Genomic DNA, 182898 nt, shown 5'->3' with positions numbered 1-182898 from the left:
AATTCTGTCCCACTCCCTACCTATTTGTGTGCATTACTATCTGTTATTAAGAATAAATAAAATTTAAAAAGGGCTGGGACAAAAAAATGTCTCAGCCTTCTTTATCATTTTGTCAGTAGCTGACTGATTTGAAAATGCGCTTGAATCAAGCTTTTTTCAAACCTAGTCATCCTTGACGGGGTAGGCGGGGCCCCAACAAAGAGAATTTCCTAAAGAAATTCTACAAGCAAAGCAAGTTGGGGTTCGGGGCCCCAACAAAGAGAATTTCTTAAAGAAATTCTACAAGCAAAGCAAGTTGGGGTTACAACGAAATAAATTTTGAGAAAATATTATTTCTGTCCTACTCCCTTTTTTTAGGGTGTCATAAATATTTGTATTAATTTAAGTATCTATCATGCATTAATAATTTTAAGATACGGATTTGTTCTTGAAGTACTTTACCGTCATTGGTATCTCTGATTTTTTTGCGTTGTAGTTCTTCGTCTACAACACGACGTACTGATAATTCATCTGCACCGTCTGATAGTACTTTATCTCTTGAGTCAAAATGTTGATGTGCGACTAATTGCATGCCAAATGAATTGTAAAGTAATGTATAACCCGCAATACCTGTCGTTTTTTGATATGCTTTTGAGAATCCGCCATCGATAACTAACATTTTACCATCTGCTTTAATAGGGTCTTCACCATCTATTTCTTTAACAGGTGTATGACCATTGATAATTCGACCTTCATCTGGATTGAGACCGAAGTCTTTTAACATTTTGCGAATCATATCAACATCTTCTCGTAGATAATAATATGGATTCTTAGGTTCTTTATGAGAAGCCTTATCTTCAATAAAGTAACGTTCAAATGTTGTCATCGCTCTTTTTCCGAAAAGTGAACTGTATTTACCAGTCCATAAATACCACACTAAATCTGTTGATAGATCATCAGTGATTTCTTTGTAGTCGTATGCATAGCGTACATGTCTTTCAAATACGTCTAAAAGGTCACGACCTTTATGTTGTTCTCCTTCAATTTCGAATGATTCCATTTCTCCATTCTCATCAACAGGGATACAACCATGAATAAGAAGATTGCCATTATATGGAAGGTAAAGTTTCCCTTTCTTCATCAAGAACGACATGTGACGTTTCAATTTCTCAGATTGCTGGAAAGAAAGTAGCAGTTTGTTCATAACTTCTTCTTCCTCAGGTAGTAATTTACCAGGATCTTGTGGGTCCACAGTACTGAAACATGTATCTTTTAAAGGATATGTTTTACCGTATATCGTGATTTCATTCGTATCATAGTTGACCTTTTCCAATACTAAACGGTCTTCCATTTCAAAGGTAGGACGACGTTTGATAATTGGCATTTCTAGTTTGAATTGAATCATCGCAATGGCTTGATGAATCTTAGTGATTTGGCTTTCTTCAAGTTTAGATAGACCAACTGGTTTATCAGGGCGTTTCTTAGGTTTAAATGCAGGATTATCGCCACTATAATGTTCTTCGGCAAGCGTTAACAATGGACGCAAATTAATTCCGTAAGCATCTTCAATAATATCTAAATTATCGTATCGTGCACATATACGAAGTAGGTTGGCTAAGCATGCTTTAGAACCAGCATATGCACCTATCCATAAAACATCGTGGTTTCCCCATTGAATATCAACAGAGTGATAATTGATTAACGTGTCCATAATCTTATCTGGTTGAGGACCACGGTCGTAAATATCACCAACTACATGAAGATGATCAACAACTAGACGTTGGATACTATAAGATAAACCAATAATTAAGTCGTCAGATTGTTCTAACTCGATAATTTGATTTACTAGTGTTTCATAATATGATTTTTTATTGTTGAATTCGTTATTTTTATAAAGTAGCTCTTCAACGATATATGTATATTCTTTAGGTAACGCTTTACGTAATTTTGAGCGTGTATATTTTGATGAACAATAAGTAATTAAATCAATTAATTGTTCAATTGTAGTAATATACCAAACATTTAATTTTCCCTTCGAATCGAAGTTATTTTTCACAAGTTTTAATTTCTCTTCAGGGTAATAGACGAGGGCAGCTAAGTCATCGATTTCTTTTTGGGATAATGTCTTTGCATAAAGGTCATTTATTTTTGAACGAACATTACCTGATCCATTACGCAATACATGTTGGAACGATTCATATTCACCATGAAGATCACTGACGAAGTGTTCAGTACCTTTTGGTAATTCTAGAATAGACTCTAAATTGACAATTTCTGTTGCTAACTTCTCAGGACTATCAAATTGTTGTGATAATAAATCTAAATATTTCTCTCGTAATTCACTTTCAGTCGTTTGTGTCATCTAATTTCACTCCTGTTTGGAATTGATATTCATATGGGTAGATATGTCATAAAACCGCTTACATTAATTATCTTTAAAAAGCACCACTTTTTCAACGGTGATGCTTAAAATGTCAGAATTAATTCTTAAAGTTTAAATATATGTAAGATAAAAGCCTCAGTCATCGAATGATTCTGAGGCTTTAAATGTTATTTAACTCGGTTTCTGTTTTTGAAGAATATTCTATACAGTAAGTAAAGCACTGCAAGAATAATAATGACATACATAATATATGAATAAGTGTGTAAACCAGCCATTAGGGCATCGAAACTACCACTTAGCATACGGCCTAATAAGATTAGGGCGAAGTTCCAAATTGTAGTACCTAATAATGATAATACTGCGAACGTAACGACATTCATTTTATTGATACCAGCAGGAATTGTGATTAATACACGTAATACTGGAATGAAGCGACATAATAATACAGCCCATGCACCATAACGTTTAAACCAGTCATTTGCGCGCCTTACATCTTTACCTTTAAGTTTAAACCATTTACCATGTTTATCTACAAAACGATAAATACTTTCTTCGTTAATTAAACGGCATAAATAATATAGGATTAATAATCCAATAAATGATGCGATTGTTGATATAAGGAATAAAATTGGTATTGATAAACCCGACTTAACTGACATTAAACCAGCAAAGGTAAGAATGATTTCAGATGGGACAACAGGTAAAACATTCTCTAATAAGATGAGAATAAAGATTGCTGTATAACCCCACTTACTTATAAAATCAGTGATTAATTGTTCCATTTATATTCAAGAACTCCTTTTATTAAAAGCATTATTTGTGAAATTAAAAATTCATAGTAAATTTATTATAATAAAATTTACTATGAATTGCTTGTATAAACCTATGTGTATTTTTATTTTAGAGCTTTTAAATAAGAATGATACAACTTAAATGCTTCTTCATCATCTTCGATGCCATAAACATTCATACGTCCATCTTTAAATAAGGTAATTTCATAATCGTCATCTTTAATTAATTTTGCGAAAGAAGTGGATTTCACAATTTCACCGGGAAGGTGATGTGCATGTTCAAATATACTTGATTGATATCTAAAGAGATACGTACGTCCACATAAGCTTTCAATATGCTGCTGGTGTTTCGTTTCTAAGAGTGGGTAGTGTTGATTCGCACATACCTCACACGCGTGATCTTTCAATATATCGACGTTCATCGCTTTATAATCGATATGCCACGTATCAATAGTGATTAATTTTTTTGAAAAGCCTTCACCAGATAGGTAACGAAGTACTTCTGCAACTTCATAACTTGCAACTTGATTAATAATAGTTGGTAGTACGCCATTAATCGCACAACTTTCGCCACTTGATGGCATTTGTTTTAAGAGGCATTTTAGACATGGTCCTTTGAAATCAATGCCATAAACCGTTCCTTTATTGCCGACAGCAGCACCATATACCCAAGGGATTTGATGTTTGTGACACACTTCATTGATGAGATAACGAATTTTAAAATGATCCATCCCATCGATAACGATATCTGGTTTAACTTCATCTAATATATCTTCAATATTGTTTGAAGTTATTTCTTGATAATACGTTTGTACGTCTACATGATGATTGATACGTGCAATATGTTCTTTTATTGCGTGTACTTTTGGTACCATATTTAGAGCGTCATCTTCAGTATAAAGCGCTTGTCGATGTAGATTAGACGTTTCAACTATATCCATATCAACAATTGTGATGTGATGTGCCCCCATACGAGCAAGTAGCTCGGCAACATGACTACCTAATGCGCCGGCACCTAGAATAAGTATCTGTGCATTAGAAAGGGCATGCTGTCCTTGTTCACCAAAAGGAGAGAATCTCATTTGACGATTGTAACGTTGCATTATAAGAATCCTAAACCTTCAGTTGGGCTTGATGCTTGGGCAGTATATTTTACTGGGATTCGTCCAGCTTCATAAGACAAGCGACCAGCATGAATACCTAATTTCATTGCTTCTGCCATCTTCACAGGATCTTTCGCACCTGATACAGCTGTATTGAGTAGAATACCGTCAGCTCCTAATTCCATCGCATGACATGCATCTTTCGGAGAACCAATACCAGCATCAACAATAACTGGCACATTTGAGTTTTTAATAATGTAACTTAAATTAAGTTGGTTGTTTATGCCGCGACCAGTTCCGATTGGAGATGCTAATGGCATAACGGCATGCACACCTAATTCTTCTAAACGTTTAGATAAAACAACGTCATTAGAAATATATGGACATACAATATAGCCACGCTCTAGCAATACTTTACAAGCTTCATATGTTTCAAATGGATCAGGTAATAATGTTTCATCATCACCGATAACCTCAACTTTAATCATGTCACATACACCTGCATGTTTAGCGATTTCTGCAATACGAATGGCTTCTTCAGCAGTTTTTGCGCCAGCAGTATTTGGAAAAGTTATAAAGTCTTTTAAATTAATGTTTGCGAGTGGATTAGGTAAATTCTTGTCATACAAATTCATACGTCTTACTGCGAAAGTAAGTACATTTGTTTCTGAAGCTTTAATCGCTTCTGTTTGTATGTCTTCATTTTCAAACTTTCCTGTACCTAGTAATAAACGAGATTGTAATTCTAAATTTCCAATTTTAAACATTTTATCCGCCTCCAACAAATTCTAATAATTCTAATTGATCATCTTCACGTACCGTGTGTTGATGATAATCTTCTTGTTTAATTAATGTTTTATTATGTTCAACAATGACACGTTCTGGGTCTAATTCTAAAGAGATGAGCACTTGATGAATGGATTGCTCAGTGTCGAACGTGAATGCATCGCCATTAATAATGCATTTCATGATTTAACCTCCTTGAGACATTGAAAGATTCATATCGAGATGGTTTGACTCCAGTTAATAGCCAGTTTGCAATGTCACGACCAATAACAGGGGACAATAAAATACCGTTACGATAATGGCCGGTAATGACATATAATCCGTCGTCAACTCGGTCCATAATTGGTAATTCACCGTCCGTATATGGACGTACGCCAGACCACTGCTTCATGATACGTGCGTTTGCAAGTTCAGGTATACGTTCTGTCGCATAGTGTTTTAACCATGAGACGCCTTGTTCCGTATTACCCACAGAATAATTATCAAATTCGCTAGTAGCACCAATTAAGTAGCGATTAGGCGCTTTCGGAACTATATAGCATCCATTTGTCATAAATACCGTTTGCTGTAAGTTTAAATCGTCATGTTCCATAAGAAGCACTTCACCTTTAACGCCGACAACCTCACGAGGCAATTGATATTGTTTTAACAATTGAGATGACCATGCACCGCTTGCGACAATGACTTTCTTCGCATATAAATCACCTTGAGATGAAACGATTTGATAGTAACCATTCTGGCGAATAATATCTGTTACATTTGTATTGAAGTAGCGTGAAATACGACGCTGTTGTAAGGATTTAAACAGTGCTTTAGTATAATGATTTGCATTGATTTGTCCATCATTTGGAATGTAGATTGCCATTTCAGATGCAACCACACTACCACTAGTTAAATCTGCTAATTCATCGTCTGATAGTTCAATTACATTGTTATCTAAGGCATGTAAGAATCGAAATTGTGAGCGCAAATGCTCCACATCTTCAATTTGATTTGCGATTTTAATCAATCCTGATGCTTGATATTGTATATCTATTCCAGTTTCATCTTGGAGTGTTTCGCATAATTCAGGAAAACATTCACGTGACTCTAGAGCGAGACGAAATAAGTCGCTGTCTTCTGTAAATTCATTTTGTGCACCTAACATGCCTCCAGCTTTATATGAAGCATGTTTACCAGGTATATCACGGTCGACAATTGCAATGTCGAGTTGCGTATGACTGAGGTGTCTCGCAATGGACATTCCGATAACACCAGAACCAACAATAAGTACGTCATGCATCTTTCAACCACTCCTTTCGTAGATGTTGAATTTGTTGTAAAGATGCGTTCATAAAATAAGAAATTGCACAAATTCCTGCAAAGCCATTTGGAAGCCGTTGTATCGTATCTTCAGTAATACCTCCTATGGCATAGACTGGAATCGGAACTTGTAACACGGCTTTGATTTCAGTCATTGATCTAGGCTGCTGATTTGGCTTAGAAGCCGTGGTAAATATATGACCATAAAAGACATAATCTAATTGATGTTGATAAGCTTGTTTCACCGAGTTAATAGTGTGCGTCGACATGCTTACTTCAACATCAGGATGTTGTGCTTTATAATCGAACGCTAATATGTCCATTTCGCGACAGTGCAAGCGTTTAAGTTTTAAGGATTCTAATAAATTAACATCGCTATGGATAATAATTTTGTTTCTTGGAAAGCCAGCAGCGATTAATTTTTTTAAAAAGGAAAATAAATCATCATTAGTCATAGGCGTACGAAAGAGTAAACCATCGATGCCTTTACTAATTTCAATGAAGTGTTGTAAGTCTGCTTCTGTTAAATGTTTATAAGTTGTTATCGCAATAAAGATGTCTATCACCCCTAATAAATGAAAAAACGCTATCTCCTTCGTAGGAAATAGCGTTAGTCTCTATGTAACGATATGTGTAAGCCACTTTCCTACGCCAGTACAAACTGGGTCAGGTTCCAGGAATTATAAAGTTCTTTCTTTACTCTCAGCCTTAAACAAAGGCACTTCCAGTGGATAAATTATCTATTTAATTTTAAATAATAATCAGTCGCGTTTCATTTCAAGTTCATTCTACAATTTTTTTAAATGGAGTTCAAATTTTAATGAATATTGAGATTGCGAAGCGTAAATACGAATTTAGTGAATAAAGTAACCAACGATGTACAATTTGATAAAAGAACTTTTAAATAAGTTATTGAAAACGATTTCAAAAACTGGTAATATTATTAAAAATAAATGCTGAAACCTTATGATGGTAAGGGTTTTAAGGGAGTTATTTTTACAAATAAGGAGTCTCGTGATTATATTAGACAACATATTTAGAATCAACAAATTAAAGGAAGTAGGAAAAAGAGGATATGGTACAAAGACAAAAGAAAAGTAGTGTTCGTTGGTTTTTCGCATTAGCATTTTTTATCATAGGTGTTATTGCCTACATGGATAGATCTAACATCTCATATATTGCCCCACAAATGATGGAAGATTTACATATGACAAAGCAACAATTTGGTCTGTTAGCTTCATTCTTCTCATTAGGTTACGCGTTAATGCAAGTACCTTCTGGTATGCTAGCTGAGAAATTTGGACCTCGTAAGATGATTACAATCGCTTTAGTATGGTGGAGTGCTTTCACTATCTTTACAGGTATGATTAAACATCACGGTTTATTATATTTAGTGCGTTTCTTATTCGGTATTGGTGAAGCGCCAATGTATCCATCAAACGCTGTGTTTAATGCAAACTGGTTCTCTAAAGATGAGAAAGGTAGAGCATCTAGTATGTTACTCGCTGGTTCTTATTTTGGACCTGTATTAGCGCCTGTGATTACTATTGCTATTGTAAATGCATTTAATTGGCAAGCTGTATTTTACATCTTCGGTGCAGTAGGTATCTTAATTGCAATATTATGGGGAATCATTGCGAAAGACTTACCAGAACAACATCGTATGGTAAATGACGCTGAGAAACATTTCATTATGGAGAATCGTGACCTTGTTCAAACAAGTAAATCATTACCACCTTGGAATCAATTCTTCCGTCGTATTAGTTTCTATGCGATTGCGGGTCAATATTTTGTAGTTCAATTCGTTATTTCATTATTCTTAATTTGGTTACCAACTTATTTAACTGAGCAATATCATGTTGAATTTAAAGACATGACAATTAGTTCATTACCTTGGTTTATCATGTTTATTTTAATTTTATCTGCTGGTGCGATTTCAGATAAAATTTTACGTAGCGGACAATCAAGATTCGTTTCAAGAGGTTTAATTGCCATTGTTGGTTTCATCGTGTTCGCAGTTTCAATTTTCTTTGCAGTACATACTGAGAATTTATACGTAACGATTTTCTGGTTATCACTTGGTTTAGGTGGTATGGGTGTATCAATGGGTATGAGCTGGGCAGCAGCGAATGACATTGGTAGAAACTTTGCCGGTACAGTATCTGGTTGGATGAACTTATGGGGTAACATTGGTGCATTATTAAGTCCGTTCTTAGCTGGTGCGTTGGTTGCATCACTTGGTTGGACAATGACTTTCCAATTATTAATTATTCCAGCAGTCATCGCAGCAATTTTATGGTTGTTTGTATCACCAGACAAACCATTGATTAAAGATGAAAGTCGTGAATTAAAATAATTTTATATAAGCTAGGACATCATTCCTAGAATCTAGCCAGTAAGTGGGTTTTAATTAATTCATTTACTGGCTTATTTAATTACATTACTTGCTAAGTGCTTTGGAACTTAGATTCACTAAATGTCTATTTTGACGAATTATAATAAAATGTGATTAAAGCTTAAAGTCACATTAGTGTTTTAAGTATGAGTGAAAATGGTAAGATAATATTAAATTAATCACAAAATTGAGGGTGAAATGTATGATTATTATAAATGCCAAACTTAAAGTAAGTGAAGAACATCGTGAAGCATATTTAGATTTAATGACGAACTTAGTTAAACATGCACGTGAAGAGGAAGGAAATACATTTTATAGCCACTATGAAGATGTGACTGAACGTAATACGTTCGTAGTTGTAGAGAATTATAAAGATCAAGATGCGGTTGAAGCACACAACCATTCAGATCATTTTAAAGTGTTTAGCGAAAATATCGGCAAATATATTACAGAAAAACCAGTCATCGATGTAGCGAAAGCCAAATAATTAAACAACGTTCAAAATAATATACATTACTAAGGTAGGATTTGAAATCTATGTCACAGATATGATTTCAATCCTACCTTTTTGTAAATTAGACAATGGTCATCATATAACTTAATAAAAAGTGTTATCATTAAATATGTATGTTTTATAGAAAGGAAAGATAACATTGGGAAATGTTTTAAAATCACTAATCACATTTGACACAAGTAAAGTTGACCCGATGAAGGGTGTCAGACAAGGCTTGTTATTAATTTTCCCAGCACTATTAGGTTATTTCCTAGGCAATTTCGCATTAGGATTGCTTGTATCGACTGGGACGTTGGCGCATATCTATGTGTTCAAAAGTTCACCTCGCTCAATGATTAGAACTGTTATCTTATGCTCATTGTCATTTGCAGTATGTATGATACTGGGCACACTTACGGTTACTGAGCCGATATTATATGGCGTAACATTATTATTAGTTACAGTCATCCCATATTACATCTTCAGTGCATTGAAGATTGCAGGACCATCTTCAACATTCTTTCTTGTAACGTTTTGTTTACCAAGTAACTTGCCAATAGCACCAAATGAAGCGTTATACCGTGGTTTAGCAATTCTTGTTGGTGGTGCGATTGCTACATTAGTAGTCATCTTGACAATACTTTTCCAAAAACAAAAAATCGAAAACAGAGCGATTAATTCGGACTTTAACATGATTAAAGAATTAATGCACAATTATAATGATGTCGATAAATTTAAAGAAAGTGCAAAAACAGCGGTAACACAGTTCAAAAATTCAGATGAATTGTTAATCACTGCAACGGCTGGAGTGAACCAGAAATTGAGTCCGCGTTTCCAAAGACTGTTATTACTCCACACATCAGCACAGGGGTTATATTCAGAGTTATTGGAACTACATGAAAAAGGTATTCGCCCTATACCAGACGAATTAGTTGAAATGATGGATGTTGCGATACGTAATGCATATCGAACAACAGCCTCTCGTGAAAAGTGGACAAAAGAAGTTCATGTAGATGAAGCGTTTGATGATTTATTACAATATATCTTGAAAATCGATGAAATTACAAACTTAGATTCTAGTCAAATTGAACACGAAGCAAGTGTTCGTAAACCGTTATATAGTCAACGTATCATTCATAATTTAACATTAGATTCAATTGTATTTCGAAATACATTAATTTATGCCGTCATTATGGCAGTAGCAATATTTATTTCGTTAGCCTTTAATATCCAAAAATCTTACTGGATACCATTAACAGCACATACAGTCTTATTAGGTATGACAACTCGACGTATGTTAGACCGTTCTGTTGCTCGTGGACTAGGTACTATCTTAGGAACACTTGTCTTATCAGCTATATTGTATTTCAATCCACACTTAATCATTGCCGTTATCATAATGGGTATTGCAGCAATGGTCACTGAAACATTTGTAGGTTCAAACTATGCGTTCGCAGTTATATTTATCACGATCCAAGTTATATTATTAAATGGTTTAGCATCAGATAACCTTTCAATTTCAATTGCCTATACACGTATCTTTGATGTATTGATCGGTATAGCAATCGCAGTTGTCGGAATTCTTCTTATTAACCGTCAAACAGCGTCTGCCATGTTGCCACGAACGATTGCAGAAGTGGTTCGTAAGGAAGCGGTCATCTTCCAATATTTATTCTCAGAGAATCACTACCAAGATGATTTACGTGAAAGAGATGAAAGTTTAGCACTTTCAGTGAAAATGAGTAACATGACTCAAATCAACAATTCAGCAAGTGGTGAATTGTTCTCTAATCAAGAAGTGATTCGTTATTATTATCCAAGTATATTTGCCTTAGAAGAAATTAACTTTATGTTAATGCGTGCGATGCAAGATCATCAACGTCAACGTATTTCAGATCAGCAAATGGGGGAATACCTAGTTACTTTTGAAAATTTAGCGAAACATTTCGAACTTCAAAGCCGACTTGAAATTAATGAACTTTCCGATTTACCTCAATATAATTACATTAAATCGGCATTAATGAGACTTCAAAACAATTGCGTGCATACGCGTAAAGATATAGACGATGTTGAAAATGGTGTGGCGATTAAAGCATAGTCCGATAAACAAGTTTCACTCGGAATGATAGTGGTAAAGCAAACTATCAAGTTAAAAAGGAGTTTGATAGGATGCCTTGGACGATGGATGATTATCCGAATACGTGGAAGAACTTCGATGAATTAGAACGTAAGAAAGCAATTGATATTGGTAATGCTATGTTAAAAGATGGTTATAAAGAAGGCGATGTTATACCGATTGCTACACAGCAAGCTAAAGATTGGTATAAAGATGCGACGAAAGATGAGCTAGATGAATTAAAACATAAACACATTACCCAACACCAAAAAGATCAATCCGCAAACCCAAAACTAAATGACGAAAATGTACATGTCTATTTCGAAGATGATGAATGGAAAGTGAAAACAGAAGGTGCGAAACAAGCGTCTGATACGTTTGAGAAGAAAGCAGACGCCACTAAACGCGCACAAGACATCGCTGATAATCGTGGTACTAAAGTCATCGAACATAATAAAAATGAAACATCATAATTAGTAGTTGCAAACCTTTATGTCTGGACGCATTGTTCAATATAAAGGTTTGCATTTTTAATTATAAATTTAATTGTTAAAAATAATGTGAAATCAAAGAGTATTATTTTTAGTTCATTTTGCAATTCGCTATAATATACAGTGATGATTAAGGAGGAAATACTATGTATGTAGAAAGAAAACCATCATTGTATATAGAAGAATTACGAAGTGAATTTAAAGATAACTTACATCATTTTAAAGATGGAGACGAAGCCTTCGATAGACTTATTGGCTTTGTAGAACTGGACCACTTATACTCCTCAGCCTTAAAAGAAATCAGTACAAAATTAGATATTCTAGATGACAACTTTAATCACGTTTATAAACACAACCCTATTCACCATATGGAACGCCGTGTGAAAGAGATGAACAGCTTAATTAAAAAGTTGCACCGCAAACAACTAGATATTAGTGCAGAAAGTGCTCGTGAACATATATTAGATATTGCAGGTATTCGCGTGGTTTGTAACTATTTAGAAGATATTTATGTCATTGAAAAGATGCTATTAAAACAAGAGGATGTCAAACTCCTTAAACGTAAAGACTATATTAAAAATCCCAAAGACAACGGCTATCGTAGCTTACATATTGTTGTGTCTATCCCAGTATTCTTATCAAATAAAGTGGAAAAGCTTCCCGTGGAGATTCAAATTAGAACCATTGGCATGGATATGTGGGCAAGTTTAGAACATAAAATTCGCTATAAAAATAATGCGAGTACGGATGATTATAGCGATATGTTAAAAGACTGTGCACTTGAAATTGTAGATGTAGAATCTAAAATGCAATCGATACATTCTGCGATTTCAGATAATAACTAAACGATTAGTTTAAAGTATAACTTGATGAATTGTACGTAACTTGCAACAATTCTATAAGTTATACTTTTTTAATTTGCCTCAGTTTTGATAATTTTGTGATAAAATAATAATTTAGTAATATAGCAATTTTTGAGGTTGATTATGAACAGAAAACATTTCAAAACACAAATTTATCAATTGAAAAATTATCATAACGAACAAGTCGAAGTAGCATTTGCCGGGAATCAAACTTCAAACAGGGCAATTGTCTTTTTACATGGGGCAATCATGACCTATCGCATTATGACGATGTTTGAACCGTACTTTAGAGAATATAAGATGATCTTTATAAATTGTCCCAGTCGTGGCAAAAGCTCAAGTATCGATCGCAATAATCACACATTAGATGATTATTCTGAACGAATTGAAGACGTTTTGGAACAAATTGTTTCGTCACAACATCTTGAAAAGGTCATGGTCATTGGTTACTCGATGGGTGGTATGATTGGTACACGTTTGTTGAAATTTAATACATTGCCTATATCGCACCTTGTTTATTTAAGCAGCGCAGCTAAAATTACGCCAAACACAAGTATGCTAGCACGTTTGTTTTCGACCGATAGTAAACGTGATCACTTTAAAGATGAAATTACCGCAATTAAAAATTTGCCACAATATATTTTAAAAAAGACGGTCTACGCACGAAAAGAAAACGGACTAGATATCTTATCATTTGTCGCCCCAATTAAAACAATCATTACTGACTTAATATATACGATAAAAGCTGATTATCTTCCAGATATAGAAGAAATTGAACAATTTCCTAAGTTACTATTTATCTCTGGCAAAGATGATGAAATCATTCCGTATACTGATTCACAAGCGACAATGGAGCAGTATAAACGCTATGGAGGAGAAACGAAAGAAATCGTTTATCCAGGTATCGGCCATATGGACTTTCCTTCTGTCCTTGAACAATTACCAAATGGTACGGTAGGTATCGTAGATCATATTAAAGATTGGATAGAAGACAAATAAGACATCCTTCAGACTTACTTTAAACTATATGTAAAAATGTCTTGCTCGTGACGTAGCGTCATGAGGTAGATTCAATGTAGGAGGTGGACACTATGTCACTTTATACAGTTGGAGAGCTTGCCAATCATTTAGGAGTTACAGTTCGAACACTACAATATTATGATCGTAAAGGCTTATTGACAGCTGAACGTGCATCAGAATCAAATCGTAGATATTACAATGATGATCATATACAGCAACTACAGTTGATAGTTTTGTTGAAGCAATTTGGTTGTACATTGGATGAAATTAAAACGCTACTTTACGAAGATAGCGATATGCAGACGCTTAAAGCAATGTTGCAACTGCATAAGAAAGAATTAGAGACAAGCATACATGATCAAACAAAAGCACTAAAACATTTGAACAACGTTGACCAATATATTTCAAATCACTCAAGCGCTCCAATAAATCATTTATCTGACATAGATAAAGCAATGAAACAATCGACTACATTGAAATCGTTTAAAAGTAAAGTATGGATTAGCGCAGGTATCATTGGCATTATTCAATACACAGGGTTAATCACAAGTTTAATAAGAAGTTCGAGTAAACCATTTATTGCGATAGTGCCTATCTTAGTAACCTATGCCGTTGGATTAACAACATATTATTATAAAAATATTTCATATCTGTGTCCCAATTGCCAACATACGTTTAAACCATTATTGAAACAGTTCATCTTGGCACGACATACTATGCAAACACGTAAATTAGAATGCCCTAAGTGTCACGAAACACATTACTGCATCGAAGTTTCAGATGAGAAAAAATAGAATTTTAATCATGGTTTTCCCGGTCCATCTGTGGCCGGGTTTTTTAAATTTATAAAAAGAAAGCGTTTGCAAAAACGTAACTTATATATTAATATACTTGTATACAAGTTGTAATTAACTCAATAGGAGTGAAAGATGTGAAAGAAGGTTATCCAGAACAATGGCTTGGTGGCATGTCTAAAGGAGAAGGTGTCGCAGCAGAAATACGATTGCAAATTGTGAGTGGGGAAATCGAAGTAGATACGCTACTTACTGAGAATCAAGTCGCAAAACAATTTGATGTTAGTCGTTCCCCTGTTAGAGATGCATTCAAATTATTACAAACGGATCAACTTATTCAATTAGAACGCATGGGAGCTAAGGTATTACAGTTTGGTGATCAAGAGAAGAAAGAACTCTATGATTTACGTTTAATGTTAGAGTCATTTGCCTTCTCTAAGATCAAACACATTGATAGAGCACCTATAATTAAAGAGATGCGTAAACACCTTGAAATGATGAAAGTAGCAGTTAAATTCGAAGATGCTGAAGCCTTTACACAACATGACATTCAATTTCATGAAGCCATGATTATCGCATCCAATCATCAATATTTACAAACATTCTGGAATCATTTGAAACCCGTAATCGAAATACTCGTATTACTATCTATGAGACATCGCATGGAGCAGGATAAAGCGGATTTTGAACGCATTCATAGTAACCATGAGGTGTTTATTGAAGCAGTAGAACAATATGACTCTACAAGATTAAGAGAAGCCTTCCACTTAAATTTCGATGATGTTGGCGAAGACATTGAAAGTTTCTGGCTAAGATAAATAGAAGAAAGAAGGAATAATATGAAATACATGATTGGTGTTGACATAGGAACAACAAGTACGAAATCAGTATTATACGATGAAAATGGACAATTCATCATGAAACACAACATTGGTTACCCCTTACATACCCCCAATGTAGATGTTTCTGAAGAGAACCCTGACGAATTGTTTGATGCAGTACTAATGACTGTGAAATATGTTGTTAGAGAAGCAAATATAAAAAAAGAAGACATCAAACTAATTTCATTTAGTGCACAAATGCATAGTCTGATTGCACTCGATGCACAACATCATCGTTTGACTGAAAGTATTACATGGGCAGACAATCGCGCGAGTAAATACGCTGAACTAATTAATAAAGAACATCATGGTTCAGACATATATCAACGCACAGGAACACCAATTCATCCGATGTCACCACTATCTAAGATATTCTGGATGAAGCATGAACAATCAGATATTTATAAACAAACTGCCATGTTTGCAGATATAAAAACTTACATATTCTATCAACTATTTGAAAAATATGTCATCGATTACTCAATGGCATCAGCTACGGGCATGTTCAATCTTGAAGAACTTGACTGGGATAAAGAGGCACTTGAATTGTTAGGTATCACTGAAGCACAACTACCACAACTGGTACCTACGACACATATTCTTAAAGGTATGAAGAAACGCTATGCAACTTTAATGGGCATTGATGAGAATACACCTATTATTGTAGGTGCAAGTGATGGTGTTCTCTCTAACTTAGGAGTGAATAGTTATAAAAAAGGCGAAGTCGCTGTCACAATCGGTACATCTGGCGCGATTCGAACAGTCATTAATAAACCTCGCACCGATTATAAAGGACGTATCTTCTGTTACGTACTAGACGAAGAACATTATGTCATTGGAGGACCAGTAAACAACGGTGGTGTTGTTCTGAGATGGCTAAGAGATGAACTCCTTGCAAGTGAAGTTGAAACTGCCAAACGTTTAGGCGTTGATCCATATGATGTACTGACTAAAATCGCAAGTCGGGTTAAGCCAGGTGCAGAGGGTCTCATCTTCCATCCGTACCTTGCAGGTGAACGTGCACCATTATGGAACGCCGATGCACGTGGTTCATTCTTCGGTCTTACACTCTCGCATCAAAAGGAACATATGATTCGTGCTGCTTTAGAAGGTGTACTCTATAATCTTTATACAGTTTATCTTGCACTCATAGAAGTAATGAACGAAACACCAAGCACAATCAAAGCGACAGGAGGATTTGCTAAGAGTGAAGTGTGGCGTCAAATGATGGCAGATATCTTCGACACAGACCTTATCGTGCCTGAAAGCTATGAAAGTTCTTGTTTAGGCGCTTGTGTATTAGGTTTGAAAGCATTAGGGGAAATTGATGACTTCTCAATTATTGAAGAAATGGTCGGGACAACGAATACACATCAACCTGATTCAGAAACCGTTCAAGTGTATCAACAGTTAGTTTCAATCTTCATTAATTTAAGTCGCTCATTAGAAGAACGTTATGCAGAAATTGCAGATTTTCAACGTAAGCACATGGAGTAAATCAATTAATTAAAAAAGAAAACATTGGGAGGATTTACTATGTTTGGAGATATTTGGCCACTTATCAGTGTTGTGATCGGGATTTTATTACTACTATCATTAATTATATTCTTGAAATTGAACACATTTATTTCATTAATCGTTACTTCTGTTGTGACTGCTATACTATTAGGTATGCCATTAAATAAAATAATGGAAACTATAGAAGCGGGAATGGGAAGTACGCTTGGCCACATTGCATTAATCTTTGGGTTAGGGGCAATGCTTGGTAAATTACTTGCAGATGGTGGCGGTGCAAATCGAATTGCCGACACATTGATTGCTAAATTTGGACCTAAACACGTGCAATGGGCAATGTTGATTGCAGCATTTATCGTGGGTATCGCATTATTCTTCGAAGTTGGTTTAGTCTTATTAATTCCGTTAGTGTTTACGATTGCTAAACGTGCAAAAGTATCACCACTTAAATTAGGTTTACCAATGGTGACAGCTTTATCAGTAACACATGGTTTCTTACCACCACACCCTGGACCAGTCGTTATCGCTAAAGAACTAAAAGCGAATGTAGGACAAGTATTACTATTTGGAATCATCATTGCAATTCCAGTAACGATTATTGCTGGACCTGTATTTAATAAAATTGCACAAAAAATTATCCCTTCAGCATACACTCGTGAAGGTGATATCTCAGCATTGGGTTCTCAAAAAGAATTTAAAGAATCTGAAATGCCAGGTTTTGGATTAAGTTTATTTACAGCAATATTGCCAGTGATCTTAATGTTAATTTCAACTATCGTTCAATTAATCACTGGCCATGAAGAAGCTAAAAATTTATTTGAACAAATTGTTTACTTCATAGGTACGGCTGGTACAGCAATGTTAATTTCAGTTATCTTCGCTATCTTCTCAATGGGCTTGAACCGTGGCAGAAAGATGGACGACATTATGAAGTCAGTTACAAATGCTATCTATCCAATTGGTATGATGATCTTAATCATTGGCGGTGGTGGCACATTCAAGCAAGTATTAATTGATGGTGGCGTGGGTGATACAATCGCAAAAATGTTCGAAGGTTCTACAATGTCACCTATATTACTTGCTTGGATAGTAGCAGCAGTACTACGTATTGCATTAGGTTCAGCTACAGTAGCTGCAATCTCTACAACAGGTATCGTTTTACCATTATTACAACATTCTGACGTTAATGTCGCACTCGTTGTACTTGCAATTGGAGCCGGAAGCGTGATCCTATCTCACGTAAATGATGCAGGATTCTGGATGTTTAAAGAATACTTCGGCTTAACCGTCAAAGAAACATTCCTAACTTGGTCACTACTTGAGACAATAATCTCTGTATCAGGTATCATCTTTATATTATTTATTAGCTTGTTTGTATAGGGTTAATGTTGAATGCAAAATGTAAAGCCACTCCAACGAGTGGCTTTTTTTATTAGCACTGATATGACAAGTCTAGATTGCAATAAGAAAGTAATTTGTGATTAAAATATTATCTGTTAAATGATATATTATTCTGTGAAATAAAAATTTACTGAGGGTATTTGAATGTCAAAAGTTAAAAAGATAAATGTGAGAGATATTGATTTAGATTTGTTACAAAACTCTAGAATTGATGATGTAGAAAAAGAAATAGATAAATTTAAAATGATAGATAAATTAGATCTTTTAATCATCGCACTCATTTGGGGTATGATTTTCATCATTGATTTTCAATATAGTGAATACGTTATATTAATCGTATCATTCATCGGTTTAATCTATGCTTTTTATGTAACTAGTATATTAAAAAAAGCAAAATATAACATTGCACAATTATTAATGCATTATAGCAATCCACCATTATTTGATAAGCATACACAAATCAAAGTCGTTCAAAGTAAATTTACTGAGTTCAATATATATATGATGTTTGGGGTATTCGGGTCACACTTTATCGTAAGTATTTTAAAAATAATTGATCATGTGTTTTTAAGTTGAAATTGAATACAACTTAAACGCAAACTTCAAGCAATTGGTTATCACAAGCTATCACTAGGAAAGAAATAAAAAGAGTGATAAACTAACAAATGATATAAAAGACAGAATGTGCAAAGGAGTTACTTGAGTTTGAAACAGATAAAAAAAGCAATCATACCTGCTGCTGGTTTAGGGACGCGATTCTTACCAGCTACTAAAGCGATGCCTAAAGAAATGCTTCCTATTCTAGACAAACCTACAATTCAATACATAGTGGAAGAGGCTTCTCGTGCAGGAATTGAAGATATTATCATCGTAACTGGTAAACATAAACGCGCAATTGAAGATCATTTTGATAATCAAAAAGAATTAGAAATGGTTCTTGAAGAAAAAGGAAAAGATGACCTACTTGAGAAAGTACAATATTCTACGGACTTAGCAAACATCTTCTACGTTCGACAAAAAGAACAGAAGGGATTAGGACATGCGATTCATACAGCACGTCAATTTATTGGAAATGAACCATTTGCAGTCTTATTAGGTGATGACATTGTTGAATCAGAGACACCAGCCATCAAACAATTGATGAACGTTTACGAAGAAACAGGTCATTCAGTCATTGGTGTTCAAGAAGTACCAGAGAGCGTTACTCATAGATATGGTATTATTGATCCATTAGAAAAAGAAGGCCGTCGTTACGAGGTAAAACAATTTGTTGAGAAACCGAAACAAGGTACAGCACCTTCAAATCTAGCTATCATGGGACGATACATCTTAACACCTGAGATATTTGACTACCTTGAAACACAAAAAGAAGGCGCTGGAAATGAAATTCAACTCACTGATGCGATTGAACGTATGAATAGTGATATTCCAGTTTATGCATACGACTTTGATGGCGATCGTTACGATGTTGGAGAAAAATTAGGCTTCGTTAAAACAACGATTGAATATGCACTTAAAGATCCAAAGATGAAAGATGAACTCATTAAGTTTATAAAAGAATTAGGATTTTAATATAATGATACAAAAGAAGACCCCATAAGCACTTAAGTGATCAGCTTAAATGTTTATGGGGTTCATCTTTGATGTAAAAAACATCGCACCTATACTTCTTTAGAGACATTTCGACTTAATTAATACTTAGTTAATGCATCAGAGAGTAAGTATTAATTAAAAATTTTGTAATAGCTTTTTTCCTAAAAATATAGTTCACAATACACCTGACATATGGTAAAGAATTATGGGTTCTTCTTTAGATTACGTAATCTTGGCTGTTTGATTCATGTTGAGTTGACTGACATGTCACGAGCATTATGAACATATATATCAAGAAGTATAAATTCCACTCATCTCAGTTTCCGCTAAGATGAGCTTTTTGGGAAATATAATATGTAATGGTTATACTTCCCAACCTCCTCAAAAACTCTATGTATTAGATGTATATCTAATACACTTAAATTGTACAATATATTATTCAGATAGAATACCTGTCGCAATATCAAATCTTTAGCTAAAAATATCAATCTTTTTACTTCATTTAAAATTTATTGAAAAAGAAAGAGACCCACCTTACTCTCCAGTTAAGATGCGCCTCTAACGAATTTTATCAGTTGAGAGCTTATTATCCCCCTCATACATCAGATCGATCTAATGTGAGTTAATTATACTGCAAACATAAAGGCACCCGTTATCAAAAAATGGACAGAAAGTATCAATAATTGGTGGATTTCTTAAAATGCAAATTTGCTTTAAAATTCTAACTAAATATGTTCAATTTAAGTTTTAAAAAACTTATACATACTTTTGGATTAGAGGATTGATGAAAATGTAAGTTTTGATAAAATTATAATTAATAAAATAAAAAGGTGTGGGTCTTTTCTATGAAAAAGGTTATAAATGTTGTTGGCGCTATAATTTATTCAGAAGGGAAAATCTTATGTGCACAACGTAGTGAAAACATGTCATTACCATTAATGTGGGAATTTCCAGGTGGCAAAATTGAGCCTGAAGAATCTGAAAAAGAAGCTCTAATCAGAGAAATACAGGAAGAGATGAAGTGTGATTTAGTTGTCGGTGACAAAGTGACTACAACTGAACACGAATACGAATTTGGCATTGTAAGATTAACTACTTTTAAGTGTACGTTAAATAATCAAATGCCTACGCTAACGGAACACAAAGAAATCAAGTGGTTACATGCGGGTGAATTAAAAACACTTCAATGGGCACCAGCAGATATTCCAGCAGTAGAAATGATTTCAACTGGTGAAGAATAATGGCTAATAATATAGTAGATAGTTTAAAGCAGTCATTGAATAAAGGTTTTATAGATAAAAACGTTGTTCACGAAGGTAATTTGAATCCCAAAATATTAATAAATAATAAAAATCAAAACGTATTAACAACTATTTTAAATGAGTTAAACAAATGTAATACATTTTATATATCAGTAGCGTTTATTACTGAAAGTGGGTTAGCAAGTATTAAATCAGCACTCTATGATTTAAATAAAAAAGGAATTTCAGGAAAGTTAATTACTTCGAATTATTTAGGATTTAATACCCCTAAAATGTATAAAGAATTATTGAAACTAAACAATGTTGAAGTACGCTTAACAGACATTGAGGGCTTTCATGCTAAAGGATATATATTTGACCATGATAATTATTCTTCTATGATCATTGGGAGCTCTAACCTGACATCAACTGCAATGAAAGTGAATTATGAACATAATGTTTTGTTGTCAACTCATAAAAATGGCGATTTAATACATAACGTAAGGTATCAATTTGAAGAATTATGGGATAACAGTATACCTTTAGATGAGAAATGGATTGAAGACTATGAATTATCATTTAGTCCGAAACTCTATAAAAATTTATTTGAAATCAATAGTGAGCAAAACACATTATTAAACAAATTTAATAAAACCAATGAAATAAAACCAAACATCATGCAAGAAGAAGCGTTGATGTCTCTAAGACAATTAAGAGAATCAGGTGAACATAAAGGGTTAGTTATATCGGCTACTGGAACTGGTAAAACTATTTTATGTGCATTGGATGTAAGGAATTATAAGCCTACTAAATTTTTATTTATTGTTCATAATGAGAGTATTTTAAAGAAAGCTCGCCAAGAATTTATAAAAGTATTTCCCCATGAAAATCCGCAAGAGTTTGGTTTATATACAGGTACTCAAAAAGAACAAGAAGCAAAATATGTTTTTGCAACTATTCAATCTTTAAGTAGAAATGATAATTACAAAAACTTTAAAAAAGACGCATTCGATTATATAGTTTTTGATGAAGCGCATCGTACTGATGCTAAAACATATCAAATTATTTTTAATTATTTTAATCCTGATTTTATGTTAGGTATGACAGCAACTCCAGAGAGAACAGATGATGGAAATATATTCAAATTATTTGATAATAATATTGCATATGAAATTCGATTACCTAAAGCCTTGGAAAGCAAAATACTTTGTCCATTTCATTATTATGGAGTTACCGATTATGTACATAATGGCATAGAAAGTGATGATTTTACTGATTTAAAAGATTTAACTTCTGAAGAAAGAGTTAGTCACATAGTTGAAAAAGCAAACTATTACGGTTTTTCAGGTGATACATTAAGAGGGTTAATATTCGTTAGTAGAAAAGAAGAGGCTATTGAAATAGCAGAGATGTTGACAGCTAGAAATATTCCAAGCAAGTCATTAATTGGTAGTGACACCCCGAATAAAAGGATGAAAGTAACAAATGAATTAATTAATGGGGAAATTAAATATATCGTCACAGTCAACTTATTCAATGAAGGTATAGACATTCCAGAAGTGAATCAAATTTTAATGTTAAGAGGTACACAATCTAGTATTATATTTATTCAACAGTTAGGTAGAGGATTGAGAAAAAGTTCTGAAAAAGAATATGTTACAATCATAGATTTTATAGGTAACTATAAAAATAACTATCTTATTCCAATAGCTTTGTCAGACAATCAATCTCAAAATAAAAATGCATATCGTGAGTTTTTAAGTAACCCTAATAAAATAGAAGGTATATCTACGATTAATTTTGAAGAAATCGCTAAGAAAAAAATCTATGATTCTATAGATAATGCTAAATTAAATAGTGTAAAAATTATTATTGATGCATATAAAACTGTTGAAGAACGAATAGGTCATACACCAATGCTTATGGACTATATTGAACAAAATTCGATTGACCCTCAGGTTATTTTATCTAAATTTAGCAGTTATCATGAATTTTTAAAGAAATATAAATATACGCAAATGGAACTCTCAGATGATGCAACAAAAAATTTATGTTTCTTATCAAGAGAAATATCACCTGGATTAAAAAATTCGGATTATTTAGTACTTGAATATATAATCAATAAAGGTCAAATAGGTGGAGAAATATATGATGAATTGAATCATCTTAATAATGAGGATATTAACACTTCTTTAAAAATATTAACATTAGAATATTTTGGTCAAGCAGAACATGCGAGATATGGTAGTCCAATTATAACTAAGAATGGAAATAAATATAGTTTGAGCGCTTCATTTAAAAAACATTTGGCAGATATGCAATATCAATTATATGTAGACGATTTAATTAGTTTAGCTAAATATTATAATGAGAAGTTTCAAAATTCAGGGAATGACTTAATCCTTTATAATCAATATTCGAGATTAGATTTTCTAAAATTAGTAAACTGGAGAAATGATGAAAAAAATATGAGTAATAACATTTATGGTTATAGAGTGTTAGATGATCATATTCCAGTATTTATTACATATAAAAAATCTGAAGATATAGAGGATAATATTAAATATGAAGATCATTTTATAAGTCAAGATGAATTAGCTTGGGTTTCAAGAGCAAATGCATCATTAAAAAGTAATGAAATACAAGATATTATTAACCATAAAGAGAAAAATAAAAAAGTTTATATTTTTGTAAAGAAAAGTGATGCTGAAGGAAGACTTCATTATTATTTAGGAGAAGCAGAATACATCCAAGGAACAGCTAAAGAAGAAATTCGAGATATTGGTGATAGAGTAGTAACAATGAATTTTACTATGAAGACATCAATTAGAGATGATATATATAGATATATTGTAGAAGAATAAAATTAACGATCACCATAGTGTAATTAGTCAGATTTTAAATTGCACTATGGTGTCTTTTATTATTTTGAATATATAATAATATATGTAATATACATAATGATTAGAGGGATTCAAGATGATAAAAGATATAAAAAATGTTTTGAATTTGATAAAAATGAAAAATAATGAGGATGTCAGAACGAATAAAGATTGGGACCTAAGTGAAAAGTATTCATCAATTATTGAAGAATTATTGCCCAAACAGCTAGAAAATTTATCTAATAATAAAGACCTTTTAACTACTGGAAGTGTTGGGAAGGGAAATTATAGTATGGTTCCATGGGTTACTACCTTTAACACTAATATAACTAAAAGCACTCAAAAAGGTTACTACATTGTTTATTTATTTCACCCCGAAGGCAAAGGGGTATATCTCTCTTTAAATCAAGGTTGGAGCGAAATTAAAGAAAAAACTTTGGGTGTGAAAAAAGCTAAAGAAAAAGCACTTGCCCTTTCCAAGTATTTAGCGTCATATCTGGATGATAATAACTTTGAAGTAGGTAGATTTTATTATTCAAATAATAAGGATAGTAAATATGATAAATCGGATTTGCCAAGTGGATATGCTCACGGTTCAATTATTTATAAGTATTATGATTTTGAGACTGAAGTGTATACCGAGGATATGATGATTTCAGACTACAAAGAAATGATTAAATTACTTAACGGATTAGTAAATAAAATTAATATAAATGAATATAACGCTTTATTATTAAATATTAATGAAATAGTAACAATAATAGAGACTAAAGAACTTAATGAAAGTATTAAAGAAAATAAAAATATTCAAATGTCTCAAATAGATAAGCCCAAAGTTTCCACATATGCAAAAAAATATAAGACCTCTACTAAAAAACAAACTGATGACGACATTGAAAAAGCCCATAAAGAAAACAAAATAACGGGACAAATTGGAGAAAAATTAGCTTATCAATATTTTATGAATTTAATTGAAAAAAATATATCTGATAAAAATTTACAAGAACAATTTATTAATACAATTGATACATCTATGGGTGAACTGCACGGATATGGATATGACATGACTGCTTTTGATCCTCAAAATTTAGATAGTCCAGTTAAAAATATATTGAAATTAAAGCCACTAAATCTAAAAAAGAGGATGAACCTTTTTACTTATCATTAAATGAAATATATGCCATGTATGAGAACCCTCAAAAATATTTGATATTCAGAATTATAGGATTAAATAGTAAAACACCTAAGTTTTATATTATTGATCCATATGAAAACCATGATGAATTTGAAAGTGTAGAGGATTTAATAGAGAAAGTCTTTAATGCCGAGTGTATTCAATTTAAAATATTTAATGTTAAACCATGATTTTATATTTTAAATCGCAAAAATTTTAAGTGTTACCATATTAATTAAACCATAGAATATATATCATAGTTAAGAGGGATAACATAAAAGTATAATTACCTGAACCTAAGTGCTTTAGCGCATTGTGAGTAGTTCTAAGATAGATAACGTAGCGAAGTTATAAGACTCCTAGCGGAAAAGAAAGTGTCTCAAGACTACAGGCTTGAGCCTTTCCCGCAGGAAAGCGAAATAACTTAAGCAAGTGAATATCTATCTAAGAACTACTTTATAGCCCCCTAGGCAAGTATATCGACTTAAGTGAAATAGAAATCCTTTTATATTCTACATACATAAATTCCTTCAATAGCTTTCATTTTCAAAAAAGTGAACTATTTGTGAAAAGTATCACAAAAGACTTTAAAAATTTTTAAAAGGGTGTATGATAAGAATTGTAAGGAATAAGTAATGGGAAGTGATACTGATGAGAAAAGTAATTGAAGAAGTTGTTTTTTCTGATGAAGGCAGTTACGACATTTATTTGAAAACTGGTGTTAATCAAGGAATGATCGGTGATATTAAAGATGGCTACTTGACTATCGATTCAATTCCATATATTGATGCAGAACGACTATATTACTATGGACTCGAACGTAAAACACTCGTTACAAATTAATACAAATTGAATGGCCTCCTATTAACATTCAAGAACCTTATATGCCTTCGTTGGTGAGCAGTCGAAGGCATACCATAAATATACCCCTAATCATTCTGGAATAATGTGTTGAAAGCCCGTATCTTATCATAGAGATACGGGCTTCAGTGTATTATAAATCTTTGAAATTCTTCTTAACTTCATTATATTGATATTCTTGATTATATAACTTAAACTTGTAGCCTTCTTGACTAGAGAATGGCATTCTTACACGTGGAATTTGGTCCAATTGTGCGATAAATTCTCTCTCTTGGCGTGTACGTTGCTTCACACTCATATTCATCCATTCTTCTTCACTATATAAATCGATGAAATGAAACGAGAAACTTGTTCTACTCTTTTCAGCACGTAACGCTTGAATACGTTCTTCAAATGTCATTGTGTATCCTCCTATCTTTCTATATGCCCAATGATTTAATTACATATATTAACTTTAATACGTTTTCTTAAAGATTACAATTCATCTTAGTATTTTCATAATAATATTTCCTAGGAATTGTCTTAAAGGTTTAATGCATTTTAAATAAGGTAATGTATTTTAAGAATCTAAAGTAAAGGATGAAGTGAAATGACAGAATTAAACGGACGCGTAGCAATTATTACCGGTGCAAGTAGTGGTATCGGAGCAGCAACAGCAAAAGCACTTGAGAAGCAAGGTGTTAAAGTCGTATTAGCAGGACGTAGTCATGATAAATTGAATACGGTAGCGAAAGATATGAATGAAGACAATATACATATTGTACCTACAGATGTGACAAACCAAGTAGAAGTAGATGCATTAGTAGCAAAAGCCATCGATACATTTGGACACGTGGATATCTTCGTAAATTGTGCAGGTGTCATGCGTTCATCAAAAATCACAGACTATCAAGTTGAGTCATGGGATTCAATGGTTGATACGAATATTAAAGGACTTCTATACAGTCTCAATGCGATATTACCTAAGTTTGAAGCACAAGGGTCAGGACATGTAGTCAATTTAGCATCTATATCTGCGAATGAAGTATCTAAAGAAAGTGCATTATATAGTGCTACAAAATCTGCTGTATTGATGATTTTTAATGGCTTAGAAAAAGAATTAGCAAAAACAGGGATTAAAACAACAAGCATATTACCAGGAATGGTAGATACACCAATGACAGAACGAAGTGACTTTGGTGGTCGTAAGAAACTAGATCCTGAAAATATTGCGGATGCGATTGTTTACGCATTAACACAACCTGCACATGTTAATGTAAACGAAGTGACTGTGCGACCAGTATAATAATAGTCATAGGTGTTTCTTGTCATTTGGCAAGAAACACCTTTTTTGTAATCTTTATCGTGATACACTGGTAATGAAGGACGTAGTGGGGGATTATGATTTAAAGGAGTGACAAAGATGGAGAAACGTCTTTATAACTTGTTGGAATTGCTAGTTAATTACAATACGGAGAGTCCACCTGGACGTAATACAGACCCTTTGCAAGATGAGATTGAAGAATTATTAAAAGCACTTGGATTTAGTATTCAACGGGAACAACTTTATAAGAATGATAGTGTCATTGTCGCGACTTTGAAAGGGAGTGACCCTTCCGCACCTAAACTTATATTAAATGGCCATGTAGATGTGGCATCAGTAGATGATGATTCAAACTGGACGTATCCGCCATTTGAATTAACCCAAGTGGATGACTGGCTTTATGGTCGTGGAGTAAGTGATATGAAAGGTGGTATGGCGTCATTATTTTATGTTCTTGAAAAGTTAAATCAAGAAGGACGCCAACCTAAAGGCGATATCATTGTACAGTCTGTCGTAGGAGAAGAAGTAGGTGAAGCAGGTACGAAACTTGCTTGTGAAATTGGACCTAAAGCTGATCTAGCACTTGTGTTAGATACAAGTGAGAATATGGCGCTTGGTCAAGGTGGTGTGATTACCGGCTGGATTACCGTGAAAAGTAAGAATACCATTCATGATGGTGCGCGTAGTCAAACCATCCATGCTGGTGGTGGGCTATTTGGTGCGAGTGCCATTGAAAAAATGACAAAAATTATTCACGCACTAAACGAATTAGAACAGCACTGGGCTGTAATGAAACATAGTCCTGGTATGCCTCCAGGTGCAAATACCATTAATCCGGCAGTGATAGAAGGTGGACGCCATCCAGCATTCATTGCAGATGAATGTCGTTTATGGATAACGGTTCATTATTTGCCAAACGAGCGATATGAAGATGTAGTTGCAGAAATAGAAGATTACTTGAATCGTGTGTCTGAGGCTGATATTTGGCTTCGGGAGAATCCATTGAAGTTTGAATGGGGCGGTGAATCAATGATTGAAGACAAAGGTGAAATCTTCCCTAGCTTCACCATACCTATTGAACATCCTGGATTTAAACAATTACAGTCAGCGCATCAAACTGTTCATGGAACGGAATTAAAGCATGGTATGAGTACGACTGTAACTGATGGTGGTTGGACAGCACACTTTGGTATACCAACTATTTTATATGGACCTGGTAGTTTAGAAGAAGCACATAGCGTCGATGAGAAGATAGAAGCATCAGAACTACAAACCTATAGCAACGTCTTATATCAATTCCTAAATCATTGGTACGATCACCCTGAGAAATAAAATAGTTTACAAAAATAAAGGCAATGGTCATGAGCGACCATTGCCTATTTTATATGTTATTTCTTTAGAGAACGACGGATACGATTCATCCAATTCGCACGACGTTTAGATACAACTGGCATACCTGATGGTTGAGCTGAACGTTTTTTAAGTTCTTGTCCATATTTAATTGCTTCTTGCATTAAATAGACTTGTGAATTTAACGGTGATAAGTTATTTTCCACATAGTGATAATGACCATGTTCATCTTGGTAGCGTCCTTTTTGATTATCAGATAATTGTAAGTCCATGAAGTCGACTAGGCGTTTTCCAATTTCTTTATCTTCAACTGGGAATAAGATTTCTACACGTTTAATCATGTTACGTGTCATTACATCAGCTGATGATAAATAGATGCGTTCATCTCCATTGTTATGGAAGTAATAAATACGAGAGTGCTCTAGTAAACGACCTACGATACTTACCACTTCAATATTCTCACTTATACCAGGAATACCTGGTTTTAAGCAACAGATACCACGAATAATGAGTTGAATCTTAACACCGGCTTGTGATGCTTCGAATAACTTTTCAATGATGGCTTTATCCGTAAGTGAGTTCATCTTCATCATAATCTTACCGTTGCCATGTTGAAGGTGACTGCTAATCTCTTTATCTATGCGATCGATAAAGACATCACGAATATCAAATGGTGCTACGATTAATTTATTATATTCTGGTTTTACTGAGTACCCACTTAAATAATTGAAGAAGTTAATGGCATCTTCTGCAATTTGTTCATTTGTAGTGATAATACCCATATCTGTATAGAGTTTCGCAGTCTTGTCGTTATAGTTACCTGTTCCTAAGTGAACGAATGATGTTAATTCGCCACCAATACGTTTAACGACTAAAGCGATTTTACTGTGTGTCTTAAGATGTGTCATACCATATATAACGTGACAACCTGCATCTTCTAACATGCGTGCCCAGTGTACGTTGTTTTCTTCATCGAAACGTGCTTTCAATTCTACAAGTACGGTTATTTGTTTACCTTTTTCAGCAGCTTCTTTTAAACTCTTAATAATAGGTGAGTCTTTACTAACACGATACAATGTCTGTTTAATCGCTATTGTATTTGGATCGTCCGCAGCTTCGCGAATAAAGTCAACAATCGGTTCGAAAGATTCGTATGGGTGATGGAAGAAGATATCACGTTTTAATGCAAGTTCATATAAATTATTATTGCCTAAAGAACGTGGAATCTGTGGTGAATATTTTTCATAAGTTAAATAATTTAATTTATGAGATAGGTGATCGACTAAGCCGAAAATAAATGTTAAGTCTAATGGTCCATTTAAGAAATAAACATCTTGCTTATCAACTTCCAATGTCTCGATAAGCCAGTCTAAATCATCTGGATTTGCAGTACGACCATCAACTTCTAGACGTACAGCTGAACCACTCTTACGTTCTTTAAGGAAACGTTCGATTTCGATAAGTAAGTCTTCAGCGCCATCCTCATGTATCGTTAAATCGGCATTTCTTGTGATTCTGAATGTGAAGGTATTTAATACTTCATAACCAGTAAATAAATAATTGATAAAGTATGTGATGACGTCTTCAACCATGACGACATATTGTTTAGCACCTTCATTATAAGTTAAGAATCTTGGAATGAGTGACGGGATTTGCACAATTGCTGAATTAATCGCATCTTCAGTATCAATGTCTACGAAGATGTTTAAACTTTTATTATTAAGTTTAGGGAAAGGATGATACGCATCAATGCCAAGTGGTGTTAAAGTTGGCAGAATCGTTAGTTTAAAATCTCTTTCTAATTTGTTTAATAAAGGTTCAGATAATTCATGTGGTTCGCACATCACTATTTCATAATCTTGAAGTTCAGTCATTAATTCGTTATAACGTTCATATTGTGTATCAACATATTTTTTAGCTTTTTCTTGTATGGCATCAACTTGTTCCTGTGGTGTCATTTGTGCTTTGTTTTCTGGTTTGTCGTAGCCCATCTTAACTTGGTCTTTTAAACCTGCAACGCGAACCATGAAGAATTCATCTAAGTTAGAACTAAAAATAGATATAAAGTTTAATTTTTCTAGTAGCGGATTGTTTTTGTCATATGCTTCTTGAAGTACGCGATAGTTGAAATCAAGCCAACTTAATTCGCGGTTGTTGTAGTATTGCGGTAAGCTAATATCATTTTCTCCCAATTGAGTTTGCATTCCAAATACACCTCGTCATTTCCTCAAATATGCGTTATTCTTTTCAATTAGTAAGTAAAAGGCATAATATCCTAACTTTAAGATAGCATACTTGTTTTAAGATTTTGTAAAGATAATGGAAACATTTCCTTTAAGTATCTTTTCAATATGTTTTTTCTGTCTGTTTGCTTGATATTCTTCTGCAATAGGCTCGCCTTCAGTATAGTAAACAGCCAATTGATAGTCCTCGTCGCCTTTTTTCTTTTTCTTCAATTCAACATCGACTACGAAGCTTGTTTGTGAAATGTTTAATGCGTTGATAAATTTAATGATGCCGCCGAGTGCTTGAATCGTATCTACTTCTTTATTGCTAAACCAATCTGTTTCTTTGCAATAGAATTTCAATAGTGATTTATTTTTGAAACTAGCGAGTAACGCTAATTTAACACGGTCTTTATGTGTATAACCGTTAATCATAGAGTTAGCAATGATGTAGTACGTGTGTGGAGAACTTGAATCTGAATCGATAAAGCTACCTAGGTAGTAAATATAAGCGCCTTCTTCAAATAGACGTTGATCGTTGTTACTAATGTCTAAATCAGCGATATCAATTAATTGTGATAATAAGGATTTAGCTAATTTAAGACGTGCTTGTGAACTAACATCTTCAATCTTATATTCACGTGCTAAGAAATGAATGGATTCTTTACGTACATTATTTTTATCGAAGACATCAGGATAGCGTTCACGTACTTGCTTCATGACATATCCCTCACGTAAACCGTTTCTAGAGAATGTGAACTGTTTAGCGTCTACAATTTTATACAACGTTTTAAACACTGATACAGCTGGTAAGATGATGTCTACACGATCACGACTTAGGCCGTCAAGGTTAGTTAAATCATCGCGATCACTTTTACGAATGATATCAAAGACTTCATCAATATCTTTATTCGTCATTGTATAATTGTGTACACCGCCAATAGGGTATGAATGTTCGGCTTGATGGATTCGAGCTACATTTCGTGCGGAACCACCGACACCTACAAGTGCAACCTCTTGATCTTTCAACCACTCTAAAGATTCAAATTGTTGAGATAGGAATTTCTCCATATCTTTAATGGCACCTTTGTCATTATGATCTTTGTCGTTGAAGAACTTTCTTTTAAGTGTTACGACACCGAAAGGGAAACTATGTGATTCAAATAGTTCTTTATCTTTAAATAACGTTACTTCAGTTGAACCGCCACCGATGTCGACGGATACTCCGTTTTCAATTTCAGTAGTGTGAGTAATTGCGTAGTAACCATAGTAAGCTTCGTCTTCTTCGGGTACGATTTTAATATCAATACCAACTTCATTTTTAACTTCATTGACAATTTCATCATTGTTTTTAGATTGACGGATTGCGGCAGTAGCAATCGGATGTAATTCAGTTACATTGAATTTATCAGACACAGATTTAAAGCTGTGTAATGCATCAATGAGTACTTTTATGCCTTCTTTACTCATTTTATTATCTTTAGTGAGATATTGGCTTAGTCGTGCAGGCGTCTTAATATTGAGCAATTCATTAATTCCTGATTCTTTATTAAAGTTAAAAATAACTAATCTGATAGTATTTGATCCAATATCTACTAAACCTATTCGTTCTTCCATCGTGTCCTCCTAAATGACTAGAATAATGTTGATTAAAATACACTTCTATACCTTTATTTTACCGTAATATAACACTTTGAAAAAGGGAGACTGCTATAAATATTTAGTAATAAGTAAAAATTTTGTAAGGGATTACATAAAAATAAACCTCCTCGAAGATAGAGGAGGTTTGTGCACATTTAAAAGGCTAAAATATTATAACCCTTGTTAAATTATTTCGGAATTTTAACAGGTCCACCTGGTCCTAATGGAATACCTAGTAAGTACCAAGCGATAACGAATAATGTCCATACGACACCTAACGCAAAGGTGTATGGCATTAAACTAGAAAGTAGGGAACCTAGTTTCATATTTTTATCATACTTTTGCGCGTAAGATAGAACGAGTGGCATATAAGGCATCATCGGAGTGATCGGGTTTGTAATTGAATCACCAACACGATAAATCATTTGTGTAAATGCAGGATGATAACCTAGTAAAATCATCATCGGTACGAAGATTGGAGCAAGAATACCCCACTTAGCCGATGCACTACCAATAATTAAGTTAATCAAACTACTAAGAATAATGATGCCTATAATAAGCACGATACCATTTTGATGTTGAAGTAATTTGGCGCCATAGACTGACACAATAATACCAAGATTACTCCATTGTAAGAATGCTAATAATTGAGCTGCAAAGAATACGATTAATATGAAAGACCCCATAGAACCAAGAGAGTCACTAATCATACCACCTAAATCTTTTGAGTTCTTGATTTGTTTACTCAAAATGCCATAGACCATCCCAGGAATTAAGAAAATAACAAGAATCACTAAACCAACACCATTAATTAAAGGTGAGTCGTCAATGAGACTGCCTGTTTTAGCATTTCTTAACCAACTTCCTTCTGGAATACAACATATGATTAGGGCAACAATCAGTAAAAGAAATGACATGTTCGCCCAGAATAATGCTTTCTTTTCAGTTGGCGTAATATGAGATGATGTTTCCTCGTCTTCATCATAATTAGCTTGACTCGCATCATATTCACCTAAACGTGGTATAACAACCTTTGTTGTAGTGAAATAGATAACAGGAAGTACTAAGATGACACTTGCGGCAATAAAGTACCAGTTCATAGCCACATTAATCTTGACGCTATCTGAAACAATCTTCGTCGCTGGTTCAGTAAATGCATAGACTAATGCATCTTGCATACCAATTAAAAAGTTAGCACCAAAACCACCTAATGAAGAAGCATAGGCCATTGCAAGACCGGCGATTGGGTGATAGCCAATTTTAATAAAGATCATTGCAGCAAGTGGGGGTAAGATGACTGTTGCTGCATCCCCAGCTAAACTTCCTAATATCCCAATTAAAATGATAGTCGGTACAATGATTCGCTTTGAAGCTCGGTTAACAACTGAAATCATTAACTTATCAAAATATCCTGATTTCTCAGCAGCACCGACACCAATCATCACTGCTAATACAAGTCCTAGTGCAGGAAATTCAGAAAAGTTCTTAACGGCATCATTCATAATCATAGCGATACCTTCAGTACTAAGAATACTCTTTATATGTATGGCTTCTCCATTTCCTGGATGTTTCACTGATACGTCAAAAAGAGACACAATCCAAGTGATAACGGCTAAGCCAACACACATTAAGAAGAAAAGCATTGCAGGGTCTGGTAATTTATTACCAGCTTTTTCAACACCATTTAGAAATTTATTAACTAAAGATGTTCTTTCTTTTGTATTAGTGGTCATAAAATGGCCCCCTTTGTTAGTTAACTCAAAGTATAACAAACTGATTTTTAAAATATAGCAATTTTCAGAAATTTAAGTATAAGAATTGGTTATTAATGTGATAAGTACAATAATAATTACTTATTAAATAAGATTGGAATTAAATTGTGTGATGAAGCGCTATCATTATGAGAATAAGGTTTGAGGGTGTTTGAAGTGTGGAAGATAAACATTGTATAGATGAGTTAAATTTCATTAAAGAAATTTGAAAATAGGAGTGAAAGCCGTTATGAAACGTTTAGAAAATAAAATTGCAGTCATCACTGGTGCAAGTACAGGTATCGGCCAAGCATCAGCAAAAGTCTTGGCTAATGAAGGTGCACATGTACTCGCACTTGATATTTCGGATGAATTAGAAAAAACGGTTGAAGAAATAAATCATAATGGAGGTAAAGCTACTGCGTATAAAGTAGACATCTCAGATGATAAACAAGTCCAAGACTTTGCGGATAAAGCTAGAGATGAGTATGGGCGTGTAGATGTTATCTTTAATAATGCGGGTGTAGATAATGGCGCAGGCCGAATCCACGAGTATCCTGTTGAAGTATTCGATAAAATCATGGCAGTGGATATGAGAGGTACATTCTTAGTAACCAAATTCTTATTACCGTTAATGATGGAACAAGGCGGTTCTATTATTAATACGGCATCATTCTCAGGACAAGCTGCCGACTTATATCGTTCTGGATATAACGCTGCCAAAGGTGCAGTCATTAACTTTACGAAATCTATCGCTATTGAATATGGTCGTGAGAATATTCGTGCGAATGCTATTGCACCAGGAACAATTGAAACACCATTAGTAGACAATTTAGCGGGTACTTCAGAAGATGAAGCGGGTAAAACGTTCCGCGATAATCAAAAATGGGTCACTCCATTAGGTCGATTAGGTAAACCTGAAGAAGTAGGTAAACTTGTTGCATTTCTAGCATCTGACGATAGTTCATTTATTACTGGTGAAACGGTTCGAATTGATGGTGGTGTTATGGCTTACACTTGGCCAGGAGAAATGTTAAGTGATGATAGTTGGGAGAATTCAGTAGAATAGCAATAAATTCTAATAGTTAAATTAAAATGAAGGTTAATATTATAACCCCAGTCTATGGCAGTAGACTGGGGTTAGTGACGTCAAATGACGTTAATCTTTATTATATTAAGCACACCACAAACTAGTGTGAAAATGCGATATTTTGATGATATGACTTAAATTATCAAATTCATAATATTTTAACTAGTAACTTACCATTTTATTCTCTCATAAGCATCATCGTTTAGTGAACGAACGATTTCAGTTACAAGGCGCACTGAATTTTCATAATCATCTGTGTGGAGTACTGACACATTTGAATGCATATAACGTAAGGCAACGCCAATAGAAATTGTAGGTATACCTTCATTTGCAACATGGATACTTCCTGCATCTGTACCACCGCCAGCTGTTGTATCCCATTGCACAGTAATGTAATGTCTTCTTGCAACTTCTTTAATATGTTGACGTAAGCCTTGATGTGCAACATTAGATGCATCCATTAAGATTACTACAGGCCCATTTCCTAAAGTCGTCTCACTTCCAAGGTTGTTCATTCCTGGTGTATCGTATGCGACTGCAACATCCACTGCAATAGCGAGGTCAGGTTTGATTTTATTAGCAGCAACTTTAGCACCACGCAAGCCAACTTCTTCTTGCACAGTTGCCCCTGCATATAAATCTACACCGATTTGTTCATCTTTAAGTCTTTTTAATACATCGATTGCAAGTGCACAACCGTAGCGATTATCGAATGCTTTAGCAGTTAAATATTTGCCATTCGCTAATTCTTCAAATTCACTATAAGGTGTAATCATATTGCCAACTTCGATACCGTGATTTTCAGCATCTTCTTTACTTCGAACACCGATATCAATGTACATATCTTTAATTTGGACAGGCTTCTTACGTTCTTCTGGGTCAAGTACGTGTGGTGGTTTTGAACCGATAAGACCACGGATTTCAGTACCATCATCTGTTGTAATGGTTACTTTTTGAGATAACATGACTTGATTCCACCAACCACCAATAGGTTGGAATTTAATAAATCCATTATTATCGATTTTAGTCACGATAAAGCCAATTTCATCTAGGTGGCCAGCTACCATAAGTGATTTTGTTCCATTGTCACTTGCTTTTTTACCAAATATGCCACCCAAACCATCTTCTATAATTTCATCACTTACAGGCTCTAAATATTCTTTCATCTTTGCCTTTACATTGCGTTCATATCCAGCAATGCCATTCACATCAGTCAATGATTTTAATAATTCAATTGATTCTTTCATATGCACACACTTCCTAACGTCATTATTTACTAACATTGTAGCATGTAGATTTTTGTTTTTCTGAAAAAATTGTTTCTAATCAAAATTATCTGGTAATGATATACATAATAAGATAAAGTAAATGCTATAATTTAATTGAAAAATGACACAGTGGGAAGTAGATGAGTATGATGAAAAAGTTCTTTGTATTGACGATATTAATGGTGTTAAGTGTAAGTATATTAGGCGCGTGTAGTAAGGAACGCTCTAAGACATATGAAGGTGACATGGAAGGGAAGCATGTATTAACGACATTGTCTTATAAAAAGAATAAAGTAGTAAAACAATCAACGGTAACAACATTGAAGTATAATGATTTCGGTATGTCTAAGAAAGAAGCTAAGAAGACGTTCCATGATCATCATCAATTGAAAGACCTTAAAGGTGTATCTTATAGCTTAGAAAATAATCATGAAAAATGGGTTGAAACAATCGATATAAACTATAAAAAAGCAGATATTAAAGAAGTCGAGAAGTACTTCTCTTTAATGTCAACATCTAAAAATGATAAGAAGGTCAATATGGAAGGGACCGTTAGAGAATTAAAAAAATTAGGCTTTAAACAAAAAAGTAATATGACAGATGAATAATGAACCATAAAAGCTGTAACGGAGCCGGGGACATAAATTAATGTCTCATGATCCATTACAGCTTATTTTTATATCATTTAAATAATGCTAAGTGCATCATTTAAGTCGTTAATAATATCTTCAGCATTTTCAGTACCTATAGATAGACGAACCATTTCTGGAAGTACACCTGATTGACGTTGTTCCGCTTCAGTCAATTGTTGATGCGTCGTACTTGCAGGATGGATGACGAGTGATTTGGAGTCTCCTACATTTGCGAGTAATGAGAATAGTTGCAATTTATCGACGAAGCGAGCGATGTCATCAACTGATCCGTCTACGCCAAATGTCAGAATTGCACCTTGACCTTTTGGTAGATATTTTTTAGCTAAGTTATGATATTTGTTGTTTTCAAGACCAGGATAATTTACCCAAGTGACTTTAGGGTGTTGAGCTAAAAATTGAGCAACTTTTAAGGCATTTTCAGAGTGACGTTCCATACGTAGATGTAATGTTTCTAAACCAATTAAAAATTCATGAACATTATAAGGCGACACAGCTGAACCTAAATCACGTAATAATTGAACACGTGCTTTAGTGATGTATGCAGCTTCACCGACATCATTCGTATATGAAATGCCATGATAACTTGGATCAGGTTCGACTAATCCAGGGAACTTACCGTTATCCCAATTAAACTTACCGCTATCTACTATAATGCCACCTATTGATGTACCATGGCCCCCTATAAATTTAGTAGCTGAATGGATAACAATATCAGCACCATGTTCAAATGGACGACATAAATAAGGAGAAGCAAATGTATTATCAATGACAAGTGGTAAACCATTATCGTGAGCAATTTGTGCTACCGCTTCAATATCTAATACATCTATAGCTGGATTACCGATTGTTTCAGCATAAATCGCTCTTGTTTTATCATTAATCGCTGCTTTAAAGTTGTTAGGGTCACTAGGATCAACAAAGTGAACTTTAATACCTAGTTTTGCAAAGGTGATGTTTAATAAGTTATAAGAACCGCCATATAGGTTAGACGATGCTACAATCTCTGAACCAGTTTCCACAATATTAAGTAATGCCAATGTGATAGCAGCTTGACCTGAAGAGGTAGCTAATGCACCAACACCACCTTCTAATTGTGTGATACGTGCTTCAAAGACATTCTGAGTTGGGTTCATGATTCGTGTGTAAATATTACCTGGTTTAGCCAAAGAGAATAGGTCTTGTGCATGTTGCGTATCATCAAAGACATAACTTGATGTTTGGTAAATAGGCACAGCACGTGATTTTGAGAATTCATCGATAACTTGTCCGGCATGAATCGTTTGTGTTTCAAATTTCCAATTTGGATGATTGTCTGTCATAAATATTACCTCCAATTAATAGAATATTCTGATAATTTATTTTTAATTATTATACAGCACATTGAAATGAAATCAAACTGAATTAGTAAGAATTAAAAAGGTAGGGGATAGAATTTCCGAGAGTCTATTTAATTGGTACTCGCTTAATTCAAGAAATTACAAAAAAGAGAAGGTACTTGATATGAGTACCTTCTCTTACTAGTCAGCTATTACGAGTTTGCGATATAGCTTCAAAGTATTATTTTTATCCAACCTTACTCTCTTTGTCATCGAGTTAACTTATTAATTTCAATTTATAATCAATGATATTTTCTATTGAACCATCAACACGTTTAATTACAATATGGTCATTTGTAATTTCATTCGGACTTTTGACACCAACTGCGGCCGCAATGTTAAATAGTCCTTCATGTAAACTTGTAATATAGTTCGTTACTCGATATTGCTTTTCATCGACAATTAATGCTTTTTCCTTCTTAGGATCTGTCGTCGCAACACCTACGGGACACGTGTTCAAGTGACATTGTTGACTCATAATACAACCTACACTAATCATCATGCCACGAGCAATATTAACTAAATCGGCACCTAATCCTAAAGCGATCGCTACTTTATCTGGCGTAATTAATTTACCTGAGGCAAAGATTTTCATTTTATCTCTAATTTGATGTTGCTCTAACATACCAGTTACGATAGGTAGTGCTGTAAATAATGGTAGACCGACACCATCTTGCAACTCTTGGAATGTCGCACCTGTACCACCTTCACCGCCATCAATTGTGATGAAATCAGGATATATATTCATATCAATCATTGCTTGAACTAATGCTTCAATTTCTTCAACTTTACTCACTACTATTTTAAAGCCGACTGGTTTTTGACCTAGTTGACGTATTTTATCTACAAATTGTAATAAGTCTTCAGGTGAGTCTATAAAATCAAAGCGGTTAGGTGAATTCACGGTTTTATAAGGTTCAATGTTTCTGATTTTGGCAATTTCTTCTGTAACTTTATTGCCCTCCATATGACCACCGCGTGTTTTGGCACCTTGTGCGAGCTTAATTTCAAATGCTTTGACCTCTTTATGATTTGCCGTCTTCAGAAATTGATCGTCGCTAAAGTTACCATCTTTATCACGAACACCGAAGAGACCAGGTCCGATTTGGAAGATAATATCGCCTCCACCTTTAAGGTGATATTCTGACAATCCACCTTCACCTGTATTCATCCATGTGCCTGCACGGGCTAACCCTTGTGATAATGCAGTGATTGCACGACCACCAAGTGCACCGTAGCTCATTCCTGATTGACCAACGAGTCGTTTGATTTTAAAAGGATGTTCTAAATTGTTTCCGAGAATAATAGCATTATCGTCTGTTAAGTAGTACGGATCAATAGCTGTTTGATCTCGATGTTCATCACGTTGAAACAAGCGTTCATTGTCCACTTTATAGACGAATGTTGAAATCATAGTTTGATTATCAATTTGTAATTCATTACGTTGTAAAGGAAACATTGTATTTCGTATGTAAAAACCATCCTTATACTCTCGCTGTGTTCCAAAACTAGACATTCGAGAGTTGTATTTACCTGCTAGCACAATATTTGTGTACTGATTTCTTGAAAATGGTTTCCCCTCTGTATCATTAGCAAATAAGTATTGACGTAATTCTGGTCCAATCTTTTCTGCAAAGTAACGTACACGTCCTAGAACAGGATAATTACGTAAGACACTGTGTTGATTCTGCCCTTTATCTTTAAATAGCAACACAAGTATTAAGCCGATTATTGAAAGAATCACAATAAATATCATGATGTTAACAATAAACTGCATAACTGTAAGTATAGAAATCAATTTTATTTCTCCCCCTTTGAACTTTCTACAATTTAAATCATACACCAATGTAAATCTTTTACAATTTAAATTAGGAAGAAATTTTCAATTTCTTAATATTAATAATCTGATAGAATAACAAATGATATATGACATACATGTATTTCGATGATAAAGTATGATGTACAAGATGTAAGAGGTGACCTATGGGAAAAGAGGGAAAGTCATTGAAACAAGAGGGTTTAAGAAATCAATGGGTAAGTCCTGAAGTAGTAAAAAAAGATTTCTTATTAATACCCATTTACATCGTTTTTCAAATTTTAATGCCAATTATTATTGTTTTCGGTGTTCTAGGTGTTCATGCGATGATAACGCAAGACCCACCACCACTCTATTTATATAATTTGATGTTGAGCGTCAGTTTCGTTATAGCGCAATTTATTGTTATCGTGTCATTTTTTGCATTACATAAACTCTATATTGCTGATGTGGCATTTAGACAATTTCGCATTGCTAAACGTAATTACCTACCATTAATAGTTAGTGTGAGTATCAGTGCATTATTGCTATATTATGCTTTTAATTTTGTAGCGCAGAAACTACCTAAACCTTTAAGTTATGATGTAACTCAAGCGCAACTTCGTCTTGAAGGTCTATTCAATCATTCAATTGCAATTGTGTTTACTTTTATTACAATGGTTGTATTACAACCTTTAATTCAAGAATTAATTTATCGACATTTAATCATTCATGAACTCGGAAAAAAGCTGAATTTGATGGTAGTTATTGTATTGAGTATAGTGATAGAAGTAAGTGTACAGGTATATGACTTGATATCCATCATGGAAGTGATACCGTATTTAATATTATCAATTGGCTCTATCATTATTTACATAAGAAGTGGAAAGAATTTAGCAGCATCATATCTTTATCATAGCTCTGTACATTTGGTGATATTTATTACTACAATGGTAGAGAAGTTCTTTTAATTTTTGATAATAGTTGAAATTTACATATTCAAAAAGAATAGATAGGGAGAGACTTATGACAAATGAATATGAACATTCGCAAGAAACATCTAAGCATTCACAACTAAACAATGAATTTGCATTAAAACGAATTGTTAAACGTGATTTCTGGCTTATACCAGGCTACTTAATTATTAATATTGTTTTGCCATTGATATTAACAATAGTTGTAATGATTACGATTGTAGCTATTACGGGTCAAACCTCACAAGATCCTTTCATAAAACAATTAATGGGGATTAATCAAATTTTTGTCTTATTAGGACAGTGTCTGTTATTACTATTATTTTATTTAATGCATCGCAAATCGCTTATTCCATTAGCAATTCAACGCTTTAAAGATTTGAAAAAACATATCATACTGATTATTGTTGTTCTCATTGCGATGTATTTGGCACAATTTTTATACGGAAACTTAATAGAATTGCTACCTGAAAAATATCAGTTTAATAATACTGAAAATAATAAACAAATTGAGGAACTCTTTAAGACGAGATGGATTTGGCCAATATTATTTTTAGATATAGTAATCGTTACGCCAATCGTTGAGGAATTACTCTTTAGACATCTCATTATTCATGAACTCGGTAAGAAATTAACATATGGTGCAATGTACGTTGTATCAGTATTAATCTTTGCTGGATTACACGTACTAAGCGCATCATCTCCATTTGAAGTTGGACCATATTTAATTATGGCTATTGGATTTGTAGTTGCGTATCACTATAGTGGTCGTAACTTAGCAATCACCATTACGTTGCATATGATAAATAACTTAATTTCATATTTCTCTATTATTATTTCGATTATTTGGTAATCGATTTACTCGGATTGAAGTGAGATACAGTGAATCAAGAAATGTTAACATGAATTCGCTTATCTTACTTCTTTTTTTGTTATTATAGATATAAATGATGCTAGAACAGATTAAATAAATAAGTATTTTAATTTATTTTCCAATAAAAGTAATAGTTAAGAGGAGGTTAGTAACAGATGTTATTAAACATCAAAAATTTATCATATAAAGCGGATAGACGTATGATACTCAAAAATATCAACTTTCAATTAAATGAAGGTGAGGCAGTAGCAATCATAGGTCCATCCGGTAGTGGGAAGAGTACATTTTTAAAGCAGATTAATAATCTAATTAGCCCGACAGATGGGGAACTTTATTTCAAAGATAAGCCATTCAATGACTATCCTCCTGAAGAATTGCGTATGAAGATAAGTTATCTCATGCAACAGAGTCAACTTTTTGGTGAGACGATTGAGGATAACATGTCATTTCCAGCGTTAGCTCGTGATGCGCACTTTGATAAGGAAAAGGCACTCGATTTATTGAAGAAAGTGAACTTAGGTCAGTATGATTTAAACTCTAAGATTGAACATCTATCCGGAGGTGAACGCCAAAGGATTACGATTGCACGTCAACTTATGTATCGTCCGGATATATTATTGCTAGATGAATCTACAAGTGCACTCGACACGCAAAATAAGCACATCATTGAACAAATGATTTTTGACATGGTTAAAGAAGGTGTCGCAGTCTTATGGATTACGCACAGTGATGACCAGAGTATGAGACATTTTCATAGAAGAATAACAATTAGTGATGGTGAGATAACGAAAGAGGAGGCGTTAAATCAGAATGAGTAATACAGCCCTTTGTTTAACTGCATTATTATTATTAATTCCAATCTTTATTTCGTATAAAGAAGGGTTACATATTATTAAAGATTTAGTAGTAGCTTCCGTACGTGCAGTTGTACAGTTAATCATCTTAGGTTTTATATTGCACTATATTTTCAAAATAGATCAAGCATGGATATTAATGTTAGCAGTGCTAATCATTATTATAAACGCATCGTGGAACACAATTAACCGTGCTTCTCCTGTTATGCATCATGTCTTTTGGATTTCATTTATCGCTATATTTATTGGAACTGCCTTACCGCTAACTGCTACTGTATTAGCTGGAGCGATTGATTTCAAAGCAAATGAAGTTATTCCGATAGGTGGTATGTTAGCGAATAATGGCCTTATCGCGATTAATTTGGCTTACCAGAATTTAGATCGAGCATTTGTTAAAGATATTACTGATATTGAATCTAAGCTTACATTAGCGGCCACACCCAAATTGGCTTCTAAAGCATCAATTAGAGAGAGTATACGACTAGCTATCGTACCTACGATAGACTCGGTTAAAACATATGGTCTAGTTTCTATTCCTGGTATGATGACAGGCTTGATTATTGGTGGCGTACCACCACTACAAGCGATTAAATTCCAATTACTTGTCGTATTTATCCATACCACAGCTACGATAATGTCAGCGTTAATTGCGACATATTTAAGCTATAACCAATTCTTTAACGTGCGTCATCAATTAGTGGCGCGTAATAGTGCACTCAATGCACCCGATGAAGAAGCGAAAGATAATTAAATTAAAAAGTCAGCTTTCACTTGATTCTCCAAATGAAAGCTGACTTTTTATTTACTATGCTGTATCCACCAATATGATATGGAAATGTACACCTTGCTTAGATGGTAATAGTGTAATTGAACCATGATGATAATTAACAGCGTCTTTTATGATAGATAAACCGATACCATGTTGAGCTTTATTCGCTTTCGACGTATACGACTGTTTAAATAATGCATCAATATTAGCGTGAGGCAAACCTTGACCGTCATCCTTATAATCAATCATCAAGTTATTTTCAATTTTAGAAAAAGTTATTTTTATGCTAGGGTTGATCTCATTATGATCAATACTATTATTGATTAAATTTATCAGAAGTCTCTCGAAATACAATTTATTCCCATAAAACGTTGATTCATCTTCAAAATGAAAGTCGCATGTTAGGGATTGGTAACCAATAATCTGAGCAATACGATTAACTGTTGATTGAATAGGAAAGTTCTCTTTATCATGCTTCATCTGATTGGTTTCCATATCAAACGTTTGATTCAAACTATCAATCAAATCACTCATAAACGTTGCTTTCTCCGAAATAAGTTGAACATAAGATTGTGACGCTTCATCAGCTTGTATTAGTTTAGAGTAACCATAAATCGTTGTAAGTGGTGATTTTAAATCATGAGAGATTTGACTAATCCACTTCGATTTATAATATGACATTTGATTATGATAAAATTTATCAGACAACATTTGTTCATTCAATTTCGACAAAGATGTGTCCAGTTCCGGATATGTTCGACGATTCTTAAATCGCTTACGTTTCGACGTAGGCTGATGTAGTTTGCCCAAAGACAAATTGCCAATCCAATCAATGTAAAAGGACAACGGTCTTGTCAGACGTTTTGAAATTAGAATGGCAGTTAAAGCAATTAAGATGATGTTAGCAACGATGAACGAAATGAAAAGTACAATATACGTATTCTTGCTATCATTAAAGGCTTCGCCAAAGTTATCATTCCACAGTATAGTTCTTTGACCTGGATTCTTCACAAATTGAAGTTCATTGTTTGAAATCAAATAGTTGTAATGATTGAAATCTAAAGATGATAAACTATCAAGTAGTTGTGATGTTTTGATTTCATCGCTATTTGTTATTTTAGGTTGCTTCATTTTATTTCTATAAATATAAACAAGATACGTGCCTTTTTTTGATACAACAGAATTCGCATTATTTATGTTTTTTAATAGCGTTGGTTTTATATTTGAATTACGTTTCGATTTTGGGTAGAGAATGTCACCATTTTTACGGACGAAATATAAATCAACGTTACTCTTCTTGGCTAACGATTTAAGATTGTCATTTGGTTCTTTGGTAACTCCGTATGTTTCTAAATAGGTTGGTTCAATTTCGTTAATATCCCAATAAATATTAGGTAAAACTTTGAAAAACAATATAATTATTAATACACACGTGATAGTGAAATTTAGAAGTACAAATATAGTCATATATTTAAGAAACTTTAATGTGAATTTATTGATCATTGCCATCTTCCTTGAACATGTACCCTTTGCTGCGTACAGTTTTAATCATCTTAGGTGAATTAGGAACCGCTTCAATCTTCTTGCGCAAAGTTCTAATATGTACCATCAAAGTGTTATCATCGACACCTGTATCGTATCCCCATACTTTAGCGTAAAGCTGATCTTTCGTAAGTACTTGGTTCTTATTTTTAACAAGATACGTTAATAAATTATATTCACGATTCGTAAGGTTGATTGGTTTATCATTAATACACACTTCCATACTATTGAAGTTAATAGTTAAATCATTATAACGATACATCGACTGATCTTTATCATTTAAATGTAAAGACACTCTATAATATAACTCCATAGGATCAAAGGGTTTCTTAATATAATCAACTGCACCTTGTTCGAAGCCTTTATAAACATCTAAATGTGTTGTTTTAGCAGTAACTACGATAACGGCTGTATCATTTAAATCAATATATTTCAATAACTGATAACCATCTTCAGACTTTAAATTTAAATCTAATAATATAACTTGAAAATTGAAGTTCAATAATTCAAATTTTGCATCTTCAATATTATCAACGGATTTAATGTGTTGTATTCCTTTTGTACTTAAAGATAATTTCATTAACTCATTAATATCTTTATCATCTTCAATAATAAGTACTTCGCCGTTCATTTAAACCACCTCAATACCTATCTTATAAAACTTTTTAACATTTAACTATTCCGATAATTATTATTTAAGAAAAAATTAAGATTAAACTAAGTAGTATTTAATTTGAAAATTTTACTATATAACTAAATCATTGAACGAAGGAGCAAATTATATGAAAGTTATATCCCATCTGCTTGGAATTATGATTACACTACTTGCACTATTTAATATATTTAGATTTTTAATAAGCCTAGTTGAAAGTTATTTTAATATGAATTTTGGTTTTGATTTTGTATTACATAATAATTATGTGACTTACGGCGCAATTGCATTACTTGTTCTTTCAGCATTTCTACAAGAACTTATTGAACATCAATACAACAATAATGAAAGTCTCTTTTAAAACATTGGGGAAGAAAAATATATGTGAATATTATATAATGGAACAGTTACGAAACTTGAAGAACAGTGCGTAGCTGTTTTTTTATGTAAAAGTGATTAAAATGAAAGGAGTATGAATGATGTCTGTTATGCGGATAGCCACATTTATCATCAGCGTATTTATTGTAGGTATGGTTGAAATGATGGTCGCTGGTATCATGAATTTAATGAGTGATGACTTAGGTGTTTCAGAAGCGATTATAGGACAACTTGTCACGCTTTATGCATTAACCTTTGCAATATGTGGACCTATACTTGTTAAATTAACAAATCGATACCCTGCACGTCCCGTATTATTATGGACTTTAATCGCCTTTGTAGTAGGGAATGGCATTATCGCCGTAGCGCCTAACTTTACGATTCTAGTCATCGGACGTATATTATCATCAGCCGCTGCATCATTAATTATCGTCAAAGTCTTAGCACTAGCAGCAATGCTAACGATACCTAAGAACAGAGGTAAGATGATTGGTGTTGTCTATACTGGATTTAGTGGGGCAAATGTTTTTGGTGTGCCAATCGGTACGATGATTGGTGATTGGATTGGTTGGCGTTTCACATTCGTATTTATTATTGTTATTAGTCTTATTGCCGGCTTATTAATGTTGAAATATCTTCCAACTACTACGGAACTCAATCAAGCCAATAGAATGTATAATAACGTTTCCGATGATAATCAAGTTACATCTCATATTGTTCGACCAGTTGAGATCGTTAAGTTTTTAGCAATTACATTGCTTATTCTAATCGCTAATTCAGTGACGTTTGTATTTATCAATCCACTTATTTTAGAGAATGGTCACTCCATGGGCTATGTATCATTAGCGCTACTCGTTAATGGTGTTGCCGGTGTTGTTGGTACATCAATGGGTGGTGTACTAGCTGACAAATTGACTAGTAAGCGATGGTTAATTATTGCTTTCACAGTATTTATTGTAGTTATGTTAGCCATTAATTTAATTTTATCTACAACAATACTATTATTAGTTGGACTCTTTATTTGGAATATCGTGCAATGGAGTACGAACCCTGCGATTCAAAGTGGTATTATCGAACATGTTGAAGGTGACACAAGTCAAGTTATGAGTTGGAATATGTCTTGTCTTAATGCAGGTATTGGTTTAGGTGGTATTATCGGTGGCCTTGTTGTTTCAAATATGAATGTTGAAGCGGTCACGTTTGTAAGTGCCTTTATAGGTTTATTAGGACTGATTATTGTACTTACATTAAAGAACGTACATTATGCTAAAAATTAATATCATATAACCATTTTAAACCCGTGATGGATGAATGCATCTATCACGGGTTTTCTTTATTTATATACATGTGGTTCTAAGTGATTTATCGAGTAAGGTTCGTATGGCATGGTGCCTGTTCTAGCGTAATAAACTAAGTCACTTATCATACGTTTGCTTAATTCGAACTCATTGTTTGAAAGTTTAATAGAGTGACCCTGTATTATATCCATCTTACCGAACCAGAAGACTAAATCTAAAATATGATAAGCACTTGCAAAATGAACATGTTCAGGTCGAGCCCAATCAAAGCGTAACAACCAACGATAAGAATTATTACTCATTTGTTGAAGTAACATGAATGTTGGCTGTTTAAAATATAACTCCGTCACGACATGTGCTTGTTGTTTTCCAGTTTGAACACGACTGAAATCGACGTGGATATGATTTAATTTCATGACATCAACGAAACGTTGAGGGCTCAGTTTTCGTGATTCATTTCGGATATAACAATCGCCTTCATCTTTCGTATAGCTTAATACAAGGGGTTTGTTGAATTCAGATAGAGGCCTACACATCTTGCTATCTTTAATCGGTTGATATATTAATTCTAAGCCTTTAGATTTGCCACGTGCTTCCGCGTCATATGCCATTAATTGTAGAATGGCTTGATCATCTAAACCGTTTATACTTTTTCCGGAAAAGTGTTGTTGCATTAAATCATCAAAATGTTGTGCTTTCATCATACCAGTTTTTGCTGAATCTAACTGCAATATGCCACTTAATAACATGACTTGATGATAATAGTGGTCAAGTTGTGGTTGCTGCATCAATGCTTGAATACTCATACTGCCTGCTGATTGACCCCATAATGTAACATTGTCAGGATCTCCACCAAAATACTTAATAAAATGTGCAACCCACTTTAATACCGCAATTTGATCAGACAGACCGTTATTTTTATCGTTGTGCGCGTTAAAGTAAGACCAATCTAAAAATCCCAATGCACCTAATCGATAGTTGAACGTAATCACAATGACATCATGTTGCTCAACAATATGTTCTGGAGTATATAATTCTGCTGAACCATGACCATTTATAAAGCCACCACCATAAAAGTAAATGATTACAGGTTTCTTTGCTTTGCCAGTCGATTGACGCCAAATGTTTAAATGTAGGCAATCTTCATTAGGTTGAAATTTCTGTTTCCTAGTTGAAAAGAACGTTTCTAATTTATTGAATGGTTGTGGAGGGATTGCTCTGAATTGTGTAGCATCAACAAATGTATTATAACTATAGATAGGACTAGCATGTTTAAAACGACGATGTCCAATAGGGGGATATGCATAAGGAATGCCTAGAAACAAATCTAAATTCTTATGTGTGAAACCTTCAAAAGCCCCATACTTCGTATTAATTATTACCATCAGATCATCACCCAACATTTATCAATTACTTTAACTATAGCATTATTTTATGAGTTGAAAGATATTGAATGCTGTTCTATTCTAAAAAAACCTAAGTATGAACTTAGTCACACTTAGGTTTACTGTATTAATCATTATGTTGTTGGATTGCTTCTTTTCTTTCAGCTTCCTGTTGTTCTGCTTCTATAGTATCTTCTTTCATTTGTTTATTAATCTTCTTAGCACGTTTGTAATACACACTCTTGAAGTGGCTTGTAATACCAATTCTATAAAAGACAAGTGCTAAAACAATTATAACTAGGAAATCGTAAGGGTAGTGTATTAGGTTAATACCTTTAAACTCTTTACTACCGATAAATGACATACAAGCTAATAAGATTAAGTAGACAATAATCCACATACTTCCGCCGATTTGTTTTTTAGTGTTTTTCCAATTCATTTTATATTCATAGAAGAAATAAATTGGTAATCCTAAAATAATAATCAATATAACTTCAGCTGTGGTTGGCCACATCGCCCAATAAATTGCTAATGAAGCAAGTACAAATGATAATGGTGCCATTACTTTTAACATAGTGCCTCGGAATGGTCTGTGTAATTTAGGTCCCATTTCACGTAACGACATTACCGTAGTTGGTCCTGTTAAGTAAGCGACTAATGTTGCTGTTGAAATAACAGCGGCTAATACACCCCAATCACGGAATAACGTCACCATGATCATACTGATGATCGCATTAAATACGATGGCTACACGTGGAATATTATAAGTTGTATTAATTTTACCTAAGAACTTAGGAATATGACCATTACGTTCCATTGCATTTAATACACGACCAGTAATCGCAACAAATGATACGCCTGTACCAAATGGTGAAACAACCGCTTCGATGTATAGCAAAATAGCTAACCAGTTGATACCTAATAAGATTGCCATGTCTGCGAATGGTGAATTGAAGTTGATACCACTCCATCCATGCTCATGAATCATTGATTGTGGCATAGATGTAATAAATGTACTTTGTAGTATGATGTACAGAATTGCGCTCAACGTTAATGAAATTGCAATGCCACGTGCAATATTCTTTTCAGGATTTTTAATTTCAGATCCCATATTAATGATTGTTTGGAATGCATTAAATGAGAAGATGATTCCTGATGTTGTTGTTGCTGCAAAGATTGGTGCACTACCGTACGGCATAAATTCGCCAATAGATGAACCGTAGTTACTAGTGTCGAAACCTGAAAGCATTAACATGATGATTGTTAGTAACGGTACACCTAATTTAAAGAACGAAATTAAACTAGTGAAAGACGTTAATAATTTAACTGACCAATAGTTTAATAAAGAAAAAATAATGATAATGACATAGACAGCGAATAATCCTGTCGTACTGATTGAACCATTATGCATTAATGCAGAAGTTGGTTTTGCCCAATCCCATGGCCATGAACTGATGTATTGTACAGCAGATACTGCTTCAATTGGAATGATAGTAACTAATGATACCCAGTTTGCCCATGCGGCAATAAATCCTAACAATGAACCGTGTGAGTATTGAGCATAGTTACTCATACCTCCAGATTGCGGAAACATTGTTCCTATTTCAATATAGTTATAAGAAATCGTTCCTATAACTATAAACCCGATAATCCAAGATAAAATGGCTGCAGGACCAGCTGCAGAAGAAGCTTCCCATGCACCAAATAACCAACCTGAACCAATTAAACTTCCTAGTCCTAATAATACAAGTTGGACCAGATTGATTTTACCTTCGTTATGATTTTGTCCCATAAATACTCCTTTATGTTGTTTTAATATTCATCAAAAATGATACGTTATAATTATACGCTTATCATTTCATTAGTCAATTTATGATTTTGTAAATTTACAAATGATTGTGTAATTAATAGTTATTTATTGACTTAAATAATATAATGATTGTATTGTTATCAAACTAACGATATGAGGTGACTAAGGTGCCAGAGAAACAATCCGATAAACAGGTATTAACTTTTTTAGAAAAAGAAAGTCAATGGAAGGAATCTTATCAATATTTAAGAAATTTAATATTTGATGAGTCAGAATTAGAAGAAGCATATAAATGGATGCATCCAACATATACCATTAATAATAAAAATGTTATAACGATTCATGGTTTTAAACATTATGTAGCGTTACTATTTCATAAAGGTGCAATTTTAGAAGATAAATATAAAACGCTAATTCAACAAACAGAGCGAGTTCAAGCAGCAAGACAATTACGCTTTAAAACACTGGATGAAATTAAAGCGCGTCGAGATGAAATTTTATATTATATTAATGAAGCCATTGAAGTTGAAAAGGCCGGCAAGAAAGTTGAAATGAAGAAGACAGAGGACTATGAAATACCTGAAGAATTACAGCAAGCATTCAATGATAATCCTAAGTTAGAAGAGGCATTTTACAAATTAACGCCTGGTAGACAGCATCAGTACATATATCACATTTCACAAGCTAAACGCAGTCAAACAAGACAAAGCAGAGTTGAAAAATATATTGACCATATACTTGATGGTAAAGGCATGTATGATAAATAATTGTTAAGAAAAAAGCTTTTAATCTTCATCTGTAGAGATGTCGATTAAAAGCTTTTATTTAAATCAAGTTAAAATGTATCGATGTGTTAATTCAAATTAGCCATTTAATTTAACTAAAATTTTAGCTTGAGATTTATCGTTTACTAATTGTTCGAATCCAGATTCAACAATGTTTTCTAATTCAATTTCATCTGTTACTACGCTCTTAACATCTAAGCTACCGTTCGCAATTAAATCAATTGTTTGTTGGAATGTAGTAGGTGAGTATGCAATTGTAGATGTTAATTGAACACCTGAGTTAGTTAATAACATTGGGTCGAAATCTACTGCATGAGCAAAGATTGATACGATGACAACTGTACCTCTTGGACGTGTAACTTGTACTGATTGAGATAATGTTACGCCAACACCAGCAACTTCAAATGTAACATCTACACCATTTTCAGTATGTTCGTTAATAAAGTCTACAGGGTTTGTATTACCAGAGTTAACCACATGCGTAGCGCCGACTTCTTTAGCTTTAGCTAATCGTTCTTCAGATAAATCAAATACGAAGATTTTACTTGCACCAGCTGCTTTAGCTGCAACAATTGTTAATAAACCAATTGGACCAGCACCAAATACTGCTACTGTATCACCAAATAATAATTTACCTTCTTTAACTGCTTGAACTGCAACCGCAGTTGGTTCTACTAAAGCACCTTCTTTATCAGATACACTTTCAGGTAATGCATATACATTTTCTTCTGGTGCATTTGTAAATTCTGCAAAGCCACCATCAGAACCTAAACCGATAAATGAATAACCATCATATAAATCAACGCTTTCATCTTTCTCATGTTTTGATACAGTTGGGTTAACAACTACGCGGTCACCTTTTTTATATTTAGTAACGTCTTTACCAACTTCTTCAACAACACCCGCAAACTCATGACCTAAAGTAACAGGTGCTTTTTGTCCAAGTAGTGGATCAGGTTTATCTGTAGAGATGAAGACTGGTCCTTCTAAGTATTCATGTAAATCAGTTCCGCAAATACCTGCCCATGAAACTTTTACTTTTACTTCATTGTCTTTTAATTGCTTAGGTTCACGATCTTCCACGCGAACATCTTTTTGACCATACCATACTGCTGCTTTCATTATTACAACATCCCTTCAATAAATACTTATTACACCTATAGACTAATACTATTAATTTCGTAATGCAATTTTGAATTCAGCTTTATAATATTTATTTAGAAAAGTTTGACAATTTCATGAATTTTATTGTAAGCAACTTTATTTTCTGCAGCTTTTTAACTTTATCATGCTTGAAACAACTTTAAAAAAATGCAATTTTGAATTTTTTTAATCTTTTCATATAAGAAATGTTTCAAAAAATTATATAGGGTATATAGATATAAAAGATGGAAAAAGCTCGAATTATATTGAAATTGAATTAATTAAAATTTTATGAAGCAAAGGCCATGGGGCTCTTGTTTAACTTATTACGTATTTGTTTAACAATGGGACTACCGGCCTTTTTGTTTTATGGGCTTTTTTATCTGGCAACAATAGGAAGGAGCAATCTAATGACGCTAAGTATTAAAAACTTAACAAAAATTTACTCTGGCAATAAAAAAGCAGTAGATAACATTTCATTAGATATTGAATCTGGTGAATTTATTGCCTTTATTGGGACAAGCGGTAGCGGTAAAACGACAGCTTTACGAATGATTAACCGAATGATTGAAGCCACTGACGGCACAATTGAAATGAATGGGAAGAATGTTCGAAATATGAATCCAGTTGAATTACGTAGAAGTATTGGCTATGTTATTCAACAAATTGGATTGATGCCTCATATGACCATTAGAGAAAATATTGTCTTGGTACCAAAGTTGCTTAAATGGACTAAAGAGAAGAAGGATGCTAAAGCAAAAGAATTAATCAAGTTAGTAGACTTACCTGAAGACTATTTAGATCGTTATCCATCTGAATTATCAGGTGGTCAACAACAACGTATTGGTGTCGTACGTGCATTAGCTGCAGAGCAAGATATCATCTTAATGGATGAACCTTTTGGTGCATTGGATCCAATTACGAGAGATACTTTACAGGATTTAGTTAAAGATCTTCAAAAGAAATTAGGGAAAACATTTATTTTCGTGACACATGATATGGACGAAGCGATAAAGCTCGCAGACCGTATTTGTATCATGTCTAAAGGGAAAGTTGTTCAATACGATACACCGGATAATATTCTTAGAAATCCTGCCAATGATTTTGTTAGAGAATTTATTGGACAGAATAGATTGATTCAAGATCGTCCGAATATGAGAACGGTTGAAGATGCGATGATTAAGCCTGTTACGGTAAATGCCAACGACACTCTTAATGATGCAGTCAATGTTATGCGAAAAAGACGTGTTGACACAATATTTGTAGTCAACAATCATCATCATTTACTTGGATTCCTAGATATTGAAGATATTAACCAAGGGTTACGTCAACGTAAGGAATTAATTGATACAATGCAACGAGATGTTTACAAAGTCCATATTGATTCTAAATTACAAGACTCCGTACGTACGATATTAAAGAGAAATGTTAGAAACGTACCAGTCGTTGATAATGACAATGCACTTATAGGTCTAATTACACGTGCTAATCTTGTTGACATTGTCTATGACTCTATTTGGGGTGAAGAAGATGATGAGATGACATTGTCTGATTCGCACATGAATGATGTCGAACGTGAAAATGAGTTAGGTAACATCGAAAAAAATGAACATGCCGAAGACCGTCCAAATGACGCTACAACAAAGCAAAAAGATGTTACAGATAGATTAGATACGCATGATGTGAAGAATTCTAATCATTCGGGAGTTGATCGTTAATGCGCCAATTTTTCCAAGAATATGGAAGCCAACTCGTATCGAAAACGATAGAACACTTTTACATATCAATTATCGCGTTATTAATTGCGATTGTAGTTGCGGTTCCGTTAGGCATTTTATTATCTAAGACGAAACGTACTGCAAATGTAGTGTTAACGATAGCGGGTGTGCTTCAAACGATTCCGACGTTAGCAGTATTAGCCATTATGATTCCAATCTTTGGTGTAGGTAAGACGCCAGCGATTGTCGCATTGTTCATTTATGTATTGTTACCAATTTTAAACAACACAGTTCTAGGAGTACAAAATATTGATAAGAATATCATCCAAGCTGGAACAAGTATGGGTATGACAAAGATGCAGTTAATGAAAGATGTCGAATTGCCATTAGCCTTACCACTTATAATTAGTGGTATACGTTTATCAAGTGTATACGTAATCAGCTGGGCTACATTAGCTAGTTACGTTGGCGCTGGTGGACTCGGTGATTTAGTCTTTAACGGATTAAATTTATATCAGCCACCAATGATTATTAGTGCTGCAATTCTTGTAACGTGTCTGGCTTTACTTGTCGATTTCATACTTTCTTTAATTGAAAAGTGGGCCGTGCCTAAAGGACTTAAAGTATCTAGATAAATACTAAGGGAGGATTTTAAAATTATGAAAAAGTTAAAACTTACTTTCATACTTCTTGCAATGTCTCTCATCGTATTATCTGGATGTAGTTTACCAGGTTTAGGCGATGGTGACGGTAAAGATAGTGTGAAGATTACTGCCACAGAAACTAGTGAAACAAAAATTATGGCAAATATTGAAAAATTAATGATAGAGCATTATACAAATGGGAAAATAAAACCTACTATTATTGGTAATTTAGGTTCGAGTATTATTCAACACAATGCGTTACAACGTGGAGATGTGAATATGTCAGCAGTAAGATATACAGGAACAGAATTGACGAGTGTACTTGATGCGCCACCAACAAAAGATACTAAAAAAGCAATGTCAGAGTCGCAAAGATTATTTAAAGAAAAATATAATCAGAAATTTTATGACTCATTTGGGTTTGAAAATACGTATGCATTCATGGTTACTAAAGAAGTAGCTGAGAAATATCATTTAGAAAAAGTTTCAGACTTAAAAAAATATAAAGATGAATTACGTTTAGGTATGGATACACAATGGATGAACCGTGCTGGTGATGGATATCCAGCTTTCCAAAAAGACTATGGGTTTAAATTTGCGAATGCACGTCCAATGCAAATTGGTTTGGTGTATGATGCTTTAAAAAATAAAAAATTAGATGTTGCTGTTGGTTATTCAACAGATGGACGTATCGCTGCTTACGATTTGAAAATCTTAAAAGATGATCGTAAATTCTTCCCACCATATGATGGAAGTCCATTAGCCACTGAAAAACTAATCAAAGATCACCCTGAAATTGATAAAGCATTGAAAAAATTACAGGGACAAATTAGTACTAAGGAAATGCAGAAATTAAATTATGAAGCGGATGGAAAAGGTAAAGAACCTGCCGTTATTGCAGAAGAATATTTGAAGAAACATAATTATTTTGAAGATGACAGTAAGAAAGGTGGTCAAAAATAATGAAAGGTAACTTGTTAAGCTCACTTTATGAATACTATACCTTGAACTTTGGCTATCTGATGGAACTCTTTTTCAAACATTTATTAATGTCTATTTATGGTGTGTTATTCGCTTGTATTATTGGCATTCCGATAGGGATATTAATTTCAAGATATACGAAGTTATCATGGCCTATTATTACTGTCGCGAATATTATCCAGACAGTTCCAGCTATCGCGATGTTAGCAATACTTATGTTAGCACTTGGGTTAGGGCCTAATACTGTAGTGTTTGCAGTATTCTTATATGCGTTACTTCCAATTATTAAGAATACGTATACTGGCATTACCGAAGTAGACTACAATATTAAAGATGCAGGCAAGGGAATGGGTATGACTAAGAATCAAGTCATGCGTATGATTGAATTGCCATTGTCATTATCAGTGATTATTGGTGGTATCCGTATTGCTCTAGTTGTAGCGATTGGTATCGTTGCAATTGGCTCATTTATAGGAGCTTCTACACTAGGGGATATTATTATACGTGGTACAAACTCTACTGATGGTACGGTTTATATACTTGCTGGTGCCATTCCAATTGCGTTAATTGCGATTATTATAGATTTAGGATTACGCTTCTTAGAAAAGAAACTCGATCCAACAAGTAATAATAAGAAACAAGACAACAAAGTTCAAAGCATCAATTAATGGTTGCAAATCGAAGAGAACCTGAGCACAACATTGTGTTCAGGTTCTTTTTAAAATGTTTAGAATAAAATTGAAGCTAATGGTGGAACAATGGCAACGATAATTACGCCAACGATAACAACGGCGATACTACCCATTGACTCTTCAGTTTCACCAAGTTCTTTGGCTGCAGCTACGCCAAGTGTGTGTCCACTTGTACCTAGTGCTAAACCACGAGCGATTGGATTTGAAATTTTAAACCACTTAACAATTTTAGTACCTAATGCAGAAATAACAACGGCATTTAGAATAACGGCTAATGACGTTAATTCTTTAACGCCGCCAATACCTTGTGATACTGGAAGGGCGATCGCAGTTGTAGCAGCTTGTGGTAGCATTGAAGCACCAATTTGATCGCCTAATTGGAATACAATAGCTACTAAGTAAATTAAGATAAGTGCGATTAACGTTCCAATAGCGATACCCCCAAAAATTTGTAGCCAATATTTTTTGAGTACATCACGTTTTTTATATAAAGGGATGGCGAAACTAATTGTTGCTGGCTCTAAGAAGAAGTTAATAATGTCTCCACCTATTTTGTAATTTTCATAACTAATACCTGTTACTTTTAAAAATACGATCCCCGCAACCATTGCTACGAAAAGTGGTGCTAGTAAGAAGAAACCGTTCGTTTTTTTATAGAAATATTGTGCAATGACAAATGGTATTAATGAGACTAATATACCAAAATACGGTGTTGTAATTCCTAAATGATCTACCATTAGTTACCCTCCCCAAGTTTAGTTTGTTCATTTTGCTCTTTAGATGGGAATAATGTTTTTGTTACGAATAATTGTGAAACAAATCCTACACAGATAAGTAGTAATAACGTTGAAATAATAATTAATAGCAATATTAAAATTGGATGTTGGCTTAATATTGGTAAAGAATTGATAACCGAAATTCCGGCCGGTACGAATAAGAAACTAATATTATTCGTTAATGCTGTGCCGACACCTTCAACTTGACCTAATTTGACAACACCAGTGCATAATAGGATGAATAGTAATACGAGTCCTATTACTGACGCTGGCATAGGAAATGGTATGAAACTTTCAATAATTTTAGATATAAATAGTACGATAGCTATCGTTAATGCTTGCTGAAAGAAATTATACGTTTTTGCTAACTTATGATTTCCTTGACGAGCATTACTTTGTGATTGTTCATTTGCCATATTTTAACGCTCCCTTTCTCTTTCCCTTACAGATAGAATATTATGAAAACGTTTACTATTTTGAATTTTGGCAGTGACTTACAAAAATTAGGACGTGAGTTGCAATATATTCAAGTTGAAAATCAAATAGACAAAATAATATCAAATGGTACGACGTTTTTTCTATAAATAAAAAGTATTTAACCTAAACTCGCATAACAAAAAATGTTATTAGCAAGTGGTTAAATACTCATTAATGAAATTATTTAATATATATAAGTTAATTATTCGTTCGTTTATGCAAGGCCAATTTCATGTTTAAATGCTTTCATAAATGAACGACTGACTTGAAATTTATCTCCAGAAGTCATGGTTACTTGATAAGTATAATTGAACCAATGTTCAACGCTATCGATATGCGTTTTATTAATAATAGTCGCACGATGGATTTTAATAAATGTGTTATTCGATAATTTCTTTTCATAATAATTAAGTGGTTCAGTTGTTTGGTATGTGCGATTGATAGTATTTATTGTTGTTATCCCATTGTTGACTGAAACTGCCGTGATGTCGTCTTTTTGGATCACATAGATACGTTCATTCATTTCAATTGGCAGTACGGTTTGGTCTCCATTATCATGACGTTTATCTCGTTGCATTGATAGAGTAGATGATTCACTTGTTGCATTATCTATCTCATTGCTATTAGATAGTTGATGCTTAACTTTATTTACTGCTTGCTCTATACGCTCAAGTTCAAAAGGCTTGAGTATATAATCAATTGCATCAAGTTCAAAGGCTTTAACTGCAAATGTATCATGTGCAGTGGCAAAAATAATATGTGGTGGCTGTTTCATTTTCTTTATCTTTTGTGCTAAATCTATACCACTTTCATCCATAAGATTGATATCTAAAAAGACTAAATCATATGTTTCTGATAAAAGTTTTTCTAACGTTTCTTCAATGTTTTCAGCCTCATCAATAACGTTAAATCCTGAGATCTCATTTAATAAGTAATGAAGCTCATTTCGAGCTAATGGTTCATCATCAACGATTAACGTCTTCACCTAAATATCCTCCTTTATTGTATGTGATGGTATATGACAACTTACCGTCGTTCCTAATTCTGTTGATTCAAAATGTAAAGCGGCCTTAGTGCCGTGAAGTCCAATTAACCGTCTGTTTAAATTTTCTAAGGCACTACCAGTTCCTGTCTCTGAATCAACACTCATTTGTCCGATCAATGGTAACTTATCATCATCAATTCCACTTCCATTATCACGAACGGTTAGTGTTAATTCTTCGTTGTCATGATGTGCTGTCACATCAATAATATTATCTTTACGACGATGTTTAAAGGCGTGTTTAATAGCATTCTCAACTAGGATTTGAATGACGAATGGTGGGATGAGCACATGTTTACAAGACGAATCAATATGATATTCAATTGTGAATCGATCAGGGAAGCGTGCTTGTTCTAATGCTAAGTAGGCCTCAACTTGTTGCAACTCTTTCTCCAAAGTAATGGTGTTATTTCGAGCACCTTGCAGATTTGATCTAAAGAATTGGCTTAACTGCAATAATAACTTTCTCGCCTTTTCACTATCAATACGTACGAGGGCTGAAATGGTATTAATCGCATTAAAGAAGAAGTGCGGATTAACTTGTGCTTGTAATGATTTGATTTCAGCATCTTTTAAAAGTTTACTTTGCATTTCGGCCTGACCCAATTCTAATTGACTTGAGAAGATATCTGCTAAGCCACGAGCGAGTTGTTTCGTTGATGTCGTATTATCATATTCATTTGTAAAATAAAATTTTAATGTGCCAGCTACTTCTTGATTAATCATTAAAGGGATGACGATTGCAGATGTTAAAGTACAATTTGGATTGTTGCATCCGATTTCCTCTTTAGAGTGTGCTTCTTTTAATTGACCAGTTTTTATAACATCTTTTGATAAATCAGTAATGATCGCTTTTTTTGCAACATGATGGTCACTTGCAGCACCTACATGCGTTAAAATGTCTGTTCTGTTTGTGATAGCAACTGCCGATACGTTCATCAATTTCAGAATGATTTCAGCAACGGAACGTGCAGACTGTTCAGTTAAACCAGACCTAAAATACGGCAACGTTTTATTCGCTATTTCGAAAACATCATGCGTTTGAATTGCGCGGGTTTGCTCTTCTTGTTTTAATGTTGAAAGTATTATAGATAAGAAGATAGCTGTCCCAATACTGTTGATTAAAATCATAGGTATGGCAATGAATTGAACAAGCGACCATGCAGACGCTGTATCGTTGGCAAAGATGAGAATGCATGCCATTTGAATTGCTTCATTAAGTGCACCAATAATAGCACCCATTAAAACGGTTGGGTAAGTATAGCGACGCATTGTACGATAACCATAAAACCCTGATATGAGTGCAATGAAAATAGATGAAATGAGATAGGTGTATGCATTTGCACCGCCAATATAAAGGCGTAACAACCCTGATACAATGCCTACTATAATTGCGACGAAAGGTCCGCCAATTAAACCAGACATCCCTATTGTTAATACACGTGTATTTGCCATAGATGCATCGTCATTTAGGTGGTAATAAATGTTGCTAGATACAATATGTCCATTTTCAATTTCAATTCCAGTGAAATTTGAAGTTATAGCAAATAAAGCGAACAAAATTGTTAATTGCCATTGAGAACGCAATTTTTCGCGTTCGCCCATCATCGTTTTAAAGTGATTAATATTCATTAACATATAGGCGATAATAATGATTAACCCTACACGTTCAAGCAATAATATAAATAAATTAAACATAGTAAGCACCTGTTCATTGTAGTTTCAGTTAAAATAAATATCCTTTCTATAATTATAATATGGATAATTTTAACTTAATAGTTTAAAATTAAAACTTATAATTTGTAGGTATCTAATTATTGATTTATTGCACTTTTGAGTATGTTGTTAAAAATGTTTATTGAAAAAGTTAGAGTATTTTATTAAGTCATTTCTTCTTAATTATGATAAGGTTTTCAATGTAAACTAATTTCTTAAGTGAGTGTTGTATCAAACATAAGTTAACGTCAAATAATGTAAGTCATGATGCACATGTTAATAAATTATAGAAATAGGGAACTTATTAATTAAAGTCATAGACATAAAATGTATGACACTCATTATGGTTGCTTCATTATGACGTATATCAACTTGAGTAGATTAGTTTTAGGGTAATTTAGGAGGAATTTTTCGAGATGGAGTCTTCAAAACAATTTAGGGGAGATAATAAATTACTAATTGGTATTATAATCGGGGTACTTACGTTCTGGTTATTTGCACAATCATTAGTGAACGTTGTTCCAACGTTACAGTCTTCATTTAACACAGACATGGGTACGATTAATATTGCCATTAGTTTAACTGCATTGTTCTCTGGACTATTTATTGTAGGGGCAGGAGATATCGCAGACAAATTAGGCCGAGTAAAAATGACATATATCGGCTTAGCATTAAATATTATTGGATCATTATGTTTAATCATCGCACCTGTCGCATGGTTGTTATTAGTAGGTCGTGCGTTACAAGGTTTATCAGGTGCATTAATTATGCCGTCTACACTTGCAATAATAAATGAATATTACATAGGAAAAGAAAGACAACGCGCTGTCAGTTACTGGTCTATAGGTTCTTGGGGCGGTAGTGGTATTTGTTCATTATTTGGTGGTTTCATGGCCTCAACGATCGGATGGCAGTGGATTTTTATTGTTTCAATTGCACTTTCAATTTTAGCCTTTTTCTTAATTAAACACACACCCGAGACTAAAGTTGAACCGAATGCGAATGAAACTAAAACTAAATTTGACGTTACTGGTTTAATACTATTAGTTATTACGCTATTGAGTGTTAACGTGATGGTTACGCAAGCTGCAGATCGTGGACTGTTCTCACCAATGATTTTATCACTTGGTGCTGTATTCTTAGTTGCGGGTATCCTGTTTATTATTAGAGAATTAAAAGCAGAGAACCCGTTAGTTGATTTTCATATTTTCAAAAATAAGGGTTACAGCGGTGCGACATTATCAAACTTTATGTTAAATGGTGTTGCCGGTGGTACACTTATTGTTGTTAATACGTATTATCAAAGTCAATTAGGCTTTAGTTCACTACAAGCAGGTTTAATTTCGATTACGTACCTTGTAGCTGTGCTATTCATGATTCGTGTTGGTGAAAAATTATTACAAAAACTTGGTGCTAAAAAACCATTATTAGTAGGTAGTGGTTTTGCATTCTTAGGATTATTACTATTATCTTTAACATTCTTACCAAATGTTGCTTATATTATTTCAAGTATTATAGGTTACTTATTATTTGGTATCGGTTTAGGTACATATGCCACACCTTCTACTGATACAGCGGTTGCGGAAGCGCCTGACGACAAAGTAGGGGTAGCATCTGGATTGTATAAAATGGCATCATCTTTAGGTAATGCCTTTGGTGTTGCGATGTCTAGTACCATTTATGGTTTTGGCGCATCATTTATGAATTTACAACTAGGTGGCGCTGCTGGTGTATTGTTCAATGCTGGAATTGCTTTAACCGCATTCATAGTTATCTTGATTTTAGTTCCTAAGAAATTAAGAACAAATTAATATAAATATTAGTTTTTAATAGAGAGAGATATCGAATTCAATTAGAGTTCGATATCTTTTTTAATAAATTAAAGAACAATTTATATTTAATTATCTTAAAATTGTGAATATTCCGTTTACAATATTGACTCTACAAATTGAAAGTAGTATTTTTAAAACATCATTAGAAAAAAGGGGTCGTGACTTATGAAAATAGCAATTGCAGGTTCTGGCGCGTTAGGAAGCGGATTTGGTGCGATGTTATACCGTCAAGGGTATGATGTAACGTTAATTGATGGATGGGAGCCACAAGCGAAAGCAGTTAAACAAGAAGGTTTACACATAGACATTAATGGTGAAAATCATCATCTTAACATGACGATGTATCAACATAACGATATTCCTCAAGATGCTCAATTTGATGTTATCTTTTTATTCACTAAAGCGATGCAGTTACAAGATATGTTAGAACATATTAAAGCACACATTCATGACAATACAATTATGGTTTGTACTATGAATGGTTTGAAGCACGAACGTTTAATTCAACATTATGTTGATGAAGCACGAATTGTGTGCGGTGTTACTACATGGACTGCAGGATTAGAATCTCCTGGACATACACATTTAATGGGGGCAGGTCCGGTTGAAATTGGTGCACTTGTACCTGAAGGTCAAGCTAATGTTGATGTCGTGTATGAACTGTTAGATCAATCTGGTCTTAATCCACATAAAAGTGAGCAATTGCAACAATCAATTTGGAAGAAAATTTGTGTGAATGGTACTGCTAATGCACTTTGTACGATTTTAGAATGTCGTTTATCAAATTTGAATGAGAGTGATTATGCGAAACAGCTTATTTATAAGATTACACAGGAAATTGTACAAGTAGCAACGGTAGATGGCGTACATTTAAATGGAGATGAAGTTTACAATTATCTCATCGATTTAAATGAAAAGGTAGGCCCACATTATCCATCAATGTATCAAGATTTGATTAACAATAATCGACTTACAGAAATTGATTATATTAATGGAGCAGTTGCTCAATTAGGTAAAGAACATCATATAGATGCTCCAGTTAACCAATTTGTAGCGAATATGGTACATGCGAAAGAACAACAACGACATGCAAAATAATGTCCACTTAGAGGGTGTGAAGGGCATGTTTTCAACTAACATGCTAATACTAAGTATGTTAGTTGTGACTTAAGATTGAAATATGAAACCGACTTAATATATAGAAGACTTGGAGTGAGATGTTGAATTCAAATTGAATTCGGTCTTGCTCTATTTTGAGTCGAATAATTATATCTTTGTGACTAAAAATGATACGCTAAATCCTTAATTTAATATGAATGATTTTAAATTTTTCATAAAAGGGTAGAAGAAAGTTAAGTGAATTTGAAGGAGCTGTTATTAGAATGAATCGTTCAACGAAACGTGTCATCATTACGAGTATTGTAGGTGGATTGCTAAGTGGTGCGGTTAAGATTGGCTGGGAAGCTATCGTTCCGCCTAGAACACCTGAACGTGAGAAAGAAACCCCTCCAATGACATTATTGAATCAGGTGGGATTACCAGATTCAATCAAAAAAGCAACCTATCACTATAATGGTAATGATATTCCAATAACGGTTATGGGTATTCATTATGGCTTCTCTGTAGCAAATGCTTTTGCATATGGCTTATTAGCTGAAAAATTCCCAAGAATCACTGCCTTGAAAGGATCATTATTTGGCGTTGCTATTCATATTGCATTTCATGAATATCTATTGCCAAAGTTGAATTTGACACCTCAGGTTAAAGACTTACCTTATGAAGAACGACTTTCAGAGTTATTCGGTCATATCGTTTGGATGAATACTATTGATATGATTAGAGATTCAAGTAAGTAGGTTAGATTGAGATATTCATTTTCAGAAAAAGAGAAATAGAAAGGTGAGTACAATAATGACTAAAATATTTATTACAGGCGCAACAGGATTAATCGGAACACGATTAACACAACGTTTGATTGAAGAAGGCCACGAGGTTGCCGGATTTACTACATCTGAGAGAGGTAAAGAGAAATTAGAAGGACTAAACGCTAAAGCGTATATTGGCGATATCTTAAAAGCGGATACTATTGATGCAGCAATTGGTGACTTTCGTCCTGAAATTATCATTAATCAAATTACAGATTTAAAAAATGTTGATATGGCAGCAAACACAAAAGTGCGTATAGAGGGCGGTAAAAACCTAACTGATGCGGCACTTAAATATGATGTTAAAAAAGTAGTAGCTCAAAGTATTGGTTTCATGTATGAACCAGGAGAAGGACTTGCTACCGAAGAAACTCCATTAGATAATCATTCAGATGGTGACAGAAAAATTACGGTAGATGGCGTGGTTGGACTTGAAAAAGAAACCGCTCGTATGGACCAATATGTTGTGTTACGTTTCGGTTGGTTATATGGACCAGGTACTTGGTATGGTAAAGACGGTATGATTTATAATCAATTTAAAGATGGAGAAGTAACATTATCAGATGGTGTCACATCATTCATTTAGATGATGCTGTTGAAGTATCTATTCAAGCGATGAACTTTGATACTGGTATTTATAATGTTGCAGATGATGAGCCAGTAAAAGGATCAGACTTTGCAGCATGGTATTCAAAAGAAGTTGGTGTGGATCCTAAAGTAACTATCCAACCCGCACTACCATTTGAACGTGGCATTACCAATGACAAGTTTAAAGAACAAGGTGGTACACTAATCTACAATACATGGAAAGATGGTATGCATCCTTTAAAATAAGATTGTAGAAATGAAATAAAGAGTCTGGGATATTATTCCTAGAGAAATAGCTAGTAAATGAGTCTTAAAAACTTCATTTGCTAGCTTCTTTATTTATAATACTTCAAATTATTGGCGCACTTTCTTAGGAGTTAGTCTCAGCCTGTAGTCTTCAGCTTGTCCTGTTCCCTTAAGAGTCTCGCCAAAATACTTAGTATTTTTTATTCTTATCCAAGAATTTAATATCCCAGTCTCTTTTTAGTATGTTTTGCTCTTTTTTTGAGTTAGTCATTGTGATTTGTAGACTTACTTCTACGCTGTTCTTCAATTTGTTGACGTAACTGATCTCCAGCAGCTTTGCCTACTTTTGCATAATGGCTATGTGCAAAATGCATTTGAATAATTAAAAACGTTGCACTTATCGCCCAGTATAAACTTAAGGCTGAAGCAGATTGTAATGATGCATAAATAATAAATAATGGAGATAATACCATCATGACATAGTATGTGCGTCTTTCTTCTTTTGGATAATGCATTGCATTGACCAAAGGTTGAATGAAATAAAGTAAAGCTGCTATAAATGTCATTATTAAATCCGTATGCATTAAATTGAACCATAAAAAGTGAGGGTGCTCAATAATACCACCACTCGTTGGATATTTAATACAAGCGTATAAACCTAATAAAATAGGAATTTGGATTAATATTGGCAAAGTTCCAACTAGACTTTTGAATGGATTAATAACATAGTCGTTGTACTTTTTCATTAATAACTTATTAGCTGCAGTACGTTCTTCTTGTGTATCAGCATTCTTTAGTTTATCTTGTAGTTTCTCAATTTCCGGTTTAACTACCTGAGTTTTACCTCTCATAATGTGAATGTTTTTCACTTGGATAAACATTAGTGGCATTAGTACAAGACGTATGATAAGTACAATGACAATAATAGCTAATCCATAATTCTCATGGAATGTTCGACCTAAGAAGTGAAGTAACATATCCATTGGCTTAACAAATATAGTATAAAAGAACCCATGTTGATCTTCTTTATGAGAATAGTCACATCCACCCAATAATATGACAACACTCATTATGAATAAGGACCATTTTTTTCTCATTTATAATCTCCTATGTGCTTGAGGTCTTTAATAATCTTAGTCTTTAATATGTTTAGCTTAACATATTCGCATGATAAGCGTAGCGGTTAATCTCAATTTTATAACTTTGATTTATTTGTAACTGTAATTATTTTTAAAAGAGTCAAACCAAAAAGACTCGTTAATAAAGTGATGAAACCTAGTATAGTGACTTTAGCGGGTGCCGGAAACCAAGTCATAATAAATTGCCAATCAGAGCCATTTAGTAACAATGAAGGCAATAGATGTAGAAGGCCTAAAATTAAAATAAAGCCGATTGAAAGTATGAGTATTTGATATTTCGTGTTTTTATGTTGAACGCTTAATAGGATCGGTTGATGACTGGTGATATGGCGATATAAGTAAATCAAAGTTATAGCAACCATGATCCAAATCACGATTGAACCTATAATAATCATAGTTTGATATTGGTTGATGTAGTATTGTACCGTATCAATATGCTGTCCTTGATTTAATTGCGTATTTAAATGTTTGGCAAGCGTTGGAACATGATTAGAATAAGCATTTGCGAGAACAACTATGCCATAGTCTTTCTTAGGATTCACAATAATATAAGAAGAATAGTTCTCAAGCGTACCCGGATGATAGATAAGTGTTTCTTGATTATCTTTAGTGACAAACCAGCCTGTTGCATATTGAGAATCATCATCGTCATTTGTTTTAACTTTAGGTTTGTGTGTAGCTTCAACTAAAGATTTTAAATGTTTTGGGGGATGAAGTTGAAATTTTATCCAAGGTTCTAAGTCATGTGTGCTAGCCATTAAATAGGCTGATGGGTTATCACCGATATTAAACTTTGGATTATCTGAGTATGCTTTATTATGTTGAATATCATACCCCTGAGCATCATCTCTGCCCTTTTTATTACTCTCTTTAGTAGAAATATGTTTCATATTTAAAGGTTTGAAAATATGTTCACTCATATAAGATGAATAGGGAGAATGAGATACATTCTGAACAATTAAACCTAAAATATCGTAATTCATATTAGCATATTCGAACTGTTCTCCTGGTCGATGGTTCAGTGAACGACCATTAATACTGTTAACAATTCCATCTAGATTATCCGTCTTTTTTGTAATTTTATCATTATCAGTGATATCTCCTGGAATACCACTAGTTTGAGTTATTAATTGATTAATAGTAATATCTACTTTTTTTCCTTTATATTTCATATGAAAGTTAGGTATGTATTTACTTATAGGGTCATTTAATTTAATTTTCCCTTCATTGACGAGTTGCATAATGGCATATCCCGTCATTGCTTTGGAATTAGAAGCAATTTCAAAGCGTGTATTGGAGGTTACTTTTTGTTTATTTTTAATGTTTGCATACCCATAACCTTTATTTAGCAACATTTTATTATCTTTAATAATTAATACAGAGACGCCTGGAATGTGACCATCATTCATTTCGTTTTTAACTATGCTGTCCAAATAATTTTGAGAAGTAGGGCTAATCATTGAATAGTTGGGTTGCAATTTAATCATGATTGAACAAATAAATAAGATAATAACTAATACGACTCCACTGAAAAGAAATGTCTTTTTCATTTTTAATCCTCTGATCATAAGATTTAAGTAGTGAACAATTTACACTGTTAACGACAATAGTATAGCAAGTTTTTTCATAAATTGCTCTTGTGCTTCTTATGTGTTGCTATCTATTGATTTAAATTATTAATAATAGAAATTTTACAAATAAATATAACTGTAAAATGTAACTTTAATGGTAATAAATTACATTAAAATAGTGGGGGCATCTATACTTTTTATCAAAATGGGAGTATATTTTATCCATTGAATTTGAATATAAAGAGGTAAAGAGTATTATGTTCACTCAATTTAAAAGACTTTTAATTGGTAAACCTAAAAGAAATCGTGATTTGAAAAATGAAAAAATCAGTAATTTCAAGGCTTTAGCAATACTTTCTTCGGATGCATTGTCATCAGTAGCCTATGGTCCGGAGCAAATTTTGATTACACTCGCAGTCGCTGGTGCTATGGCGTCATGGTACACGTTACCAATTGCATGTGCAGTATTAGTACTGTTAGCAGCTTTAATCTTGTCATACCGCCAAGTCATTTATGCTTATCCTAAGGGTGGCGGGGCTTATATGGTTTCTAAGACTAACTTAGGAGAAAAATGGGGACTAGTAGCTGGTGGTTCATTACTTGTTGATTATATTTTAACTGTAGCGGTAAGTATCGCTTCTGGTGCAGATGCGTTTGTAGCTGCATTTCCGTCACTATATCATCACAAAGTATTGATTGCATGTTTACTAGTACTATTTATTTTAATAATGAATTTACGTGGATTGACAGAATCTGCTACAGTATTGTCTTATCCAGTGTATTTATTTATTATCGGGTTAATTATTATGATTGTTGTAGGAGTATGGAAAGTTGCAACTGGCCAAGCTGAACCACATATGCACGCAACAGTAGGAACAGCTGTACCTGGTGTTACGCTATTCCTACTATTAAAAGCATTCTCGTCTGGGGCATCATCTTTAACAGGCGTCGAAGCTATATCTAATGCGGTAACAAATTTCAAAGATCCTGGTCCGAAGAATGCTGTTAAAACATTAGTTACAATGGGTGGCATTCTTGCATTTCTATTAGTAGGCATTGTAGGTTTAGCCTATTGGTACGGCGTAATGCCTGAGACTGAAACGACCGTATTGTCTCAATTAGCAATGAACATTCTAGGACACAATGCTGGTTATTACTTTGTTCAAGCTACGACAGTAATGATTTTAGTTTTAGCAGCGAATACAGGATTTACCGCATTCCCAATGCTTGCCGCTAGCATGGCAAAAGATAAATATATGCCTCGTATGTTTAGTGTTCGAGGAGATCGCTTAGGTTATTCGAACTCTATCATTACTTTAGGTGTTGGGGCTATCTTGCTTATTATCATTTTTGATGGTAAAACTGAGAACTTAATTCCACTCTATGCTGTAGGTGTATTTATTCCGTTCACATTAGCACAATATGGCATGGTACTTAAATGGATTAGAGGCAGAGAGAAAGGGTGGTCTCATAAATTGATTGCCAACGCGATAGGTGGAACAATTACATTTATCGTATTTATGATTTTCTTGATCATTAAGTTTAGCCATGTATGGCCAATATTGATATTTTTACCTTTGATTGTGATTGTATTCCTACGTATCAAAGGTCATTATAAAGATATCGCTAAACAGTTGAAATCGACAGCGATGGTACAAGATATGCCAATCGTTGATAAAAATTTAGCAATTGTTCCTGTAAGTACGATTACATCAGCTATTGATAAATCAGTGTATTATGCTCAAATGATTGCTGATGATGTTATAGCAGTACATGTTTCCTTTGGTGATGAAGCGGATAAATGCTTTGCTGAAAAATGGCAACGTCATTATCCAGATGTGCGCTTAGTCATCTTACATTCTGAATATCGTAGTGTCATCAGACCAATCTCAAGATTTATTGATAAGATCAATAAAAAAGCGAATGATAAAAATTATGTCATTACAGTTGTTGTGCCTCAGTTTATTACAAAAAAATCTTGGCATAATTTCTTACACAATCAAACGAGTATTAGATTAAAAATGCACTTGTTCTATCAAAAGAATGTTATTTTAGCAACTGTACCATTTAAATTACACAAATAAACTTATAGAAAAGCCCGTAGATAATGCAAGGTTACATTATCTATGGGCTTTAGTTGATTTTTAGTGAGCGTTGCTTACTTCATGTGCTAGAACGATTTCATTGTAATTGATGTTTTCTCGTAATTGGGTTGCAACTTCATTAGTTACTTTATTTCGTGAAATTAATTCATCTAAAATGGTACGTTGAATGTATAATGCTTCCAATTTTACATCTTGTTGTTGCTGTGTAGTAAGTTCATATACTTCTTTGTTTTGATTTCTTTGTTGCTTTCTATTCTTATTGTGACGAATCGTACGAGATAGGTTGTGATATTGGTTAATAATTAAACTCACTTCTAAGACATTTGAACTATTTTGTTCTTGACGCATTTTCATAATAATATTGTGATTAACAACACGCATTAATTGTTGCACTTTGTTAAAACTATTTGCAAATTCTTCTCTTTGTGCCTTTTTATCGTCTTTTACTTTTTGACGTTCAGCTTTATATTCTTCACGCTTAGCTTTAATATCCATTTTATTTTGTTCTGATGTAGCATGATGTTCTTCTTTTAATAATGCACGGTTTTCTTTATGAATGCGATGTGCCTCTTTTCGTGATTCTTTACGAGCTTTAAATCGTAAGCCAATCAATTTAAAGAAACGACTTATTTTTCTTAGGATAGACATTTCACGATAAGATTGACTGAATTCCATAATATTGCGATAGTCTGTTAAATCCTTCTTAGTAATTCTTTCTTTTTCGATTAATCGCTCTAGTGTTCTTGTTTCTTCTTCTTCAGCTATTTCTTGAAGGCGACGTAATTCCTTCGTATTTTTATTGTCCGGTTCCATATTGATTAAGAATGATAACTCATTAAAATATTGATTTAATATTGGTCGATAATCCATACTTTTTTCTTCAGAGTTTTTCTTTTTAAAAGTATCAAGTACATGTTGAACCATGAATATTTTAGCTGATTGATAGGACATACCTTTAAATTCTGAGACCTTTTCAGATGGTGTGATAAATGGTAGAACAACTTGAGCGAGAATTAAGCTAGTTAATACCATAAATGAAGCGATGAATAATAGATCATTACGATATATAAACTCTTGGTTACCATCCATCATATATGGAAGTGTTAATGCCATTGATAAGGAAATGGTACCGTGTATCCCACACATCGTCATAATAAAGGCATAGTGATTACGCTTCGGTGGTCTAGTATCTTCTTCATCATCTAAATAAGATTGAACGTTGTTTGGATAATAAAAATCTTTAAATAATAAGTACACCCAAACAAACCTAAATACATAAATTGCTAGCGCAATTAATAGAGCGGTTGTAATTAAAAATACAATATTTTGTGGTTCGTCATGAATAATTTCCATAACTACTTCGGGAACGATATATCCCAACACTACAAATACAAAGCCATTTAATGCATAACTTAGCGTATTCCATATTTGGTTATAGTTCATTTGTAATTCCGTTTGAGCACGAATTAAACGGTCGCGTTCTAAACCATGGATTAAACCAGCGACAACTACGGCAATAATTCCTGATGCGTGAAGCTCTTCGCCAATAAAATAAACGGCGAAAGGAGTAAGTAATTGAATGAATGTTAACGTATTACTATCTTTCATGCCTTTATTGGCCGTTAAATAAACTCTTAAAGTTACGACTAGTGCGCCAACAATGACACCAATTAACACACCTAAAATAGTTGAAATAATAAATTGGCCAATTGCATCAAACGCTGAAAAACTACCAGTTACAAGAGCAGTAACTGCAATTTTAAATGAAATAATACCTGCGGCGTCATTAAGTAATGATTCACCTTCAAGAATTGACATTGACCCTTTAGGTAATATCTTACCTTTAGTAATTGCGGAAACTGCGACTGCATCAGTAGGGCACAGAATTGCAGCAATTGCAAATGCGGCTGGCATTGGTAAGTCAGCCCAAATCCAGTGAATAAAGAAACCTACACCAATAACGGTAGTAAATACAAGGGCCATTGCCATAAGAACAATCGGTTTACGATACTCAAGTAACTTTGTTCTGGAAATATGAGTGCCTTCCACAAATAGCAGAGGGGCGATAACAGCCATCATAAAGACTTCCGATTCAAATTCAAAGTGCATTGGAATAGGTAGTACAAATAAGCAAACACCCAATGCGATTTGAATAAAAGCAGTAGGAATTTTAGGGAACCTATTATAAATAATAGAACTAATAATAACTGCGAATATAAATAATAAAAATGCTTCTAATAGCTCCATGAATAACTCCTTTATAAAATGAATACTAATAGTTTACCATGTGACATGATAAGCTACCAAAAATGGCAACATATTTAACAAAATATTTTATGATTATTATTTTATCTATTTACCATATTTAAGTGTCTATAAACGGATATATGAATTAAAGTGGTTATCAATTTAGAGTTACTTGAGATGTTTAAAAGTGGGAGTAGTTGAATAAAGTTTTATTATAGTAAGGACAGAGTTAAGATCATAAAAATATAAAAACTGAGAAAAGCTTGATTTAAGCATCTTCTCAGTTTTATTTGCTTTTATAAATTGAAAAATTTCGTTTATCAATTAATTAATGTGATGATTAATAATTAATTGAATTACGACCTTGACTACGAGTTCGTTCTGCTAAGTCTTCTGCATTAGACTTGTATTTTCTATAAAAGATGAACAAGAAGATAAACCAAATTGGTGAAATGAAAATGGCCGCTCTTGTATCTTCGCTAAAGAATAGTAGTACAAACACAAACGCGAAAAATGCGAGTACGACATAGGCTGTCTTAAGTCCACCAAAGAGTTTAAATTTATTCTTATGGTGTTCTTCTGGATTCTTTTTAACGAAAACAATATAAGAAATGATAATCATTGCCCACACTACTAAGAATAGGACAGTTGATAGTGTTGTAACATAAATAAATAATTTAATGGCATCTGGGAAAATAAAATTAAGCAATGCTGCTGCTAATAAGGTGCCAGATGACACTAGCATAGATAAGTATGGAACACTGCTACCATTTGTTTTGCTTAAAACTTTAGGTCCTAACCCTTGTTTAGCAAGTCCGAATAAAATACGACTATTAGAATAAATACCACTGTTTGTTGCTGATGCAGCCGCAGTTAATACTACAAAGTTTACTAGTCCGGCAGCAAATGGTAAGCCGATTAAACTAAACATCGTTACGAATGGACTACTATTTGAGTCTATTTTATTCCAAGGAATAACCGACATGATGACTAATAAACCACCGACGTAAAATAATAAGATACGTATAGGCACGTTATTAATTGCTTTAGGGATTACATTTCTAGGGTCTTTCGTCTCACCAGCAGTTACACCGATAAGTTCAATACCAATAAATGAATAAACTGCAATTTGGAATGCCATTAAGAATCCAAATGGTCCATTAGGGAAGATACCACCGTGATTAGTTAAGTTACTAAACGATGCATGACCATAAGATGTTTTAAATGAGAAGAATATCATGACAAGTCCCACGATAATCATCGCAATAATAGTAACAATCTTGATAATTGAGAACCAAAATTCCAATTCACCGAATAATCTTGCACCTAACATGTTAAAAGAGATTAACATTAATACTATGAACAAGACGGTGATCCAATGTGGAACTTGTGGGAACCAAAAACTAAAATATTGTCCCATTGCTGTTAAATCTGACATACTTGAAGCAATCCAAGCGAGCCAATATGTCCACCCAATGACAAATCCGGCAAAGGGACCTATGTATTCGTTCGCAATATCTACAAATGAATTAAAGCGTGTATTACTTAATAACAATTCTCCAAGTGCTCGCATGAATGCAAACATGACCATACCAATAATCATGTATGTTAGTAAAAGGGAAGGTCCTGTTAAAGCAATTGTTTGTCCTGAACCTAGGAATAATCCTGTACCAATTGCGCCCCCAATCGCAATTAATTGAATATGCCTGTTGTTTAGTTCTCTTTCCAACTGTCTAGCCATATACTTCCTCCTTAGAAAGCAATGATGCGATTTTTAAATTTTTTAGTTGTAAACGCTTTCTTTTTTATGTAAAAATTTTTTCTTTTAACAAAGTATAGCGTTTGTTCAATAGCTGTTAAATTTTAGATAAAAAGCGATTTTGATATTAATTGTTCACAAATTATGTAACTTTGCTAAAAGGTAATTTTATTATACTCTTTATTGTATAAAATATAAACAAATTTCTGAAAATTTAATAAACAGATTTATTTATTATTAATAATAACTATGACATAATGATTTCAATTCAAAACAAGTAAGAGGGAAGACATTAATGAAGATAGGTGCAATTTCAGATTTACATATCGATCGACATCCTAAACTAGAGCCACAAGCATATCTTGATGCACTCGCCCATATTGTGGAACAAAGAAGTGTTGATTTATTATTAATTGCAGGAGATATGTCTAATCATTTTCAGCAAGGTTATCAATTTATTCAAGACTTAAAAGAAAAATGCAGTATACCAATCTTATTCGTGCCTGGTAATCATGACTATTGGACTTCAGAAGCATCACTCAGTTCAAAGCAAATTTATGAATTTTATGCTAGCAAGCCAGATTGTTTAATCGGAAAACCTTATATTATTAATAATAATTGGGCAATTGTTGGACATACAGCTTGGTATGATTATAGCTATGCGGATAGCAAATTTGATTTGGATCGAATTAAAAGAGGGAAATATTATGGTGCCACATGGCAAGATAAAGTGAAAATTGATTGGGATATTGATGATAGAGTGTTATCTAAAGAGGCGGCCAAACAAATACAAGAAGACTTAGAACAAGTGAAAGATAAACATGTTATTTTAATGACACACATTGTTACGCATCCTCAATTTATAGTACCTATGCCGCATCGCATTTTTGATTTCTTTAATGCTTATATTGGTACTAAGGACTTTGATGAGTTTTATTCAACCTATTCCATTCGTTATAGCATTATGGGGCATGTGCATTTTCGCAAGGTGATTAATGAAAATGGCATCACATATATTTGTCCCTGCTTAGGGTATCAACGACAATGGAGAACGAGTGATATTAATCAAGAAATCAATAACGCTTTAGTAACATTTGATATTAGTGATGAATAAAATAATGTGAGATTGGGAAGTATTTTAAATTATCGCAATCTCACTTAACAGTTACTATTAATCATTGATGTTTACTTTAAGATAAATACATGTACGACCAGGAGCGTTAAAGCTACGTTTTAATTTCGACTTTGCAATTTTAATAATTTGAAAGCGATTAGGAACTATAGCAGGAAAGATAACAAATTTAAATAAATGAATCCATAAGGGGTCTATATAATAGTAATATTTATCATCATAACCAATTAATAGCGTAACATGAATGTTAGAAACGAGTTCTTTCTCATTATCATCAAATGTAAAGTGTTTTCGGAATGGTTTACGTCCTAAACTCGTGTGGTACATGATGACCGGTTGACCTGAATCGATTACAGTCTCTAACGATGTTAGGTCAGTACCTGTGCCATCAACAATACGTGAATCAATTGTTTGTAAATATGGAACATAAGCATCTGGAAAGATGGTTTGATGATGACCCAATTTGACAAGTAAGTGATGACCCACATAACCTTTATAGGGATTATTAGGATGTTTGGGCCAATGTTTCATAATTTCAGTTGCTTTAATATTATGACCATTATATTGAAGTAACATTGCTGCTGAAACACCTTCACAGCCCATGACCATTGGAATTGGAAATAATTGGCTAATTGGTTTGATTGATAATATCGTTCTTTTCATCCTTATTCTCCTCAAAGACGCTTTTATGATTTACATCACTTAATTTAAGTAAATTTATTATATACCTTAGTGGTCATCTCGTATATTAATATGGATTTTGACTTTATTGATATAGAATAAATGAAAAAGGGGATATTTGAATGGCAATACAATATAAATTGGAACAGTTAAATCATGTTCAACTCATCGGTGTCTTAAGAAAGTATGAGAGTGGCGATGAGATGCAAAAAGATATACCGTCATTTTGGCACAAAGTAAATTATGATGGGGTTGTAGATGATTTAATAGAACTTAGTAATCAAACATTATCAGGATTGTTAGGCGTCATTTTACAGAAAGAAGATAATCATTTCGAATATTTCATTGGTGTACCTTGTGATAATTCGAATAATAATAATTCGCACTTTAATACACTCGAATTATCAGCTCATAAGTATGTCGTTATAGATGCGAAAGGAAAAGTTCCCGAAGCGATTAAATCGATAATGCCTAAAATCTATCAAGAGTTCTTACCTCAAGCTAAATTTAAGACGATTAGAGCACCTATGTTTGAACATTATTTACCAGGAAATACCCAAAGTAGTGATTACATTACGGAAATTTGGATTCCTATAGAAGATTAGACAAGAGATTGAGATAAAATAGGTATTACAAAACTATAAAATACAGTAATTAAAAGAACTGAGGAGGCGCTCTTTTAAGCGTTTCTCAGTTCTTGTTATACTTTAATTGCATGAACAATATAATTCATATTCTTTTTATGTTTACGCATTGTTTTAAACATTTTGATAAACATTTTGCGATTAGTTGGTTTTAGAGCGTTTTTTATAATTTTTAACGTACCAAGGAGGCCTTCATCTCGAATCATACCTATTGGAGTCATTAAAGATAGTGGACCTACTTTAGACTCAATATTTGAAAAACCAGCTTCTTGATAGAGTTGATACCAATCTTCAGGCGATAAAGGTGTGACTTTCATATTGATGGCGTTACTTAATTCATCAATGACCGTTGATGCCTCTTGTCTATTAATAATTGCAATATCATGTGTAAGTATAATGCCATTCGGCTTTAAAACTCGATAATATTCATTTAGCACTTTTTCCTTAATCTGATAAGGCAACATTGTTAGCATCGCTTCATTTAAAATAATATCAAAACTCTGATCTTCAAAAGGTAATTTCATAGCATTGGCTTGCGTTAAATGAATAAGATTATCTAAATTGCGTTTCGAAACATTTAGTTTACCTTTTTCTAAAGCGGTTTTATTTAAGTCTACGCCCTCAATGTGGCAATTATACTTTTGAGCTAATTCAATAGACGTTGTACACATATTACAAGCTACTTCTAAAACACGTTTATCACTGGAGAAGTGTCCTTTATTTATAAGCCAATTTGTTGCTAACACACCACCTGGACGTAAACGTTTCTTTCCTAATTGTGCTAAAAATGTATGGCCGGCTATTTTAGTCACCATAGTCAACACTTCCTGTTCTAACTAAATTTGTTAAAGAGTACGTGATTTTCTAAATGTACATGTTCATGCGTTTCACGTTCTAAATTCTCTAGACGATGATATACTAATCTCCAAGTTTGGCAAGCTTCACTAGGAGGTTGATATTGGTTAGTTAATTCACGCATATCTTCAAGTAATTGTCCTGTTTGAGTGTGGTCGTCAACTAAGCTTTGAATGATATCAGATGAATGATCTACTTGTTCACCACGAGAAAGTTTAATTAACGCTGGGAAATCATGTTCATCTTCTTGAGCCATATGCTCAAGCATACCATCTCGATATTGACGATATAAATCTTGTAACTGAATTAGAAATGGATGGTTTGGTCCATGAACTTTAGCCACTTTTGTAACATAAGGGGATAGATTCTTAAATTCTTCTCGCATTGTTTCGTGATAGCGAGATTGTATATATTGAATTAATGACGGTGCATCTAGATATTTCACATTAATGTTTCCTTGATCATGGTTTGGAAGTTCATTAATCTCATCTATTAAAGTTTCTGCATCAACTTTTTTATTTTTAACTGCCTCATTTATAGATATATTGCCACCGCAACAAAAGTCGATGCCATATTTTCTAAATATATCAGCACTTAGTGGGATATCAGTAACAATTTCTGCAACGATAGATTCATTTGTAATCATTAAAACTCCTCCTTTATTTACTCTCATTATAATCGTTAATAATGATTATCAATTAGAAAAAATATAGCTGTCACCTATTTGTTGGAAAGTTATTAAAATATTGTGAACGAGTAACTTTGATTTAAAATTAATGCACTCATTTTAAAATGAAATGCAAAAAACTGAGAAAAGCTCGATATGAGCATCTTCTCAGTTTAGTCGACTACTGCATGATTTTATGTAGCATTTTAATCCTTTATCTTAATCTTCTAGTTATATTGAATAAAAGATTTATTATGCTGGTTTACGATGATTTCTAAAATAAATCACTTGTAGTGTTATTAAAATGACTGCTGTTATCATAATAACGAAAATATATGGGGTTGCGTCATATTGTCCTTTGAGTCCTACAATAGGAGAGATAATACCACCAAGTATAAATTGGAATAGTCCTAATAAACTAGACGCATTACCACTACCACCAGTACGTTCTTCCATTGCCATTGAAAAACCAAGTGGCCCAATAGACGTAACAGGACATACATTTAAGAAAAATGCGATAAGTAAAATCCATAAGGGACCATGAACTGCAAGTGTAATCACAATTAAAATGACACCTACAACTTGAATTAAGGTTAAATAAATCATAAGTTTGAAACGATTAATATAAGCTACAAGAAGTGCAACGATCTGACTCACGATAATTAAACCGACACCATTAACAGCGACCATGATACTGAATTGTTGAGGTGTCATATTATAAATTTTTTGCGTGATAAATGGAGAAGCGGATGAAAAGCTAAATAACATTACATACGTTAACCCCTGTAGCAACATTGGAATAATGAATCGTGGTTTTTTCATTAGACTACCGAAATCTAATAAAATGTCTTTAAAGTTAAGTGATTTGTGTTCCGATTTATGTGTTTTTGGCATCATTGTAGCGAGGCCTAATAGTACTAATAGACTTATAAATGTTAGGATGATGAATACAATTCTCCATGATCCAAGTGTTAATGATAGTCCACCGAGTAATGGCATGATGATAGTAACAATACCATTCACGACCATTAGGGATGCTAGAAATTTTGCTAATAAATCGCCCTCGTATCTATCTCCAGCGAAAGCTTTGGCTATAACGATAATACCACCGGCTGTAAACCCTTGGATAAAACGAATACATAAAAATAAAATTAGGTTAGTAGCGAATACGCCACTAAGTGTAGCTAAGAAAAATATACATAATATGATAAGACCCATTCTTTTACGACCATATGCATCAGATAATGGGCCGAATAGGAATTGGCCAAGTGCTAAACCTATCATTGCAAATGATAATGTAAGTTGTATTTCAGATGTTGATGACCTAAATTGATGTTGTGCTTCAGGTAATGCGGGTAAATACATATCAATAATCATAGGTCCAAATGCAGTCATTACACCTAATACTATTAGAAGCAATAGGGGTAATTTTGTATGAGTTGAAGGTTGCATAATGTTTCTCCTTAAAAAGTTTGCAAACTACATTATAAAGGTTTTTTGTATATTTGTAATTTACAAAATAAAAAAAGCGACACAGAATTCATCGTGTCGCCTAATATAGGTTGATTGCCGTTCGAAAAGTTTTGAATATATGCTTTCTCAAACAGGCCAATTATTGTGAATTTGTATCACTTGAATTTCCAAGAATACTATTTAATTTCTCTTTAATTTCATCAAATTTTGTATTTACATCGTTGAGTAAGTCATTAACTTTACTTTGGCTTTCGTTATTTTGTTGAGCATTATTAGCTTCTTTTAATTTATTGACTTGCTCTTGATAAAATTTAGTTAATTTAGAAACTTCACCAGTTTGTTCGCTATTTTTTAAGTTATTAACATCCTCTTGAATTTGTTTAATTCTTGAGTCAGTATCGACTTTATCCTTAATGTCATTTTTAGCATCTTCTACTTGTTGTTTGATATTATCACTTTGGTTTTGAACTTCATTTTTATAATCTTTAGAAACATTGTTGTCATTAGAAGCATTATTCGTTTGTTGGTTATCACTACTATTGTTATTAAGTATTGCTCTTGTGGCAAATACCGCTACGATAATCAACAATATTGCAATAATAGCAATTAGCCATTTTTTAGATTTCTTATTTTTTTCGTTCTCTTCTTCTAACTGTTGCTCGCGTCTAAAGTCACGATCGTTATAGTATCTATTACCATCTTCATCGTATTCATCATTACGTCGGCGATAATCCTCACGATAATCATAATCATCTTGATATCGATGGTCATCATTACGATATCTCGGATCATCATCTCGATAACGTGAATTGCTACGATTGTATGCTTCTTGACTTTCGCGTCGCTCATGACGCGCACGTTCCTCTGCGCTTTGTCGGTTACGCTTGCGATATTGTTCATCATATTTGTAAGAATCTTTATATTTGTCTGTTCGTTTCATGATAGTCACCTCATATTTTAAATAGTTAGTTTCAATAGTCTTGCAATATTTTCAGCAGTATGTGTCATGTTTTGTTTAGCGTTATTTAATAATGTTGGCAATGATTCTGGTTGCTCAATTAAACTAAATGCACTGTCAATGCCATGCTTATAAACATCTTGGTATCCTTCGCCAAGACTACCACAAATAGCTATAAAAGAAACGTGATGTTCTTTTGCTACTTTAGCTACTCCGATAGGTGTTTTACCAAAGACCGTTTGAGCATCCATCTTTCCTTCACCAGTTATAACAAGATCTGCATCCTGCACTCTTCTCGAAAAGTCAGTTTCTTTTAATACAATATCAATACCGTTAGAAAGTGACGCATTGAAGAATGCGAGGATACCTGCACCTAATCCACCGGCAGCACCAGCACCTGGAATATCTTTAACACTTATATTTAGTTCTCGTTCTATCATATCATGATAGGTTGTAAGTGCGGAATCCAACTTTGGTATCATCTTAGCGTCAGCACCTTTTTGAGGACCATAGATTTCAGTTGCACCATTAGCACCTAATAACGGGTTTGTCACATCACAAGCAACTTCAAATGTGACGTGCTTAAGTCTTTGATCTAAGTTTGAGATGTCAATTTTTGCTAGCTCAGATAAGTAGCCGCCACCGAGTTTTAAAGGTTGATTTTTAGAATCAAGAAATTGAGCGCCTAATGCACATAACATACCACTACCGCCATCATTGGTAGCACTTCCTCCAATTCCTAAAATGATCTTAGTAACATGATGATCAAACGCATCTAATATTATTTCTCCAACACCGTAAGTAGATGTAATAAGTGGATTACGTTCTTCATCTGTCAATAAATCTAGTCCTGATGATGCAGCCATTTCAATGATAGCTACTTGATTATCTTGGGAACGTGCATATGAAGCTTCAATGTTTCTATGCAATGGGTCATGAACTGGAATGGTGTACGTATTTGCATTATGCGCTTCCTTTAAAGCATCCGTTGTACCTTCACCACCATCTGCCATTGGAATAATGTCATAGTGAATATCTTCATGAAATATTTTCTTGAAACCATCTTGTATTGCTAAACCAGCTTCTTTAGCTGACATGCTCTCTTTAAATGAATCAGTGGCAATGACTATTTTTCTAAGATTCATCTTAGTAGACCTCCAATAGTTTATATATTTAAAATTAGTATAAAATAATGTTTGAATGTATAATTAATAAAAAAAGAATATAATATAATTAGTTGAGCCAAAACGAGTGCTAATTTAATTAACCTTATGACATAAAGGAGTTCGACATGCATAGACTTAAACATCATGAATTTTACATCTGGATGATTGGATTGATCCTATATTATGGCTATTTAGGCTACATTATCCCTTTACATAGTACAGATTGGTTTTGGGGTAGTGGCCACGGTATACAAGTGGTCAGTAATGCTTTTAATAATTTTAATGGCAGATACATTAGCAATTTATTAGAATTTGCAAGTGTCCATTCTATATTACTTCGTACATTATCATTTGCGTTTATATCAATCTTTATCGTGGTACTTTTATTAAGATTATTGAATCAGTTTGGTGACACAAATTATTTAATATTAAGCACTGTTTTATTATTTATTATACCCAATTCCTTGTTTGCACAAAGCTATGGTAATTTTGAATTTTTTTATACATATGTTTTTGGCACATGTTTTTCTTTATATATCTTAAGTTTTATAATAAAAATATTACTTAATAAAGATGAATTTAGTCGTATAGAAGTTTTTATATTTTGGCTAATATGTATATTGGGACAGTGGTTTGCTGAGCCTTTAGCTTTTTATAATGCCAGTATATTACTTGTAGGAATGATTTATTATGCCATACGCAATCATAAGCTTTACTATAGTCTAGTACTTGGTTGGTTGCTTTCATTATGTGGTGCGATGGTGATGCTATTAAATGATAAATATATTTATATCTTTTCAAGTGTTGAGGCATTAAGAGGACACTTAGACATGCTTGGGTTAAACCATAAGTTCGAAATATCACTTCTAAAAGATATTTCAAGATATCTCTTTTTTAATAATGTTATTATTTTATCCTTAATAGTGATTATTCTAATGATATTGCTATTAAAAAGTAGCGCGTTCTTAACTTTACCTACAATAAAGCGAATCATTTTACAAATAGGTATTTGTATTTTGCCTATATATAAAATTTTTATATATGAACCTTTTAATTTGAAACAATTGTCAGAGACATTTACGTTTGAAGTCATTAATACTCTATTGTGTCTTATAATGATGATTAGCATTGCAATTTCATGTAAGTTAGTCATTCAATTACCATATAAACGATTGTTGGTTTTTATGTCACTTGTTTCTATTCCTATTAGCGTGTTACCGATTATTTTAATTACTGAAGTTTCAGTTCGACAATTTTATTTAGCATATTTACTTTTTATAATTGTACTTATTAGTTTAATTTCAGAATTAAGCATTTTGACGTTGAACCATTATAATCTTTTAAAAAGTTGTATACTTATCTTTGCGATTATAAATATAATTATTTTCACTGATGTACATATGCGTAGTGAACAACGACTAGAAGATGTACAATCGCAAATTGATAGCAATAAGCGTCACATCACATTATCACATTTACCTTATGAAACTTATCTATTTGAAATTACACCATCAGATGAAGCGGATTTAACTAACTTCAAAGAGTTTCATCATATTTCAGAGAAATATTCGTTTAAAATATTGCCGTTTGAAAATTAAAAAGAAAAATGACGACAAAGGAGAAAGACGATGAAATTAAATCAAACCCACTTTGAGATTATTAAATTTATAATTGTGGGGGGGATTAATACCCTTAATTATTATATTGTGTATTTATTATTATTAAAATTATTTCACGTGAATTATATGATTAGTCATATTGCTGGTTTCTTAGTAAGTTTTGTTATTTCTTACTATTTAAATTGTTATTTCGTTTATAAAGTAAGACCAACGCTTAAGAAATTTTTAAGTTTTCCATTAACTCAAGTAATAAATATGGGTATGCAAACATTATTATTATATGTCTTTGTTAAGTGGTTTCAATTTCCATCTGAAATCGCACCATTTGCAGGTTTAATTATTACTATTCCAATTACATTTATTGTTTCAAAGTGGATTTTAAAGGATTAAATGACGTGCAACTTTAGGCGATTTATTTTTATAATACGAAACTTCAAATGACTTTAAAGAGTGACAATTTTATAGCTTTAGCTAAAGTAAAATTTAGGTTTTACTAAAAATTTAATTAGATTAATTATACGGATTTTATAGAAATCAAAAAACGTTGTCATTCATATTTTGATAGTACATACTATTGATATTAAAGCATTTAAGGTGGTTAACAAAATGTCTCAAAGTGAAAATCTTAAATTGGCACAAAGAGGGGCTTATTTAAGTTTAGTAGTATACATTATTTTATCTGTTTCTAAATATATTACTGGATTTGTTTTTGATTCAGCGGCTGTTAGAGCAGATGCTTTGAATAATATGACAGATATTATTGTATCTATAGCTGTTATTGTTGGATTGAAAATTTCAATAAAACCAGCAGATAAAAATCATCCTTATGGTCATTTGAAATCTGAAAATATTTCTACGTTGTTGGTTTCATTTATTATCATGTTCGTGGGTATTCAAGTTGTGATTGAAAATGCACCTAGAATATTTACAAATGAGCACAATACACCAAATGTAGTCACAATATTTGTAAGTTTAATAAGTGGGTTAATTATGATAGGTGTGTTTGCAATAAATCAGAGATTAGCTCAGAAAACGAAGAGTAGTTCGTTAAAGTCCGCTGCAAAAGATAACTTATCAGATGGATTAGTTAGTATGGGTACGGCAATTGGTCTAGTATTTACTCAATTTGGTTTACCTATTGTCGATGTTATTTTAGCTACGATTCTAGGATTTTTAATTATTTATACCGGGTTTGGTATTTTTAGAGAGTCAATTTTCGCACTTAGCGATGGATTCAATGAACAGGATCTTGAAGAATATCGTAATGTTGTATTGGAAGTGGATGACGTCAAAGATGTGAACAATCTTAAGGGACGCTACCATGGAAGTAGCATATTTTTAGATGTTACGATTGTTGTTGATGCACATTTGTCCCTTCAACAAGCACATGATATTTGTGATCGAGTGGAGAATCACTTACATAGTAAAGGTATATCATCAGTATATGTACATCCAGAACCGGATACTATGTAAAAGTAAGATGAATAGATTCTGAACAAAAGCATTGTTAATTTTAATGATTTTTTTCTGAAAATAATGATTACGAATAAAGAAGCCAGTAAATGATGTTAATTTCATTTACTGGCTTTTCAAGTTATTTAAAAATAATCTAAGTTCTGTTAAATTTTACCACCAACCGTTAGATTCACGGAAACTAATTGCAGCTTCAATTGAACCATAACGTTCTTTAGCATATGAAATCATGCCTTTTGTTTGCGTTTCGACAGAGCCATAACCCCAAGATTGATTTGTCTGTCCTAAACCATGATATTGTCCATTAGACGCATTAGGGTCTCCACCTGATTCAGGTAAGACAATTTTCTCCCATAATTCTTCTGTTCCACCAGCTGCGATAAATTGTTTGTATACTGAAGATGTACTTTCACTAGATGAGCTTTCATTAGATGAATTGTCATCACTTGAAGTGTTACTAGATGAACTATTATCGGCTGTAGATTCGGTATTACTAGATGATGTGTTAGTAGTAACATTAGTTGTATTAGCTTGTGTAGTTGCAGCTGATGCTACATTAGTATGTTGACTCTGATGAGATGGTTGATTGTGTTGTAATTGTGTATGTTGATTATATTGACAAGATTGATTTTGTTGATTATGTGTCATTTCACTCGCATGTGCTTGACCTGATTCTAATCCTGCGGCACCTAAAGATACCATTGTCATTAATGCAAAAATTGATTTCTTCATAATAAATAATCTCCTTTAGAAATTGGTTTTTTTAAGTAATCTAAAATTGCAATTAAATTAAGTAAAGTCATAATTACTTATCTTTTAATATCCTTTTAGATTATGCATCCCAATATGTCTTGCTGTTGATTACGGTAGATTCACTATAACACCTCATTTAATGACATAGGTTACTACAATATCAAAAGATAGTATCAAAAATGAACTGAAGGTAACGAACATGACAAACTAACGTCATTTATGCCAAAAATGGCGTGAATTTAAGATATTATGAAATTTAACGAAATAGTTTTATAATAAATGTAATAGAAAAAGAGTAAATTACTTGTTGCAAAGCATAGGGAAGTAAATTTAGAGTTAGTGATTGGTTTTAAGGCATTTTAAACAAAATCATTCAATTAAAACTAACGTATAGGAAGGTGTTTTGATATGCCAAAATTAATATTATGTCGTCACGGTCAAAGTGAATGGAATGCTAAAAATTTATTTACAGGATGGGAAGATGTTCAACTATCTGAACAAGGACGAAATGAAGCAATTACTTCTGGACGTAAACTAAAAGAAAATGGCATTGAAATTGATGTGGCGTTTACTTCATTGTTAACAAGAGCATTAGAGACAACTCAATTTTTATTAGCTGAATCAGATCAAGAGTGGATTCCAGTGCATAAAAGTTGGCGTTTAAATGAGCGTCATTATGGTAAATTACAAGGTCTTAATAAAGATGAAGCGCGAAAAGAATTTGGTGAAGAACAAGTGCATCAATGGCGACGTTCATATGACGTTAAGCCACCAGCACAAACTGAAGAACAACGCGAATCATATTTAAAAGATCGTCGTTATAGACATTTAGATCATCGTATGATGCCTTATTCTGAAAGTTTAAAAACAACGTTAGAACGTGTGGTACCTATATGGACAGATAAGATTTCTCAACATCTATTAGACGGAGAAACAGTTCTAGTAGCTGCACACGGTAATTCAATCCGCGCATTAATTAAATATTTAGATAATGTATCTGATGAAGATATCATTGGCTATGAAATTAAAACTGGTGCACCACTTATTTATGAATTAGATGACAATTTAAATGTAATTGATCATTATTATTTATAATTATTAAATTAAAGGAGTGGGAGTGGGACAGAAATTAAAATAAATTCGCTGTCCCATCCCGGCAAGGATGACTAGGTTTGAAAAAGGCTTGATTTAAGCGAATTTTCAAATCAATCAACTACTGCCATTACGGTAAAAGAAGGCTGAGACATTTTGTATAGTCCCAGCCTTCTTCTTTTTAGGAGTTATTTATGGAAGAAATAGATAACATTAAGCTGATTTACGATTACGTTTGTATTGTTTAATTATTTTTAATGCACGTTTGCGAGTTTTGATATTAGGACTATTCAAATTTCGACGTGCTGTTTGTAAATCTTGTTTCATATTTGATTCCTCCTTTTTAAAAAGCATAAAGGAAAGTAAGGTAAAAGTAAATAGTAATTATTACGATTTACAAAATAATACAAACAATTTATATGAAATTTAAAAATATATATGTATAATAGGCAAATGTATCTATTGAAAGCTTAGGTAGATAGGAGGGGAATAATATGTCACATAGACAAAAATTAGCAATGATATTTACGATGTTGTTAGGTGGCTTTTTCGGGTTGTTAAATGAAACGCTACTCACTACAGCATTGCCGAGAATAATGAAAGATTTCAACATTGAGTATTCACAAGTACAATGGCTAACAACTGCATTCTTACTAACTAATGGTGTAGTCATTCCATTATCTGCATTTATTATTCAGCGATACTCAACAAGACAAGTGTTCCTAACTGGAATTCTGATATTCTTTATCGGGACGATGTTAGGCGGTTTTAGTCCAAACTTCACAATTCTTTTAATCGCACGTATTATACAAGCATTAGGCTCAGGTATTATGATGCCACTCATGATGACTACAATTCTAGATGTCTTTAAACCACATGAACGTGGTAAATATATGGGAATGTTTGGATTGGTCATAGGTCTTGCACCAGCAATTGGACCTACATTATCGGGTTATTTAGTTGAATATTTTGATTGGAGATCACTTTTCCATGTCGTAGCACCGATTTCAGCAATAACATTTCTTATAGCTTTAAAAATTATTAAAAATGTTGGAACAACAGTTAAAACTCCTATTGACCTCATTTCTATAATATTATCTATATTAGGATTTGGTGGATTATTATACGGTGTTAGTTCTATTTCAAGTGATGGATGGGATGATCCACTAGTATTAATAACGATAATAGGCGGCATACTATTAGTCGGATTATTTATTTGGCGTCAAGAGAGACTTGAAACGCCATTACTAAGTTTCAAAGTGTTTAAGAATAAAGAGTTTGCAGTTGGTTTAGCGATTATGGCTGCAACAATGATTTCGATGATTGGTTCTGAAACAGTATTACCTATGTTTGTACAAAATCTATTAGGAAGAACGCCTATCGATTCAGGACTCATCTTACTACCTGGCGCAATTGTTATGGCTATTATGTCTGTTATTTCAGGTTGGTTATACGAAACATTTGGTGCTAAAGTGTTAGCAATAATTGGTATGTCTATTGTTCTTATAACGACTTCTTACTTTGTAGTCATGGACGAACATACATCTACGATAATGTTAGCAACTGTTTATGCTATTCGTATGATTGGAATAGCAATGGGCTTGATGCCAATAATGACGCATACAATGAATCAGCTAACACCAGAACTTAATGCTCATGGCTCATCCATGACAAATACCATTCAGCAAATTGCTGGTTCAATTGGAACAGCAGGTTTAATTACAATATTAAGTACAGCAAGTAAGAATTTCCAACCGACGATGAGTGATTATCAAGGTATGGATAAAAAAGAAATGGCAGGACAAATACAAATTGATGCTATGCTTCATGGTTATCATTCAGGATTTTTATTTGCCGTTATTATTACAGTCATCAGTTTATTACTTACATTTTTAATTAAAAGTAAGAAAAAGGTTAAGGCTGAAGCTAAATTACAAAATAATTAAATGAACTTTATATAGTTAAAATAAGAGATCAAGACGGACGTTGAAAATGTTTAAGCATTTTTCCAAAGAAGGGATACCATAGAGGGCTCCTTCTAACAAAAACGTTCTATGTCTAGGTCTCTTTTTTATTTTATTAATATCCAAACATTCTGAACACTTAAGCAAATGTAAAATAATGTTGACTATTCCTACCCATGAGATTAGAATTAATTTATTCTGACTAATCTAATAGGAATATGGAGGACAAGGTAGATGAAAAGACTTTTATTTGTTGCTTTAGCACTTATCTTTGTGTTAGCTGCTTGTGGTAATGGAGGATCTTCTGATAAAAATAGTGATTCTAAATCAAGTAGTAGTAACAGCGATAGTAAAACACTGAAAGTGGGTACTGAAGGTACATATGCACCATTCACGTTCCACAATAAACAAGACAAATTAACTGGTTACGATATTGACGTAATCAAAGCAGTTGCAAAAGAAAAAGGTTATAAACTTAAATTTAATGAAACATCATGGGATTCAATGTTTGCTGGTTTAGATGCGAAACGTTTTGACGTTATTGCTAACCAAGTTGGTGTAAACAAAGATAGAGAGAAAAAATATAAATTCTCTACACCTTACACTTATTCAAGCGCAGTTTTAGTAGTACGTGAAAATGAAAAGAACATTAAATCATTTAATGACGTTAAAGGTAAAAAAATGGCTCAAACATTCACGTCTAACTATGGTCAATTAGCTAAAGATAAAGGTGCAGATATTACTAAAGTTGATGGTTTTAACCAAGCGATGGACTTATTATTATCTAATCGTGTTGATGGTACATTCAACGATAGCTTATCTTACTTAGATTATAAAAAACAAAAACCAAACGCTAAAATTAAAGCAATCAAAGGAAATGCAGAACAAAGTAAATCAGCATTCACATTTAACAAAGATGTTGATGATAAAGTTGTTTCTGATTTCAATGATGGACTTAAAAAATTAAAAGAAAATGGTAAATTAGCAGAAATTGGTAAGAAATGGTTCGGTGAAAATGTTTCTGAGCCTAAATAGTCAACAACAACATGCATTAGATGCGGCAGGGCAAGCATTTGGACCAATGTTGGAAGGTTTATTAAAATATTCTATTCCAATAACAATAGTTACATTTATCTTAGGTTTGATTATTGCTTTATTTACAGCGTTAATGCGTATTTCAACGAGTAAAGTTTTAAAAGGTATCGCAAGAGTATACGTTTCAATTATTCGTGGTACACCGATGATTGTACAGTTATTCATAATCTTTTATGGTATTCCTGAATTAGGACGCCTAGTAACTGGTAATGCTGATGAACAATGGACATTATCATCAGTTATTTCAGCTATCATCGGTTTATCACTTAATGTTGGTGCGTATGCTTCAGAAATAATCCGTGGTGGTATTATTTCTATACCTAAAGGTCAAACAGAAGCGGCTTATTCTATAGGAATGAACTATAGACAAACGATTCAAAGAATTATTTTACCTCAAGCGATTCGTGTTTCAATACCAGCTTTAGGAAATACATTCTTAAGTTTAATTAAAGATACATCATTACTTGGCTTTATCTTAGTTGCAGAAATGTTCCGTAAAGCTCAAGAGGTAGCGTCTACAACATATGAATATTTCACAATTTATATTCTTGTAGCAGTTATGTATTGGGTAATTTGCTTCATTATCTCAGTTATCCAAAGCTTCTATGAATCATATATTGAAAGAGGGTATAACTCATGATTGAACTAAGTGGTATCCATAAATCATTCAATGATAAAGAAGTCATTAAAGGCATTGATTTAAACGTAGAAAAAGGGGAAGTCGTAACACTTATCGGACGATCTGGTTCAGGTAAAACGACATTACTACGTATGATTAATGCTTTAGAAATTCCGACTGAAGGTAATGTAAGTGTTAATGGTGAAAGTTACACCGCAAATAATAAAAAGTCTCAAATAAGCGTACGCAAGCAATCGGGTATGGTATTTCAAAGTTATAATCTATTTCCACATAAATCTGCATTGGAAAATGTAATGGAAGGATTAGTAACTGTTAAGAAAATGAGTAAAGCAGATGCGAAAGAAAGAGCAATGGGGTTACTTGAAAAAGTTGGGTTAACAAGTGTTAAAGATCAACGACCACATGCACTTTCGGGTGGTCAACAACAACGTGTAGCAATAGCTAGAGCACTAGCTATGAATCCGCAAGTTATGTTGTTTGATGAACCTACATCTGCATTAGATCCAGAATTAGTTAATGACGTATTAAGAGTAATTAAAGAATTAGCTGATGAAGGTATGACAATGGTGATTGTAACGCATGAAATGCGATTTGCACGCCAAGTCTCAAATAAAATCGTCTTTATACATGAAGGACGTATCGGTGAACAAGGTACACCAGACGAAGTATTCGAACATCCTAAGACAGAAGAATTACGTCGTTTCTTAAATGTAATTAATGAAGAATAATAATGAAAAACACTTTTCTAAAGTTCATTAAGTTGAACTTAGAAAAGTGTTTTTTGCATTATAGTTATTTACGTTCTAATAGTTGTTTAACTTTGTATGCAAGTGGGTGTATCGGTTTAATGAAATCTCCAATGTATTCGTAAACATTAGCATTGAAGCCTTTTTTAAATTGTTGCACACCATAATCTTCAGCATCTTCACTAAAGTCACCTGTAATACCGTAGAAATTATAACGATCTACATTATGTTCTTTTGCGAATTTAATCATGTCCCATTGTAAACGATATGCGCCCATATAAGCATTATATTTAGGATTTGAACCACTGGATAAATAATAAACTTCGTGTTCATTATATAAGTATAAAGCCGCAGCTAGATTAAGTGTTTCGCCTTCTTCAGCAATTTTATCTTTCGTTTCATTTAATTTGCGTTCATTACTATCAACTTGTTGTTGTATTTGTGTGCGTTTATTTTTATTTTTCTTAGAGTTAGGGTTTTCCTCTAATACAGCCTCGACTTCGGCTAATTGTTCTGTCAATGAATCGTGTTTTTGTTGAAGAGTAGATAAGTAATCCTTTAAATCAATATAAGCAAGTTTAAGCATTGCATGGTCTTTATACGTTTTTTGCATTTCATAAAAGTATGGTTTATCTCTAAATTTGAAACCATGTTTTTCTTCGGCCATTTGGAATAATTCAAAGAACGTATCCGTTTCATCCATAGGTAGCGTTCTTACTTTTACGCCCATTTCATACGTTTTTTTAATGTTACGACGTGTTTGATAGTCCATTTCTTTTAATAATTGATCTTCTGACTTGTCTTTTAAATCTAAGACAGATAACCAACGTATTTGACTCATTGTGCTATAACCTACTGTCCATCCTTGATGTTTGTAACCTAAATCTTCCAACGTTTTGATGACTGCTCGGTTATCGTAACTTTCTAAAATTTCTCCATCAGCATTACGTAGGTTCTCCAAAATATAAGGATCAACTAATACATATAAGCAATTATATTTTTTTAAATAACTTGTTAGTGATTTAAAGAAAAAGTGAACCAATTCAATATTACTGTAGTCCATGACAGGTCCACGATGTGTATAAAAGTATTTGAATACTTTTAAAGCACGTGCCTCAGTCATTAAAGTTGCAGCGATGACATTGTCGCTGTCATCTTTGACACCTACAACATGCACATCATCTTTTAATTCATTTCTGTTTTCAAAGTGAATTCGGGATTGTGTGTAATGAGAGAAATGACTGGATGTAAATTTCTCAAATTCCTCCGGTGATAAAGTTACGAATTTCATATTCATCTACTCCTCTGCGTTTTTAAGAATTATCATTTATTTTAACAAATAACTACAACTATTACACAAGAAAAGTTATTAAATCACATCGTACTTTAGTTGTAGGTTAAAATATATATTTAATTTATAATAATAAATATTTTTAGAAAACCAAATTTTTATGAACTAGCGCATATTTTAAAACCATTGTATGATAGTATTTGCAAAAGAAGTATAATGATAGATAAAGAGAACTGGGCAATAGGAGTGAATATATGAAACGTATATTAGTTATGTTAAGTGTCGGTATATTATTGCTAGCAGCGTGTGGTAACGATAAATATGTCGATAAAATAGATAAAGCTGTTAAAATGCAAGATCAAAAGCAAGAACAAATGGCTAAGAATGATACAGGAGATATGGTTAAACACTTTGATAAAAAAGATGCGAATATTTATGTATATGAAGATGGTAAGTATGTTGTCTTAGCGTATAAGCCTTTAAGTAATAATGAAGAAGTTCATTACTACACTTATCAATTTGATGGTAAAAAAGCGAAACGTATTGATAACTTTGATACAAAACAATATATCGAATCACATGATGCTGATTATAAGGAAGAAAATATGAATTAATATGTTATTACAAAGGAGCATCTATGAAAAAGACAATTTTGATAATAAGTATGATGTTGGTTTTAATAATCATCATGAGTGCTTGTTCTAATAACAACAAGGAAAAGCAGCCACCTAAAACTAAAAATGGCAAAATTTTAATCGTTGAGTATGGAGACTTTAAATGTCCATACTGTAAAAAAGTGGAAAAGAATGTAATGCCAACAATTAAAAAAGACTATATTGATACGAATAAAGTAGAGTATCAATTTATTAATGCTGGTTTTCTTGGTAAAGATTCTATCGTCGGCTCTAGAGCCGGAAATGCAGTGCAAAAAGTTGCACCTAATGAATACTTAACTTTTCAACGTAACGTATTCGAGAATCAAAAAGACGAGGATAAAAAGTGGTTAACAGAACAATTTCTTGATAAAGAAATTGATAAGTTAGATATTACGACGCAACAAAAATCTGACATTAAAAAGCAGTATAAGACTAAGAACAGTGAAGCTTGGAAAAAAGCAGAAGAACAAAAAGAACTAACAGAAGATAATAATATTGATACTGTTCCAACAGTTTTTATAAATGGAAAAAAAGTGAAAGATCCTTATAAAGTCGAAGAATGGAAGAAATACTTATAGTCACGATGTCATAGTGAATAACGCTGACATTCATTTTGTGTTATATTGTAACCACTAAAGAGAAGTGAAATAAATTTAATAAAGTTGATTCGAAGAAGAATTGTAGTGTACTTCACTATGATTCTTCTTTTTTAAATTTAGAAAGGTAGTAACTTAATTAATGATAGATAATTTTAATAAAAGATGGTTTTTATTAAATTGAAAATAAAAAACATTAAAAAACTATTGTAATTTTATACAAATGAAGTTATACTTTTAAATCGTAATTATTACTATTTAGGAGGTATAAAATGAAACGCTTTTTAAGTCTTACTGTTTTAATAACTATTATTGCATTTATATTAGTCGCTTGTGGAAAGGAAGATCGTTCTAATAAAGATTCTAAAGGTGATAACAAAATGAATGTGTCTACAACTGTATATCCTTTGCAATCCTTTATAGAGGAAATAGGTGGTAATCATGTTAATGTATCGTCTATTTATCCTGCTGGTACAGACCTACATGATTATGAACCAACTCAGAAAGACATGCTAAAGGTTAATCAATCTGATTTATTTGTATATACAGGTGATGATTTAGATCCAGTCGCTAAGAAAGTTGCAGCCACAATTAAAAATGATAAAAAGAAAGTTTCATTACAAGATAAACTAGATCAATCAACACTACTAACAGATCAACATGAACACGGTGATGAAGAACACGAGGATTCACATGGACACGAACACCATCATCATGGCGGATATGATCCACACGTATGGTTAGATCCTGAGAAAAATAAAATCTTTGCTAAAGAAATTAAAGATCAGTTAGTAGCTAAAGATCCAAAGCATAAAAATGAATATGAGAAAAATTTTAAAAAATTAGAAAAATCGTTAGATGACATTGACAATAAATTAAAAGACATTACTAAAGATAAACAAGGTAATGCTGTATTTATTTCACATGAATCTTTAGGTTATCTCGCTGATCGCTATGGCTTTGTTCAAAAGGGAATTCAAAATATGAACGCTGAAGACCCTTCTCAAAAAGCACTTACACAATTAGTTAAAGAGATTAATGATAAAAATGTTAAATACATATTATATGAAGATAATGTTGCCAATAAAGTGACTGAGACAATCAGAAAAGAAACCAACGCCAAGCCATTAAAATTCTATAATATGGAGTCACTAAATAAAGAACTATCTAAAGACACATCAATGAATTATCAAACTTTAATGAACAAAAATATTGAAGCTTTAGATAAAGCATTGGATTCCAATATTAAAGTACAAGATGACAAAGCTGAACATAAGCATGACAAAGCAATTTCAGATGGTTATTTTAAAGATGAGCAAGTTAAAGATCGTGAGCTATCAGATTATGAAGGTGAATGGCAATCAGTTTATCCCTATTTAAAAAATGGTGATTTAGATGATGTTATGAAACATAAATCCGAAGAAGATAGCACTATGACAGCAAAAGAGTATAAAAAATACTATGAGAAAGGTTACAAAACTGACGTTTCTAACATAAATATTAAAGGTGATAACATTACTTTTGAAAAAAATGGGAAGAAGGTTACTGGAACGTATGAATATGTTGGTAAAAAAATCCTAGATTATAAGAAAGGTAATCGTGGAGTTAGATTTATTTTTAAATTGAAGCACTCTGACAAGCAAACATTACCGAAGTACGTTCAGTTTAGTGATCATAATATCGCACCTAAGAAAGCAGAACACTTCCACATTTTTATGGGTAACAACAATGAAACATTACTTAAAGAAATGGATCATTGGCCAACGTATTATCCTGCCTCATTAGATAAAGACGAAATTAAAGAAGAAATGTTAGCACATTAATAAATTTAAAATTTGAGTCTTTTTACTTGTATTTTCACTGAAGTTGTTTTATTATACTAAGTATAATAATTATACAAACTATAGTACTGATTTTCAGCTACGTAGTTTCATAATTTAAATAATGGAGGTATGTACACATGGCTAATTTAAATTTAGATCCAGCACATTCAGGAGTTAACTTTTCTATTCAACACTTAGTTGTATCAAATGTTAAAGGACGTTTTAACGAATTTGACGCTAACATTTCAGGTGATTTCAATGATTTAAGTTCATTACAAGGTACTTTTACTGTTAAAGCAAATTCAATTGATACTAAAGTAGCAGATCGTGATAATCATCTTAAAAGCGCAGATTTCTTAGACGCTGAAAACTACCCAGAAATTAAATTTGAAATTACTAAAGTAGATGATAAATCAGTTACTGGTAACTTAACTATGAAAGATCAAACACATGAAGAAACTTTTGATTTAGATTATAAAGGTACTAGTTTAAATCCATTAAACGGTAAAAACACTGCTGGGTTAGTAATTACTGGAAGCCTTAACCGTGAAAAATATGGCATTACGTTTAACCAACAACTTGAAACTGGTGGTTTCTTATTAGGAAAAGACTTAAATGTTGAATTTGATTTAGAATTTCCACTTGAAGACTAATCACTAGTTATACTACTTACTAAAAATACTCATATGGCTCCCTACAAAGTAGACATTAATGAATGTAAACTTTGAAGGGAGCTTTTATATTTTTGTAATTAAAAACAATAACTGGTAAATTCATAGAGAGCTTTTAACAAATAGATAGGGGGATTTAAATGTCAATTCAACTAAAAGATAATAAAATTATATTTAATAGAACGTTTGAGGCGCCAATAAATGAAGTTTTCGAGGCATACACAACGGAGACGTTATTCGAACAATGGTTTCATCCTCAAGGAGGTAAAACAAAAGTTTATCGTTTTAACCCAGTAGCCGGTGGTGATGCCTTCTTTGCGATAGAAATGCCAGAACAAACAAGTTACACATTGACTGAATATAAAAAAGTGGATAAACCTAATCATATTGAATACTTAGATTTCTTTGCTACATCTCAAGGTGAGAAAGATACATCATTACCTGGGATGCAAATTTTGATTGATTTCACTTCAGAATCAGCGCAACGCACGCTTGTAACGTCAACTTCTATCTTTCCAACAAAAGATGCGGCGCAACAAGCACTTGATATGGGTGTAGAAGCGGGAATGAATTCTACATTGGACCAACTTGATTCATTATTGAAACAAAAAAAGTCATAAGTATGTCAAAAAATTTAACTATATTTAAGTTATAATGTAGTTGAAATGAGGTTGATGATATGAAAGAAAGATATTTAAAAGTACTTGCTTTATTTTCAGTTAGTACATTAATACCTACAGTACTACTCAATTCAAAGGCAATTGATAATAGTGCAATTAAATATGTTTTAAGAACAGCGCTAGGCTATGGCATTTTTGCTACAGGTTTACGCTATTTATCAAGACTTAAAGCACATAAATAGTGAATTACTAAGTGAGGTAGAATCGTGTCTACATGATACGATTTTACCTCACTTTTTTTACCTAAAAAATTTAAGCTATTCATGTTTTCTTAAAAAATATATAATTGAAACATAACTTGAAAGGATGTAGGGGGCATACATATGTTGAAGAACAATAAAACGGTTGAGGACACCCATGCAACGCGTGATATTGTAGAAGTTGCTGTTGGGCAGGTACAGACGAAAGAAATTATGGCTACAAAAACGCCTGGTAGATATGCATTGAAAGCAATTATGTCAGGGTTTTTATTAGCAATCGTAACGGTATTTATGTTGGCAATTAAAACACAGTTTGCAGGCACTAATGAAGGTTTAGTTAATTTGCTAGGTGCGATTGCATTTAGTTTAGCTTTAGTATTAATTGTGTTGACGAACTCAGAATTACTAACTAGTAATTTCATGTATTTAACAGTCGGCTGGTATTATAGAGCCATTACTATTAATAAGATGTTGTTCATTTTCTTATTCTGTTTTATAGGGAATATTATTGGTGGATTCATATTATTCTTTTTAATGAAAGGGACGCATATTATGACGCCAGAAATGATTGCCAGCTTAAGTAAGACAGTACATATGAAAACGGTAGAATCAACTTGGTTAAATATTTTAATTAAAGCAATCTTCTGTAATTTCTTTATTAATATTGGTATATACGTGTCTATGTTATTTAAAGAAGGACTGGCAAGAGCATTCTTTATTGCTGCAGGTGTTGTTGTGTTTGTATTCATGGGTTATGAACACGTTGTCTTCAATGCTGGTTTGTACGCAGGTATGGTGTTCTATAATTTAGATGCACTATCATGGTTAGGTGTTATTAAAAATATTGTGTTTGCTTTAATTGGTAACTATATCGGTGGAGGTATATTTATTGGTTTAGTATATGCGTATTTAAATGGTTCACGTGATAGTATGAAGGCTAAGTAATCAATAATAGGGTTGTGTTATCACTAAGTTAAATGAGTAGATAGCAGAACCTTTTTTTAATGAATTAATTCAACCACATTATTGAAAAAGTTGACTAAATTATGATTAAAACATATCATTTTAATCAACATTAAAGCATTTTATGACCAAATTTTTAAAAGTACTAAAGTCTTATATAAAGGGGATGAAGCGATTGGTTGCGAATATATTAGTGGCACACGGCATGAGAAAAGGTGATCAAAATAAAGCGTTGGGGGAATTCTTAGATCGTTTATTAAGTGATGAAACGTATGAATATGAATTAGCGTTTATTGAAAGTGAAGAAAAGAGTATTGAAAACACGATTGGTCGTTTAATAAAGCAAGGTGAAACTCAATTTAAAGTTGTACCTCTTTTGATCTTTTCGGCAATGCATTATATCGTTGATGTTCCTGAAATTTTATCAAATATCAAAAAAGATCATCCTGAAATAAGTTACGAAATTAGTGAACCGCTTGGTACGCATGCCTATATGGTAAATTTAGTTGAAAAACGTATTCAAGATGTTGAAATTTCTACCTCCTCTAATTATGCGATTGTATTAATCGCACATGGTAGTTTCTCATATACGAAAGCACATGATGAGTTAAAGGAATTTAGTGAAAAAATGAATCAACCTGTACCTATCTATTGTCGTACGCTATATGGTGACATCACTTTTAGAAATGACTTGGATCAACTTTCGAATGAGTATGATGAACTTATTGTAGTGCCAATGTTTTTATATGATGGGCGACTAGTAAACAAAGTAAAACGACTCATTACAGAAATGGATATACAGGGTACGCTACACATTACACCGTCTATTAATTTCGATAACATATTAAAGGGAATTATTAGTGAACGTTTAAAGCAATTAACATTTAATTAGGATTTATAAGCTGAGGCACAATGTTGTCTCAGTTTTTTATTGTATTTGGACAAATTATTGAATATATTAGGGAATTCCCCGATTTTTAATTTATTTGTGAAAATCATCACATTTTAAGTGGAATCTGTTATAGAATAGCAGTGAAGAAACAAATGTTGAATATCAAACATTTTAAAAAAACAAAAATTGCAAATGGAAAATAAGTAAATTTTAAGTGATAAAAGGGGCATATTTTATGACTAAACAAAAATTAGTGATGATTGGAAACGGCATGGCGGGATTAAGAACGATAGAAGAAATTCTAGAGCGTTCAGATTCACAATTTGACATTACAATTATTGGGAAAGAACCTTATCCAAACTATAACAGAATAATGTTATCAAATATATTACAGAAGAAAATGACTGTAGAAGAAACAATAATGAATCCATATGAATGGTATGAAGAGAACAACATTCAGCTCATCGTCAACGACCCAGTAGAGACGGTTGATCGTTCAGCACAAACAGTAACAACATCAAAAGGTGTTGAAGTGAATTATGACATTTGTATATTTGCAACAGGATCTAGTGCTTTCGTATTACCGATACCTGGATCAGATTTACCAAGTGTTATAGGTTGGAGAACAATCGAAGATACTGAACGCATGATTGAAATCGCTAAAACGAAAAAGAAAGCTGTCGTTATTGGTGGCGGATTATTAGGACTTGAATGTGCACGTGGTTTAATGGATCAAGGTATGGAAGTAACTGTATTACACTTAGCAGAATGGCTTATGGAAATGCAGTTAGACCGTAAAGCTGGCGGCATGCTTAAAGCGGATTTAGAACGTCAAGGTATGAATATCGAGTTACAAGCGAACTCTAAAGAAATTATTGGTAAAGATGATGTAGAAGCGATTAAATTGGCGGATGGAAGAATAATCGAAACTGATTTAGTGGTCATGGCAGTCGGTATCCGTCCATTTACTCAAGTAGCACGTGATGCAGGTCTAGAAGTAAATAGAGGTATTGTTGTTAATGATTATTTACAAACATCAGACCCTAATATTTATGCTGTTGGCGAATGTTCAGAGCATGACGGCAAAGTATATGGCTTAGTCGCACCGCTCTATGAACAAGGTAAAGTGTTAGCTGACTACCTAACTGGAAAAGAAACAGAAGGGTACAAAGGTTCTACAACTTTCACTTCATTAAAAGTGTCTGGCTGTGATTTATATAGTGCGGGGCAAATTGTTGAAAATGAGAATGTCCATGGTATTGAAATTTTCAACAGTGTCGATAATATTTATAAAAAAGTCTATTTGAGTGATGGTCAAGTTGTCGGAGCAGTATTATATGGTGATACAGATGATGGCTCAAGATTCTATAATATGATGAAAAAACATGAATCATTAGAAGACTATACATTAGTATCATTATTGTACAAAGGTGGAGAAGAAGCGGTAACTTCTATCGCTGATATGCCAGACGATGAAACTATTTGTGGCTGTAACGGTGTAGATAAAGGTACGATTGTTAATGCGATTACGACTAAAGGATTAACATCAGTGGAAGAAGTAACGAAAGCAACTAAAGCGGGTAATTCATGTGGTAAATGTAAAGGACAAATTGGCGAGTTATTACAATGCACATTAGGTGATGACTTTGTAGCAGCGAAACCTACCGGAATTTGTGCTTGTACTGATTTAACACGTGATCAAATTGTTACGCAAATAAGAGCTAAAGGTCTAAAAACATCTAAAGAAGTTCGTCACGTACTAGACTTTAAAGATAAAAATGGTTGTCCAAAATGTCGTCCAGCAATAAACTACTATTTAAATATGGTATACCCACATGACCATCAAGATGAAAAAGAATCACGCTTCGCAAACGAACGTTATCATGCAAATATTCAAAATGATGGTACATTCTCTGTTATTCCACAAATGCGTGGAGGCGTAACAGATGCTGACCAATTAATAAGATTAGGTGAAGTTGCAAAAAAATACAACGTTCCATTAGTTAAAGTAACAGGCTCTCAACGTGTAGGTTTATATGGATTGAAGAAAGAAGAATTACCTAAAGTATGGGAAGATTTAGGTATGCGTTCAGCTTCAGCATATGGTAAGAAAACACGTTCAGTTAAAAGTTGTGTAGGTAAAGAATTCTGTCGATTCGGTACTCAATACACTACACGCTTAGGCATACGTTTAGAAAAAACATTCGAATACATTGACACACCACATAAATTTAAAATGGGTGTATCTGGTTGTCCACGTAGTTGCGTTGAATCAGGAGTTAAAGATTTCGGTGTTATCTCAGTAGAAAATGGTTATCAAATATACATCGGTGGTAACGGAGGTACAGATGTTACAGTTGGTAAATTATTAACTACCGTTGAAACTGAAGATGAAGTAATTCAATTATGTGGTGCGTTAATGCAGTATTATCGTGAAACTGGTATATATGCAGAAAGAACTGCACCATGGTTAAATCGTTTAGGCTTTGAAAATGTTAAAGAAGTACTACTGGATCCTGAACGTCAAAAAGAATTATTCGATAGAATTATGGATGCTAAAAAAGCGATTGATGGACATGGCGAACCTTGGGAAGCAATCGTTGAAGATAAAGAAGCTCGAAAAATCTTTGAAGTTGAGAGGGTGTAACATATGAAATCTATGGAAAAAGTTAAAGTAACGACATTAGAAGAATTAACACCATTGATTGGAAAAAAAGTGATTGTTGATGGTAAAGAAATTGGCATTTTCTTAACTGAAAGTGGAGACATTCATGCGATTAATAACATTTGTCCTCACAAACAAGGGCCATTATCAGAAGGAACAGTAAGTGGCGACTACGTTTATTGCCCTTTACATGATCAAAAGGTTGATTTGAGAAGTGGCGAGGTACAAGAACCTGATACTGGATGTGTTGAAACATATCAAGTTGAAGTCATCGATGGAGACGTTTATGTATGTCTGTAGATGAAAAATCAAAGGTTTACTTGATAGGTGCTGGACCTGGTAATCCTAATCTATTAACGAAAAAAGCAGAACGATGTATTAAGAAAGCTGAAGTTATTCTATATGATCGTTTAGTAAACCCACTCATACTTCAATATGCACCCGCTGATGCGGAATTCATTGATGTAGGTAAAAAGCCTTACGCTAAACATATACAACAAGACGAAATTAATTTAAAAATCGTTGAAGCGGCTAAAAAGTATCAAACAGTCATTCGTCTCAAAGGTGGCGATCCAGCAATATTCGGTCGTGTTACTGAAGAAGTCAATACTTTAAAAGACTATGGTATCGAATATGAAATTGTTCCTGGTGTAACTTCGGCAAGTGCAGCTGTTGCAACAATGGATTTAGGATTAACAATGAGATCAGTAGCGCCTAGTGTGACCTTCTCAACAGGCCATTTCAAAGATTCAATCAATCAAGAAACAGATATACGTAATTTGATTAATGGTGGGACATTAGCCATCTATATGGGGATAAAGCGATTGGGCCGTATCATTGATCAAATCACAGCTTATACTTCAGAGGACTATTCGATAGCAATTGTGTTTAATGCTACGTGTCATAACCAACGCGTCATCATTGGTAAATTAAGCACCATTGAGCATCAATTACAACAACATGAACTTGAAGTTGAACCAGGAATTTGTATTTTAGGCGCTATTGTTGACCATATTGATAATGATAAAGTGTTGAAACAAGAGCATCAAAGAAATTTAGATGATTCATTGTATGTTATAAAAGGTTCGAAAGAAGATGCTTTATTAAAAGCTGAAGAATTATCTGAAACAGGATATCGTTGTTTAGTGCACGTTGATGAAAGTTACCATCCATCACAACAACAATTATATACACAAATAATCAATAACAATAAAATTAAATATATTAATTTATAAGTCATCCTTGCAGGAGTGGTATAACGAATTCTTAGAACGTTATGTACCACTACCTGCTTTTTTGTTTTTTAGGGATTCCCCCATGCGAATTAGGACATTCCCTAATACCTAATGAATGTGAAAAATTGTACAATCATTATAAATTCAAAAGTAAAACGGCAAATCGGAATAAGTTAATACCTTTAACGGTAGGAGGATTCATATAGATGGGAAAATTTGGATTAAACTTTTTCAAACCAACTGAGACATTTAATGGTAACTGGTCAGTTCTTGAGAGCAAAAGTAGAGAATGGGAAAAAATGTACCGTGAAAGATGGAGTCACGATAAAGTAGTTAGAACAACACATGGTGTTAACTGTACAGGGTCATGTTCATGGAAAGTATTTGTTAAAAACGGCGTAATCACTTGGGAAAATCAACAAATCGATTATCCAAGTTGTGGGCCTGATATGCCAGAATTTGAACCTCGTGGATGTCCACGTGGTGCGTCATTCTCTTGGTATGAATATAGTCCACTGCGTGTGAAATATCCATACATTAGAGGTAAATTATTAGATTTATGGAATACTGCTTTAGAAGAAAATAATGGAAATCGTATTGCAGCGTGGGCATCTATTGTTGAAGACGAAGAGAAAGCAAAAGCATATAAACAAGCACGTGGTAAAGGTGGACATGTTCGAGCTAACTGGAAAGATGTAACAGATATTATTGCTGCACAAATTCTTTATACAATTAAAAAGGATGGTCCAGATAGAATCGCAGGATTCACACCAATTCCTGCCATGTCAATGATAAGTTATGCTGCAGGGGCAAGATTTATCAACTTACTCGGTGGAGAAATGTTAAGTTTTTATGATTGGTATGCTGATTTACCGCCTGCGTCACCACAAATTTGGGGTGAACAAACTGACGTACCTGAATCAAGTGATTGGTACAATGCTTCATATATTATTATGTGGGGTTCAAACGTACCACTTACACGTACACCTGATGCTCATTTTATGACTGAAGTGAGATATAAAGGGACTAAAGTTGTTTCAGTAGCACCTGACTATGCAGAAAATGTTAAATTCGCGGATAACTGGTTAGCGCCTAATCCTGGTACTGATGCAGCAGTAGCACAAGCAATGACACATGTTATTTTACAAGAATACTATCAAGATAATCCTAGTGAAATGTTCATTAACTATTCAAAACAATATTCAGATATGCCTTTCGTGATTATGTTAGACGAAGATGACAATGGCTATAAAGCAGGACGATTCTTACGTGCAAGTGATTTAGGTATGGAAAGTGAAAATAGCGAATGGAAACCAGTCATTCACGATATGAATAGTAATCAGTTTGTAGTACCTAATGGCACAATGGGTCAACGCTGGGAAGAAGGCAAGAAGTGGAACTTAAAATTAGAAAATGAAGATGGTTCTAAGATTGATCCAGCGATGTCAATGGCAGACGACACATACGAGCTAAAAACGATTCAATTCCCTTACTTTGATAGTCAAGGTGACGGTATTTTTGAAAGACCAATAGCAGCTAGAAAAGTAACATTAGCTGATGGAAAAGAAGTGTATGTAGCGACAGTATATGACTTAATGACAAGTCAATATGGCATTAAACGATTTAATCATGAATTAGAAGCAACTTCATACGACGATGCTGAATCAAAATATACACCTGCATGGCAACAACGAGTAACTGGTATTAAACCAGAATTAGTAACACAAGTAGCTAGAGAATTTGCGCAAAATGCAATCGATACAAAAGGACGCTCAATGATAATCATGGGTGCTGGTATTAACCACTGGTTCAATTCAGATACGATTTATCGAGCGATTTTAAATCTTGTTCTTTTATGTGGCTGTCAAGGTGTTAACGGTGGTGGATGGGCACACTACGTTGGACAAGAAAAATGTCGCCCAATTGAAGGTTGGAATACAGTAGCCTTTGCGAAAGACTGGCAAGGACCACCACGTCTGCAAAATGGTACAAGTTGGTTCTATTTTGCGACTGATCAATGGAAATATGAGGAATCTAATGTTGATAAATTAAAATCTCCATTAGCTAATAATATTAAACATCAACACCCAGCTGACTATAACGTCACAGCTGCTAGATTAGGTTGGTTGCCGTCATACCCTCAATTCAATAAGAATAGTTTGTTATTCGGAGAAGAGGCAAAAGATGCCGGCGATGACTCTAATGAAGCGATATTAAATAGAGCAATCGAATCAGTTAAAAATAGAGAAACTCAATTTGCGATAGAAGATCCAGATTTAAGAAAGAACCATCCGAAAACATTATTCGTATGGCGTTCAAATTTAATTTCAAGTTCTGCCAAAGGACAAGAGTACTTTATGAAACATTTATTAGGTACACGTTCAGGACTAATGGCTGAACCTAACGAAGAAGACAAACCAGAAGAAATTCAATGGCGTGAAGATACAGAAGGTAAATTAGACTTACTAGTGTCACTAGATTTCAGAATGACTGCGACACCATTGTACTCAGATATCGTATTACCAGCTGCAACATGGTATGAAAAACACGATTTGTCATCAACAGATATGCATCCATTCATTCATCCATTTAATCCAGCGATTGATCCATTATGGGAATCACGTTCAGACTGGGATATTTATAAAACATTAAGTAAAGCTGTTTCAGAAATGGCGAAAGATTACTTGCCAGGAACATTTAAAGATGTTGTAACGACACCACTTGGCCATGATTCTAAACAGGAATTAGGCTCAGAATACGGTATTGTTAAAGATTGGTCTAAAGGAGAAGTTGAAGCCATTCCAGGTAAAACAATGCCAAACTTCGCAGTCGTAGATAGAGATTACACTAAAATTTACGATAAATATGTGACTTTAGGTCCATTACTTGAAAAAGGAAAAGTTGGTGCACATGGCGTAAGCTTCAGCGTGAAAGATGAATATGAAGAACTTAAAAGTATGATAGGTACTTGGAATGATGAGGACCCTGAATCAGTCAGAAATAATCGTCCACGTATCGATACTGCTAGAAAAGTAGCAGATGCAATCTTAAATATATCATCAGCTACTAACGGCAAATTATCACAAAAATCATACGAAGATTTAGAAAATCAAACAGGAATGGAATTAAAAGACATTTCAAAAGAACGTGCATCTGAAAAGATTTCATTTTTAAACATTACATCACAACCACGCGAAGTTATACCAACAGCTGTGTTCCCTGGTTCAAACAAAAATGGACGTAGATATTCTCCATTTACAACTAATATAGAACGACTCGTACCATTTAGAACATTAACAGGTAGACAAAGTTATTACATCGATCATGAAGTATTCCAACAATTTGGCGAAAGTTTACCAGTATACAAACCAACATTACCACCAATGGTATTTGGTACTAGAGATAAACAAGTTAAAGGTGGACAGGATGCATTAGTATTACGTTATTTAACACCTCATGGTAAATGGAATATACACTCAACATATCAAGATAATGAACGTATGTTGACATTATTTAGAGGTGGTCCAGTCGTTTGGTTATCTAATGAGGATGCTGAAGAGCACGGCATTAATGATAACGATTGGTTAGAAGTTTATAACAGAAATGGTGTTGTAACTGCAAGAGCAGTCACATCACACCGTATGCCAAGAGGAACAATGTTCATGTATCATGCACAAGATAAACACATTGAAACACCAGGATCAGAAATTACAGATACTCGTGGCGGTTCACACAATGCACCAACAAGAATTCATTTGAAACCTACACAGCTTGTAGGTGGTTACGCACAAATTAGTTATCACTTTAACTATTATGGACCAATAGGAAATCAACGTGACGTATATGTAGCAGTGAGAAAGATGAAGGAGGTAAATTGGCTTGAAGATTAAAGCGCAAATTGCAATGGTGTTAAATTTAGATAAATGCATAGGTTGCCACACTTGCAGCGTAACATGTAAGAACACTTGGACTAACCGTCCAGGTGCAGAATACATGTGGTTCAACAACGTAGAAACTAAACCAGGTGTAGGATATCCGAAACGATGGGAAGACCAAGAACATTATAAAGGTGGATGGGTCTTAAATAAAAAAGGAAAATTAGAACTTAAATCTGGTAGTCGTTGGACAAAAATGGCGTTAGGTAAAATCTTTTACAACCCAGATATGCCTCTTATTAAAGATTATTATGAACCATGGACATACAATTACGAACATTTAACTACTGCTAAAGAAGGTAAGCATTCTCCTGTTGCTAAAGCGCACTCACTTATCTCAGGTGAGAAACTTAATCTTGAGTGGGGGCCTAACTGGGAAGATGACTTAGCCGGTGCACATATTACTGGTCCAGAAGATCCAAATATTCAAAAAATTGAAGAAGACATTAAATTCCAATTTGATGAAACATTTATGATGTATTTACCTCGTCTTTGTGAACATTGTTTAAATCCTAGTTGTGTAGCTTCATGTCCATCTGGCGCAATGTATAAACGTGATGAAGATGGTATTGTTTTAGTTGACCAAGATGCATGTCGTGGTTGGCGCTACTGTATGACTGGTTGCCCTTATAAAAAAGTTTACTTCAACTGGAAAACAAACAAAGCTGAGAAATGTACATTCTGTTTCCCAAGAATTGAAGCTGGATTACCAACTGTTTGTTCTGAAACATGTACAGGTAGAATGAGATATTTAGGTGTATTATTATATGATGCCGATAGAGTTCATGAAGCAGCTTCAGCTGAAAATGAAAAAGATTTATATGAAAAACAATTAGATATTTTCTTAAATCCATTTGATGAAGAAGTGATTGAACAAGCTGAAAAAGATGGCATTAGCTATGAATGGATTGAAGCAGCTCAAAATTCACCAGTGTATAAACTGGCAATTGAATATAAATTAGCATTTCCTTTACATCCAGAATTTAGAACAATGCCTATGGTTTGGTACTGCCCACCATTAAGTCCTATTATGAGTTATTTTGAAGGTAAAAATGCAGGACAAAACCCAGATATGATTTTCCCAGCTATTGAAGAAATGCGTTTACCAATAGAATACTTAGCTAATTTATTTACTGCCGGAGATGTCCAACCTGTTAAGGAATCTTTACAAAAAATGGCTATGATGAGAAGTTACATGCGCTCACAAGTTACTGGTAAAGAGTTTGATACTTCTAAATTAGAAAGACTTGGATTATCAGAAATTCAAACTAAAGATATGTATCGTTTATTAGGTTTAGCAAAATATGAAGATCGCTTTGTTGTACCGACATCACATAAAGAAACATATTTAGATACGTACCATGCGCAAGGTAGCCAAGGGTATGGTGGCGAATACTTCGGAGACAATTGTGAAGGCTGTGGTGTTCCGGTAGGTTCAGGAAAAACAGGACAAGAAATTTATAATGAGAATTTCTATGGAGGGATTTTCCGTGATTAATTTACAACAATTTCATTATTATCAAGAAAGTTTTGGTTATATCGCTCAGCAGCTTAATTTCCCAGAGAAATTAACGTTTCATCCAAAAACATTTGAAGAAACGATTGAACCCTCTCATCCTGGTTATGATGATTTAGTAAAATACAGAGAGATTATGCATCAATTCACATTGTCAGAAATTAAAGCAATATATACAGATACCTTTGATTTTAATAAGAAATCACCGCTTTATATGACTTACAACAAATTTGATACTCAAAAAGAAAGAGGCCAAATGTTGGCTAAACTTAAAGTGTTATATGAAATGTTTGGGTTGAAAATGGTAGATAACGAGTTATCAGATTATCTACCATTGATGCTCCAATTCTTACACGTAGCATCATGGCAAAATGATCCACGAGCAGAAGGTAATATTGAACTAGTTATTATGATTATTGAAGACGGTACGTATGAAATGGCAAATCATTTAGCTCAAGATAACAATCCTTATGCTTATGTGATACGTGCTTTAAGAAATACATTAAAAGCTTGTCTAGAAATTCCAAATGAGGTGACATCTCATGCTTAATCAATTTTTATGGATTATATTTCCATATTTATGTGTAGCCATTTTCATTGTTGGACACATCGCTCGTTATAAATATGATCAATTCTCATGGACTGCTAAATCGAGTGAATTTTTAGAGAAAAAACAATTAAAATGGGGTAGCTTATTATTCCATTTGGGCATCATCCCGGTGTTTTTTGGTCACGTCGTAGGTCTCGCTATACCAGCTAAATGGATTGATGGATTAGGTGTAAGCGAGGAAATGTATCATTTTGGTGCTGTATACATCGGTAGTATCTTTGGTATAATGACGTTTATTGGTATGTTACTATTAACAGCACGACGAATTACTATTAAAAATGTTAGAAAGCTAAGTTCAGCTTCTGATATATTTGTAAATTTCTTATTAATATTAATTATTTTCATGGGTTGTTATTCAACATTAGTTACGAATGCGATGGTAAGTGATTTTGATTATCGTCAAACGATATCTATATGGTTTAGACACTTATTTACATTTTCACCAGATGCGAGTCTGATGACGAGTGTTCCTTTATCTTTTAAAATTCACATCTTACTTGGGTTTACAATTTTAGCTTGTTGGCCATTCACTCGCTTAGTTCATGTTTGGAGTGTACCGCTATCGTATACTAATCGTAGATATATTGTTTATCGTAAACATAAAACACGTTCATGAGTATGAGAGGAGATTCAAATGTGATTACGAATCCAGTATTTGAAGAACAGGATTTCCAACAACAATTGAATAATCTAAGGGTCAGTGAAGGATATGATTTCGCAGGGGTTGCACTTTACGAGCATCATATGACTTCAGCACCGATTAAATGGCATTATGTCTCAGGTAACCTGAATGATCGCTATAAAATGATTATCTTGCGTAAAGGGCGAGGTTTAGCCGGTATGGTTATGAAGACTGGAAAACGCATGATCATTGCCGACGTAATAGCAAGTTTAACACCAGAAGACAAGATTAAATATCCAATCTTAATTGCCGAAAATCTAACTGCAATGGTAGCTATCCCATTGTGTTACAATAATCAGGTGTATGGTGTGTTACTCTTAGGTCAGAGAGATGGCAAGCCTCTTCCTGATTATGAAACTTTGGATATTAGTGGCAAACTTTGGACATTTTCAGAAGAAATGTAGGTGTTTAAAATGTTGGATGTTGATAATCTTGATTTAGAGAACTTACTAAAAAAATATTACGAAAAGACGAGTGAAAAAATCGTATTTGTAAATAATGATGGTAAAGTTATCGCGATGAATGACGCAGCACAAGAGATTATTTCAAAGGATAACAATTATAGTGCGATGACCAATGCGATATGTAATCGTTGTGAAGGTTACTCTAACGAATTTGCATTACAAAGTTGCATTAACTGTTATCTTGATACGACAAAGCCTAATGATATGAACTTCCAAGTATTCATGAAGACGGTAGATAATAAAATTCAACCATTTACTGCTTCGTATCAATGTATTGATGATGAGGCACAAATCTACGCTTTTACATTACAAGATATATCTCCACAAATAGAGCGACAAGAAAAGATGTATCAACGTCAGATGTTACGTAAAACTATAGCTGCACAAGAAAATGAAAGAAAACGTATATCCAGAGAATTACATGACAGTGTTGTTCAAGAGATGTTAAATGTAGATGTTGAATTGAGATTATTGAAATATCAACAAGATATGGCTCAACTCATAGAGAAATCTGAACATATCGAAATGTTAATGTCTAATTTAATCAATGATATTCGCAATCTATCAGTAGAATTAAGACCTTCATCACTTGATGATTTAGGATTGGAAGCGGCTTTTAAATCCTATTTCAAACAATTAGAGCATAATTATGGATTAAATGTTGTCTATCAATCAAATATTCAAAATATACGTTTCGATAGTGAAATTGAAACGGTTGTTTATCGCGTTGTTCAAGAAGCGATATTTAATGCATTAAAGTATGCAGGTGTTTATGAAGTGGAAGTGACGATTCAACAAACGGAAGCAGGCCTTATCGCTGAAATTATTGATCGAGGTAAAGGCTTTGATCCTAATTTAAAACCTCAAGGCACGGGATTAGGACTATATGGTATGAATGAAAGAGCAGAACTTGTTAAAGGAACAGTGAATATTGAAACACATATTGGTAAAGGTACAATTATTACATTAGATGTGCCAGTCTAAAATATGTTAGGGGAATATAAAGTGAAAATTGTAATTGCAGACGATCATGCAGTCGTTAGAACAGGATTTTCAATGATATTAAACTTTCAAGAGGATATGGAAGTGGTTGCAACTGCTGCTGATGGGGGAGAAGCTTATCAAAAGGTGATGGAGCATAAGCCAGACGTCTTAATTATGGACTTAAGTATGCCGCCTGGTGAATCAGGCTTAATTGCAACTAGTAAAATATCAGAGAGTTTTCCAGAAACTAAAATATTAATACTTACGATGTATGATGATGAAGAATATCTATTCCACGTTCTTCGTAATGGTGCTAAAGGATATATATTAAAGAATGCACCTGATGAACAGTTATTACTAGCCGTGCGAACAGTTTATAAGGGCGAAACATATGTAGATATGAAATTAACAACGTCATTAGTGAATGAATTTGTAAATCATAAACATTCAGATGAAGTATCTACTAACGATCCATTTAAAATATTGTCTAAGCGCGAACTAGAAATATTACCTTTAATTGCAAAGGGGTATGGCAATAAAGATATTGCTGAAAAGTTATTCGTGTCGGTTAAAACGGTCGAAGCGCATAAAACACATATAATGACTAAACTCGATTTAAAATCTAAACCTGAGTTAGTTGAATATGCATTAAAAAAGAAATTATTAGATTTTTAAATGATGAAAATGATACTGAGACAATTCAGCAATGTCTCAGTTTTTTTGTGCATTTAAAAATGAAAATATAGGGGGATTCCCAGTCAGTATAAGGGAATGTCCTTATGTTCATTTTTTCACAATTACACTAAAATTTAATTGTAATCAGTAATGTGATTGTATTATAAACTTTTGACCTCTTTTATATAACAATTACTGATATAGAAAATTAAATGATGAAGGTGAAAAAATGTATAAGACAAAAGGTGGCTTTCAACTTACATTACAAACGTTAAGTCTTGTAGTAGGTTTCATGGCATGGAGTATTATTTCTCCGTTAATGCCATATATCTCTCAAGATATTAAAGTTAATCCTGGGCAGTTGTCAATTATACTGGCAATTCCAGTAATATTAGGTTCAATCTTACGTGTACCATTCGGTTACTTAACAAATGTTATTGGTGCGAAATGGGTATTCTTTTGTAGTTTTGTCGTATTATTATTTCCTATCTTCTTTTTAGGACAAGCGCAAACGCCAGGAATGTTAATGTTATCAGGATTCTTTTTAGGTGTTGGAGGTGCGATATTCTCTGTAGGTGTTACATCGGTACCTAAATATTTTTCAAAAGATAAAGTAGGGCTTGCGAATGGAATTTACGGTATGGGTAACATTGGTACGGCAGTATCATCATTCTTAGCACCGCCAATTGCAGGTATCATAGGTTGGCAAACAACAGTAAGAAGTTACTTAATTATTATTGCTATTTTTGCAATTTTAATGTTTATTTTTGGCGATAAAAATGAACCGAAAGTGAAAGTTCCTTTAGCATCTCAGTTTAAAAAATTATCATCGAATTATAAGCTATATTACTTAAGTCTTTGGTATTTTATTACGTTTGGTGCATTTGTAGCATTTGGATTATTCTTACCTAACTACTTAGTAAATAACTTTGGAATTGATAAAGTTGATGCAGGTATTCGTTCAGGTGTATTCATTGCTTTAGCAACTTTCTTAAGACCAATTGGCGGTATACTTGGAGATAAATTTAATGCTGTGAAAGTACTAATGATCGACTTTATTATGATGATTATAGGTGCTGTTATTTTAGGAATTTCAAGTCATATTGCTTTATTTACTATCGGTTGTTTAACTATCAGTATCTGTGCTGGTTTAGGTAATGGTTTAATATTTAAACTTGTACCTTCTTACTTCGCAAAAGAATCTGGTGCAGCTAATGGTATTGTTTCTATGATGGGTGGTTTAGGAGGATTCTTCCCACCTTTAGTAATTACTTATGTAACAGGTCTAACAGGTTCAAGTCATTTAGCATTTATTCTTTTAGCAATATTTGGTATCTTAGCATTTATTACTATGGGACACTTGTATAAAAAAGAATATGCAAAATAATTTTATACATTAAAAAGAGCAATACAAAGCTAAACAAAGTTTGTATTGCTCTTTAACATTTTATTTTGTATATCTATTTATTCTACTGTAATAGTTGTTGATTGATCTTGTGCACTAACTTCTTTAGGTAAAATAACAACTAGAATCCCGTCTTCGTAGCTTGCTTTAATTTGTGACTTATCAATATCGTTAAATTCAAAATGTCTAACTAATTCACCACTTGCACGTTCACTTAATTGAACGCTACCAGTTTGTTCAGATACCTGCTTTTGAACTTTAATTGTTAATGCCGCATGTTCAAATTTAAGTTCAATTTCAGACTTATTGACACCAGGTAGTTCAGCTTCTAATACGTATTGATTTGTTTGATTATAAATATTTGTCGGGAAACTTTTTGATGAAAATTGATTAAAAACTTGTTCACCTAAATCACGGAATACGTCTTTTGGATTATTCTTGAAAATGGATTGTTCAAAAAACTCTCTATTATTCATACTAATGTCTCTCCTTTATTTAAGCGTGCATACCATAGTTGTAAAATGATACTTTTCAAGTACATTATAGTAATAGAGAGGATTAACGTAAAGCGAAAGGAATTATAAAAGAATAAGGCGCAGATTAAGTGCGGAATAGTAAATCCATGGCAAAAGTCTCAATATGTATAAAGCCTAGTAATTGTGAAATTAAGTGTTTCGCTTTTGCCAGGATTAAATGTTAGTGAGTAGTATAATCGAAGTTATTTGAAATAACATGTTTTAAGCTATTAACAAGATTATCTTTTTCGTCTTGTGAAATATCAAAGTCCTCAAAAACTTGGTCAGAGATAGCTTCCAATGTAGGTTTAATATTAATACCACTTTCAGTCAGTGTAATTTGAAGATTTCTTTCATCTTCTTTTTCACGCATACGTTGTACGTAGCCCTTTTTCTCTAATTTCTTTAAGAGAGGTGTTAGTGTTCCAGAATCTAAAAATACGCGACGACCAAGTGATTTAATATTTATCTTTTCTTCATTTTCGATGGCCATGATGACCATAAAGCTTGTATATGTTAAATCATGCTTTTTTAAATAGTAAGTATATTTTTTTATGACTTCTTTAGAAGTAACATATAATAAAAAACATAATTGATTACTTAAATAACTATCTTTAATATACATACATTTCCCCCCTTAACTTATTTAAAGATATTATGAACTAAAAGTAATGTCAAGACTGTTGCCATAGTATTTCATGGACTTTTAAAGCCTTTTAAACTATATTTGAAAGTACGTCTACATGTTTAATGTAAGTGTCGATTTATTTTGAATTAGAGATAAATTGTTAGGACATTTTGTTACAGAAATACTGAAATACTTTAAAATTTTCTAACTATCATTCATAATAATTTAGATAGTAACTAGAGATGATGAGACTAGGTTGTGTACAAAGGAGTTCAAAATGAGTAAAAAACAAAAATGGATTAGAATTTGTATTATTTTGGCGATTTCATTAGTAGTGGCAATTGCTTTCTTTTTTGCTATGAAAACGTATCAAGGTCATAGAAATATTAAAATGGTAGATAGTTATATAGAGCAGAAACATTTAAGTGATGATATTAAATCTGAAAAAACACAATACAGTGCAAAAAAAGGGGTTTATTACAAAGAAGTTGTTTTTAAAGATGAACCTCATATGACATATGTCATTCAACCTATAGGAACACGTAAAGGTATCTTTGCTGAAGGCTTTGATACTGAAACTAAAAAAAGTATTAAAGATGCAAAACATAATTATTTTAACCAAAATTTTAAACCTTAATTTCGCATTAAATGAGGATTAATATTTTACAAGTAAAGAAAAATAAGGGGAACAGAATTCATAATGATTTCTGTTCTCCTTTTTATAGTATTTTTAATTATTTTAGCTTGATTGAATAGTATATATATAGTTAGCTTTAAAAATTTTATATCCCATTTCATAATTATCTGATATAATTAAGCGATGTCAGATGAAGGGGGTTTCAACATGGCTCTGTTCAAGAGAAAAATTAGTTTACCGATGCAGGTAATCATCGCATTGGTGCTAGGTGTAGTTGTAGGTTTATTATTATTTGGACAAGATAACGTAGCAAATTATATAAAACCGTTCGGTGATGTTTTCTTAAATTTAATTAAAATGATCATCATACCAATTGTATTCTGTGCATTAGCATTATCTATATCTAACTTAGGGGACTCAAAGAAGATAGGTAGCTATGGATGGAAAGCAATTCTTTACTTTGAAATTATAACAACAATCGCCATTGGTTTAGGACTAATCATTGGTAACTTATTCAAACCAGGTGCTGGTTTAGATCCAGACAAATTACCTAAAGGCGATATTTCTAAATATCAATCATCTGCATCCGCAGCAGAACAATCTACATATGGCAATCACTTTATTGATACCATTGTAAATATTGTACCAACAAACATATTTGAAGCATTAACTAAAGGCGAATTATTACCAATCATCTTCTTCGCAGTATTCTTCGGTTTAGGATTAGCTGCAATAGGAGAAAAAGCAGATCCTGTGAAAGGTTTTTTAAATGGAACGCTTGAAGCAGTATTCTGGATGATTAATAAAATTTTAAAATTAGCACCAATAGGTGTATTTGCGTTTATTTGTACAACAGTAATGACTTTTGGAGTATCTGCTTTAATACCATTATTAAAATTAGTATTAGTAGTAGTGTTCGCGATGGTGTTCTTCATTATCGTTGTTCTAGGAATTGTAGCAAGAATCTGTGGTATTAGTATCTTCTCAATCATTAAAATTTTGAAAGATGAATTATTACTAGCATTCTCTACTTCAAGTTCAGAAGCAGTATTACCAGTAATGATGAAGAAAATGGAAAAATTCGGAGCGCCAAGAGATGTCACATCCTTTGTTATTCCAATAGGTTACTCATTTAACCTTGATGGATCAGCGCTATACCAATCAATTGCAGCATTATTTGTTGCACAAATGTATGGCATTCATTTATCTATATCAGAACAAATTATCTTAATGGTGACATTAATGGTTGCCTCTAAAGGTATGGCTGGAGTACCAGGCGTTTCAATCGTAGTATTATTAACAACATTAGGAGCTATGGGCTTACCAGCACAAGGACTTGCGTTAATTATCGGTGTAGACCGTTTATTAGATATGGTTCGTACATGTGTTAACGTAATAGGTAATGCACTATCAGCTGTTGTTATCTCTAAATGGGAAAAGGTTTATGACAAAGAACAAGGTAAAAAATACTTAGAATCAATTTAAAAAAGAAATCTGACATTTTTAGTATCGAGCGCATAGGCTCGATACTTTTTTTATTGCTTAAAATTATAAAGATTTGTGTATTAATACGTTATGATATTAAAAAACTGCCAACGAAGATTTCTCTTCATTGACAGTGATTTATTGTAATTTACATACCCTTCATATCATGCATTTCATGAATTTTCATCATTAAACCATGTGGTACGTCATCGTGATCTACTTTAGATACTCTTGAAAATTTATCTGATCCTTTTTCTTTGACTAAAAATACGAAGTCGCCTTTTTTAACATTAGCTTTGCTATCAGAAGGCAATTCAACATTTTTTTCAATTTTTTCAGTCTGTTCATTTACCATCTTATCAATTGTATGGTCGTTTTTCATATAGCCATAATACGTTTCTTTTTGACCACCTGTCATCATCATGACAACAAGAACGATACATACAATTAACATGATAGCAATAAGTGCAATACCGATACCTAAACCCTTTTTATTCTTCATTTTATAGACTCCTTTAAAAAGTTCTATCTCTTTTATACATAAAATACTATTAAATTGCAATAAAATAATAATCTATATTAAATTGAATCATAATTTAATGACATAAATTAAATCAAAGGCGTTAACCAATTAATCAAAAAAAGAGAGTTCAGAACTTGATTAACTCAGTCCTAAACTCTTTATTATAAACAGTTATTTAAATTCTATACAGTAATCGTTACAGGTGTATCGATGTCATCATCATTCATTAATTTGATGGTTTTAGGTACGACTTTTAGCACACATAGATTTGGATCTTCTTTTGAATTAAAGAATGTTTTATCTTGCGTTTCCCATAGCCAGTCAATTACTTTTTGATCTTCAACAATTTCTATATTTGCTTCAATTTCAACAAAGCTATTATTTGTTGTTTCATTGTAACCTAATAAAATATATGCATGAGGATTATTTTTAATTTCTTCAACTTTAGTACTCTCATTACTTGTTTTCGTATATAAAGTTAATTCATCATTATAAAATACCATATAACGACTATTTGGTTGATTATTATATGCTGTTGATAAGACGCCGACTTTTGAAGTATCTAAGACTTTTTCAATTGATTGAATCACTTGTTGTTTATCCAAAGTTATCATCTCCTTACACTATTTATAGCCTAAATAATGTTTTTTTAAACTTACATCAAAAGTATACTAAGAAGGTTTAATACAAATATATTTCACTTCATCATGTTTTAGCGTTATTTGAAATGCGGCGTAATCATTTTCTTGAATCAATAGTTCAGTCTTTGGATGATTACATCTATCTAATTGTTGAATAATATCTTTTTCGATGTAAACATCACGCTTATCTTGTGGAATTAAATGCTGTATTGAGCCATGTTCATTATTTAATGTATTTACAATAAATAGGGTGTTTTCTTTAAAGTCATTTTCAAAGATATAGTGTTGTTGGCTATCAGATAAATAACGGTCATTAATTTTATTGAAAAGTATCACATGATAATTCCCATCTTTGTAACACATTAAATAATTATTTGATATTTGAAATGACTCATTACTAAATGTAGAAACAAATCGGTATAAATGCATGATAGGTAATAGACTACCATGATTATTAAAGAGTGAGATATACATTGGATCTGTTTCTATTAATTTATAGCAAACGCCACCACCGTGTCTCATTAACTGATATAGATGACATACGAGATCTGACAATTGAAGTGACTGTGTACCATTATTAGTGTATTTGAAACATTTTAATGATAGGTTGCTATAAATAAACTGAGTTGATGGTATATTAGATCCCTCTATAAAACGCAAATAATTTTCAAAGTGCGTTGATGAGTGAGTAAAGCCACGTTGTATATCAATAAGCACATTCTTGGTATCAATATTTTCAATATCAACAAAGTAAAAATCAAAGTTCATACGATGCATAATATCATATGTTTCTTGTAATGAACCCAGTTGTCTTAACAAACCATCAACCATTAAACTAAATTTGATAGCACGGTTTTTATTCTTGAGTTTAAGGTGTGCAAGGTGGATATCATGTATGGACATTGTTTCAGTATCAATACAAGCATGAATTTCACTAATTTTTTATTCCATTTATAATCTCTATTATTTTGTAAGAATATCATGATCAATTGGTATATCATTTTAAATTCTTGATTATTTTTAATAGTGACAGCTAATCTAATATTTTTTTCAAATAATTTCTCAAAACAACGATTTAATAAATTTAAATTTGTGTGACGACCTACCATGTCTCTCACATCATTAATTAAAATCGCTGGTCTAGGTAAATAGGATAAATCAATATCAAAATAATCATTAAACACAAATTGAAATAATTCATTTATGTTTTGAAAATCTATAAAAGCCGTTGAAAATTGCGTCTGATCTTTAGGATCGTAATTAGCAATATCAATTTGTGTGGTTTCCGTGGTCAAATGATTCGTAAACTCAAATTGTGAAATTAAATTTAAAAAAGATTGACTAACTGAACTTCTTATTAAAATAGAGGGCAGGGGTTCTAATTGATTTAGCGTCGTACGAAATTGCTTAGGGCTCGCTTCCAAATGTTTTTTAAATTGATTAGTAAAATTGGTGTGACTACTAAAACCTGATAATTCGGAAATCGTTGTTATAGAGTGATTCGTTGTCATTAGTAATTGTACAGAGTGATTAACTTTTAGACTGGTATAATAATCTTTAAAATTAACATTTAATATGCGAGCAAACAAATTAGAACAATATGATTCTGAAATAAGTGCATGTTGTGCAATATCTAACAAAGATAGATTAGATGTAATGTTATTGTTAATAAACATGACAATATTAGACAGTAACTGATTATCGATAGACATAGTCGGTACATATAATGTTGTGTTTCTAACTACGGCTTCTTTATACAACGTTCTTATAATTTTAGATACTGTTTCACTATCTTGTTCTTCATTATTTGAAAAGTTAGAAATGCATTGCAAAATTTGAGATTTAATAAAATGATTCGACTGCAATAAATAACGGTCAAAGAAACAATTAAAGAAATCATTATCTTCTATATAGAAGTAAGCTATAGGGATTTTTAACTCAATTAAATCTTTAGCATGATCGATATTAAATAAATCACCTTGATTGACTATAGCAATATGGTTTTGAATATCATTCTTTTCACCATTAATAGTAATCGTTAATTCATTAGTTAAAGAGAAATATATAATAATATAATTTATATTACGCGAAGGGGCGGTTGTTAAATGTTCATGTAATAGAAGGGAATTACTCATGTATGTTGTTCTCCTAGCTTTTTTATTTATTGGCTAAACATTACTGGTCAATTGAATTGTGAATAATAAAAGTAATTATAAAATAAAAGTAAGAAAAAATTAATAACTAAAAATAAAAAAATTTTGCGATTATTTTGTGAAAGCGATAAAAATTTTCTCAAAGAAGCAACTTAAAGGAAAAATTGAAAATATAGTGTGACTGATTTGGAAAATTTTAATAGCGTGGGACAACTTAATTTGATGCATAATAAATATAGATTTCGAAACAGAATTGATTAAACATCATTTACATTAATTTAATTAATGATTCGAAATCTTACATTCATTAGTTCTGTATTAACATCATGAAATAGCAACATAAAGTATTTCCACAACAAGAAAAGCTATAATTAAATCATTGAGTTCAAATTCTGCAACATATTAAAGTTAATGATACAAGTACCAACACCATATTAAAATTATTAAATTCTATATCAATGATTAGACTCGACAACAAGAATTTTCCATCTAACACAAGTAAAGTAAATTATTTTGTGGGTGATATAGAAATTCAACTCATCTTCATCATGAATTAAACAACTAGAGAGATTGAAAATTAATAAATTAAATAATAGTCAGACACCACACCTAAGATTTGCCATTCAACTTAGAATAAGAATATGTATGCGTATTATTAACAATGGTATTAGCAGTAGCATGCTAATGTATATTACTAAGGAACCTAACTCCCCCAATTACTAAATCACTGATGCATAAGTAACAGTTTTAATATCTACCATCCTTTAATATACTGATTTTATTATAGGCGTAACATCAAGAATAATATTTTACAGAAAAACAGAATTAATTTTAAAAAAGTTGGGACAACACATGCGTTGTCTCAACTTTTTTGTTTTATAAATTTAGCGAATAGCAGTAGCAATTCTATTATTTTAAGTACTTAATTCATACGTAGTAGGTGCTACTTATTTCCGTGCCAATAAAATTTTTCATACCTTAAGTATTCTCATTGGAAATTAAGCAGGGTACTTTTTTGAAGGTAAGAAATTTCATATTTGTCGGCTAAGTATTTTATAAAAATCAGCAATTCTTTACTTTGAACTTTATCTTGTTTGAAATCAGTTTTTAATTGAGCTGATTTGTTTTTTTCCATTTCATTAGCTTTGTGTTTAAAGTATCCCCACATATGATCGTATGCATTCATTATTGAACCATTGGATGGAGTCGTTTGGAGTGCTTCATTAATAGCTAGTTGAACTTCATTTAAAGTTGGAGATTGCTTAAGTAATTCACGAATATAATTATAATCTTGTTGACTATGGTACAAGACATTATATTTTTCTTCTCTCCATAACTTTTCAATATAGCCACGTTCTTTCATCAAATACCGCCTCGCTCACTTATTTTGTAAGTTTTAATATGTTTTTCCCAGAAACTTAGATTACAAATCTAAAATATGAATAATTGGTGAAGATAAAAAAGGTTATTGCGTTATTTTTTGGAACCGGTTACAATAAAATTAATAAATAGAACCGGTTCCATTCAATAGGAGGGAAATTTAATGAACTATAAAAAGTCGGCTGAAGAAATTCTTGAAGCTATAGGTGGGGAAGATAATTTAGATGCGATGGCCCATTGCGCCACAAGATTGAGACTCGTACTTAATGATGAAAGTAAAGTAGATGAGGACACTTTATCGAAGATGGATGTTGTTAAAGGTACATTCTCAACTGGCGGTCAATATCAAATCATTATTGGTTCAGGTACAGTCAATAAAGTATTTAATGAACTTGAGAAAATAACAGGGAAAGAGGCTTCTACAACAGCGGATGTTAAAGATAAATCCGCTCGAAACATGAATCCATTACAACGATTCGTTAAGATGCTTTCAGATATATTTGTTCCTATTATTCCAGCCATTGTTGCTGGTGGGTTATTAATGGGGATTAATAATATTTTAACTGCGCCAGATCTCTTTTATGATAATAAATCTTTAATAGATGTTCATAGTCAGTTTGCTGGATTAGCAGATATGATTAACATCTTTGCAAATGCACCATTTACGTTATTACCAATATTAATTGGATTTAGTGCTGCGAAACGATTTGGAGGTAATCCATTCTTAGGTGCAGCTTTAGGAATGATTTTAGTACATCCATCATTAATGAGCGCATACGATTTTCCTAAGGCTGTAGAAGCGGGTAAAGCAATTCCACATTGGGATTTATTTGGTTTACATATTAATCAAGTAGGTTATCAAGGACAAGTGTTACCAATGTTGGTGGCAGCATATATTTTAGCAACTATTGAAAAGTGGTTACGTAAGGTTATTCCAACTGTATTAGATAATTTATTAACACCATTATTATCTATTTTAGTTACGGCATTTCTAACATTTTTATTTGTAGGACCATTAACAAGACAGCTTGGTTATTGGTTATCAGACGGATTAACATGGTTATATGAATTTGGTGGTGCAATTGGTGGGTTTATCTTCGGTTTATTCTATGCGCCGATTGTTATAACAGGTATGCACCATAGCTTTATCGCTGTTGAAACAACATTAATCGCTGATCAAGCAAAAACGGGAGGTTCATTTATCTTCCCAATTGCAACAATGTCTAACGTAGCACAAGGTGGTGCAGCATTAGCAGCATTTATCATTATTAAAAATAACAAAAAATTAAAAGGTGTTGCATCTGCAGCTGGTGTATCAGCGCTATTAGGCATTACTGAACCAGCAATGTTTGGTGTAAATCTTAAATTAAGATATCCATTTATAGGTGCAATCATTGGTTCAGCTATTGGATCAGCTTATATCTCATTCTTTAAAGTTAAAGCCATCGCTTTAGGTACAGCTGGGCTACCAGGATTTATTTCTATTAATCCAGCAAATGCTGGGTGGTTGCATTACTTTATTGGCATGCTCATTGCTTTTATTGTCTCTGTAGCTATTACTTTAGTCTTATCTCGACGCAAAGCTTATCAAGCTTCAGCTGAATAAACGAAATAAAGCCGACATTCTGATTTATGCAGAATGTCGACTTTTTTGTATAATTAGCAGTTATAATTTTTGTTTTCGCCATAAGAAGATACTTACTATAGTCACAAGAACGAGTGAAATTCCTACAATGAAGAGCCACGATGAATAACTTTTCTCATCGAGTGGAAGCGGTACGTTCATACCGAAGAAACTAAACACAAGTGTTGGTAATGTGAGTAATACTGTAAATAATGTAAGTGTCTTCATAATATTATTCATTTCGTTAGATAATAATGAAGAATACGAAGTTGTAATACTCTCTAAAATGCCAGTATATAATTCTGTCGTTTCAATCGCTTGGTTATTTTCAATCACTAAATCTTCTAATAAATCTTCATCTTCTTCAAAACGTTTTATGGCAGGTAAACGGAATAATTTTTTAATAATTGTATCGTTACCTTTTAATGCAGCTAGAAAATATACCAAACTTTTTTCAACTTCCATTAATTTGTAAAGCTGTTTATTGGTAATATTATTTTTTAGTTCTCGTTCGATGCGGATTCGGGATTTATTTAAAAGTCTTAAATTTCTGTTGTAGTGGTTTGAAATAGTTAATAAAATATCTAGAGCAAAACGACTATGAAAATTTAAATTAACATCATCTTGTCGTGCATAATTCTCTAAGAATTCATTTTCAGCATCACAGATTGTCAAAATAAGTCCTTTTCCGATAACAATTCCTAATGGGATTGTAACGAAAGATAAGACGCGACGATGCGTAGAACTTACAATAGGTAAGTCGATGATGATAAGGGAATAGCCTGTATCGTCATCATATTCAATACGTGCGCTTTCATCAGCATCTAATGGATCTCGAATAAAGTCCTCGGGCAAATTATAGGTTTCAATTAATTGTTCAATTTCTTCTCGTTCAGGTTCTACAACATTAATCCATGATGCAGAGTGATCTAAAGTCGTTTCAACGATGTCATTGTTAGTTGAATGTTTATATGCAGTTAGCATAGCTAATGATTCCTTTCATATTCATTTAGTCTCAGTTGGATTGGGTACGTTCATAATGATTTTGAATCATAATACGTAATGGGCCATTATAAATAATATTAAAAATATGTTTTGTTAAATCATTTACAGAAATACGACTATCGTCTTGTACCCAATATTTGATGATTGAAATAGTAGCACCTGAAACATAACTATGAAAATACATTTCAGGAATACCATCTATCTCATGGTCAATACTAATATATTTTTGCAGATTTTCTTTAATTAAGGAATGAACTTTTTCTTCAAGTCTACTTTTACGTTCTAATTGAAGAATCGTATGATAAAAGTCCATATTATCGGAGATATGTTGTAATACTTTGGTCAAAATATTATTAATAAAATCATCAGCTGTATTTTCTGGTGTACTAGTGTCGAGTTGATTAAATTGAGTTGATGACCAAATTTGTGAAATGTATTCATCTTCCATATCAGTTAATAACATGTATTTATCTTCATAATGTAAATAAAATGTACCACGATTAATATCTGCTTGATTTGAAATATCTTGAACAGTGATTTTGTCGAGGTCTTTCTTTTTTAAAAGGTCTGTAAATGCACGTTTAATAGCTGATTTTGTCTTTCTTATTCTCCTGTCTTCCTTCATTAAATATCGACCTCCTAATAGTAAATAGACAAAAATCTACAATCTGTTCAATAACGTACGGTATTTGAATAATTGATTATTGTTTATTTTTGACTATCTCATTATAATTTACAAGGTATTAAATATTCAACACATTGTTCAATAAATTTTAGGAGGTTAGATTTCATGAATATTTTTAAAAGCAAACTATTATGGCTTGCACCTATTGCAGCGATATTATTATTAGTTATATTCTCTTTGGCTTTTTATCCAGCTTTTAATCCAAAACCAAAGCAATTGCCAATAGCCGTTGTAAACAATGATAAAGGTGTAGACATTCAAGGTAATAAAGTAAATATCGGGAAAAAAATTGAAGATAAATTAATGGATAGTGATTCTGATACTGTTAAGTGGGTTAAAGTTGATAAAGAATCAGATATTAAAAAAGGTCTTAAAGATGAAAAATACTATGGGGTAGCTATTTTTAACAAAGACTTTTCAAAAAATGCAATGAGTAAAACACAAAAAGTAGTAATGGATAGTAAAAAAGCAGAAATGAAAGAAAAAGTTGAATCAGGCGAAATTCCAGCCGCAGCTGTTCAACAAATGCAGAAAAAAATGGGCAATCAAAAAGTTGATGTAAAACAAGCGACATTTAAAACTATTGTAAATAAAGGTGCAAGTATGCAAGCAGCTACCATTACTGGTAACGTACTTGATGGAATGGGAGATAATTTAAATAAACAAATTACTTCTCAAAGTCTTAGCACATTAGAAAAGCAAGACGTTAAAGTGAGTGCCTCAGATATTAAAGGCATTACAAATCCTGTTAAAGTTGATAATAAAGAAATTCATAAAGTAAAAGATCATCAAGGTGGCGGTAACGCACCGTTCTTAATGTTTATGCCAGTATGGATGGGATCACTTGTAGCATCAGTATTATTATTCTTTGCTTTCAGAACAAGTAATAACTTCAAACTTCAACACAGAGTTATCGCTTCATTAGGCCAAATGTTATTAGCAGTTATTACAGCATTTGCTGGAAGTTTCGCCTATGTCTACTTCATGCATGGTGTATTAGGATTTGATTTCAATAATACTAATAGAGTAGCACTCTTCTTAGCTATATCAATCCTTGGATTTATTGGATTAATTCTAGGCATCATGGTGTGGTTAGGCATGAAAGCAATTCCAATCTTTGTTATTTTAATGTTCTTTAGCATGCAATTAGTAACATTACCAAAACAAATGCTTCCTAAAGGCTATCAAGGTTGGGTTTATGACTTTGATCCATTTACTCACTATACAAATACACTTAGAGAGATTATCTACATGGGTAGTCACATTGAAATGAATTCAACTATATGGATGATGATTGGCTTTATTATATTTGGCGCAATATCTAGTTTAACTGCAGCTATTGTAAGAAAACATAGTAATAAACGTACTGAAATTCCATCATAAGAATTTAATTTTATCCCTCGATTTAGCAGATTGCTATTAAATCGGGGGTTTTATTTTAATAAAAAAATCAGAAAATTTAAACTTTAATATATCGATTGACTATTATTAAAATCGGAGTATTATATTCGTTAGACATCTAACGAAATGGAGTGAGACCATGGATGCAACGTATCAATATTTAGTCAGAATGTTAGCGCATGAGATGAAACATTATGCTGACCGTAAACTAGATGAGTACAACGTTACACAAGAACAAAGTCATACGTTAGGTTACATGTACAGGCACAAAGATCGAGGCATTACACAAAATGAATTATTAAAGACATTTAAAAGAAAGGGATCAACAGTAAGTTCAACATTGAAGGGTTTAGAAAATAAAGGACTTATTTATAGAATGGTTGACCCTGACGACTCCAGACGTAAAAATTTAAAACTAACTCAAGAAGGTATGCAACTTGTTGAATCTTTTGTAAGTATCTTCGATGATATAGAAGCTATTCTTGTTAAAGATTTTAATGAGAGTGAGAAGCAACAACTTAAGGACTTATTTGAACGCATGTTGAATAATATTAAGACAGAAAAGTAATTATTATGGCTAGCTGTAATTTAAACCAAGTTGTGAAATTCAGCTAGCAAAATTTTTAAATTAATAGTTAGATATCTAATTGTTAGATGTCTAACATAAAGGAGATTATGGAAATGAAAGACGAACAATTATTTTACTTTGAGGAATCATCAATATTTAAAGCGATGATGCATTTCTCATTACCGATGATGATAGGATCACTACTCAGTGTCATTTACGGAATCTTAAATGTATATTTTATTGGTTTCCTAGATAATAGTCATATGATTTCAGCTATTTCTTTAACATTACCTATATTTGCAGTATTGATGGCGTTTGGTAATTTATTCGGTGTTGGTGGTGGAACTTATATTTCTAGATTGCTAGGTGCGAAGGACTACACTAAAAGTCATTATGTAAGTAGTTTTTCAATATATAGTAGTCTAGTATTGGGACTTATTATTGCTGTTGTAACCTTACCATTTACAGATCAAATAGCTAGTATTATAGGTGCAAGTGGTGAAACGTTAAACTATACGAGTGATTATTTGAAAATTGAATTCTTAAGTACACCGTTCGTTATTCTATTTTTCGTTTTAGAGCAGTTTGCTAGAGCCATTGGTAAACCGATTATTTCTATGATAGGAATGCTTTCAAGCGTTGGTATAAACATCATTTTAGATCCTATTTTAATTTTTGGTTTGCACTTAGATGTTGTAGGTGCAGCATTAGGTACTGCAATTTCAAATACTGTTGCGGCGTTATTTTTCATTGTTTACTTTTCTAGAAAAAATGAGACCTTATCATTTAATATCAAACATGCCAAACTAACTAAAGCAATGATGCAAGAAATTTTTAAAATTGGAATTCCAGCTTTCTTGATGGTAGTTCTAATGGGAGTAACTGGTTTAGTCGTTAATTTATTCTTAGCAACATATGGTAACTATGCGATAGCAAGTTACGGCATCTCATTTAGACTTGTTCAATTCCCAGAACTAATCATAATGGGACTTTCAGAAGGTGTTGTACCTCTAATTGCGTATAATTTCGTATCTAATAAAACAAGAATGAAAGATACCATTAGAGTGGTCATCGTGTCTATTGCTGTTATATTTGCAGTTTGCATGGCTGTCGTTCTTGTAGCCGGACATTCAATTGTTCATTTATTTAGTACGGATCCTCAAATTGTTACTCTAGCTACATTTATTTTAAAAGTGACTATGACATCATTACTTTTAAATGGCATTGGATTTTTATTTACTGGCATGTTGCAAGCTACTGGACAGGGTCGTGGGGCTACAATAATGGCCATCGCACAAGGAACAGTTATTATTCCAATTCTATTTGTCTTAAATAGCTTATTTGGCTTAAGTGGTGTCATTTGGTCATTATTAATAGCTGAAACAGTATGTGCATTTTTAGCTATGTTTATTGTGTATTCACTAAGAAATCGATTAACAGTTGATAAAGCAACTTTAATTGAAGCGGAATAACATAGTATAGTGACTTCAGCACGAAAAAATACTGGCTAAATGAATTGAAACCGGCAATAGCACTAATAATAAGTTGTTTATAATCTATAATTTTATAAATTGGGTGAGCGAGGCGATGAAATGATTTCGATTTCAGTCTCGCTTTTATTTTTGGATAAAAAGTGACAAATTAGAATAATTATTGTTAAATAGCACGCATTATTTTATCATAAGTAAATGAGCAAAATTTTATGGGAGGACGTCAATGGTGAATTTACAACGAAGTTCTAAAGTAGCTTTGGCATTGATAATGATGTTTTTATTATTGTTAATTCCAACTCTTCATAATGTCGCATCTGCGCATGCAACTTTGGAAAAAACTACACCACCACAAAATGGGGTTATATCGAAAGCGCCTAATACGATAGAGTTAACATTTAATGAACCCGTTAACGCTGAATACTCAGGTATTACAATATATAATGATAAAGGGGATAAAGTAGGAGATATTGATCCTACAACAACCGGACATTCTAAGACACTTACATTTCCTACTGATAAAGTTCAACAAGGGACACAGCAATTAGAATGGCATACAGTTTCTGCTGACGGTCATGAGATTAGTGATCGTTTTGAGTTTTCAGTAGGTAAGAAGACAGCTAACGGTGTTGATACATCTCCAGCATTTTACGAAAAACCTAATTTCTGGTTTGGGTTATTCAGATACATAGCTGAAGGTGCAACGATAATTCTTGTAGGTCTATATTGGTTAAATGGTATTGCACGACGTAATAACCTATCTACATTCGATGTATTTCCTAGACATATTGCAGTGTCCTTAATAATGATGATGGCATACTTGATGTCACTTGTACTTTATTTAATGACATTGTCTTCGGATGTATTAGATGCAATACTATCCCTTGAGCCTAGTGCAATAACACAATTCCCTTACATATTAAGTGCCATTGCTTTAATTGTATTAAGTGGTTTATTCGTCTTAAGAAACATGGAGAAATCATGGTACTGGATTGTATCTATTGCAATGATTCTAGCAATGAGTATGTCAGGGCATGCATGGTCACAAAGCGTACCACTATGGTCTATCATACTAAGAACACTACATTTAATAGGTATTAGTTTATGGTTAGGTGCATTAAGCTATTTATTGATTTCAGTATTTACACGTAAAAAAGATGCCGTAGATTTATTGCGAGAAATATTATTCAAAGTTAATGCTGCAGCGGTAGCAATAATCATTATTTCAGGTGTATTAATGTCTATTGATCAAACGAAGATTTTGTCAATTTGGACAAATATGCAAACTTGGACGGTATTCTTATTAATTAAAGTTTTTGGTACTTTAATGATGATGTTATTGGGATTATTGCAAACAACACGTGCACTCAATAAACGTAATAGAGTAAATAAATCTTCATTAATTATAGAAGTTTTAATTGGTATATTACTTATTTTAGTCGGAGTAATTATGAGCCAAATCAGTATTCCATAAAAGGAGAAAAAAGATGATAAAAAAATTATTAGCGACAAGTTTCATACTCTTTTTTACATTAGGTTTCTTTAAAGTAGCAGATGCGCATGTTACTTTAAACCCAAAAGCAGTTGACCCAGAATCTTATGAAAAAGTAGATGTTAGAGTTCCTGTAGAACAAAAAGATCATACTGAAAAAGTAGAATTAGAAGTTCCAAAAGAAGTTCAAGTTGTTAATATACAACCAGTAGAGGGCTATAAGTATAAGTTAGATAAAGATAAAAAAGGTAACAATACTAAAATTATTTGGACTGCTAAAGGTAAAGGCATTGGGCCAGATGAATTTATGGATTTTCCTATTGTTGTAGCCAGCCCTAAAGATGAAGGTAAGTATGCATTTAAAGCAATTCAAACCTATGATAACGATGATAAAGTTAAATGGACTGGAAAAGAAAATAGCGAACACCCAGCACCAACGTTAGAAGTTAAAAAGAATGCTAATGCAGCAGATGTAAAAGATGAAAAATCAAAAGATACTGCTAGTGAACAAACATCTTCAGGTGGCTCAATTGCTTTATGGATTGTGTCAATCATCGCAATTATATTATCATTAGTCGCATTATTTAAACATTCAAGAAATAAATAATGTAACGAGTGAGGCCAGGACCAAGTCTCTTTGTAATTAGGCATAACTTATTAAACTGAATTAAATTGTATATCAAGTTTGACTCAGTTAAAATCCCTCACTCTCATAATTCGATTTATTAACAAGTGACTCAATATTACAAATATTGTCACTGTAAAGTTGATGATAATAAATTATAATATTAATGTGAGGGAGGCATTGTTTATGCGACGATTATTATATGCATTTTTGGTCTACATGATCTTGGGACTTTTCAGCGGGTTCTACTATAGAGAATTGACAAAAGCACATCATTTTACGGGTGATACACAATTATCTATTGTACATACGCATACACTAATTTTAGGTATGTTTATGTTTTTAATACTGATACCATTAGAAAAGGTATTTAAATTAAGTAGTTACTATTTATTTAACTGGTTCTTCATCGTTTATAACATTAGTGTTTTGGCAACCATTGGTATGATGGTAACGAAAGGAACATTCCAAGTATTAGGGAAAAGCTTTTCTCCAGAAGCATTTGCTGGATTTGCAGGTATTGGTCATACAGGAATGCTAGCAGGATTATTATTGTTATTTTTCTTAATTCGACAAGCAGCACTCAAAGAACCAAGAGATTAATTGATTTGAAGTTAGACTTTTCATTTTTAATAGCACAATCGTGTTATTGATGAAAAGTCTTTTTTTAGCTAATAAAGTAGAATTGCAATTAAGATATGATTTTCTTCAATAATATATGCACATATAGTATAATTAAGGCAAAATAATGATAATAATTATCATTCGAAATGGGACATAATCTTGGGAGGATTAACAATGCAAGATGTAACTATAATTGGTGGTGGACCTGCTGGATTATTTGCGAGTTTCTATGCTGGTTTACGAGGAATGTCTGTGAGAATCATTGACGTACAAGATAAATTAGGTGGAAAAATGCAAATCTATCCAGAAAAGATTATTTGGGATATTGGTGGTGTAGCGCCTAAACCATGCAATGAAATCATTAAAGATATGATTAACCAAGGCTTACATTTCAACCCTAAAGTTAATTTAAACGAACGTGTAACAGATATACGCAAAATAGAAGAAAGACATTTCGAAGTAGAAACAGATAGCGGAAAAATTTATGAGTCAAAAGCTGTAATATTTGCTGTCGGCGGAGGGATTATTAATCCTAAGCCTCTTCAAATTAAAGATGCAGAGCGTTATCGTTTAACAAATTTACATTATGTTGTGCAATCTTTCTCAAAATTTAAGGGAAAAGATATTCTAATTTCTGGTGGGGGTAACACTGCTTTAGATTGGGCAAGAGATTTAGCTAATATTGCAAATTCGATTACACTTGTTTATAGAAAATCAGACATTAAAGGCTATGAAGCAATGATAAGTGTACTTAAAGCGTTAAATGTGAACCTGTTGCCTAAAACACAAATTAAAGAGTTAATAGGTGACAATAAATGTGAATGTATTAAAGAAGTAAAACTTGAAAATATTGAGACTGGAGAAGTTACGACACAAGCGTTTGATGATGTTATTGTTAGTCATGGTTTTGATCATGAGAATCCACTACTTAAAGACTGTACATCTAAACTTGATTTATACGATGAATATCGCGTTAAAGGCTTTGGCAACACGACAACAAATATTCCTGGCATCTTTGCTTGTGGGGATATTGTACATCATGATGCTAAAGTACACCTCATTGCTAGCGCGTTTAGTGATGCTGGAAATGCCGCAAACTTAGCTAAAACTTACATTGATCCTGATGCATACAAAGAAGGATATGTTTCAAGTCACAATGATGTATTCAAAGAATCAAATAAAAAAGTTATTAATCAATATATATAAGATTATATTAAGGGGATAGAAAATAATGATTAGATATTCTAATGAGCCACCAGAGGTTCAAGCGTATTGTGACTTAAGAGTTAAGGCAGGAATGAGCCCTAAATCAGTAGCTGCAGCTCGAAACGGTTTACCAAATGGCTGTTTCAATATTACGATTTATGAAGATCAACAATTGATTGGAATGGGCAGAGTTATAGGTGATGGTGGAACGGCATTTCAAATTGTAGATATAGCCGTTGATCCAGATTATCAAGGACAGGGCTATGGTAGGGTTATTTTGGAAAAAATAATGGCATATATTAATTCCGTAGCTGAAAAGGGAACTTATGTTAGTTTGATAGCAGACTATCCAGCTGACAAACTATACGAAAAATTTGGATTCAAGACTACTGAACCAAAATCAGGTGGCATGTATATCGTGTTTTAATTATAAAAACCACTAGGACAAATCGAAATCATAGAAAAACATGTATTTATATTGTTTCATTCTATGATAATGAGACTGGATTGTCCTAGTGGTTTTTTTCGATTTAACTATGCATCAAAATCAATAATAATACGACCGAAATTATCGTGGTTTAAAACAGTTGAAATCGCATCTGGTAATTCTGAGAATGAAATGACTTTTTTAATATCATGAAGTTTGTCAGATTTTAAGTCAGTTGCTAAACGTCTCCAAACACGCTCACGTAATTTTATTGGTGTGAATACAGAATCTATACCAACTAGACTTACGCCTCTTAAAATAAATGGATAGACAGTTGTATCAAAAGAAACACCACCTGTTAAGCCAATTAGCGCGACACCACCATTATTATCTATACGATTAGTGACATAAGGTGTTCCATTTCCTCCAATAGGGTCAATGGCAGCTTGCCAATTTCTTGAACCTAATGGCTTCTCATCATTATCTGTAATACGATCAATAATTTTATTCGCCCCTAAAGCTTCTAGTTTGTCACCGGCATATTTGTTTCCTGAACTAGCAACTACTTTATATCCTAAATTAGAAAGCATAAGCACTGCCAATGCACCTACACCACCAGATGCGCCACGTACAAGTACTTTGCCACCTTCCAGTGTCATGAAACCAGCTTTTTCCAATTTTTCAATAGCTAAACCGGCTGTATAGCCTGCTGTGCCATAAATCATAGCTTCTTCTAAAGTCATATTATCAGGTAATTTAACTACCCAATCGGAATTTACACGTGCGTATTCACTAAATCCTCCATAATGACTTACACCCATATCATAACTTGTTACAATGACTTCTTCACCTTCATTAATTGTTGGATCTTCTGATTTAACAACGGTACCAGCTAAATCTATACCTGGAACCATAGGATAAGATTTAAGGATTTGATTATTATCCGTTGTAGCTAATGCGTCTTTATAATTAATTCCTGAATAATGAACTTTGATTAAGACTTCACCTTCAGGTAAATCATCAGTAGTTAACTGAGTAAAGTCACTATTAACGCTTCCATCGTTGTTTTTATCCACTAAAAAAGCTTTAAATTGATTACTCATATTATGTGACTCCTTTATATATTGTATTAGTGGTTATTTTATACCCTTAATAAACCAGTTGTATGCTTCAAAGCCTTATAAATAAAAGGTAAATTAAAAGTCTCTGAGCTTCAAAAAATAAAAAAATTTTTATTTAAAAATGTATTTGAATTGTTATTGACACTTTATTGGGCTAAATCTATAATAAATTTGATAATGATTATCAATTGAAAAATTAAAAGTGTTTATATGAATATAAAAGACGACATAACAACGATATTAAGTTGGTGTTAAATATAATGTATACATAATTACACGATTCATCTTCAAATGATAATCTTCTAAACTATATTGAGGTGAATACATAATGAAAAAATTACCAACTATTTTATTAGCATCTTCTTTACTTTTAGCGGCTTGTGGCAACAATAGTCATAGTGACGATAATAGTAATAAAGATAAGCAATCGCAGAGTAGTAAAGGGGAAAACAAAGCAGCATTACAAAAAGCAACTAAAGAATATGAAAAGTATACAGATGGTCAACTTGATAAATTCTTGGATGGAACTGAAAAATTTGTTGCAGCTATAAAAGCAGATGATATGGATAAAGCGAAAGAATTATATCCTAAAGTACGTATGTATTATGAAAGATCAGAACCTGTTGCGGAAGCTTTTGGTGATTTAGATCCTAAGATTGATGCTCGTTTAGCAGATATGAAAGAAGAGAAAAAAGAAGATCAATGGACAGGTTATCATAAGATCGAGAAATCACTTTATCAAGATAATAAAATAGATGAAACAACTAAAAAAGATGCAGATCAATTATTAAAAGATGCTAAAGAATTAGATGCGAAAGCAGATACTTTAGATATAACTCCTAAATTAATGTTACAAGGATCAGTTGATTTATTAAATGAAGTTTCAACATCTAAAATTACAGGTGAAGAAGAGATTTATTCACATACAGACTTATACGATTTTAAAGCTAATATCGAAGGTGCACAAAAAATCTACGAATTGTTTAAACCTGAGTTAAATAAAAAAGATAAAAAATTAAGTGCTGATATTCAAAAGAACTTTGATAAAGTTAACCAACTATTAGACAAGTATAAAGACGGTGATGGCTTCAAAGATTATAGTGCAGTTACTAAAGAAGATAGAAAAGCTCTATCAGATGCTGTGAATTCACTTGGTGAACCTCTAAGTAAAATGGCTGTGGTTACAGAATGAGTAAAATAGATCATAATCAAAGTGACCAAGTATCTCGTCGCTCTTTTCTAAAAATGTTAGGAATAGGTGGCGCTGGTGTGGTTATCGGTGCTAGCGGGGCAGGCAGTATTTTTTCATTTAAATCGATGTTCGATACACCTGAGAATGAAGATAAAGATGCATTTGAGTTTTATGGACGTGTACAAGCAGGTATTACAACACCGACACAAAAAAATTGTAACTTCGTTGCATTAGAGTTAAAGACTAAAGATAAACAAGCGATTAAAGACATGTTTAAGAAGTGGACGCAAATGTCAGTTAATATGACCGATGGTGCACCTGCCGAAAAAGATAGTCAAAATGAATTATTACCCCCTGTGGATACTGGAGAATCAATCGGATTAGGTGCTAGTAAATTAACATTGACATACGGTATTAGTAAATCATTTTTGAAAAAGATTGGTATGTCATCAAAAATCCCATCTGGATTTAAAGATTTACCACATTTTCCTAATGACCAACTAGATGATGAATACAGTGATGGAGATATTATGATTCAAGCGTGTTCAAATGATCCACAAGTAACATTCCATGCGATTCACAACTTAATTCGTCCTTTTAGAGATGTTGTTAAAATGAAATGGTCACAAAATGGTTTTGTCTCTGGCAAACTAGAAGATACGCCTAGAAATTTAATGGCATTTAAAGATGGTACAGTTAATCCTCGTAAAAATGACGAGCTTAAAAAGTATGTCTTCATTGACGACGGTTGGGCTAAAAATGGAACGTATTGCATTATTCGACGCATTCAAATTCATATAGAAACATGGGACCGTACATCATTAGAAGAGCAAGAAGCTACTTTCGGACGTAAACGAGCATCCGGAGCACCATTAACCGGTAAAAAAGAATTCGACAATATAGATTTAGACGCTAAAGATAGCAGTGGTCAATATGTTATCGATCCAAACGCGCATGCGCGACTAGCACGTGAAGTGAAAACATCAATCAAACGACGTGCATATAATTATAATGATGGAACAAATGCCAAAACGGGTGCGTTGGAAACAGGATTAATGTTTATTTGTTTCCAAAAATCAACACAACAATTTATTGATATTCAAAATAATTTAGGACACAGTGATAAGTTAAATGAATATATTACGCATCGAGGTTCTGCATCCTTCCTTGTGTTACCAGGTGTAAAAAAGAGAGGCTATATCGGTGAAACCTTATTTAACTAAATTAGTCGTTGCGCTAGTCCTTACTCTAACGGTTATTAGAATTGTCCCAGCACATCAAGTGAGTGCTGCAGATGATAGCAAAATAAGTGATGTGTATGTAGCGATAACTGATGCAAAATCAACTATAGAAGATAAAGATAAAAGTAAAAAAGAAAAGCAAAGTGCACTTGCTGATATTAAAGAAAAAGTAAAAGCTTTAAATATTAAAGATAACAAAGAAGGTAAAGACGTAAAGTCAAAACTTGAAGCGGTAGATAAAGCCTCTTCAATGAATGCTAAAGCTGATAAATTATCACAGTTAACTAAATCATTAATCGCTTATGAAGATGCAGTTTCTACCAAAGATATCAGCGGTGAGATTAAAACATTGAAGCAACAAGTTGCTGCAAAAGATGATCTTATTAAAAAAGCAATCAAAAGTAAAAATGAGTCAGAGCTACAATCAATTAACAATAGTTTAAATCAAATTTGGACGACTCATGAAACAGCCATAAGAAACTATGATGAAGGTAAATATGGACAAATTGAAGTTAACTTAATGCAACTACGTGTTGCTATCCAAAAAGAACCTTTAGATACTAAGAAAGTAGACAATGCCTGGACAACCTTCAAATCAAGTATTGATACGGTCGATCAAAAACAATCCAGCTCAGATAATGGTAAATATAAAGTAACGCAACTAAATGATGAGTTAGATAAAGCGATTAAAGGGATAGAAGATAATAATTTAGATCAAACTGATGCGGCATTATCTAAATTTGTTCAAATTTGGCCATATGTTGAAGGGAAAATTCAAACAAAAAACGGTTCATTATATACTAAAATTGAAGATAAAATACCGTATTATCAAAGTATTCTAGACCAGAGTAACAAAAATCGCGTTAAAGACGGATTAAAAGACATCAACAATGATATCAAAGACACTGTTGGTCAAGACGGTTATACATTTGTAGATGTTATGATTATCTTTTTACGTGAAGGTTTAGAGGTATTGTTGGTCATTATGACATTAACTACAATGACACGTAATGTTAAAGATAATAAAGGTACAGCTAGTGTTATAGGTGGTTCAATATTAGGCTTAATACTAAGTATTACGTTAGCAGTTGTATTCATACAAACGCTAGGCAATAATGGATTACTACGAGAAGGAATGGAAGCTACACTAGGAATAATTGCAGTGGTTCTAATGTATATCGTTGGTATTTGGATGCATAGACGATCAAGTGCTAAACGTTGGAATGATATGATTCAAAATATGTATCAAAACGCTATTAGTAACGGTAATCTAGTATTGTTAGGTACAATTGGATTAATTTCTGTTTTACGTGAAGGTGTAGAAGTGATTATTTTCTACATGGGTATGATAGGCAGTATTACAACAATGGACTTCGTAATTGGTATTGCTTTAGCGATTGTAATTTTAATTATCTTCGCATTATTATTTAGATTTATAGTGAAACTTATTCCAATTTATTACATCTTTAGAGTACTTTCAATTTTAATTTTTATTATGGCATTCAAAATGCTTGGTGTAAGTATTCAAAAACTACAATTGTTAGGCACACTTCCACAGCATGGTATTGAAGGTTTACCTACAATTGGTTTTATAGGATTTTATCCTAATATTGAATCAATAGTAGCTCAATTAATATATATAGTGTTTATTGTGTTCTTCATTTTAAAAAATCGCCAAAACAAACAAAAGAATACTAATCTAAACTAATTATCATGAATAGTAAAATAAAACCTCGAGACTTGTGGGAATAACAAGTACTCGAGGTTTATTAGATATTATGATCGTTGTGTAATTCTTGCGATAAACATACTGAATTCAAATAAAATAATCAAAGGCAATGTTAATAATAAATTCAAAGTAATATCTGGTGGGGCAATAATACTCGCCACTACAAAACAACCAAAATAAATATACTTACGATAGTGTTTAAGTTCATTAACATCGATTAAGTCAAATTTAGCTAGCCCCATAAATAATGTTGGGAGTTGAAAAAGAACACCAAAAATTAGCAACCATCGTATTAACTCATGCAAATAGGCTTTAAAACCAATAACAGGCTCAATACTTAAAACTTCAGATAATGTTAAAGAGAAATTTATAATTAATGGAAATCCTATAAAAAACGCAAATGCAACTCCAATTATAAATAATAGTGCACACCATAAGCTATATTTAATAATAAATCCCCGTTCATTAACATGGAGGCCAGGTGCAATAAAAGCCCATAATTGGTAAAACACAATAGGTATAATTAAACACAACGCTACAAAGAAGATAATCATAATGTAAATCTGAATCATTTCAGTAAATGAAAATGCATGTAGTGTTACATGTGCACGTTTAATATAGTGTATAAATGGTTTCATCCACCAATGTGATGATACATATACGATTATCGTTGCAACAATAAAAGCGATGAACACTTTGACGAGACGCGATCGTAGTTCATCAAAGTGTCCTAGAAGTGTATTACTATTTAATGTGTTCTCGTTGTTGTTTTGACTCTTTACTGGGAGTATCATGACTTTCATCTGTATCTATATTTTCTGCTGCAGATTTAAATTCTTTCAAAGTACTACCAATTGCTCGGCCAAATTGTGGTAATTTTTTAGGTCCGAAAATTATTAATGCAATTATGCTAATAACGACTAAACTTGTCGGTCCTGTAATTCCTAATACAAACATATTGATAACCTCACTCATTATTGTTAATAATATCATCTATACTTTATACTTATTGATAAATATTATCAATAGAAATTTGCTCTGTTCACAAATAAAACGAATTTAATGCATAGTGGCATGTTAATAGGGAATAAGTTACAAAATAAAAAATGAATAATGAGCGGTATTTTAGGAGGTTAGAATGATGAGTGAATATATAACAATGATTGAAAATAGCGATGTGAGTGACTTACGTCAAATTTCTGAGACAACGTTTTTTGACACGTTTGAAGGAGAATATTCAGATGAGGATTTTAATCAATTTTTCAAAGAAAGCTATAATGAAAAAGTGTTGTTAAATGAATTAAATAATCCTAATTCATTTCATTATTTTTACAAGGTGAATGATCAAATTGCAGGGTATTTAAAACTTAATGTCGGTAATGCTCAAACTGAACCTAAAGGTGAAGATTATTTGGAGATTCAAAGAATTTATTTCTACAAGACTTATCAAGGTGGGGGAAGAGGACAAAAGTTTATTCAATTGGCTCTTGATAAAGCGAAAGAACTAAATAAAAATAAAGTTTGGTTAGGTGTATGGGAACATAATCAACAGGCATTATCATTCTATAAGAAGCACGGCTTTGAAGTCACAGGACAACATGAATTTATAACAGGTGAAGTAGTCGATATAGATTTAATAATGGAAAGAGAAGTTTAGCTATAGAACGAATAGAGTTTGGTGCTAATAAAATAGGGGAGTTGGGGTTCGGGGATCCATCCCCTGGCAAGGTTGATTAGAATTAAAAAAAACTTTTACAGTGCGTTTTTTAATTCAGTCAACTACTGCCAATATATATGTAGCCTGAGACATTGAATTATGTCCCAGGCTATATATTATTTATTATTGATAATATCACGCATAAGTTGAGTTAGTCTTTTTAGTGAGGTGTTATTACGGTTCACGAGTGGATGATTAGAAATATCAGTCAATGTATGATGGATTAAGTTATTGTGTAACAAATCTTCATCTGTATACCAAACTTTAGATAAACTTTCCATAACATCATCATAAACACCACGCTCTTGTTGATAGGCCGCATGATTTGGTGTATAGAGACATACTTTTTTGCCAATAGTTAAAGCATCAAAGATAATTGAAGAATAATCGGTAATTACGACATCAGATATTAATAATAAATCTTGAGTTTCAATATGATTTGGCGCTTCAATTGCATCTTCTGGAAGTGTCATGTCATCCTCTATATGGCCTTTGAAAATGACGTGATATTCTTCTATTAATTCTGGTGAAATCGACATCAATTCAGTTGAATCTTTTGTAGCATGCCATGTTGGTGCATACAATAATATTGGCTTTGTTCGATCAACATTTAATGCATCTTTAATTTTCTTCTGATGATTTTTATCATTCTGATAATGTAGTAAATAGCTAATTCTTGGATAACCATATGAAATCAGTTCCGTATGTTGATTTGGAAATGCCGTTTCAAATAAGCCTGTAGCTGCCTCGGAATCTGTTAAAAGGTAGTCTTGTTTTAGCCATTTATTATACTTTCGCGCTTTGTAATTATAAATATTTTTATTTTGATCTGGTTCTTTACTATCTAAGAATAATTTTTTAATTGGGGTTCCATGCCACAATTGAATAACTGTACCATTTGGTTTAAATTCATCAGGAATATAACTTTCAATGACTACAATTTTTGCTGTTTCAATAAGTTCTTTATTATTTTCAGCATCAGTAGGTAAAAAGTATGGTCCACGTCTATCGTTAGTAATGAAATAAGCTTCAGTGGTAGGATTTCTCTTCACAAAATAATTGAATAAATATTTAGAGTTACCTCTATAACCATAATCAAATCCTAAAAACACAACATGATTTTTAACTTTTGAAGGATCTTTATCATATACATAGCTTAGATTACGATGCTTTTTTAATGCATGATTTTGCATCTTTCTATAAATCCATTTGGGTAATTTAAATTTAGTAGTGATAAGCCAACTATCTACAAAGCGCATTTCATCTTCTTTACCCGGATATTTGAATTTACTGTAAGGTATAGAGTGACCATGAATGTATGCCAATTTGTTCAAATCAAAATGATTTATTTTTTTAATATCGAATGTATCTAATGATACCCAAAAAGCATGGCTAGTGCGACATTCATTGATGAAATCAAAAACGACGTGATTGTCTATATCAATTTCGTCTTTTAAAACAGAAATAACGGCTAAATCCATAATAGATTGAATATCATACTTAGATAAATGTAATAAAGCACGTTCAATATTAAAAATAATATTAGGATAGTGGTTAATATTTTTCATCCATGATAAAAATGTTAATGTATCCTCACCAAAATAACGACAGTCATTTAAATATAAACCATTTAAAGTATAATCTACTGCTATTGAATTATGTGTTAAGTCTATAGCTTCCAACATATCATGATTGATTTTAATATCATTTGAATAAGGAATGAAATGTGAAAAACCAGCTGATTTGGCTTTGTTTAATTGTAATGCAAGATGGCGCATGTTAGAAATATTTATTTGTTTAATCATCATACATTGTCCTTTAACTCTTAAATTTCTTAAATATATTTTACCATGTGACTAAAAAAAATTCATATTTACAAAAATCACATCATTATATAATTGAAATGTTTGGAAATTTTCGTTGAAAAATAGTGGGATTTTATTTTGTTGAAAATTTAACAAAAATTTTATAAAAAGTACTATATAGTATTGTCATTTAAGTAGAAAGATGGTATATTTTTATTGTGAAAAAGTTCACAAGATATAAATTTGTGAAATCTAGCATTATTAACTTGTCGACAAACTAATAAACAATATAACAATTAGAAGTACGCTCAAACTTCAATTGTCAATATCGCTAGAGTGATCATTAATACAAACTAAAGGAAAGAAGAGTCAGAATTATGTTAGTTCAAACATTTAATCCATTTGATAATTTGGTATTATCTAGTTTAATAGCCGCAGTACCTATTATTCTATTCTTATTATGCTTAACCGTTTTTAAAATGAAAGGTATCTATGCAGCTATCACAACGTTAGTTGTTACGTTACTTATTGCTATCCCGTTCTTCAAATTACCACTTGGCATTGCAACAGGTGGTGTTGTAGAAGGATTCTATCAAGGTATTATTCCGATTGGTTATATTGTCATGATGGCAGTATTACTTTATAAAATCACTCAAGAATCTGGTCAATTTAATACGATTCAAGACAGTATTACAAGTATTTCACAAGACCAACGTATACAATTATTACTTATTGGTTTCTCATTTAATGCATTTTTAGAAGGTGCTGCTGGTTTTGGTGTACCGATTGCAATTTGTGCGTTATTACTTGCTCAATTAGGTTTTAGACCTTTACAAGCTGCAATGTTATGCTTAGTAGCAAATGCTGCTTCAGGTGCTTTCGGTGCTATAGGAATTCCAGTAGGTGTTGTAGATACACTACACTTACCAGGTGGCGTTCACGCAATGGGCGTATCTCAAACATCTACATTAACATTAGCAATTATTAACTTCTTTATACCATTTTTACTTATCTTTATCATTGATGGTTTAAAAGGTGTAAAAGAAACATTACCTGCTATCTTAGTTGTATCTGTTACGTATACAGTATTACAAGGTTTACTAACAGTATTTAACGGACCTGAATTAGCTGATATTATCCCACCATTAGTAACTATGGGAGCTTTAGCTTTATTCTCTAGAAAATTCCAACCAAAACATATTTTCAGAGTACAGAAAGATGTGGAACCTGAACCGGCAAAACATCACAATGCAAAAGAAATTATCTATGCATGGAGTCCATTTGTTATATTAACAGTTGTAGTTATGATTTGGAGCGCACCATTCTTTAAAAACTTATTCTTACCAAATGGTAAATTATCTTCATTAGTGCTTAACTTTAATTTACCAGGTACTTTCAGTGAAGTCGCTCATAAACCAATTATGTTAAGTTTCAATTTTATTGGTCAAACTGGTACAGCGATTTTAATTACAATTATTATTACAGTATTAATGGCTAAGAAAGTAAGTTTCGGAGATGCAGGACGTTTATTCGGTGTAACTTTTAAAGAACTATGGTTACCAGTATTAACAATTTGTTTCATCTTAGCAATCTCTAAAATCACTACATATGGTGGTTTAAGTGCAGCAATGGGTCAAGGTATTGCTAAAGCTGGAAACGTGTTCCCAGTGTTATCACCAATCTTAGGTTGGATTGGCGTATTTATGACAGGATCAGTTGTTAATAACAACTCATTATTCGCACCAATTCAAGCTTCAGTTGCACAACAAATTGGAACAAGTGGTTCATTACTAGTAGCTTCAAACACAGTGGGTGGTGTAGCAGCGAAATTAATTTCACCTCAATCAATAGCAATTGCGACTGCTGCTGTTAAAGAAGTAGGTAAAGAATCAGAATTACTTAAAATGACATTACGTTACAGTGTTGGATTACTAATCTTCATCTGTATTTGGACATTTATCTTATCTCTAATTCTGTAATTAATATACAATATTATTCTAAGATATAATTATTTCAAAAAAAGCCCGTAAATGAATTGTGAAAATTCGTTTACGGGCTTTTTGAATATTCATAGCAGTCCCCACAAATAAACATAATTATAAGTAGAATTAAACGTTATTAATTGCGGTCATAAATTTTTCATAAACCGTGTTAGGCGTATAATGCTTCAAAGTAACATGTCCTTCATTGATCATCTGACTAGCTTCATCGACGTGGTTAATAGCGATGTCTATATATTTTGCTAAAGAACCAGCATCACCATAATTGGCTAAATAGCCATTGGAATTATGATTAATAATGCTAGCAGGTCCAAGTGTATCTTTAAAGCTGATAACAATATTATCTTGAGCCATAGCTTCTAATAAAACCATACCAAAGCCTTCATTTCTCGACGGTACCACAGTAATTTTACTGTTAGATAATTTGGTATTAAGTTGTTGAGTTGCAGGATAGATAGTAATTAAATCATTTAATTGATGCTGATCAATCAATTGTTGCAAATGTCCACGCTCTTGACCATCACCATATATTTCTACTTTAAAATTCAATCGCTTAAGGTCATTTTGAATACGGCGAACACTTTCTATTAAAATATCAAACCCTTTTTCAAATTCTAATCTACCTGCACTAATAATGATATTTTCTTTCTTAGTATCATGTTTTACTGGATTGATGATATTTGGAATTGTGTAAACAGGTGTGTCGATTTGTTGCTCGTAATTCAGTTGATCTTGTTGAGTTAGCGTTGTGACTAAATCTATGTTGCGATAGGCAGTGAGTATATCTTGTTGATAATTTTCCGGATGTGCATGTAGGTTCATATGCTCCATTCCCACAGTTATGACATTGTTTGAATGATACTTTGAAATTAAAATATTAAAGCTCGCTCTAGTACCTACAAGTACATCTGTATCAACTTTTTTAATTGCTTTAATCATTTTATGTTCTACATACTTGGAAAATTGATTTAACCCCGGCTCAAACTGATTTATTTCTTTTGGTTTCAATAGTGAAGTATATTTATTTAAACGATTCATCATTATTGCTTTAGTGTTCTGAGGTTTTAAACGGTAGTCTACTAATGTCTGTATTTTTATTTTGTCATTTATTTCAAAGTAAGGCTCGTCTTGAGCTCGAAACACAGAAATAATTTCTATGTGATGTCCTTTGTCGGCAAGTGTATTAGCTAATTCAGAAACTGCTTTAACTGTTCCACCTAATGCATAAATATTATGCATGAAAAATGTGAATGATTTCATAGTTACACCTCAAATAATTCATAATAGAAAATTATAGCATTTCTGAGATGTGTCTAATAGTAATAGCCAATGCTAACTAAGATATTGTATGTCTATCCTTTATTCCTGATAAAAGATGAAAACTTTATGTAAACACTTTTTTCATAGAACGATTATGTATATAATTAAACTAGTTATTAAAAAAGTCGATTTACGTTCTGCGTAAAGTTAATATTAAAAATTTTAATAAATAAAGAAAGCGTTTTAATTTATTAAGCCAAGATCAATTTCCTATCGACTAAAGATGTGAAAAAAAGGGGGACTGTATTGTTATGAGTTCAGAACATAGCAAAACAGATGTCATCTTAATAGGTGGCGGTATAATGAGCGCAACACTCGGTACGTTATTAAAAGAATTATCTCCAGACAAAGAAATTAAAATATTTGAAAAATTAGAACAATCTGGTGAAGAAAGTTCAAATGTTTGGAATAATGCTGGCACAGGGCATTCTGCACTTTGTGAATTGAATTACACTAAAGAAGGCAAAGAAGGCTCTGTTGATATTACTAAAGCAATTAAAATCAATGAACAATTCCAAGTATCTAAGCAATTTTGGGCACATTTAGTAAGAACTGGACAATTAGAAAATCCATCTAACTTCATTCAATCAGTGCCACATATGAGTTTCGTAAAAGGTATCTTCAATGTAAAATTCCTTAAAAACAGAGTAGCAGCATTAAAAGAAAATATACTATTTGAAAAAATGGATATTACTGAAGATCGTGAAAAAATTAAAGAATGGGTACCTTTAATGGTTGAAGGAAGAACATCACATGTTCCAATTGCATTATCTCGTGATGAAAGTGGGACAGATGTAAACTTTGGTGCACTAACAAAAAAACTCATCTCTAATTTAAAAGAAAGAAATGTAGAAGTCTCTTATAAACAAGAAGTTGAAAATATTGAGAAACTGGATAATGGTAACTGGAAAGTGACTGTTAAAGATCTTAATTCTGGACAAAGTCATACGTATGAATCAGAATTTGTATTTATTGGGGCCGGCGGTGCAAGTTTACCATTACTTCAAAAAACAGGTATCAAGCAATCAAAACATATCGGTGGTTTCCCAGTAAGTGGTCTGTTCTTACGTTGTACTAATAAAGACGTTATCGAAAAACATCATGCTAAAGTTTACGGTAAGGCAAGTGTAGGTGCACCACCAATGTCGGTACCTCATTTAGATACACGATTTGTAAATGGTGAACGTGCTTTATTATTCGGCCCATTTGCAGGCTTTTCACCTAAATTCTTAAAAACAGGTTCAAATTTAGATTTAATACGTTCAGTTAAACCTAATAATTTATTAACAATGTTATCAGCAGGTGTTAAAGAAATAGATTTAACTAAATATCTCGTATCACAACTTATGTTAAAACATGAAGATCGTATGAATGATTTACGTGTATTTGTACCTAATGCAAAAGACGAAGATTGGGAAGTTATTGTTGCAGGTCAACGTGTACAAGTGATTAAGGATACTGAAGATAGTAAAGGTAACTTACAGTTTGGTACTGAGGTAATTACATCTGATGATGGTTCTCTTGCAGCATTATTAGGTGCTTCACCTGGTGCATCAACTGCAGTAGATATTATGTTAGATTTATTACAACGTTGTTATGGTAATGAATTTAAAAATTGGATTCCGAAAATTAAAGAAATGGTACCTTCTTTCGGACTTAAATTAACAGAACATGAGGACGTCTATCGAGCTGTTAATAAAGAAATTCAAAAATATTTAAATGTAAAATAAGTATCATTTCAATATAAAATCACATTAAGCTCCTTATAAAGTTTGCACTTTAAGTGTTTAATTTATAAGGAGCTTTACCATTAGTAATTATTTTTTATTTAATTGGTTATTGATTTCAGAAACATATTTTCTACTTTTTAAAAACTCTATAATCCAAATAATGATGTAGATAATGATGAAATAGAATGTGAAAATAAATATATTTGAAACACTTATCGAAAACCATCCAGATAAAATACCAATTGGTAATAATCCAATATAACTTAACATAAAATGCATTAATGTGCTACGTGTGATACTCCAATCTGTGTGCGAAAAGAAAAAGTTTGCTAAGTAAAATAATGCACCAATTAAAAGCCACAAACAAATGGCGATGAGCATTACTATTGGTTCAGACAAGTGTGAATAATATAACTTACCTAGTGTTGTAACTGGTGAAATTGGATAATATTCACCGCCAGCATTGATATAACTAAAAATGATAGAAAGTGCTAAACCTATAACTAAAGAAATACTAACAAATTGATATAATTTTCTCATAATGAAAGTCTCTCCTTTATGGATTTTAAATATCTTCTAGAGGAGTAGGTATAATCAATATGTTGCAAATAAATTCTAATCAAACCATTAGGTTCTAATTGCAATTTTTTAATCTTATTTATATTTACAATTTCAGATTTAGAAATTCGAATAAATGAAGTAGGAAGTTTTTCTTCAAGTTCATATAATCGTTCTTTCAATTTAAATTGTTCGCCATCTCTAATTGCAATGACTTGATTTTTATGTGTACGAAAACTAATGATGGTTTGAATTTCTATAATATGGATCATGTCATCTTGTTTGCCATAGAGTTGTTTTAAACTATTCAAATCTTCAATATTTGTAATAACTTGCTGTACTTCATCATCAAATTCAGGTGCGTGAATCGCGATATACTTCTCATCTTCTTCGGGTGATATGTGTAACCGTAGTTTCATTCGACTAATGCCTCCTCAACGTCATTTAACCACAAATGTATAGAAAATTTTTAGAACAATATTAAATGGTAGATATATTGAAGTAAGTGGTTAGCTTTGTAAAATAATATCTAACTAAATTGATTAGTTAGTTTCAGGCAATGTCACTGTAAACGTCGTTCCGTCACATTCATTACTAGTTACTGATATTTGTCCACGATGTAAATGAATGATAGATTGAGTTATTGCTAATCCTAATCCATTGCTATTATCCTCAGCATTACGCTTATAAAAACGATCGAATAGATGAGGTTGCACTGATTCTGGAATGGTATGCCCTTCATTCGTAACGGTAAAATAAATAATTCCTTCGTTAATAAATAATTTCACATCAATCATGCTATTGGGATTAGAATACTTAATTGCATTTTGAATGAGATTAGAACATGCTTGATGTAATAAACGATTATTTCCTCGGAAATGAACCGTATCTATATCAGACATCAGCATTAATTGTTTGTTATCTATTTCATATTGCTCGTGACGAATGATGTCAGTTATTAATTCTTTAAAGTGAACATCATCTTCAAATTTTAGATGAGTAGCGTTATCTAGTTCTGATAATAATAATAATTCTTTTGTTAAATTACTTAAATGCGTAACTTCTTCATGAATTTCATGAATAATCTGATCACGCTCTCCTTGATTTACATTGCTTTGTAACGTACTAAGTAGACGATGAATGTGCGTTAATGGCGTCTTGATTTCATGTGAAACATTTTGAACAAAGTGTTGTCGCATATCATCTACTTGTTTTAAAGATTGTCGCATCGCTTCAAATCGATATTGTAACGTACCAATTTCGTCATGACGACTTTGATAGATTGGCGAATTAAAATCACCATGCATTAAACGTTCAGTTGCTTGCTTCAATATTTTTATAGGTTTAATAATTGAATATGTAGATGCAATAACGAGCGTGATAGATATACTTAATAAACATATTAAAAGAACAGCTAGAAAAGTGCGAAACTCACTAAATGTTTCACCTATGTCAGGACGCATAAATACGGCAAGCTTTTGATTATTTTGGTTAAAAGGGATACCCACAGTATTATCCGTTTCATTATCAAAAAAGCCAGTTATAAACAGTTCGAAAGGTTTATTTTTAATACCATGGTAGGCTTTACCTTTTAGTACTTGGTTAATAGCTGAATCTGAAATAGTGTCTTTTCGGAATGGTTCACCAAAAAAAGTTTTATGATGTGAGTGATCTACAATCATAATTTGATAGTTCATATCTCCTAAATGTTTAAAATAGGATTGAGTGTCAGATTGATTTGAAGATGTATGGAATGCTCTTGCCTCTTCTAAAGTACGCATAATTTTTGCGTCATTATGTGCTTTTAAATTGAAATGATAGTACACGTTTGCAAAAAGAAAACTGACTAAAGCACTAAAAAGAATGACTGTAATCGTGTAAATAGCAATACGTGTATAAAGCGTCTTAAACATGTGTAATCACCCTGTATCCTTGTCCACGAACTGTTTGTATCTCAATTGTGGCATTTAATTGATTTAAACGATGACGTAGTCGCTTAATGTGAACGTCTATAGTTCTTTCATCTCCCTCATAATCGAATCCCCAAATTCGCTCAATTAGTGTGTCTCTTGTGAAAATATGTTTTGGTTGACCACACAATAAAAATAATAATTGAAACTCTTTTGTAGGCAAATTGACATTTTTAGAGTCGACAGATAATTCCATATACGCTTGAATTAAAGTAACATTTCCTAACTTTATAATGTCTTGAGAATTAATTTGGTAACGTCTTAACACAGCTTGTACTCTAAATAACAATTCTTTTACTTCAAAAGGCTTGGTAACGTAATCGTCTGTCCCACTTACAAATGCACGTTCTTTATCACTCAAAGCATCTCTTGCCGTCAACATTATGACAGGTAGATCAAAATCATTTTTAAGCAATTGACACAACTCAAATCCATCCATGCCAGTCATCATAATATCAACAACTGCAATGTCGACTTTATTATTTGCAAGGTACGCGATTGCACTTTCACCACTTGCGTGAGTGACGGTTTGAATTTGGGCTGCTTCGAGATGTTGAGATACATAATGTAATATCTTATAGTCGTCATCTACTATTAAACACTTCACCATCAGTTTTACTCCTTTGTTATTCATAAAATGATTATATGAATAACTATATCAAAAAACAATTCTTCTTAAAGTTCATATTCAGTTCATAATGTGTCATTAAACTATGTATTGAAATAGCAGTGGGAGGTACTAAATATGAATTTAGCATGGAAAGAAATAAAATTTTACAGATTTCGTTATACATTAATCATGTTAATTATATTTCTATTGGGAAGCATGGTGTTATTTATTAGTGGATTAGCTCAAGGCTTAGCACGAGAAAACATATCATATTTAAATAATATGCCAGCTGAACATTATATAGTCGAAGATAATAAGGAACCGAAGCTAGAAAGTTCTCAGTTGAACCAATCACAACAAAATAAAATAGAGAATATTATTCATGAAAATGCAACTCAAATGGGGTCGCAAACACTTAAAATAAACCAACAAGATCAAGATGTCATCACGTTAAATACACCTAAACATCTTAAGCCAAAACTTGTAAGTGGTAATTATCCAAAAAAACAGAATGAAATAGCTATTAGTGAGAAACTGACTGGAAATGACTTGAAAGTTGGAGATTCTGTAACTTTTAAAGGACATAATCATAACTATAAAATAAGCGGCATAATGAATGAGTCGATGTACTCACATAGTTCAATGATATTAATGAATAAAGAAGCGTTTAAGTCATTAAATAAACAAGTATCAACATTTTATCCGGTTGACAAAATCAATAAAGATGAAAAACAATCACTTAAACAAATTAAAGGTATTAAGGTTGTAAATGAAAAGGCATTAACTGATAACATTGCTAGTTATCAAGCAGAACAAATGCCACTTAATTTAATGATTATTAGTCTATTCGTGATTACAGCAATTGTTTTAAGTGCGTTCTTCTATGTGATGACGATTCAAAAAATACCTCAAATAGGCATTCTTAAAGCCATAGGTATTAAAACGAAGCATTTATTAACTGCACTTTTATTACAAATTATTTTAACAACAATGTTAGGTGTTATTTTAGCATTTTCTGTCATACTTATATTAAATGCCTTTATGCCTGTAACTATGCCGTTTTATCTAAGTTATAGTCAGGTGTTATTAATGATAGTCGTATTTCTAATTGTAGGGTTAATCGGTGCATTATTATCCTTTATAAAAGTTCTAAAAGTAGATCCTATAGAAGCAATTGGAGGTATGGAATAATGACATTACAACTCAAACACATTACTAAGACATTTGGCAATGGAGATGCACAAACAGAAGTATTAAAGAATATTAATTTTAATGTGAATCAAGGTGAATTCATCATACTAAGTGGCGCATCTGGATCAGGTAAATCTACACTTCTTAATATTTTAGGTGGATTACTAAGTCCGACGCGTGGAGATGTTTTGTATAATGGTGAGCATTTATTGTCAAATGAAGTAGATAAAACAAGTCTAAGATTAAATGATATAGGTTTTATTTTTCAATCATCTCATTTAGTTCCTTATCTAACAGTTAGAGAACAATTAATGATTGTAGCTAAAGAAGCGGGTATAAAGCGTAAAGAGGCTAAAGATAAAGCAGAAAGACTATTAAATGAGATAGGTCTGAGTCATCGTTTAGATGTTTATCCTCATTTGTTATCTGGAGGAGAGAAACAACGCGTTGCTATAATGAGAGCTTTTATGAATGAACCTAAAATCATATTAGCAGATGAGCCAACTGCCAGTTTAGATGCAGATAGAGCTACATCTGTTGTGCAAATGATTAAAGCACATGTTCAAACTAAAAATATGATTGGTATTATGATTACGCATGATAAAAGATTATTTGAATATGCGGATAGAGTGATTGAAATTGAAGATGGTAAAATCGAGTTATAAAAAATAAACTTAGAAAGTTTAATTAGTTGTGTCATTTAAATCACACAATAATCAAACTTCTCTCAGCTATAATCATTTTGCGGGAGTGGAACAAAACATACTGTTCCACTCCCGCTTTTTTAAAATAGAATGAAAAGAGAAGCAAAAAATAAAACTGCAAAGTAAATGGTCAATAGTAATTTATATTGATACATTAGTGCTAAGAAATCTCTCACTAATGCGACATCAAAGAAATGATAAGGGGTGTGACTTCCTATACCATCAACTTTCATTCGATTCGTATGCGCAAATTTCATTCCTCGTAAGATATGAAATTGGCTCGTAACACAAAGTATATTGGGGCTATTTGAGTATAGGTTGTGTATGACTTTTTTTGAATAATAGAAGTTTTCAAACGTATTTGTAGATTGAGATTCCATAATAATACTAGATTGGGGGACCCCATGTTGTATTAAATAACGCTGCATCGCTAATGCTTCAGATATGGGTTCATCTGGCCCTTGACCACCACTAACAATTATTTTACATTTGTCAGTTTGATGTTGATATACACTAAGTGCACGATTTAATCTTTCGGCTAACATTGGTGTAACTTTTTCTGTGAAAATTCCAGCTCCTAATACCATAATTAAGTCGTACTGCTTATGAGTTGAGATGCGACCTAAAGCTGATGACCAAGACATGTAAAGCAATAATGCATAACAAGTACTTATAGCGATCATAGTTAGCCACAAGAAAACACCATTAACTATAGGAATAGGCATAGTGCTAATATATGCAAAAATCGATGTAAAGAGCACTCCTAATATGAGATATTTCATCATTTTATTTAAAAAAGCTTGACCTTTTTGTAAGGAGAAAAGATGGTTGTGCTTTACTAGTAAACCAACCATAGTAATAATCATGATTATTATAAGTGTAGTAGGGAGTGTCATTGTTAATAGATTCAAAATAGTAATCAACATACATAATATAATAGTTGTAATAAACAATCTTAAATTCAGAAGCCATTTCACGTTGAATAATACACCTAGTACAGTCAATAACACAATGAGAGCTAAGATAATTGCGATCATAATGAATACCTCTAATTTCTTTATATATATAAATGTAATCGAACAACTTACCAATTAGCAACTATTAATAGCGTAATTAGGTTTTCAAGAGAATTGTTTATTGATATTATTTAACAGAGTATGTAAAACGCTATTGATTACTATTTAACAAGGAGTAAAGTAATGAGCATAATTTCAAGAAACCACATCGAATTTATGAAGCAATTCATTGATGATACTAATACTTTAACTGCAAAGTTATTAAAAGATCAGCAAAGCAAGTATGGTATTTCAATGGAACAATCCAATGTTCTAAGATTGCTAAGCCATCATCAAGTATTATCAATTACTGAAATAACTGAAAAACAAGGTGTTAATAAAGCAGCAGTAAGTCGACGTATCAAGAAACTAATCGATAGTGGCTTCGTAGCATTACAAAAGCCAAATAACAATATTGATCAACGACTAAAATATGTTGCTCTAACGGAAAAAGGTAGAAAATATACTGAAGAAAACAATAAAATTGTTAGCGATAGGTTAGTGATATGGTAGCTGATTTATCAAGTAAAGATATTGAGAAAGCTTTAAGTGTATTATATATAATAGATGAGAGAGTAAAAAAATTTAATTCAAAAGTTTAAATTAGTATGAAGGTCTAGAATGATTATTATATAATAGAAATCATATTCTTATTTGAAATTAAAATATCAATCGATAAATATATTCTAATAGAGGGGAAGTTGGTGACTAAATGAGAACATGTCCGAAATGTGGACAGAAAATTGATAGCAACTTAAACAAATGTCCTAATTGTGGGAAAAAATTAGACAATAAAGACAATCAAATAAACTCCCCTCAAATCAACACATCTAATATTAGGATAAGAAAGTTTATTCCTTGGGCTATCGTTGCGTTTATCATTGTTTTACTAATTATTGTGTTTGTATTGGTTAGAAATTACAATTCACCTGATGCACAAACAAAGATTTTAGTTAATGCAATTGATAATAATGATTCACAAAAAGTAGCGACGCTATTAAGCTCTAAAAATTCTCATATAGATTCAGATGAGGCAAGTGTATATATAGACTATATTAGAAGTGAAGTTGGAATGAAGAAATTTGCGCGCGATATTAAATCTACAGTAGAAACACTCAATAAAAGTGATTCTAAAGAGGCAATTAATTTAAAAACGCGTGCAGGTAATAACTACTTACGGGTAAGTAAAAATGGTACACGATTATTAATATTCGATAATATGAGTTACACTGCTCCGACAAAGAAGGCAATTGTGAAACCTAAATTGGATACGAAATATGAATTTAAAGATGGTGGAAAAAAGAAAACAGTTATTGCTGATGCGAATAAGACGACTTCACTAGGTACTTATATCCCAGGTATATATTCTGTTGATGCTAAAAAAGAAACAGAATATGGAGAGTTTAGTGGTCAACTTAAATTTGACTTTAGATATGGAAAGAGTAACACAGTTGAAGTAAATGAAAACTTCAACGAAGCGTTATTAACAGTCAAATTAAAAGGAAAAAGTGATTTAGACAAAGACTCATTGAAAGTTGAAATTAATGATAAACAAATGAAATATAGCAGTTCTAGAGAATATGGACCTTATCCTCAAACGAAAGATGTTACAGTTTCTGCACTAGGAAAGGCAAAAGGGAAAACATTCCATGCAGAGACAAAAACAATCAAAGCAAGAGATTTAGGTAATATTAATAGTGCTACACTAGAGTTTGATGATGAAGAGATTAGTGACTATATCGAGGAAAAAGAAGCGGAAGAAAATAGTTTGAAAACAAAGCTAAGTAATTTCTTTAGTAATTATTCTTTCACTTTGAATTCAGCTATTTCACAAAGTGATTTCAATTTAGTGAGTACTTTTTTAAAAGATAAATCGAGTATCTATAAGTCTATAAAAAACAATTTAAACCAATCAGTTGCCTTTATTAATCCACAAGTTATAAGTGCTAGTCAAAAAGGCAACACGATTAATACTAAAGTGCAACATTTAAATAGCAGTGGGCAGTATGAAACCACTAATTATGAATTAAGAGAAGATAGTGATACGGGTAATATTCAATTAGTTGATTCAAAATAAATGAATGAGTAGCGATCGATATTGTATCTTTAACATTCATTCTAAATAAGTATTTGTAGACTGAACTGAGAAGGTGATTAAATGAAGCTTTTCTCAGTTCTAGTCATTTATAAGAGAATGAACGAAACACAAACTTAAAATTTCAATAAGTGGTTTAAAAATTCGAAAGCTAGAGTAATATTGAAGGATGTTTTATTCCAACTTATTAAATTTTAATCAATACATAAAAATATGAAACCTAAAAGGGTGGGATAATATAATGGATATAGAGCAAAAGCAAAAGAAAAATTCACCGTTATTTATTATTATATTGGGTGCTTTAACTGCTATAGGTGCTTTATCTATAGATATGTTTTTGCCAGGGCTACCAGAATTAAAAAATGATTTTAATACGACTACTGCAAATGCACAACTAACTTTATCTTTATTTATGATAGGTTTAGGGTTAGGTAATCTATTTGTAGGTCCAATATCCGATAGTATTGGGCGAAAGAAACCACTAGTTATATCTATGATTATATTTGCTTTAGCAAGTTTAGGTATTGTTTTCGTTGAAAATATTTGGATTATGGTATTTCTTAGATTTATTCAAGGCTTTACTGGAGGCGCTGGAGCAGTTATATCAAGAGCGATTGCTAGTGACATGTATCGTGGAAATGAACTGACTAAATTTTTAGCACTGCTCATGCTAGTTAATGGTGTAGCTCCTGTGATTGCGCCAGCTTTAGGGGGCTTAATTTTGAGTTTTGCTGTTTGGCGAATGGTTTTTGTCATTTTAACGCTATTTGGTGTATTAATGGTGTTAGGTTCATTGTTTAAAGTTCCTGAATCTTTATCGATAGAAAATCGTGATAGCAGTGGAGTGAATGTGATTTTTAGTAACTTTAAAAGTTTACTCACAACACCACGATTTGTCTTACCAATGCTCATTCAAGGCGTTACATTCATCATGTTATTTAGTTACATTTCTGCATCACCATTTTTAGTTCAAAAAATATATGGTGTTTCGCCATTACACTTTAGTTGGATGTTTGCAGGAGTGGGAATCACACTTATTATTGCGAGTCAGATTGCTGGGAAATTAGTAGACTATTTTCACCCACAAGTACTACTACGTGCATTTACAATTATCCAAATCTTTGGCGTTGTGATTGTGTCATTAACATTAATAAATCATTGGCATTTTGCGTTATTAGTTATAGGTTTTATCGTTTTAGTGGCACCTGTTACAGGCGTCGCGACATTAGGATTTTCAATTGCAATGGAAGAACGCACAACCGGAAGCGGGAGCGCATCAAGTTTATTGGGATTATTACAATCTTTATTAGGCGGCCTTGTGACACCACTTGTAAATCTAAAAGGTGAATATAACAGTATGCCTTATATCATTATTATTAGTCTCACAGCAATTTTACTTATCATTTTACAATTATTAAACATTAAAGTATTTAAGCATGACAAAGTATAAAAGAAATTAAATTAATTACTATGCTACTATAAAACAATTAAATACAGTATCAAAGTGAAGAAGCCATTAATCGAGTTAACTCAATTAATGGCTTCTTCATTGATTAAATGCAACTATCTTTGAACTTTTAAAGTATTAGCTAGTAATGCACTTGCTACTTCATCCGGGCTTTCTTGACACCCTAATCTTAACCAATTTAAAATGACACCTATTTGACCACTCATTGTATAAGTTATAAAAAAAGGCACGTTTTGAATGGTTGTATTATTTTCTCCTAAAATTCTTGCGTAATATTGTTTCGTAATATCAATATATTCCATAACTAATTCTTTATTTGGATGAGAAATAAAAATAGCGTGGTAAAACGCTTTTTTTCTATAGATATATTTTAGAATAATATGAAAGAATTTATAAACTTTTTCAGGATTTTTTTTAATATTATCAAAATTAAAAGAGAATGTGTTGAGTAATTGTTCGTATTTATTCAAATAATAATTTTGGATTTTTGATAGCAAGTCAAATTTATCTTGAAAGTGATCATAGAAAGTTGACCGATTTACATTACTATTTGCGCAAATCATCTTTATAGATATATTTTCGAAGGGATAAATTTCTAATAAATCAATTAAACTTTTTATAATTTTATATTTAGCATTTTGCTTCATCTTGTCACCTGATTTATCTCGTACTTCATTTAGCCGACAATTTACTAATAATTGTTGGTGTTAATTTTATTTATATGTCTTTATAATATTAAAAGTGATTTTGAAAAGCAAATAGGAGGAAATGTTCAATGAAGAAAATGGTGTTAATTAATATCATCACAATCGTTGTTCTAGTTGTAGTTGGTATTGTAGGTTTCTATTTATATCATAATGCTACAAGCTTTGTAACAACTGATAATGCCAAAGTTGATGGAGAACAAATTCAAATCTCTAGCCCAACTTCAGGTCAAATTAAATCTCTTGATGTAAAACAAGGGGACAAAGTTAAAAAAGGTGACAAAGTAGCAGAAGTGAGTGGTCAAAGCCAAAGCGGTGAGTCACAAACAATGGATATCAAAATGCCACAAAACGGAACTATCGTTAAAACAAGTGGTATGGAAGGTTCAGTTGCACAAGCAGGTTCACCAATTGCTTATGCTTACAATTTAGATGATTTATATATTACAGCAAATATTGACGAAAAAGATGTTAGCAGTGTAGAAAAAGGCGACAAAGTTGACGTAACAATCGACGGTGAAGATTCTGACGTTGACGGTAAAGTTGAAGAAGTAGGCCAAGCAACTGCAGCTAGCTTCTCATTAATGCCATCATCTAACACTGATGGTAACTACACTAAAGTATCACAAGTAGTACCAGTTAAAATTTCTTTAGATTCTGCACCATCTAAAAATGTTGTTCCTGGAATGAACGCTGAAGTAAAAATTCATAAAGACTAAGGAGGTCATAGAATGACAACGACCTTCATTGTTGGATATATTGTTTTAGCGGTCATTTTAGTTGGTTTAGTTAACGTTCTTGTGTTGAAATCACGTAAGAAGCGTAAGAACAAAGCTAGGGGACAACACGTAAATGAAGAATCTAAAAGTCAAAGTAATCCATCTAAATTTAAAATCAGTGACTTAGACCGAGATAAAGCGTTGAATCGCACGCAAGATTCTCAAAGAGACGATGATAAACAGCGTCACTCGAACTCTGAAGATAGACACATTGAAAATGATAAACGAAAAAATCATTTCGAGAATGAACAAGATCAGCAAGATCATGTATCAGAGCAAATGCATCCTGAGCAAAAGCAAGCATCACATTCCTTACATTATGCTGATGATGCTACTGAGGATGACAAGCAAGATGATGATGTAAATAATCAACATCTACCTAAGGATTCAATTTATGAACCGATTAATCCTGATTCTCAAGAAGGACGTGTAAACGAACGTATTAAGAAACAAAAAGAAGATTTTGTTTTTGGAAAAGGGATTACAAGAAATAAAATTTTAGCAGCAATGTTGTTTGGTATGTTTATAGCCATCTTAAACCAAACGTTATTAAACGTTGCATTGCCTAAGATTAATACAGAATTCAATATTTCTGCGTCAACTGGACAATGGTTGATGACAGGATTCATGTTAGTAAATGGTATTTTAATTCCAATAAGTGCGTTCTTATTTAATAAATACTCTTATCGTAAGTTATTTATTATTGCACTTTTATTATTCACCATTGGTTCACTTGTCTGTGCACTTTCTAATAACTTCCCTATGATGATGGGTGGACGTGTACTACAAGCCATTGGTGCTGGTGTATTAATGCCATTAGGTTCTAACGTAATCGTTACAATCTTCCCACCTGAAAAACGTGGCGTTGCAATGGGAACGATGGGTATAGCAATGATATTGGCGCCAGCTATTGGACCAACTTTATCAGGTTACATCGTTCAAAATTATCATTGGAACGTTATGTTCTATGGTATGTTCTTCCTAGGAATTGCTGCAATGATATTTGGCTATTTCTGGTTCAGATTATATCAAAGAACAACAAATCCAAGAGCCGACTATCAAGGTATCGTTTACAGTACGATTGGATTTGGTGCACTATTATACGGATTTAGTGAAGCCGGTAATAAAGGTTGGGGTTCAGCTGAAATCGTAACGATGTTCATAATTGGTGCGATATTCATTACTGCATTCGTCATTCGTGAATTAACAATGAGAGCGCCAATGTTAAATCTTGAAGTGTTGAAATCATCAACATTTACATTAACAACTATTATTAACATGGTTGTTATGATGAGTTTATTCGGTGGTATGATTTTATTACCTATCTACTTACAAAATTTACGTGGTTTCTCAGCACTTGATTCAGGACTGTTATTACTTCCTGGTTCATTAGTGCTGGGTATATTAGGACCAATCACTGGTAAGCTACTTGATACTATTGGTTTAAAACCTTTAGCATTGTTTGGTATAGCTGTAATGGCTTACGGAACATGGGAACTTACTAAATTAAATATGGATACATCATATCTTCATATAATGAGTATATATGTGATTCGATCATTCGGTATGGCGTTTGTAATGATGCCACTTATGACAGCAGCCATTAACGCACTGCCACCAAGACTTATTTCTCATGGTAATGCATTCCTAAACACGATGAGACAATTAGCTGGTTCAATTGGTACTGCGATTCTTGTTACTGTTATGACGACGCAAACAACAAATCATGTTGGTGCGTTTACAGATGAATTAGATAAAACAAATCCTGTGATCCAAGACCACGTCCGTCAAATGGCGGCACAATATGGTGGTCAATCTGAAGCATTACAAGCTATCTTAAAATACGTAAATCAGCTTGCATATATCGAAGGCATTAACGATGCATTCTGGATTGCGACGGGATTAGCAGTCTTAGCATTTATTTTAAGTTTATTCTTAAAAGGTAAAAAAGGCGCTGATGCAGAACATGAAAGAATGATGCATGCAGAAAGTAATAAATTTAAATAAAATGATGTTGGGGGACATTATTTTTAAAGTATCGGTACACTTCTTTAAGTGTGATCGATACTTTTTTTATTAGAAAAAAGCCATTGTGACTAAATTATCGCGTCTACAATGGCAAAAAATATATTATTTGATTTTAGGATGGTTCGTTTTCCGATTTCTGAAAAAGAAACTAACAATTAATAAAGCTAGACTACATACTAATAAAATAAGTGCATTATGAATAGCATCCGCTTCACTAATAATTTGATTAGCAGAAACATTTAATGAGAAACTTTGTAGTTTATCAGCAATTCGTTGACCAATTACTTGTATTGCATATCCAAAATACAGTGACATGATTAATAATATTGAAATCACAATAAAATTTAAAATCTTTAATAAAGTTCGATTGAAGATAATAGTCAAAATAGTGATAACTAAACTTACAATTGTTAAAATGAAAAATGTATTAAAAACGAATACGAGACGATTGGCCACATCTTCAAGATTAGCTAATTGGCTTAAATTAATATTAAGTGTACCTATTTGTGTAACCGTATTCTGAAAATCTTTAATCTGACCGTAACTAATGGGTTGATTAGCAAATGCTAAATTAAAGATAGGTTGTTTGTACATACTATAACCCGTAATAGCTACTAATATGAAAATTATGATTTGGATAATTAAACTCACCCAAGATCTTCTTTTTCGGTTGTTACGATTAGAACGAAGATAGTTGTGATTATCAATAGGAGGTCTATTATCATATTGTGTTGTTTTTCTTTCTGACACTTTTCTAACTCCTTTTCTATAATTCATTTGTTTTCTAAGATTGACTAATTTATACTGAATTTAATATGCAATTAACAATATTATATTAAATATTTAATCATGATTTTTTAGAACATAGTTTTCATTATATCGCTTTTTGTGCTTAATGTAATGACGTTTAAGTAATTTATTATTAATTAAGGTAGGTAGAATTTTATGAGATCACATATGGTTAATCGAATCATCAATCGATACTTACTGCACAATCGTTCAATAATGTTTGATAATGATTCAGATTTCGATAAGTTCATGGATAAAAGAAAAGATATTAATCAAGCGAAACATAAACAACCTTCAAGTTTAAATGTTAAATCTAATTTAGATAAGTTGTCACACGATGATATGCAAGTATTTAGATTTAACTTTCGTCATGAAACAAAAAAGAAAATTCTCTATATTCATGGTGGTTATAATACGTTACAACCCTCACCATTTCATTGGAGATTTATGGATAAACTTGCACTTAGTACGCTTTATGAAGTTGTGTTGCCAATTTATCCTAAAGCACCAGAACACCATATTCAAGACACATTTAAAGCAATCGATGGGATATATCAATCTTTATTAGAAGAAGTGGATGCCAAACATATCGTTATTATGGGAGATGGTACTGGGGGGGCATTAGCACTAAGTTACGTTCAACAACTTGTGGCTAATTATCAACCATTACCTAATAAAGTTTATCTACTTTCACCAATGTTGGATGCAACATTGACTAATCCTGAAATTACTGAGGATTTAAGCAATAAAGACCGTTTCGTCAATAGGGATGGTTTACAACGTATATTCAATGTATGGACGCAAGGAGAAGCACTAGCTAATCCATTAATATCACCAATTTATGGACAACTACACGATTTACCACCTATCGTTATATTCGGTGGTGGCAGAGAAATTTATCATCCAGATATGAAGCGTTTTGTATATAATTTGGAGGAAAAGGGACAACCAGTTCAATTCTTTGAGTATCCGAAAATGTTCCACGATTTCCCTTTATTCCCTATACGTGAGTCACACAAAGTAATTAAACAAATCACTAAGACGATTGATGCATAATTAACATCAAACAAAACATAGCTTGATAAAAAAAGTACTCTAAGTCTACTTAGCAGATATGACGTAGGTAATTGAACTGAGAAGGGCATTTAATTGGTCATTCTCAGTTCTTTTTGTTGAAGATGAGTTCTCGTCTTCTGTCACTTCATATCATGAAATATGAATAACTTCATTGTTCTAAATTTTTAAATTAAATTTTGAACTTTAGTTATAACCGTTTGTTGACCTAAGTTATGATAATAATTGTCTATGCCTTGTGCCAAATCTATTTGAGATACGTCTTGTTGATTTAACAAATTCACTAAATTCGATGATAAGTTCGCAAATTGACTTGCATAGTCATTTAATAAACGTTTCAAAACTTCTTCATTTTCCTCTGATGCAACGATATTTTGTAATGCTTCAATAGCCTGTTTCTGTCCTTGATAATAACTAATATTAAATGCTCTTTTAAGCAATTCCTGACTGGGACCATTCATAAATAATTGTTTAGTACTATTGAGTTCTATTAAGTTTACTTTAAGCTCATCATTTAAATCATATAATAATTCTAATAGTTGATTGCGGAATTGTGATACCATTTTTAGTTCTCCTTTTTAGGTATTCCTATTTGATGACCTAATTGTTTAGGCCAATCAATAGTACCTTGTTGACTATAATAATTAGCAATGTTTTGATGATAATCACTTGGAAAAGGAGCAGACTTACGTTTGTTACTATCAATTCCCATCATGATAACTTCGTTAGTTGCAGCTAGTTCATCTTCATCTGTATAAAGCATTAAAAAGAAATGTACACGTTTATAATCATAATCATAAATATAAACTTCGATTCGGTAAGCTGAATTAAGTGTTAACTCTGCTAGATACGTCGTATGTTCTTCTAAAGTGAACATTGTGTATTGAAGTACCTCACGTTCCTTTAAAGAAAGTCCATGCGTGTAGTTAAATTCATTTACAGCTTCACTAAACACTTTATTATATTCTGAGTCATGCATGTGGTTGTTATGATCAATTTGATTTGCTTCTACCACTTTATTAATAATTACAGGATTACTCATTACTAAAGACCTCGCTCAAATATTGATAGTTCTATTTTACTAAATAAAAATAACACATACACATGATTTAATTCATGGTAGAATGAAAGACGTATGGTTATGTAGGAGGTAAACGTAACAATGACTATGACAATTCGATATCAAACTAAAAATCAATCGCTCACTCAAGTTGATAGTGTGAAGGAGATTCCTAAAACAGCAACAATTGTATGGTTTGATTTTGAAAATGCAACACAAGCAGAGAATGATTATTTAATCAGTCAATTTGAATTTAACTATTTAGAGTTAGAAGACGCCATTACAGGTGTGCCACGTGTAAAATATAAATCCTATGAATCATATCAATATTTAGTATTTCACAGTATGTACAAAGATGATTTTTCTCCAATTTCCTTAAATGTATTTTTAAGTGAGAGAGTACTTGTTACATATCACCACAAACATTTTGAATCGTTAAATGAAGTGGCTAAAATGAATGCACAACATCATGATCCAGACTTGGATTGTGCAGATATAGTGATACATATTTTAGATATGATGGTTGATAAATATTTTGAATTCGTATATACAATTGAGGATAAAACATATAACTTTGAAGATGCACATGTAGATGATACTCAAAGTAAAAAAATAATGGATAATGTTTTTCAAATTAAATCTGATTTAATCAAAATTAAAAGGGTATTATTCCCTATGCAAGAATTAGTTAATACAATTAAAACTGAAGGTAATTTGATTGTAGATAGTAAGCATTCGATGTATATTCAACATATCGATGACCATCTAATAAAGCAAAATAATATCATAAGAACATCACAGGAGATGGCTAATGAAATAAGAGAGAACTTCGAATCTTATTCATCATTTCGAATGAATAGTATCATGCAAGTATTAACATTGGTTTCAGTCATTTTCTCACCTTTAACATTTATTGCAGGTGTCTATGGCATGAATTTCGAATATATGCCAGAACTTAAATGGCAATATAGTTATCCAATTTGTATGATCGTCATGTTAATTATAGCTATTGCATTGATTATCTTTTTCAAAAGAAAAAAATGGTTCTAATATAATTGAAACTTTATTAATTTAAGCAAAGGTAGGTACAAAGATGAGTGACTTTCAAAGAGAACAGAGGAAAAATGAACATGTTGAAATAGCAATGGCTCAAAGTGATGCACCTCAATCAGACTTTGATCGAGTAAGATTCGTGCATCATTCAATCCCTAGCATAAATGTAGATGAAGTAGACTTAACAAGTCGAACAACAGATTTTGATATGACATATCCTATTTATATAAATGCGATGACAGGCGGCAGTGAATGGACAAAACAAATTAATGAGAAGCTTGCAGTTGTCGCTAGAGAAACTGGATTAGCAATGGCTGTAGGCTCTACACATGCCGCTTTGAGAAATCCTAAAATGGCGGAATCATTCAGTATTGCACGTCAAACCAATCCAGAAGGTATAATTTTTAGTAATGTTGGTGCCGATGTTCCTGTAGATAGAGCCGTAGAAGCGGTTAGTTTATTAGATGCACAGGCTTTACAAATTCATGTGAACGCACCACAAGAACTTGTGATGCCTGAAGGAAATCGTGAATTCTCGAATTGGTTAGATAATGTAGCAGCTATTGTTCAACGTGTTGATGTTCCAGTTATTATTAAAGAAGTTGGCTTCGGCATGAGCAAAGAATTATATAAAGATTTAATTGATGTTGGTGTTACATACGTTGATGTAAGTGGTAAAGGTGGAACAAACTTTGTCACAATTGAAAATGAGCGTCGTTCAAATAAAGATATGGACTATCTTGCAAATTGGGGACAGTCAACTGTAGAGTCATTGCTTGAAAGTTCAGCTTATCAAGATTCACTTAATGTCTTTGCTAGTGGTGGTGTACGTACACCTCTAGATGTTGTTAAGAGCCTAGCATTAGGTGCTAAAGCTGTAGGTATGTCTCGACCATTCTTAAATCAAGTTGAAAATGGGGGCATTACGACAACGATTGAATATGTTGAGTCATTTATTGAACATACGAAATCAATTATGACAATGTTAAATGCGCGAGATATTAGTGAATTAAAACAAAGTAAGTTCGTTTTCGACCATAAGTTAATGTCATGGATTGAACAACGTGGTTTAGACATTCATAGAGGGTAATATTGAATAGGTTATTCAACCATAATTCGCATTAATAAATTACACAAATAAAGCAAGTTGAGAGTTTGGACTCCCAACTTGCTTTTTTATAATGCATAATATAAAACTTTAGTTTCCAAAAATATTCATAAAGCCCATAACGATAGGTACACCTGCTAAGTCAATTAAGAAGGCTCCAACTATAGGAACGACAAGATATGATTTTGGTGAACTACCATATTTTTTAGTAATTACATCTAAATTTGCCATCGCGTTTGGTGTAGCCCCTAAACCATGACCTATAAACCCACCAGCCATAACAGCAGCATCATAGTCTTTACCAAGCACTCTAAATAGTATAAAGAATGCAAATAATGAAATAAATACGACTTGAACTAAAACGATAGCGATAAGAGGTAATGCAAGTGAATACACTTGAGTAAGTTGAATACTCATCAATGCTAGTGATAAGAATAAGCCTAGAGCCACATCACCAATTTGATCATTCAGTTTTAAATCGATGAGTTGTATGTTCGCATATTCCGATACATTGCGAATTGCAACTGCTACAAACATTGAGCCTACATACATAGGTAAACTTTGACCAGTTAAATTAGAAAATTGATCGCCTATCCATATACCTACTGACATGCACAGTGCGATAATTGTTAATTGTATAAAAAATACTTGTGTAGGTTGATATTTACGATGTAGCACTTCATTAGATTCTACTTTACTATAATCTTTAAACGAATCATCGCTATTTTCAGGTTTTAGGTTATAGCGTTTAATGAGTGCCTTTACTAATGGTCCACCAATTAATCCACCAAATACTAAACCTAAAGTTGCTGCTGCAAGTGCAGCTGTGATAGCTGAATCAATATTAAAACTTTCTTCGAGCGTTTTACCATAAGCCGCTGCATTCCCATGTCCACCTTCCATTGACATTGAACCAGCTGTTAAACCTAACAATGGTTTAATATGTAATACTTTAGCTAATGAGATACCAATGAAATTTTGGCATATTGCCAGAAATGCACAGCATACAAAGTAAAGTATTAAAACTTTCCCACCAATTTTAAATAATTTAAAAGATGCACCTAATCCAATAGTAGTGAAGAATACCATCATGAAGAAATCTTGAATAAAGCTAGCATCTAATTTAATTTGAATAATATTTAAGGTATCTAAGACTGCAACTAGAATTGCAAATAATAATCCTCCTATAACGGGAGGTGGTATACAAATTCTTTGTAAAAATGAAACGTGCTTGACGACGAATTCACCTAGTAAAAATAAAAGACAGGCAAGACATAGTGTTGTGACCGCATCTATTTCCATTTTTATAGCCCCCTTTATAAACGAGTTTAAAAATTTAAAATAGCACTTCTTGTAAGTGCTACAAATCCCCATATATAACATTATACATATAAAAAATATAGATTTCTAGGATAGGTATTATAGTTTTAATATAATACGGAATTTTAATAAGTTTATAAAAAGATAAAAAACGAATTGGAATATTAATTTGTAATATCTATGAAAATAGATCTGTTGATATTAAACAATTTAGAAATAGTCATAAAGGCCCATTCTAAGGAATAAGATTTCTAGAATGTCTATTTTCTTTATTTCCAAGTTTCATCTGGATTTAGGCAGTCTGATTTACGTATATGTGAAACAAATGGATTACCTTTAACTGTGTATCGCAACGGTTTATTAGTCCAGTCGCCTTTATTCGGTATTCCAATTCTAGCACTTTCAACAATGTCCCTAGGGTATTTACGGTGTTTAGTATCAATGGATAAGCGACAATCATTTAATGTGGCACCATCAATTGCTCTAGGTATATTAAACGCTTTTGTCCATTTTCCGGGTCCATTTGTTAATTCATATCCTGACTTATTACGATTATGTTTCATCATTTCAATGCCATCTAAAGGTTCAATAGCTCGAATCAGTACTCCTTCAGGGACACCTTCGTTTTGAGTTACGAAATTCACTAATAAATGTGTGTGCATCACATGTCCGTAAATGGTGCCGCCTCTTTTATAAAGTGAAGTCACTTTTGGCGTTTGCTTACCTCCAAATCCATGAGCCGCTCGATCTGTAAAACCTAAATAAGCTTCTGTTTCAACAATATAGCCACTATACGTTTGAAATTCGTCTTCATATATGACTTTGACACCTAATAACGCTTTAGCGGTTTCAGTCGTTGGTCTTGAGACAAAATCCACATGAACACCTTCCTTCTCTTGAAAATTTAATAACTGATAATTAAAGCTGATGCTTAGACTGGTATAACAGGATTAAAATATATTATGATTGCAATTATAATTGAAATTAACCAAGAATTTAAAGACTTAAATATAAGTGTCATATATATTTGACGATATTGGCATTATATCGTTATGATGAATAATATGGGATGTTGAAAGAAGTGTGGAGATATGAATAAAGTTAAAGTTTATCGTGGTGCGAAGAAGATTTCGCAATTAGAACTTGCACGATCAGTTGGAGTATCACGTCAAACCATTAACATGATAGAGAATGATAAGTATAATCCATCATTAAAATTATGTATTAATATAGCTAAGACGCTAGGTGTTACTTTGAATGATTTATTCTGGGAGGTAGAGAATGACTAAAAATGATGAAGCTTTGCAAGTAGAAAAAATTACATTGCAAGCTAAACTTGGCATTTTAAGTTTAAATTTCTTATGTGCCATCATTGCTTTTGCAATGTTCAACGACTTGCAACGGCAATTTCTTTCACCATTTTTTATTGGTAGTTTATTACTTTTAATTGTTATTGTTTGTAAATTAACAATTCATTCAGAAACAGTTGATGATATTCATATTTATGTACATGACTTTAGCGATAAATCAAAACTAAATCGTCATTCTAAATTAAAAAGAATTGTTTATCTTATTCTGTGGATAGTTTATATGGTTCTCATCGCTAACATAATAACACCGAACATTAATCATACAAGTAACTATGAATGGGTGTTTGAACCGAGTGGGCTTATTTTAGGAGTAGGTGTAGTTGTCGCACTATGTATGTTTGATGATAAGCGAATTAAATATACAGAAATGGATACCCCTACCATAGAGAATCGTGGTGCGTCACCTAAAGGTGTAATAGATTTAATCCCAAATTATAGATATGCAGATGAACAACAGAAATTAGTCATATTAAAAGTACATGCAACTAATTTTATCTGGATGACAATCGGATTAACTATTGTGTGTATCATTGATATAATCATCGAATTAATCATGCAACAAATGCCATTGGCTGCTTTCATTACAATCATAGTCATTGTCGTTGAATTATTGATTCTCAAGCTTAAAAACAAACAAATTCGCAGCACACTTCATGAATAAAAGTGTTACGCAAACGCTGTCTATTAAAAATTTTAATAGATAGCGTTTTCATTTTTTAATTTATATAAAATCTATGGAATATTAATAAAAAAAGTGTAACAATATGTATGTGAAAAAGTCAGTGCTTAAAATTTAAATAGATAAAGGTATCATTGCATTGATACAATGAGGATAACTTTATTACAAGTTGGAGGTCATTTCAATGCTCTATTCAATCTTTATCTTTTTATTAGCAGGTCTCTGTGAAATTGGTGGTGGCTATCTAATTTGGTTGTGGTTAAGGGAAGGACAATCAAGTTGGTTGGGATTTATAGGTGGCGTTATATTAATGATGTATGGTGTCATTGCAACATTCCAGTCGTTTCCAACTTTCGGTCGTGTTTATGCTGCTTATGGTGGCGTGTTTATTGTAATGAGCTTAATTTGGGCGTATATTGTCGATAAACAAGCACCTGATAAGTACGATTTAATTGGAGCATGCATCTGTATTATTGGTGTATGCGTTATGATATTACCGAGCAGAACCTGATTAAGCGTGTTTAAGAGGGAGACGTAAGTAATGATAGTTGAAGTAGAAAAGCAAAGACATGGTATTGACTTAATTAAAATTGACAACGATGAAACCAATATTGTATTCACAAATTTCGGTGCGCGCATCGTATCATGGAAGTACCATGATAACAACATTGTATTAGGCAATAGAGTTGAAGCGGATGAGTTTTATCCATCAAATCCGTATCATTTCGGTGCTACTATCGGTCGCTACGCTGGACGTATTGGAAATGCCGAATTTCATTTGAACGATGAGGAATATCAATTAGAAGCTAATAATAACGTACATCACCTTCATGGTGGCAGTAATGGTTTAGATAAAAGACTTTTTAATTACGACATTCAAGATAATATCACGAATATTAAGGTTACTTTTACAGTTCAACTAAAGTCAATGGAAGATGGGTATCCAGGGGATATGACTATTAAAGTGATACATACTTATGACGTCGAACACCGTTGGACAGTAGAATATGAAGCACAGACAAATCAAGATACATTATTTAATCCAACTAATCATGTTTATTTTAATTTGAATAGAGACAATAATGTTATAGATAATCATAAAATTAAGAGTGAGCAATTAAATATGTATCCAATTGATCGAAACAACCTTATTGAAAATACTAGTTCAATTGATTTGTTAGCTATCTTTAAAACAAACAGTATATCTTTTAGTGATATTTTTAACTCTGATAATGAACTACTTAAAGAGCAAATTGGTTCTAGAAATGGATTAGATCACCCTTTTGATGTTGGAAATCAACAATTTTTCATTGAAAATGATGAGTTTCAATTAGATGTTACGTCATCTATGCCAAACGTTGTCATCTATACATTTAATGATACGAAAGATTGGGATAGTGATTTTAATATTTATAAACCACATTCAGGTATATCTCTAGAAACACAATTTTTACCTAATGATATTAATTTGTATGGTAATAAAGCACACTCTATTTTAAAAGCTAACGAGCATTTTTATTCTAAAACAATTTATCATATATCAGAAAAATAAAGTAAAAAACATTAAAGCGGGTACATCGTCAGTACGATTTATCCGCTTTATCTTATGCTAAATAGAGTTTATTTTATTGCATTATCATATAACTTTTGTAATTTAGCTAAACGCATTTCAGATAAATATGGATTTTGTAGCGCATACTTCAGTCGAGATACATTTTTGCGATCATTATAGTAAATATCGTTAAGCTCTTGTACAGAAAGTCGAGATGCTTCATCTGCCAACTGAATTAATTCTAAATCATCATCTTGATCTACATATCCTTCTTGTAACACTCGAAAATAGAAGCCTGTTTTTCCACTAGTAGACATTCTTTTAACTAAGTCTTTTATACCGTACTTTGTTTGAATTTTCCAACAAGGTTCTCTTATTTCAGATACCTCTAAAATTGCTTCACCTAAACGATATTGATTTCCAAAGAACAAGTCTGCTTCATCTAAATTTTCCAAAGTTAAATTTTCACCAAACATTGCGTAATCAGGAAGCGTATTTAAATCATTTTTATACATTTGATAATGAGATTTGCTAAAACAGCATACTGCTTTATGTGGACCACCATGGTCTTTATATGCCTGTTCATCTTCAACAAATCCAGTTCTTGATAACCACATTGTTTCAGAAATAGGAGATTTATTCAAAGCGGACAACATTTCTCTCTTTTGACCGTAATCTAATTGTTTAATTTGTCCTACTGAAATTGCACATACTGAAATCATATTAATTGCCCCCCTTAATTAAAGTGTTAAGAAAAATTCTACTATATTAATAATTAAAATATAAGAAAAATGATAAAATAATTTCCGATATTGAACTAGGTATTTGTTTGAACGTCATGTAAAATAATGAGTGAGTATATTTGAAAAGGGGTCACAGTTAAATGAAAGATTCTAAAGAACTTAAAATCATGACAGTAGATGATGCTGTAGCTCAAATTGAAGATAATATGGTGCTAGGAATTGGAACGGGTAGTACTATTGAATTGCTTATTCCAAAGCTCGCTGAAAGAATTCACAAAGAACAATTAAATATCACTGGCGTGTGTACTTCTAATAAAAGTGCATTTATTGCAAAAAAATTAGATATTAATGTTGTTGATATTAATGATGTTGGTCATGTTGATTTAGCAATTGATGGTGCTGATGAAGTGGATGATAATCTCAATTTAATTAAAGGCGGTGGTGGAGCGCTATTTCGCGAAAAAGTAATAGATGAAATGGCTCATCGTTTTGTAGTTTTAGCAGATGAAAGCAAGCTCGTAAATTACTTAGGTGAAAGTTTCAAACTGCCAGTAGAGGTGGATAAGTTCAATTGGTTCCATATCACTAAAAAAATTGAAGCTTATGATGATATTATTACAGAGCGTCGAATGAGTGATGATGTTCCATTTATAACGGATAATGGCAATTACATTTTAGATTGTCAGTTAAATAAACAGATTGATCCATATCAATTTCATGAGTATTTAATTCATCTAACAGGCGTCTTAGAAACTGGATATTTTTTAGATATAACAGATCAAGTTATAGTAGGTACACAAGATGGCGTTAAATTCATAAACAAATCTAACTAAAATAAATAAAAATAAGCCAGAAAATGAACTAAGAAAAATTCATTTTCTGGCTATTTGTATGTGCACTTAGCCTTCTAAAGAAGGCGTAATATAAGGTTTAATTCTCAGTTTTATGACTAGATGTATCTTTCATTTGATCTATTTCATCCTTAGCATCATCAACTACAGATGAACGTCTATCTTCTTTATAAGATGTGTTCTCTTTAAGTTTATCATTTGAAGAATCAGTTTGATTCTCAGACTGTGATTTATGTTCAGCATGATCTTCATTAAGTTGACTCTCAGTGAAGCTATCTTTTTTATCGTTATGTTCATGATCTTCAGACTTTGTTTCATTTGAAGTAGATGTATCGTCATCATTCATATGGTCTAAATAATTATTAGGTTCAACTTCATCAAGTGAACGATTAGTTGTTTTATAAACAATAAATCTAATAATTAAACTTAAAATGATAAAGATAATGCCGACTAACGTCGTACTTAATGCGATAACTTTCATTGAGAATAGGTCGCCAGTTTCTTCACTAAATAAGAATACTTGTGCAAATGACATTGTTGCATGGAATAAGAGAGCGATATATATCGTACGTCCTTTAGTTGCGCGTATGAGTTCACCAATAATAATTGAGAACATGAAAGTATAAAGGAAATGGTATCCTGCATATTCCATTCCATATGTCGTGTTAGCGGCCCATATAGAATAAATCAAACCGACAATGATTGAAGCGAAAAATGTATTAACTTTGTTTTCTACAATATTTTGTAAATAAGAACGGAATCCAAACTCCGCAAAAAATGCCATTAAAATATGACCAATAATAATTGTAGGAACTGATACAGATAAATCAGTTGCTTGTAATAAAATAAAACTATCGGCAAATGTGTTAAAACTAAACATGCCAATCATGAAAATAACTAGCGGTAAAATCAATGCTAGTAATATACGTTCAATGACTCTAATATCAACTGAAAATTTTAATCCAGCTAATTGAGCACGTTTATCTTTAAATGCAATAATACAAACAATTGCTGCGATAAACGGTGCAAGATCAGTAATATCAAATACAAAACGTTTAATACCTACTGATGCTTGAAAATCTCGTAGGATTAATGATAGCGCCATCGTGACAACGAAGAATACGAAGATAGTTAACGCCCATTGAAATCCTGATATACGATTCGTCTTCATTTATGTAACCTCCATTAGGGTAACCGTAAAAACTCTTTCTTTAATATTATACATATTACAAGGCCATAAATAAATTGTCCATTTTAAATATCATTAAAATGTAATAGTCTTGAATTATTTTTATATGATTGAAAACAATTTTTAATGTCTTAAATTAATTTGAAAAGGGTAATCATAAATATAAACAAATGGTAACGATAAATCTCATTATGATGTAAGATAATGCTATAGAGTAAATAAATAGGGGGCAACATAATGTATACACAAGGTAATCCAAAACTATGGACTGGTCGTTTGGATAGTGAAACAGATCCTAAACAGTTTAGACATTTTCAAACAGTAAAGTTCGCTAATTTGGAAAATATGGAAAACGTAAGTGATAAGACAGGTGTTGGTCTCTTAGGATATGCCGTTGATAAAGGTGTTGAAAACAATAAAGGTAGAATCGGATCAAGGAAGGGACCAGATATCATAAAACATGAATTCGCGAAACTTCCAGATTTAAGTGAGTGCGAAATGTTGATTGATTACGGTAATGTTGAACATACAAGTAATCATCTTAGAGAAACGCAAAAAGAGATGGCACAATTGTCTGCTAAAGTTATTAAGCAACATAAACAGGCTTTTTTAATTGGAGGTGGCCATGATATTGCATATGCACAATATTTGGCTACTAGAGAAGTCTATTCAGATGCTTCAATTGGAATTATCAATATTGATGCTCATTTTGACACACGTCCTGATGAGCCACCTACATCTGGCACTATGTTCCGAGAAATTTTAGATAATGACGAAAATGTCGATTATCTAGTTTTAGGCTTGGCTCAAGGTGGTAATACGCGTGCGTTATATGATTATGCAAAAGATAATAATATTATTTATGTGTATGCGGACGAACTTTTACATCAAGTGTCACCGACTATTAAAGATAAAATAGAAAGATTTATTCATGATCATGATACGATTATGTTTACCATATGTATGGATGTTATTGACAGTGCATTCGCGCCTGGTGTAAGTTCACCTAGTGTATTAGGATTATATCCTCATTCCGTATTTGAAATAAGTAAGCGTGTAATATTAAGCGATAAGGTATCATCAATTAGTATTGCAGAAACTAACCCAGACTATGATGTTGATAATCGTACGTCAAAGTTAGCGGCGAATCTAATTCACCATTTCCTAGTTTAAAAAGTAGAATTAAATTGTCGTATATGACTCTGAAATTAGAAGATAACGATAATCTTTAAAATTAAATTCAAACATGAAAGAGTAGAACGTTGAATTCGCGTTGAATTCTGTTCTACTTTTTTAATTACTTTTAATTGATAGAAAAGTTTGACAATTATGTTACGATATAAATAATTAGGGAGGTAATGGATGGTGATGAAGCGGTTAAGTTATAAGCAACAATGGCTTGGAGATATCTCGCAAAATATAATGGCAGGTATCTTAATGGGTTTAGCACTACTCCCTGTGGCTATAGCTTTCTCATTTATTGTTCATATCAGTCCTACGATAGGGTTAATGAGTTGTGGATTAATGATGTTATTCATTAGCTTTCTTGGAGAACGAATAAGTATGGTGTCTGGACCAAGTAGTGGTATTTCGATAGTAGGTGCACCACTAGTAGAACAATACAATATTCATTACTTAATTATGGCCACACTTATAATGGGCATCATTCTAATTATCTTTGGCATGTGTCACATAGATAAGATCCTTAATCATATTCCAGATACTGTTGTTATTGGCTTTATGAATGCATTGGGCATTCTATTACTTACAACGCAAATAAAATATATTTTTGGTATAACTACTGCGACTTATTTAGTAGCAATCGCTACATTTCTAATAATTTATTTATCTTCAACATTTATTCGATTTATGCCAGCTCCGCTTATAGCTATAATCGTCGTGACTATAGCAAGTTATTTTCTTAAACCGAATGTTCAATTAGTCCACGATTTAGCAGAAATTCGACTTACCTTTCCTAAAATTTCTGTTTATACAGAACTTTTAAACTTACATGCATTAAGTATTATTACTTTATATGCATTAACCATGTCTATTATTTCCGTAGTACAAACAAATCTTACAAATGAAATGATGGATGTAATTACACAAACTCACTCCAATAAAGACCGAGAAGTCATTGGTCAAGGGTTAGCTAATTTGTTTGTCGGGTTATTAGGTGGATATGGTTCAAGCGCCTTAGTAGGTCAATCAAAATTTAATTTTAAAATGGGTGCTACTACGCGATTAGCCACATTCGTTACAGGATTATTTCTTCTCTCATGCGTCGTTATTTTAGGTCCGATTGTAGGTTTTATTCCTATGGCAGTGTTGGCTTCGGTATTAATTACAATATCAATGAATACATTTGATAGACGTACGTTTAAACATTTAAAAGAAGCACCTATAAAGCATAGTATCGTAATGTGCATAACGATTATTTTAATATTAATGTCACACAATTTAGCTATAGGTGTCGTTATAGGCACACTTATTTATTATGTCATTCACTTTATTTTTACAAAGAAAGGAAGACCGTCGCTATGACAACTTACAATGATTATGTTAAATGGAGACGCACATTTCACCAATTTCCTGAAGTATCTCAGAAAGAATATGAAACAACTAAGCGATTAAAACGTATATTACAAACTTTTGATATAAAAATCATAGATTATCCTTTAGAAACAGGGCTTATAGCTGAAATAGGACATGGTGAACCTTGTATTGCTGTTCGTACAGACATAGATGCTTTACCAATTACAGAGCAAGTTGAACATGAATTCACCTCAACAAATGAAGGTGTGATGCATGCGTGTGGTCATGATATTCATATGGCAAGTATTCTAGCCATTGCTACAAATTTAAAAGAACAAGAAGATAAGCTTAAAGGGCGCGTGAAATTTATATTTCAACCTGCAGAAGAAACGGGATATGGTGCCAAAGCGATTGCAGAGACGGATGTATTAGACGATGTTAAAGCGATATTAGGTTTCCATAACTATCCAACTTTAAATATTGGAGAATTTGCAATTAAATCTGGACCAATCACATCGGCAGTAGACCGTTTTGAATTTAAAATTCACGGTAAAGGTGCACATGCTGCTAAACCAGAACAAGGTAATGATCCAGTCATGGTACTTGGTCAATTAATAACAAGTTTACAAACGATTGTAAGTCGAAATCTATCAGCTTTTGATAGTGCTGTAGTAACTATTGGAGAAGTATCGTCTGGGAATACATGGAATGTGATTGCTGACCAAGCATATGTCCAAGGTACAGTGCGCTCATTTAAGCCAGAGGTTCAAAATTATATAGAACAACGATTTAAAGAGATTGCTAAAGGATTAGAGGCATTGTTCAATGTCGATATAGAAGTTATATATACTAAGCTGCCAGGAACGGTTTTTAATGATGCATACTTAACTGAGCAAGCTAAGGAAGCTGCTCAAAAGGTAGGTTATCAAATCATAGAATTAGAGAATCCATATACCATTGGCGAAGATTTTTCTGGTTTACTAGCTAACCATCCAGGGGTATTTGCGTTTATTGGTTCTAATAGTAAATACGATTTACATCATCCAAAGTTTGATCCAGATGAGCGTATACTTGAGAAAGTCCCTGAGTACTTTATAACGTTGATTTATCAATTGCTTGACGACACAGCATTCAATGAATAATCGATGTTTCATTTAAGAGTTTGATTTGTGTAGCTATATTACAATTTTTAAAATGTGATTTAAAAAGCATGATGAATGGGTAAACAGACACTAAACATGTTTTAGGAGATGAGTAAATAATGGGTGCACAAGATCCAAGAACAAAATTTAAAACATCTGATTATGAAAAACAAGAACAAGAACTACCTGGACTTCAATCTGAACTAACACCACAACCTGACTGTGGTGAAACATCGTATGAAGGTCATAACCGATTGTTAGATTATAAAATGCTTGTAACAGGAGGAGACTCAGCAATAGGACGTGCAGCAGCGATTGCATATGCCAAAGAAGGGGCAGACGTTGCAATAAACTATCTTCCAAGTGAAGAACAAGATGCTCAAGAAGTTAAAGCTGTCATTGAAAAAGCAGGACGTAAAGCTGTATTAATACCTGGAGATATTCGTGATGAACAATTTAACTATGATTTAGTTGAACAAGCGTATAAAGAATTAGGTGGTTTAGACAATGTGACATTAGTAGCAGGCCATCAACAGTATCACGATAAATTAGAAGAGTTCGATACACAATCTTTTAAAGAAACGTTTGAAACAAACGTATATCCAGTATTCTGGACAATTCAAAAAGCATTGGATTATTTACAACCTGGTGCGTCAATCACTACAACATCATCCGTTCAAGGTTATAATCCAAATCCATTGATTCATGATTATGCAGCATCAAAAGCAGCGATTATCTCATTAACAAAAAGTTTCTCTGAGCAATTAGGGGAGCAGGGTATTCGCGTTAATTGTGTAGCACCTGGTCCATTTTGGTCTCCACTTCAAATAACAGGTGGTCAACCACAATCAGCGATTCCTCAATTTGGTCAAGACACGCCATTAGGTAGAGCCGGTCAACCTGTAGAGCTTTCAGGCACATATGTATTACTTGCTTCAGAGGATTCAAGTTATACGACTGGTCAAGTTTTTGGCGTCACAGGTGGCATCCAAATCAATTAAATATCTCAGAATATAAATCCAACGCAAGGGTTTCAAAAAAGACTCTTGCGTTTTTGTGTTGAAAGGAGTGGATTACAGTGAAACATATTGATCCTAATCAACTATCAGATATCCAAAATTACAAACTATTAAGTGGTTCAATCATACCAAGGCCAATAGCATTTGTTACATCTTCTGATATCGAAGGACATGTAAATGCTGCGCCATTTAGTTTTTTTAACATAGTTAATAATGCGCCACCTATGATTGCTATTTCGGCACAGAGAGCAGGAGGAAAGCGTAAAGATACTGCAATTAATATAGAAAACGTCCAAACATTTGTTGTGCATGTTACAGATGAAGATAATGTTGAGGAAATTAATAAGACGGCTGCATCTATCAATCCTAAAGATAATGAACTTGATTTAACAGAACTCAACACCATCTCATCTGATGTAATTGATATTCCGGCTATAAAAGAAGCTAAAATTAGATTTGAATGTCAACTTGAAAAAATAATTTTATTAGGCTCTGAAGATGATGGTGCTGATTTAATTATTGGAAAAATTGTTAAGTACCACATACAAGATGATGTGTATTTTGATGATAGTAAAATTGATGCGAAACAATTAAAACCAGTAGCCCGTTTAGCAGGTAATGATTACGCTAAATTAGGTGAGCAATTTACAATTGAGCGTCCAAGTAATTGATAATTTAGACATTAACTATGGTTTTAATATGTAATTTTCATAAAACTTTATTGACGTTATGACAGTAATCTTGTAACTTTAATAATAAAATTATTTTTAAAAAGGAAAGTAGGTTTAGTATGGAGGAACAAAGAAAAGGCAATGCATGGGCGTTACTTCCATTAGTATTATTTATTGCATTGTTTTTAGGTGTAGGTACCATTACAGGTGATTTTACTAATATGCCTTTAAATGTAGCTATCACGATTACTGTTATTGTTGCTTTAATAATGAATAGGAAAGAAACATTTGCTAACAAAGTTGAAGTGTTTACAAAAGGAGCAGGTCATTCCAATATCATTTTAATGGTATTTATATTTATATTGGCTGGAGCTTTCTCAACTACCACTGAAAAAATGGGTGGTGTTGAATCAACAGTAAATCTAGGTTTATCATTGATACCTCAAAATTTAATCATCGTTGGATTATTTGTAATTTGTATGTTTGTGTCAATTTCAATGGGTACCTCTGTAGGTACAGTTGCTGCATTAGCACCTGTTGGATTTGGATTTGCGCAGGCAACTGATATTCCAGCAGCGTTAGCAATGGGTACGGTTGTAGGTGGTGCTATGTTTGGCGATAATTTATCGATGATTTCAGATACTACCATAGCTGCTGTTCGAACTCAAAAAACAAGAATGAAAGATAAATTCAAAGTGAATTTTTGGATTGTACTACCCGGAGCAATATTAACAATTATTGTCTTATTCTTCCTTACTAACGGTATCTCAATAGATCACTCTAAAAGCTATGACTATAATTTAATTAAGGTAATCCCTTATGTACTAGTATTAGTATTAGCGCTTGTAGGGGTAAATGTAATTATTGTGTTAATAGGTGGTACGTTATTATCAGGTGCTATTGGCTTATTTGATGGTTCTTTTGGTTGGAAAGGATTACTAAATGCAGTATCAGAGGGTATTATAGGTATGGAAGACATTGCAATCATAGCAGTGTTAATTGGTGGTTTAGTTGGAATTATTCAACATAATGGTGGAATTGAATGGTTATTAAATTTTGTTCGCTCTAAAGTTACAACTAAACGTGGTGCTGAATTTGGTATTGCTGGTTTAGTGAGCGCAGCTGACATTGCAATAGCTAATAATACAATTTCAATTATTATGTCAGGTCCATTAGCCAAAAATATTGCAGATGAATATGATGTTGATCCACGTAAATCTGCAAGTTTATTAGATATATTTGCAGGGTGCTTTCAAGGCTTTTTACCTTATAGCCCACAAGTGATAGCTGCAGCTGGCGTTGCAAGTATTTCACCATTTAGTGTAATGCCTTACTGCATTTATTCATTTTTATTAGGGATATGCGGTATTATAGCTATTATATTAAGATACCCTCGTGTTAAAGCTAAATCTTAAAGAAAAAACAAATAATAATAGGCTTATAATAAGCATTTTTAATAAGAAAAATTAAAATAATTAAACATTTCAATAGTTCAAAGTTTGGAACTGTATTGAAATGCGTTAAAATAGATATAAGAGTGAAAGTAGGTGAAACAAGTGGCAAAGTATAATGTTGAGAATGAACATGTTGAAATTCATATCGAACGTTTATTAAAATACTCACCAGAATTAGTATATCAAGCTTGGACGGATGCGGACTTATTAAAACAGTGGTTTATGACATCTCAACGTACGAATAAGTCAATTGATATAGATATGACTGAAGGTGGCTCATATCGCATAGTTGATTCACGTAATGGACGACAAAATATTATTCAAGGTACGTATCAAGAACTCGTTGACAATGAGTATATTAAAATGACAATTGGTATGCCTGAATTAAGTGATCAAGAGGATGTCATTGAAGTTGAATTTGAAGAGCGTGAAAACGGCGGCACACAAATGTTTTTCTTTTATCAGTCATTAGTTGAACGTGAACGACGCTTAACAACATTAGAATACAAACAAAAGAAAAAGGAATATCACGATTCTACTGTTCACGGTTTAGAATTGATGTTTGATAAAATGCATCAAATACTTGAACAATATGTAGAAGACAATAATCTATTAAAATAAAAACTTAGGCTTTTGCGTGAATTCACGTTAGCAGTCTAAACTTAGAAATTTGATATCAATATTACCAAATATCTAGTCATTCTTACTAGGGTGGATACCCCAACAAGGAGAGTTTACAAAGACAACCTCATTGTTGGGGTTTTGATGTGTTAATAATTAATCAGTACCGCTATTAAGTTGTGATAAAGATTAACTGAGTTCACCGTTATCTTTACGTTCATTATATTTTCTGAGTAATGTTTCAAAGAAGATATGATAACTAATAAAACTTGAGTAGTCTGTACCATCGTATAAATAGAAAGTATTACTTGATACATAAACGTTATAGCTCGCTTTTTGGGCTAATGAATTATCTTTCATTGTTGTAACTGAGATAAAATATTTTTGGCGTAATTGAAGTAGATTTGTAACGTCTGTGAGTTGGTGACTCTCACCAGATAGAGAAATAATAAAGAATAAATCTTCATCAATAGAACGATTCAGTACCATTTTTAACTCATGAACGTCATGTAACACGATAATATTTTTATGCATCGTTAATAATATTCGCTGAGCTTCGTCCGCAACATTTTTCTGTGCACGACCAGTACCATATAAGTAGACGGTAGACGCGTGGTTAAGTTTATCGGTAATCAAATTATAATCAATACGATCTAAATAGCTAAATGTTGTCTCTATTTCTTGTTTAAAAGCATCCATCGAATCTTTAGGTAGTTGACTTAAATATTCACTTTCAAATTTTAAATAGGATTTAAAGTCACTATAACCATCAAATCCTAACTTTCGTGTGAATCTATGAATGGTAGCGTTAGATGCATGAGTGTATTGTGAAAGTTCGTGTATCTTCAAAGTTTTACATTTATTTACGTGCGTGTTTACAAAGTGTGCAATTTGTAGGTCATTATCATTTAACTTGTCAAAATTGGCATTTACTTTTTCATCTAGTAGCACAAAGACACCTCTTATTCTTCCTGAAAATATTTTCATGTATAGAAAACATAAACTGATTATACAAAATTATTTCAAAATCGGTCAACGTCATTGTATAAGTGTAAGCGTTTACTATAATAGATATTAAGAAAACGCTTTTATATGTACGATATATTTAAGTACAACATAGAAAGATTTGGGGGTTAAATTATGAACGCTATTAAACGTTTTGGGAGTGCAATGATTGTTCCCGTATTAATGTTTGCATTCTTTGGGATAGTATTAGGTTTTGCAACATTATTTAAAAATCCTACCATCATGGGTGGATTAGCAAATGATCATACATTTTGGTTTAAATTTTGGTCTGTAATTGAATCAGGTGGTTGGGTTATCTTCAATCATATGGAAATTGTATTTGTGGTTGGATTGCCTTTATCTCTAGCTAAGAAGGCCCCTGGTCATGCGGCTTTAGCTGCATTGATGGGCTATTTAATGTTTAATACCTTTATCAACGCTATTTTAACGCAATGGCCACATACATTTGGTGCTAATTTAGAAAAAGGTGTAGAAAATGTAACTGGATTAAAAGCGATTGCTGGTATTGAAACTTTAGATACTAATATTTTAGGTGGTATCATTATTTCTGCCATTGTGACATGGATACATAATCGTTTCTATAGTAAAAAATTACCAGAGATGTTAGGTGTATTCCAAGGTTTAACATTTGTTGTAACGATTTCATTCTTTGTTATGTTGCCAATAGCTGCAATTACTTGTGTCGTTTGGCCAACAATACAAAATGGTATTGAATCAATGCAACATTTCATTATCGCATCAGGCTACATCGGTGTTTGGTTGTATCATTTCTTAGAACGCGTGTTAATACCGACTGGTTTACATCACTTCATCTATGCACCAATTGAAGTAGGTCCGGTTGTTGCAAAAGACGGACTTAAAGCAGAGTGGTTTAGACATTTAAATGAATTTGCTGAAAGCAGTAAACCGTTAAAAGAACAATTCCATTACGGTTTCATGTTACAAGGTAACGGTAAAGTGTTTGGTGCTATCGGTATCGCATTAGCAATGTATTCTACAACACCTAAAGCCAATCGTAAAAAAGTTGCTGCGTTATTAGTACCAGCTACATTAACTGCGGTGGTTGTTGGTATTACTGAACCTTTAGAATTTACATTCTTATTTATCGCACCTTACTTATTTGTTATACATGCATTATTAGCAGCGACAATGGATACAATTATGTATGGTTTCGGTGTTGTTGGTAACATGGGCGGTGGATTGCTTGATTTCATCGCGACGAACTGGATTCCATTAGGACAAAATCATTGGCTAACTTATGTAGCTCAAGTTGTTATAGGATTGATCTTCTCAGGTATCTATTTCGTTGTATTCAGATATTTAATCTTGAAATTTGATATTCCATTACCAGGACGTCGAGCTGAAGAAGAAGTTAAATTATTCTCTAAAAAAGATTATAAAGAGAAAAAAGGCGATGGAAGTACTGATAATTCTGGATTCCAACCTAGCAATGAATATGAAGCGAAAGCACATTATTATTTAGAAGGATTAGGCGGAAAAGAAAATATTAAAGACGTTACTAATTGTACAACACGTTTACGTCTAACAGTTAATGATGAAACAAAAGTTGAAGATAGTGGATATTTCACTCATGAACAAATGGCGCACGGATTAGTTAAAAGCGGTAAAAATGTACAAGTCGTTGTTGGAATGACTGTACCCCAAGTACGTGAAGCATTTGAACATTTAGTTTATGATGATAATGATAAAAAATAATTAATCCATATAGTCAGTAAGTGAATTAGTATTTATTCATTTACTGGCTTTTAATATACAATGCTTAATATACTTAGTTAACTTGTCCAACTTAGCTTTATACTGATCACAACACCAGAAACTTTTGTTGGGTGTGATATTGCTTGAACAGAATTAAAAAATAGAGACGATACACTTGAAGAGTATCGTCTCTATTTTTTAATACAATCTCACGAATTTTACTAAGATATATTTGCTTTATGCATCGCACGTGTTTTATAAGATGCTGAAAGAATATCAATATTTCTACATGCAATAGTTTGTAGTAATTTACTAAACGTTTCAGGTGCACAACATACGCTTGCACAGTTGTTATTTAAAGTATATTTAATTTCATAATTATTTGAGAAATAAGTCATAATATCAATGACTTTATCTTTTATGAATGCATCTTGGAGGCCATCAATTGCTAAGTCGAAACG

The 182898-nt window shown here is 32.7% G+C and carries 167 protein-coding genes, 3 pseudogenes and 1 riboswitch (1 of these 171 running past the window's edge); of the genes and pseudogenes, 106 read left to right on the top strand and 64 right to left on the bottom strand.

The genetic code is table 11. The features are described from left to right. Positions 1–376 precede the first annotated feature (376 nt). The 7 genes from F1592_RS03180 to F1592_RS03150 all read right to left on the bottom strand — a co-directional run bounded on the left by F1592_RS03180 (position 377) and on the right by F1592_RS03150 (position 6907). The gene (locus F1592_RS03180; RefSeq protein ID WP_053016420.1) at positions 377–2341 is read right to left on the bottom strand and encodes a fructose-bisphosphatase class III; all 1965 of its coding nucleotides are present in this window, start codon (positions 2339–2341) and stop codon (positions 377–379) included. Positions 2342–2529: 188 nt separating this feature from the next. Next, a complete protein-coding gene (uptA, locus tag F1592_RS03175) occupies positions 2530–3144 on the bottom strand; it encodes an undecaprenyl phosphate transporter UptA (protein ID WP_053016422.1) in 615 nt (204 codons plus the stop codon). A gap of 113 nt (positions 3145–3257) precedes the next feature. Then, positions 3258–4256: a ThiF family adenylyltransferase gene (locus tag F1592_RS03170; protein WP_053016424.1), complete on the bottom strand. Its 999-nt coding sequence runs from the start codon at positions 4254–4256 to the stop codon at positions 3258–3260. Beyond that, positions 4256–5023: a thiazole synthase gene (locus tag F1592_RS03165; protein WP_053016426.1), complete on the bottom strand. Its 768-nt coding sequence runs from the start codon at positions 5021–5023 to the stop codon at positions 4256–4258. Before F1592_RS03165 ends, F1592_RS03170 begins: the two co-directional genes overlap by 1 nt. Before the next feature lies 1 nt (position 5024). Then, on the bottom strand, positions 5025–5225 hold the full coding sequence (gene thiS / locus F1592_RS03160) for a sulfur carrier protein ThiS (RefSeq protein WP_037550281.1): 201 nt from the start codon (positions 5223–5225) through the stop codon (positions 5025–5027). Further along, a complete protein-coding gene (thiO, locus tag F1592_RS03155; RefSeq protein ID WP_053016428.1) occupies positions 5209–6324 on the bottom strand; it encodes a glycine oxidase ThiO in 1116 nt (371 codons plus the stop codon). Before thiO ends, thiS begins: the two co-directional genes overlap by 17 nt. Beyond that, positions 6317–6907, bottom strand: coding sequence for a thiamine phosphate synthase (locus tag F1592_RS03150; RefSeq protein ID WP_053016684.1), 591 nt, complete (start codon positions 6905–6907; stop codon positions 6317–6319). Before F1592_RS03150 ends, thiO begins: the two co-directional genes overlap by 8 nt. Positions 6908–6970: 63 nt before the next feature. Continuing rightward, positions 6971–7080, bottom strand: a riboswitch (TPP riboswitch). Between the two features lie 339 nt (positions 7081–7419). Between F1592_RS03150 and F1592_RS03145 the strand changes: the two genes are divergently transcribed. The 17 genes from F1592_RS03145 to F1592_RS03065 all read left to right on the top strand — a co-directional run bounded on the left by F1592_RS03145 (position 7420) and on the right by F1592_RS03065 (position 26046). Continuing rightward, positions 7420–8700, top strand: a complete 1281-nt coding sequence (locus F1592_RS03145; RefSeq protein WP_053016430.1) for a pyruvate MFS transporter — start codon at positions 7420–7422, stop codon at positions 8698–8700. 241 nt (positions 8701–8941) lie between these two features. Next, positions 8942–9226, top strand: a complete 285-nt coding sequence (locus F1592_RS03140; RefSeq protein WP_053016432.1) for a putative quinol monooxygenase — start codon at positions 8942–8944, stop codon at positions 9224–9226. A 166-nt stretch (positions 9227–9392) separates the two neighbouring features. Continuing rightward, positions 9393–11330, top strand: a complete 1938-nt coding sequence (locus F1592_RS03135) for an FUSC family protein (RefSeq protein WP_053016434.1) — start codon at positions 9393–9395, stop codon at positions 11328–11330. A gap of 71 nt (positions 11331–11401) precedes the next feature. Continuing rightward, a complete protein-coding gene (locus tag F1592_RS03130; protein ID WP_053016436.1) occupies positions 11402–11821 on the top strand; it encodes a DUF2188 domain-containing protein in 420 nt (139 codons plus the stop codon). A gap of 164 nt (positions 11822–11985) precedes the next feature. After that, positions 11986–12684: a GTP pyrophosphokinase gene (locus tag F1592_RS03125; RefSeq protein ID WP_053016438.1), complete on the top strand. Its 699-nt coding sequence runs from the start codon at positions 11986–11988 to the stop codon at positions 12682–12684. A 141-nt stretch (positions 12685–12825) separates the two neighbouring features. After that, positions 12826–13701 carry an alpha/beta fold hydrolase gene (locus F1592_RS03120; RefSeq protein WP_037538899.1) on the top strand — a complete coding sequence of 292 codons (876 nt, stop codon included), beginning with the start codon at positions 12826–12828 and terminating at the stop codon, positions 13699–13701. Between the two features lie 92 nt (positions 13702–13793). After that, positions 13794–14516: a MerR family transcriptional regulator gene (locus tag F1592_RS03115; RefSeq protein WP_053016441.1), complete on the top strand. Its 723-nt coding sequence runs from the start codon at positions 13794–13796 to the stop codon at positions 14514–14516. A 137-nt stretch (positions 14517–14653) separates the two neighbouring features. After that, positions 14654–15334, top strand: a complete 681-nt coding sequence (locus F1592_RS03110; RefSeq protein ID WP_053016443.1) for a GntR family transcriptional regulator — start codon at positions 14654–14656, stop codon at positions 15332–15334. 21 nt (positions 15335–15355) lie between these two features. Continuing rightward, positions 15356–16894: a gluconokinase gene (gntK, locus tag F1592_RS03105; protein ID WP_053016445.1), complete on the top strand. Its 1539-nt coding sequence runs from the start codon at positions 15356–15358 to the stop codon at positions 16892–16894. A gap of 39 nt (positions 16895–16933) precedes the next feature. Then, positions 16934–18292 carry a gluconate:H+ symporter gene (locus F1592_RS03100; protein WP_037538892.1) on the top strand — a complete coding sequence of 453 codons (1359 nt, stop codon included), beginning with the start codon at positions 16934–16936 and terminating at the stop codon, positions 18290–18292. A gap of 165 nt (positions 18293–18457) precedes the next feature. Then, a complete protein-coding gene (locus F1592_RS13700; protein WP_223197202.1) occupies positions 18458–18889 on the top strand; it encodes a hypothetical protein in 432 nt (143 codons plus the stop codon). Between the two features lie 129 nt (positions 18890–19018). Continuing rightward, positions 19019–19885: a UTP--glucose-1-phosphate uridylyltransferase GalU gene (gene galU / locus F1592_RS03090; protein WP_011274904.1), complete on the top strand. Its 867-nt coding sequence runs from the start codon at positions 19019–19021 to the stop codon at positions 19883–19885. A gap of 866 nt (positions 19886–20751) precedes the next feature. Beyond that, positions 20752–21147, top strand: coding sequence for a (deoxy)nucleoside triphosphate pyrophosphohydrolase (locus F1592_RS03085; protein WP_016930782.1), 396 nt, complete (start codon positions 20752–20754; stop codon positions 21145–21147). Continuing rightward, on the top strand, positions 21147–24011 hold the full coding sequence (locus F1592_RS03080) for a DEAD/DEAH box helicase (protein WP_053016448.1): 2865 nt from the start codon (positions 21147–21149) through the stop codon (positions 24009–24011). The genes F1592_RS03085 and F1592_RS03080 overlap by 1 nt, the downstream gene beginning before the upstream one ends. 115 nt (positions 24012–24126) lie before the next feature. Then, positions 24127–25197 carry an MrcB family domain-containing protein gene (locus F1592_RS03075; protein ID WP_053016450.1) on the top strand — a complete coding sequence of 357 codons (1071 nt, stop codon included), beginning with the start codon at positions 24127–24129 and terminating at the stop codon, positions 25195–25197. Beyond that, positions 25140–25394 (top strand): protein NO VEIN domain-containing protein, encoded by a 255-nt coding sequence (locus F1592_RS13990; RefSeq protein WP_107609754.1) that lies wholly within the window; start codon positions 25140–25142, stop codon positions 25392–25394. The genes F1592_RS03075 and F1592_RS13990 overlap by 58 nt, the downstream gene beginning before the upstream one ends. 460 nt (positions 25395–25854) lie before the next feature. Next, positions 25855–26046 carry a hypothetical protein gene (locus tag F1592_RS03065; RefSeq protein ID WP_011274908.1) on the top strand — a complete coding sequence of 64 codons (192 nt, stop codon included), beginning with the start codon at positions 25855–25857 and terminating at the stop codon, positions 26044–26046. A gap of 151 nt (positions 26047–26197) precedes the next feature. Here the strand turns inward: F1592_RS03065 and F1592_RS03060 are convergent, their stop codons facing one another. Beyond that, positions 26198–26464 carry a DUF1413 domain-containing protein gene (locus F1592_RS03060; protein WP_053016455.1) on the bottom strand — a complete coding sequence of 89 codons (267 nt, stop codon included), beginning with the start codon at positions 26462–26464 and terminating at the stop codon, positions 26198–26200. 189 nt (positions 26465–26653) lie between these two features. Here F1592_RS03060 and F1592_RS03055 point away from each other — a divergent pair, with 189 nt between their 5' ends. Beyond that, on the top strand, positions 26654–27349 hold the full coding sequence (locus F1592_RS03055; protein ID WP_053016457.1) for an SDR family oxidoreductase: 696 nt from the start codon (positions 26654–26656) through the stop codon (positions 27347–27349). Positions 27350–27466: 117 nt separating this feature from the next. Continuing rightward, positions 27467–28699: an acetylornithine deacetylase gene (locus tag F1592_RS03050; RefSeq protein ID WP_053016459.1), complete on the top strand. Its 1233-nt coding sequence runs from the start codon at positions 27467–27469 to the stop codon at positions 28697–28699. A 56-nt stretch (positions 28700–28755) separates the two neighbouring features. Here the strand turns inward: F1592_RS03050 and F1592_RS03045 are convergent, their stop codons facing one another. The 3 genes from F1592_RS03045 to F1592_RS03035 form a co-directional block, all read right to left on the bottom strand. Next, positions 28756–30921 (bottom strand): RNA degradosome polyphosphate kinase, encoded by a 2166-nt coding sequence (locus tag F1592_RS03045; RefSeq protein ID WP_149809395.1) that lies wholly within the window; start codon positions 30919–30921, stop codon positions 28756–28758. Between the two features lie 96 nt (positions 30922–31017). After that, positions 31018–32559 carry an exopolyphosphatase gene (gene ppx / locus F1592_RS03040; RefSeq protein WP_149809396.1) on the bottom strand — a complete coding sequence of 514 codons (1542 nt, stop codon included), beginning with the start codon at positions 32557–32559 and terminating at the stop codon, positions 31018–31020. 212 nt (positions 32560–32771) lie between these two features. Continuing rightward, on the bottom strand, positions 32772–34316 hold the full coding sequence (locus F1592_RS03035; protein WP_149809397.1) for an AbgT family transporter: 1545 nt from the start codon (positions 34314–34316) through the stop codon (positions 32772–32774). 268 nt (positions 34317–34584) lie between these two features. Between F1592_RS03035 and F1592_RS03030 the strand changes: the two genes are divergently transcribed. Further along, positions 34585–35403: an SDR family oxidoreductase gene (locus F1592_RS03030; RefSeq protein WP_053016468.1), complete on the top strand. Its 819-nt coding sequence runs from the start codon at positions 34585–34587 to the stop codon at positions 35401–35403. Positions 35404–35594: 191 nt separating this feature from the next. Here the strand turns inward: F1592_RS03030 and F1592_RS03025 are convergent, their stop codons facing one another. Further along, entirely contained in the window at positions 35595–36671 is a 1077-nt protein-coding gene (locus F1592_RS03025) for a M42 family metallopeptidase (RefSeq protein WP_053016470.1), read from the bottom strand. A 167-nt stretch (positions 36672–36838) separates the two neighbouring features. On the opposite strand from F1592_RS03025, the gene F1592_RS03020 reads away from it, so the two are divergent. Continuing rightward, positions 36839–37300 (top strand): YehR family lipoprotein, encoded by a 462-nt coding sequence (locus tag F1592_RS03020; protein WP_053016472.1) that lies wholly within the window; start codon positions 36839–36841, stop codon positions 37298–37300. Positions 37301–37377: 77 nt separating this feature from the next. Here F1592_RS03020 and F1592_RS03015 read toward each other — a convergent pair whose 3' ends face one another. Both F1592_RS03015 and F1592_RS03010 read right to left on the bottom strand, forming a co-directional pair. Next, positions 37378–38664: a homocysteine synthase gene (locus F1592_RS03015; protein WP_037550226.1), complete on the bottom strand. Its 1287-nt coding sequence runs from the start codon at positions 38662–38664 to the stop codon at positions 37378–37380. Between the two features lie 274 nt (positions 38665–38938). Further along, entirely contained in the window at positions 38939–40516 is a 1578-nt protein-coding gene (locus F1592_RS03010; protein WP_107609759.1) for an FMN-binding glutamate synthase family protein, read from the bottom strand. 188 nt (positions 40517–40704) lie between these two features. Here F1592_RS03010 and lnsB point away from each other — a divergent pair, with 188 nt between their 5' ends. From lnsB to F1592_RS02990, 4 genes are all read left to right on the top strand, one after another. Continuing rightward, on the top strand, positions 40705–41487 hold the full coding sequence (gene lnsB / locus F1592_RS03005) for a CPBP family lipoprotein N-acylation protein LnsB (protein ID WP_053016477.1): 783 nt from the start codon (positions 40705–40707) through the stop codon (positions 41485–41487). A gap of 55 nt (positions 41488–41542) precedes the next feature. Then, the gene (locus tag F1592_RS03000; RefSeq protein WP_149809398.1) at positions 41543–42343 is read left to right on the top strand and encodes a CPBP family intramembrane glutamic endopeptidase; all 801 of its coding nucleotides are present in this window, start codon (positions 41543–41545) and stop codon (positions 42341–42343) included. Between the two features lie 176 nt (positions 42344–42519). Continuing rightward, positions 42520–43182 carry an ABC transporter ATP-binding protein gene (locus F1592_RS02995; protein WP_053016479.1) on the top strand — a complete coding sequence of 221 codons (663 nt, stop codon included), beginning with the start codon at positions 42520–42522 and terminating at the stop codon, positions 43180–43182. Then, entirely contained in the window at positions 43175–43969 is a 795-nt protein-coding gene (locus tag F1592_RS02990; protein WP_037550211.1) for an ABC transporter permease, read from the top strand. The genes F1592_RS02995 and F1592_RS02990 overlap by 8 nt, the downstream gene beginning before the upstream one ends. A gap of 54 nt (positions 43970–44023) precedes the next feature. Here the strand turns inward: F1592_RS02990 and F1592_RS02985 are convergent, their stop codons facing one another. Together F1592_RS02985 and F1592_RS02980 are read right to left on the bottom strand one after the other, a co-directional pair. Then, the gene (locus F1592_RS02985) at positions 44024–45490 is read right to left on the bottom strand and encodes a sensor histidine kinase (RefSeq protein ID WP_053016481.1); all 1467 of its coding nucleotides are present in this window, start codon (positions 45488–45490) and stop codon (positions 44024–44026) included. Further along, a complete protein-coding gene (locus F1592_RS02980; RefSeq protein ID WP_053016483.1) occupies positions 45480–46160 on the bottom strand; it encodes a response regulator transcription factor in 681 nt (226 codons plus the stop codon). The genes F1592_RS02985 and F1592_RS02980 overlap by 11 nt, the downstream gene beginning before the upstream one ends. Before the next feature lie 151 nt (positions 46161–46311). Between F1592_RS02980 and F1592_RS02975 the strand changes: the two genes are divergently transcribed. Together F1592_RS02975 and F1592_RS02970 are read left to right on the top strand one after the other, a co-directional pair. Next, positions 46312–46542 carry a hypothetical protein gene (locus F1592_RS02975; protein WP_107609758.1) on the top strand — a complete coding sequence of 77 codons (231 nt, stop codon included), beginning with the start codon at positions 46312–46314 and terminating at the stop codon, positions 46540–46542. A 118-nt stretch (positions 46543–46660) separates the two neighbouring features. Then, positions 46661–47836, top strand: coding sequence for an MFS transporter (locus F1592_RS02970; protein ID WP_053016487.1), 1176 nt, complete (start codon positions 46661–46663; stop codon positions 47834–47836). Between the two features lie 56 nt (positions 47837–47892). On the opposite strand, the gene F1592_RS02965 is transcribed toward F1592_RS02970, so the two are convergent. Both F1592_RS02965 and F1592_RS02960 read right to left on the bottom strand, forming a co-directional pair. Next, the gene (locus F1592_RS02965; RefSeq protein ID WP_149809399.1) at positions 47893–49242 is read right to left on the bottom strand and encodes a carboxylesterase family protein; all 1350 of its coding nucleotides are present in this window, start codon (positions 49240–49242) and stop codon (positions 47893–47895) included. Between the two features lie 127 nt (positions 49243–49369). Continuing rightward, positions 49370–51034 carry an APC family permease gene (locus F1592_RS02960; RefSeq protein ID WP_053016493.1) on the bottom strand — a complete coding sequence of 555 codons (1665 nt, stop codon included), beginning with the start codon at positions 51032–51034 and terminating at the stop codon, positions 49370–49372. A 185-nt stretch (positions 51035–51219) separates the two neighbouring features. Between F1592_RS02960 and F1592_RS02955 the strand changes: the two genes are divergently transcribed. Next, positions 51220–51819, top strand: a complete 600-nt coding sequence (locus tag F1592_RS02955) for a YdeI/OmpD-associated family protein (protein WP_053016495.1) — start codon at positions 51220–51222, stop codon at positions 51817–51819. Positions 51820–51915: 96 nt separating this feature from the next. On the opposite strand, the gene F1592_RS02950 is transcribed toward F1592_RS02955, so the two are convergent. Then, positions 51916–52959 (bottom strand): 2,3-butanediol dehydrogenase, encoded by a 1044-nt coding sequence (locus F1592_RS02950; RefSeq protein WP_011274930.1) that lies wholly within the window; start codon positions 52957–52959, stop codon positions 51916–51918. A gap of 431 nt (positions 52960–53390) precedes the next feature. On the opposite strand from F1592_RS02950, the gene F1592_RS02945 reads away from it, so the two are divergent. The 4 genes from F1592_RS02945 to F1592_RS02930 are packed head-to-tail and all read left to right on the top strand — an operon-like array spanning position 53391 to position 56991. Continuing rightward, on the top strand, positions 53391–54698 hold the full coding sequence (locus F1592_RS02945; RefSeq protein ID WP_053016497.1) for a betaine/proline/choline family ABC transporter ATP-binding protein: 1308 nt from the start codon (positions 53391–53393) through the stop codon (positions 54696–54698). Continuing rightward, positions 54698–55333, top strand: a complete 636-nt coding sequence (locus F1592_RS02940; RefSeq protein ID WP_037535693.1) for an ABC transporter permease — start codon at positions 54698–54700, stop codon at positions 55331–55333. The genes F1592_RS02945 and F1592_RS02940 overlap by 1 nt, the downstream gene beginning before the upstream one ends. 24 nt (positions 55334–55357) lie before the next feature. Continuing rightward, on the top strand, positions 55358–56305 hold the full coding sequence (locus tag F1592_RS02935; protein ID WP_053016499.1) for an osmoprotectant ABC transporter substrate-binding protein: 948 nt from the start codon (positions 55358–55360) through the stop codon (positions 56303–56305). After that, positions 56305–56991, top strand: a complete 687-nt coding sequence (locus F1592_RS02930; protein ID WP_053016501.1) for an ABC transporter permease — start codon at positions 56305–56307, stop codon at positions 56989–56991. Before F1592_RS02935 ends, F1592_RS02930 begins: the two co-directional genes overlap by 1 nt. Positions 56992–57050: 59 nt before the next feature. Here the strand turns inward: F1592_RS02930 and lrgB are convergent, their stop codons facing one another. The 4 genes from lrgB to F1592_RS02910 form a co-directional block, all read right to left on the bottom strand. Next, on the bottom strand, positions 57051–57752 hold the full coding sequence (gene lrgB, locus F1592_RS02925; RefSeq protein ID WP_011274935.1) for an antiholin-like protein LrgB: 702 nt from the start codon (positions 57750–57752) through the stop codon (positions 57051–57053). Continuing rightward, a complete protein-coding gene (gene lrgA, locus F1592_RS02920; RefSeq protein WP_053016503.1) occupies positions 57752–58207 on the bottom strand; it encodes an antiholin-like murein hydrolase modulator LrgA in 456 nt (151 codons plus the stop codon). Before lrgA ends, lrgB begins: the two co-directional genes overlap by 1 nt. 275 nt (positions 58208–58482) lie before the next feature. Next, positions 58483–59253: a response regulator transcription factor LytR gene (locus F1592_RS02915; protein ID WP_053016506.1), complete on the bottom strand. Its 771-nt coding sequence runs from the start codon at positions 59251–59253 to the stop codon at positions 58483–58485. Continuing rightward, positions 59254–61008, bottom strand: coding sequence for a sensor histidine kinase (locus F1592_RS02910; RefSeq protein ID WP_149809400.1), 1755 nt, complete (start codon positions 61006–61008; stop codon positions 59254–59256). It abuts the gene before it with no gap. Positions 61009–61442: 434 nt separating this feature from the next. Between F1592_RS02910 and F1592_RS02905 the strand changes: the two genes are divergently transcribed. From F1592_RS02905 to F1592_RS02890, 4 genes and pseudogenes are all read left to right on the top strand, one after another. Further along, positions 61443–62837, top strand: a complete 1395-nt coding sequence (locus tag F1592_RS02905) for an MFS transporter (protein WP_053041396.1) — start codon at positions 61443–61445, stop codon at positions 62835–62837. Positions 62838–63023: 186 nt separating this feature from the next. Then, entirely contained in the window at positions 63024–63956 is a 933-nt protein-coding gene (locus tag F1592_RS02900) for a 2-dehydropantoate 2-reductase (protein ID WP_149809401.1), read from the top strand. 284 nt (positions 63957–64240) lie between these two features. Beyond that, the gene (locus F1592_RS02895) at positions 64241–64714 is read left to right on the top strand and encodes a DUF1440 domain-containing protein (RefSeq protein WP_048667775.1); all 474 of its coding nucleotides are present in this window, start codon (positions 64241–64243) and stop codon (positions 64712–64714) included. A gap of 55 nt (positions 64715–64769) precedes the next feature. Beyond that, a pseudogene (locus F1592_RS02890) lies at positions 64770–65617 on the top strand (NAD-dependent epimerase/dehydratase family protein). 263 nt (positions 65618–65880) lie between these two features. Here F1592_RS02890 and yidC read toward each other — a convergent pair. After that, the gene (gene yidC / locus F1592_RS02885; protein WP_149809402.1) at positions 65881–66714 is read right to left on the bottom strand and encodes a membrane protein insertase YidC; all 834 of its coding nucleotides are present in this window, start codon (positions 66712–66714) and stop codon (positions 65881–65883) included. Positions 66715–66812: 98 nt separating this feature from the next. Continuing rightward, positions 66813–68306, bottom strand: coding sequence for a serine hydrolase domain-containing protein (locus F1592_RS02880; protein ID WP_053016519.1), 1494 nt, complete (start codon positions 68304–68306; stop codon positions 66813–66815). 278 nt (positions 68307–68584) lie between these two features. Between F1592_RS02880 and F1592_RS02875 the strand changes: the two genes are divergently transcribed. Next, positions 68585–70411 carry an APC family permease gene (locus F1592_RS02875; protein WP_149809403.1) on the top strand — a complete coding sequence of 609 codons (1827 nt, stop codon included), beginning with the start codon at positions 68585–68587 and terminating at the stop codon, positions 70409–70411. A gap of 60 nt (positions 70412–70471) precedes the next feature. On the opposite strand, the gene F1592_RS02870 is transcribed toward F1592_RS02875, so the two are convergent. Next, a complete protein-coding gene (locus F1592_RS02870; protein ID WP_149809404.1) occupies positions 70472–72679 on the bottom strand; it encodes a cation:proton antiporter domain-containing protein in 2208 nt (735 codons plus the stop codon). 340 nt (positions 72680–73019) lie between these two features. Continuing rightward, positions 73020–74420 (bottom strand): amino acid permease, encoded by a 1401-nt coding sequence (locus F1592_RS02865; protein WP_011274948.1) that lies wholly within the window; start codon positions 74418–74420, stop codon positions 73020–73022. A gap of 313 nt (positions 74421–74733) precedes the next feature. Here F1592_RS02865 and F1592_RS02860 point away from each other — a divergent pair, with 313 nt between their 5' ends. Next, complete coding sequence (locus tag F1592_RS02860; RefSeq protein WP_053016528.1) at positions 74734–75552, top strand: metallophosphoesterase; 819 nt, start codon at positions 74734–74736, stop codon at positions 75550–75552. 57 nt (positions 75553–75609) lie between these two features. On the opposite strand, the gene F1592_RS02855 is transcribed toward F1592_RS02860, so the two are convergent. Next, a complete protein-coding gene (locus F1592_RS02855; protein WP_053016530.1) occupies positions 75610–76233 on the bottom strand; it encodes a C39 family peptidase in 624 nt (207 codons plus the stop codon). A gap of 140 nt (positions 76234–76373) precedes the next feature. Here F1592_RS02855 and F1592_RS02850 point away from each other — a divergent pair, with 140 nt between their 5' ends. Then, on the top strand, positions 76374–76856 hold the full coding sequence (locus tag F1592_RS02850; RefSeq protein WP_107610039.1) for a GyrI-like domain-containing protein: 483 nt from the start codon (positions 76374–76376) through the stop codon (positions 76854–76856). A gap of 95 nt (positions 76857–76951) precedes the next feature. On the opposite strand, the gene F1592_RS02845 is transcribed toward F1592_RS02850, so the two are convergent. From F1592_RS02845 to F1592_RS02825, 5 genes are all read right to left on the bottom strand, one after another. Then, on the bottom strand, positions 76952–77707 hold the full coding sequence (locus F1592_RS02845; RefSeq protein ID WP_223197203.1) for a class I SAM-dependent methyltransferase: 756 nt from the start codon (positions 77705–77707) through the stop codon (positions 76952–76954). 20 nt (positions 77708–77727) lie between these two features. After that, positions 77728–78396 (bottom strand): iron-sulfur cluster repair di-iron protein ScdA, encoded by a 669-nt coding sequence (gene scdA / locus F1592_RS02840; RefSeq protein ID WP_037535730.1) that lies wholly within the window; start codon positions 78394–78396, stop codon positions 77728–77730. 273 nt (positions 78397–78669) lie between these two features. Further along, positions 78670–79869 (bottom strand): putative multidrug effflux MFS transporter TcaB, encoded by a 1200-nt coding sequence (gene tcaB / locus F1592_RS02835; protein WP_053016535.1) that lies wholly within the window; start codon positions 79867–79869, stop codon positions 78670–78672. A 160-nt stretch (positions 79870–80029) separates the two neighbouring features. Continuing rightward, complete coding sequence (locus F1592_RS02830; RefSeq protein WP_053016537.1) at positions 80030–80830, bottom strand: hypothetical protein; 801 nt, start codon at positions 80828–80830, stop codon at positions 80030–80032. Positions 80831–80847: 17 nt separating this feature from the next. Continuing rightward, positions 80848–81993: a glycerate kinase gene (locus F1592_RS02825; RefSeq protein WP_149809406.1), complete on the bottom strand. Its 1146-nt coding sequence runs from the start codon at positions 81991–81993 to the stop codon at positions 80848–80850. A gap of 146 nt (positions 81994–82139) precedes the next feature. On the opposite strand from F1592_RS02825, the gene F1592_RS02820 reads away from it, so the two are divergent. The 3 genes from F1592_RS02820 (at position 82140) to F1592_RS02810 (ending at position 85106) form a co-directional block, all read left to right on the top strand. Next, on the top strand, positions 82140–83612 hold the full coding sequence (locus tag F1592_RS02820) for a hypothetical protein (protein WP_053016541.1): 1473 nt from the start codon (positions 82140–82142) through the stop codon (positions 83610–83612). Between the two features lie 30 nt (positions 83613–83642). Beyond that, a complete protein-coding gene (locus F1592_RS02815) occupies positions 83643–84023 on the top strand; it encodes a GtrA family protein (RefSeq protein ID WP_011274958.1) in 381 nt (126 codons plus the stop codon). A 216-nt stretch (positions 84024–84239) separates the two neighbouring features. Next, positions 84240–85106 (top strand): cation diffusion facilitator family transporter, encoded by an 867-nt coding sequence (locus F1592_RS02810; protein ID WP_037535740.1) that lies wholly within the window; start codon positions 84240–84242, stop codon positions 85104–85106. A 153-nt stretch (positions 85107–85259) separates the two neighbouring features. On the opposite strand, the gene F1592_RS13985 is transcribed toward F1592_RS02810, so the two are convergent. After that, positions 85260–85838, bottom strand: a complete 579-nt coding sequence (locus F1592_RS13985) for an aggregation-promoting factor C-terminal-like domain-containing protein (protein WP_037535742.1) — start codon at positions 85836–85838, stop codon at positions 85260–85262. A 429-nt stretch (positions 85839–86267) separates the two neighbouring features. On the opposite strand from F1592_RS13985, the gene F1592_RS02800 reads away from it, so the two are divergent. Further along, a complete protein-coding gene (locus tag F1592_RS02800) occupies positions 86268–86954 on the top strand; it encodes a 2,3-diphosphoglycerate-dependent phosphoglycerate mutase (RefSeq protein ID WP_011274961.1) in 687 nt (228 codons plus the stop codon). A 210-nt stretch (positions 86955–87164) separates the two neighbouring features. On the opposite strand, the gene F1592_RS02795 is transcribed toward F1592_RS02800, so the two are convergent. Then, positions 87165–87278, bottom strand: a complete 114-nt coding sequence (locus F1592_RS02795; protein WP_107609856.1) for a putative metal homeostasis protein — start codon at positions 87276–87278, stop codon at positions 87165–87167. A gap of 167 nt (positions 87279–87445) precedes the next feature. On the opposite strand from F1592_RS02795, the gene F1592_RS02790 reads away from it, so the two are divergent. The 4 genes from F1592_RS02790 (at position 87446) to F1592_RS02775 (ending at position 91378) form a co-directional block, all read left to right on the top strand. Next, positions 87446–88897, top strand: coding sequence for an MDR family MFS transporter (locus F1592_RS02790; RefSeq protein WP_053016543.1), 1452 nt, complete (start codon positions 87446–87448; stop codon positions 88895–88897). Positions 88898–89149: 252 nt separating this feature from the next. Continuing rightward, positions 89150–89950: a transporter substrate-binding domain-containing protein gene (locus F1592_RS02785; RefSeq protein WP_053016545.1), complete on the top strand. Its 801-nt coding sequence runs from the start codon at positions 89150–89152 to the stop codon at positions 89948–89950. Continuing rightward, entirely contained in the window at positions 89931–90650 is a 720-nt protein-coding gene (locus tag F1592_RS02780; RefSeq protein ID WP_029376620.1) for an amino acid ABC transporter permease, read from the top strand. Before F1592_RS02785 ends, F1592_RS02780 begins: the two co-directional genes overlap by 20 nt. Beyond that, a complete protein-coding gene (locus F1592_RS02775; RefSeq protein WP_053016547.1) occupies positions 90647–91378 on the top strand; it encodes an amino acid ABC transporter ATP-binding protein in 732 nt (243 codons plus the stop codon). The genes F1592_RS02780 and F1592_RS02775 overlap by 4 nt, the downstream gene beginning before the upstream one ends. Positions 91379–91442: 64 nt before the next feature. Here the strand turns inward: F1592_RS02775 and F1592_RS02770 are convergent, their stop codons facing one another. Then, on the bottom strand, positions 91443–92687 hold the full coding sequence (locus F1592_RS02770) for an aminoacyltransferase (RefSeq protein ID WP_037535749.1): 1245 nt from the start codon (positions 92685–92687) through the stop codon (positions 91443–91445). Between the two features lie 254 nt (positions 92688–92941). Here F1592_RS02770 and F1592_RS02760 point away from each other — a divergent pair, with 254 nt between their 5' ends. The 19 genes from F1592_RS02760 (at position 92942) to F1592_RS02670 (ending at position 113321) form a co-directional block, all read left to right on the top strand. Then, the gene (locus tag F1592_RS02760) at positions 92942–93301 is read left to right on the top strand and encodes a DUF4467 domain-containing protein (protein ID WP_037535751.1); all 360 of its coding nucleotides are present in this window, start codon (positions 92942–92944) and stop codon (positions 93299–93301) included. A gap of 23 nt (positions 93302–93324) precedes the next feature. After that, entirely contained in the window at positions 93325–93921 is a 597-nt protein-coding gene (locus F1592_RS02755) for a DsbA family protein (RefSeq protein ID WP_053016548.1), read from the top strand. Between the two features lie 290 nt (positions 93922–94211). Then, the gene (gene adcA / locus F1592_RS02750) at positions 94212–95762 is read left to right on the top strand and encodes a zinc ABC transporter substrate-binding lipoprotein AdcA (protein WP_107609857.1); all 1551 of its coding nucleotides are present in this window, start codon (positions 94212–94214) and stop codon (positions 95760–95762) included. Between the two features lie 137 nt (positions 95763–95899). After that, a complete protein-coding gene (locus tag F1592_RS02745; protein WP_053016552.1) occupies positions 95900–96415 on the top strand; it encodes a YceI family protein in 516 nt (171 codons plus the stop codon). Between the two features lie 158 nt (positions 96416–96573). Continuing rightward, positions 96574–97053 (top strand): SRPBCC family protein, encoded by a 480-nt coding sequence (locus tag F1592_RS02740; RefSeq protein WP_053016554.1) that lies wholly within the window; start codon positions 96574–96576, stop codon positions 97051–97053. Positions 97054–97112: 59 nt separating this feature from the next. Next, complete coding sequence (locus F1592_RS02735) at positions 97113–97295, top strand: hypothetical protein (protein WP_011274973.1); 183 nt, start codon at positions 97113–97115, stop codon at positions 97293–97295. 141 nt (positions 97296–97436) lie between these two features. Further along, positions 97437–98258: a formate/nitrite transporter family protein gene (locus F1592_RS02730; protein WP_149809407.1), complete on the top strand. Its 822-nt coding sequence runs from the start codon at positions 97437–97439 to the stop codon at positions 98256–98258. A 193-nt stretch (positions 98259–98451) separates the two neighbouring features. Next, the gene (locus F1592_RS02725) at positions 98452–99168 is read left to right on the top strand and encodes a sirohydrochlorin chelatase (protein ID WP_053016558.1); all 717 of its coding nucleotides are present in this window, start codon (positions 98452–98454) and stop codon (positions 99166–99168) included. 235 nt (positions 99169–99403) lie between these two features. Next, the gene (gene nirB / locus F1592_RS02720; RefSeq protein WP_053020462.1) at positions 99404–101815 is read left to right on the top strand and encodes a nitrite reductase large subunit NirB; all 2412 of its coding nucleotides are present in this window, start codon (positions 99404–99406) and stop codon (positions 101813–101815) included. 3 nt (positions 101816–101818) lie between these two features. Continuing rightward, positions 101819–102133 (top strand): nitrite reductase small subunit NirD, encoded by a 315-nt coding sequence (gene nirD / locus F1592_RS02715; protein ID WP_011274977.1) that lies wholly within the window; start codon positions 101819–101821, stop codon positions 102131–102133. Continuing rightward, positions 102124–103068: a uroporphyrinogen-III C-methyltransferase gene (cobA, locus tag F1592_RS02710; protein WP_149809408.1), complete on the top strand. Its 945-nt coding sequence runs from the start codon at positions 102124–102126 to the stop codon at positions 103066–103068. The genes nirD and cobA overlap by 10 nt, the downstream gene beginning before the upstream one ends. A 206-nt stretch (positions 103069–103274) precedes the next feature. Continuing rightward, positions 103275–106958 (top strand): nitrate reductase subunit alpha, encoded by a 3684-nt coding sequence (locus tag F1592_RS02705; protein WP_053016563.1) that lies wholly within the window; start codon positions 103275–103277, stop codon positions 106956–106958. Continuing rightward, positions 106948–108501: a nitrate reductase subunit beta gene (narH, locus tag F1592_RS02700; RefSeq protein WP_011274980.1), complete on the top strand. Its 1554-nt coding sequence runs from the start codon at positions 106948–106950 to the stop codon at positions 108499–108501. Before F1592_RS02705 ends, narH begins: the two co-directional genes overlap by 11 nt. Beyond that, positions 108494–109069 carry a nitrate reductase molybdenum cofactor assembly chaperone gene (gene narJ, locus F1592_RS02695; RefSeq protein WP_011274981.1) on the top strand — a complete coding sequence of 192 codons (576 nt, stop codon included), beginning with the start codon at positions 108494–108496 and terminating at the stop codon, positions 109067–109069. The genes narH and narJ overlap by 8 nt, the downstream gene beginning before the upstream one ends. Next, complete coding sequence (gene narI / locus F1592_RS02690; RefSeq protein ID WP_011274982.1) at positions 109062–109745, top strand: respiratory nitrate reductase subunit gamma; 684 nt, start codon at positions 109062–109064, stop codon at positions 109743–109745. The genes narJ and narI overlap by 8 nt, the downstream gene beginning before the upstream one ends. Positions 109746–109765: 20 nt before the next feature. Beyond that, positions 109766–110215, top strand: coding sequence for a nitrate respiration regulation accessory nitrate sensor NreA (gene nreA / locus F1592_RS02685; protein ID WP_053016565.1), 450 nt, complete (start codon positions 109766–109768; stop codon positions 110213–110215). Between the two features lie 9 nt (positions 110216–110224). Continuing rightward, positions 110225–111259, top strand: a complete 1035-nt coding sequence (nreB, locus tag F1592_RS02680; RefSeq protein WP_053016566.1) for a nitrate respiration regulation sensor histidine kinase NreB — start codon at positions 110225–110227, stop codon at positions 111257–111259. A gap of 21 nt (positions 111260–111280) precedes the next feature. Beyond that, positions 111281–111934, top strand: coding sequence for a nitrate respiration regulation response regulator NreC (nreC, locus tag F1592_RS02675; protein WP_053016568.1), 654 nt, complete (start codon positions 111281–111283; stop codon positions 111932–111934). A 229-nt stretch (positions 111935–112163) separates the two neighbouring features. Beyond that, the gene (locus F1592_RS02670; protein WP_037535783.1) at positions 112164–113321 is read left to right on the top strand and encodes a nitrate/nitrite transporter; all 1158 of its coding nucleotides are present in this window, start codon (positions 112164–112166) and stop codon (positions 113319–113321) included. Between the two features lie 77 nt (positions 113322–113398). On the opposite strand, the gene F1592_RS02665 is transcribed toward F1592_RS02670, so the two are convergent. Further along, on the bottom strand, positions 113399–113815 hold the full coding sequence (locus tag F1592_RS02665; RefSeq protein WP_149809409.1) for an Hsp20/alpha crystallin family protein: 417 nt from the start codon (positions 113813–113815) through the stop codon (positions 113399–113401). A gap of 220 nt (positions 113816–114035) precedes the next feature. After that, on the bottom strand, positions 114036–114479 hold the full coding sequence (locus tag F1592_RS02660) for a MarR family winged helix-turn-helix transcriptional regulator (protein ID WP_037550047.1): 444 nt from the start codon (positions 114477–114479) through the stop codon (positions 114036–114038). A gap of 280 nt (positions 114480–114759) precedes the next feature. Between F1592_RS02660 and F1592_RS02655 the strand changes: the two genes are divergently transcribed. Both F1592_RS02655 and F1592_RS02650 read left to right on the top strand, forming a co-directional pair. Then, a complete protein-coding gene (locus F1592_RS02655) occupies positions 114760–115119 on the top strand; it encodes a DUF3139 domain-containing protein (protein WP_011274989.1) in 360 nt (119 codons plus the stop codon). A 207-nt stretch (positions 115120–115326) separates the two neighbouring features. Continuing rightward, the gene (locus F1592_RS02650; RefSeq protein ID WP_053018386.1) at positions 115327–116604 is read left to right on the top strand and encodes a cation:dicarboxylate symporter family transporter; all 1278 of its coding nucleotides are present in this window, start codon (positions 115327–115329) and stop codon (positions 116602–116604) included. A 148-nt stretch (positions 116605–116752) separates the two neighbouring features. Here the strand turns inward: F1592_RS02650 and F1592_RS02645 are convergent, their stop codons facing one another. The 4 genes and pseudogenes from F1592_RS02645 to F1592_RS02630 all read right to left on the bottom strand — a co-directional run bounded on the left by F1592_RS02645 (position 116753) and on the right by F1592_RS02630 (position 121284). Next, entirely contained in the window at positions 116753–117106 is a 354-nt protein-coding gene (locus F1592_RS02645; RefSeq protein WP_011274992.1) for a DUF4889 domain-containing protein, read from the bottom strand. Positions 117107–117309: 203 nt separating this feature from the next. Continuing rightward, positions 117310–117741, bottom strand: a complete 432-nt coding sequence (locus F1592_RS02640) for a pyridoxamine 5'-phosphate oxidase family protein (RefSeq protein ID WP_370591707.1) — start codon at positions 117739–117741, stop codon at positions 117310–117312. A gap of 57 nt (positions 117742–117798) precedes the next feature. Continuing rightward, positions 117799–119903, bottom strand: a pseudogene (gene rsp, locus F1592_RS02635) (AraC family transcriptional regulator Rsp). A gap of 1006 nt (positions 119904–120909) precedes the next feature. Continuing rightward, positions 120910–121284 carry a DUF1722 domain-containing protein gene (locus tag F1592_RS02630; RefSeq protein ID WP_053016574.1) on the bottom strand — a complete coding sequence of 125 codons (375 nt, stop codon included), beginning with the start codon at positions 121282–121284 and terminating at the stop codon, positions 120910–120912. 180 nt (positions 121285–121464) lie between these two features. Between F1592_RS02630 and F1592_RS02625 the strand changes: the two genes are divergently transcribed. Continuing rightward, positions 121465–122907 (top strand): sucrose-specific PTS transporter subunit IIBC, encoded by a 1443-nt coding sequence (locus F1592_RS02625; RefSeq protein ID WP_053016576.1) that lies wholly within the window; start codon positions 121465–121467, stop codon positions 122905–122907. Between the two features lie 60 nt (positions 122908–122967). Here F1592_RS02625 and F1592_RS02620 read toward each other — a convergent pair whose 3' ends face one another. Then, positions 122968–123909, bottom strand: a complete 942-nt coding sequence (locus F1592_RS02620; RefSeq protein WP_037535792.1) for a magnesium transporter CorA family protein — start codon at positions 123907–123909, stop codon at positions 122968–122970. A gap of 31 nt (positions 123910–123940) precedes the next feature. Then, positions 123941–124555: a TetR/AcrR family transcriptional regulator gene (locus tag F1592_RS02615; protein WP_037535794.1), complete on the bottom strand. Its 615-nt coding sequence runs from the start codon at positions 124553–124555 to the stop codon at positions 123941–123943. Between the two features lie 165 nt (positions 124556–124720). On the opposite strand from F1592_RS02615, the gene F1592_RS02610 reads away from it, so the two are divergent. The 8 genes from F1592_RS02610 to F1592_RS02575 all read left to right on the top strand — a co-directional run bounded on the left by F1592_RS02610 (position 124721) and on the right by F1592_RS02575 (position 132448). Further along, positions 124721–125998, top strand: coding sequence for a YhgE/Pip domain-containing protein (locus F1592_RS02610; protein WP_037535796.1), 1278 nt, complete (start codon positions 124721–124723; stop codon positions 125996–125998). A 157-nt stretch (positions 125999–126155) separates the two neighbouring features. Continuing rightward, positions 126156–126584 (top strand): MarR family winged helix-turn-helix transcriptional regulator, encoded by a 429-nt coding sequence (locus tag F1592_RS02605; RefSeq protein ID WP_037535798.1) that lies wholly within the window; start codon positions 126156–126158, stop codon positions 126582–126584. 113 nt (positions 126585–126697) lie between these two features. After that, positions 126698–128056 (top strand): MATE family efflux transporter, encoded by a 1359-nt coding sequence (locus F1592_RS02600; RefSeq protein WP_149809410.1) that lies wholly within the window; start codon positions 126698–126700, stop codon positions 128054–128056. Positions 128057–128300: 244 nt separating this feature from the next. Further along, positions 128301–129548 (top strand): copper resistance CopC/CopD family protein, encoded by a 1248-nt coding sequence (locus F1592_RS02595; RefSeq protein WP_037535802.1) that lies wholly within the window; start codon positions 128301–128303, stop codon positions 129546–129548. A gap of 13 nt (positions 129549–129561) precedes the next feature. Beyond that, entirely contained in the window at positions 129562–130173 is a 612-nt protein-coding gene (locus F1592_RS02590; protein ID WP_149809411.1) for a YcnI family protein, read from the top strand. Between the two features lie 204 nt (positions 130174–130377). Continuing rightward, a complete protein-coding gene (locus tag F1592_RS02585; protein WP_037535805.1) occupies positions 130378–130794 on the top strand; it encodes a DUF2871 domain-containing protein in 417 nt (138 codons plus the stop codon). Between the two features lie 195 nt (positions 130795–130989). Continuing rightward, positions 130990–132021: an NAD(P)/FAD-dependent oxidoreductase gene (locus tag F1592_RS02580; protein ID WP_037535806.1), complete on the top strand. Its 1032-nt coding sequence runs from the start codon at positions 130990–130992 to the stop codon at positions 132019–132021. A 25-nt stretch (positions 132022–132046) separates the two neighbouring features. After that, positions 132047–132448: a GNAT family N-acetyltransferase gene (locus F1592_RS02575; RefSeq protein WP_053016581.1), complete on the top strand. Its 402-nt coding sequence runs from the start codon at positions 132047–132049 to the stop codon at positions 132446–132448. A 107-nt stretch (positions 132449–132555) separates the two neighbouring features. On the opposite strand, the gene F1592_RS02570 is transcribed toward F1592_RS02575, so the two are convergent. Further along, entirely contained in the window at positions 132556–133551 is a 996-nt protein-coding gene (locus tag F1592_RS02570) for an acrylyl-CoA reductase family protein (RefSeq protein ID WP_149809412.1), read from the bottom strand. Between the two features lie 346 nt (positions 133552–133897). Between F1592_RS02570 and efeO the strand changes: the two genes are divergently transcribed. Genes efeO through F1592_RS02555 form a run of 3 tightly spaced genes read left to right on the top strand, consistent with a single transcriptional unit; the run spans position 133898 to position 137710 of the window. Then, positions 133898–134761, top strand: a complete 864-nt coding sequence (efeO, locus tag F1592_RS02565) for an iron uptake system protein EfeO (RefSeq protein ID WP_037535813.1) — start codon at positions 133898–133900, stop codon at positions 134759–134761. Further along, positions 134758–135984 carry an iron uptake transporter deferrochelatase/peroxidase subunit gene (efeB, locus tag F1592_RS02560; RefSeq protein ID WP_149809413.1) on the top strand — a complete coding sequence of 409 codons (1227 nt, stop codon included), beginning with the start codon at positions 134758–134760 and terminating at the stop codon, positions 135982–135984. The genes efeO and efeB overlap by 4 nt, the downstream gene beginning before the upstream one ends. After that, positions 135965–137710, top strand: a complete 1746-nt coding sequence (locus F1592_RS02555) for an FTR1 family iron permease (RefSeq protein WP_149809414.1) — start codon at positions 135965–135967, stop codon at positions 137708–137710. Before efeB ends, F1592_RS02555 begins: the two co-directional genes overlap by 20 nt. Positions 137711–137778: 68 nt before the next feature. On the opposite strand, the gene tatC is transcribed toward F1592_RS02555, so the two are convergent. Next, complete coding sequence (gene tatC / locus F1592_RS02550; RefSeq protein ID WP_053016589.1) at positions 137779–138525, bottom strand: twin-arginine translocase subunit TatC; 747 nt, start codon at positions 138523–138525, stop codon at positions 137779–137781. Further along, positions 138476–138706, bottom strand: coding sequence for a twin-arginine translocase TatA/TatE family subunit (locus F1592_RS02545; RefSeq protein WP_370444502.1), 231 nt, complete (start codon positions 138704–138706; stop codon positions 138476–138478). Before F1592_RS02545 ends, tatC begins: the two co-directional genes overlap by 50 nt. 166 nt (positions 138707–138872) lie before the next feature. Between F1592_RS02545 and F1592_RS02540 the strand changes: the two genes are divergently transcribed. Next, positions 138873–139388: a GNAT family N-acetyltransferase gene (locus F1592_RS02540; RefSeq protein WP_053016591.1), complete on the top strand. Its 516-nt coding sequence runs from the start codon at positions 138873–138875 to the stop codon at positions 139386–139388. 176 nt (positions 139389–139564) lie between these two features. Here F1592_RS02540 and F1592_RS02535 read toward each other — a convergent pair whose 3' ends face one another. After that, positions 139565–141253: a CDP-glycerol glycerophosphotransferase family protein gene (locus F1592_RS02535; RefSeq protein WP_053016592.1), complete on the bottom strand. Its 1689-nt coding sequence runs from the start codon at positions 141251–141253 to the stop codon at positions 139565–139567. Positions 141254–141630: 377 nt separating this feature from the next. Between F1592_RS02535 and F1592_RS02530 the strand changes: the two genes are divergently transcribed. Then, positions 141631–143232: an L-lactate permease gene (locus F1592_RS02530; RefSeq protein ID WP_011275016.1), complete on the top strand. Its 1602-nt coding sequence runs from the start codon at positions 141631–141633 to the stop codon at positions 143230–143232. Positions 143233–143361: 129 nt separating this feature from the next. Here the strand turns inward: F1592_RS02530 and F1592_RS02525 are convergent, their stop codons facing one another. After that, complete coding sequence (locus tag F1592_RS02525; protein ID WP_053016593.1) at positions 143362–144513, bottom strand: glycosyltransferase family 4 protein; 1152 nt, start codon at positions 144511–144513, stop codon at positions 143362–143364. A gap of 311 nt (positions 144514–144824) precedes the next feature. Here F1592_RS02525 and mqo point away from each other — a divergent pair, with 311 nt between their 5' ends. After that, positions 144825–146303, top strand: a complete 1479-nt coding sequence (gene mqo / locus F1592_RS02520) for a malate dehydrogenase (quinone) (RefSeq protein ID WP_037535826.1) — start codon at positions 144825–144827, stop codon at positions 146301–146303. Positions 146304–146390: 87 nt separating this feature from the next. Here the strand turns inward: mqo and F1592_RS02515 are convergent, their stop codons facing one another. From F1592_RS02515 to F1592_RS02500, 4 genes are all read right to left on the bottom strand, one after another. After that, positions 146391–146843: a DUF3021 domain-containing protein gene (locus tag F1592_RS02515; protein ID WP_037535828.1), complete on the bottom strand. Its 453-nt coding sequence runs from the start codon at positions 146841–146843 to the stop codon at positions 146391–146393. Next, positions 146840–147280, bottom strand: coding sequence for a LytTR family DNA-binding domain-containing protein (locus tag F1592_RS02510; protein WP_011275020.1), 441 nt, complete (start codon positions 147278–147280; stop codon positions 146840–146842). The genes F1592_RS02515 and F1592_RS02510 overlap by 4 nt, the downstream gene beginning before the upstream one ends. Positions 147281–147403: 123 nt before the next feature. Further along, positions 147404–148774, bottom strand: coding sequence for a sensor histidine kinase (locus F1592_RS02505; RefSeq protein ID WP_053016594.1), 1371 nt, complete (start codon positions 148772–148774; stop codon positions 147404–147406). Beyond that, positions 148767–149441 (bottom strand): response regulator transcription factor, encoded by a 675-nt coding sequence (locus tag F1592_RS02500; RefSeq protein WP_037535831.1) that lies wholly within the window; start codon positions 149439–149441, stop codon positions 148767–148769. The genes F1592_RS02505 and F1592_RS02500 overlap by 8 nt, the downstream gene beginning before the upstream one ends. A 135-nt stretch (positions 149442–149576) precedes the next feature. On the opposite strand from F1592_RS02500, the gene F1592_RS02495 reads away from it, so the two are divergent. After that, positions 149577–150632: an ABC transporter permease gene (locus F1592_RS02495; protein WP_107609868.1), complete on the top strand. Its 1056-nt coding sequence runs from the start codon at positions 149577–149579 to the stop codon at positions 150630–150632. Further along, positions 150632–151297 (top strand): ABC transporter ATP-binding protein, encoded by a 666-nt coding sequence (locus F1592_RS02490; protein WP_053016596.1) that lies wholly within the window; start codon positions 150632–150634, stop codon positions 151295–151297. The genes F1592_RS02495 and F1592_RS02490 overlap by 1 nt, the downstream gene beginning before the upstream one ends. A 119-nt stretch (positions 151298–151416) precedes the next feature. Here the strand turns inward: F1592_RS02490 and F1592_RS02485 are convergent, their stop codons facing one another. Further along, the gene (locus tag F1592_RS02485) at positions 151417–152373 is read right to left on the bottom strand and encodes a YdcF family protein (protein ID WP_053016597.1); all 957 of its coding nucleotides are present in this window, start codon (positions 152371–152373) and stop codon (positions 151417–151419) included. A 162-nt stretch (positions 152374–152535) separates the two neighbouring features. On the opposite strand from F1592_RS02485, the pseudogene tcaR reads away from it, so the two are divergent. The 3 genes and pseudogenes from tcaR (at position 152536) to tcaB (F1592_RS02470) (ending at position 155936) form a co-directional block, all read left to right on the top strand. Beyond that, positions 152536–152993, top strand: a pseudogene (gene tcaR, locus F1592_RS02480) (MarR family transcriptional regulator TcaR). Between the two features lie 110 nt (positions 152994–153103). Further along, positions 153104–154468: a membrane-associated protein TcaA gene (tcaA, locus tag F1592_RS02475; RefSeq protein ID WP_107609867.1), complete on the top strand. Its 1365-nt coding sequence runs from the start codon at positions 153104–153106 to the stop codon at positions 154466–154468. Between the two features lie 259 nt (positions 154469–154727). Further along, positions 154728–155936 carry a putative multidrug effflux MFS transporter TcaB gene (gene tcaB, locus F1592_RS02470; protein WP_053016599.1) on the top strand — a complete coding sequence of 403 codons (1209 nt, stop codon included), beginning with the start codon at positions 154728–154730 and terminating at the stop codon, positions 155934–155936. A gap of 113 nt (positions 155937–156049) precedes the next feature. Here the strand turns inward: tcaB (F1592_RS02470) and F1592_RS02465 are convergent, their stop codons facing one another. Continuing rightward, the gene (locus F1592_RS02465) at positions 156050–156601 is read right to left on the bottom strand and encodes a TetR/AcrR family transcriptional regulator (RefSeq protein ID WP_149809415.1); all 552 of its coding nucleotides are present in this window, start codon (positions 156599–156601) and stop codon (positions 156050–156052) included. A 128-nt stretch (positions 156602–156729) separates the two neighbouring features. On the opposite strand from F1592_RS02465, the gene F1592_RS02460 reads away from it, so the two are divergent. Next, positions 156730–157377, top strand: a complete 648-nt coding sequence (locus tag F1592_RS02460; protein WP_011275030.1) for an HlyD family secretion protein — start codon at positions 156730–156732, stop codon at positions 157375–157377. 12 nt (positions 157378–157389) lie between these two features. Next, positions 157390–159444, top strand: a complete 2055-nt coding sequence (locus tag F1592_RS02455; RefSeq protein WP_149809416.1) for a DHA2 family efflux MFS transporter permease subunit — start codon at positions 157390–157392, stop codon at positions 159442–159444. Positions 159445–159567: 123 nt separating this feature from the next. On the opposite strand, the gene F1592_RS02450 is transcribed toward F1592_RS02455, so the two are convergent. Beyond that, positions 159568–160215 (bottom strand): hypothetical protein, encoded by a 648-nt coding sequence (locus F1592_RS02450; protein WP_053016602.1) that lies wholly within the window; start codon positions 160213–160215, stop codon positions 159568–159570. A gap of 195 nt (positions 160216–160410) precedes the next feature. Here F1592_RS02450 and F1592_RS02445 point away from each other — a divergent pair, with 195 nt between their 5' ends. Beyond that, entirely contained in the window at positions 160411–161310 is a 900-nt protein-coding gene (locus F1592_RS02445) for an alpha/beta hydrolase fold domain-containing protein (RefSeq protein WP_053016603.1), read from the top strand. A 185-nt stretch (positions 161311–161495) separates the two neighbouring features. Here the strand turns inward: F1592_RS02445 and F1592_RS02440 are convergent, their stop codons facing one another. Continuing rightward, positions 161496–161891 carry a hypothetical protein gene (locus F1592_RS02440; RefSeq protein ID WP_053016604.1) on the bottom strand — a complete coding sequence of 132 codons (396 nt, stop codon included), beginning with the start codon at positions 161889–161891 and terminating at the stop codon, positions 161496–161498. Positions 161892–161893: 2 nt separating this feature from the next. After that, a complete protein-coding gene (locus F1592_RS02435) occupies positions 161894–162370 on the bottom strand; it encodes a thioesterase family protein (RefSeq protein WP_053016605.1) in 477 nt (158 codons plus the stop codon). A 120-nt stretch (positions 162371–162490) separates the two neighbouring features. Here F1592_RS02435 and corA point away from each other — a divergent pair, with 120 nt between their 5' ends. Then, complete coding sequence (gene corA / locus F1592_RS02430; protein WP_053018355.1) at positions 162491–163438, top strand: magnesium/cobalt transporter CorA; 948 nt, start codon at positions 162491–162493, stop codon at positions 163436–163438. 43 nt (positions 163439–163481) lie between these two features. After that, entirely contained in the window at positions 163482–164531 is a 1050-nt protein-coding gene (fni, locus tag F1592_RS02425) for a type 2 isopentenyl-diphosphate Delta-isomerase (protein ID WP_053016607.1), read from the top strand. A 108-nt stretch (positions 164532–164639) separates the two neighbouring features. On the opposite strand, the gene gltS is transcribed toward fni, so the two are convergent. Together gltS and F1592_RS02415 are read right to left on the bottom strand one after the other, a co-directional pair. Further along, the gene (gene gltS, locus F1592_RS02420) at positions 164640–165851 is read right to left on the bottom strand and encodes a sodium/glutamate symporter (protein ID WP_053016608.1); all 1212 of its coding nucleotides are present in this window, start codon (positions 165849–165851) and stop codon (positions 164640–164642) included. A gap of 287 nt (positions 165852–166138) precedes the next feature. Further along, positions 166139–166747 (bottom strand): DNA-3-methyladenine glycosylase, encoded by a 609-nt coding sequence (locus F1592_RS02415; protein ID WP_011275039.1) that lies wholly within the window; start codon positions 166745–166747, stop codon positions 166139–166141. 213 nt (positions 166748–166960) lie between these two features. On the opposite strand from F1592_RS02415, the gene F1592_RS02410 reads away from it, so the two are divergent. From F1592_RS02410 to F1592_RS02395, 4 genes are all read left to right on the top strand, one after another. Beyond that, a complete protein-coding gene (locus F1592_RS02410) occupies positions 166961–167158 on the top strand; it encodes a helix-turn-helix transcriptional regulator (RefSeq protein WP_037535858.1) in 198 nt (65 codons plus the stop codon). Next, complete coding sequence (locus F1592_RS02405) at positions 167151–167900, top strand: hypothetical protein (RefSeq protein ID WP_053018354.1); 750 nt, start codon at positions 167151–167153, stop codon at positions 167898–167900. The genes F1592_RS02410 and F1592_RS02405 overlap by 8 nt, the downstream gene beginning before the upstream one ends. Positions 167901–168102: 202 nt before the next feature. Continuing rightward, on the top strand, positions 168103–168429 hold the full coding sequence (locus F1592_RS02400; protein WP_011275042.1) for a YnfA family protein: 327 nt from the start codon (positions 168103–168105) through the stop codon (positions 168427–168429). A gap of 30 nt (positions 168430–168459) precedes the next feature. After that, entirely contained in the window at positions 168460–169470 is a 1011-nt protein-coding gene (locus tag F1592_RS02395; protein ID WP_053016610.1) for an aldose epimerase family protein, read from the top strand. Between the two features lie 68 nt (positions 169471–169538). Here F1592_RS02395 and F1592_RS02390 read toward each other — a convergent pair whose 3' ends face one another. After that, the gene (locus F1592_RS02390) at positions 169539–170192 is read right to left on the bottom strand and encodes an MOSC domain-containing protein (protein ID WP_149809417.1); all 654 of its coding nucleotides are present in this window, start codon (positions 170190–170192) and stop codon (positions 169539–169541) included. Positions 170193–170353: 161 nt separating this feature from the next. Here F1592_RS02390 and F1592_RS02385 point away from each other — a divergent pair, with 161 nt between their 5' ends. Next, on the top strand, positions 170354–171046 hold the full coding sequence (locus F1592_RS02385; protein ID WP_053016612.1) for a ribose 5-phosphate isomerase A: 693 nt from the start codon (positions 170354–170356) through the stop codon (positions 171044–171046). A 97-nt stretch (positions 171047–171143) separates the two neighbouring features. Here the strand turns inward: F1592_RS02385 and sdpC are convergent, their stop codons facing one another. Continuing rightward, the gene (sdpC, locus tag F1592_RS02380; RefSeq protein ID WP_149809418.1) at positions 171144–172235 is read right to left on the bottom strand and encodes a peptidoglycan release complex CPBP-like subunit SdpC; all 1092 of its coding nucleotides are present in this window, start codon (positions 172233–172235) and stop codon (positions 171144–171146) included. Between the two features lie 255 nt (positions 172236–172490). Here sdpC and hutG point away from each other — a divergent pair, with 255 nt between their 5' ends. The 7 genes from hutG to F1592_RS02345 all read left to right on the top strand — a co-directional run bounded on the left by hutG (position 172491) and on the right by F1592_RS02345 (position 179695). Beyond that, complete coding sequence (gene hutG / locus F1592_RS02375; RefSeq protein WP_053016614.1) at positions 172491–173426, top strand: formimidoylglutamase; 936 nt, start codon at positions 172491–172493, stop codon at positions 173424–173426. A 189-nt stretch (positions 173427–173615) separates the two neighbouring features. Beyond that, positions 173616–174797 (top strand): SulP family inorganic anion transporter, encoded by a 1182-nt coding sequence (locus F1592_RS02370; RefSeq protein ID WP_188294664.1) that lies wholly within the window; start codon positions 173616–173618, stop codon positions 174795–174797. Continuing rightward, the gene (locus F1592_RS02365; protein ID WP_053016615.1) at positions 174794–175930 is read left to right on the top strand and encodes an amidohydrolase; all 1137 of its coding nucleotides are present in this window, start codon (positions 174794–174796) and stop codon (positions 175928–175930) included. Before F1592_RS02370 ends, F1592_RS02365 begins: the two co-directional genes overlap by 4 nt. A 119-nt stretch (positions 175931–176049) precedes the next feature. Next, the gene (locus tag F1592_RS02360; protein WP_037535877.1) at positions 176050–176931 is read left to right on the top strand and encodes an SDR family oxidoreductase; all 882 of its coding nucleotides are present in this window, start codon (positions 176050–176052) and stop codon (positions 176929–176931) included. Between the two features lie 77 nt (positions 176932–177008). Then, positions 177009–177620, top strand: a complete 612-nt coding sequence (locus F1592_RS02355) for a flavin reductase family protein (protein WP_053016616.1) — start codon at positions 177009–177011, stop codon at positions 177618–177620. Between the two features lie 119 nt (positions 177621–177739). Beyond that, positions 177740–179035: a Na+/H+ antiporter NhaC family protein gene (locus tag F1592_RS02350; protein WP_149809419.1), complete on the top strand. Its 1296-nt coding sequence runs from the start codon at positions 177740–177742 to the stop codon at positions 179033–179035. 141 nt (positions 179036–179176) lie between these two features. Then, positions 179177–179695 carry an SRPBCC family protein gene (locus tag F1592_RS02345; protein ID WP_053016686.1) on the top strand — a complete coding sequence of 173 codons (519 nt, stop codon included), beginning with the start codon at positions 179177–179179 and terminating at the stop codon, positions 179693–179695. 189 nt (positions 179696–179884) lie between these two features. On the opposite strand, the gene F1592_RS02340 is transcribed toward F1592_RS02345, so the two are convergent. Beyond that, positions 179885–180646: a MurR/RpiR family transcriptional regulator gene (locus F1592_RS02340; protein ID WP_053016618.1), complete on the bottom strand. Its 762-nt coding sequence runs from the start codon at positions 180644–180646 to the stop codon at positions 179885–179887. Positions 180647–180835: 189 nt separating this feature from the next. On the opposite strand from F1592_RS02340, the gene F1592_RS02335 reads away from it, so the two are divergent. Then, the gene (locus tag F1592_RS02335; RefSeq protein WP_053018343.1) at positions 180836–182437 is read left to right on the top strand and encodes an alpha-glucoside-specific PTS transporter subunit IIBC; all 1602 of its coding nucleotides are present in this window, start codon (positions 180836–180838) and stop codon (positions 182435–182437) included. A gap of 221 nt (positions 182438–182658) precedes the next feature. Here F1592_RS02335 and F1592_RS02330 read toward each other — a convergent pair whose 3' ends face one another. Next, a protein-coding gene (locus tag F1592_RS02330) for a hypothetical protein (RefSeq protein WP_053016620.1) crosses the window boundary here: on the bottom strand, positions 182659–182898 show its 3' portion. 291 nt of this gene lie beyond the right edge of the window; 240 of the gene's 531 nt are visible here — the last part of the coding sequence; the start codon falls outside the window, past its right edge; it ends in the stop codon at positions 182659–182661.

This window comes from Staphylococcus sp. GDX7P312P, from assembly GCF_008385775.1.
GTDB classification, from domain to species: domain Bacteria; phylum Bacillota; class Bacilli; order Staphylococcales; family Staphylococcaceae; genus Staphylococcus; species Staphylococcus haemolyticus.
This window is presented reverse-complemented; position numbering and strand designations above follow the sequence as displayed.

Bases quoted from the DNA above. Each gene is read 5' to 3' on its own strand.
- F1592_RS02960 (WP_053016493.1), bottom strand. From the start codon at position 51,034: ATGGGACAAAATCATAACGAAGGTAAAATCAATCTGGTCCAACTTGTA.
- F1592_RS02410 (WP_037535858.1), top strand. From the start codon at position 166,961: ATGAATAAAGTTAAAGTTTATCGTGGTGCGAAGAAGATTTCGCAATTA.
- F1592_RS03080 (WP_053016448.1), top strand. From the start codon at position 21,147: ATGGCTAATAATATAGTAGATAGTTTAAAGCAGTCATTGAATAAAGGT.
- F1592_RS02405 (WP_053018354.1), top strand. From the start codon at position 167,151: ATGACTAAAAATGATGAAGCTTTGCAAGTAGAAAAAATTACATTGCAA.
- F1592_RS03180 (WP_053016420.1), bottom strand. From the start codon at position 2,341: ATGACACAAACGACTGAAAGTGAATTACGAGAGAAATATTTAGATTTA.
- F1592_RS02465 (WP_149809415.1), bottom strand. From the start codon at position 156,601: ATGAAGCAAAATGCTAAATATAAAATTATAAAAAGTTTAATTGATTTA.
- F1592_RS02535 (WP_053016592.1), bottom strand. From the start codon at position 141,253: ATGATTAAACAAATAAATATTTCTAACATGCGCCATCTTGCATTACAA.
- F1592_RS02910 (WP_149809400.1), bottom strand. From the start codon at position 61,008: ATGTTTAATTTATTTATATTATTGCTTGAACGTGTAGGGTTAATCATT.
- F1592_RS02815 (WP_011274958.1), top strand. From the start codon at position 83,643: ATGAAATTAAATCAAACCCACTTTGAGATTATTAAATTTATAATTGTG.
- F1592_RS03015 (WP_037550226.1), bottom strand. From the start codon at position 38,664: ATGACAGACAATCATCCAAATTGGAAATTTGAAACACAAACGATTCAT.
- F1592_RS02660 (WP_037550047.1), bottom strand. From the start codon at position 114,479: ATGTATATTAAAGATAGTTATTTAAGTAATCAATTATGTTTTTTATTA.
- tcaB (WP_053016535.1), bottom strand. From the start codon at position 79,869: ATGCAACCTTCAACTCATACAAAATTACCCCTATTGCTTCTAATAGTA.
- F1592_RS02455 (WP_149809416.1), top strand. From the start codon at position 157,390: ATGACAACGACCTTCATTGTTGGATATATTGTTTTAGCGGTCATTTTA.
- efeO (WP_037535813.1), top strand. From the start codon at position 133,898: ATGAAAAAATTACCAACTATTTTATTAGCATCTTCTTTACTTTTAGCG.
- F1592_RS02860 (WP_053016528.1), top strand. From the start codon at position 74,734: ATGAAGATAGGTGCAATTTCAGATTTACATATCGATCGACATCCTAAA.
- F1592_RS03000 (WP_149809398.1), top strand. From the start codon at position 41,543: ATGACAAATGAATATGAACATTCGCAAGAAACATCTAAGCATTCACAA.
- F1592_RS02760 (WP_037535751.1), top strand. From the start codon at position 92,942: ATGAAACGTATATTAGTTATGTTAAGTGTCGGTATATTATTGCTAGCA.
- F1592_RS02865 (WP_011274948.1), bottom strand. From the start codon at position 74,420: ATGGCTAGACAGTTGGAAAGAGAACTAAACAACAGGCATATTCAATTA.
- fni (WP_053016607.1), top strand. From the start codon at position 163,482: ATGAGTGACTTTCAAAGAGAACAGAGGAAAAATGAACATGTTGAAATA.
- adcA (WP_107609857.1), top strand. From the start codon at position 94,212: ATGAAACGCTTTTTAAGTCTTACTGTTTTAATAACTATTATTGCATTT.
- F1592_RS02585 (WP_037535805.1), top strand. From the start codon at position 130,378: ATGCGACGATTATTATATGCATTTTTGGTCTACATGATCTTGGGACTT.
- F1592_RS02365 (WP_053016615.1), top strand. From the start codon at position 174,794: ATGACAACTTACAATGATTATGTTAAATGGAGACGCACATTTCACCAA.
- F1592_RS02505 (WP_053016594.1), bottom strand. From the start codon at position 148,774: ATGTTTAAGACGCTTTATACACGTATTGCTATTTACACGATTACAGTC.
- F1592_RS02500 (WP_037535831.1), bottom strand. From the start codon at position 149,441: ATGGTGAAGTGTTTAATAGTAGATGACGACTATAAGATATTACATTAT.
- F1592_RS02595 (WP_037535802.1), top strand. From the start codon at position 128,301: ATGGTGAATTTACAACGAAGTTCTAAAGTAGCTTTGGCATTGATAATG.
- F1592_RS02335 (WP_053018343.1), top strand. From the start codon at position 180,836: ATGAACGCTATTAAACGTTTTGGGAGTGCAATGATTGTTCCCGTATTA.
- F1592_RS02895 (WP_048667775.1), top strand. From the start codon at position 64,241: ATGAATCGTTCAACGAAACGTGTCATCATTACGAGTATTGTAGGTGGA.
- F1592_RS02370 (WP_188294664.1), top strand. From the start codon at position 173,616: ATGGTGATGAAGCGGTTAAGTTATAAGCAACAATGGCTTGGAGATATC.
- F1592_RS02730 (WP_149809407.1), top strand. From the start codon at position 97,437: ATGTTGAAGAACAATAAAACGGTTGAGGACACCCATGCAACGCGTGAT.
- F1592_RS02830 (WP_053016537.1), bottom strand. From the start codon at position 80,830: ATGAAACGAACAGACAAATATAAAGATTCTTACAAATATGATGAACAA.
- F1592_RS02395 (WP_053016610.1), top strand. From the start codon at position 168,460: ATGATAGTTGAAGTAGAAAAGCAAAGACATGGTATTGACTTAATTAAA.
- mqo (WP_037535826.1), top strand. From the start codon at position 144,825: ATGAGTTCAGAACATAGCAAAACAGATGTCATCTTAATAGGTGGCGGT.
- F1592_RS02445 (WP_053016603.1), top strand. From the start codon at position 160,411: ATGAGATCACATATGGTTAATCGAATCATCAATCGATACTTACTGCAC.
- F1592_RS02825 (WP_149809406.1), bottom strand. From the start codon at position 81,993: ATGAATCTTAGAAAAATAGTCATTGCCACTGATTCATTTAAAGAGAGC.
- F1592_RS03125 (WP_053016438.1), top strand. From the start codon at position 11,986: ATGTATGTAGAAAGAAAACCATCATTGTATATAGAAGAATTACGAAGT.
- F1592_RS02645 (WP_011274992.1), bottom strand. From the start codon at position 117,106: ATGAAGAATAAAAAGGGTTTAGGTATCGGTATTGCACTTATTGCTATC.
- F1592_RS02670 (WP_037535783.1), top strand. From the start codon at position 112,164: ATGTATAAGACAAAAGGTGGCTTTCAACTTACATTACAAACGTTAAGT.
- F1592_RS02870 (WP_149809404.1), bottom strand. From the start codon at position 72,679: ATGGAGCTATTAGAAGCATTTTTATTATTTATATTCGCAGTTATTATT.
- F1592_RS02625 (WP_053016576.1), top strand. From the start codon at position 121,465: ATGAACTATAAAAAGTCGGCTGAAGAAATTCTTGAAGCTATAGGTGGG.
- F1592_RS03120 (WP_037538899.1), top strand. From the start codon at position 12,826: ATGAACAGAAAACATTTCAAAACACAAATTTATCAATTGAAAAATTAT.
- F1592_RS03145 (WP_053016430.1), top strand. From the start codon at position 7,420: ATGGTACAAAGACAAAAGAAAAGTAGTGTTCGTTGGTTTTTCGCATTA.
- F1592_RS03020 (WP_053016472.1), top strand. From the start codon at position 36,839: ATGATGAAAAAGTTCTTTGTATTGACGATATTAATGGTGTTAAGTGTA.
- F1592_RS03055 (WP_053016457.1), top strand. From the start codon at position 26,654: ATGACAGAATTAAACGGACGCGTAGCAATTATTACCGGTGCAAGTAGT.
- F1592_RS02705 (WP_053016563.1), top strand. From the start codon at position 103,275: ATGGGAAAATTTGGATTAAACTTTTTCAAACCAACTGAGACATTTAAT.
- F1592_RS02970 (WP_053016487.1), top strand. From the start codon at position 46,661: ATGTCTGTTATGCGGATAGCCACATTTATCATCAGCGTATTTATTGTA.
- F1592_RS03085 (WP_016930782.1), top strand. From the start codon at position 20,752: ATGAAAAAGGTTATAAATGTTGTTGGCGCTATAATTTATTCAGAAGGG.
- F1592_RS02985 (WP_053016481.1), bottom strand. From the start codon at position 45,490: ATGATCAATAAATTCACATTAAAGTTTCTTAAATATATGACTATATTT.
- F1592_RS02905 (WP_053041396.1), top strand. From the start codon at position 61,443: ATGGAGTCTTCAAAACAATTTAGGGGAGATAATAAATTACTAATTGGT.
- F1592_RS03065 (WP_011274908.1), top strand. From the start codon at position 25,855: ATGAGAAAAGTAATTGAAGAAGTTGTTTTTTCTGATGAAGGCAGTTAC.
- F1592_RS13700 (WP_223197202.1), top strand. From the start codon at position 18,458: ATGTCAAAAGTTAAAAAGATAAATGTGAGAGATATTGATTTAGATTTG.
- F1592_RS02995 (WP_053016479.1), top strand. From the start codon at position 42,520: ATGTTATTAAACATCAAAAATTTATCATATAAAGCGGATAGACGTATG.
- F1592_RS02590 (WP_149809411.1), top strand. From the start codon at position 129,562: ATGATAAAAAAATTATTAGCGACAAGTTTCATACTCTTTTTTACATTA.
- F1592_RS02525 (WP_053016593.1), bottom strand. From the start codon at position 144,513: ATGAAATCATTCACATTTTTCATGCATAATATTTATGCATTAGGTGGA.
- F1592_RS03100 (WP_037538892.1), top strand. From the start codon at position 16,934: ATGTTTGGAGATATTTGGCCACTTATCAGTGTTGTGATCGGGATTTTA.
- uptA (WP_053016422.1), bottom strand. From the start codon at position 3,144: ATGGAACAATTAATCACTGATTTTATAAGTAAGTGGGGTTATACAGCA.
- corA (WP_053018355.1), top strand. From the start codon at position 162,491: ATGACTATGACAATTCGATATCAAACTAAAAATCAATCGCTCACTCAA.
- F1592_RS02850 (WP_107610039.1), top strand. From the start codon at position 76,374: ATGGCAATACAATATAAATTGGAACAGTTAAATCATGTTCAACTCATC.
- F1592_RS02975 (WP_107609758.1), top strand. From the start codon at position 46,312: ATGAAAGTTATATCCCATCTGCTTGGAATTATGATTACACTACTTGCA.
- F1592_RS02615 (WP_037535794.1), bottom strand. From the start codon at position 124,555: ATGAAGGAAGACAGGAGAATAAGAAAGACAAAATCAGCTATTAAACGT.
- F1592_RS02800 (WP_011274961.1), top strand. From the start codon at position 86,268: ATGCCAAAATTAATATTATGTCGTCACGGTCAAAGTGAATGGAATGCT.
- F1592_RS02435 (WP_053016605.1), bottom strand. From the start codon at position 162,370: ATGAGTAATCCTGTAATTATTAATAAAGTGGTAGAAGCAAATCAAATT.
- F1592_RS02545 (WP_370444502.1), bottom strand. From the start codon at position 138,706: ATGAGTGAGGTTATCAATATGTTTGTATTAGGAATTACAGGACCGACA.
- F1592_RS02980 (WP_053016483.1), bottom strand. From the start codon at position 46,160: ATGAACGGCGAAGTACTTATTATTGAAGATGATAAAGATATTAATGAG.
- F1592_RS02620 (WP_037535792.1), bottom strand. From the start codon at position 123,909: ATGCTAACTGCATATAAACATTCAACTAACAATGACATCGTTGAAACG.
- narI (WP_011274982.1), top strand. From the start codon at position 109,062: ATGCTTAATCAATTTTTATGGATTATATTTCCATATTTATGTGTAGCC.
- F1592_RS02965 (WP_149809399.1), bottom strand. From the start codon at position 49,242: ATGGTAATAATTAATACGAAGTATGGGGCTTTTGAAGGTTTCACACAT.
- F1592_RS02950 (WP_011274930.1), bottom strand. From the start codon at position 52,959: ATGAAAGCAGCAGTATGGTATGGTCAAAAAGATGTTCGCGTGGAAGAT.
- tcaB (WP_053016599.1), top strand. From the start codon at position 154,728: ATGGATATAGAGCAAAAGCAAAAGAAAAATTCACCGTTATTTATTATT.
- gntK (WP_053016445.1), top strand. From the start codon at position 15,356: ATGAAATACATGATTGGTGTTGACATAGGAACAACAAGTACGAAATCA.
- F1592_RS02740 (WP_053016554.1), top strand. From the start codon at position 96,574: ATGTCAATTCAACTAAAAGATAATAAAATTATATTTAATAGAACGTTT.
- F1592_RS02820 (WP_053016541.1), top strand. From the start codon at position 82,140: ATGCATAGACTTAAACATCATGAATTTTACATCTGGATGATTGGATTG.
- thiO (WP_053016428.1), bottom strand. From the start codon at position 6,324: ATGCATGACGTACTTATTGTTGGTTCTGGTGTTATCGGAATGTCCATT.
- F1592_RS02580 (WP_037535806.1), top strand. From the start codon at position 130,990: ATGCAAGATGTAACTATAATTGGTGGTGGACCTGCTGGATTATTTGCG.
- F1592_RS02605 (WP_037535798.1), top strand. From the start codon at position 126,156: ATGGATGCAACGTATCAATATTTAGTCAGAATGTTAGCGCATGAGATG.
- yidC (WP_149809402.1), bottom strand. From the start codon at position 66,714: ATGAGAAAAAAATGGTCCTTATTCATAATGAGTGTTGTCATATTATTG.
- F1592_RS02650 (WP_053018386.1), top strand. From the start codon at position 115,327: ATGGCTCTGTTCAAGAGAAAAATTAGTTTACCGATGCAGGTAATCATC.
- F1592_RS03075 (WP_053016450.1), top strand. From the start codon at position 24,127: ATGATAAAAGATATAAAAAATGTTTTGAATTTGATAAAAATGAAAAAT.
- F1592_RS02510 (WP_011275020.1), bottom strand. From the start codon at position 147,280: ATGAAACTACGGTTACACATATCACCCGAAGAAGATGAGAAGTATATC.
- tcaA (WP_107609867.1), top strand. From the start codon at position 153,104: ATGAGAACATGTCCGAAATGTGGACAGAAAATTGATAGCAACTTAAAC.
- F1592_RS03045 (WP_149809395.1), bottom strand. From the start codon at position 30,921: ATGCAAACTCAATTGGGAGAAAATGATATTAGCTTACCGCAATACTAC.
- F1592_RS02855 (WP_053016530.1), bottom strand. From the start codon at position 76,233: ATGAAAAGAACGATATTATCAATCAAACCAATTAGCCAATTATTTCCA.
- F1592_RS02485 (WP_053016597.1), bottom strand. From the start codon at position 152,373: ATGATCGCAATTATCTTAGCTCTCATTGTGTTATTGACTGTACTAGGT.
- lrgA (WP_053016503.1), bottom strand. From the start codon at position 58,207: ATGGCAAATGAACAATCACAAAGTAATGCTCGTCAAGGAAATCATAAG.
- F1592_RS13985 (WP_037535742.1), bottom strand. From the start codon at position 85,838: ATGAAGAAATCAATTTTTGCATTAATGACAATGGTATCTTTAGGTGCC.
- F1592_RS02360 (WP_037535877.1), top strand. From the start codon at position 176,050: ATGGGTGCACAAGATCCAAGAACAAAATTTAAAACATCTGATTATGAA.
- F1592_RS02880 (WP_053016519.1), bottom strand. From the start codon at position 68,306: ATGAAAAAGACATTTCTTTTCAGTGGAGTCGTATTAGTTATTATCTTA.
- F1592_RS02775 (WP_053016547.1), top strand. From the start codon at position 90,647: ATGATTGAACTAAGTGGTATCCATAAATCATTCAATGATAAAGAAGTC.
- thiS (WP_037550281.1), bottom strand. From the start codon at position 5,225: ATGAAATGCATTATTAATGGCGATGCATTCACGTTCGACACTGAGCAA.
- F1592_RS02610 (WP_037535796.1), top strand. From the start codon at position 124,721: ATGAATATTTTTAAAAGCAAACTATTATGGCTTGCACCTATTGCAGCG.
- F1592_RS02350 (WP_149809419.1), top strand. From the start codon at position 177,740: ATGGAGGAACAAAGAAAAGGCAATGCATGGGCGTTACTTCCATTAGTA.
- F1592_RS03170 (WP_053016424.1), bottom strand. From the start codon at position 4,256: ATGCAACGTTACAATCGTCAAATGAGATTCTCTCCTTTTGGTGAACAA.
- F1592_RS02665 (WP_149809409.1), bottom strand. From the start codon at position 113,815: ATGAATAATAGAGAGTTTTTTGAACAATCCATTTTCAAGAATAATCCA.
- F1592_RS02640 (WP_370591707.1), bottom strand. From the start codon at position 117,741: ATGATAACTTTGGATAAACAACAAGTGATTCAATCAATTGAAAAAGTC.
- F1592_RS02735 (WP_011274973.1), top strand. From the start codon at position 97,113: ATGAAAGAAAGATATTTAAAAGTACTTGCTTTATTTTCAGTTAGTACA.
- F1592_RS02385 (WP_053016612.1), top strand. From the start codon at position 170,354: ATGAAAGATTCTAAAGAACTTAAAATCATGACAGTAGATGATGCTGTA.
- hutG (WP_053016614.1), top strand. From the start codon at position 172,491: ATGTATACACAAGGTAATCCAAAACTATGGACTGGTCGTTTGGATAGT.
- F1592_RS02570 (WP_149809412.1), bottom strand. From the start codon at position 133,551: ATGAGTAATCAATTTAAAGCTTTTTTAGTGGATAAAAACAACGATGGA.
- lrgB (WP_011274935.1), bottom strand. From the start codon at position 57,752: ATGGTAGATCATTTAGGAATTACAACACCGTATTTTGGTATATTAGTC.
- sdpC (WP_149809418.1), bottom strand. From the start codon at position 172,235: ATGAAGACGAATCGTATATCAGGATTTCAATGGGCGTTAACTATCTTC.
- F1592_RS03115 (WP_053016441.1), top strand. From the start codon at position 13,794: ATGTCACTTTATACAGTTGGAGAGCTTGCCAATCATTTAGGAGTTACA.
- F1592_RS02630 (WP_053016574.1), bottom strand. From the start codon at position 121,284: ATGAAAGAACGTGGCTATATTGAAAAGTTATGGAGAGAAGAAAAATAT.
- F1592_RS02540 (WP_053016591.1), top strand. From the start codon at position 138,873: ATGAGTGAATATATAACAATGATTGAAAATAGCGATGTGAGTGACTTA.
- F1592_RS02440 (WP_053016604.1), bottom strand. From the start codon at position 161,891: ATGGTATCACAATTCCGCAATCAACTATTAGAATTATTATATGATTTA.
- F1592_RS02875 (WP_149809403.1), top strand. From the start codon at position 68,585: ATGTTCACTCAATTTAAAAGACTTTTAATTGGTAAACCTAAAAGAAAT.
- nirB (WP_053020462.1), top strand. From the start codon at position 99,404: ATGACTAAACAAAAATTAGTGATGATTGGAAACGGCATGGCGGGATTA.
- F1592_RS02790 (WP_053016543.1), top strand. From the start codon at position 87,446: ATGTCACATAGACAAAAATTAGCAATGATATTTACGATGTTGTTAGGT.
- F1592_RS02795 (WP_107609856.1), bottom strand. From the start codon at position 87,278: ATGAAACAAGATTTACAAACAGCACGTCGAAATTTGAATAGTCCTAAT.
- nirD (WP_011274977.1), top strand. From the start codon at position 101,819: ATGAAATCTATGGAAAAAGTTAAAGTAACGACATTAGAAGAATTAACA.
- ppx (WP_149809396.1), bottom strand. From the start codon at position 32,559: ATGGAAGAACGAATAGGTTTAGTAGATATTGGATCAAATACTATCAGA.
- scdA (WP_037535730.1), bottom strand. From the start codon at position 78,396: ATGATTACAAATGAATCTATCGTTGCAGAAATTGTTACTGATATCCCA.
- cobA (WP_149809408.1), top strand. From the start codon at position 102,124: ATGTCTGTAGATGAAAAATCAAAGGTTTACTTGATAGGTGCTGGACCT.
- F1592_RS02940 (WP_037535693.1), top strand. From the start codon at position 54,698: ATGCGCCAATTTTTCCAAGAATATGGAAGCCAACTCGTATCGAAAACG.
- F1592_RS02390 (WP_149809417.1), bottom strand. From the start codon at position 170,192: ATGATTTCAGTATGTGCAATTTCAGTAGGACAAATTAAACAATTAGAT.
- F1592_RS02575 (WP_053016581.1), top strand. From the start codon at position 132,047: ATGATTAGATATTCTAATGAGCCACCAGAGGTTCAAGCGTATTGTGAC.
- F1592_RS02745 (WP_053016552.1), top strand. From the start codon at position 95,900: ATGGCTAATTTAAATTTAGATCCAGCACATTCAGGAGTTAACTTTTCT.
- F1592_RS02780 (WP_029376620.1), top strand. From the start codon at position 89,931: ATGTTTCTGAGCCTAAATAGTCAACAACAACATGCATTAGATGCGGCA.
- F1592_RS02945 (WP_053016497.1), top strand. From the start codon at position 53,391: ATGACGCTAAGTATTAAAAACTTAACAAAAATTTACTCTGGCAATAAA.
- F1592_RS03165 (WP_053016426.1), bottom strand. From the start codon at position 5,023: ATGTTTAAAATTGGAAATTTAGAATTACAATCTCGTTTATTACTAGGT.
- F1592_RS02900 (WP_149809401.1), top strand. From the start codon at position 63,024: ATGAAAATAGCAATTGCAGGTTCTGGCGCGTTAGGAAGCGGATTTGGT.
- F1592_RS02770 (WP_037535749.1), bottom strand. From the start codon at position 92,687: ATGAAATTCGTAACTTTATCACCGGAGGAATTTGAGAAATTTACATCC.
- F1592_RS02810 (WP_037535740.1), top strand. From the start codon at position 84,240: ATGTCTCAAAGTGAAAATCTTAAATTGGCACAAAGAGGGGCTTATTTA.
- F1592_RS03050 (WP_053016459.1), top strand. From the start codon at position 27,467: ATGGAGAAACGTCTTTATAACTTGTTGGAATTGCTAGTTAATTACAAT.
- F1592_RS02930 (WP_053016501.1), top strand. From the start codon at position 56,305: ATGAAAGGTAACTTGTTAAGCTCACTTTATGAATACTATACCTTGAAC.
- F1592_RS03025 (WP_053016470.1), bottom strand. From the start codon at position 36,671: ATGAAAGAATCAATTGAATTATTAAAATCATTGACTGATGTGAATGGC.
- efeB (WP_149809413.1), top strand. From the start codon at position 134,758: ATGAGTAAAATAGATCATAATCAAAGTGACCAAGTATCTCGTCGCTCT.
- F1592_RS02600 (WP_149809410.1), top strand. From the start codon at position 126,698: ATGAAAGACGAACAATTATTTTACTTTGAGGAATCATCAATATTTAAA.
- F1592_RS02655 (WP_011274989.1), top strand. From the start codon at position 114,760: ATGAGTAAAAAACAAAAATGGATTAGAATTTGTATTATTTTGGCGATT.
- gltS (WP_053016608.1), bottom strand. From the start codon at position 165,851: ATGGAAATAGATGCGGTCACAACACTATGTCTTGCCTGTCTTTTATTT.
- F1592_RS03035 (WP_149809397.1), bottom strand. From the start codon at position 34,316: ATGACCACTAATACAAAAGAAAGAACATCTTTAGTTAATAAATTTCTA.
- F1592_RS02495 (WP_107609868.1), top strand. From the start codon at position 149,577: ATGAATTTAGCATGGAAAGAAATAAAATTTTACAGATTTCGTTATACA.
- F1592_RS02935 (WP_053016499.1), top strand. From the start codon at position 55,358: ATGAAAAAGTTAAAACTTACTTTCATACTTCTTGCAATGTCTCTCATC.
- F1592_RS03030 (WP_053016468.1), top strand. From the start codon at position 34,585: ATGAAACGTTTAGAAAATAAAATTGCAGTCATCACTGGTGCAAGTACA.
- tatC (WP_053016589.1), bottom strand. From the start codon at position 138,525: ATGATACTCCCAGTAAAGAGTCAAAACAACAACGAGAACACATTAAAT.
- F1592_RS02785 (WP_053016545.1), top strand. From the start codon at position 89,150: ATGAAAAGACTTTTATTTGTTGCTTTAGCACTTATCTTTGTGTTAGCT.
- F1592_RS02990 (WP_037550211.1), top strand. From the start codon at position 43,175: ATGAGTAATACAGCCCTTTGTTTAACTGCATTATTATTATTAATTCCA.
- F1592_RS02755 (WP_053016548.1), top strand. From the start codon at position 93,325: ATGAAAAAGACAATTTTGATAATAAGTATGATGTTGGTTTTAATAATC.
- nreB (WP_053016566.1), top strand. From the start codon at position 110,225: ATGTTGGATGTTGATAATCTTGATTTAGAGAACTTACTAAAAAAATAT.
- lnsB (WP_053016477.1), top strand. From the start codon at position 40,705: ATGGGAAAAGAGGGAAAGTCATTGAAACAAGAGGGTTTAAGAAATCAA.
- F1592_RS02530 (WP_011275016.1), top strand. From the start codon at position 141,631: ATGTTAGTTCAAACATTTAATCCATTTGATAATTTGGTATTATCTAGT.
- F1592_RS03130 (WP_053016436.1), top strand. From the start codon at position 11,402: ATGCCTTGGACGATGGATGATTATCCGAATACGTGGAAGAACTTCGAT.
- F1592_RS02515 (WP_037535828.1), bottom strand. From the start codon at position 146,843: ATGAGAAAATTATATCAATTTGTTAGTATTTCTTTAGTTATAGGTTTA.
- F1592_RS02460 (WP_011275030.1), top strand. From the start codon at position 156,730: ATGAAGAAAATGGTGTTAATTAATATCATCACAATCGTTGTTCTAGTT.
- F1592_RS02400 (WP_011275042.1), top strand. From the start codon at position 168,103: ATGCTCTATTCAATCTTTATCTTTTTATTAGCAGGTCTCTGTGAAATT.
- F1592_RS02490 (WP_053016596.1), top strand. From the start codon at position 150,632: ATGACATTACAACTCAAACACATTACTAAGACATTTGGCAATGGAGAT.
- F1592_RS03060 (WP_053016455.1), bottom strand. From the start codon at position 26,464: ATGACATTTGAAGAACGTATTCAAGCGTTACGTGCTGAAAAGAGTAGA.
- F1592_RS03140 (WP_053016432.1), top strand. From the start codon at position 8,942: ATGATTATTATAAATGCCAAACTTAAAGTAAGTGAAGAACATCGTGAA.